The sequence below is a fragment of the Bradyrhizobium sp. STM 3566 genome, assembly GCF_045571445.1.
In the GTDB taxonomy this organism is placed as follows: Bacteria; Pseudomonadota; Alphaproteobacteria; order Rhizobiales; family Xanthobacteraceae; genus Bradyrhizobium; species Bradyrhizobium vignae.
Window position 1 is genome coordinate 7600505 of the sequence record NZ_CP120692.1, and the last position, 230686, is coordinate 7831190.

General features: G+C 64.4%; 195 protein-coding genes, 1 tRNA gene and 4 pseudogenes (2 of these 200 cut by a window edge). 105 read left to right on the forward strand and 95 right to left on the reverse strand.

Translation table 11 applies throughout. The features are described 5' to 3' along the window. The 7 genes from P6U27_RS36135 to P6U27_RS36165 all read left to right on the forward strand — a co-directional run. On the forward strand, positions 1-329 hold the 3' portion of the coding sequence (locus P6U27_RS36135) for a shikimate dehydrogenase (protein WP_122406109.1). The gene continues 550 nt to the left of window position 1, outside the view; the window shows 329 of its 879 coding nt (coding positions 551-879); its start codon lies off the left edge, out of view; its stop codon occupies positions 327-329. A gap of 55 nt (positions 330-384) precedes the next feature. Further along, positions 385-1515 carry an ABC transporter substrate-binding protein gene (locus tag P6U27_RS36140; protein WP_122406110.1) on the forward strand — a complete coding sequence of 377 codons (1131 nt, stop codon included), beginning with the start codon at positions 385-387 and terminating at the stop codon, positions 1513-1515. 238 nt (positions 1516-1753) lie between these two features. Further along, positions 1754-2629, forward strand: a complete 876-nt coding sequence (locus P6U27_RS36145) for a branched-chain amino acid ABC transporter permease (RefSeq protein WP_122406111.1) — start codon at positions 1754-1756, stop codon at positions 2627-2629. Then, positions 2626-3624, forward strand: a complete 999-nt coding sequence (locus tag P6U27_RS36150; protein WP_122406112.1) for a branched-chain amino acid ABC transporter permease — start codon at positions 2626-2628, stop codon at positions 3622-3624. The genes P6U27_RS36145 and P6U27_RS36150 overlap by 4 nt, the downstream gene beginning before the upstream one ends. After that, positions 3621-4364, forward strand: coding sequence for an ABC transporter ATP-binding protein (locus tag P6U27_RS36155; protein ID WP_122406113.1), 744 nt, complete (start codon positions 3621-3623; stop codon positions 4362-4364). The genes P6U27_RS36150 and P6U27_RS36155 overlap by 4 nt, the downstream gene beginning before the upstream one ends. 9 nt (positions 4365-4373) lie before the next feature. After that, the gene (locus P6U27_RS36160; protein ID WP_122406114.1) at positions 4374-5111 is read left to right on the forward strand and encodes an ABC transporter ATP-binding protein; all 738 of its coding nucleotides are present in this window, start codon (positions 4374-4376) and stop codon (positions 5109-5111) included. Then, positions 5108-6979, forward strand: coding sequence for a bifunctional sugar phosphate isomerase/epimerase/4-hydroxyphenylpyruvate dioxygenase family protein (locus tag P6U27_RS36165; RefSeq protein WP_407120617.1), 1872 nt, complete (start codon positions 5108-5110; stop codon positions 6977-6979). Before P6U27_RS36160 ends, P6U27_RS36165 begins: the two co-directional genes overlap by 4 nt. Positions 6980-7626: 647 nt before the next feature. On the opposite strand, the gene P6U27_RS36170 is transcribed toward P6U27_RS36165, so the two are convergent. Further along, positions 7627-8790 (reverse strand): IS110 family transposase, encoded by a 1164-nt coding sequence (locus P6U27_RS36170; protein ID WP_122406986.1) that lies wholly within the window; start codon positions 8788-8790, stop codon positions 7627-7629. Between the two features lie 197 nt (positions 8791-8987). Then, positions 8988-10160, reverse strand: coding sequence for an ABC transporter substrate-binding protein (locus tag P6U27_RS36175; RefSeq protein ID WP_122406116.1), 1173 nt, complete (start codon positions 10158-10160; stop codon positions 8988-8990). A 320-nt stretch (positions 10161-10480) separates the two neighbouring features. On the opposite strand from P6U27_RS36175, the gene P6U27_RS36180 reads away from it, so the two are divergent. Then, positions 10481-11743, forward strand: a complete 1263-nt coding sequence (locus P6U27_RS36180; RefSeq protein ID WP_122406117.1) for an NAD(P)/FAD-dependent oxidoreductase — start codon at positions 10481-10483, stop codon at positions 11741-11743. A gap of 63 nt (positions 11744-11806) precedes the next feature. Here the strand turns inward: P6U27_RS36180 and P6U27_RS36185 are convergent, their stop codons facing one another. Genes P6U27_RS36185 through P6U27_RS36195 form a run of 3 tightly spaced genes read right to left on the reverse strand, consistent with a single transcriptional unit; the run spans position 11807 to position 14621 of the window. After that, entirely contained in the window at positions 11807-13018 is a 1212-nt protein-coding gene (locus P6U27_RS36185) for an ABC transporter substrate-binding protein (protein ID WP_407194533.1), read from the reverse strand. 58 nt (positions 13019-13076) lie between these two features. Further along, positions 13077-13400 (reverse strand): 2Fe-2S iron-sulfur cluster-binding protein, encoded by a 324-nt coding sequence (locus P6U27_RS36190; protein WP_122406118.1) that lies wholly within the window; start codon positions 13398-13400, stop codon positions 13077-13079. Between the two features lie 12 nt (positions 13401-13412). Then, positions 13413-14621, reverse strand: a complete 1209-nt coding sequence (locus P6U27_RS36195) for a cytochrome P450 (RefSeq protein ID WP_407193484.1) — start codon at positions 14619-14621, stop codon at positions 13413-13415. Between the two features lie 83 nt (positions 14622-14704). On the opposite strand from P6U27_RS36195, the gene P6U27_RS36200 reads away from it, so the two are divergent. Further along, positions 14705-15211 carry a MarR family winged helix-turn-helix transcriptional regulator gene (locus tag P6U27_RS36200; RefSeq protein ID WP_122406120.1) on the forward strand — a complete coding sequence of 169 codons (507 nt, stop codon included), beginning with the start codon at positions 14705-14707 and terminating at the stop codon, positions 15209-15211. 368 nt (positions 15212-15579) lie between these two features. Here the strand turns inward: P6U27_RS36200 and P6U27_RS36205 are convergent, their stop codons facing one another. Next, positions 15580-17436 carry a feruloyl-CoA synthase gene (locus P6U27_RS36205; RefSeq protein ID WP_122406121.1) on the reverse strand — a complete coding sequence of 619 codons (1857 nt, stop codon included), beginning with the start codon at positions 17434-17436 and terminating at the stop codon, positions 15580-15582. 138 nt (positions 17437-17574) lie between these two features. On the opposite strand from P6U27_RS36205, the gene P6U27_RS36210 reads away from it, so the two are divergent. The 3 genes from P6U27_RS36210 (at position 17575) to P6U27_RS36220 (ending at position 21352) form a co-directional block, all read left to right on the forward strand. Continuing rightward, entirely contained in the window at positions 17575-18081 is a 507-nt protein-coding gene (locus P6U27_RS36210; protein ID WP_122406122.1) for a MarR family winged helix-turn-helix transcriptional regulator, read from the forward strand. A 189-nt stretch (positions 18082-18270) separates the two neighbouring features. Next, the gene (gene atzF / locus P6U27_RS36215) at positions 18271-20076 is read left to right on the forward strand and encodes an allophanate hydrolase (RefSeq protein WP_122406123.1); all 1806 of its coding nucleotides are present in this window, start codon (positions 18271-18273) and stop codon (positions 20074-20076) included. Positions 20077-20380: 304 nt separating this feature from the next. Then, entirely contained in the window at positions 20381-21352 is a 972-nt protein-coding gene (locus tag P6U27_RS36220) for an IS110 family transposase (protein ID WP_407193485.1), read from the forward strand. Positions 21353-21582: 230 nt separating this feature from the next. Here P6U27_RS36220 and P6U27_RS36225 read toward each other — a convergent pair whose 3' ends face one another. The 10 genes from P6U27_RS36225 to ugpB form a co-directional block, all read right to left on the reverse strand. Continuing rightward, positions 21583-22305 carry a GntR family transcriptional regulator gene (locus tag P6U27_RS36225; protein WP_122406124.1) on the reverse strand — a complete coding sequence of 241 codons (723 nt, stop codon included), beginning with the start codon at positions 22303-22305 and terminating at the stop codon, positions 21583-21585. After that, positions 22302-22697: an oxalurate catabolism protein HpxZ gene (gene hpxZ / locus P6U27_RS36230; RefSeq protein ID WP_122406125.1), complete on the reverse strand. Its 396-nt coding sequence runs from the start codon at positions 22695-22697 to the stop codon at positions 22302-22304. Before hpxZ ends, P6U27_RS36225 begins: the two co-directional genes overlap by 4 nt. A 12-nt stretch (positions 22698-22709) precedes the next feature. Then, the gene (locus P6U27_RS36235) at positions 22710-24104 is read right to left on the reverse strand and encodes an AtzE family amidohydrolase (RefSeq protein ID WP_174221616.1); all 1395 of its coding nucleotides are present in this window, start codon (positions 24102-24104) and stop codon (positions 22710-22712) included. A gap of 7 nt (positions 24105-24111) precedes the next feature. After that, positions 24112-24291 (reverse strand): DUF4089 domain-containing protein, encoded by a 180-nt coding sequence (locus P6U27_RS36240; RefSeq protein WP_162500504.1) that lies wholly within the window; start codon positions 24289-24291, stop codon positions 24112-24114. Positions 24292-24310: 19 nt separating this feature from the next. After that, complete coding sequence (locus P6U27_RS36245) at positions 24311-26077, reverse strand: dipeptide ABC transporter ATP-binding protein (protein WP_407193486.1); 1767 nt, start codon at positions 26075-26077, stop codon at positions 24311-24313. A 106-nt stretch (positions 26078-26183) separates the two neighbouring features. Beyond that, positions 26184-27083, reverse strand: a complete 900-nt coding sequence (locus P6U27_RS36250; RefSeq protein ID WP_122406128.1) for an ABC transporter permease — start codon at positions 27081-27083, stop codon at positions 26184-26186. Between the two features lie 3 nt (positions 27084-27086). Then, a complete protein-coding gene (locus tag P6U27_RS36255; RefSeq protein ID WP_407193487.1) occupies positions 27087-28100 on the reverse strand; it encodes an ABC transporter permease in 1014 nt (337 codons plus the stop codon). 98 nt (positions 28101-28198) lie between these two features. Then, positions 28199-29821, reverse strand: coding sequence for an ABC transporter substrate-binding protein (locus tag P6U27_RS36260; RefSeq protein ID WP_122406130.1), 1623 nt, complete (start codon positions 29819-29821; stop codon positions 28199-28201). A 378-nt stretch (positions 29822-30199) separates the two neighbouring features. After that, positions 30200-31147: a phosphotransferase gene (locus tag P6U27_RS36265; RefSeq protein WP_122406131.1), complete on the reverse strand. Its 948-nt coding sequence runs from the start codon at positions 31145-31147 to the stop codon at positions 30200-30202. Positions 31148-31244: 97 nt separating this feature from the next. Further along, positions 31245-32570 carry a sn-glycerol-3-phosphate ABC transporter substrate-binding protein UgpB gene (gene ugpB, locus P6U27_RS36270; RefSeq protein ID WP_162500505.1) on the reverse strand — a complete coding sequence of 442 codons (1326 nt, stop codon included), beginning with the start codon at positions 32568-32570 and terminating at the stop codon, positions 31245-31247. A gap of 201 nt (positions 32571-32771) precedes the next feature. Here ugpB and P6U27_RS36275 point away from each other — a divergent pair, with 201 nt between their 5' ends. From P6U27_RS36275 to P6U27_RS36320, 10 genes are all read left to right on the forward strand, one after another. Then, a complete protein-coding gene (locus tag P6U27_RS36275) occupies positions 32772-33767 on the forward strand; it encodes a TRAP transporter substrate-binding protein (RefSeq protein WP_122406132.1) in 996 nt (331 codons plus the stop codon). A 6-nt stretch (positions 33768-33773) separates the two neighbouring features. Then, complete coding sequence (locus tag P6U27_RS36280) at positions 33774-35852, forward strand: ATP-binding protein (RefSeq protein WP_244607841.1); 2079 nt, start codon at positions 33774-33776, stop codon at positions 35850-35852. Then, positions 35822-37567, forward strand: a complete 1746-nt coding sequence (locus tag P6U27_RS36285; RefSeq protein WP_122406133.1) for a DUF3369 domain-containing protein — start codon at positions 35822-35824, stop codon at positions 37565-37567. The genes P6U27_RS36280 and P6U27_RS36285 overlap by 31 nt, the downstream gene beginning before the upstream one ends. A gap of 24 nt (positions 37568-37591) precedes the next feature. Then, positions 37592-38329: a response regulator gene (locus P6U27_RS36290; protein WP_122406134.1), complete on the forward strand. Its 738-nt coding sequence runs from the start codon at positions 37592-37594 to the stop codon at positions 38327-38329. A gap of 490 nt (positions 38330-38819) precedes the next feature. Further along, a complete protein-coding gene (locus P6U27_RS36295) occupies positions 38820-39431 on the forward strand; it encodes a sigma-70 family RNA polymerase sigma factor (RefSeq protein ID WP_122406135.1) in 612 nt (203 codons plus the stop codon). A gap of 406 nt (positions 39432-39837) precedes the next feature. Further along, positions 39838-40536, forward strand: coding sequence for a cytochrome c biogenesis CcdA family protein (locus tag P6U27_RS36300; protein ID WP_122406137.1), 699 nt, complete (start codon positions 39838-39840; stop codon positions 40534-40536). A gap of 30 nt (positions 40537-40566) precedes the next feature. Further along, entirely contained in the window at positions 40567-41130 is a 564-nt protein-coding gene (locus tag P6U27_RS36305; RefSeq protein WP_122406138.1) for a thioredoxin family protein, read from the forward strand. 103 nt (positions 41131-41233) lie between these two features. Further along, positions 41234-42208 (forward strand): hypothetical protein, encoded by a 975-nt coding sequence (locus P6U27_RS36310; protein WP_162500506.1) that lies wholly within the window; start codon positions 41234-41236, stop codon positions 42206-42208. A gap of 409 nt (positions 42209-42617) precedes the next feature. Continuing rightward, positions 42618-43211: a L,D-transpeptidase gene (locus P6U27_RS36315; RefSeq protein WP_122406140.1), complete on the forward strand. Its 594-nt coding sequence runs from the start codon at positions 42618-42620 to the stop codon at positions 43209-43211. A gap of 85 nt (positions 43212-43296) precedes the next feature. Continuing rightward, complete coding sequence (locus P6U27_RS36320) at positions 43297-44334, forward strand: amino acid ABC transporter substrate-binding protein (RefSeq protein ID WP_122406992.1); 1038 nt, start codon at positions 43297-43299, stop codon at positions 44332-44334. A 200-nt stretch (positions 44335-44534) separates the two neighbouring features. Here the strand turns inward: P6U27_RS36320 and P6U27_RS36325 are convergent, their stop codons facing one another. After that, on the reverse strand, positions 44535-45674 hold the full coding sequence (locus tag P6U27_RS36325; RefSeq protein ID WP_122406141.1) for an acyl-CoA dehydrogenase family protein: 1140 nt from the start codon (positions 45672-45674) through the stop codon (positions 44535-44537). Positions 45675-45825: 151 nt separating this feature from the next. Then, positions 45826-47025: an acyl-CoA dehydrogenase family protein gene (locus P6U27_RS36330; protein WP_162500507.1), complete on the reverse strand. Its 1200-nt coding sequence runs from the start codon at positions 47023-47025 to the stop codon at positions 45826-45828. 137 nt (positions 47026-47162) lie between these two features. Here P6U27_RS36330 and P6U27_RS36335 point away from each other — a divergent pair, with 137 nt between their 5' ends. Both P6U27_RS36335 and P6U27_RS36340 read left to right on the forward strand, forming a co-directional pair. Further along, positions 47163-47708, forward strand: a complete 546-nt coding sequence (locus P6U27_RS36335; RefSeq protein WP_122406143.1) for a carboxymuconolactone decarboxylase family protein — start codon at positions 47163-47165, stop codon at positions 47706-47708. Between the two features lie 88 nt (positions 47709-47796). Continuing rightward, positions 47797-48285, forward strand: a pseudogene (locus P6U27_RS36340) (VOC family protein); the annotation flags it as partial. 135 nt (positions 48286-48420) lie between these two features. Here P6U27_RS36340 and P6U27_RS36345 read toward each other — a convergent pair. Continuing rightward, a complete protein-coding gene (locus P6U27_RS36345) occupies positions 48421-49656 on the reverse strand; it encodes an MFS transporter (protein ID WP_122406145.1) in 1236 nt (411 codons plus the stop codon). Positions 49657-49780: 124 nt separating this feature from the next. Then, complete coding sequence (locus P6U27_RS36350; protein WP_407193488.1) at positions 49781-51028, reverse strand: MFS transporter; 1248 nt, start codon at positions 51026-51028, stop codon at positions 49781-49783. A gap of 185 nt (positions 51029-51213) precedes the next feature. Here P6U27_RS36350 and P6U27_RS36355 point away from each other — a divergent pair, with 185 nt between their 5' ends. Further along, a complete protein-coding gene (locus P6U27_RS36355; protein ID WP_162500509.1) occupies positions 51214-53283 on the forward strand; it encodes a prolyl oligopeptidase family protein in 2070 nt (689 codons plus the stop codon). Between the two features lie 213 nt (positions 53284-53496). Here P6U27_RS36355 and P6U27_RS36360 read toward each other — a convergent pair whose 3' ends face one another. Then, positions 53497-54168, reverse strand: coding sequence for a DUF938 domain-containing protein (locus tag P6U27_RS36360; RefSeq protein ID WP_122406148.1), 672 nt, complete (start codon positions 54166-54168; stop codon positions 53497-53499). A 227-nt stretch (positions 54169-54395) separates the two neighbouring features. Between P6U27_RS36360 and soxX the strand changes: the two genes are divergently transcribed. From soxX to P6U27_RS36415, 11 genes are all read left to right on the forward strand, one after another. Further along, positions 54396-54752 (forward strand): sulfur oxidation c-type cytochrome SoxX, encoded by a 357-nt coding sequence (soxX, locus tag P6U27_RS36365; RefSeq protein ID WP_122406149.1) that lies wholly within the window; start codon positions 54396-54398, stop codon positions 54750-54752. Between the two features lie 26 nt (positions 54753-54778). Continuing rightward, the gene (gene soxY / locus P6U27_RS36370) at positions 54779-55270 is read left to right on the forward strand and encodes a thiosulfate oxidation carrier protein SoxY (protein WP_122406150.1); all 492 of its coding nucleotides are present in this window, start codon (positions 54779-54781) and stop codon (positions 55268-55270) included. A gap of 15 nt (positions 55271-55285) precedes the next feature. Further along, the gene (soxZ, locus tag P6U27_RS36375) at positions 55286-55597 is read left to right on the forward strand and encodes a thiosulfate oxidation carrier complex protein SoxZ (RefSeq protein WP_122406151.1); all 312 of its coding nucleotides are present in this window, start codon (positions 55286-55288) and stop codon (positions 55595-55597) included. Beyond that, the gene (gene soxA / locus P6U27_RS36380; protein WP_162500510.1) at positions 55597-56460 is read left to right on the forward strand and encodes a sulfur oxidation c-type cytochrome SoxA; all 864 of its coding nucleotides are present in this window, start codon (positions 55597-55599) and stop codon (positions 56458-56460) included. Before soxZ ends, soxA begins: the two co-directional genes overlap by 1 nt. Next, positions 56457-56762 (forward strand): hypothetical protein, encoded by a 306-nt coding sequence (locus P6U27_RS36385; RefSeq protein WP_122406153.1) that lies wholly within the window; start codon positions 56457-56459, stop codon positions 56760-56762. Before soxA ends, P6U27_RS36385 begins: the two co-directional genes overlap by 4 nt. Before the next feature lie 54 nt (positions 56763-56816). Next, positions 56817-58568, forward strand: coding sequence for a thiosulfohydrolase SoxB (soxB, locus tag P6U27_RS36390; RefSeq protein ID WP_122406154.1), 1752 nt, complete (start codon positions 56817-56819; stop codon positions 58566-58568). Beyond that, positions 58565-59017 carry a hypothetical protein gene (locus P6U27_RS36395; protein ID WP_122406155.1) on the forward strand — a complete coding sequence of 151 codons (453 nt, stop codon included), beginning with the start codon at positions 58565-58567 and terminating at the stop codon, positions 59015-59017. The genes soxB and P6U27_RS36395 overlap by 4 nt, the downstream gene beginning before the upstream one ends. Before the next feature lie 210 nt (positions 59018-59227). Then, positions 59228-60265 (forward strand): MBL fold metallo-hydrolase, encoded by a 1038-nt coding sequence (locus P6U27_RS36400; protein ID WP_122406156.1) that lies wholly within the window; start codon positions 59228-59230, stop codon positions 60263-60265. 88 nt (positions 60266-60353) lie between these two features. Beyond that, on the forward strand, positions 60354-60524 hold the full coding sequence (locus tag P6U27_RS36405) for a hypothetical protein (RefSeq protein WP_174221617.1): 171 nt from the start codon (positions 60354-60356) through the stop codon (positions 60522-60524). A 131-nt stretch (positions 60525-60655) separates the two neighbouring features. Beyond that, the gene (locus P6U27_RS36410) at positions 60656-61870 is read left to right on the forward strand and encodes an MFS transporter (protein WP_122406158.1); all 1215 of its coding nucleotides are present in this window, start codon (positions 60656-60658) and stop codon (positions 61868-61870) included. 108 nt (positions 61871-61978) lie between these two features. After that, positions 61979-63694, forward strand: coding sequence for an amidohydrolase family protein (locus tag P6U27_RS36415; RefSeq protein ID WP_122406159.1), 1716 nt, complete (start codon positions 61979-61981; stop codon positions 63692-63694). Positions 63695-63749: 55 nt separating this feature from the next. Here the strand turns inward: P6U27_RS36415 and P6U27_RS36420 are convergent, their stop codons facing one another. Next, positions 63750-65075, reverse strand: a complete 1326-nt coding sequence (locus P6U27_RS36420) for an MFS transporter (protein ID WP_122406160.1) — start codon at positions 65073-65075, stop codon at positions 63750-63752. Positions 65076-65219: 144 nt separating this feature from the next. On the opposite strand from P6U27_RS36420, the gene P6U27_RS36425 reads away from it, so the two are divergent. The 4 genes from P6U27_RS36425 to P6U27_RS36440 are packed head-to-tail and all read left to right on the forward strand — an operon-like array spanning position 65220 to position 69821. Then, positions 65220-65873, forward strand: coding sequence for an ABC transporter ATP-binding protein (locus P6U27_RS36425; protein ID WP_122406161.1), 654 nt, complete (start codon positions 65220-65222; stop codon positions 65871-65873). Beyond that, positions 65870-68332 carry an ABC transporter permease gene (locus P6U27_RS36430; protein ID WP_122406162.1) on the forward strand — a complete coding sequence of 821 codons (2463 nt, stop codon included), beginning with the start codon at positions 65870-65872 and terminating at the stop codon, positions 68330-68332. Before P6U27_RS36425 ends, P6U27_RS36430 begins: the two co-directional genes overlap by 4 nt. Further along, positions 68322-69404, forward strand: a complete 1083-nt coding sequence (locus tag P6U27_RS36435) for a lipocalin-like domain-containing protein (protein WP_407193489.1) — start codon at positions 68322-68324, stop codon at positions 69402-69404. The genes P6U27_RS36430 and P6U27_RS36435 overlap by 11 nt, the downstream gene beginning before the upstream one ends. 27 nt (positions 69405-69431) lie before the next feature. Continuing rightward, positions 69432-69821: an MAPEG family protein gene (locus tag P6U27_RS36440; protein ID WP_407193490.1), complete on the forward strand. Its 390-nt coding sequence runs from the start codon at positions 69432-69434 to the stop codon at positions 69819-69821. A gap of 152 nt (positions 69822-69973) precedes the next feature. Here P6U27_RS36440 and P6U27_RS36445 read toward each other — a convergent pair whose 3' ends face one another. The 3 genes from P6U27_RS36445 to P6U27_RS36455 form a co-directional block, all read right to left on the reverse strand. After that, positions 69974-71164, reverse strand: coding sequence for an ABC transporter substrate-binding protein (locus P6U27_RS36445; RefSeq protein ID WP_122406165.1), 1191 nt, complete (start codon positions 71162-71164; stop codon positions 69974-69976). A 310-nt stretch (positions 71165-71474) separates the two neighbouring features. Then, a complete protein-coding gene (locus P6U27_RS36450; protein ID WP_122406166.1) occupies positions 71475-74633 on the reverse strand; it encodes an efflux RND transporter permease subunit in 3159 nt (1052 codons plus the stop codon). Next, the gene (locus P6U27_RS36455; protein ID WP_162500511.1) at positions 74630-75829 is read right to left on the reverse strand and encodes an efflux RND transporter periplasmic adaptor subunit; all 1200 of its coding nucleotides are present in this window, start codon (positions 75827-75829) and stop codon (positions 74630-74632) included. The genes P6U27_RS36450 and P6U27_RS36455 overlap by 4 nt, the downstream gene beginning before the upstream one ends. 312 nt (positions 75830-76141) lie before the next feature. Here P6U27_RS36455 and P6U27_RS36460 point away from each other — a divergent pair, with 312 nt between their 5' ends. From P6U27_RS36460 to P6U27_RS36490, 7 genes are all read left to right on the forward strand, one after another. Further along, on the forward strand, positions 76142-77296 hold the full coding sequence (locus P6U27_RS36460; protein WP_122406168.1) for an iron-containing alcohol dehydrogenase: 1155 nt from the start codon (positions 76142-76144) through the stop codon (positions 77294-77296). A 17-nt stretch (positions 77297-77313) separates the two neighbouring features. Next, on the forward strand, positions 77314-78864 hold the full coding sequence (locus tag P6U27_RS36465) for an AMP-binding protein (RefSeq protein ID WP_407193491.1): 1551 nt from the start codon (positions 77314-77316) through the stop codon (positions 78862-78864). 281 nt (positions 78865-79145) lie between these two features. Beyond that, positions 79146-80744: an ABC transporter substrate-binding protein gene (locus tag P6U27_RS36470; RefSeq protein WP_407193492.1), complete on the forward strand. Its 1599-nt coding sequence runs from the start codon at positions 79146-79148 to the stop codon at positions 80742-80744. Between the two features lie 38 nt (positions 80745-80782). Further along, on the forward strand, positions 80783-81730 hold the full coding sequence (locus tag P6U27_RS36475) for an ABC transporter permease (RefSeq protein ID WP_122406169.1): 948 nt from the start codon (positions 80783-80785) through the stop codon (positions 81728-81730). Positions 81731-81739: 9 nt separating this feature from the next. After that, positions 81740-82633, forward strand: a complete 894-nt coding sequence (locus P6U27_RS36480; RefSeq protein WP_122406170.1) for an ABC transporter permease — start codon at positions 81740-81742, stop codon at positions 82631-82633. Further along, complete coding sequence (locus P6U27_RS36485) at positions 82633-83640, forward strand: ABC transporter ATP-binding protein (RefSeq protein WP_122406171.1); 1008 nt, start codon at positions 82633-82635, stop codon at positions 83638-83640. Before P6U27_RS36480 ends, P6U27_RS36485 begins: the two co-directional genes overlap by 1 nt. Beyond that, on the forward strand, positions 83637-84623 hold the full coding sequence (locus P6U27_RS36490) for an ABC transporter ATP-binding protein (RefSeq protein WP_407193493.1): 987 nt from the start codon (positions 83637-83639) through the stop codon (positions 84621-84623). Before P6U27_RS36485 ends, P6U27_RS36490 begins: the two co-directional genes overlap by 4 nt. A gap of 149 nt (positions 84624-84772) precedes the next feature. Here P6U27_RS36490 and P6U27_RS36495 read toward each other — a convergent pair whose 3' ends face one another. The 7 genes from P6U27_RS36495 to P6U27_RS36525 all read right to left on the reverse strand — a co-directional run bounded on the left by P6U27_RS36495 (position 84773) and on the right by P6U27_RS36525 (position 93644). After that, positions 84773-86749 carry an acetyl-CoA carboxylase biotin carboxylase subunit gene (locus P6U27_RS36495; RefSeq protein WP_122406173.1) on the reverse strand — a complete coding sequence of 659 codons (1977 nt, stop codon included), beginning with the start codon at positions 86747-86749 and terminating at the stop codon, positions 84773-84775. Then, positions 86746-88362 carry an acyl-CoA carboxylase subunit beta gene (locus P6U27_RS36500; protein WP_407193494.1) on the reverse strand — a complete coding sequence of 539 codons (1617 nt, stop codon included), beginning with the start codon at positions 88360-88362 and terminating at the stop codon, positions 86746-86748. Before P6U27_RS36500 ends, P6U27_RS36495 begins: the two co-directional genes overlap by 4 nt. 113 nt (positions 88363-88475) lie before the next feature. Continuing rightward, the gene (locus tag P6U27_RS36505) at positions 88476-89342 is read right to left on the reverse strand and encodes a 3-keto-5-aminohexanoate cleavage protein (protein WP_407193495.1); all 867 of its coding nucleotides are present in this window, start codon (positions 89340-89342) and stop codon (positions 88476-88478) included. Positions 89343-89541: 199 nt separating this feature from the next. Further along, entirely contained in the window at positions 89542-90342 is an 801-nt protein-coding gene (locus P6U27_RS36510) for a helix-turn-helix domain-containing protein (RefSeq protein WP_407120581.1), read from the reverse strand. 208 nt (positions 90343-90550) lie between these two features. Beyond that, positions 90551-91204 (reverse strand): glutathione S-transferase family protein, encoded by a 654-nt coding sequence (locus P6U27_RS36515; RefSeq protein WP_129142278.1) that lies wholly within the window; start codon positions 91202-91204, stop codon positions 90551-90553. Beyond that, positions 91204-92367: an acyl-CoA dehydrogenase family protein gene (locus tag P6U27_RS36520; RefSeq protein ID WP_407193496.1), complete on the reverse strand. Its 1164-nt coding sequence runs from the start codon at positions 92365-92367 to the stop codon at positions 91204-91206. The genes P6U27_RS36515 and P6U27_RS36520 overlap by 1 nt, the downstream gene beginning before the upstream one ends. Before the next feature lie 140 nt (positions 92368-92507). Further along, entirely contained in the window at positions 92508-93644 is a 1137-nt protein-coding gene (locus P6U27_RS36525; RefSeq protein ID WP_407193497.1) for an acyl-CoA dehydrogenase family protein, read from the reverse strand. Positions 93645-93912: 268 nt separating this feature from the next. Between P6U27_RS36525 and P6U27_RS36530 the strand changes: the two genes are divergently transcribed. Then, the gene (locus P6U27_RS36530; protein WP_407193498.1) at positions 93913-95463 is read left to right on the forward strand and encodes an acyl-CoA synthetase; all 1551 of its coding nucleotides are present in this window, start codon (positions 93913-93915) and stop codon (positions 95461-95463) included. Between the two features lie 72 nt (positions 95464-95535). Beyond that, positions 95536-96759, forward strand: a complete 1224-nt coding sequence (locus P6U27_RS36535; RefSeq protein WP_407193499.1) for an ABC transporter substrate-binding protein — start codon at positions 95536-95538, stop codon at positions 96757-96759. Positions 96760-96941: 182 nt separating this feature from the next. Here the strand turns inward: P6U27_RS36535 and P6U27_RS36540 are convergent, their stop codons facing one another. Next, a complete protein-coding gene (locus tag P6U27_RS36540) occupies positions 96942-97703 on the reverse strand; it encodes a transcriptional regulator (RefSeq protein WP_407193500.1) in 762 nt (253 codons plus the stop codon). Positions 97704-97890: 187 nt separating this feature from the next. Between P6U27_RS36540 and P6U27_RS36545 the strand changes: the two genes are divergently transcribed. The 4 genes from P6U27_RS36545 to P6U27_RS36560 all read left to right on the forward strand — a co-directional run bounded on the left by P6U27_RS36545 (position 97891) and on the right by P6U27_RS36560 (position 104224). Continuing rightward, positions 97891-100155 carry a marine proteobacterial sortase target protein gene (locus tag P6U27_RS36545; protein WP_407193501.1) on the forward strand — a complete coding sequence of 755 codons (2265 nt, stop codon included), beginning with the start codon at positions 97891-97893 and terminating at the stop codon, positions 100153-100155. 130 nt (positions 100156-100285) lie between these two features. Continuing rightward, positions 100286-100855: a class GN sortase gene (locus P6U27_RS36550; RefSeq protein ID WP_407193502.1), complete on the forward strand. Its 570-nt coding sequence runs from the start codon at positions 100286-100288 to the stop codon at positions 100853-100855. A 140-nt stretch (positions 100856-100995) separates the two neighbouring features. Continuing rightward, positions 100996-103212, forward strand: coding sequence for an acetate--CoA ligase family protein (locus P6U27_RS36555; RefSeq protein WP_407193503.1), 2217 nt, complete (start codon positions 100996-100998; stop codon positions 103210-103212). Between the two features lie 181 nt (positions 103213-103393). Beyond that, positions 103394-104224: an MlaD family protein gene (locus tag P6U27_RS36560; protein ID WP_122406186.1), complete on the forward strand. Its 831-nt coding sequence runs from the start codon at positions 103394-103396 to the stop codon at positions 104222-104224. A gap of 66 nt (positions 104225-104290) precedes the next feature. Here P6U27_RS36560 and P6U27_RS36565 read toward each other — a convergent pair whose 3' ends face one another. From P6U27_RS36565 to urtA, 8 genes are all read right to left on the reverse strand, one after another. Continuing rightward, positions 104291-105331 (reverse strand): aliphatic amidase, encoded by a 1041-nt coding sequence (locus tag P6U27_RS36565; protein WP_122406187.1) that lies wholly within the window; start codon positions 105329-105331, stop codon positions 104291-104293. 39 nt (positions 105332-105370) lie between these two features. Continuing rightward, positions 105371-105748, reverse strand: coding sequence for a zinc ribbon domain-containing protein (locus P6U27_RS36570; protein ID WP_122406188.1), 378 nt, complete (start codon positions 105746-105748; stop codon positions 105371-105373). Between the two features lie 104 nt (positions 105749-105852). After that, positions 105853-107082, reverse strand: a complete 1230-nt coding sequence (gene fmdA / locus P6U27_RS36575; protein WP_024336981.1) for a formamidase — start codon at positions 107080-107082, stop codon at positions 105853-105855. Positions 107083-107111: 29 nt separating this feature from the next. Next, positions 107112-107801 (reverse strand): urea ABC transporter ATP-binding subunit UrtE, encoded by a 690-nt coding sequence (urtE, locus tag P6U27_RS36580; RefSeq protein ID WP_407193504.1) that lies wholly within the window; start codon positions 107799-107801, stop codon positions 107112-107114. A gap of 233 nt (positions 107802-108034) precedes the next feature. Beyond that, positions 108035-108790 (reverse strand): urea ABC transporter ATP-binding protein UrtD, encoded by a 756-nt coding sequence (gene urtD, locus P6U27_RS36585; protein ID WP_027575221.1) that lies wholly within the window; start codon positions 108788-108790, stop codon positions 108035-108037. 11 nt (positions 108791-108801) lie between these two features. Beyond that, entirely contained in the window at positions 108802-109944 is a 1143-nt protein-coding gene (urtC, locus tag P6U27_RS36590) for an urea ABC transporter permease subunit UrtC (protein WP_162500515.1), read from the reverse strand. A 13-nt stretch (positions 109945-109957) separates the two neighbouring features. Further along, positions 109958-110884, reverse strand: a complete 927-nt coding sequence (gene urtB / locus P6U27_RS36595; protein WP_407193505.1) for an urea ABC transporter permease subunit UrtB — start codon at positions 110882-110884, stop codon at positions 109958-109960. Between the two features lie 132 nt (positions 110885-111016). After that, entirely contained in the window at positions 111017-112276 is a 1260-nt protein-coding gene (gene urtA, locus P6U27_RS36600) for an urea ABC transporter substrate-binding protein (protein WP_407193506.1), read from the reverse strand. Positions 112277-112445: 169 nt separating this feature from the next. On the opposite strand from urtA, the gene P6U27_RS36605 reads away from it, so the two are divergent. Both P6U27_RS36605 and P6U27_RS36610 read left to right on the forward strand, forming a co-directional pair. Then, entirely contained in the window at positions 112446-115817 is a 3372-nt protein-coding gene (locus P6U27_RS36605) for an ATP-binding protein (RefSeq protein ID WP_407193507.1), read from the forward strand. Then, positions 115801-116727, forward strand: coding sequence for a response regulator transcription factor (locus tag P6U27_RS36610; RefSeq protein WP_162500516.1), 927 nt, complete (start codon positions 115801-115803; stop codon positions 116725-116727). The genes P6U27_RS36605 and P6U27_RS36610 overlap by 17 nt, the downstream gene beginning before the upstream one ends. 129 nt (positions 116728-116856) lie before the next feature. On the opposite strand, the gene P6U27_RS36615 is transcribed toward P6U27_RS36610, so the two are convergent. Together P6U27_RS36615 and P6U27_RS36620 are read right to left on the reverse strand one after the other, a co-directional pair. After that, a complete protein-coding gene (locus tag P6U27_RS36615) occupies positions 116857-118359 on the reverse strand; it encodes a flavin-containing monooxygenase (RefSeq protein WP_407193508.1) in 1503 nt (500 codons plus the stop codon). A 125-nt stretch (positions 118360-118484) separates the two neighbouring features. Then, a complete protein-coding gene (locus P6U27_RS36620; RefSeq protein ID WP_407193509.1) occupies positions 118485-119243 on the reverse strand; it encodes a S1 family peptidase in 759 nt (252 codons plus the stop codon). 109 nt (positions 119244-119352) lie between these two features. Here P6U27_RS36620 and P6U27_RS36625 point away from each other — a divergent pair, with 109 nt between their 5' ends. Beyond that, a complete protein-coding gene (locus P6U27_RS36625; RefSeq protein ID WP_407193510.1) occupies positions 119353-119988 on the forward strand; it encodes an HAD-IA family hydrolase in 636 nt (211 codons plus the stop codon). 121 nt (positions 119989-120109) lie between these two features. Here the strand turns inward: P6U27_RS36625 and mtnA are convergent, their stop codons facing one another. The 3 genes from mtnA to P6U27_RS36640 all read right to left on the reverse strand — a co-directional run bounded on the left by mtnA (position 120110) and on the right by P6U27_RS36640 (position 122521). Continuing rightward, complete coding sequence (mtnA, locus tag P6U27_RS36630) at positions 120110-121216, reverse strand: S-methyl-5-thioribose-1-phosphate isomerase (RefSeq protein WP_407193511.1); 1107 nt, start codon at positions 121214-121216, stop codon at positions 120110-120112. An 18-nt stretch (positions 121217-121234) separates the two neighbouring features. Further along, entirely contained in the window at positions 121235-122110 is an 876-nt protein-coding gene (locus P6U27_RS36635; protein WP_407120563.1) for an S-methyl-5'-thioadenosine phosphorylase, read from the reverse strand. Positions 122111-122248: 138 nt separating this feature from the next. After that, positions 122249-122521 (reverse strand): phosphopantetheine-binding protein, encoded by a 273-nt coding sequence (locus P6U27_RS36640; protein ID WP_407193512.1) that lies wholly within the window; start codon positions 122519-122521, stop codon positions 122249-122251. A gap of 359 nt (positions 122522-122880) precedes the next feature. On the opposite strand from P6U27_RS36640, the gene P6U27_RS36645 reads away from it, so the two are divergent. From P6U27_RS36645 to P6U27_RS36675, 7 genes are all read left to right on the forward strand, one after another. Then, on the forward strand, positions 122881-124098 hold the full coding sequence (locus P6U27_RS36645; RefSeq protein WP_122406199.1) for an acyl-CoA dehydrogenase family protein: 1218 nt from the start codon (positions 122881-122883) through the stop codon (positions 124096-124098). A gap of 53 nt (positions 124099-124151) precedes the next feature. Next, the gene (locus P6U27_RS36650; RefSeq protein WP_122406200.1) at positions 124152-125132 is read left to right on the forward strand and encodes an amino acid--[acyl-carrier-protein] ligase; all 981 of its coding nucleotides are present in this window, start codon (positions 124152-124154) and stop codon (positions 125130-125132) included. Between the two features lie 41 nt (positions 125133-125173). Further along, positions 125174-126049, forward strand: coding sequence for an acyl-CoA acyltransferase (locus P6U27_RS36655; protein WP_122406201.1), 876 nt, complete (start codon positions 125174-125176; stop codon positions 126047-126049). A 210-nt stretch (positions 126050-126259) separates the two neighbouring features. Beyond that, the gene (locus P6U27_RS36660) at positions 126260-129127 is read left to right on the forward strand and encodes a PAS-domain containing protein (RefSeq protein WP_407193513.1); all 2868 of its coding nucleotides are present in this window, start codon (positions 126260-126262) and stop codon (positions 129125-129127) included. A gap of 204 nt (positions 129128-129331) precedes the next feature. Continuing rightward, positions 129332-130309, forward strand: coding sequence for a tripartite tricarboxylate transporter substrate binding protein (locus tag P6U27_RS36665; protein WP_407193514.1), 978 nt, complete (start codon positions 129332-129334; stop codon positions 130307-130309). A 154-nt stretch (positions 130310-130463) separates the two neighbouring features. Further along, positions 130464-130949, forward strand: coding sequence for a tripartite tricarboxylate transporter TctB family protein (locus tag P6U27_RS36670; protein WP_407193515.1), 486 nt, complete (start codon positions 130464-130466; stop codon positions 130947-130949). A gap of 4 nt (positions 130950-130953) precedes the next feature. After that, a complete protein-coding gene (locus P6U27_RS36675) occupies positions 130954-132462 on the forward strand; it encodes a tripartite tricarboxylate transporter permease (protein WP_407193516.1) in 1509 nt (502 codons plus the stop codon). Positions 132463-132570: 108 nt separating this feature from the next. On the opposite strand, the gene P6U27_RS36680 is transcribed toward P6U27_RS36675, so the two are convergent. Beyond that, positions 132571-134265, reverse strand: coding sequence for a bifunctional diguanylate cyclase/phosphodiesterase (locus P6U27_RS36680; RefSeq protein ID WP_122406206.1), 1695 nt, complete (start codon positions 134263-134265; stop codon positions 132571-132573). Between the two features lie 221 nt (positions 134266-134486). Between P6U27_RS36680 and P6U27_RS36685 the strand changes: the two genes are divergently transcribed. Next, on the forward strand, positions 134487-134747 hold the full coding sequence (locus tag P6U27_RS36685) for a hypothetical protein (protein WP_162500520.1): 261 nt from the start codon (positions 134487-134489) through the stop codon (positions 134745-134747). Here the strand turns inward: P6U27_RS36685 and P6U27_RS36690 are convergent, their stop codons facing one another. The 3 genes from P6U27_RS36690 to mtgA all read right to left on the reverse strand — a co-directional run bounded on the left by P6U27_RS36690 (position 134748) and on the right by mtgA (position 136558). Then, complete coding sequence (locus tag P6U27_RS36690; protein WP_162500521.1) at positions 134748-135392, reverse strand: hypothetical protein; 645 nt, start codon at positions 135390-135392, stop codon at positions 134748-134750. It abuts the gene before it with no gap. Between the two features lie 139 nt (positions 135393-135531). Next, positions 135532-135714: a 50S ribosomal protein L32 gene (gene rpmF, locus P6U27_RS36695; RefSeq protein ID WP_007598106.1), complete on the reverse strand. Its 183-nt coding sequence runs from the start codon at positions 135712-135714 to the stop codon at positions 135532-135534. 169 nt (positions 135715-135883) lie between these two features. After that, on the reverse strand, positions 135884-136558 hold the full coding sequence (gene mtgA / locus P6U27_RS36700) for a monofunctional biosynthetic peptidoglycan transglycosylase (protein WP_122406209.1): 675 nt from the start codon (positions 136556-136558) through the stop codon (positions 135884-135886). Positions 136559-136719: 161 nt separating this feature from the next. Here mtgA and P6U27_RS36705 point away from each other — a divergent pair, with 161 nt between their 5' ends. Both P6U27_RS36705 and P6U27_RS36710 read left to right on the forward strand, forming a co-directional pair. Beyond that, on the forward strand, positions 136720-137643 hold the full coding sequence (locus P6U27_RS36705; RefSeq protein WP_122406210.1) for a polyprenyl synthetase family protein: 924 nt from the start codon (positions 136720-136722) through the stop codon (positions 137641-137643). A 131-nt stretch (positions 137644-137774) separates the two neighbouring features. Further along, positions 137775-138464, forward strand: coding sequence for a DUF1345 domain-containing protein (locus tag P6U27_RS36710; RefSeq protein WP_122406211.1), 690 nt, complete (start codon positions 137775-137777; stop codon positions 138462-138464). Positions 138465-138509: 45 nt separating this feature from the next. Here P6U27_RS36710 and P6U27_RS36715 read toward each other — a convergent pair whose 3' ends face one another. Next, positions 138510-140336 (reverse strand): caspase domain-containing protein, encoded by a 1827-nt coding sequence (locus tag P6U27_RS36715; RefSeq protein ID WP_407193517.1) that lies wholly within the window; start codon positions 140334-140336, stop codon positions 138510-138512. A gap of 183 nt (positions 140337-140519) precedes the next feature. After that, positions 140520-140948 carry a GFA family protein gene (locus P6U27_RS36720; protein ID WP_122406213.1) on the reverse strand — a complete coding sequence of 143 codons (429 nt, stop codon included), beginning with the start codon at positions 140946-140948 and terminating at the stop codon, positions 140520-140522. A 95-nt stretch (positions 140949-141043) separates the two neighbouring features. Between P6U27_RS36720 and P6U27_RS36725 the strand changes: the two genes are divergently transcribed. The 3 genes from P6U27_RS36725 to P6U27_RS36735 all read left to right on the forward strand — a co-directional run bounded on the left by P6U27_RS36725 (position 141044) and on the right by P6U27_RS36735 (position 144061). Further along, positions 141044-141418: a nuclear transport factor 2 family protein gene (locus P6U27_RS36725; protein ID WP_407193518.1), complete on the forward strand. Its 375-nt coding sequence runs from the start codon at positions 141044-141046 to the stop codon at positions 141416-141418. A gap of 131 nt (positions 141419-141549) precedes the next feature. Further along, entirely contained in the window at positions 141550-142419 is an 870-nt protein-coding gene (gene bla / locus P6U27_RS36730; RefSeq protein ID WP_129142292.1) for a class A beta-lactamase, read from the forward strand. Between the two features lie 34 nt (positions 142420-142453). Beyond that, complete coding sequence (locus tag P6U27_RS36735) at positions 142454-144061, forward strand: Na+/H+ antiporter (protein ID WP_407193519.1); 1608 nt, start codon at positions 142454-142456, stop codon at positions 144059-144061. A 38-nt stretch (positions 144062-144099) separates the two neighbouring features. On the opposite strand, the gene P6U27_RS36740 is transcribed toward P6U27_RS36735, so the two are convergent. The 7 genes from P6U27_RS36740 to P6U27_RS36770 all read right to left on the reverse strand — a co-directional run bounded on the left by P6U27_RS36740 (position 144100) and on the right by P6U27_RS36770 (position 151014). After that, positions 144100-144912, reverse strand: coding sequence for an N-acetylmuramoyl-L-alanine amidase (locus P6U27_RS36740; RefSeq protein WP_162500523.1), 813 nt, complete (start codon positions 144910-144912; stop codon positions 144100-144102). A 3-nt stretch (positions 144913-144915) separates the two neighbouring features. Beyond that, complete coding sequence (locus P6U27_RS36745; protein WP_244607842.1) at positions 144916-145089, reverse strand: hypothetical protein; 174 nt, start codon at positions 145087-145089, stop codon at positions 144916-144918. A gap of 112 nt (positions 145090-145201) precedes the next feature. Continuing rightward, positions 145202-146803: a toll/interleukin-1 receptor domain-containing protein gene (locus P6U27_RS36750; protein WP_407193520.1), complete on the reverse strand. Its 1602-nt coding sequence runs from the start codon at positions 146801-146803 to the stop codon at positions 145202-145204. A 205-nt stretch (positions 146804-147008) separates the two neighbouring features. Next, positions 147009-147905, reverse strand: a complete 897-nt coding sequence (locus P6U27_RS36755; protein ID WP_122406218.1) for a TauD/TfdA family dioxygenase — start codon at positions 147903-147905, stop codon at positions 147009-147011. A gap of 146 nt (positions 147906-148051) precedes the next feature. Further along, the gene (gene ispG / locus P6U27_RS36760) at positions 148052-149335 is read right to left on the reverse strand and encodes a flavodoxin-dependent (E)-4-hydroxy-3-methylbut-2-enyl-diphosphate synthase (protein WP_122406219.1); all 1284 of its coding nucleotides are present in this window, start codon (positions 149333-149335) and stop codon (positions 148052-148054) included. A gap of 12 nt (positions 149336-149347) precedes the next feature. Further along, positions 149348-150301 carry a DMT family transporter gene (locus P6U27_RS36765; RefSeq protein WP_129142293.1) on the reverse strand — a complete coding sequence of 318 codons (954 nt, stop codon included), beginning with the start codon at positions 150299-150301 and terminating at the stop codon, positions 149348-149350. A 218-nt stretch (positions 150302-150519) separates the two neighbouring features. Further along, complete coding sequence (locus P6U27_RS36770; protein ID WP_209295293.1) at positions 150520-151014, reverse strand: Fur family transcriptional regulator; 495 nt, start codon at positions 151012-151014, stop codon at positions 150520-150522. 156 nt (positions 151015-151170) lie between these two features. On the opposite strand from P6U27_RS36770, the gene P6U27_RS36775 reads away from it, so the two are divergent. From P6U27_RS36775 to P6U27_RS36785, 3 genes are read left to right on the forward strand one after another with little or no spacing between them, the layout of a single operon-like run. Further along, positions 151171-151653 (forward strand): MarR family winged helix-turn-helix transcriptional regulator, encoded by a 483-nt coding sequence (locus P6U27_RS36775; protein WP_122406222.1) that lies wholly within the window; start codon positions 151171-151173, stop codon positions 151651-151653. Further along, positions 151646-152809 carry an HlyD family secretion protein gene (locus P6U27_RS36780; RefSeq protein ID WP_122406223.1) on the forward strand — a complete coding sequence of 388 codons (1164 nt, stop codon included), beginning with the start codon at positions 151646-151648 and terminating at the stop codon, positions 152807-152809. Before P6U27_RS36775 ends, P6U27_RS36780 begins: the two co-directional genes overlap by 8 nt. Before the next feature lie 12 nt (positions 152810-152821). Then, entirely contained in the window at positions 152822-154378 is a 1557-nt protein-coding gene (locus P6U27_RS36785) for an MDR family MFS transporter (RefSeq protein ID WP_122406224.1), read from the forward strand. Between the two features lie 129 nt (positions 154379-154507). Here the strand turns inward: P6U27_RS36785 and P6U27_RS36790 are convergent, their stop codons facing one another. From P6U27_RS36790 to pcaF, 6 genes and pseudogenes are all read right to left on the reverse strand, one after another. Next, positions 154508-155572 carry a phosphotransferase gene (locus tag P6U27_RS36790; RefSeq protein WP_122406226.1) on the reverse strand — a complete coding sequence of 355 codons (1065 nt, stop codon included), beginning with the start codon at positions 155570-155572 and terminating at the stop codon, positions 154508-154510. A gap of 139 nt (positions 155573-155711) precedes the next feature. Further along, a pseudogene (locus P6U27_RS36795) lies at positions 155712-155885 on the reverse strand (methyl-accepting chemotaxis protein); the annotation flags it as partial. Between the two features lie 277 nt (positions 155886-156162). Then, positions 156163-156765, reverse strand: a complete 603-nt coding sequence (gene pcaG / locus P6U27_RS36800; RefSeq protein ID WP_122406227.1) for a protocatechuate 3,4-dioxygenase subunit alpha — start codon at positions 156763-156765, stop codon at positions 156163-156165. Then, the gene (pcaH, locus tag P6U27_RS36805; RefSeq protein ID WP_122406228.1) at positions 156766-157467 is read right to left on the reverse strand and encodes a protocatechuate 3,4-dioxygenase subunit beta; all 702 of its coding nucleotides are present in this window, start codon (positions 157465-157467) and stop codon (positions 156766-156768) included. Between the two features lie 122 nt (positions 157468-157589). Beyond that, entirely contained in the window at positions 157590-158483 is an 894-nt protein-coding gene (locus P6U27_RS36810) for a dioxygenase (protein ID WP_122406229.1), read from the reverse strand. Positions 158484-158612: 129 nt separating this feature from the next. Next, on the reverse strand, positions 158613-159821 hold the full coding sequence (pcaF, locus tag P6U27_RS36815; RefSeq protein WP_122406230.1) for a 3-oxoadipyl-CoA thiolase: 1209 nt from the start codon (positions 159819-159821) through the stop codon (positions 158613-158615). Positions 159822-160036: 215 nt separating this feature from the next. On the opposite strand from pcaF, the gene mutS reads away from it, so the two are divergent. Further along, on the forward strand, positions 160037-162775 hold the full coding sequence (mutS, locus tag P6U27_RS36820) for a DNA mismatch repair protein MutS (RefSeq protein WP_407193521.1): 2739 nt from the start codon (positions 160037-160039) through the stop codon (positions 162773-162775). An 84-nt stretch (positions 162776-162859) separates the two neighbouring features. On the opposite strand, the gene P6U27_RS36825 is transcribed toward mutS, so the two are convergent. From P6U27_RS36825 to P6U27_RS36845, 5 genes are all read right to left on the reverse strand, one after another. Next, positions 162860-163666, reverse strand: coding sequence for a hypothetical protein (locus P6U27_RS36825; RefSeq protein ID WP_122406232.1), 807 nt, complete (start codon positions 163664-163666; stop codon positions 162860-162862). 204 nt (positions 163667-163870) lie between these two features. Then, on the reverse strand, positions 163871-164380 hold the full coding sequence (locus P6U27_RS36830) for an OsmC family protein (RefSeq protein ID WP_122406233.1): 510 nt from the start codon (positions 164378-164380) through the stop codon (positions 163871-163873). Between the two features lie 54 nt (positions 164381-164434). Continuing rightward, on the reverse strand, positions 164435-165220 hold the full coding sequence (locus P6U27_RS36835; protein WP_122406234.1) for an ABC transporter ATP-binding protein: 786 nt from the start codon (positions 165218-165220) through the stop codon (positions 164435-164437). Between the two features lie 4 nt (positions 165221-165224). Beyond that, positions 165225-166070, reverse strand: coding sequence for an ABC transporter permease (locus tag P6U27_RS36840; RefSeq protein WP_122406235.1), 846 nt, complete (start codon positions 166068-166070; stop codon positions 165225-165227). A 226-nt stretch (positions 166071-166296) separates the two neighbouring features. After that, positions 166297-167268, reverse strand: coding sequence for an aliphatic sulfonate ABC transporter substrate-binding protein (locus P6U27_RS36845; RefSeq protein WP_164936716.1), 972 nt, complete (start codon positions 167266-167268; stop codon positions 166297-166299). A 186-nt stretch (positions 167269-167454) separates the two neighbouring features. Between P6U27_RS36845 and P6U27_RS36850 the strand changes: the two genes are divergently transcribed. Then, positions 167455-170244, forward strand: coding sequence for a [protein-PII] uridylyltransferase (locus P6U27_RS36850; RefSeq protein ID WP_407193522.1), 2790 nt, complete (start codon positions 167455-167457; stop codon positions 170242-170244). 113 nt (positions 170245-170357) lie between these two features. Here the strand turns inward: P6U27_RS36850 and P6U27_RS36855 are convergent, their stop codons facing one another. After that, complete coding sequence (locus tag P6U27_RS36855) at positions 170358-170888, reverse strand: methylated-DNA--[protein]-cysteine S-methyltransferase (RefSeq protein ID WP_407194534.1); 531 nt, start codon at positions 170886-170888, stop codon at positions 170358-170360. A gap of 99 nt (positions 170889-170987) precedes the next feature. Here P6U27_RS36855 and P6U27_RS36860 point away from each other — a divergent pair, with 99 nt between their 5' ends. The 3 genes from P6U27_RS36860 (at position 170988) to P6U27_RS36870 (ending at position 174132) form a co-directional block, all read left to right on the forward strand. Next, positions 170988-171344 (forward strand): DUF1304 domain-containing protein, encoded by a 357-nt coding sequence (locus tag P6U27_RS36860; protein WP_244608060.1) that lies wholly within the window; start codon positions 170988-170990, stop codon positions 171342-171344. A gap of 134 nt (positions 171345-171478) precedes the next feature. Next, a complete protein-coding gene (locus tag P6U27_RS36865) occupies positions 171479-172705 on the forward strand; it encodes an ABC transporter substrate-binding protein (RefSeq protein ID WP_407193523.1) in 1227 nt (408 codons plus the stop codon). A 200-nt stretch (positions 172706-172905) separates the two neighbouring features. Then, positions 172906-174132 (forward strand): ABC transporter substrate-binding protein, encoded by a 1227-nt coding sequence (locus P6U27_RS36870; RefSeq protein WP_164936717.1) that lies wholly within the window; start codon positions 172906-172908, stop codon positions 174130-174132. A 117-nt stretch (positions 174133-174249) separates the two neighbouring features. On the opposite strand, the gene P6U27_RS36875 is transcribed toward P6U27_RS36870, so the two are convergent. After that, positions 174250-174705 (reverse strand): DUF1330 domain-containing protein, encoded by a 456-nt coding sequence (locus tag P6U27_RS36875; RefSeq protein WP_407194535.1) that lies wholly within the window; start codon positions 174703-174705, stop codon positions 174250-174252. A 139-nt stretch (positions 174706-174844) separates the two neighbouring features. On the opposite strand from P6U27_RS36875, the gene P6U27_RS36880 reads away from it, so the two are divergent. Further along, the gene (locus P6U27_RS36880; protein WP_129142302.1) at positions 174845-177055 is read left to right on the forward strand and encodes a transglycosylase domain-containing protein; all 2211 of its coding nucleotides are present in this window, start codon (positions 174845-174847) and stop codon (positions 177053-177055) included. A gap of 367 nt (positions 177056-177422) precedes the next feature. Here the strand turns inward: P6U27_RS36880 and P6U27_RS36885 are convergent, their stop codons facing one another. The 4 genes from P6U27_RS36885 to P6U27_RS36900 form a co-directional block, all read right to left on the reverse strand. Beyond that, the gene (locus P6U27_RS36885; protein WP_129142303.1) at positions 177423-178262 is read right to left on the reverse strand and encodes a M48 family metallopeptidase; all 840 of its coding nucleotides are present in this window, start codon (positions 178260-178262) and stop codon (positions 177423-177425) included. 218 nt (positions 178263-178480) lie between these two features. After that, a complete protein-coding gene (locus P6U27_RS36890) occupies positions 178481-179809 on the reverse strand; it encodes a polyhydroxyalkanoate depolymerase (protein ID WP_122406243.1) in 1329 nt (442 codons plus the stop codon). A gap of 121 nt (positions 179810-179930) precedes the next feature. Further along, a complete protein-coding gene (locus P6U27_RS36895) occupies positions 179931-180749 on the reverse strand; it encodes an ABC transporter permease (RefSeq protein ID WP_407193524.1) in 819 nt (272 codons plus the stop codon). A 52-nt stretch (positions 180750-180801) separates the two neighbouring features. Next, entirely contained in the window at positions 180802-181605 is an 804-nt protein-coding gene (locus tag P6U27_RS36900; protein WP_129142305.1) for an ABC transporter ATP-binding protein, read from the reverse strand. A 108-nt stretch (positions 181606-181713) separates the two neighbouring features. On the opposite strand from P6U27_RS36900, the gene P6U27_RS36905 reads away from it, so the two are divergent. Together P6U27_RS36905 and P6U27_RS36910 are read left to right on the forward strand one after the other, a co-directional pair. Then, positions 181714-183036 carry an ActS/PrrB/RegB family redox-sensitive histidine kinase gene (locus tag P6U27_RS36905; protein WP_122406999.1) on the forward strand — a complete coding sequence of 441 codons (1323 nt, stop codon included), beginning with the start codon at positions 181714-181716 and terminating at the stop codon, positions 183034-183036. Between the two features lie 102 nt (positions 183037-183138). Continuing rightward, positions 183139-183693 (forward strand): ActR/PrrA/RegA family redox response regulator transcription factor, encoded by a 555-nt coding sequence (locus P6U27_RS36910; RefSeq protein WP_407193525.1) that lies wholly within the window; start codon positions 183139-183141, stop codon positions 183691-183693. A 130-nt stretch (positions 183694-183823) separates the two neighbouring features. Here the strand turns inward: P6U27_RS36910 and P6U27_RS36915 are convergent, their stop codons facing one another. Then, entirely contained in the window at positions 183824-184312 is a 489-nt protein-coding gene (locus tag P6U27_RS36915; protein ID WP_122406247.1) for an MmcB family DNA repair protein, read from the reverse strand. Positions 184313-184582: 270 nt separating this feature from the next. On the opposite strand from P6U27_RS36915, the gene P6U27_RS36920 reads away from it, so the two are divergent. Continuing rightward, the gene (locus P6U27_RS36920) at positions 184583-186283 is read left to right on the forward strand and encodes an alpha-amylase family protein (RefSeq protein WP_407193526.1); all 1701 of its coding nucleotides are present in this window, start codon (positions 184583-184585) and stop codon (positions 186281-186283) included. 215 nt (positions 186284-186498) lie between these two features. On the opposite strand, the gene P6U27_RS36925 is transcribed toward P6U27_RS36920, so the two are convergent. Further along, entirely contained in the window at positions 186499-188097 is a 1599-nt protein-coding gene (locus P6U27_RS36925; protein WP_122406249.1) for an alpha-amylase family glycosyl hydrolase, read from the reverse strand. Positions 188098-188258: 161 nt separating this feature from the next. On the opposite strand from P6U27_RS36925, the gene P6U27_RS36930 reads away from it, so the two are divergent. Continuing rightward, on the forward strand, positions 188259-188927 hold the full coding sequence (locus P6U27_RS36930) for an MBL fold metallo-hydrolase (RefSeq protein ID WP_407120530.1): 669 nt from the start codon (positions 188259-188261) through the stop codon (positions 188925-188927). A gap of 2 nt (positions 188928-188929) precedes the next feature. Here P6U27_RS36930 and P6U27_RS36935 read toward each other — a convergent pair whose 3' ends face one another. After that, entirely contained in the window at positions 188930-189301 is a 372-nt protein-coding gene (locus tag P6U27_RS36935; protein ID WP_407193527.1) for a winged helix-turn-helix transcriptional regulator, read from the reverse strand. Between the two features lie 181 nt (positions 189302-189482). Between P6U27_RS36935 and P6U27_RS36940 the strand changes: the two genes are divergently transcribed. Then, positions 189483-189797 (forward strand): hypothetical protein, encoded by a 315-nt coding sequence (locus P6U27_RS36940; RefSeq protein WP_122406252.1) that lies wholly within the window; start codon positions 189483-189485, stop codon positions 189795-189797. Positions 189798-189972: 175 nt separating this feature from the next. Here P6U27_RS36940 and P6U27_RS36945 read toward each other — a convergent pair whose 3' ends face one another. Next, a complete protein-coding gene (locus P6U27_RS36945; RefSeq protein ID WP_407120529.1) occupies positions 189973-191130 on the reverse strand; it encodes a PHB depolymerase family esterase in 1158 nt (385 codons plus the stop codon). 154 nt (positions 191131-191284) lie between these two features. Then, positions 191285-192685, reverse strand: a complete 1401-nt coding sequence (locus P6U27_RS36950) for an MFS transporter (protein ID WP_407120528.1) — start codon at positions 192683-192685, stop codon at positions 191285-191287. A 238-nt stretch (positions 192686-192923) separates the two neighbouring features. On the opposite strand from P6U27_RS36950, the gene P6U27_RS36955 reads away from it, so the two are divergent. Both P6U27_RS36955 and P6U27_RS36960 read left to right on the forward strand, forming a co-directional pair. Next, entirely contained in the window at positions 192924-194159 is a 1236-nt protein-coding gene (locus tag P6U27_RS36955) for an LLM class flavin-dependent oxidoreductase (RefSeq protein ID WP_122406255.1), read from the forward strand. A 90-nt stretch (positions 194160-194249) separates the two neighbouring features. Beyond that, positions 194250-194387: pseudogene (locus P6U27_RS36960) on the forward strand (hypothetical protein); the annotation flags it as partial. A 163-nt stretch (positions 194388-194550) separates the two neighbouring features. Here the strand turns inward: P6U27_RS36960 and P6U27_RS36965 are convergent. Beyond that, positions 194551-195390, reverse strand: coding sequence for an SDR family NAD(P)-dependent oxidoreductase (locus P6U27_RS36965; RefSeq protein ID WP_122406257.1), 840 nt, complete (start codon positions 195388-195390; stop codon positions 194551-194553). Positions 195391-195569: 179 nt separating this feature from the next. Between P6U27_RS36965 and P6U27_RS36970 the strand changes: the two genes are divergently transcribed. From P6U27_RS36970 to P6U27_RS37045, 16 genes are all read left to right on the forward strand, one after another. After that, complete coding sequence (locus tag P6U27_RS36970) at positions 195570-196535, forward strand: sensor histidine kinase (protein ID WP_122406258.1); 966 nt, start codon at positions 195570-195572, stop codon at positions 196533-196535. A gap of 306 nt (positions 196536-196841) precedes the next feature. Next, a complete protein-coding gene (locus P6U27_RS36975) occupies positions 196842-198578 on the forward strand; it encodes a putative bifunctional diguanylate cyclase/phosphodiesterase (RefSeq protein ID WP_407193528.1) in 1737 nt (578 codons plus the stop codon). 94 nt (positions 198579-198672) lie between these two features. Continuing rightward, on the forward strand, positions 198673-200109 hold the full coding sequence (locus P6U27_RS36980; RefSeq protein WP_407193529.1) for a sigma-54 interaction domain-containing protein: 1437 nt from the start codon (positions 198673-198675) through the stop codon (positions 200107-200109). A gap of 197 nt (positions 200110-200306) precedes the next feature. Next, positions 200307-201617: an MFS transporter gene (locus P6U27_RS36985; protein WP_407193530.1), complete on the forward strand. Its 1311-nt coding sequence runs from the start codon at positions 200307-200309 to the stop codon at positions 201615-201617. Between the two features lie 110 nt (positions 201618-201727). Further along, a complete protein-coding gene (locus P6U27_RS36990; RefSeq protein ID WP_122406261.1) occupies positions 201728-203761 on the forward strand; it encodes an acyl CoA:acetate/3-ketoacid CoA transferase in 2034 nt (677 codons plus the stop codon). A gap of 105 nt (positions 203762-203866) precedes the next feature. Next, positions 203867-205051, forward strand: coding sequence for a substrate-binding domain-containing protein (locus P6U27_RS36995; RefSeq protein ID WP_162500528.1), 1185 nt, complete (start codon positions 203867-203869; stop codon positions 205049-205051). A gap of 183 nt (positions 205052-205234) precedes the next feature. Beyond that, on the forward strand, positions 205235-205999 hold the full coding sequence (locus tag P6U27_RS37000) for an ABC transporter ATP-binding protein (protein ID WP_122406263.1): 765 nt from the start codon (positions 205235-205237) through the stop codon (positions 205997-205999). Further along, positions 205996-206718, forward strand: coding sequence for an ABC transporter ATP-binding protein (locus P6U27_RS37005; protein ID WP_122406264.1), 723 nt, complete (start codon positions 205996-205998; stop codon positions 206716-206718). The genes P6U27_RS37000 and P6U27_RS37005 overlap by 4 nt, the downstream gene beginning before the upstream one ends. Continuing rightward, a complete protein-coding gene (locus P6U27_RS37010) occupies positions 206715-207725 on the forward strand; it encodes a branched-chain amino acid ABC transporter permease (protein WP_122406265.1) in 1011 nt (336 codons plus the stop codon). Before P6U27_RS37005 ends, P6U27_RS37010 begins: the two co-directional genes overlap by 4 nt. Further along, entirely contained in the window at positions 207722-208807 is a 1086-nt protein-coding gene (locus P6U27_RS37015; protein ID WP_174221619.1) for a branched-chain amino acid ABC transporter permease, read from the forward strand. The genes P6U27_RS37010 and P6U27_RS37015 overlap by 4 nt, the downstream gene beginning before the upstream one ends. A 171-nt stretch (positions 208808-208978) precedes the next feature. Beyond that, a complete protein-coding gene (locus tag P6U27_RS37020) occupies positions 208979-212101 on the forward strand; it encodes an EAL domain-containing protein (RefSeq protein ID WP_164936718.1) in 3123 nt (1040 codons plus the stop codon). Then, positions 212101-213150, forward strand: coding sequence for a diguanylate cyclase (locus tag P6U27_RS37025; protein ID WP_122406267.1), 1050 nt, complete (start codon positions 212101-212103; stop codon positions 213148-213150). The genes P6U27_RS37020 and P6U27_RS37025 overlap by 1 nt, the downstream gene beginning before the upstream one ends. Positions 213151-213476: 326 nt before the next feature. Continuing rightward, positions 213477-214640: an MBL fold metallo-hydrolase gene (locus P6U27_RS37030; RefSeq protein WP_244608062.1), complete on the forward strand. Its 1164-nt coding sequence runs from the start codon at positions 213477-213479 to the stop codon at positions 214638-214640. 1 nt (position 214641) lies between these two features. After that, the gene (locus tag P6U27_RS37035; protein ID WP_122406269.1) at positions 214642-215553 is read left to right on the forward strand and encodes a hypothetical protein; all 912 of its coding nucleotides are present in this window, start codon (positions 214642-214644) and stop codon (positions 215551-215553) included. Positions 215554-215578: 25 nt separating this feature from the next. Continuing rightward, complete coding sequence (locus P6U27_RS37040; protein WP_244607843.1) at positions 215579-216298, forward strand: metallophosphoesterase family protein; 720 nt, start codon at positions 215579-215581, stop codon at positions 216296-216298. Positions 216299-216396: 98 nt separating this feature from the next. Continuing rightward, a tRNA-Arg gene (locus P6U27_RS37045) sits at positions 216397-216473 on the forward strand. 853 nt (positions 216474-217326) lie between these two features. Here P6U27_RS37045 and P6U27_RS37050 read toward each other — a convergent pair. Together P6U27_RS37050 and P6U27_RS37055 are read right to left on the reverse strand one after the other, a co-directional pair. Continuing rightward, positions 217327-217761, reverse strand: a complete 435-nt coding sequence (locus P6U27_RS37050) for a hypothetical protein (RefSeq protein ID WP_197711523.1) — start codon at positions 217759-217761, stop codon at positions 217327-217329. A 392-nt stretch (positions 217762-218153) separates the two neighbouring features. After that, positions 218154-218363, reverse strand: coding sequence for a hypothetical protein (locus P6U27_RS37055; RefSeq protein WP_122406270.1), 210 nt, complete (start codon positions 218361-218363; stop codon positions 218154-218156). A 128-nt stretch (positions 218364-218491) separates the two neighbouring features. Between P6U27_RS37055 and dinB the strand changes: the two genes are divergently transcribed. Both dinB and P6U27_RS37065 read left to right on the forward strand, forming a co-directional pair. Next, complete coding sequence (dinB, locus tag P6U27_RS37060) at positions 218492-219592, forward strand: DNA polymerase IV (protein ID WP_122407003.1); 1101 nt, start codon at positions 218492-218494, stop codon at positions 219590-219592. Between the two features lie 108 nt (positions 219593-219700). After that, positions 219701-221140 (forward strand): sensor histidine kinase, encoded by a 1440-nt coding sequence (locus P6U27_RS37065; RefSeq protein ID WP_122406271.1) that lies wholly within the window; start codon positions 219701-219703, stop codon positions 221138-221140. Between the two features lie 423 nt (positions 221141-221563). Here the strand turns inward: P6U27_RS37065 and P6U27_RS37070 are convergent, their stop codons facing one another. Both P6U27_RS37070 and P6U27_RS37075 read right to left on the reverse strand, forming a co-directional pair. Then, a complete protein-coding gene (locus P6U27_RS37070) occupies positions 221564-221857 on the reverse strand; it encodes a hypothetical protein (protein ID WP_122406272.1) in 294 nt (97 codons plus the stop codon). Positions 221858-222067: 210 nt separating this feature from the next. Further along, positions 222068-222748, reverse strand: coding sequence for a DNA-3-methyladenine glycosylase I (locus P6U27_RS37075; RefSeq protein ID WP_407193531.1), 681 nt, complete (start codon positions 222746-222748; stop codon positions 222068-222070). A gap of 157 nt (positions 222749-222905) precedes the next feature. Between P6U27_RS37075 and P6U27_RS37080 the strand changes: the two genes are divergently transcribed. Next, entirely contained in the window at positions 222906-223733 is an 828-nt protein-coding gene (locus P6U27_RS37080; RefSeq protein WP_407193532.1) for a metallophosphoesterase, read from the forward strand. Here P6U27_RS37080 and P6U27_RS37085 read toward each other — a convergent pair. The 4 genes from P6U27_RS37085 to P6U27_RS37100 form a co-directional block, all read right to left on the reverse strand. Next, the gene (locus tag P6U27_RS37085) at positions 223672-224157 is read right to left on the reverse strand and encodes a Crp/Fnr family transcriptional regulator (protein WP_122406275.1); all 486 of its coding nucleotides are present in this window, start codon (positions 224155-224157) and stop codon (positions 223672-223674) included. The two genes, P6U27_RS37080 and P6U27_RS37085, sit on opposite strands and share 62 nt — an antisense overlap. Before the next feature lie 168 nt (positions 224158-224325). Continuing rightward, positions 224326-225066: a di-trans,poly-cis-decaprenylcistransferase gene (locus tag P6U27_RS37090; RefSeq protein WP_122406276.1), complete on the reverse strand. Its 741-nt coding sequence runs from the start codon at positions 225064-225066 to the stop codon at positions 224326-224328. Positions 225067-225095: 29 nt separating this feature from the next. Further along, positions 225096-225470, reverse strand: coding sequence for a transcriptional regulator (locus P6U27_RS37095; protein WP_122406277.1), 375 nt, complete (start codon positions 225468-225470; stop codon positions 225096-225098). After that, positions 225457-226074 (reverse strand): hypothetical protein, encoded by a 618-nt coding sequence (locus P6U27_RS37100; protein ID WP_122406278.1) that lies wholly within the window; start codon positions 226072-226074, stop codon positions 225457-225459. Before P6U27_RS37100 ends, P6U27_RS37095 begins: the two co-directional genes overlap by 14 nt. A gap of 201 nt (positions 226075-226275) precedes the next feature. On the opposite strand from P6U27_RS37100, the gene P6U27_RS37105 reads away from it, so the two are divergent. Next, complete coding sequence (locus P6U27_RS37105; protein WP_122406279.1) at positions 226276-227520, forward strand: S1C family serine protease; 1245 nt, start codon at positions 226276-226278, stop codon at positions 227518-227520. A 228-nt stretch (positions 227521-227748) separates the two neighbouring features. Here the strand turns inward: P6U27_RS37105 and P6U27_RS37110 are convergent, their stop codons facing one another. From P6U27_RS37110 to P6U27_RS37130, 5 genes and pseudogenes are all read right to left on the reverse strand, one after another. Next, entirely contained in the window at positions 227749-228486 is a 738-nt protein-coding gene (locus P6U27_RS37110; protein ID WP_407193533.1) for a DUF899 domain-containing protein, read from the reverse strand. Between the two features lie 18 nt (positions 228487-228504). After that, positions 228505-228837: pseudogene (locus P6U27_RS37115) on the reverse strand (SRPBCC domain-containing protein); the annotation flags it as partial. Between the two features lie 11 nt (positions 228838-228848). Then, entirely contained in the window at positions 228849-229304 is a 456-nt protein-coding gene (locus P6U27_RS37120; protein WP_162500530.1) for a helix-turn-helix transcriptional regulator, read from the reverse strand. A gap of 100 nt (positions 229305-229404) precedes the next feature. Beyond that, positions 229405-229683, reverse strand: coding sequence for a DUF3551 domain-containing protein (locus P6U27_RS37125; RefSeq protein ID WP_122406283.1), 279 nt, complete (start codon positions 229681-229683; stop codon positions 229405-229407). 148 nt (positions 229684-229831) lie between these two features. Then, positions 229832-230686 carry the 3' portion of a tripartite tricarboxylate transporter substrate binding protein gene (locus P6U27_RS37130; protein ID WP_122406284.1) on the reverse strand. 120 nt of this gene lie beyond the right edge of the window, so 855 of the gene's 975 nt are visible here — the last part of the coding sequence; the start codon falls outside the window, past its right edge; the stop codon is at positions 229832-229834.

Consider the following 230686-nt stretch of genomic DNA (forward strand, 5'->3'; position numbering starts at 1 on the left):
GAAGCGTCGAGGATGCGCTCGATGGCGCAACCGGTCTCGTCAACGGCACGCCAGTCGGCATGTTGCCGAGCCGTGACATGCCGGTGCCGGCGGCACTGCTCAGGCCGGACCTGTGGGTCGCGGACGCCGTCTATTCGCCGCTGATCACGCCGCTGCTGGCCGCGGCGCGAGAGAAAGGCGCCCGGATCATGACCGGGCGCGAGCTTGCGATCTATCAGGCCGCCGACGCATTCGAACTGTTCACCGGCCTTGTCCCATCCACCGATGTCATGGGAGAAGCTTTTGATGCCGCAATGGCTGCGCGCAGCGCGGCCTATCAGGCAGCTTGAGGCGAAGCGGCCGGCACAAGGCTGCTCGCGAGATTTGAAACGGGAGGAGAGGACGATGAAATCAACGCTATTGGTGGGCGCGCTGCTCACCGCCATGACGGCAACGAGCGCCCTTGCTCAGGCGATCAAGCTCGCCGACGTCGCCGAACTCTCCGGCGGCGGCGCCACCGTCGGCACCAATTGGAAGAACGGCATCGACCTCGCGATCGAGGAGATCAACGCCAAGGGCGGCGTGCTCGGCCGCAAGCTGGAGGTGACCCACGCCGACTCGCAATCCAACCCGGGCGTCGCCCGCGCCCAGGTGCAGAAGGCCCTCGACGCCGAGCCCTATGTGCTGCTCGGGCCCGGCTATTCCGGCTCGGTGAAGGTGACCGCGCCGCTTGCGGCCGAGGCGGGCATCGCGCAGATCATGGGCGGTGAAGCCGCCGAGCTGACGCAAGCCGGCAACAAGTTCCTGTTCCGCACCTCGTTCGGCCAGCAATCCTCGATGCCGAAGGTCGCAAAGTACATCCACGACGAGATGAAGGCGAAGACGGTCGCGGTGGTCTGGGTCAACAACGATTTCGGCCGCGGCGGCCGCGACGTCGTGGTCAAGGAGCTCGATCGGCTCGGCTCCAAGGTCGTCGCCGACCTCTCCACCGAGGCGGGTCAGGCCGACTTCGCCGCCGATGTCGGCAAGATCAAGGCTGCGAACCCAGACGCCGTCTTCGTCTATCTCAACGAGGAAGAGAGCGCGCGCATCCTCAAAGAGCTGAAGCGCCAGGGCGTCACCGCGCCGCTGATGGGCGAGACCACGCTGATCGGCCAGAAGGTGATCGAGCTCGCCGGCGATGCGGCCAACGGCGCGCGTGGCCATGTCGGCCTCACCACGGATGCGCCGGTCGATCTGGTCAAGGCGTTCCGCGAGAGGTTCTCCAAGAAGTACAATTACGTCCCCGATCATAACGGCCTGAAGGGCTACCTCGCCGTCTACATGGTGAAGGCCACCACCGAGAAGATGGGCAAGGTCGACCCGAAGAAGTTTGCCGACACGTTGCACGGCCTCACCATCAAGCCCGCGGACGAGCCGGGCATCCTGATGGACGTCACCTTCGACCAGAACGGCGACATCGATCGCCAGAGCTTCTTGGTGGAGGTGGTCGAAGGCAAGCAGGTCGTGAAGCAGGTGCTGCCGAAGTTGAAGTGAGGGAATCTTCGCCTCTCCCCGCGCCTGTCTCGCCGAAGCTTCACGAAGGCGGATGCGGGGAGAGATCTCTCCTCTCCCTTTCCCCGCTCTTCGCCGGGAGAGGGTGGAGTAAGGGGTGCTGCCGCAGTCACGGTGACAATTGAATTCGCGGAGAGAGACCCCTCACCCCTGCCCTCTCCCGGTAAGAACGGGGAGAGGGAGAAGGAAGAGCGGAGCGAGGGAGTGGAGAGAGGGGAAAATGTCCAACCTATTCGATCTACTGGTCGCAGGGTTAGCCACCGGCGCGATCTATGCGCTGGTCGCGGTCGGGTTCACGCTGCTGTGGCAGACCTCGCAGACCATCAATTTCGCGCAAGGCGAGTTCGTGATGCTGCCGGCGTTCCTGATGCTGGCCGCGATGCATGTCGGCGCGCCGTTCTGGCTCGCGATCATCCTCGGCATCCTCCTGTCGATGATCCTGCTCGGCCTCGCCTTCAAGCTGCTGCTGGTCGATCCGATGATGCGCCACGGCGTGCTGCCGCTGGCGATTGCGACCATGGCGCTCGCGATCGGGATCAAGGAAGCGGTGAAGCAGTTCTTCAGCGCCGAGGCTTCGCCGTTTCCCTCGATCGTGCCGACCGGCGACATCTCCATCCTCGGTCACGCCGTCTCGCTGCAGAGCCTCGGCGTGCTCGTTGTCGCCATTCTCGCCGTCCTGGGCCTGACCACCTTGCTGAACCGCACCTCGCTCGGGCATCAGATGCAAGCGGCGGCACAGAACCCGACGGTGGCGCGCATCATCGGCGTGCCGGTCGAGCGCATGATCCTGTTGACCTTCCTGATCAACGCCTTCCTGGTGGCGCTGGCCTCGCTGCTGATCACACCGATCTACCTTGCAAAGTTCTCGTCCGGTGAGGTGCTGGGCCAGGCGGCCTTCATTGCGGCGATCGTCGGCGGCTTCAACCAGGTACGCGGCGCGATCGCCGGCGGCCTTCTGATCGGCGTGCTCGACAATCTCGCGGCGACCTATGTCTCGACGCAGTACCGTGCCGCCGTGCCGATGATCTTCCTGATCGCCGTGATCCTGTTCCGGCCGCAGGGCTTGCTCGGCCGCGCCGAGGAGCGCACGGTATGAGCGGCTTCGCCAAACCGTTGAAGATCGCGCTCGGCCTTGCCGTCATCGCCGCGTTGATCATCGTCCCCATGAACTTCAACCGCTACGGCCTGTTCATCCTGAGCCAGTGGGCGGTGATGAGCATCGCCGCGATGGGCCTCAACCTCACGCTGGGCTATGCCGGCCAGGTCTCGCTGGCCCAGGGAGCGTTCGTCGGCATCGGCGCCTATGCCGCCGCGATCATGACGACGCATGGCTGGCCGCTGCCGGCCGCGATCCTGGTTGCGATTGCCTTGAGCTTCGCGATCGGCTGGGTGCTCGGCTATCCCGCGCTGCGCGTGCAGCACCACTATCTCGCCTTCGTCACACTGGCCTTCTCTACCCTCGCTTTCCTGGTGTTCCGCAACGAGAGCTGGCTCACCGGCGGCATCTACGGCATCTCCAACATTCCGCGTCCGCACATCCTCGGGCTCGCGACCAACAAGCCGCTGCCGTTCTATTATGTCTGCCTCGGCTCGCTCGCGATCGTGTCGCTCGCGGTTTGGTGGCTGATCCGCTCGCCGTGGGGGCGCGCCTTCATGGCGCTGCGCGAAAATCCGCTGCGCGCACAATCGCTCGGTGTCGACACGCGCCGCTATACGCTGATGGCGTTCGCGATCGGCTCGGCGCTCGGCGGCGTCGCCGGCGCGCTCTACGCGCCGCTGACGCAATATATCGACCCCGTTCCCTTCAACCTGTCGCTCTCGCTTGATCTGTTGATGATGGTGATCGTCGGGGGCGCGGGCTTCTATTTCGGTCCGTTCCTGGGGGCGATGATCGCGGTGCTGCTGCCGGAATGGCTGCGCTTCACGGAAGGTTATTACCTGATGCTCTACGCGGTGGCCGTGATGCTGCTGCTGATCTGGTCCCCGACCGGCATTCTGGGAATCCTCGACCGCTATCTCGCCGAACGCCGCACCAAGGCGGCGTCGGCGCTGCGCGCCGTCGCAAAATCCCGCCTGGAGACGGTGCAATGAGTGCGGTCCTCGAAGTCACCGACGTCAAGAAGAGCTTTGGCGGCATCCACGCAGTCAACGGCGTCTCGTTCGATGTCCGCGAGGGCGAGATCCTCGGCCTGATCGGTCCGAACGGCTGCGGCAAGTCCACGCTGTTCAATTGCATCCTCGGCCAGCTCACGCCATCGGGCGGCGAGGTGAAGCTCGATGGCAAGCTGGTCACGGGATTGCGTCCCTCCGAGCTCAACAAGCTCGGGGTCAGCCGCACCTTCCAGCTGTTGCAGGTGTTCCCAAAGCTCTCGGTGCGCGAGAACCTGATCCTCGCCGGACAGGAGCACCAGGGCAACATGGCCTCGCGCCTGGTCGGCCGCTCCGACGCCGGACTGACTGACGCCGCCAACCAGATGATCGGCTTCTTCAAGCTCGACCATCTCGCCGACGAGCCTGCCGGCGGCCTCTCCTATGGCCAGCAGAAGCTGCTCGACGCCGCCATGGCCTTCATGGGCGGGCCTCGCCTGGTGCTGCTCGACGAGCCCGCCGGCGGCGTCAACCCATCGATGCTGGCTGACCTGAAGGAGCGTCTGGTCGCGATCAACCGCGAGAAGAATGCCACCTTCGTCGTGATCGAGCACAACATGGAGTTCGTGATGTCGCTGTGCTCGCGCGTGATGGTGATGGCGGAAGGCAAGGTGCTGGCGATGGGCCGGCCCGAGGAGGTTCGCAGGAACCCCGCCGTGATCGAAGCCTATCTCGGACATTAGGAGCGAGTGATGAGCGACCCGATCCTCTCGGTCCGCAATCTCGTCGGCGGCTACGGCAAGATGACGATCTTGAACGGCACCACCTTCGCCGTTCCTCCAGCCACGATCACAACGATCATCGGCCCGAACGGCGCCGGCAAATCGACCGTATTCAAAGCAATCTTCGGCCTCCTGAAGCTGCGCGAAGGCAAGATCAGCTTTGCAGGCCGCGACGTCACCAATCTGAGCCAGCGCGCCCTGCTCAATGCCGGCATCTGCTACGTGCCGCAGGGCCGCAACATCTTTCCCGAGCTGTCGGTGCGCCACAATATCGAGCTCGGCGGCGTCGCTGCCGAGAAGGGGCTGGATCTGCCCCAGCGGATCGAGAAGGCGCTCGACCTGTTTCCCGCGCTGCGCCGCAAGTCGGCACAGCAGGCCTCCACGCTGTCAGGCGGCGAGCAGAAGCAGCTCGAGATCGCGCGCTCGCTGCTGCTCGAGCCAAAGCTCGTGCTGATCGACGAGCCTTCGATCGGCCTGTCGCCGCTGATGGTGCAGCAGACTTTTGGCATCCTCAAGAGCTTGCGCGACCGCGGCGTCACCATCCTGATGATCGAGCAGAACGCGCGTTCAGCGCTGGAGATCTCCGACATCGGCATCGTGCTCGAACTCGGCCAGACCCGCATGGCCGACAAGGCGGAGCGCATCCTGAACGATCCCCGCATCGGGCAACTCTTTCTCGGGGGTGCCATGGAGGACAATGCAGCATGAACAAACGCTCGATCGCCACCGTCTCCCTCTCAGGCAGCCTCGACGAGAAGCTCCGCGCCATTGCGGCCGCAGGTTTCGACACGGTCGAGATCTTCGAGAACGATCTGCTGTCCTTCGGCGCGGGTCCGCGCGACATCGCAAAGCTCTGCCGCGACCTCAACCTCGAGATCTGCGCCTTCCAGCCGTTTCGCGACTTCGAAGGCATGCCGGAGCCACAGCGTGCGCGCAACTTCGCCCGTGCCGAGCGCAAGTTCGACCTGATGCAGGAGCTCGGCACCGACCTGCTGCTGATCTGTTCCAATGTCTCCCCCAGCTCGCTCGGCGGCATCGACCGCGCCGCGGAAGATTTTCGCGAGCTCGGCGAGCGTGCGGCCAAGCGGGGTTTGCGCGTCGGCTACGAAGCGCTGGCCTGGGGGCGCCACGTCAACGACTATCGCGATGCCTGGGAGATCGTGCGGCGCGCCGATCATCCCGCGATCGGCATCATCCTCGACAGCTTTCATGCGCTGGCCCCTGGCTTTCCGACCCGTGCGATGGCCTCGATTCCCGGTGACAAGATCTTTCTGGTGCAGCTTGCCGACGCACCGAAGCTCGAGCTTGACATCCTGTCGTGGAGCCGACACTTCCGCTCCTTCCCCGGCCAGGGTGACCTGCCGGTCGGCGAGTTCATGGCCGCGATCGCGGCGACCGGCTATGCCGGGCCACTGTCGCTGGAAATCTTCAACGACCAGTTCCGCGCCGGGTCGGCGGCACAGACCGCGGTCGACGGTCTGCGCTCGCTGATCCTGCTGGAGGACCAGCTCGCACCGGATTGGCCGAAGCTTGGCCGCGAGCCGCTGGCACCGAAGGCGAAGAGCCGCGGCACCGGCTTCGTCGAGTTCGCCCTCAACGAGACCAAGGCCGGCGAGCTTGCCCGCCTGTTTTCGCAGCTCGGCTTCCGCAAGACCGGCCAGCATCGCAGCAAAGCGGTAGAGCGCTGGTCGCAGGGCAAGGTCGAGCTCGTCATCAATTGCGAGACCGACGGTTTTGCGCATTCTCACTACGTCACGCACGGTCCCGGCGTCTGCGCCATCGCGCTCGACGTCGACAATGCCGGCCGCGCCATGCAGCGCGCCGAAGCACTGAAGGCGCGCACCTTCTACCAGCCGGTCGGACCAGGCGAGCTGGAGATTCCCGCGATCCATGGCGTCGGCGGCAGCCTGCTCTACTTCCTCGATCAGGCCGGCAAGAACTGGGACACCGATTTCGAGCCTGTGACGAGCGATGCCAGTGGTGACGCACTGCTGGCGGTCGATCACATCGCGCAATCGATGCCTTACGATGAGATGCTGTCCTGGCGGCTGTTCTACACCGGAATCCTCGACCTGAAACGCCTGCCGCAGATGGAGCTCGCCGACCCCAGGGGGCTCGTACAGAGCCAGGCCATCATCAACGCCGACCAGAGCCTGCGCTTCGTGCTCAACGGCTCCTCCGCCAACCGCACGCTGCCGGCGCGCTTCATCTCCGAGTTCTTCGGCTCGGGCGTGCAGCACGTCGCCTTCTCGTGCCAAGACATTTTTGCCACCGTCGCCGCGATGCGCCAACGCGGCGCGGACTTCCTGGATATTCCTGACAACTACTACGACGATATCGAAGCCAAATACGACCTCGCGCCCGAACTGATGGCGCAGCTGCGCGCCAACCACATCCTCTACGACCGCGAGGGCGACGGCGAGTTCTTCCAGGTCTACACCCACATTTTCGACGAGCGGTTCTTCTTCGAGATCGTCGAGCGCAGGAATTATCAGGGTTTTGGCGCAGCCAACGCCGGCATCAGGCTCGCAGCGCAGGCGCGCGAGGTGCGGCCCGCCAGCATGCCGCGGGTATGATGACCCTCTGCCCTTGCAGGCTCTTCCCTCTCCCCGCTTGCGGGGAGAGGCCGGAATTCGAGCGCAGCTTGAATTCCGGGTGAGGGGGAGCTTCGGCGAGACGGATATCCGCTGGAACGACGGTCTCTCAGCACGTCATTGCGAGCGCAGCGAAGCAATCCAGAATCCCTCCGCGGAAAGACTCTGGATTGCTCACATGGGGATTTGGTGTGTCAAGGCGGTTTGTTCAGCTCTTTGTTCGATTGCAGGCCAGCTCTTCGTCCCGACCGTGGAGCACGTAGGATGGCGCGCGCAGATCGAGTCAAGGTCGGCCCGTAGGGCCGTCGCGAAGCGACTTGGCCTTGACTCGAGCGAGCACGCCATCAGGCTTTGGCAGTCGGGGCAGCGGGCGGATAACTCCTTTTCGTCAGGCGATCCAAGGGTCGAGCCGGTTGTTGCAATCTGGTTTGCTTGCCAGATCAAACTCACATTCGGTCGCCGCGCGGCGGCGGCTGCACCAACATTCCGCTTGCGGCGGGCAGGCTCGAGAGGACGAGACCATTCTTCGTTACGGCGTTTGAAGCCATGCAATCCATCGGTTCGTCCACCCGGATCGGCCGAGGCTGATCAATCTCGGCGGATTGGCTTTGAGGCTGAGGAGCGTGGTGTCAGGCGGCCTTTATCTCGGCTCCCTCGATCACCACGCCCGCGGTCACGTACTTCCAGAGGGCCACGAGCAGCTTGCGCGCGAGCGCCACGATCGCGCGCTTGCGGCCGCGTTGGCTGTGCACCTTGAACCACTGGGTCAAAGCCGATTGAGGCTGGTGGCGTACCCAGAGCCAGGCGAGCTGGATCATCGTGGTTCTCAGGCGCGGATTGCCAGCCTTCGACACGCCTTGCTCGCGCTCGATGCCGCCACTGCGCCATGGCGTGGCTGCAAGGCCGGCATAGGATGCAATCTGGCGGCGGTTGGCGAACTGCCGGTAAAAGGCCTCCGACCAGAGAACGGCCGTGAAGTTCGGGCCCAGGCTCTTCAGTTCGAGCAGCATTGCCACCGGGTTCGATACGGTCTTCTCCCCCGCCGCCTTGCTCGCGGCCAGCAACGCATCCTGCTCGCGCTCCACCGCCGTGATCTGGTCGAGCAGCAGTTCGAGCCGGTCGAGTTCGCGGCTGATCTGCGCCTTCAGATGCGCCAGCAAGGCGCGCCCGTCGCCCGTCCGCAAGGCCTCCAGCCGCTTCCGCCGGTCTCGCCGCAGCGGCGCGTAGTCGAAGATCCCTTGCGCGAACAGAAGACCCTTGATCCGGTTCACATGCTCGATCCGCTCCGCGATCAAGGTCTCTCGCTCGCGGCACAGCCTACGGCGGTCCTCCTCTGCCGGAGAGGGCGCAACGACCATGGCGCAGACCCGTACCTCGCCGCGCTTGTAGGCCAGCAGCGTCCGCAACAGCGTCTCGCCATCCAGCCGGTCCGTCTTGGCCCGCCGGCGCCGGCGCGGCGTCGCAATCGAGGCCGGATCGACTACGTGGCTCTCGATGCCTTCCTGCTGCAGGGCGCGGTGAAGCCAGAACCCGTCCAGCCCCGCCTCCTGGATCGTGATGAGCGGATAGCTCTCACCCGTTCGCGCCTGCGCCTTGCGCTTCAGCTCCGCAAACAGCTTCAACAGTTCCGAAAGCTCGCCGGCCTTCATGCTGCGTTTGGACATCTTCTCGCCCTTGCAGGGCGACAGCGAAGTGACCAGCCATGTCGAACGGCTCAGTTCCAATGACACAAAAATTGCGCCAAACTGCGTGCGGATAGCGGCCAGTCCGTCGGAAGGATGATCGAGCAACATCGTCGTCTCCAGGTTGAATGGATTCAGCAACCCTCAGTCTGGCCTCAGACCTGGTCGCTATCCACTCCCCATGGAATCTTCGCTGCGCTCGCAATGACCATGTTGAACTGTCGAGGACTCCGACCGACTCGGTCCCCGCGGAGACTCCGCTCACCCCAGCCCTCTCCCCGCAAGCGGAGAGAGGAAGAAGCGTCAGCTCACTTCATCTTGCACTTGTCGTGGAAGCGATCCTGGTCGTTCTCCACGATGGTGGCGACGGTCTTCAGCGCGAGCTGGCCCTCGGAATCCTTGACCACGTCCTGCAGATAGAAATTCTGGATCGGGATGTGGTTGTTGCCGTATTTGAATGAGCCGCGCACCGACTTGAAGTTCACCTTCTCCATCTCGGCCCTCATCTCGTCCTTCTTTGAGGTGTCGCCCTTCACGGCAACGACGGCGCTGTTGATCAGGTTCGCAGCGTCATAGGACTGCGCGCCGTAGAAGGTCGGACGCAGTCCGGTGTACTTCTTGCGGTAGTCGGCGACGAAGCGCTTGTTCTGCTCGTTGGGGAGGTCGTTGACCCATTGCTGCGCGCCGGGCACCCCGAGTGCGTTCTCCTTCTGGAGCGGCAGCGAGAGCTCGTCGATGGTGAAGGCGGTGTAGAGTGGCATCGTGCTCTTCAGCCCGGCCTGCGCATATTGATTGAGGAATTGCACGCCGGCGGCACCGGGGTAGAATACGAAGATCGACTCGGCTCCGGAGGCGCGCGCCTTGGAGAGCTCGGCGGAGAAATCGAGCTGGCTCGGCCACACCGTGTATTCCTCACCCACGACCTGACCTTTGAAGGTGCTCTTGACGCCGGCCAGCATGTCCTTGCCGGCGGCGTAGTTCGGGCCGATCAGGAACACCGACTTGACGCCCTTCTGGTTCATATAAGTGCCGACCGCCTGCGGGGTCTGGTCGTTCTGCCAGGAGGTCGAGAACACGTAAGGCGAGCACAGCTCGCCCGCGAGCTGCGACGGACCGGCATTGGCCGAGATCAGGAAGGTCTTCGAATCGACCGCGGTCTTGAGCGAGGCCAACAACACGTTCGACCAGATATAGCCGACGATGAAGTCGACCTTGTCGGACTGCACCAGCTTCTCGGTTTTCTGCTTGCCGACGTCGGGCTTCTGCCCGTCATCCTCGTAGATCACCTCGACCGGCTTGCCGTCCATCTTGCGGCCGAGATGGTCGAGCGCGAGCTCGAAGGAGTTGCGCATGTCGTTGCCGATCACGGCGGTCGGGCCGCTGAAGGTCGAGACGAAACCGATCTTGATAGTGTCGCCGGCGAACGCCTGATTTGCCAGCACCAGCGCCGCTGCGCCCGCCAGCCAAAATGCCCTTCTCATAACCACTCCCCTCCTTATTATCGGTCCCGGAAACGGGGTGATCGCCGCCCCGGGCCTGTCTCTATTGAACGCAAAATCCATCGAGCCGCCAACGGCTCAGCGGCGGCTCCTGCACCATATTTCGCCCTAATCTGCGATGGCAAGAAATATAATTCTACTCACTTCGGCCAAGGCCGCCCAAGGCCGGCCCGGAGGCTGCGGCGCTTTTTCGCGCCAGATCGATACATCAGGCCTATGCGACGATTGATGACGACTATTGGACCACGACGCCCGATCCGCACTTAAATGCAGGTGAGCAGCAGCGAGATTCGAGGTGCATCATGGCCGCCACTCCCCACCGCGTTGTCATCGTCGGCGCCGGCTTCGGCGGGCTGGAGACGACCTACCGCCTTGCGGGCGCACCGGTCGAGATCACGCTGATCGACCGCCGCAATCATCATCTGTTCCAGCCGCTGCTCTACCAGGTCGCGACCGCATCGCTCGCGACCAGCGAGATCGCCTGGCCGATCCGCCATCTCATGCGCGACCGGCGCGAGGTGACGACGCTGTTCGCGACGGTGAGCGGCGTCGATGCCGAGCGGCGCCGCGTTCTGATCGACGATGGCAGCGAGGTACCCTATGACACGCTGGTGCTCGCCACCGGCGCGCGGCACGCCTATTTCGGCCATGACGAGTGGGAGGTATGGGCGCCTGGCCTGAAGACGCTGGAGGATGCGACCACGCTGCGCCGGCACATCCTGGTGGCATTCGAGCGCGCCGAGCGCGAGACCGATCCGAAGCGGCGCGCGGCGCGGCTGACCTTCGTCATCGTCGGCGCCGGCCCGACCGGGGTCGAGCTCGCCGGCACCATCGCCGAAATGGCGCACCACACTTTGCCTGCCGATTTCCGCAACATCGACACGACGAAGGCACGCGTCGTTCTGATCGAAGCCGGCCCGCGTGTGCTCGCCGGCTTTCCCGACGACCTCTCGGCTTACGCGCAGGCCTCGCTGGAAAAGATCGGCGTCGAGGTCGTGCTCGGCCAGGCCGTCACCGAGATCAATCGTGAAGGCGTCGTGTTCGGCGGCAAGCTGCTCGAGGCAAAGACACGGATCTGGGCCGCCGGCGTGCGCGCCTCGCCCGCGGCCGAATGGCTGGGCGCAGACAGCGATCGCGCCGGGCGCGTGCTGGTGGAGCCCGACCTCAGCATTCCCGGCCATCCCGAGATCTTTGCGATCGGCGATACCGTCACCATCAACGCCTGGGACGGCAAGCCGGTGCCGGGTATCGCGCCGGCGGCCAAGCAGCAGGGCCGTCATGTCGCCGAGACCATCAAGGCGCGGCTGCGCGGCACATCGGCGGGCCCGTTCCGCTACAAGCACGCCGGCAGCCTCGCGCAGATCGGCAAGCGGCTCGCGGTGATCGACTTCGGCAAGATCAAATTGCGCGGCACCATCGCGTGGTGGATCTGGGGCATCGCCCACATCTACTTCCTGATCGGCCTCCGCCACCGCCTCAGCGTCGCCCTCAGCTGGCTGTGGATCTACGCGCGCGATCAGCGCGCGGCGCGGCTGATCACGCAGGGATCTAGCAAGGTGGTGTAGGGACGTTTCTCCTACCCTTCCCAGGAGGGGGAGGATGAAGGAAGATCGCGCTCCTGGCTACATTCACTTCACCAGCTCGCACCCGCCCTCCGCCAGCGGACGGAACGCCTGGTCCGCCGGAATGGTCGAGACCAGCTTGTAATAATCGTACGGATATTTCGACTCTTCCGGCTTCTTCACCTCGAACAGGTACATCGGATGCACGACGCGGCCGTCCTGGCGGATCGTGGTGTCGCCGAACAGCTTGTCCTTGCCTTTGAACTTCTTCATCTCGGGCACGACATTCTTGGCGTTGTCGCTGCCGGTGGCGGCGACGGCATTGAGATAAGCGAGCGTGGAGGCGTAGACGCCGGCCTGATTGCCGCTCGGCATCTTGCCGTTCATGCCGGCGCGGGCTGCGAAGCGTTTCGCAAACGCGCGCGTGTCGTCGTTCATGTCCCAGTAGAAGGCTTCCATCAGCTGGAGGCCTTGCGCGACCTTGATGCCCATGCCGTGGATGTCGTTGATGAAGAGCAGGAAGGCCACGAGCTTCTGCCCGCTCTGCTGGAGCCCGAACTCGGCGGCCTGCTTCACCGCGTTGATGGTGTCGCCGCCGGCATTGGCCAATCCGATCACCTGCGCCTTCGAGCTCTGCGCCTGCAACAGGAAGGACGCGAAGTCGGAGGTGCCGAGCGGATGTTTTGACGAGCCGAGCACCTTGCCGCCGTGTCCTTCGATGTATTTCTGCGCCTCCGCCTCGATACCCTTGCCGAGGGCGTAGTCGACCGTGAGGAAATACCACTCCTTGCCGCCTCGCGACATCATGGCGGCCGCCGTGGTGTTGCCGGTCGCCCAGGCATCGTTGACCCATTGGATGGTGTTCGGCGAACAGGCCTTGCCGGTGAGATCCGAGCTCGCCGTCGAGGACGCCAGGAACGTCATGCGGCGGTCGCGCAACAGCGCGTTGATGGAGAGCCCGACGGCCGAGTTCGGCACGTCGACGATGGCATCGACGCCCTCGATGTCGAGCCATTTGCGCGCGATGGCATTGCCGACATCGGCCTTGTTCTGGTGGTCGGCATAGACGATCTCGACCTTGATGCCCTTAGCCCCGCCGTTGAAATCCTCCGCCGCCATGCGCGCGGCCTCGACCGAGCCCATGCCGTTGGTGTCCTGGAAGATGCCGGAGATATCGTTGAGCACGCCGATGCGCACCACGTTGTCCGAGATCTCGGCATTCGCCGCGCCGGTCGCCAGGCTCGCAGCCAGCGCGAGAGTCAACTTCAGATGCTTCATCATTCCCTCCCCTGTTTGATGTATTGTCGCGCCGGTCGTTGCCGGCACGTTCCGAGATTCAGACCTGCCGCTCCGGCATCCTCAGCACCAGTCCGTCGAGCTCGGGCGTGATGTCGATCTGGCAGGACAGCCGGCTGTTCGGCAGCCGCTCGGCGGCGGTGCCGTCGAGCAGCGCATCCTCATCGTCAGCCATTGCAGGCAGGCGCACGAGCCAGGCCTCGTCGACATAGACGTGGCAGGTCGCACACATGGCGTTGCCGCCGCATTCGGCCAGGATGCCGTCGAGGCCGTGACGGGTCGCGGCCTGCATGGCGCTCTCGCCGCCTACGGTCTCGATGCGGATGGACTTGCCGTCGGGATGGATGAAGGTGATGGCGGGCATCAAAGCTCCTCGTCAGGCCGGGGTGATGGTGACAGGCAGGCTGTCGAGCCCACGCAGCGTGTTGTTGAAGCGGCGCTTCGGCTCGCCCGTGATCTCGATCTTCGCGATGCGGCGCGCCAGCGCCGTCAGCATCACCTCGCCTTCAAGGCGTGCCACGAGCTGGCCGACGCACATGTGAATGCCCGAGCCGAACCCGACATGGCCGGAGGCGCGGCGGGTGATGTCGTAGCTGTCGGGCCTGTCCCAGCGCCTGGGATCGCGATTGGCCGCGGCGAGGAACATCAGCACTTTCTCGCCCTCGCCGATCCTCGCGCCTGACAGCTCGACCTCGCGCGTCGTGGTGCGGAAGAAGGTCTGCACCGGGCTCTCGAACCGCACGGCCTCCTCGAAGGCGCCGCGCGCCAGCGAGAGATCATTGCGCAGGCGCTGCCATTGATCGGGAAAGCGCGCGAGGCAATAGACCGCGGCCCCGATGCCGTTGACGGTGGTGTCGAGACCGGCCGAGAGCAGCGAGCGCACCAATAGCGGTGCCTCGGTCGCGGTGATGGCGCCATCGTCGACCTGCGCATGGATGCAGGCGCCGAAGCCACCGGGCGCAAGGTTCTCGCGCTGGCACTGCTCGGCGACATAGGCCTGGTGCGGCGTCGAGCGTTCGATTGCCTCCTGGCGGAGCCGGTTCGGCGGACCGAACGCGTTGAACACGACGCTCGCATAGGGAATGAGATGCTCGCGGCCTTCGGGCTTCAGGCCAAGTGCATCCGGAAAGATCGACAGCGGGTAGGCCTCGGCGAGATCGGTGATCGCATCAAAGCTGCTTTTTTCGATCAGCGCATCCACCCGCTCCTCCGCCGCCGCGGCAAACCGGTCGCGCACCTGCTTCATCACTGTCGGTGACAGCACTTTCGACAGCACGGCGCGGGTGCGGGTGTGCGCGGGCGGATCGGCTTCCAGAATCAGGCTCGGCGGCCGCCATGGCGTCTCCTTCTTGAAATCGGACAGCCCGACGCCGCGGCTGGAGCAGAAGGTTGCGGGATCGTTCAAGACGGCATGGACCTCGGCATAGCGCGCAACGCCGTACACCTTCCATTTGTCGAGATAGACCACCGGGCCGGCTTCCCGCAGCAGCTCATGGGTGGGATAGGGGTCGGCGAAAAACTTCATGTCGAAGGGGTCGACGTCGAGATGCGGGACACCTGATCCAACGGAGCCGGATGCGGTCATGAAAGACCTCCCTCATTTTGACCTTGTGAAAGGGCGGCGCATGCCCTTAGGTCTTCGGGCCCGCCGCGAGTCAGAAAACCGATATGCCGCCGTCCTCGACCAGAGTTCGCCAAAAGCTCGCCCCCAGTGATGCGGGGCCGACGCTCGACCTCGAGCGTTACGTGCCCGCGTTCATCACCTTCATCGCCAACAAGCTCTCGAACAGCGCGACCGCGTTCTATCAGAAGCAGTTCGGCGTCAACGTCACGGAATGGCGGATCATGTCGCTGCTGGCGCTCGAGCCGGGCATTCCCGCCTCGCGCATCTGCCACGTCATCGGTTTCGACAAGGGGCCGGTGAGCCGGACACTGGCCGGCCTCGAGAAACGCGGACTGGTGTCGATCCGCACCGATCCGAACGACGGCCGCACCCATTCGATCGCGCTGACGGCGAAAGGCCGCGCCACCCATGACAAGGTGATCGTCGCCGCGCTCGAGCGCGAGCGGCGGCTGCTGTCCTGCCTCAGCAAGGACGAGCGCGAGGTTCTGATCGACCTGCTGCGCCGGCTGCACGAGAATCTCGGCGCGGTGACGGACAGCAGCCACACCTGACACGCAGCGCCGAGGCTGCGTCGTGCCGGCACTTTCAGGCATGCGCCCACGTATGTTCGCGGCACCAATCCTGCCGAACATTGTTTCCTCCGAGATCGGCCGCGGCAGTTCGTCTGCCGTCGTCCGCCCCTGGAACGGTTCGCATAAATTAGTTGCTTAGGCAACAAAAGATTCGGCAGATATTACGACAGGATGGCTGGCTTAGTTCGGTGGGCTCAGCGTCTCGCTCTCGTGTCCCGGACGCGGCGCGATGACGCGACACAAAGCCGGGATCCAGATTTAGCGACGCCCGCAAAGAATGGGCCCCGGCTCAGCAGCGCATCACTTGCGTGCTGCGCTGCGTCCGGGGCGTATGCGCGGCAACTGCATTAGCCGGCGCGGCCGATCCATTCCCCCGACGCATCATCGTTCAACCGCGCCAACGCCTCCGCACGCCGCGTCAGCACGGCGCGCTGGTTGATGTAGCCCTTGTCGGTGATCTCGCCGCCATCGACCGAGGGCGGCTCCGCGAGCAGCAGCGCGCGCGTGGCGTGGCCGGAGGAGTTGCCACTCTGCTGTTTCAGCCGCGCCAGACCCTGCGCGATCGCACCCCTGACCTTGTCGTGCGCCAACACTTCGTTCACATCAGCCGTCTCGGGCAGCCCGGCATGCGCGCGGCAGGCCGCGACGTTCGGGAACACCAGGAAGCGCACCTCATCGCCGCCGTGGCCCGACACGACGATGTCCTGCGCGAGTGGCGCCAGCGCGGCGATCCCGGCAACGCGGAGAGTGCCGACGCTGACCCAGGTGCCGGAATTGAGCTTGAAGTCCTCGGCGACGCGACCGTCGAAGAACAGGCCGCGCTCCGGCCGCGCGCTATCCGCGAGCTTCACCGCATCGCCGATCAGATAGAAACCCTCTTCGTCGAAGGCCTGCCTGGTCAGTTCCGGCGCCTTCCAATAGCCCGGCGTGACATTGGGGCCGCGCACGCGCACCTCCAGCTTGTCGCCTGACCTAACGAGCTTCAGTTCGGTGCCGGGAATTGGCACGCCGATATTGCCGGACCGCTCGGCGAGGAAATGGCAATCGGTGGCGAGCGGGGAGGTCTCCGTCGAGCCCCAGGCCGAGACCATCGGCAGCGTGCGGCCGACAGTCTTGAGCGAGAGCTCTTCGAGCGCATCCCACAGATTCTGCGGCAGCGCGGCGCCGGCGTAGAAGGCGAATTTCACCTCGCCGAAGAAGCGGCGGCGCAATTCCTCGTCGCTGCGCAGCGCCGCGATCAGCATGTCGAATCCGCGCGGCACGTTGAAATAGACCGTCGGCATCACGCTTCTGAGGTTCGCAAGTGACGTCGCGAACAGACCGGGCGCAGGCTTGCCGCCGTCGATATAGAGCGAGCCGCCATTGCGCAGCACGAGGTTGAAATTGTGGTTGGCACCGAAGGTGTGGCTCCAGGGCAGCCAGTCGAGAATGACGAGATTGCCGCGGCTCTCTTCGAGGAAGGTCCAGGTCTGCGCCTTGGCTTGCTGGCTGGAGGTCAGCATGCGCTGGGTGTTGATGACCGCCTTGGGCGTGCCGGTCGAGCCTGAGGTGAACAGGAATTTTGCGATCGTATCAGGCGTCACCGCGGCGAAGGCTGTTGCAACGGCAGGCGTCTCGGGCGTTGCGGCAACGGTGCGGAAGGCCAGCGCGTCGGCATCAGCAGCATTGCCGCTGATGATCTGCGCTTGGTGCAGCGGCTTGATGGCTGCCAGCGCTGCCGCGAACGGCTTGGTCGCCGAGACGTAGATCGCGCCCGGCTCGAGCAGCGCGATCATGCTCTTGAGCTTGTCAAAATCTTTCGACATCAGCGAATAGGCCGGTGAGATCGCGGCCGAGGGCACGCCGACATGCTGAGCGGCGAGCGCGAGCAGCGCATGGTCGATGCTGTTGTCGGAGAGGATCGCGAGCGGCCGCTCGGCGCTGAGGCCCTGCGCGAGGATCCAGGACGCGGCGGCGCGCACGTTCCGCAGCGCCTGCGCATAGGTGACGGTGGTCCAGGGCGCTTCGACGCTGCCGCGCTCGGCCAGGAAGATCGCATCCGGCGTTTGCCGCGCCCATTGCTCCAGCCAATCGCCCACGCAGCGCGCAGCAGCGCGCAACGGATCCGGCGATCGCAGCACGATGCTGCCGTCGGCGCAAAGCTCTGCGACGGTCCTTGGCGTTGCGAACAGGCCTGCAACGTCACCATCTGGGGCAACTGTCATGTGTTTCCTCCGCGGCGGGCCGCAGCCTCGTTTCGGGCCGCTTTGGCCATAATGTTGGGCACGGCAATTGTTGTCGTCAACAACATTCTTCCTCTCGGCGCTTCGAGGCATTAGGATTGCGCGACAGGAGACACCGACGTGACAGCCAATGCAGCCCGGGCCGACACCCGCCCCTCCCCGCGCAGGCGCGCCGGCAACGGCGCAGCGCCTCGCGAGGCCGCCGGCGACATTGGCCTCGACTCACTGGTCGGGCACGCCGGCTATGCGGTGCGACGCTTCCAGATCTGGATCTTTCAGGACTTCATCAAGACGCTCGGCGAGGTCGACATCAGGCCGACGCAATATTCGGTGCTGACGGTGATCGGCGCCAATCCGGGCTTGTCACAGATGGCGGTGGCAAAGCGCCTCGGCATCGAGCGCGCCCGGCTGGTGCATCTGCTCGACAGCCTCGAGCAGCGCAAGCTGGTGAAGCGGATCAAATCGAAGGAGGACCGGCGCTCCCATGCCTTGCATCTGACCGCGCAGGGCGAGACGGCGCTGACGAAGTTCAAGCGGCTCGCGGCCGAGCACGAGCGGCACGTCGAGGCGAAGATCGGCAAGGAGAACCGGGCGCACCTGCTCCGGATCCTCGCCGGCTTCACCTGATGTCGCCCATGATTTGGGCAGATGCACGTCACAGGTCGCCGATGCGACGGCCCATGCGCCTGCCGAAATATTCCCCAAGCCACTGATCGCACGATAATATCCGGAGCAATCGCCCTGCCCGGATAATGTACACAATGGCACATCGCTTGCTTCACTCCAGGCGAAGACGAAATGCCGGAGTTGGACGCCATGGGGGCTCAGCAGCCTGAAACGATCGCCGCGATTGTGGCCGCGCATCGCGCGGGGACGCTTACGCCGGCACAGACGATCGCGCGGACCTATCAGCGCATCCGCGACCACAACGATCCCGCCGTGTTCATCAGCCTGCGCGACGAGAAGGATGCGATCACGGAGGCCGAAAAGCTCGCCACGAAGGACGCGGCCAGCCTGCCGCTCTACGGCGTGCCGGTCGCGGTGAAGGACAATATCGACGCGCTGGGCTTTCCCACGACTGCAGCCTGCCCGGCTTTCTCCTACACGCCGGCACACGATTCGACTGCGGTGGAGCGCCTGCGCGCCGCAGGCGCCATCATCATCGGCAAGACCAATCTCGACCAGTTCGCGACCGGCCTCGTCGGCGGCCGTTCGCCCTACGGCATTCCCCGGAATTCGATCCGCGAGGATCTGATTCCCGGCGGGTCGAGCTCGGGCTCGGCCACCGCCGTCGGCGCCGGGCTCGTACCGCTGTCGCTCGGCACCGACACCGCCGGCTCTGGCCGCGTGCCGGCGATGCTCAACAACATCGTCGGGCTGAAGCCGAGCCTCGGCATGATCTCGACCGCTGGCCTGGTGCCGGCCTGCCGCACGCTCGATTGCATTTCGGTGTTCGCACTGACGGTGGACGATGCCGCGCTCGCACTGTCGGTGATGGCCGGCCCGGACCGGGCCGATCCATTCTCGCGCGAGCGGCCGCTGGGCCCGCTCACGCAATTCCCCGCCAATTTGCGCCTCGGCGTGCCGCGCAACGGGCAGCTGATCTTCTTCGGAGACAAGAAGGCGGAAGCCGCTTACGGCGATGCGCTGAAGCGCTGGACCGCGCTTGGCGCGGTGCTGGTCGAGTTCGACCTCGAGCCGTTCTACGAGACGGCGCGGCTGCTCTATGAGGGGCCGTGGGTCGCCGAGCGCTATCTCGTGATCAAAGACCTGCTCGCTTCCGCACCCGATGCGATCCACCCCGTCACCCGCGAGATCACGGCGGCCGGCGCGCGACTGACGGCGGCGGAGACCTTCTCCGCGCTCTATCGCCTGCAAGGGCTGCGCAAGATTGCCGAGCGCACGTTTGCGAACATCGACGCGCTGGTGCTGCCGACGGCGCCGACGGCCTACACCACCGCGCAGGTGCTCGCCAATCCGATCGAGCTCAACAGCCGGCTCGGCACCTACACCAATTTCGTCAACCTGCTCGATCTCTGCGGTCTCGCCGTGCCGGCTGCGATGCGCAGTGATGGCATTCCGTTCGGCATCACGCTGCTCGCGCCCGCCGGACACGATGCGATGCTGGCTAGCATCGGCCGCGTGTTCCATGCGGATACGAAACTGGCAGTTGGCGCAAAGGGCGTCGCGCAGCCCGCGCTCGCGCCGCTGCCCGCCGAACGCATCGACGAGATTCCGATCGCGGTGGTCGGGGCGCATCTGTCCGGCATGGCGCTGAACGGCGAGTTGAAGGCGTTGAGCGGGAAGCTGATGGAGGCGACAAAGACCGCGCCGGACTACAAACTCTATGCGCTCAACACCACGCCGCCGAAGCCGGGCCTGCTGCGCGTCGCAGCCGGCAAAGGTGCGTCGATCGAGCTGGAGATCTGGTCACTGTCTGCGGCGGCGTTCGGCAAGTTCGTCAACGCGATTCCCGCACCGATGGCGGTCGGCACGATCCGGCTTGCCGATGGCCGCAGCGTGAAGGGCTTTCTCGTCGAGCCGGAAGTGCTGGGCGAGGCGCGGGATATCACCGCATATGGGGGATGGCGGAAGTATATGGCGGAAGCCGCGAGAGGGTGAGTCCTGTGGGGTGGGCAAAGCGAAGCGTGCCCACCATTGCTGATGCGATCCCAGAGAGATGGTGGGCACGGCGCGTTGCGCCTTTGCCCACCCTTGTTTTAGCGCACCGGACTAGAATGGCCTCGTTCCGTGAGGAATGGCCCAGCTCGGGTGGCCGCCCGAGCTGGGCTGCCGATCGATCGGATCGATGCCGACCGAAGCCTTGAGGGCTGCCTTTCGTAGCAGGATCGCGATCGGTACTTCATCGGGACCCGGATGGTTGAACGAACTTTAGGTTCGCACACACAAGGGAGGGTCGACGAAGATGGCCAAGCGTATCACGATCTGTGCCGGGATCGATACCGGTAAACGTAAGCTCGATGTGGCACTTGATGGCAGTTTGGAGCGGCTTCAGGCCGATAACACGCCGGATGGCTATAAAGTGCTGGTGGAATGGTTGCAGCGCCACAAGGTCAAACGGGTCGGGATCGAGGCGAGCGGCGGCTATGAGCAGGCTGTCGTCGCCGAGTTGCGGCGCCAGCGGTTTGTGGTCGTCGTATTTCAGCCGGCCCAGGTGCGCGCTTATACCGTGTTCCAGCTGCAGCGCGCCAAGAACGACAAGATCGATGCCGCGCTGATTGCGGCCTGCACCGCCGCGGTCAAGAAGATCCACGCAGCTCCGGATCCCCGCTTGCTGCCATTTGCCGAGCACCTGACGATGATCGACCAGATCACCGAGGACATTGCTCGGCTGAAGAACCGGATCGAGAGCTGCCGCAATATGCGGCTCCAGAAGCTGTGGAAGGAGGATATCGCTCGCCTGGCCAAGCGCGAGAAGGTCGAACTGAAGGCACTGGCCGCCGCAATCCGTGAGCATCGCGATCTTGCCGAGCGGCTCGACTTGATCAACAGCATCGATGGTATCGGGCTAAAGACCGCCATGGTCATTCTGGTGCGGATGCCCGAGATCGGTCAGATCACGCGCGAGCAAGCGGCCGCGCTGGCTGGCATTGCCCCTTACGATGACGACAGCGGCGATCGCACCGGCGTTCGTCACATCGCCGGCGGGCGTGAACGGCTGCGACGTGCGCTCTTTACTGCGGCGCTGCCGGCGTCATTTCGCTGGAATCCGCAGCTCATCACGCTCTATGGAAGGCTGATGGGAGCAGGCAAGGAACACAAGCGCGCATTGATCGCTTGCGCCAGAAAGCTATTAATCTTCGCCAACACAGTGGTCGCCCGCGGCACGCCTTGGCAGACAAAACCGCCCGAGATCGCGAGGGCTCCGGCTACCTGATGGCGTTTCTTTGTTCGGCCGAAGCACCGTTTCTTCGTCCCGACCTGCCGTCACAAAGACGCCGCGCGCCGCGGCCGTCAAAGGCTGGCCGTCGCCCTGGCCTCAACTCCATCTCCGCTGCCGCCAGGCCACGCCTTGACGGCCGCAAGCACGGCGTCATGCTACCCTCAGCGATCGGGCGAATCTAATGGTTGCTACGGCACTGCACCGCGTCCGGGACGCGGGTCCGGCTACACCGACACCGCGTAGATCTCGTACTCCCCGCGCACCAGCTCGATATGCGCGCGCATCGCGGCCGCGGCGCCCTGCTTGTCGCCGCGCATGATGGCGACGACGACGCGGTCGTGCTCGGCCTGCGATTTGGCGAGACGGCCGAGATTGCGGAACTGGGCGCGGCGGAACGGCTGCACGCGCACGCGCGTCGCCAGCGTGATCTCGGCGATGTAGCCGTTCTGCGAGCCGGAATAGATCGTGTTGTGGAAGCGCTCGTTGACCTCGTGAAAGCGCTCGGGATTGCCGGCGTAGCTCAAGAGCCGCAGCTCTTCGTGGACGGCCTCGAGCGCATGCCGCTCGGCAGGGGACATGCGCTCGGCGGCAAGGCCGGCGCACAGCGCCTCGAGCTCGGCCATCGCCTCGAACATGCTCTTCAGCCGCTCGATCGACGGCTGCGCCACCACCGCGCCGCGATGCGGCCGCGCCTCGACCAGGCCGCTCGCGACCAATTGGCGCAGCGCCTCGCGCACTGGGGTGCGCGAAACGCTGAAGCGCCGCGCGATGTCGGTCTCGTCCAGCGGCGCACCGGGTGCCAGGGTTCCGCGCACGATCTCGTCCGCAAGCTGAAGACGCAGCTCCTCGGCGCGCGTGACCTTCTGCACCGACGGCGAGGGACGGTCGACGCGGGGCACCACCGGCTCGCCCGGCAGTGTCCCCTGCGGAAAATCGTCAAGCGTCATACGGTCTCTTTCGGCTCGTCGATGATGCTGACATGAGCGGCGACGACGCGCCAGCCCTCCGGGAAACGTATCCACGTCTGCATCTGCCGGCCGACCTTGCCGGGCGCCGTGTCGCGATAGAACAAGGTGGACGCCACGGCCGTGTCGCGGCCGTAGCTCGTGATCACCGTCTTTGCCGTGCGACGATTGAGCCCGACCGGCGAGCGCGCGGCGCGGAAGCCGGAGATCGCCTCATAGCCATAGAGGTTCTCGCCCATGCCGTAGCGCAAGGTGCGCGGGTCGTTGCGGAACAGCTCGCCGAGCACGGCGACGTCGTTGCTGACGAGGGCCTGCTCATAGCGCTCGAACGCGGCTTTGACTTCCGCGATCACCTCGGGGAGATCGATCTCCATCTCAGAATCCTCTCAAAGTCCCCTTGGCGCGGGCGCAGCGACGACGCCCATCTTTTCCAATGCGTGCGCGACGCGCAGCGCGATGTCCTCGCGCCAGGGGGCGGCGATGATCTGCACGCCGATCGGCAGCGGCTCGAGCGGCACCGGCACGGCCACCACGGGCAGGCCGATGAAGGAGATCGGCTGGGTGTGGATGCCGATATTGGCGCGCACCGGCAACTCGACGCCGTCGAGATTGAAGTTCACCTGTCCGAGTTTCGGCGGGGTGCAGGGCGTTGCGGGCGCAATCAGCACGTCGACCGACGCAAAGATCTCGGCGAGCTGCGCGCGATACCAGCGGCGGAATTTTTGCGCGCGGTCGACCAGCGCTGCCGGCACCATGGCGCCCGCGATCAGCCGGTCGCGCACGGCCGGATCGAAATCGTTCGGGCGCTGGCGCAGCCGATCGAGATGCAGCGAAGCGCCTTCGGTGGTGGTGATGACATAGGCGGCGGCACGGGCGCGGGAAGCTTCGGGGATATCGACCACTTGCGTTGCGCCAAGCGCCTTGGCGACACGGCTGACGGCTTCGACGGCTTCCGGAAACACGTTCTTCTGGAAATGTCCGCCGGCGATAGCGACGCGCAGGCCCGAAATGGGCTGGCCGAGCAGCGCCGTGACCGGCTCGACGCCGCGCGTGGTGCAGGCGCCGTCGTCGGCGTCCGGCCCCTGCATCACGTCATAGGCGAGCGCGAGGTCGGCGACACAGCGCGCGAACGGGCCGAGATGATCGAGGCTCGCCACGAACGGAAACGAGCGTGCCCGCGACAGCCGGCCATAGGTCGGTTTCAGGCCGAAGATGCCGCAGAAGGACGAGGGCACGCGGATCGAGCCATTGGTGTCGGAGCCGAGCGCGATCGGCACCAGCGCGCCGCCGACGGCGCTGCCCGAGCCGCCCGACGAGCCGCCGCTCATCCGTGTGGTGTCATGCGGATTGCGCGAGGGGCCGTCGTGGATGTTCTCGCCGGTGAAGTCGTAGGCGTATTCGCCCATGTTGAGCGCGCCGACCAGGACAGCGCCGGCCGCCTCCATTCGTTCGATCAGCGTGGCGTCGCGCTTGGCCGGCGCGAGGTCGCGGTTGATCTTCGAGCCGGCGCGCGTTGGCAGACCGGCTACGTCGAACAGGTTCTTCACCGCGAAGGGCACGCCGGCGAGCGGGCCGACTTGCTTGGCCGAGGCGATGTCCGCGTCGATCGCGCGCGCTTTCGCACGGGCACGTTCGGCGGTGACGTCGGTGAAGGAATTGAGAATGCCGTCGTGCTGCTTGATGCGCGCGAGCGCGGCTTCGGTGGCGGCGAGCGCGGACAATTGGCCGCCGGCCACCGCTTTCGCGATGTCGGCAGCATTCATCTCTGGCTTGGCGGTCATGGCGGCATCAGGCGGTGAAGATCGGCGCCGGCTCGGTCTCGTCCGGCAGCGTGAATTCATCGACGAGGCGGGCAAGCCGCAGCGAGACTTCGAGATTGGCGCGCACCGCGGGTCTGAAGGCCTCCTCGACCGGCAGCGCCAGCGCTTTCGATACGGCGTCGATATAGTCGTCCAGGGGTTCGGCCATCACGCTCCCAAACAGTCTCTCAGTGCGCCGGCAACGGCGGATGCGGGATCGCCGTCAGCAGCTCCTTGGTGTAGTCGTCCTTGGGATCGCTGAGCACCTGCTCGGAAGAGCCCTCCTCGACGATCCGTCCCGTCCGCATGACAATGACACGATCGCACAACAAGCGCACCACATTCAAATCATGAGAGACGAACAGATAGCTCATACCTAGCCGCGCCTTGAGGTCCTGCAGCAGATTGAGCACCACGGCCTGCACCGAGACGTCCAGCGCCGCCGTCGGCTCGTCCAGGATGACGAGCTTCGGATGCAGGGCAATGGCGCGGGCGATGCCGACGCGGGCCTTCTGGCCGCCGGACAATTGGTGCGGAAACCGATCGAGCAGATTGTGCGGCAGGCCGACCATGGTGGCGAGCTCCTCGCAGCGGGCACGCAGCGCGTCGCGGCCCTTGATGTCGCCGAGCTGCATGATCGGATCGGCGATGGCGCGCGCGGCGGAGAATCGCGGGTTGAGGCTGTCGGTGGGATCCTGGAACACCATCTGGATCCGGCTGCGCTGCGGCAGCCGGGCGAAGGCTGATGGCGCGATGGCGGAGATGTCCTCGCCGTCGAACTGGATCAGGCCGGAGGTCTGGTCCAGGAGGCGCATCACCATCATCGACGTGGTCGATTTGCCGCAGCCGGATTCGCCGACGAGGCCGACGCTTTCGCCATGCCCGATCGCGAAGCTGATGCCGTCGACGGCGCGGAATACCTCCGGCTCCACCGGCGGCTTGCGGCCGAACAGCTTTCCGAGCACGGCGGTCGCGCCCTGGCGGGGATACTCCTTGACGAGCTTTTCGATGACGAGGAGCGGCTTTGTCTCGTCGCTCCCGGGGCTGACCCGGGGGTCCATCGACTGAGATGAATCTTGCGACGTGTGATGGATGGCCGGGTCAAGCCCGGCCACGACGGCCGTGCCCTCCTCTTCCGGCAGCAGATCCCGCAAGGACACCCCGAGCCGCGGCGTCGCGCGCATCAACCTTTTTGTATAGGGGTGCTGCGGGTTCGCAAAGATGTCGGCGGCCTTGGCGGTCTCGACGACGCGGCCCTTCTCCATCACCACGACGCGGTCGCAATAGGCGGCGGCGAGGCCGAGATCGTGGGTGATCAGGATGGTCGACATCGCGCGGCGTTTGGTCAGCTCGACGATCAGGTCCATCACCGCCTTCTGGGTGGTGACATCGAGCCCCGTCGTCGGCTCGTCCGCGATCAGCAGCTGCGGGTTGCAGGCGAGCGCGAGGGCGATGACGACGCGCTGGCACATGCCTCCCGACAGTTCGAACGGATAGGCATGGTAGCGCTCGCGCGGGCGGGCGATCTTGACTTGCTCCAGCGCCTCGATGGCCTTCTCGCCGTGATCGGCAACCTGGGCCTGCTGCACATGAGTGCGCAAGACGTCCTCGATCTGGTCGCCGACTTTGCGGATCGGGTTCAGTGCCGCGCGGGGGTTCTGGAAGATCATCGAGACTTCGCGGCCGCGCAAATCGCGCATCTGGTTCTCGGTCGCGGCCTTGACGTCGATGCCGGAGAACATCACCGAGCCCTCGGCGATCTTGCCGGCGCGATCGAGGATGCGCATCACAGCGTAGGAGGTCACCGACTTGCCGGAGCCGGACTCGCCGACGATGGCCAGCGTCTCGCCCTTGGCGACGGAGATGTTGACGTGCTGCACCGCCTTGACGATGCCGCGGCGGGTGGTGAATTCGACCGTGAGGTCCCGGACGTCGAGCAGGGGCTGGGCGGTCATGGGCGGCTCGCGACACTCAAAAGGTCGAAAACAACCCCATGCACAGTAGACACTCCATTGAAATCGTTAGGGAATTTTAATGAGGATTTTGGACGTGGAGCAACCATCACGTCCTCCGCTGGGGGTCGACGATGTCGCGCAGGCCGTCGCCGAGAAGGTTGAAGCAGAACACGGCGATCATCAGGGCAAGGCCGGGGAAGAGCGCGATCCACCATTCGCCTGAGACCATGAAGCCGGCGCCTTCGGCGACCATGATGCCCCATTCGGCGGTCGGCGGGCGGACGCCGAGGCCGATGAAGGAGAGGCCAGCGGCATTGAGGATGGCGTAGCCCATGGTCAGCGACATCTGCACGATCATGATCGGCATGATGTTCGGCAGAATATGCACCAGCAGGATGCGGAGCTCGCCGTTGCCGGAGAGACGCGCGGCCTGCACGAAGCCGGCGTTGCGGCGGACATTGGCTTCGGCGCGCGCGACGCGGGCATAGAGCGGGAAGTTGACGATCGCGGTCGCCAGGATGATGTTCTGCACGGTGTTGCCGAGCGCGGCGACGATGCCCATGGCGAGCACGAACAGCGGGAAGGCCATGATGGTGTCGGCGATGCGGCCGACGATGCGATCGGTCCAGCCGCCGAAATAGCCGGCCGCGATGCCGGCAAGGCCGCCCATCAGGAACACCAGCGCGACGGAGGCGATCGCGATGAACGTGTCGAGCCGTGTCGCCACGATGACTCGGCTGAAAATATCGCGGCCCAATTGGTCGGTGCCGAACCAGTGCGCGGCCGATGGCGGCTTCAGCGCCGCAGCAGTATCGGACGCGAGCGGATCGTACGGCACGACATAGGGACCGAAGATCGCGGCGGTGAGGATCAGGATCAGTAGCGCGAAGGCGAAGCCGGTGACCTTGTTCTCGCCCAGGACGTAGCGGGTTTGTTCGAGGACGGCGGCAAACCCCGACGTTCGTGCGGGACCCACGGGTTCAACAGCAGGCGCAACGGAGCTCATGGTTTAGCCCTCCAGCCGCACGCGCGGATCGATCACGCCGTACAGGATGTCGATGACGAGATTGAGCAGCACGTACATGACCGCCATGGTCAGCACGAAACCCTGTACCGGCGCGAAGTCCGACGAGATCAGCGCTTCCACGGCGTAGGAGCCGATGCCGGGCCAGGCGAACACCTTCTCCACCAGCACGTTGGCGCCGAGCAGGAACGAGAACACCATGCTGAGCGTAGTGATCACCGGGAGCATGGCGTTGCGGAAGGCGTAGGTGACGATGACGGTTGCCGGCGACAGGCCGCTCGCGCGCGCCGTGCGGACGAATTCGGATGCGAGCACCGCCAGCATCGAGGCGCGGGTCATGCGCGCGATCGGCGCCAGCGAGAAGATCGCGAGCGTCGTCGCCGGCAGGATGAGCTGGCTCAGCGCCGAGCGGAACGCCTCGACATCGCGGGCCAGCAAAGTGTCGATCAGATAGAAGCCCGTCACCGTCGGCGGCGCGCTGTAGAACACGTCGAGGCGGCCGAGCGGCGCCGGCGACCAGCCGAGCCGGAAATAGAAGACATAGACCAGCACGAGGCCGGTGAAGAACACCGGCAGCGACACGCCGGCCGTCGTCGTGACACGACAGAGATGGTCAATCCATGATCCCGGTCGTGTCGCCGCCAGCACGCCGAGCGGGATGGCTATCGCAATGGAGACGATGAGGCCGAGCAGCGTCAGCTCGGCGGAGGCCGGCAGGCGGTTGCGGATCTCGGTGGCGACCGGCTGGCCCGTGGTCAGCGAGTTGCCGAAATCGCCATGGGCGAGGTCGTTGGTATAGCGGAAGAACTGCTCGATCAGCGGCTTGTCGAGGCCTAGCTTCTTGCGGATCTGCTCGACCGCTTCCTTGGTCGCGGCGGGACCGGCGAAATAGGCGGCGGGATCACCGGGCAGCGCACGCGTCAGCAGGAAGGTGACGATGACGACGCCGATCAAGGAGGGAATCGCGAACATCAGGCGCTTGCCCATCATGGTCAGCATGACGACCTCCCAGCGAGGAAATGAGATCGTGCGGCGCGCTCCGCCTCACTCCGAAATACGGCTAGCATCGCGGCCATGTTGCGCGCGAGCATGTCCTCTCACCCCTTCGCCAGCGCGCGATAATCCAGTCTCCGGTGGAACCAATACTGGTAACCACTGACGTTCTTCTGCATGGCGACGTTGACGAAGGGTTGGTACAGCGGGATGCGCGGAACGTCGGTGTAGGCGAGATCGATGAAGCCCTTCACGTCGGCATCATAGGCCGCCTTGTCGCCGGTGGCGGCGGCGGTGCGTGCGCCGTCGATGAACTTGTCCATCTCCGCCGACTTGTAGCTCATGGTGTTGAAGACGGAATTGTTGCCGTGATAGCACCAGTAGAAGAAGTACTCGGGATAATCGAGCCAGCCCGAGAACACGTTGGTGAAGAGCGGCATCTCCTTCTTGTTGAGCTCGGTGCGCCAGTTGGCACCGGGCACCTTGTTGATGGTGGCCTTGATGCCGATCTGCGCAAGGCTCTCCTGCACCAGCACGCAGAGCGGCTCGTTGACGCCCGCAAAATTCAGGTCGAACGAGATCGTGGTCTCGAAGCCGTTGGCGTAGCCGGCCTCGGCCAGCAGCGCCTTCGCCTTGTCCATGTCGGTGTTGTACTTGTGCGGCTGCGGCCAGGCGACCTCGGTGGGCTTGTCCTTGGGCGCACCGAACATCGGGTTGGCGAGGCCAAACATCACCGCGTCCATGATCTTCTGATAGGGCAGCGCGTAGGCGACCGCCTGGCGGACTTTTGGATTATCGAACGGCGGCTTGGTGACGTTCATGCCGATATACTGGATGCCGTTGGAGAACGGCAGCGAGACGACGTTGAGCTTGCCGTTCGCCTTCATCTCCTGAAAATCCTTGTTCGGCAGTTCGTAGGAAATGTCGGCGTCGCCGCGCTCCAAGAGCGCACGGCGGTTGCCGGCCTGCGGCACCATGCGCCAGATCACGCGCTTGATCTTCGGCAGCGGACCGCACACCCAGTCGTCGTTGCGCTCCATGATCACTTCGGTGCCGGCGGTCCATTTCGTGACCTTGTAGGCGCCGGAGCCCGCGGTCTGCTGCTTGGTGAATTCCAGACCCCAGGGATCCTTCTCGCTGGCATTCTTCTTCACCAGCTCGGAGTTGACGATGCAGGGCACGATGACGGCGAGGTCGGGAATGGTGAGCTTGTCCTTCTTCAGGAAGTCGACGCGTACGGTATGGTCGTCGATGACGACGAACTGCTCCGGCTTCGTGAGAGAGCCCGCGCTCATCTGGAAGGTCGGGAAGCCGCCGACGCTGACGGCGCGGTCGAGCGACCACTTCACGTCCTTGGCGGTGACGGGCGTGCCGTCGTGGAATTTGGCGTTGTTGCGCAGCTTGAAGGTGACCGACATGTCGTCGATCCTGAACTCTTCGGCCAGTTCGCCCTTGAACTTGTCGCGGTCGTAATAGGGCACGCCGCCTGGGCCGCTCTTCATCTCGTGGCTGATCAGGCGGTCGTAGCAATTCCAGGACACCTCATAGCCGGGCACGTTGGTGCCGACGCCGTGGATGTCGAGATTGTTGGGGCCGCCTTCCGAGACGATCAGCAGCGTCTCCGAGCGGGCATCGGCATAGGCGGAGGAGATCACTGACGGCACGGCCGGAAGCGCCGCGCCAGCGGCCAATCCGGAAACGGACTTGAGGAAATCGCGGCGCTTCATGAAATCGCTCCAACGCAACGTTTTTGGTTGGAACCGGATTCGCAAGGTTCGTGCCAGAGCTTAACGGAAGCTTACATCGCACCTAAACGATTGATCTGTAATGGGATTGTCCGAATTCGGCCCACTGGGCAGTTTTGAGGAGCCCCACTCTTTGCATACAAAGAAATGATTTTGACCATAAAATAAGCAGACGAAGTCAAGGGCCCGATTTGTCGCCACCTCCGCACACATTTCATGCCGCGGGCCGCAGCCTCGACTGGATCCGGGCTCGCGCACCCAAACTCGCCATTGCGAGGAGCCCTTGGGACGAAGCAAATCCAGAATCTTTCCGAGGAGACGATCTGGATTTGCTTCGCTGCGCTCACAATGACGGAGCGCTCACCCCGGCCAGATCAGGTCCTGAAGCTCGGCCAGGTCGTTGGCTTTGTCCTGCCAGCCCGCGATACAGATGTGCGCGTTCAGGTCGCTGGCGCGGTGCAGCAGCATCAGGGCCATCAGGCGGCGCTTCAACTCGAAATCCAGCTTCGCGTAGCCGAAGCCTTCGAGCAGGCTCTTCACCCGGCCCGGACGGCCCGCCGCCATGAAGGCGCTGGGGCCGAGCAAGTCGTAGTCGCGCCATCCTGCGAGCACGTCGCCGAAATCGAACAGGCCTTTGAGCGACCATTGACCGTCATTGCAGGCGAGCAGGAAATTCTCCGGGATGTATTCGCCGATCAGGATCACCGGCGGTGCATCCATCGGAATGAGCTTTGCGGCATCGCGCAGGAGGTCGTCGAGGCCGGCGAGGAATTTTGGTGCGAGGCCGAGACGGGTGTGCCGCGCGCGGCAGCCCTGCATCTGGGTGCGCATGAACGCGTCCCAGCGCGGCTCGATATGCGCGAGCTCCCCAAGCGGGGCACGCTGCACGGCGGCGATGGTCTCGCCGATCTGGCGCAGCAGGCGTTCCTTCTGATCTTCCGGCAGTGAAGGCCACACCTCCGAGCCGAGCGTGCCGGCAAGGCGCGTGATGATGAGGTACGGCCAGCCGTCGCGCGTCCCTTCGGCGACGATCTCAGGGATCGGCAGGGACAGCCGGCCGGCGAGCTGCGTCAGCGAGACGCGCTCGGAGAGGAATTGCGCACGGAGCAGCGGCGGAAAGATTTTCAGGATCAGCTTGTCAGCGAGCCCGACCACGAGATTGGTGCCGGTCGCGAACGCATGCGGCGAGCCGGCATCGAGCTCGTGGCTGCGCGCGATGTCGAGCGCGATTGGCAGCCATCGTGAAGAAGGGGAACGAAAGGCGCGAAAGCTTTCCGCGTCGGCGAAGTGAGGGAGAGTCATCGACATTGCGAGCTTGATGCGTTTGAGATGGCGGGGACAAGCCCGGCCATGACGCGATGGAAAGATCCTGCGCCAATGCCAAGCTTCGCTTCTCAGGTCATAGCTACCGTTCCGGACTCGCGCGCTCGAACTGGCGCAAGAGCTTATTGCCGCGCTCGACGGCGGAATCCAGCGCGGCTTGGGCGCTCTTGTGGCCGGCGAAGGCCTGCTCGAGTTCGTCCTCGATCGCGCCGCGGATCAGGACGAAGGAGCCGAGCCGGGTGCCCTTGGAGTTCTCCGTCGGCGGATTGAGCGTGATCTGCTCGAACGAGATCGCCGAGCCCGGATTGCGCTCGTAGAATCCTTGAGCGCGAGTCAGCTCGAAGGCAGCGCGGGTCACAGGTAGATAGCCGGTGTTCTGGTGCCAGGCGGCCTGCACGCCGGGTTGCGACAGATAAGCGAAGAATCGCGCCACGCCCTTGTATTCCTCGCGCGGACGATCGCGCAGCACCCACAGCGTGGCGCCACCGATGATCGAGTTCTGCGGCGCGCCCTTCACATCAGGCCAATACGGCATCATGCCGTAGCCGATCTCGAATTTCGAGTTCGCCTTGATGTCGGCGCGCGTCGCCGAGGAGCCGATGAAGATGCCGCATTCGCCGTTCTGGAAACGCGGCTCGGCCGCCTGTCCGCGCCCGCTATAGTCGAACAGCTTCGTCTTCTGCCACTCGGCGAGCGCCGCGATGTGATGCACGAGAGGCGGATTGTTGATGGTCAATTCCGCGTCCAGCCCGGCAAAGCCGTTCGCCCGCGTCGCCACGGGCAGATTGTGGAAGGCGGAGAAATTCTCGACGTGAATCCACGATGGCCAGGACGTGGTGAAGCCGCAAGGCGCACCGCGATCGCGCAGGCGCTTCGCGGCCGCTCCCAATTCCGGCCAGGTCTTCGGCGGCGCCTCCGGATCGAGGCCGGCGTCGCGGAACATGGACTTGTTGTAATAGAGGATCGGCGTCGAGGAATTGAACGGGAAGGACAACAGATTGCCGCCCGCATCGGTGTAATAGCCGGAGACCGCGGGCAGGTAATCACCCAGCGAGAACGGCTCGCCCTGGTCCCGCATCAGGCGGAACACGGGATAGACCGCGCCCTTGGCCGCAGTCATGGTCGCGGTGGCGACCTCGTTGACCTGGACGATCGCAGGCTGGCTGCGCGAGCGGAAGGCGAAGATCGCGGCCGTCACCGTCTCGGTGTAGTTGCCCTTGTAAGCAGGCACGATGCGGTAATCGGACTGCGAGGCGTTGAAGTCGGCGGCGAGCTTGTCCAGTTGCCGGCCGAGCTCGCCGGACATGGCGTGCCACAACGCGATGTCGGTGGCGGCGCGCACCGGGGCGGCCAGCGAGAGAGCCGCGACGGCGGCGAGGACCTTCAAAAGGCGCGATGCTGACGTCACGATGGCTTTTCCCGTGTCGCACGACGAAAGGCGGCTGCCCTGCTTAAGGCGCGGCCTCTGCGGTTTCAACCGGGAATGAGCGCCGACCGCGCCGCACAATCGAGCCGTGGCCCCCCGGCGGGATGGCCTTCCCTTGACCATCTGCTAGATTGTATTGAACCTTTTCCTTCCGCCATAGACTCCATCTCTGAGGGGTTGAGTGTGCCAGTGCTGAGCCGTGCCGAACTCTCGCGGACCGGGGTGATCTTCGTCGCGCTTCTGCTCGTCGCCTGGGCGACGGACGCCGTTGCGCGCGAATTTCGCGCCGCCGATACCCAGGCCGAGGACTACCCGACCGTCCAGGCGCTGCGCTACATGGGCGCGCTGATCGCCGAGCGCACCAAGGGCCGGCACGAGATCAAGGTGTTCCACTCCCGTCAGCTCGGCGAGGAAAAGGAGACCATCGAGCAGACCCGGGCCGGCGCGATCGACCTCAACCGGACCAACGTGGCGCTGATCGGCAATTTCGTCCCGGCGATGAACGTGCTCGCCATGCCGTTCCTGTTCCGGTCCATCGAGCACATGCGGGAGGTGCTGGACGGGCCTATTGGCAACGAGATCCTCGGCAGCTTCGAGCCCTACGGCTTCGTCGGGCTCGCATTCTACGATTCGGGTGCGCGGTCGATCTACAACGGCGTCCGCCCGGTCCGGGGCATCACCGACCTGCGGGGCCTGCGGATCCGGGTGCAGCAGTCGGAGTTGATGAGCCAGATGATCCGCTCGCTTGGCGCCGAACCGGTCGAGATGCCCTACGGGCAGGTGCTCACCGGGCTTGCCAACCATCTGATCGACGGCGCCGAGAACAACTGGCCATCCTTCGTGACGACGGATCATTACAGGCATGCCGGCTACTACACGCTCACCGAGCACACGATGAGCCCCGAGGTGCTGGTGATCTCGCTGAAGGCCTGGAAGAGCCTTTCGACGGAGGAGCAGACCATCTTCAAGGAGGCCGCGCAGCGCTCCAGCCGGTTCATGCGCGAGAAGTGGCGCGACCTCGAGGAGCAGTCGCAGCGCAAGGCACAGGGCGCCGGGGTGACCATCATCAGGGATATCGACCGCAAGCCATTCGAGGAGGCGATGGCTCCGATCTATGCCAAGGCCGCGCGCGATCCGGCGGCGGCCGCGCTGATCGAACGCATTCGCAAGGTGGAGTGAGGCCTGTTGGCTGCGCTTGGACATCAGGAACACGCGGACAGGCCGCCCGGCCCGATCGGGCAGCTGCGCGCGCGCCTCGTCGGCGTGCTGCGGGCGGTGCCGATCCGCTGGCGCATCCTGTCGATCGCGGCGCTGAACTCCGCCGTCGTGGTGGTGCTGGTCGCGATGATCTGGAACGGCGCGCAGGTGCTCGGCTCGGCCTGGGACGACGTGCGCCAGGTGCGCGAATCCGATCGCATCCTGGCGCTGCTCGAAAGCGAGACCGGGCGGCTGCAGAACCTGATCCACCGCTACATCAACCAGCCGAGCCCGGATCTGTTCGCCGAGATCCTGCTGTTGCGCGAGGCGGTGCTGGGCACGCTGACGGGCCGCGCCGCCAAGGACCCGATGCTGTCGGGCTCGGTCGAGGAGCTCGAGCGCACCACCGACCGCTTCCTCAACGGCTTCGGCGAGCTGCGCAGCGTGCAGGCGACCATCGCGAAAACCTATGAGGAGCAGGTGCAGGGCCCGGCCAGGGACATGGCGGGCCTCTACTCCATCATCGAAGGCGCCACCGGCCATCGCGACGCGCTGATCTGGCCCTCGCTCGGCAAGTCCCGCGAGGCCTTCACCGCGATGCTGGTGGCGGCCAATTCCTATTATCTGTCGCAGTCATCGGGCGCCGCCGACGACGCGCGCCGCAACACCGAGACGATCGAGAAGACCATCCCCGTCATGATCGATCTCGCCGACAACGACCTCCAGCGCATGGCGCTGCAAAAGCTCGCGGCGCGCACCGCGTCCCTGCGCGAGGGCTTCGCAAAGCTCTCCGAGCAGCTTGCGAGCCGCACCGAGCTCCTGCGCAACACCATCGACGCCAGCCAGGCCGAGGCGATCGGCGCCATCGACGACCTCTCGAGCAAGATGCGCCGGCGCGAGCAGAAGGCGCAGGAGACCTTCGACCGCACGCTGGCCGACATTTCCCGCCGGGTGCTGTCGATCGCGATCATCTTCCTCGGCATCATCCTCACCGCCGGCGTTCTGATTGCCTTGTCGATCCGCCTGCCGCTGCAGCAGATCATGACGGCGATGCGCGCGATCACGCTCGGCGACCTCGGCCGCGAGGTGCAGGGCACCAATGCACGGGACGAGGTCGGTGCCATGGCACGCGCGGTGGAGGTGTTCCGCGAGAACGCGATCGCCAAGCGCCAGACCGAGGACGAGCTGCGCGCCTCGAAGGAGAAGGCCGAGAGTGCGCTGCTCGAGCTCAATACCGCACAGCAGAATTTGATCGATGCAGAGCGGCTCGCCGCGCTCGGCGGACTCGTCGCCGGCGTTGCCCACGAGGTCAACAACCCGATCGGCATCAGCCTGACCGTGGCGTCGAGCTTTGCCCGCCGCACCGAGATTTTCGAAGCCCAGCTCAAGGGCGAGGGCGGCCTGCGCCGCTCTCAGCTCGAAGAGTTCGTGCAGTCCTCGCGCGATGCCTCGCAGCAGCTCGTCGCCAACCTGCAGCGTGCCGGCGAGCTGATCCAGTCGTTCAAGCAGGTTGCCGTCGACCGTTCCCATGCCGAGCGCCGGCAATTCAGCTTGAGCGAAGCCACCGATCAGATCATCGCCAGCCTGCGCCCGGTGCTGAAGCGCTCACCGATCACGCTGGAGGTCGACGTGCCCGAGGGGCTGCTGCTCGACGGCTATCCCGGCTCCTACGGCCAGATCCTGACCAACCTGTTCCTCAACGCCGCCAACCACGCCTTCGCCGATGGACGCGCCGGTACGATCGCGATCTCGGCGCGGCCGCGCGGGACCGAGGACATCGAGATCAGCTTCGCCGACGACGGGGCCGGCATGACCCCCGACGTGCAGCGCCAGGCCTTTGACCCTTTCTTTACCACCCGGCGCAATGAAGGCGGCACGGGACTTGGCCTGCACATCGTCTATAACCTCGTGACCCAGCAGCTCGGCGGCCGCATGATGCTGGAATCCAAGCTGGGACAAGGCACGACTTTTCGCATTATCATGCCCCGCATCGCCAAGGGCGGCGCGCAAAGCACAGAAAGTGACGGGACTTCTCAATGGCCGAACAGGACGATGTCCTCCACCTGATCGACGACACCGGTACCGCGTCGGAGGACAGCAACGCCCGAAAATGGAAGATCGCCGTCATCGACGACGATCCGGCCGTGCATGACGGCACGCGTTTTGCTCTCTCGGATTACAGCCTCAACGGCCAGAGCCTGGAGATCCTGTCGGCCTATTCCGCGGCGGAAGGCCGCAAGCTGATGGCCGAGCACAGCGACATCGCCGCCGTGCTGCTCGACGTCATCATGGAGACCGACGTCGCCGGCCTCGAGCTGGTCGAGTTCATCCGCAACGAGATCCGGAACGAAACCGTGCGCATCATCCTGCGCACCGGCCAGCCCGGCCAGGCGCCGGAGCGGCGCGTCATCGTGCAGTACGACATCAACGACTACAAGGCCAAGACCGAGCTCACCGCCGACAAGCTGTTCACCTCGCTGACCGCGGCGCTACGCTCCTATCAGCAGCTCGAGCGCATGGTGCAGACGCGGCGCGGCCTGGAGATCATCATCGACGCCGCCTCGACGCTGTACGACTTCAAGTCGATGCAGCGGCTCGCCGAGGGCGTGCTGACCCAGCTCGCTTCGCTGCTCAACGTCGACTGCGCCGGCATCCTGGTCCTGCGCGACAATGGCGGCGCCGATCCGGAGCTCTCGGTGCTCGCCGGCAGCGGCTGCTACAGCCGCTTCATCGGCACCACATCCTCGAAGGCGCTCGACCCCGAACTGCGCGAGATGGTGGAGGCCGCGTTCCAGCGCCGCAAGAACGAATTCGCCGACCACCGCAGCGTGATCTATCTGCGCACCGGATCCGGCCGCGAGGTCGTGGTGCTGCTGCAGGCCGAGCGCGAATTGTCCGAGACAGACCGCTCGCTGGTCGAGATCTTCTCCAGCCGGCTCTCGATTGCCTTCGACAACGTGATCCTCTACCAGCAGCTCCAGGACGCCAACACCCAGCTCGAAGACCGCGTCGCCCAGCGCACCCGCGCGCTGATGCAGGCCAACCGCCGCCTCTCGGCGCAATGGCTGCGGCTGCAACGCGCCAACGGCTTCAAGAACGAGATTCTGGGCACCGTCGCGCACGACCTGAAGAACCCGCTCGGCGTCATCCTCGGCCGCACCGAGATGCTGAAGGAGCTGATCTCGACCGGCGCATCGATGGGCGGCGTGGTCGCCCAGGTCGACCACATCCGCGACGCCACCAAGCGGCTGACCACGATGGTCGATCACCTGATCTCGGATGCGATGGCCGATGCCTTCGACATCACCATCCGCCGCGAGCCGGTCGACGTCGCGGCGCTGGTCAAGGAGGTCGCCGAGGCCAACCAGCCGCTGGCGTTCAACAAGCAGCAGGCGATCAGCGTCACTGCGCCGCCCAACATCGTCACCATGTGCGACACCGACCGCATCCGCGAGGCGATCGACAATCTCATCAGCAACGCCATCAAATACTCGCCGATCGGCGGCAAGATCGACGTGGCCGTCACTCACGAGGGCAGCGACACCATCGTCCGCGTCAGCGACGAGGGTGCCGGCCTGTCGCCGGAAGATCTTGGCCGCCTGTTCGGCCGGTTCCAGCGGCTCTCTGCAAAACCGACCGGCGGCGAGAGCTCGACAGGGCTTGGGTTGTCGATTGTAAAGCGTATCATCGACATGCATGGCGGCGAGGTGACCGCAGACAGCGACGGCCCCGGCCAGGGCTCGACATTCACCATCACGCTGCCCGCGACAGAAATGCCATGATTTGAGCGCCAAGATTTTAGTGACATGACCCAAAGCCAGCACATCATGATCGTCGACGACGAGGCCCCGGCCCGGGAGATGGTCGGCGATTACCTCAAGATGCACGGCTTCACCGTGACGCTGTGCGACGGCGGCAAGAGCTTGCGTGCTGCGATCCAGGGCAGCATGCCCGATCTCGTCGTGCTCGATCTCAACATGCCCGAGGAAGACGGGCTCTCGATCATTCGCGACCTCAAGAGCCGCAACAACGTGCCTGTCATCATGCTGACGGCGACCGCGAGCCCGATCGACCGCGTCGTCGGGCTCGAACTCGGCGCCGACGATTACGTGGCAAAGCCGTGCGAGCTGCGCGAGCTGATGGCGCGCATCCGTTCGGTGCTGCGGCGGAGCGGGCCGGCCAAGGCAGCAGCGCCCGACGCGTCGGCGGCGAAGTCGGACAAGGACCAGCTGGTTCGCTTCGGCACCAAATGGCTCGATCTCGAAGCGCAGGCCTTGCGCGACGACGAGGGCAACGAGCATCCGCTGACGGCGTCCGAATTCGGGCTGCTCAAGGTGTTCGCGGCCAATCCGAAGCGCGTGCTGTCGCGCGAGCGCCTGTTGGAGCTCGCCAATGCGCGCGACGCCGAAGCCTTCGACCGCGCGGTGGATCTGCGCATCATGCGAATCCGCCGCAAGATCGAGCCAGATCCGGCAAAACCGGCCGTGATTCGCACCATCCGCGGCGGCGGCTATCTGTTCTCTCCCCAGGGCGAGAAGGCGTAGGGCGGCACCGCCGCCTCCAGATCGTCATTGCGAGCGCAGCAAAGCAATCCAGAGTCCGTCCGCGGAAAGGCTCTGGATTTGCTTCGCTGCGCTCGCAATGACGGAGCAAATGGCATGGCGCCACGCTCCATCAGGCATTTCAGGCAGCAGACCCACCGCCCGCACGGTGCCGCTTTGACCCGATCAAACGCCCTGGACCGGCGCTTCCCCTCCGCGAGCACGGCATGGGTGCCGCGCCACCAAACGCAATCCTCCGAAATACGTTCCCGGCGCCTGCGCTCGCATCAAAACCCCCGCCCCGTATTTCCCGTATATTGAAATTCCACGACTTTTTGCCCCGAATGTTTCGTCGACCCATTTGCGACGAAACAAATTGGCGGCGCACGAAACCATTTTCCGCTTTTCGTGCAGACGTCCCGAAACGTTGGCTCATTAACACTTTCACCGAAGGAAACGCCGCTCGGTTGCGGCGGTACGGGGAGCCAAGTCCATGCGGAACGTCATCGCCATCAACGCCCAGGCCAGCCAGAGCATCATTGCCGCTCAGGCGACTTCGGACGACATGCTCCTCGAAAGCATCGCCGACGGCAACCGTACCGCCATGCACATGCTTTATTGCCGGCATAATGTGCGGGTGTACCGCTTCATCCTGCGCATCGTGCGCGACGCCACCACGGCGGAAGACCTGGTTAGCCAGGTGTTTTTGGACGTGTGGCGGACCGCCGGCCAATTCCAGGGCCGCTCGCAGGTGTCGACCTGGCTGCTCTCGATCGCCCGCTTCAAGGCGCTGACCGCGATGCGCCAGCGCCGCTTCGAGGACATCGACCAGGAAGACGTGCGCCAGATTCCCGACGATCACGATACGCCCGAGACCTCGCTCGATCGCAGCGACACCAGCGCCATCCTGCGCGCCTGCGTGCAGAAGCTGTCGCCCGCGCATCGGGAGATCATCAATCTCGTCTACTACCACGAGAAGTCGGTGGAGGAGGTCGGCCAGATCATCGGCATCCCCCAGAGCACGGTGAAGACGCGGATGTTCTACGCCCGCAAGCAACTGGCCGACTTGCTCAAGGGCGCCGGCGTCGATCGCTTCGCGGCCTGAAGTTCAGATATTTCAACGGGATAGGACCATAGTTTGGGTTCTACCGGGACACGGAAACGTTACCGCCGACGAAACAATTGAAACAAACGACAACATCAGGCGGAAAAACTTTCCCCCTATAAAGCTCGCATACGGTTTCGTTAAACCTCCCAAGACCTCCAACGACCCGGACGGTGCCCCGTCCGGGTCGTTTTGTATTTTGGGGCGCCCGGACGCGTCCGCATCGTCATGGCCGGGCTTGACCCGGCCATCCACGCCTTCCTGCGCGACAAAGAACTTGGATGCCCGGGATAGGCCGGACATGACGGCCTCGGCAAATTCCGCCCCCGTCACGAAGCCGTGACGCGGCGTAACGATCGACGCGCGACGGACGAACTGCCCTCGTGACCTCATCCACGAGTGCCTCATGCTCGCACTGATCTTCGCTGTCCTCGCCGGCATCCTCACCATCGCCGCGCCCTGCACATTGCCGGTGCTGCCGATCCTGCTCGGCGCCTCGATCGGGCGCGCGGGACATCTGCGACCGGCGATGATCGCGCTCGGCTTCGTCATTTCCTTCTCCGCAGTCGCACTGCTGCTCGGCGCGATCACGCACCTGTTCGATTTCGATCCGAACGTGCTGCGCGAAGCCGGATCCATCCTGCTGCTCGGCTTCGGCCTGTTGATGCTGTGGCCCGCGCCGTTCGAATGGCTGTCGATCCGGCTCAATGGCTGGCTCGCTCTCGGCAGTTCGAGCGGCGCGCAGCGCGAGGGCGCGTTCGGCGGGCTCGTGCTCGGCACCACGCTGGGTCTGGTCTGGACACCCTGCGCCGGGCCGGTGCTCGGCTCGATCCTGACGCTGGTGGCGACGTCGAAGGATGTTGCCTGGGCCGGCACGCTGCTGGTTGCCTACGCCATCGGCGCGGCGATCCCGATGCTGGCAATCGCCTATGGCGGACAGGCCGCGACGACGCGCGTGCGCAGCCTCGCGCGGATCTCGCCACAGCTGCAACAGGGCTTCGGAATCGTCGTGATCGGCTTCGCCGTTGCGGCCTATTTCCAGTACGACACGCTGATCGTGGCGTGGCTCACCGGCTTCTATCCCACCGGCCAGATCGGCTTGTGATCACCCTCATTTTCACCGGAGGACTCGTCCATGACTGTCAAACTGCTCGCCGTAGGCGCCGCATTGATCGGCATCACCGTCACCGGCGCCGTCATCCCCGGCATCTGCGACGAGGCTGCGCGTGCCACACCCATGGTCACCGCTGCCGCGAGCCAACAGACCGCGCCCGACTTCACCGGCATCAGCAACTGGTTCAACTCGAAGCCGCTCAGCATCGCCGATCTCCGCGGCAAGGTCGTCCTGGTCGACTTCTGGACCTATGGCTGCGTCAACTGCGTCAACACGCTGCCGCACGTCACCGACCTCTATGCCAAGTACAAGGACAAGGGCCTCGTCGTGGTCGGCGTGCACACGCCGGAATTCCCGTTCGAGCGCTCGGCCGCCAACGTGCAGGCCGCGCTGAAGCGCCACGGCATCACCTATCCGGTGGCGCAGGACAACGATTCCAGGACCTGGAACGCCTATCGCAACCAATACTGGCCGGCACAATACATCATCGACCAGGGCGGCAAGATCGTGTTCCAGCACGCCGGCGAAGGCAGCTATGAGCAGATCGACCGCACCGTGGCACGGCTGCTGAACGTCAATAGCTGACGCCGCACGGCCAGCGCGCGGCGGGTTTCAGTTGTCGCCCTTGTTGCTTGACTCCACGGACCCGTCCGTGGAGTTTCGCAAGCGACGCAATCAGCCGCCAGCAATGGACGACACGCCCAGCCATAGCGACATTCGCCTTCGTGAAGGCTCTTCGATCGCGCAGCGGCTGGTCATGTCCGGCTTTGCGGTCGCCGTCGCACTCTGCTTCACGCCGGGCCTGTTCACCCAGGACATTCTGGAGATCTTCATCTCGGTGGTCGCGCTCCTGGTCGGCGCGGGATTCGTCGTCGGCATCATGCTGGCGCCGGCCGTGGTGTGGATCATCACGCCGAACGAGATCCTGATCGGGCGGCAAAGTCCGTTCGGAAAGCTGCGCACGCGCATCGTGGCCAAAGACGACATCACGGGGTTGCAGGTCCCCGGCAGCAAGAGAGTGAAGGCCCGCTTTCAACTCGTCTTCACGCTGGCCTCCGGAGAACGCCTGACGTCTCCGCCGATCGCCGACGTCACCCATGTTCGCGACACCGTCGCCCGGATCGCCGCGCAGTTCGAGGTTCCCAATGTCGAGGAGCCCGTCAATCCGCTCGATGCCAGCAATCCCGAGATGCATCTCGGCGAGCCGCTGGAGGCGTTTTCCGCACGCGACATCAGGATCGTGTCGCTGGTCGCCGTCGCGTTGTCCGCCGTGCCCTACGCCTACAAGCTCTGGCGCGGATGGCCGCCCACCCATGTCGATATCCTGCTGCTGCCGCTCGGCGTGATTGCGGCGTTCGCCGTGCATCGCTACGCCAACCTCGTCACTGGCGCGTTCTGGATCATCCGCGAGGGCGACATCCGCGTCGAACGCCTGTGGGGCGACGGCACGCCGCGCGCAGACCATATCGAGGGGCATGACGTGAAGACGATCACCGTGGAGCGCCGCGGGCGGTCCGAGGACGAACATTGCATCGTGACGATCCGCCTGCGCTCAGGACGGCGGTTTCGCAGCCCGCGGATCGGCTCCCGGGTCGAGGCCCGCGCTGTGGGAACGGAGATCGTGCGGCGGCTGGGGATCGCGGCGGAGAGCAATAAGATCTAAAGCATGATCCGGAAAAGTGCGAAGCGGTTTTCCGGAAAGATCATGCGTAAACAACAAGCTAAAGCGCGATGACGATTCATCCAAATCTCATTGCGCTTTAGGGCCGACTGCCTCGGCATCGTCATGGCCGGGCTCGTCCCGGCCATCCACGCCTTGACCCGCCGCACGAAGAACGTGGAAGTCCGGGTGACGGCATCTGCGAATGCATTTCGGCTGCCCCACCCGGCGCGGATACCGGGGGCACTGCTTTTCGCGCCATCCCCCGTTTGTGGCATTGCTCCGGCCCCGTCAAAAAACCAAACCATTCTCGCGACATGGCAGGACAGCGCGTCATCAACTTGCCATGAACTTGCCCCTCAGGTTTGATGGTTCCGAATGATCTGCACTGTGGCAGCGGGGAGAGCTTGAAATGACGGATTTTCGTCGCCTGACCGGGATTTTCATGGCTGCGATCGGACTGGTCCTGTCCACGCCGCACGCCTTCGCCCAGCAGCCGGACCACGGCGACGAGCCGGGCCTGATCGCGGACGATTCCTACCAGCTTGATCCGGAATGGCAGAAGCAGGTGGTCTACTTCCGCACCACGGAAGCACCGGGCACCATCATCGTCTCGACCGCCGAACGGCACCTCTATCTGGTGCAGCCCGGCGGGCGCGCGATCCGCTATGGCATCGGCGTCGGCCGCGATGGCTTTCAGTGGCAAGGGCTGGTGACCATCACCAACAAGAAGGAGTGGCCGGACTGGACGCCGCCGCCGGAGATGATCCAGCGCCAGCCCTATTTGCCGCGCTTCATGGCCGGTGGTCCCGGCAATCCGCTGGGCGCCCGCGCCATGTATCTGGGCACTACGGTCTACCGCATCCACGGCACCAACCGTCCAGACACGATCGGCACCAAGGTGTCCTCGGGCTGCTTCCGTCTCGTCAACAACGACGTCGCCGACCTCTACGATCGCGTCCCTGTCGGGACCAAGGTCGTGATCCGGCAGAAGCCCGAGCTTTAAGGGCTACGGTTCGAGCATGATCGCTCCGGTCATGCTCCACCCCCTCATCCAATTTCCTTTTCCCGATTATTTCGAGAGAGACATCATGCGCACTTTTCGAGGCGGCCTGCTGATCGGGCTCGCGGTCGCCGTGCTGGTCGGCGTCGTCGCCATCATCTATGAATTCTACGACACCCGCACCCTGAAGCGGACTGTTCGCCGCGGCGAGGTGCTGTGCGGCGTCAACAAGGGCCTGCCGGGCTTCTCGATCCCCGACGACAAGGGCAACTGGACCGGCTTCGACGTCGATTTCTGCCGCGCGGTCGCCGCGGCGATCTTCAACGACCCGGGCAAGGCGAAGTTCATTCCGCTCGACGCCAGCGAGCGCTTCAAGGAATTGCAGAGCCGGAAGGTGGACATCCTCTCGCGCAACTCGACCTGGAGCATGGCGCGCGAGCTCGACTACGACCTCTACTTCCCCGCCGTCGCCTATTACGACGGCGCGGGCTTCATGCTGCCCCGCTCGCGCAACAAGGAGACGTCGCTGGATCTGAGCGGCAGCAAGGTCTGCGTGCAGGCCGGCACCACGACCGCACTCAACGTTGCCGATTACTTCCGCGCCAACAACATGAAGTACGAAGAGGTGAAGCTCGAAAGCCTCGCCGACGTGGTGAAGGCCTACGACACCGGCAAGTGCGACACGTTCAGCGCCGACGTCTCGCAGCTCTACGCGCTCAGGCTGAACCTGTCCAAGCCCGGCGAGCACATGATCCTGCCGGACATGATCTCGAAGGAGCCGCTCGCCCCCGTCGTGCGCCAGCGTGACGACGATTGGATGATGATCGTGAAGTGGACGCTGTATGCGATGATCAACGCCGAGGAACTCGGGGTCACCTCGGAGAACATCGACGAGGCCCTGAAGTCGAAGAAGCCGGAAGTGATGCGCCTGGTCGGCACCGAGGGCAATTACGGCGAGCAGCTCGGCCTCACCAAGGACTGGGCCGCGCGCATCATCCGTCATGTCGGCAATTACGGCGAGATGTACGAGCGCAATATCGGCGAGAAGTCCAAGCTGAAGATCCCGCGCGGCATGAACCAGCTTTGGAATGCGGGCGGGGTGCAGTACGCACCGCCGATGAGGTAAGGGGCGGACTCGCCACTGTCATTGCGAGCGAAGGCTGGCCTCTCAATCGTCATGCCCGGGCTCGTCCCGGGCATCCACGTTTCCGAGGCACCAAAGAACGTGGATGGCCGGGACAAGCCCGGCCATGACGGCTCAGGGCAAGCGCTATCCACCACCTGCACGTGAGGCACGCACGCGCTCGCGCCTCACATCCGACTGTCTCAATACCCCCGCGCGCGCGCCAGCTGCTCGGTGTGGTAGTTCGCATCGCCGAACAGTTCCTCGCACACCCGTGCGCGCTTCATGAAGAAGCCGATGTCGAACTGGTCGGTCATGCCCATGCCGCCGTGCATCTGCACCCCTTCCTGCACCGCGCGCGTTGCGGTGGTGCCGGCGCGGGCTTTTGCCACGGCGACGGCTGAAGTGGCTTTCGCAACGTCGGCGTCCAATGCCTGCAGTGCCTTCATCACCGCGGCGCGGGTGATCTCGATGTCGACATAGAGTTCGGCGGCTCGGTGCTGCAGCGCCTGGAATTCGCCGATCAGCTTGCCAAACTGCTTTCGGCTCTTGAGGTACTCGACGGTGCGGTGAAATACTTCATCGCTGAGGCCGACCATCTCGGAGGCGACCGCGCCACGGCCGATATCGAGCACGCCATCGAGCAGGGCCGAGCCCTGATCGATCTCGCCGAGCACGCTGTCGGCATTGACCTCGACATTGGCGAATTCGATCCGCGCCGCGTTGTGCGCATCGACCATGATGGTGCGCTCGATCGCGACGCCTTTGGCCTTGGGATCGACCAGGAACAGCGTCAACCCTTCGCGCTCGCCGGCGCTACCCGCGGTGCGCGCGGCGACGATGAGGAGGTCGGCGACATGGCCATCGACCACCAGGGCCTTGGCGCCCGAGAGCTTGAAGCCGTTGCCGGCGCGCACGGCCTGAAGGCTGGTCTGGAGCGGGCGATGCTTGGCGCCCTCGTCGATCGCGAGCGTCGCGAGCAGCGAGCCGCTGGCGATCTTCGGCAGATATTCCGATTTCTGCGCGGCATTGCCGCCGCGATTGAGCGCCGAGGCCGCGACCACGCTGGTGGCGAGGAAGGGCGACGGCATCAGGGTGCGGCCGATCTCCTCCATCACGACGCCGGCTTCGACATAGCCGAGGCCGCTGCCGCCGAATTCTTCCGGCACCAGCAGGCCGGCAAAACCCATCTCGGCGAAGGAGTGCCAAAACTCCTTGGAGAACCCGATGGGGTCCTTGCTGTCGCGCAAGTGGCGCAGATGCGACACCGGCGCCTTGTCGCTGATGAGCGCGCGCGCGCTGTCGCGGAGCATCGATTGTTCTTCGGTGAGGACGAGGGCCATGTGCAAAGTTCTCTAGCGTTTGGCGGAATGTGTAACTGTTGCTGTCGTTCCGGGTCGGGTCGAGGACGCGAACCACGGAGCGCAATTGCGCTCCGGAGAATCTCGAGGTTCCGGGTTCGGTCCTGCGGACCGCTCCGGAACGACGGTGGAATTAGGCCCCCGGCAGATCCAGGATGCGCTTGGCGACGATGCCGAGCATGACCTCGGACGTGCCGCCTTCGATCGAGTTGGCCTTGGTGCGCAGCCAGGCGCGCGGGCGCGCGCCCTGCTTGGAGCGCTCGCTCTCCCATTCCAGCGCATCGACGCCGCCGGCCGACATCAGGATCTCGTAGCGGCGCTTGTTGAGCTCGGTGCCGTAATATTTCATCGCCGAGGAGAACGCCGGATGCGCCTGCCCGGCCTTGGCGAGATCGACCGCGCGCTCGGCGCAGGCCGCGAGCGCGGCCTCATCGACATCGAAGCGCGCGATCTGGCCGCGCAGCATGGCGTCGTCGAGCCTGCCTTGGCCATCGGTGCCGACCGAGTCGGCCGCGATCTGGCCGAGCGGCCGCCCGACGCCGCGCTCGCCCATGCCTGAGATCATCGCGCGCTCGTGCTGGAGCAGATATTTCGCGACGTCCCAGCCGCGGTTGACTGTGCCGACCACGTGCGACTTCGGCACGCGGACATTGTCGAAGAAGGTCTCGCAGAACGGCGAGTAGCCGGAGATCAACAGGATCGGCTTGGTCGAGACGCCCTTCGAGGTCATGTCGAACAGGATGAAGCTGATGCCGTCGTGCTTCTTGGCCGTGGGATCGGTGCGGACCAGGCAGAAGATCCAGTCGGCGTAGTTGGCATAGGACGTCCAGATCTTCTGCCCGTTGATGATGAAGTCGTCGCCGTCGCTCTCGGCCCGGGTCTGGAGCGAGGCGAGATCGGAGCCGGCATTCGGCTCGGAATAGCCCTGGCACCAGCGGATCTCGCCCGCGGCAATCTTCGGCAGGTGCTCCTTCTTCTGCGCGTCGTTGCCATATTTCAGCAGCGCCGGCCCGAGCATCCAGATGCCGAAGCTCGACAGCGGCGGGCGGGCACCGATCCGCGCCATCTCGGCGCGCAGCACCTTGTGCTCGGCGGCACTGAGGCCACCGCCGCCGTACTCCTTCGGCCAGTCAGGCACGGTCCAGCCCTTGTCGCGCATGCGCTCGAACCAGATGCGCTGCGGCTCGGACGAGAATTTTGCATTGCGCCCGCCCCAGAACACGTCGGCATCCGACGTGGCAGGCTTGCGCATCTCCGGCGGGCAGTTGGCTTCCAGCCAGGCGCGCGTCTCGTTGCGGAATCGTTCGAGTTCGGCGGATTCAGTTTCGCTCATGGTCGTTTCCATCACTCAAAAATCGACTTGTTGTGCGCGACTCTGGGCCATCGCACCGTGGAATTCAACCACTTCCGCAGGCGTGCATTCCGCTATAGTCGAGGGCATGGCGGCTTGAAAACAAAGAGGAAACGACAATGCGCCTGAAGCTTCTTTCGCCTGGCGAAATGAACGAGAGCCAGCGGCAGACCTATGACGAGTCGATTGCCGGCAAGCGCGGCAAGCCGCCGGCGCCGATGATGGCCTGGCTCAACAGTCCGGAGATGGCCCGTCACGCCACGCGGCTGGGCGAGGTGCTGCGCTTCGACACGATCTTCCCCGCCAAGCTTTCGGAGATCGCGATCCTGGTGACGGCGCGGCACTGGACCGCGCATTACGAATGGTACGCGCACAAGCGCCTCGCGCTCGCGGGCGGGCTGAACCCCGACATCATCGACGCCATCCGCGACCGCCGCACGCCTGATTTCGACGATCCCCAGGGACAGATGATCTACGACGTCGCGAAGTCGCTGCATGAGGGGCACGGCGTCGAGAAGGGACTCTACGACGCGGCGGTGAAGCTGCTCGGCGAGCGCGGCGTCGTCGAGGTGATCGGGCTGTGCGGCTATTACACGCTGGTGTCGATGACGCTGAACACGTTCGAGTTCGGCCTGCCCGACGGTGAGGTGTCGGAGCTGGCTTAGTTCTGATCCGGAAACGCTGGGTTTCGGGATCGGCGGTAGCACCATCTAGGAGCCCGCCTTATGTGCATGTTTTCAACGGAGCATTCACATGCCGCAGAACCAAGCCATCCATGCCGGCACCAGGATCGGCCACGTTCATCTCAAGGTCGCCGACCTCGATCGCGCGCTCGGCTTCTATTGCGGCGTGCTCGGCTTCGAGCTGATGCAGCGCATGGGCTCCGGCGCGGCCTTCATCTCGGCGGGCGGCTATCATCATCACATCGGGCTCAACACCTGGGAGAGCAAGGGCGGCTCGCCGCCACCGCCGGGCACGACGGGGCTCTATCACACCGCGATTCTCTATCCGACCCGGCCTGCGCTGGCGGATGCGCTGCACCGGGTGCTGACGGCCGGCATTGCGCTGGACGGCGCCAGCGACCACGGCGTCAGCGAGGCGCTGTACTTGCGCGATCCGGATCAGAACGGGGTGGAGCTGTATTGGGACAAGCCCAGGGAGCAATGGCCGTTCGGGCCGGATGGGAAGCTCGCGATGGTCACCAAGCGGCTGGATGTGGAGGATTTGTTGAGGCAGCGAGAGGGGCGACCTGCGCTCCCTCCACGCGTCATTGCGAGCGCGGCGAAGCAATCCAGACTGTCCCCGCTGAGACGGCCTGGATTGCTTCGTCGCCAGGGCTCCTCGCAATGACGGAGATTGTTGAACGGCCGTCGCGCCCTACGTGAGCTTCGCTCTCGGCTTACCCCGCACCAAGATCAGCGCCGCAGCCGCCACCTCCAGCACGAAGCAGAGATAGAACGGCAGCGTGTAGCCACCGGACCAATCACGCAAGGCTCCGACCACGCCGGGGCCGAAGGCGTAGGTGACCTGGTTGATCGCGGTGTTGAGGCTGATCAGCACGCCGAACGAGGCGGTGTCGAACTCCTGCTGCACGATCAGCGATGGCAGCGTGATGAGATTGCCGACGGAGAAGCCGAACACCGCGCAGGCGGCGATCAGCACATAATCATTGTGCAGGTTGATGACGGCGCACAGCGCCGCCGCCTGACTCAGGAACGACAGCGCCGAGGCAAGGCGCTGGTTGAGGCGGTCGATCACCAGCGAGAACAGCACGCGGCCGACCACCGCCATCGCGGTCAGCACGGCTAGTGCAACCGCAGCGCACTCGCGGCCGATCACGGGATCGAGGAACGAGATCAGGTGCACGATGAAGCCGACTTGCGCGAACAGCACCAGCGCAAAGGCGATCGTGACGGTGAGGAAGCTGATGTCGCGCAGCGCAGCCTTGCGGATCTCCGTCGAAGATTGCGGCCTCTCCTTCCCTGCCGCGAGCCCGCCATGATGGCCCGGCGGCGAACCAACGGCGAGCAGGATCACCGGCACGAGCAGCACCAGCATGGCGGCAGCGGCGGCATACATCGCGCGGGCGAAACCGAGATGACCGATCAAGCTCACCAGCAAGGGCACGCCGGCGATGCCGCCAAAACTGGCGCCGTTCAGCGCCAGGCTGATCGCCATGCCGCGCTTGTCGTCGAACCACAGGCTGATCGTGTTGGTGATCATGGCGAGACTGGTGCCGGCCCAGCCGAAGGCGAGCACGGCATTGGCGAGGTACAGCTGCCAGGTCTCGCGCACCGCGCCGATCGCAACCGCAGCCGCCGCCATCGCCAGCGTGCCGGCAATCAGGCAGAGGCGCGGGCCGTATTTCCGCACGGCTTCGCCGACGAACACCACCAGCAGCGCGCCGAACAGATAGAAGAACGTCGTCCCTGCGGAGATCAGCGAGGTCGGCCAGCCGCGGGCGCGCTGGAGCTCGGCGACGTAGACGCTCTGGCCGTAGAAGCCGAGCCCCCAGCCGAAGGTCGCGAGCAGGAAGCACACGGCGACGATGCGCCAGCCTTCGTAGCGGAGGGAGGATTCATCGGTTTGAGGCTGTTGAGAATTGTCGAGCATGCGCGGCGCCCACGACGTGGATGACCGGGACAAGCCGGCCATGACGCATCAATTAATAGCTCGCTTCAGAAAATCACTTCGACGCAGCTCGAACCATCGGCGCTGCTGACAACCTCCTGCCAGTTCACACCGCATCCGGAAACTCACCCATGGCTGCGTCCAACCGCGCCTTGCGGCGGCGGGCCCAGGAGACCAGCGAGAGCACGATAAGCCCGAGCACGACCGGCGGGAACACCACCATGTTCACCGCCGACCAGCCGTAATTGGCGAGCAGCTGGCCCGAAGAGAACGAGCCGATCGCCATCATGCCGAACACCAGGAAATCGTTGAAGGCCTGCACCTTGTTGCGCTCCTGCGGCCGATGCGTCTCCAGCACCAGCGCGGAGGCGCCGATGAAGGAGAAATTCCACCCGATGCCGAGCACGATCAGCGTCGCCCAGAAATGCATCGCAGTGAGGCCGGAGAGGCCGATGCCGGCGGCGCCGGCTTCCAGCAGCAGGCCGGCGGCAACGATCACAGGCGCACCGAAGCGGGCGATCAGCGCACCGGTGAAGAAGCTCGGCCCGTACATGGCGACGATGTGCCATTGAATGCCGAAATTGGAATCGGAGACGGACAAGCCACACAGCTTCATGGCGAGCGGCGCCGAGGTCATCACCAGATTCATCATGGGATAGGAGATGACGCCGCACAGCGCCGCCGCGACGAAGCGCGGCTGGCTCACGATCGTGAGCAGCGGCCGCCCGCCATGCAGATCGGCCGGCCCGGGTTTTGGCATATCGACGCCGGCGACGATGCCCGTGGCGACCAGCGCCACCGCGGCCTGCACCAGGAAGCTGAAGGCGAACAGATAGGGCTGCCAGACGTCCATGGTCCATTGCACGAGCTGCGGACCAAGCACGCCGGCGAACACGCCGCCGGCCATCACCCAGGACACTGCCTTGGGGCGGTAGGCCGCGCTGGCGCCATCGGCGGCGGCGAAGCGATAGGACTGCGCCACGGCACCGTAGAGGCCGCCGAGGAAGGTCGCGAGGCAAAACAGCGCGAAGGAGCCGTGCAGGATGGCGAACGAGCCGGCAAGGCCCGTGAGCGTGCCGAGGCCCGTGCCGATGACGAAGGCCACGCGGCGGCCGAAGCGGCGCGAGATCGCGCCGGTCGGCAGCGTGCCGGCGGCAAGCCCGACCACATACATCGAGATCGGCACGGTCGCGAACGAGATGTCCGGGGCGAGCGTGGCGCCGACGATCGCGCCGGTGGCGAAGATCACGGCCGAGTTGGCGCCGGTCAGCGCCTGCGCCGCGGCAAGGCGCACCACATTGCTGCGCACGCGCGCGTCGTCGGCAATCTCGTCGGCAGCGGTCACATCAAGCATCGGCATTTCCGCCCAAGGGCTCTGTTGATTCCCGGCACTATGGAGGGACGCGCAAGGGCGGGCAACCGGCGCAAACGGACGCGGGCCATGCCGCTGACGCAATCGGTGGGATGATAGCGGACCGCGCTCTTGACGGCTTGCGCTCGATCAAATCCTATCCGCGGCGACTTGTTGGAGTTTCGTTCATGACCGTCGACGACAGGCCCACGCTCAGCGCTCCCGACGACGATCCCTGGCTGTGGCTGGAAGAGATCGAAGGCAGACAGGCGCTCGATTTCGTCGAGCGGCAGAATCAACTCACGCTCGCCGCATTCGGCGGAGCGGCCTTCGCGCGCGACCGCGACATTCTCGCCGCGATCTATGATCGTCCCGACAACATCCCCTATGTCAGCCGGCGCGGCTCCGATCTGCACAATCTCTGGAAGGATGCCGCCAACCCACGCGGCCTGTGGCGGCGGACTTCGCTGGCGGAATTTCGCAAAGCCGATCCGGCATGGGACACCATGCTGGACATCGACCAGCTCGCGAGAAGCGAAGGTGAAGACTGGCTGCTGAGCTCCATCGTCACGATGCCGGGAAGCTCGCGGGCGATCCTCAGCCTGTCGCGCGGCGGCAGTGACGCCGTTACCTTGCGGGAGTTCGACCTCACCACGAAGAGTTTCGTGACGAACGGCTTTGCACTGCCGGAAGCGAAGGGCGGCGTCGATTGGCTCGATGCCGACACGCTGCTGCTGTCGAGCGCCCATGGCGAGAGCATGGCGACGAGCTCGGGATACTCTCGGACCGTCCGCCTGTGGCGGCGAGGTCAGCCGGTCGATCAGGCCGAGGTGATCATCGAGACCACCGCTGATCACATGGCGATCTCCGGTGTAGCCGACGACACCGGTGCGGCGCCACGGGTGTGGATCGTCGACCAGATCGACTTCTTCAACTATGGCATATGGCTGCGCGATGCGGCCGGTAACATGACGAAGCTCGATCTGCCGACCGGGATCTGGATGCAGGCGCATCGCGACTGGTTCGCGATGAAGCTGCGCAAGGACTGGACCATCGGAGGCCGGACCTATGCCACCGACACCGTGCTCGGCATCTCGCTCTCGGCCTTCCTGGCCGGCAGTCGCGATTTCGCGGTGCTGTTCGAGCCCGCACCGCGGCGCGCGCTACAAGGCTTGTTCTGGGCCGCCGGCAAGCTGGTGCTATCTATTCTCGACGAGCTCAAGCCGTGCTTCGAGATCTGCACGCCATCGGCTGCGGGCTGGAGCCGCGAGACGCTTCCCGGTCTGCCCGAGATCGGCGTCGTCGATGTCTGGCCGCTCGATCGGCATGCATCCGAGAGCAACGGCGACCTGCTCGCCAATGTGCAGGACCCGCTCACGCCGCCCGCGCTGCTGCTGCTCGAACGCGGCGTCGCAAGCCCTGTTGTGCTGAAGCAGGCGCCGAAGACATTCAATGCCGACGGTCTCGTGGTGACGCAGCACGAGGCGATCTCGATCGACGGCGAGCGCATTCCCTATGTCCAGACCGGCCCCGCTGCGGAGACCGGCGATGCGCCGGTCTATATGAGCGCCTATGGCGGCTTCGGACTTGCCGTGAAGCCGTATTACAACGCTTCGCTCGGCAGGCTATGGCTGGAGCGCGGCGGCACGACGGTGCAGGCGAATCTGCGCGGCGGCGGCGAGTTCGGCACGCGCTGGCACGATGCCGGCCGGCTCGCCGGCAAGAGGCTCTCGCACGATGATTTCGCGGCCGTGGCTGCCGATCTCGTGCGCCGCGGCGTGACGAGTGCGAAGCGCATCGCCGCGCAGGGCGGATCCAACGGCGGCATCCTCATCACCAACATGCTGGTGCGGTACCCTGAGCGCTTCGGCGCGCTGTTCTGCACCATCCCGCTGATCGACATGCGCCGCTACACGAAGTTGCTCGCCGGCGCGAGCTGGATCGCGGAATATGGCGATCCCGACAAGGCGGAGGAGTGGGAATGGCTGAAGACCTACTCGGCCTATCACAACGTGAAGGCCGGCCAGGCCTATCCGCCGATCCTGATCGCCACAACGCGTCGCGATGACCGCGTTCATCCCGGCCATGCCCGCAAGATGGCGGCAAAGCTCCAGGCGATGGGCTATGAGGCCTGGTTCTACGAGCCGGCAGCCGGCGGCCACGGCTACGGCAAGGACAACAAGGAGCGCGCGAGCTTCGAGGTGCTCGGCTTCCGGTTCTTGAAGGAGAGGATCGGATGGAGGGATGGCGCGGCGTGACAGCCTCTTGATTTGACCGACGCAATTCCAGCGGGCCGTGCACCTCTCCCGATTGGTTTGCGGAACAGATCGGCGTGCTCGGGCGATGCGAAGCATCGTCCCCGCAGGGCGGGTGAGGGTTTTCTGCTCTAGGGAGTATCCCGTCGCGGAGTCACCCTTTCCTCCGCCCTCACCCGCGAGCGAGCGGGGGAGGGAGCGCACCGCCGTCGCGGCTTAGCGCGAAAACACCAGCGTCAGATTGTTCGCGGGCATCTCGATCGTCTCGACCAGGCGAAGGGCCACCGCCTTCGCCAACTTCTCGACGTCGCTGATGTCGCGCACGCCCCAGTCGGGATTGCCTTCGCGCAAGGAGGTGTCGAACACCGCATTGCTGATCGCAGTGTGCTTGCCGTCGCGCTTGAAGGGGCCGTAGAGGAACAGCTTGCCGTCGGGGCGCAGATAGCGGCCGGCGCCGGCGAACAGGCCTTCGGCCACGGCCCAGGGCGCGATGTGGATGACATTGGCGCAGAACACGGCTGCGAGGCTGGTCGGTCCCTGCCCGCTTTTCATCTCCGGGCACCAGTCGGGATCGGTGAGGTCGATCCGCAGGGGTGAGCGTATGTTCGGCAGGCCCGCATGCACGCGCCAGGCTTCGATGCTCTTGAGGTGGCGCTGGTTGAGGTCGCTCGGCCACCAGATCAGGCCGGGTGTGTGGCGGGCGAAATGAACCACGTGCTGGCCGGTTCCACTGCCGAGTTCCACAACGTCGCCGGTCGTGCCGGCAAGATGTTTTTCCAGCGCCGCCCAGATCGGTTCGTGATTGCGATGGAAAGCCGGCGCATCGAGCCGGCCATCCGGCTCGACCCGTCCGCCGTCCCTGCCAAATTCAACGACGTATTCAGCCAAATGACGTCCCCAGAAAATGTGAAACAGAACACGGCCCTAGGGGCAAACGCCCGAGAATAATTTGCCAATCCCAGCCGATGTGATGAATGAACTATCTCAACGGTTGCAATGCGGGGGATATTAATCCCATTTTGCCGCCTGCATAGTCTTGATTGTCAGGCGATGCCCTTTGTGCTTTTGAACAATTCCGCAAACGAGATCATCGACATAACGCTCGGGACGAAGCCTTGACCGTCTTTCCTTGCAAGCCCGCCCTGCTTGTTGCGCTGGCCCTCCTCGCCGGCGCGGCCGTGCCCCCGGCGGGGGCGCAATCCACCGTGACTGAGGGCCAGAAACTCGCTTTCGACCGCGGCAAGGGCAATTGCCTGACCTGTCACGTCATCAAGGGCGGCGACCTGCCCGGAACGATCGGGCCGGAGCTGAAGGACATCAAGGCCAAATACCCCGATCGCAACGAGCTGGCTGCGATCATCTTCGACGAGACCAAGCGCAATCCGCAAACCATGATGCCGCCGTTCGGCCGGAACCGGATTTTGACCGAACAGGAAATCAACGCAATCGTTGATTTCCTGCAGACCCTGTAACGGGCCGGCAGCCCAGGAGATTTGAGATGACCACGACCACCGGCCCTCATCCGACGCGGCGCCTGATCCTTCAGGGCGCAGCCTCCGTCGCGCTGCTCGGCCTCGGCAATCTGCCGTTCGGCGCCGCGCCCGCGCGTGCGGCGGCGAACGACAAATATCCGGAAGAGGCCTTCAGGCAGAAGAGCGAGGCGGACGCGATCAAGGTGCTCTACGGCAAGACCGCCACACCGTCGGACAAGGTCAAGCTGGATGCGCCCGAGATCGCCGAGAACGGCGGCGTCGTGCCGATCTCGGTGACGACGACGCTGGACAAGGTGACCTCGATCTCCTTCTTCGTGGCCGAGAACCCGTTCGCGCTCGCGGCAAGTTACAAGATTCCCGATGGCACGATCCCTGCCGTCGCCAACCGGCTGAAGATGGCCAGGACCACCAAATTGGTGGCGATCGTGGAAGCCGACGGCAAGCTCTACAGCGCGACCAAAGAGGTCAAGGTCACCGTCGGCGGTTGCGGCGGTTAAGCGAGGCAGTTCGACATGGCATCAAGCATTCGCGTACGCGCAACGTCCAACGGCGACATCATCGAGGTGCAGGCGCTGATCCAGCACCCCATGGACACGGGCCTGGTCAAGGATTCCAAGGGCGAGCTGATCCCTGCGCATTTCATCCAGGAGCTGAAGTTCGAGTGTAACGGCAAGGACGTCTTCGTCGCCAATTGGGGCACTGCGGTTTCCAAGGACCCCTACGTCAAGTTCAGCTTCAAGGGCGCCAAGAAGGGCGACGAGCTCAAGATCTCCTGGACCGACAACAAGGGTGGCTCCGACACGACCACCGCGAAGATCGCGTGATGAAACAGCGCGCTACGATTCTGCTCGGCTCGGCATTCGTCGCACTCGCGGCGCTTGCTTTCGCCGCAACGCGCGTCGTCGCGGCCGACAAGGTCGACCCCGTCGCCGACGCCAAGGCGTTCCAGAACTTCTTCTTCCAGAAGTTTCCGGACGTGAAGCACGAGGATTTCGTCAACGGTCCTTATTCGATGAACGAGGACATGAAGCGGCAGTGGCAGGAGAAGGAAGAATTCCCGCCTTACGAGTTCGCGCTCGATGCCGGCAAGGAGATGTTCTCGACCCCGTTCAAGAACGGCAAGACCTACGCCGACTGCTTCCCGAACGGCGGCATCGGCATCCGCCAGAATTATCCGTACTTCGACACCAAGGAAGGCAAGGTCATCACGCTCGAGCTCGCGCTCAACCGCTGCCGCGAAGCCAATGGCGAGGCACCCTATTCCTACGTCAAGGACGAGATGGCCTCGCTCACCGCCTATATGGCGTACACTTCGCGCGGCAAACCGATGGACATCAAGATACCCGATGATCCGCGTGCCCTTGCCGCGTTCGAGAACGGCAAGCGCTATTTCTACACGCGGCGCGGCCAGATGAATTTCTCATGCGCGAGCTGCCATGTGCAGAGCCCGGGCGAACGTATCCGCGCCGAGACCCTGGCACCGGCGCTCGGCATCCTCAACGCGATGCCGATCTACCGCTCGGAATGGAGCGGCATGGGCACCACCAGCCGCCGCTTCGTCACCTGCAACAGTCAGACCCGCGCGGTTCCGCTGGAGCCGCAATCGGATGAATATCGCGACGTCGAATATTTTCTGTCCTACGTCGCCAACGGATTGCCGATCTCAGGCCCGGGAGCACGGCCATGAAGCGGTCACTTGCTCTCGCCATGCTGCTCGCGCTCAGCCTTGCGCCATCCGCGCGCGCGGCAGATGAGGCGGATTACAAGGCGGCCTATGCCGCCGCCGAAGCCGCCTCCAAGGAGGCGGCCGGCTTGCGCAATCAGTGGACCGTGACCGTCTCTGCGCTGGCGGCAGCGAAGAAGGCTGCCGACGGCGGCGATTTCGACCGTGCTGTCGCCGCAGCCAAGGAGGCCGAGGCGCTGGCGCAGGCCTCGATCTTCCAGGCGAAGACCGAAAAAGAAGCCTGGAAGGCGATGGAAATCCGCTAGACTGCTCCCGAGTGGAACAATCCAGCGATCACGAGAGGCGCGGAGAATTTCTGAATGGCGATCCGCCGCCGCGACTTCTTGAAGAGTGCAGGCCTTGCGGCCGCAACGCTCGGCCTGCCCCGGCTGGCCCGTGGCACTGAAGCCGCCAGCATCTACGACGTCGAGCGGTTCGGCAATGCGCGGATCCTGCACCTCACCGACACGCATGCGCAGCTCAATCCGGTCTATTTCCGCGAGCCCAGCGTCAATATCGGCATCGGCGAGATGGCGGGACGGCCGCCGCATCTGGTCGGCCGCGCCTTCCTGGAGCGGTTCGGCATCCGGCCCGACAGCGCGGATGCCTATGCCTTCACCTGCATCGAGTTCGAAAAGTCCGCAGGCCGGTTCGGCAAGCTCGGCGGCTTCGCCCATCTGAAGACGCTGGTCGATCGCTTGCGCGCCGATGTCGGCGAGAAGCGTTCGATGCTCGTCGACGGCGGCGATCTCTGGCAGGGCACGGGCCTCGCCAACCTGATGCAGGGCCGCGACATGGTCGAGGTCGCCAATCTGCTCGGCATCGAGGCGATGACCGGGCATTGGGAATTCACCTATGGCGAGCAGGCGCTGCGCGACAATCTCGAGCGCTTCAAGGGCGAATTTCTGGCGCAGAACGTGTTCCTGACCGAGGAAGCCGCGTTCAACGACGCCCCCGCCTTCGACAAGGCCACGGGACGCGTGTTCAAGCCTTCGATGATCAAGGAAATCGGCGGGCATCGCGTCGCGATCGTCGGCCAAGCCTTCCCCTACGTTCCGATCGCGCATCCCAAGAGATTCACGCCGGACTGGAGCTTCGGCATCCGCGAGGAGGAGTTGCAGAAGCATGTCGATGCCTTGCGCGGCACCGACAAGGTCGACGCCGTCATTCTGCTGTCGCACAACGGCATGGATGTCGACCTCAAGCTCGCGAGCCGCGTCACCGGCATCGACGTCATCCTCGGCGGCCACACCCATGATGCCGTGCCGCAGCCGATTGCGGTGAAGAATGCGGCCGGCACCACGCTCGTCACCAATGCCGGCTCCAACGGGAAATTTTTGGCCGTGCTCGATCTTGCACTCGACAAGGGCAAGGTCAGCGACATCCACTATCATCTGCTGCCTGTCTATTCCGAGTTGCTGAAGCCCGATCCTGGAATGGCCGAGCTGATCGGCCGGCTGCGGGCGCCGCATGTGAGCGACTGGTCGGAGAAGATCGCAACGCCCGATCGCCTGCTCTACCGCCGCGGTAATTTCTCCGGACCCATGGACGAACTGATCTGCGCCGCGCTGCGCACCGAGCTCGATGCCGAGATCGCGCTGTCGCCGGGCTTCCGCTGGGGCGTCACCGCGCTGTCGGGCCAGGCGCTGACCATGGAGGATGTGCTGGCGGAGACCGCGATCACCTACCCCGAGACCTATGTGCAGGATATGACGGGGGCTCAGATCAAGGACATGCTGGAAGACGTCTGCGACAACCTCTTCAACGCCGATCCCTATTACCAGCAGGGCGGCGACATGGTGCGCGCCGGCGGGCTCAGCTACACCTGCACACCGGACGCTGCGATCGGTAGCCGCATCTCGGAGCTGAAGCTTGGCGACGGCAGGGCGCTCAGCGCCGGCCACCGCTACAAGGTCGCGGGCTGGGCGTCGGTCAATGGCCAGCAAGGCGCCCCGGTGTGGGACGTCCTCGGCAAATATCTGCGCTCGGGGCGGATGTTGCAGGAGCGACTCGGCTCCGGTGTGACCTTGAAAGGCGTCGAGGGCAATCCAGGCATTGCAGGACAGGGATGATGCGGTCGCAGCTCTTATCCGCAATGATGCTGGCACTGCTCGTCTGGACCCCGCCCGCTCTTGCGCAACAGATCCCGCTCCAGGACAAGCCGTTCGCCGAGCACAAGGTCGTGCTGCAACTCTCCGACGGCGATGCGAAGAAGCAGGCGCTGGTGCTGAGCGTCGCCAACAATCTGCTCAAGGCCTACGATCCCGACAAGATCGCGATCGAGGTGGTGGCATTCGGTCCCGGCATCGACCTGCTTCTTGCCGGCAGTGAGCGGCGCAAGCAGGTCGAGAGCCTGATCGCACAGGGCGTGCGCTTCGACATCTGCCTCAACACGGTGGATACGATCGCGCGGGAGACGGGCAAGCGGCCGGAGTTCATCCAAGCGGCCACGCCGGTGCAGGTCGGGGTTGGGCAGATCCTGTTCCTGGCGGAGAATGGGTATACGGTGGTGCGGCCGTAGGTCCCTACCTGTCCATTCCGGGGCGATGCGAAGCATCGAACCCGGAATCTCGAGATGCCGGGTTCGGCTCTGCGAGCCGCCGCGGAATGACGGGCTAGGCCCTGCGATAGCAATCTTCCATTATTACCGCCAGTGCAGTGAATTACTTCTCTTTCCGACCCGGAGCGTAGTAGAATCTTTGGAAACCAGTTCCACGCCGGGGTCTCTGCCATGATCTTCCGCCAGCTCTTCGACAGCGTTTCAGGCACCTATAGCTATCTGCTCGCCAGCCGCCCCGGCGGCGAGGCGCTCATTCTCGATCCTGTGCTGGAGAAGGTCGACCGCTACTGCCAATTGCTGCGCGAGCTCGACCTCAAGCTGGTCAAGGCGGTCGACACCCATCTGCATGCCGACCACGTCACCGGCCTCGGCGAGCTGCGCGATCGCACCCATTGCATGACAGTGATGGGCGACCAGACCAAGGCCGACGTGGTGGCGATGCGGGTGGCCGACGGCGACAAGCTGACGATCGAGGGCCTGTCGCTCGACGTGATGTACACGCCGGGCCACACCGACGATTCCTACTCATATCTGATGGGCGACCGCGTCTTCACCGGCGATACGCTGCTGATCCGCGGCACCGGCCGCACCGATTTCCAGAACGGCTCGTCGCGCGCCCAATATGATTCTATCTTCAACCGCCTGCTCAAGCTGCCGGACGAGACGATGGTGTTCCCCGCGCATGACTACAAGGGCGACACCGTCTCCACCATCGGCGAGGAGAAGCGCTACAACCCGCGGCTCCAGGTGCGTTCGGTCGACGAATATATCGAGCTGATGGCGAACCTGAAGCTGCCCAATCCGAAGATGATGGACGTGGCGGTCCCCGCCAACATGCATGTCGGCCTGCATCAGGAGGAGCTGGAGAAGGAGGGCCGCGCGCTCAGCGCAATCGAGGCGATCCGCAGCCTCGGCCGGCCCGACATCCTGCTGGTGGACTTGCGCGAGACCAACGAGCGGCTGAAGCACGGCATGCTCGAAGGTGCGCTGCACACGCCCTACCCGTCGGTCGAGGAGAGCCTGAAGCCCGGCGGCATGCTGCGCGAGGTCGCGGCCGCGACGGGACGCCGCGTGGTGTTCTTCTGCGCCTTCGGCGAACGCTCGGCGATGGCGGTGGCGGCTGCGAAGGAAGCGGGACTTCTCAACACCGCCCATATCGCCGGCGGCATCGATGCCTGGAAGAAGGCGGGCGGGCCGGTGGTGCAGTGACGGCCTCGTCGCGGGCCTTGAGTTAAGTCAGCAACCGCACATATCTGGCGGATAGATTCGGATGCAGCATCACCATCCGGGACCAGCCATGGCCAAGACCGGGAATACGACCGCCAAGCCGAGCGCGCCGCCGAAGCAGGCGCAAGACAAGGCAAAGAAGCCCTCGCGCCGGCGCGAGAACGACGACGACGAATACGAAGACGGCGACATCGCAACGCCAAAGCGCGATCGATATGGCCCTGACGACGAGCCGTTGTGAGGGATAGCGCCACACTCCACCGACGCCCCTCACTCCCCCGCCAGCACTACCTGCCATGCGCCTGCGTTCATGGACAAATAACCGCCCTCCCCGATAGTTTGCGCGTCCATCGGGAGTGAAACGGAACTGCAATGGTCGACGTTCTCGCCGCACCGCAGCAAGGCAAGGCGGACAGTGCGCTGCGCACGCTGACCGGAATCTCGATCGCGCACTGGGTCAGCCATTTTCATTTGCTGGTCCTGCCGATGCTGTTTCCGTTCCTGAAGGAGAAGCTCGGCGTCGGCTATGTCGAGCTCGGCTTCTCGCTGACCGCGCTCGCCGTCGTTTCGGGCCTGACTCAGGCGCCGACGGGCTATCTCGTCGACCATTTTGGCGCGCGCAAGATCTTGCTGATCGGGCTGACCCTCGGCGGCTGCGCGCTGATCCTGCTCGGCTTGCACCTCAGCTACGCCGCGCTGATCGCCTGCGCCGTGCTGCTGGGCCTCGCCAACAGCGTCTATCATCCCGCCGATTACGCCATTCTGGCCGAGCACATGGACGAGGCGCGGATGGGGCGCGCCTTCTCGGTGCACACCTTTGCCGGCTATCTCGGTGGCGCGGTGACGCCGGCGATCGTCGCCGCGCTGGTCACGCTGTGGGGCGGCGTCGGCGCGCTGGTCGCGTCGGGCGCGATCGCCATCGTGGTGGCGGTGCTGCTGATCGCCATGGGCATTCCCGAGGCCGGCGCGCACAAGACAAAGCCGGGTGGCGAGAGCGCGCCGAAGCAGGCGGTGATCACGCCGGCGCTGATCACGCTGACCGCGCTGTTCATGCTGCTCAGCCTGTCGGTCGCCGGCATCAACAATTTCGGCGTGGTGGCGCTGATGAGCGGATACGGCACGTCTTATTCGATCGCCAATGTCGCACTGACCGCGTTCCTCGCCGCCAGTGCCGCGGGCGTGCTCGCCGGCGGCTTTCTCGCCGATCACACCGAACGTCACGGCTATGTCGCGGCGGCCTGCTTTGCCGCGAATGCGGCCATCGTGCTGCTAATCGCGCTGGTGACGCTGCCGGGCTGGGCCCTGACTGCCACGATGGCAATCGCAGGCTTCCTCTCCGGCGTGATCGCGCCGTCGCGCGACATGCTGGTGCGCAATGCGGCGCCCGCGGGCGCCGCGGGCCGCGCCTTCGGCATCGTCTCGACCGGATTCAATCTCGGCGGCATCGTCAGCCCGCTGCTGTTCGGCTGGATCATGGATCAAAGCGCGCCGCACTGGGTGTTCGGGGCGTCCGTGATTTTCATGGTGGCGACGGTGGTGCTGTCGCCGTTCACGGAACGGAAGCCGGCGAAGGCGGTTCGTGAGTAGCGAAAGCGGCTGGTTACGGGATCGGCGCGCGCCTGAGGGCGCGCTTGTCCGGGACGACGAGTGGAGAGAATTTCGAAAACAACAAACGACAAGACGGGAAGAAACATCATGAGCAATGCTGATCTCGTGATCCGCGGCGGCACCGTCGCGGATGGCCACGGCGGCGAGTTGTTCGAGGCTGACGTCGCCATCAGCGGCGGGAGAATCAGCGAGGTCGGGAAGATTTCCGCCAAGGGCCGCGAAGAGATCGATGCACGCGGAAAGCTCGTGACGCCGGGCTTCGTCGACGTGCACACCCACTACGACGGCCAGGTCACCTGGAGCCAGGACCTCACGCCGTCTTCGCAGAACGGCGTCACCACCGCGATCATGGGCAATTGCGGCGTCGGCTTTGCGCCGTGCAAGCCTGATGACCACACCCGCCTGATCCAGCTCATGGAGGGCGTCGAGGACATTCCGGAGCCGGTGCTGAGCGCCGGCATTCCCTGGGCGTGGGAGAGCTTTCCGGACTACATGGACTGGCTCGCCAAGCGCGATTTCGACATCGACGTCGGCGCGCAGCTGCCGCATGCCGCGCTGCGGGTCTATGTCATGGGCGAGCGCGGCGCGCGCCGGGATCCCTCGACCGCGGAGGACAATGCGGCGATGGCGAAGCTCGCGGGCGAGGCGGTGCGCTCGGGCGCGCTCGGATTCTCGACCTCGCGCACGCTCAACCACCGCACATCGACCGGCGACTTTACGCCGACGCTGAAGGCCGGCGAGGACGAGCTCGCCGCGATTGCCGGCGCGATGCATCGGCAGGGGCGCAGCGTGCTGCAGTTCGTGCTCGACCTCTCCACCATCCACGAGGACCTGCCGATGATGCTGCGGGTGGCGGACGTCACCAAGTGCCCGATCTCATTCTCGATCACGCAGAACGACAAGGCGCCGCAGCGCTGGCGCCAGACGCTGGATGAGATCAATGCCGCGGCCAAGCGCGGCCTCTCCATCACCGCGCAGATCGCGGCACGCCCGGTCGGCCTGCTGCTCGGGCTCGAGCTGTCGCGCAATCCGTTCCAGACCCATCCGAGCTACAAGGCGATCGCGCATCTGCCGCTGCAGGAGCGTTTGGCGCGGCTGCGCCAGCCGGATGTGCGCAAGGCGATCCTGGGCGAGACGGCGACCGCGACCGACGATCCGCTGTTCTTCCGGCCCAACTACGACAAGATGTTCCTGCTCGGCGATCCCCCCGACTACGAGCAGCCGCCGGAGAACGCGCTGGGACCGCAGGCGCGCAAACAGGGGCGTCAGCCGGAGGAGCTAGCCTATGACGCGATGCTGTCGGACGAAGGGCGCGGCATGCTCTACGTGCCCTTCCTCAACTATTCCGACGGCAATCTCGACGCGACGCGCGAGATGCTGCTCGACCCGCAATCGGTGCCGGGTCTGTCCGACGGCGGCGCGCATTGCGGCATCATCTGCGATGCGAGCTTTCCGACTTATCTGCTGACGCACTGGACGCGCGACCGCAAGCGCGGCGAGAAGCTCACGATCCCGTTCGTGGTCGCGGCGCAGTCGCGCAAGACCGCGTTGTCGGTCGGCCTCGCCGATCGCGGACTTATTGCTCCGGGCTATAAAGCTGACGTCAACGTGATCGACTACGACCGCCTGCATCTGCATCCGCCGAAGGTGCATTACGACCTGCCGGTGGGCGGGCGGCGGCTGTTGCAGGATGTCGACGGCTATGAGGCGACCATTGTGTCGGGCGTGGTGACGCGGCGACACGGCAAGGCCACCGGGCGCCGGCCGGGCAAGTTGATCCGGGGCGCGCAGGGGGTGCAGTAGCGGTGGCTGCCGCTACCCTCCCTGGAGGGGGAGGGTAAAAAAACAGCACCTGCTATTACGTCGGCGATACCGCGCCCTTCAGCGCGTTGGCCTGCGCAGCGGCGGCGCGCGTCAGCCTGGCGCGCTCGGTGTTCGGCCAGAGCAGCAGAAGACCGAGCAGACCGGAGCAGACCATGATCACGGCATTGATGGTGAAGCCGGTCATGTAGCCGTCGATCGTGCTGCCGGCACGCTGGATCACCGTCCCCATCACGGCCGGGGCGATGATGCCGGCAAGCGTATAGAGCGCACCGTAGATCGCGAGAATCGCGCCGCGCTGCGACGTCGGGGTGAACTCGCCGAGCATGGGCGGGCAGACCACATAGATCGCCCCGCACAGGCCCGAGCCGACCACGAGCAGCGCGATCTGGAGGCCCGCGCCCTGGACATGCGGCATCATCGCCAGGATGAGCCCGCCGATCACCAGCGGCACCGAGCCGAGAACGCCGCGCGCCACGCGGGTGTTGTAACCGCGCGCCATCATCACCTGCGAGATCCAGCCGGTGAGAATGACGATGGTGGCGCCGAACACCCAGGGCAGGATCGATATGAAGCCAGCCTGGCTCTGCGAGAAGCCGAGCCCCTTGACGATGAACGGCGTGAACCAGGTCAGGCCGAGCGACAGCGCCCAATAGGCGCCGAAGGTTGCGGCGACGCATCCGATGAAGGTGCGCGAGGTGAGCAGCTGCAAATAGGGGATCTTCGGTTCGGTCACGGCCGAGGTTTGCGTGTCCTCCAGCGGCCCTTCCTTGCCGAGCGCGAGCCAGGCCGCAACCCAGATCAGGCCGACCACACCGAGCGCGCCGAAGGCATAGTGCCAGGAATGGTTGACGATGATCCAGTTCAGCGCCGGCACCGCGAGGATGACGCCGAACGCCGAACCCTGCGACAGGATCGCGGTGGGCAGCGTGCGCTTCTCGTCGGGGAACCATTTGTAGATCGCGTGCGCGGCGACCGAGAAGGCCGGGCCTTCGCCGGCGCCCAGCACGATGCGGCAGATCAGGAGCGTGGTGAACGAGACGGTGCCGACCATCGGAAATTGCGCCAGCGCCCAGACCACCGCGAGCGACAACAGCACCCAGCGCGTCGGCACCTTGTTGACGATGAAGCCGACCACGATGGCGGCGATCGAGAACAAGAAGAAGAAGGAGGAGCCGAGCAGGCCGAATTGCTCGGGCGTGAGCTTCAGATCAGTCATGATCGGCACGCCGGCAAGACCAACGACGATCTTGTCGGCGAAGTTCACCAGCATGAAGAGGAACAGGAGAAAGGTGATGGTCCAGGCGCCCTTTGGCGTCCTTGTCGTCTTGCCCGCCGCCGCCGGCGTTCCCTGAGCGCTCATGAATCTCCCCGTATGTCTTTTTGGCACTTTTTTTGATTTGGCCATCTTGGAAGCTAACAACGGCTTCGAGACCAACGCAACCAGCATTTCCCCGGCAGGTGTGCTACGCAGCAATTCCGTTAATTCCGTCCGGCGCCATTCATTGTGCTGAGCATCCGAAATCTTTCCAAGACCTTCTCCGCGGCCGGCGAGCCGGTCCATGTGCTGCGCGGCGTCGATCTCGACCTCAAGGCTGGCGAACGCGTCGCGCTGACCGGCGAGTCCGGCAGCGGCAAGAGCACCTTGTTGCACCTGATCGCGGGACTCGATGCCGCCGATGGCGGCACGATCCGGCTGGAGGAGATCGAGGTCACCAAGCTGTCGGATGCGGGACGTGCCAGCTTGCGGCGCGACCGCATCGGCCTGGTTTTTCAGCAATTCAACCTGATCCCGAGCCTCTCGGTGGCGGACAATCTCGCCTTCCAGGCGCGGATCGCCGGGCGGCACGATGCAGCCTGGACCAAGGAGCTTGTCGAGCGGCTCGGACTCGGCAGCCTGCTCAAACGCTATCCAGAGCAAATATCAGGCGGCCAGCAGCAGCGGGTCGCGATCGGCCGGGCGCTGGCGACAAAGCCCTCGCTGCTGCTGGCGGACGAGCCGACCGGCAACCTCGATGAAGCCACCGCCGAGGACGTGCTGGCGTTGACGCGCGACCTCGTGGCGCGCACCGGCTGCGGCTTCCTGATGGTGACGCACAGCCTGCATCTGGCCGCGACGCTCGACCGTCATCTCACCTTGCATGCAGGACGAATCGCATGAGGCGCGCGCTGTGGGTGCTGGCGGTGCTCCTGAGCCATTGGCGGCGGCACGGGATGCAGTTCGCGACTCTGCTGATCGGACTGACCGCGGCGACCGCGCTGTGGAGCGGCGTGCAGGCCATCAACCAGCAGGCCCGCAGCGCCTATGACCGCGCGGCGGCGACGTTCGGCGGCGTGCGCACCGCGATGCTGGTCGCTCCCAATGCGGCAACCTTTCCGCAAGAGCTGTTCGTAAAGCTGCGCCGCGCCGGGTGGCCGGTGTCACCGGCGCTGGAGGGCAGGATCCAGATCAACGGACGCTCGGTGCGGCTGCTCGGGATCGAGCCGGTGACGCTGCCGGTCGCTGTCGGCAACGCGCCGCGCCTCGGCGCCTCGGATCTGAGCAGCTTTGTGGCACCGCCCGGCCAGACCTTGGTGGCACGGGAGACGTTGAGCGACTTGCGGGAAACCGAAGGCGCGTCACCGCCGATCAGCAGCGGCGCAAAGCTGCCGCCGCTACGCGTACAGCCGCAGCTCGCGCCCGACGTGCTGGTGGTCGATATCGGCGTGGCACAGCGATTGCTGAACAAGCCGGACCAGATATCGCGGCTGCTGATCGGCAAGCCGAAAGGCAAGCCGGCGCCGCTCGCGAGCCTCGTTGGCGAGCGGTTGCAGTTGATCGAGCCGACCGCCGAGACGGAGCTGGAGCGTCTCACCGACAGCTTCCATCTCAATCTGACGGCGTTCGGCCTGCTGTCGTTCTTCGTCGGCCTGTTCATCGTCAACTCGGCCGTCGGCCTCGCCTTCGAGCAGCGGTTGCCGATGCTGCGGACCTTGCGGGCCTGCGGCGCCTCGGCGCGGCTGGTCAACACGGTGCTGGTGATCGAGCTGGTGGCACTGGCGCTGGTCGCAGGCCTGATCGGGCTCGTTTGCGGCTATGTCATCGCAGCCGCATTGTTGCCCGATGTCGCCGCCTCGCTGCGCGGGCTCTATGGCGCACGGATTCCGGGACAGCTCAGCCTGCGACCCGAATGGTGGGTTGCCGGCATCGGCATCAGCGTTGCCGGCGCACTTGTTGCGGCCGCCACCAGCCTGATCAAGGCGATCAGGATGCCGGTGCTGGCGACCGCGCAGCCGCGCGCCTGGCAACAGCGGCAACGCCGCTGGCTGGTCCTGCAGAGCTGTGCGGCCTGCGCCGTGTTCGCGGTCGCACTGCTGCTGCTCCACTACGGACAGTCGCTGATCGCAGGGTTCGGCGTGCTTGCGGCGCTGATGTTGGGTGCGGCGCTGATCCTGCCGGCCTTCCTCGACATCATCCTGCTCGCCGGCCAGCGCGTTGCGCGAGGCCCGCTTGCGCTGTGGTTCTGGGCCGACAGCCGGCAACAGCTTTCCGGATTGTCGCTCGCGCTGATGGCGCTGCTGCTCGCGCTCGCGGTCAATGTCGGGGTGTCCACTATGGTGGAGACGTTCAGCCGCACCTTCATCGGCTGGCTCAACGGGCGGCTCGCCGCCGACGTCTACATCAGCGCGTCCGACAATGCGCAAGCCGTCGCGATCCGCAATTGGCTGAAGGATCGCAGCGATGTGCAGGCGATCCTCTCGGGCGGACGCGCCGAGGCGCAAATCCAGGGCCAATCGGTGGAGTTGCTTGGCCTGCCCGATCACGCGCTGTATCGCGAGCGCTGGCCCCTCTTGGAAACCGCGCCGCGCGCCTGGACGCAGCTGGTGCCCGGCAATGCCGCCTTCATCAGCGAGCAATTGAGCCGCCGGCTGAATGTGCGGATCGGTGACGTCGTCGAGGTGCCGGCGCCGGGCGGGAGCTGGGAGCTCGACATCGTCGGCATCTATGCCGATTACGGCAACCCCAAGGGGCAGCTCACGGTGAATGTCGCCGCACTTATCCGGCAGTTCCCGCAGACGCCGCAGACGCGGATCGGCCTCATCGTCGCGAAGGAGAACATCCCCGCCCTGATCGCGGCCCTGCAGAAGGAGTTCGCGCTCGACGATCGCAGCGTCGCCGACCAGGCGACGGTGAGGGCGGAATCGATCCGCATCTTCAACCGCACCTTTGCGGTGACGTCGGCGCTGAACGCGTTCACGCTCGGCGTCGCCGGCATCGCGCTGCTCACCAGCCTTTTGACGCTGGCGAATTCCCGCCTGCCGCAGCTCGCGCCGCTGTGGGCGATCGGCCTGACGCGGCCGCGCTTGGCCGCGATCGAGTTGACCCAGACGCTGTCGGTCGCGCTGTTCACGGCGGTGCTGGCCGTGCCGCTCGGCCTCTTGGTGGCGTGGTGCCTGATCGAAATCGTGAACGTGAAAGCATTTGGCTGGCGGCTGCCGTTCCATGTGTTTCCACTGCAGCTGATCGAGCTGGTCGCGGTCGCGCTGCTGGCCTCGCTGTTTGCGGCGCTGCTGCCGATGGTGCGGCTGGCGCGGATGCAGCCGGCGAATCTCGTCAAGGTGTTTGCCAATGAGCGCTGACGCAATCTCGCGGCGTACATTCGCCGGCGGCATTGCCGCCCTCGCTCTCGCGCGCCGCGCAGGCGCGCAAGGCTATGCCGGACTCGGCGAGACCGCCGACGGCTTCGCGAAGGTGACGCCGGGAAGGACATTCACCTTCCCCGCCGATCACGGGCCGCATCCGGAGTTTCGCATCGAGTGGTGGTATCTCACGGCCAACCTCACAGACAGCAGCGGCGCCGCCTGTGGTCTGCAATGGACGCTGTTCCGCCAGGCGGCGCAGCCGGGCCCGCAACGCGAAGGCTGGGCCAATCAACAGGTGTGGATGGCGCATGCCGCGGTGACACGCGCCGACACTCACCGCTTCGCCGAAACATTTTCACGCGGCGGCGTCGGGCAGGCCGGCGTGACGGCCAAACCGTTCGATGCCTGGATCGACGATTGGGAGATGAAGAGTCTCGAGCGCACCGACGATCGCACCTTGGCGCCGTCGACGCTGAGGGCCTCCGGCACCGATTTCAGCTATGCGCTGACGCTCGAAGCCGAGCGCCCAGTGGTGTTGCAGGGGGATGGCGGCTACAGCCGCAAGTCGGAGCTCGGGCAGGCGTCCTACTATTACAGCCAGCCGTTCTATCGCGCGCGCGGCACGCTCACCATCGACGACAAGGCGGTCGATGTCTCGGGCCAGGCCTGGATGGACAGGGAATGGAGCAGCCAGCCGCTCGATGCCGACCAGACCGGCTGGGACTGGCTCTCGCTGCATCTTTCATCCGGCGACAAGCTGATGCTGTACCGGCTGCGGCAGAAGGACGGCAAGAATTATCCGTTCGGCAACTGGATCAGCGCCGGCGGCAACACGCAGATGATCGCGGGCGGCGACATCCAGATGATGCCGAAGGCCACCGCGGACGTTGCTGGACGCAAGTTGCCGGTGGAATGGCAGATCGCAATTCCCTCGCGATCATTCTCGATCCTTTGCAAGCCGCTCAATCCCGGGGCCTGGATGGGGACCGGATTTTCATACTGGGAAGGACCGATCAGCCTTGCCGGGACACATGACGGCGTTGGCTATCTCGAGCTGACCGGATATTGAGGCGCGATCTCCTCGAAGGAACCAGCGATGTATCATCTCACCGCCCTCGTCACCCTGCTGGCGATCGCGTTTTATTTCTTCACCGCCATCAACGTCTCGCGCTCGCGCGACAAGACCGGCGTCAAGGTACCGGCGATGTCGGGCCATCCGGATTTCGAACGGGCCTTCCGCATCCAGATGAACACGTTGGAATGGATGCCCATTCTCCTGCCCGCGCTCTGGCTGTTCGCGATCTACATCAGCGACGCCATCGCAGCCGGACTCGGCGCGGTCTGGATCATCGGCCGCGTCATCTATTTCATCGGCTATTCGCAGGCCGCCGCAAAACGCGGCCCGGGCTTTGCGATCCAGGCGCTTGCTGCCATTGCGCTATGGGTTGGGGCGATCGGGGCGGTGGTGTTGCGGCTGGTGAAGTGAAGCACGGCATCGCGCGTGCTCATGTCCCGGTGCAGCGTGCAACGCTGCGCCGCTGAACCGGGACCCAGTCAGGCCTCCATGGCCGGAAAGGCGTGGGTCCCGGCTCTGCGCAGCAGCGTCTTGCGCTGCTGCGCGTCCGGGACACGAGAGCTTCACTTCGTCAGCGGGCAGCCGCTTTCCTTCGCGGTGAAGAAGGCCTTGTCGCCGGGGACGGTGGCCAGCAGCTTGTAGTAATCCCAGGGCTTCTTCGATTCCGAGGGCTTCTTGACCTCGAACAGATACATGTCGTGGACCATGCGGCCGTTCTCGAGCACCTTGCCGCCCTGCGCAAAGTCGTCGTCGACCGGAAGCTCCTTCAGCTTCTTGGCGACGGCATCCGGATCCTTGGTGCCGGCGGCCTTGACGGCCTTCAGGTAGCTCAGTGTCGCCGAATAGGTGCCGGCGTGGATCATGCTCGGCATCCGCCCGGTGCGCTTGAAGAAGCGTTCGCCGAGATTGCGGGCCTTGTCGTTGAGATCCCAGTAATAGCCTTCGGTCAGCACCAGGCCTTGCGCGGCCTGAAGCCCGAGGCCGTTGACCTCGGCGAGCGTCATCAACAGGCCCGCGAGCTTCTGGCCGCCGGAGACGATGCCGAACTCGGACGCCTGCTTGATCGAGTTGGTGGTGTCGAGGCCGGCATTGGCAAGGCCCACGATCTTCGCCTTCGAGCTCTGCGCCTGCAGCAGGAACGAGGAGAAGTCCGACGAATTGAGCGGCACGCGCACCGAGCCGAGCACCTTGCCGCCGTTGGCGGTGACGATCTCGCTGGTGTCCTTCTCCAGCGCATAACCGAAGGCGTAGTCGGCGGTGAGGAAGAACCAGGTGTCGCCGCCGGCTTTCGTCAGCGCACCACCGGTGCCGACCGCGAGCGCGCGGGTGTCATAGGCCCAGTGGAAGCCGTAGGGCTGGCAGGCATCGCCCGTCAGCCGCGAGGTCGCGGCGCCGACGACGATGTCGATCTTCTTCTTTTCCTTGGAGAGCTCGTGGATCGCAAGCGCGACCGATGAAGTCGTCAGCTCCGTGATCATGTCGACGTTCTCGACGTCGTACCAGCGACGCGCGATCGAGGTCGCCAGATCCGGCTTGTTCTGGTGGTCGGCGGTGACGAGCTCGATCTTATGGCCGAGCACCTCGCCGCCGAAGTCCTCGATCGCCATCTTGGCCGCTTCGACCGACCATTTTCCGCCGTAATCGGCGTAGACGCCGGACTGGTCATTGAGGATGCCGATCTTGACGCCTTGCGCGGAGGCCGGCACCGCCAACAACAAGGCAGACGCAGCGGCCGCCAAAAGTGCTGATTTCATATGTTATCTCCCGACAGTCTTCTGTTGTGAAATCGCGCGGATAGTAGTGAAGAACCCCACGCCTGCCCATCCATTGCATGTTGGTCGTTAGTATGAAGGGCGCGCCGCAAAATCGATGTCGTCCCGGACAAGCGCAACGAAGCGGAGCGCTGATCCAGGACCCATAGCCACAGGATCCAGTTTGACGAAGACTCGTGGTTACCGCCTCGCGCCCACAACCACTCCCTGGGGGTATGGGTCCCGGATATGCGCTCGCGCTTGTCCGGGACGACACCGTGATCGAGGATGCACCATTGGTTAAAGGCCGACGTCAGGCTACCACCTCCGGCTTCTTGTCGCGCCGTCCTTCCGCCAGGTTCCGCACCACGACATAGAAGATCGGCGTGAACAGAAGCCCGAACAGGGTGACGCCGAGCATGCCGAAGAACACGGCAACGCCCACGGCCTGCCGCATCTCCGAGCCGGAGCCGGTCGAGATCACCAGCGGCAGCACGCCGAGGATGAAGGCGAAGGAGGTCATCAGGATCGGCCGCAAGCGCAGGCGGCAGGCTTCGATCACCGCCTCAAGCCGCGGCTTGCCTTCGAGCTCGATGTCGCGCGCAAATTCGACGATCAGGATCGCGTTCTTTGCCGCCAATCCCACCAGCACGACGAAACCGATCTGGGTGAGGATGTTGACGTCCTGGCCCATGATACGCACGCCGATGGTGGCGGCGAGCAGGCACATCGGCACGATCAGGATCACCGCGAACGGCAGCGTCCAGCTGCCATATTGCGCGGCGAGCACGAGATAGACGAACAGCACGCAGATCGGAAAGACGTAGAGACCGGCATTTCCGCCAGTGACCTGCTGATAGGACAGGTCCGTCCATTCGAAGGTGAAGCCGCTCGGCAGGGTGTCGTCGGCGAGCTTCTTGATGGTATTGAGCGCGGTGGTCGAGCTTACGCCCGGCGCCGGCTCACCCTGGAGCTCGGACGCCGCATAGAGATTGTAGCGCGCGACGCGGTCGGGACCAGAGACGTCCTTGAACTCGACCACGCTGCCGAGCATCACCATGTCGCCGGAAGCATTGCGCGTGCGCAGGCGCGCAAGGTCACTCGGTTCCTTTCGGAACGGGAAATCGGCCTGCGCGGTGACGTGATAGGTGCGGCCGAACAGGTTGAAGTCGTTGACATAGGTCGATCCGAAATAGGTCTGGATGGTGTCGTTGATGTTGGCGATGGGCACGCCCAGCTTCTGCGCCTTGGTGCGATCGATGTCGACGAAGAGCTGCGGCGTGTTCGCCGTGAACGGCGAGAACACCGAGGTCAGGGTCGGCGCCTTGCGCGCGGCAGCAACCAGCTCGTCGGTCGCGGCTGCGAGCATTTCCGGCCCTCGACCCTGGCGGTCCTGAACGCGGATGGTGAAGCCGCCGCCGGTGCCGATGCCGGGCACGGCCGGCGGCGGAATCACGATGATGAATGCACCTTGGATCGCGGACAGACGCTTGCGCAGCTCGGCCGTGATGGCGTTCGCGGACAGCCCCTTCTTCAGCCGCACCTCCGGCTCATCGAACACCGGGAACAGAGCCGCCGCATTGCCGGCCTGCGTACGCGTGGCGCCGGAGAAGCCGGCGAAGGCAGCGACGCGGACGATGCCGGGCGTATCCAGTGAGATGCGCTCGATCTCGCGCACGATTTCCGTGGTGCGCGCCAGCGAGGCCGCGCCCGGCAGTTGCACCGATACGATGACGTAGCCGCGGTCCTGCGCCGGGATGAAGCCCTGCGGCGTGGTCACGATCAGCCAGCCGGCGCTGCCGATCAGCACGACATAGATCAGGAGCATCACCACCGAATGCCGGATGACGAAATTGGCGAGGCCGGCATAGCCATGCGAGAGCCGGTCGAACACGCGGTTGAACAGGCCGGTGAAGGCGCCCCATGCCCGCGCGATGACGTTCCAGGCCGCCGGCGGCCGTTTCTCTTCGTGCGGAGTGAGGATCTGCGAGGCCAGCGCCGGTGACAACGTCAGCGAGCAGAAGCAGGAGATCGCGGTCGCAACGGCAATGGTGACGGCGAACTGCTGGAAGAACTGCCCTGAGATGCCGCCGAGGAACGCGGTCGGGACGAACACCGCGCACAGCACCAGCGCGATCGAAACCAGCGCGCCGCCGACCTCCTCCATGGTCTTCAGCGCCGCATCGCGCCGGCTCAGGCCGTGCTCGAGATGGCGTTCGACATTCTCGACCACCACGATGGCGTCGTCGACCACAATGCCGACCGCGAGCACGAGGCCGAACAGGGTCAGATTGTTGATGGAGAATCCAAGCGCCGCCATCACCGCGAAGGTGCCGACCAGCGAGACCGGGATCGCGATGATCGGAATGATCGCGGGCCGCCATCCCTGCAGGAACACCAGCACCACGACGACCACGAGCAGCATCGCCTCGTAGATCGTCTTGATCAGCTCATGAACCGACTGGGCGATGAACTCGGTCGGATTGTAGCCGATATTGTAGTCGAGACCCTTCGGGAAGCTCTCCTTCAGCTTCGTCATGGTGTCGGAGATGTGCTTCGCCGTCGCGAGCGCATTCGACCCGGGCCGCTGCGTCACCAGCATGGCGACCGCCGATTTGCGCAGCAGGAAGCTGTTGGTGGAATAGGCCAGCGCGCCGAGCTCGATGCGTGCGACGTCGCGCAGCCGCACCGTTCGCCCGTCGGAACCGGCCTTGATCAGGATGTCCTCGAACTGCTTCTGGTCCTTCAGCCGTCCCGTGAAGACGAGGTTCGGCTGGAAGGCGCGGTCAACGATAGGCGGTTCGGCGATCTGTCCGCCCGCAATCTGCACGTTCTGGGCGCGGATGGCCGCCAGCACCTCGGTCGAGGTCAGGCCGAGATTTGCGATTCGATCAGGGTCGAGCCACAGCCGCATCGAATAATCGCGCGCGCCGAAGATCTGGATGTCGCCGACACCGTCGATGCGCAAAAGCTGGTCGCGAACCTGGAGCAGCGCATAATTGGAGATGTAGAGCTGGTCGAACGTGTCGTCGGGCGACAGCATGAATACGACCATCAGGATGTCGGGCGAGTTCTTGCGCGTGGTGACGCCGTTGCGCTGGACCTCCTCGGGCAGTCGCGGCTGCGCGATCGCGACACGGTTCTGCACCAACACCTGCGCCTTGTCGAGGTCGGTGCCGAGCTTGAAGGTGACGGTGATGGTGAGCTGGCCGTTCGAGGTCGCCTGGCTGTAGAGATACAGCATGTCCTCGACACCGTTGATCTCCTGCTCGATGGGAGCGGCGACGGTATCGGACACGGTCTGCGCCGAGGCGCCGGGATATTGCGTGGTGACGACGACGGTCGGCGGCACCACTTGCGGATATTCGGAGACCGGCAGCGTCGTGTAGGCGAGCGCGCCGACGATCAAGAGCACGATCGACAGCACCATCGCCAAAATGGGCTGGTTGATGGAGAGGCGGCCGAGATTCATGACTTGCCACCGGCCGGAGCTTGCGCGGTCTGGGGAGCGACCTTGGCGCCGACGCGGGCGCGCTGGATGCCGTTGACGATGACGCGGTCATCAGCCTTCAGCCCTTCGCGGATCACGCGCAGGCCGTCGTCGAGCGGTCCCAGCACCACGGGGCGCGCTTCCACCGTGTCATCAGGCTTGACCACGAACACCATCTTGCGGGACTGGTCGGTTGCAACAGCGACATCGGGGATCAGCAACGCCTCGTAGGGCGCGCTGCCGATCAGGCGGACGCGGCCGAACTGACCCGGCAGGATCGACAGATCGGTGTTCTTGATGACGGCGCGGCTGCGCAGCGTGCCGGTGGAGACATCGAGGCGGTTGTCGAGGAAGTTGATGGTACCTTCATGCGAGGGCTTGGTCTCGCCGGCGAGCGTCACCTGCACCGGGTTCGCGGTGTCGCGCGAACTCGGGCGCCTACCTTCGAACCACAGCTTGCTGTATTTGATGTAGGTCGCTTCATCCATGTCGAAATAGATGTAGATTGGATCGAGCGTCACGATCGAGGTCAGCAGTGTCGAGGCGCCGTTGTCGCTACCCTGCACGAGATTGCCCGGGCTGACGAGATGGCGACTGACGCGGCCGGTGAGCGGCGCGGTCACATGCGTGAACTCGATGTTGAGCTTGGCGGCCTTCAGCGCACCTTCGGCCTGCACTTCGGCAGCGTGCGCGGCTTGCAAGGCCTGGCGGCGCTGGTCGACGACCTGCTCGGAGACCGCGCTGGTCTGCACCAGGTTGAGGCCGCGATCGAGCTCGCGCTTGGCAAGCTCTACCTTGGCGCGCGCGTCGGAGAGCTGGCCGTCCGCCTGCGCGGCCACCGCCTCGAACGGACGCGGGTCGATTACGTAGAGCAGGTCGCCCTGACGCACGATGGCGCCGTCCTGGAATTCGACGGAATTGACGAAGCCGCCGACGCGCGGGCGCACCTGCACCTCCTCGACCGCCTCGAAGCGCCCGGTGAACTCGTCCCAATCGGTGACGGTGCGCTTGACAGGCTGGGCCACCGTCACCGGCGGAGGCGGCGGGGCAGCTGCCTGCGATGCCGGCTTGTCGCAGCCGGCGAGGGCGAAGGATGCGGTGAGAAGCCCGGCAATGGCGCTGAGCTGAACGAAATCGTGCTTTTTGACAAACTGCTCGCTTCCGTCCGGTCCGCTCATCCCAGGTCCTCGCATAAAAGCCGCGGAAAAAGCAGGGTACGCCTCCACCTGCGGGGGCCACAACATGGGTGGCAAAGATGAACTCTTCAAGACCACTGCACGCGCAATGCCCGGCCAGATGCCCTGGCCGGATGGTGGGTTGACAGAGGAAGGGGTGGTCGCGCACGCGCAGCATTCTTCGCCTCTCCCCGCGTGCGGCCGCGTGCGGGGAGAGAGAGAAGGAGCCGCCAGCGTGTTCGCGCATGACGGACGCGGCGGGCTCGGCTAGACTGTCCCTTACAAAACAAGACGAATTGTCCGGGGAGGACGGGCGTGCACCAGGGACGTGTCGTTTTTGGCGCGATCGAAGAGGTCGTGTTCGGCCATCCTGCGGCCGGCGCGATCGTCGCGCAGATGGACCGGCTGGGAACCCGCCGCGCCTTCCTGATGGTCTCAGGGACGCTGAACCGTCAGACCGGCGAGATCACGAAAATCAAGGACGCGCTCGGCGAGCGCTGTGCCGGCCTGTTCGACGCCATGCCGGCGCACACGCCGCGCGAGGCGGTGATCGCGGCAACCAATGCAGCGCGCGAGGCGGGCGCCGACCTGATCGTCACCGTCGGCGGCGGCTCGATCACCGACGGCGCCAAGGCGGTGCAGCTCTGTCTTGCCAACGACATTGACGACATCGACGGCATCGAACGAATCCGCGTGCACAAGGGCGTCGCACCCGAGATGAACGCGCCGACAGTGCGCCAGATCAGCGTGCCGACCACCATCGCCGGCGGCGAGTTCTCATCGATTGCCGGCGTCACCGACCGCAGCAGCAACGTGAAGCAGATGCTGCGGCATCCGCTCATGGTGCCGCGCGCGACCATCCTCGACCCACGCATCACCGTGCACACGCCGGAATGGCTGTTCCTGTCGACCGGCATCCGCGCCGTCGACCATTGCGTCGAAGCGATCTGCTCGCGCGAGACCCACCCTTATGCCGACGCGCAATCGGTCAAGGGCCTTGCCATGCTCGCCGATGCACTGCCGCGGGTGAAGGCGGACCCTGCCGATCTCGACGCCCGCATGGATGCGCAGATCGGAACCTGGCTGTCGATGGGCGCGCTCGCAGCGGGTGTGCCGATGGGTGCGAGCCACGGTATCGGCTACGTGCTGGGGGCCGCCTTCGGCGTGCCGCACGGCTACACCTCCTGCATCATGCTGCCGGCGGTGATGCGCTGGAACGCGCGCGACAATGCCGAGCGCCAGGTGATCGTCGCCGCCGCGATGGGCTATCCCGGCCGCGATGCCGCCGACGTGCTCGATGCCTTCATCCGCTCACTCGGCATGCCGCGCAGCCTCGCCGAGATGCGCGTCTTGCCGGAGCATTTCGAGACAATCGCCGAACAGGCCATGCGAACGAACTGGATTCCGCGCAACCCGCGCAAGATCACAGGTCCCGCCGACATCAAAGAAATCCTGCTTCTCGCCGCATGATCCAAGCCGGAGGATAGATGTACACTGGTCGCCACGCCCGCCTGCGCCCGCTGCAGCCCGCATTCATCATGGCGGCGACGGGCGAGACCGTCACCTATCGCGAGCTCGAGGCACGCAGCAATCGCCTGGCGCATCTGTTCCGCAAGCACGGCTTGAAGCGGCTCGATCACTACTCGATCTTCATGGAGAACAATTCGCGCTACCTGGAGGCCTGCGGCGCGGGTGAGCGCTCCGGGCTCTACTACACCTGCATCAACTCCTTCCTGACGCCGGGCGAGCTCGCCTATCTCCTCGTCAACAGCCAGTCGACGATTTTGATCACGTCGCTGGCCAAGCTCGTCATCGCGCGCGAGGCGATTCAGGCCTGCCCCGACGTCAAGCTCTGCATCGTCGCCGATGGTCCGGGCGAGAGCGAACGTATCGTCGGACTTGCGGACGTGACCGCGGACATGCCGACAACACCGATCGCGGATGAATGGCTCGGTACCGCCATGCTCTATTCATCCGGTACGACCGGACGGCCGAAGGGCATTTTACGGCCCCTTCCGGAAGAGCCGCCGAAGCACAATCTGCCGCTGTTCGATTTTCTGACCAAGCTTTGGCACTACCGCGAGGGCATGGTCTATCTGTCGCCGGCGCCGCTCTATCACTCCGCGCCGCAGGCCGCCGTGAACCTCACGATCCGCATGGGCGGGACCGTCATCGTCATGGAGAGTTTCGATCCAGAACGTTACCTCCAGCTCGTCGAGCAATGGGGCATCACCCACACGCAGCTGGTGCCGACGATGTTCTCGCGCATGCTGAAGTTGCCGGCGGAGGTGCGTGGCCGCTACGACCTGTCCTCGCTGGAGATCGCGATCCACGCCGCGGCGCCCTGCCCGGCCCTGGTCAAGGACGACATGATCAAATGGTGGGGACCGATCATCCACGAATATTACGGCGCCACCGAAGGCCTCGGCTTCACCGCCTGCAACAGCGAGGAATGGCTCGCTCATCGCGGCACCGTCGGCAAGGTGCTGCTCGGCGACCTCCACATTCTCGACGAGAACATGCGGGAGTGCCCGGTCGGCACCCCGGGCCAGGTCTGGTTCAAGACCGCCTCGCCGTTCGAATATTTCAACGATCCCGAGAAAACCAGGGAGGCGCGCTCGGCCGACGGCAGCATGAGCACGGTTGGCGACGTCGGCTATGTCGACAAGGGCGGCTTCCTCTACCTCACCGATCGCGCGACCTTCATGATCATCTCCGGCGGGGTGAACATCTATCCGCAGGAATGCGAGAACCTGCTGATCACCCACGCGAAGGTCGCCGACGCCGCGGTGTTCGGCGTGCCCAATGCCGATCTCGGCGAAGAGGTGAAGGCGGTGGTGCAGCCGATGCCGGGCGTGGTGCCGGGGCCGGCTCTCGCCGAAGAGCTGATCGCGTTCTGCGCAAAATCGTTGTCGCGACAGAAGGTGCCGCGCTCAGTCGATTTCGAGAAGGAACTGCCGCGGCTGCCGACGGGCAAGCTGTACAAGCGGCTGCTCAGGGACCGGTACTGGGGGAACAAGGCGTCGCGGATCGTGTGAGGGGCGCCGCAAGCTCCACTGTCGTCCCGGAGAAGCGCGCCTCAAGCGCGCGCCGATCCGGGAGGACGGCGGAGCATGGGGATAGGACTGCACATAACGTCAGCGCGGGAACCGCTACTTCGCACCTGCACTCGCACATTGTGAAAGTGTGAAGAAGCCTGCGGCCTTACGTCATCCAAATTGCCAAGGCCGCAAAGAGCCTTGCCCGTTGCCTCGCTCCATCCGCCTCGCTATCGTCTGACAAACAGGTCGCAAAAGGCCGAGGTCCAGGGAGGATGAGCATGCGGAGCGTGTGGGCGCTCGCCGCAATGGCGGCGCTATCTGTGCTGACGGCCTCGACCGCCACGCGCGCCGGCGAGCCCAAGCAGGGCGGTATCCTGCGGATGTATCACCGCGACAGTCCGGCCAACGCATCCATCCTCGAGGGCGCGACCTACTCGGTCAACGTGCCGTTCATGGGCGTGTTCAACAACCTCGTCATCTACGATCAGCACATCGCGCAGAACAGTCCTGATACGCTCCGGCCGGAGCTCGCCGAAAGCTGGTCCTGGAGCAGCGACAACAGGAAGCTGACGTTCAAACTGCGCCAGGGCGTGAAATGGCATGACGGCAATCCATTCACGTCGGCCGACGTTAAATGCACCTTCGATCTCCTGATGGGCAAATCGCAGCAGAAGCTGCGGCAGAATCCGCGCAAGGCCTGGTACAGCGAAGTCAACGAGGTCACCACGAGCGGCGATTTCGAGATTTCCTTCGACCTGAAGCGGCCGCAACCCTCGCTGCTGGCGATGCTCGCGTCCGGTTACACGCCGATCTACCCCTGTCACGTCTCGCCGGCGGAGATGCGCACTCATCCGATCGGAACCGGACCGTTCAAATTCGTCGAGTTCAAGGCCAATGAATCGATCAAGCTGACGCGAAATCCGGACTACTGGAAGAAGGGCCTGCCTTATCTCGACGGCATCGAGTACACGATCATCTCGAACCGCTCGACCGCGATCCTCGCTTTCGTCGCCGGCAAGTTCGACATGACCTTTCCGACGCACATCACGATCCCGCTGCTGAAGGACATCAAGTCGCAGGCGCCGAACGCGACCTGCGTCGTCGAGCCAACCAACGTTTCCACCAACATCATCGTCAATTCGACCTCGCCTCCGTTCGACAACATCGATATCCGCCGGGCGATGGCGCTTGCGCTCGACCGCAAGGCGTTCGTCGACATTCTGTTCGAGGGCCAGGCCGACATCGGCGGCACCATGCTGCCGCCACCGCAGGGCATCTGGGGCATGCCCAAGGACAAGCTCCAGACCATTCCGGGCTATGGGCCCGACGTCAACGCGAACCGCGAGGAAGCCAAGAAACTGATGCAGAAGGCGGGCTACGGTCCGGACAAGCATCTCGCGGTGAAGGTCTCGACGCGCAATCTCGCGGAATATCGCGACCCCGCGGTGATCCTGATCGACCAGCTCAAGAGCATCTATATCGACGGCGAGCTCGATGTCGTGGAAACCGCAAACTGGTTTCCGAAAGTCGCGCGCAAGGACTACATGCTCGGCCTCAATCTGACCGGCAGTTCCGTCGACGATCCCGACCAATCGTTCTACGAGAACTATTCCTGCGGCTCGGAACGGAACTACACCAATTACTGCAACAAGGAGATCGAGAAGCTGTTCGACGTGCAGTCGCAAGAGACCGACGTCAGCAAGCGCAAGCCACTGGTGTGGGATATCGACAAGAAGCTGCAGGAGGATGTCGCCCGCCCGATCATCTTCCATGCACGGGCCGGCACCTGCTGGCAGCCCTATGTCAAGGGCGTCACGATCATGTCGAACAGCTCCTACAACGGCTTCCGCTACGAGGATGTGTGGCTCGACAAGTAGCGTCAGGCTAAAGATCAGCGGCTCGACGGAGGCACGTGATGTTTGCCTATCTGGTGCGGCGCCTGTTCCTGATGCTCGTGACCCTGTTCGGGATCTCGGTCGTCATCTTCTTCCTGCTGCGCATTGTGCCCGGCAACATCGTCGATATCCTGTTCGCCGCCGCCGGCTATGTCGATCCGGCCGACAAGGCCGAGCTCGAGAAACAGCTCGGCATCGACCAGCCATTGGTTGCGCAGTATCTGCACTGGATCGGCGGCTTGCTGCGCGGCGATCTCGGCTACTCCTATGTCTCCGAAAAGCCGGCGCTTCAGGAGATCCTGCCACGGATCCCGATCACCGCGCGGCTCGCCGGGCTGGCGCTGCTGTTCTCGGCATCCATCGGCATTCCGCTCGGCGTCATCAGTGCCGTGAAGCAGGGCACAAAGCTCGACTACGCGCTGCGCGTCGTCAGCCTCAGCGGCTTGTCGCTGCCCTCGTTCTGGCTCGGCCTTCTGATCCTCACCGCGTCGGTGGCGATGTTCGGCCAGATGCCGATCTTCAACCCGAATCCGAAGACCTGGCTCGAGGCGTTCGCGACCTATGCCGTGCCGGCCGCCGCCGTCGGCTTCCGCAGCGCGGCACTGACCATGCGCATCACGCGCTCCTCGATGCTGGAGGTGCTGCGGCAGGACTATATCCGCACCGCGCGCGCCAAGGGCGCCTCCGATGCGGCCGTGAACTATCACCACGCGCTCAAGAACGCGATCCTGCCCGTGATCACCGTGATCGGCATCGAGGCGGCGTTCCTGATCGGCGGCCTGATCGTCACCGAGACCGTGTTCAATATCCCCGGTGTCGCGCGATTCCTGGTGGAGGCGATCCGCTGGCGCGATTATCCGATCGTGCAGAACCTCGTGATGTTCATCGCCGTCGTGGTGGTGTTCGCGAACTTCACCGTCGACATGCTCTATGCGGTGTTCGACCCGCGGATCCGGTACTCGGAATAGGAGATCAGCTTGGCCGCGATCGACTATGATCTCGAACTGAGGCGGGCCGGCGCGCATGCAACCGGCGGCTGGCGGCGCGTGCTGTTCATGGCGCAGCGGCATGTGCTGGGCGCGGCCGGGCTCGTTATCATGACGGTGTTCGTGCTGACGGCAATCTTCGCCGACTTCATCGCACGCTACGATCCCCTGACGGTCGATTCGGCCCGCGCGCTGGCCCGCCCGAGCCTGGCGCACTGGATGGGCACCGATTCCTTCGGCCGCGACGTGTTCAGCCGCATCATTCACGGCGCGCGGATCTCGCTCGCGGTCGGGCTCGGTTCGACCGCGCTCGGCGGCACCATCGGCGTGATCGTCGGCCTCACCTCGGGCTATCTCTCGGGCTGGGTCGATCTCGTGTTCCAGCGCGTCTCCGACGTTCTCCAGGCTCTGCCGCTGCTGGTGCTGGCCCTGGTCATGACGGCGGCGCTCGGCCCCTCGCTGCCCAATGTGATCATCGCCATCGCCATTCCGCTGATCCCGACGGTCGCGCGCGTCATCCGCGCCAACACGCTGGCGCTGCGCGAGCAGCCCTTCGTCGAAGCCGCAAAGTCGATCGGGATGAGCGAGATGCGGATCGCGCTGCGCCACGTGCTGCCGAACACGCTGGCGCCGCTGATCGTGCTGGCGACGGCGCAGCTCGGCTCGACCATCCTCACCGAAGCCTCGCTGTCCTTCCTGGGCCTCGGCATTCCCGAACCCTATCCGTCATGGGGGCGCATGCTCTCCGAATCCGCCGCCGAATATGTCCGCACCGCGCCGTGGCTCGTGATCTTCCCAGGCATCGCGATCAGCCTCGCCGTATTCGGCGCCAATCTGTTCGGTGATGCCCTGCGCGACATCCTGGATCCGAGGCAGCGCGGCTGATGGCGGACAAATCCGATCTCGTGCTCGAGGTGAAGAACCTGAAGACGGTGTTCTTCACCAACTCCGGCCTCTTCAAGGCCGTCGACGATCTCTCCTTCAGCGTGAAGCGCGGCGAGACGCTGGCGATCGTCGGCGAGTCCGGCTGCGGCAAGAGCGTGACCGCGCTCTCGCTGATGCGGCTCGTGCCCGATCCGCCCGGCCGCATCGTCGGAGGCTCCGTCTCGCTCGAAGGCACCGACCTGCTGGCGCTGGATGAAACGCAGATGCGCAGGGTCAGGGGCAACCGCATCTCCATGATCTTCCAGGAGCCGATGACCTCGCTCAATCCGGTGATGCGGATCGGCGACCAGATCGTCGAAGCCGTGCGGCTGCACCGGAACATCTCGGCGAAAGAGGCCCAGAACATCGCGGTCGAGATGCTGCGGCTGGTGCGCATCCCCGAGCCGGCGCGGCGCGCGCGGGAGTATCCGCACCAGCTCTCCGGCGGGATGCGCCAGAGGGCGATGATCGCGATGGCGCTGGCGTGCCGGCCGGCGCTGCTGATCGCGGACGAGCCGACCACCGCGCTCGACGTCACCATCCAGGCGCAGATCCTGGCGCTGATGCTCGACCTCCAGAAGGAGCTCGGCACCGGCCTCGTGCTGATCACGCACGATCTCGGCGTCGTTGCGCAGACCGCGCAGCGCGTGGTCGTGATGTATGCCGGGCGAAAGGTTGAGGAGGCCAGCGTCGAAGCGCTGTTTGCCTCGCCGAAGCATCCCTATACGCGCGGGCTGATGGCCTCGATCCCGGCCGTCCCCGCCTCCGGTGTCCCTGCGCAGGCGCGGCTGAACGAAATTCCCGGCACGGTGCCATCGCTGGTGCGGCTGCCGAAGGGCTGCGCCTTCGCGCCGCGCTGCAAGCTCGCCATCAAACGTTGCGAGGCCGAATATCCGCCGCTGGCGGACTGGGGTGGCGGCCATCTCGCCGCCTGCTGGCGCGCGGAAGAAGTCGCGGAGGTGGCATGACCGCGACGCTGCTCGAAGTCACCGATCTCAAGAAGCACTACCCCGTGCGCGCCGGCGTGCTGCGGCGGCAAGTCGGCACCGTGCATGCCGTCGACGGCGTCTCGTTCGCGCTTGGAATCGGCGAGACGCTGGGTCTCGTCGGCGAATCCGGCTGCGGCAAGTCCACGGTGGCGCGCAGCGTGCTGCGGCTGGTCGAGCCGACCTCTGGCCAGATCCGCCTCGACGGCGAGGACATCACCCATCTATCGAAGACCGCGCTGCGTCCGCATCGCCGCTCGATGCAGATCGTGTTCCAGGACCCGTTCGCCTCGCTCAATCCGCGCATGACCGCAGGCGATATCGTCGGGGAGCCGCTGGCCGTGCACGGGCTTGCGAGCGGCAAGGAGCTGGAGACACGGGTCGCGAAACTGTTCGAGCAAGTGGGCCTGCGGCCCGACCAGATGCGCAATTTCCCGCATCAGTTTTCGGGCGGCCAGCGCCAGCGCATCTGCATCGCACGCGCGCTCGCGCTCGAGCCGCGCCTGATCGTCTGCGACGAGCCGGTCTCCGCGCTCGACGTCTCGATCCAGGCGCAGGTGATCAATCTCCTGATCGACCTGCAGCGCCAACACGGTTTCTCCTATCTCTTCATTGCGCACGATCTTGCCGTGGTGGCGCATATCAGCCACCGCGTCGCCGTGATGTATCTCGGCCGCATCGTCGAGATCGCCGACAAGGACGAGCTGTTCCGCAATCCCAGGCATCCCTATACGCAGGCCCTGCTCGCCTCGGTGCCGATCGCCAATCCGCTTGCGAAGAAGCTGGCCCCGCTGGTCGATGGCGATGTGCCCAGCCCGGTCAACCCGCCCTCCGGCTGCGCGTTTCACACCCGCTGCCGGTTTGCGATGGAGCGGTGCAAGACGGAGCGGCCGGCGCTGCTCGACGCCGGCGACGGGCATCAGGTGGCGTGCTTGCTGAACGAGGGGACGGGTCGGAGCCAATAGCTCCACTGTCGTCCCCCGCCCCTTGTCAGAGCGGAGTTTGAGGCAGCATCTCGCCCCATCGTCATTGCGAGCGCAGCGAAGCAAATCCAGACCGTTACCGCGGAGGGATTCTGGATTGCTTCGCTACGCTCGCAATGACGAGCTTGGCATCAGCCCGCCTCGATCTCCACCACGATCCTGCCCGTGGTCACCTGCTCACCCTCGGTGACGTCGATCGCGGCGACGACGCCGTCGATGCCGGCCTTGTGGACGTGCTCCATCTTCATCGCTTCCAGCGTCAACACCGGCTGGCCCGCGGTGACGCGGTCGCCGGGCTTGACCAGCACGGCGACGACGCGGCCGTTCATGGCCGCGCGGACCTTGCCATCGCCGCCATTGGCTGCGGCCGCCTTCGGCGCGGCGAGGGTGAGATCGGTGATCGCCAGCGGGATGCCGCGGTGCTGGACGTAGAGGCGATCGCCATCGCGCAGAACTTTTGCGCTGTCCATCACGCCGTCGTGGCGGAAGCGGATGGAATCGGGATAGAGCTGATCGATCTCGAACCTGTCCTGACGTCCATCGACGACGACACTGTAGCTGCCATCGCGCTCGCGCGTGACTTCGAGCTCGTATCTCTCGCCGGCGATCTCGATTTTCGCCGGCAGCGGAAAGGTGGCCGCGAGACTCCGCCCGCCCTGCCACGACGGCGCGCGTGGGTTGGTGACGTAGAGCAGCAGGCCCGCCAGCGCCACGTCGAATGCCGCGTTCGCGCGCGCTGTCAGCAGCTCGTCGCGATGCGCACTGATGAAGGCCGTCGTCGCCTCGCCTTTGGCGAAGCCGGGATGACGCAGGCAGGACATCAGGAACGCCTGGTTGGTGGTCACGCCAAACGCGGTGAGCTGCTCCAGGCCGACGATCAGCCGCCCCCTCGCCTCCTCGCGCGTGGTGCCGTGGCTGATCACCTTGGCGATCATGGAATCGTAGAACGGTGGAATCTCCGAGCCCGATTGCAGCGCGTGCTCGACACGGATACCGTCGGGCACCTGCCAGCGCGCCATGCGGCCGGACTGCGGCATGAAATCTTGCGCGGCATCTTCCGAGCAGAGGCGGACCTCGATGGCATGGCCTTCGAAGCGGATGTCCTGCTGCTTCACGGGTAACGGCTCGCCGCGCGCGATGCGCAGCTGCAGTTCGACGAGATCGAGCCGGGTGATCGCCTCGGTCACGGGATGCTCGACCTGCAGGCGCGTATTCATCTCCATGAAATAGAACTCGCCGCGTGCATCGAGCAGAAACTCCAGCGTGCCGGCGCCCTCGTAGCGCAACGCCTTCACCGCGGCGACAGCGACCTCGCCCATCTTCGCGCGCAGCTCGGGCGTGACGGCGGGAGACGGCGCCTCCTCGATCAGCTTCTGGTGGCGACGCTGCACCGAGCAGTCGCGCTCGCCGAGATGGATCGCGTTGCCGTGGCTGTCGCCGAACACCTGGATCTCGATGTGCCGGGGATTCTGGATGGCGCGTTCGAGGATCACGGTGGGATCGCCGAACGCCGCCTTCGCCTCGGAACGCGCACTGCGCAGCGCATCGGGAAACGAGGCCGCATCGGTGACTAGCCGCATGCCGCGGCCGCCGCCACCCGCGACCGCCTTGATCATCACAGGGAAGCCGATCTTTCCGGCTTCCGCGAGCATGACTTCGTCGCCCTGCTCAGTGCCCTGATAGCCGGGGACGATAGGTACGCCGGCCTTCTTCATGATCTCCTTGGCGCCGGCCTTGTTGCCCATCGCCTCGATCGCCTGCGGCGAAGGGCCGATGAAGACGAGGCCGGCATCCTTGCAGGCGCGCGCGAACTCCTCGTTCTCGGCGAGGAAGCCGTAGCCGGGGTGAACGGCATCGGCGCCGCTCGCCTTCGCCGCGGCAATGATCGCGGGGATGTTGAGATAGGATTGCACCGGCAAGGCTTCACCGATGCGCACGGCCTGGTCGGCCTGGTGCACGTGGAGGGCATCGCGATCGGCATCCGAGTAGACCGCGACGACGCTCAAGCCCAAGCGCCGCGCACTGCGCATCACGCGCAATGCGATCTCGCCGCGATTGGCGACCAAAACCTTGAAGAACGGGCGGTGCAGCACTGATCCGTTCCTCATGGGCGGGCCACCGAGAATTGCATGCGCTGGGGCGTGCGTGCGTCGCCTTCGCGGCAGACCGCGAGCACCTCAGACAATACCGCGCGGGTATCGCGCGGATCGATCACACCGTCGTCGAGCACGCGCGCGCTGGTCGAGAACACGTCCATCTGGCCGTCGAACACGCCGATGATCTCGGCCTTCATGGCGTCGAGCCTGTCCTTTTCGATCGGCTTGCCGCGCCGGGCTGCGGCGGCTTCCGTCACGATCGCCATGGTTTCGGCGGCCTGCTCGCCGCCCATCACTGCGGTCTTGGCATTGGGCCAGGAAAAGCAGAAGCGCGGATGGAAGCCGCGGCCGCACATGCCGTAATTGCCGGCGCCGAACGAGGCGCCGCAATAGATGGTGACCTGCGGCACCGTCGCCGAGGTCACGGCCTGGATCATCTTCGAGCCGTGCTTGATCATGCCGGCTTCTTCATAAGATCTGCCCACCATGTAGCCGGTGGTGTTGTTGAGATAGAGCAGCGGCGTGCGGGTCTGGCAGCAGGCCTGGATGAAATGCGTCGCCTTGTTGGCACCGGCGGGATCGAGCGGCCCGTTGTTGGTGATGATGCCGATCGCCTGCCCCTCGATGCGGGCGTGGCCGCAGACCGTAGCCGGGCCATAATTCGGCGCCATCTCAGTGAAATCGGAATCGTCGACGATGCGGGCGATCACCTGCTTCATGTCGACCGGCCGCTTGTGGTCCATCGGCATGATGCCGAGCAGCTCGTCCTGATCGTAGCGCGGCGGCTTGAACTCTGGAGCCGCCCTGCCCGGCCGCTCCCATTCCATCGCCGCCATGATCTCGCGGGCAATGCGCAAGGCATCGCGGTCGTCCTCGGCGAGATAATCGCCGAGGCCGGAGATTTGCGTATGCATCTCGGCGCCGCCGAGCTCCTCCTCGGTCGCGATCTCGCCGGTCGCGGCTTTCAGCAGCGGTGGCCCGGCAAGGAAGGCGCGGGTACGGCCACGCACCATGACGATGTAATCGGATAGGCCGGTCTGATAGGCACCGCCCGCGGTGGAGGAGCCGTGCGTGACGGTGACGACCGGCAGCCCTGCCGCCGACAGCCGTGCCAGATTGCGAAAGATGTTGCCGCCGCGGACAAAATCCTCGACGCGGTAGCGCAGCAGATTGGCGCCGGCACTTTCGACGAGCTGGACATAAGGCAGCTTGTTCTCCAGCGCGAGCTCCTGCACCCGCAGTGTCTTGTCGAGGCCGTAAGGCTGCAGCGCGCCGGCGTCGATGCCGGAATCACTGGCGCTGACCATGCAGCGGATGCCCGAGACGAAGCCGATGCCGGCGATGACGCCGCCGCCGGGCACGCTCTTGTTGGGATCCGGCACGTCGAACATGTAGCCGGCGAGCGTCGACAGCTCGATGAAGGGCGCACCGGGATCGAGCACCAGCGCGACGCGCTCGCGCGGCAGCAACTGGCCGCGCTTGTGGAAGCGGTCCTTCGCTGCAGCCGATGCGGCCCGAGTGCGCTCTTCCAGCGCGCGCATGCGGTCGATCAGCGCAAGCATGCCGTCGCGGTTGGCGAGGTAGGCGGCGGCGCCGGGGGAAATGGTGTTTTCGAGAATGGACATGACTCTATCCTGCTCGTCATTGCGAGGAGCGAAGCGACGAAGCAATCCAGACTATTTCCACGGAGAGATTCTGTATTGCTTCGCTTCGCTCGCAATGACGGGTGAGGCGATACCTACCTGTTCGTCCCAAAGATCTTCCGCGCCTCGGCCGGGCTGGCGATATCGCGGCCGGCGCGCCGCGCACAGGCGGCGACCGCTTCGATGAGCTGACCGTTCGACGTCACCTTCTTGCCGTCGGCGAGATAGAAGGTGTCTTCCAGCCCGGTGCGCAAGTGACCGCCGAGCTCGGCGCAGCGCTGATGCAGCGGCCAGATCTCTTCGCGGCCGATGGCGGTGACCTGCCAATGCGCCTCGGGGCGTTTCAGCTTCAACAGGATCGGCAGCAGCTCGGGATCGGCAGGCATACCGGACGCCACACCCATCACGAAATTATATTCGAGCGGGCCCTTGTACATGCCGACCTGGGTGTACATGCCGACACAGCGGACAATACCAACGTCGAAACATTCGAACTCGGGGATGGTGCCGACCGCGTTCATGACGTCGAGATAGTCCTTCACCTTCTCGACCGCGTTGTCGAACATCATCGGCGGCCAGGCCCAGGTGTTGTCGGCCTTCACCTTCAGATAGTTCAGCGAACCGGCGTTGCAGGCGGCGATCTCCGGTTTTGTCTCACGGATACAGTCGAGCGCGCCGGAGTAGTTCGGCCCTGATACGCCCGAGGTGTGGTTGATGATGACGCCGGGACAGGCCTCGCGGATCGCCTGCTGAATCTCCTTGCTGACCGCGACCTCCCAGGACGGCAGATGTCCCTTGCCCGGCGCCTGCTGGCGCAGATGGATATGCATGATGGATGCGCCGGCATCGAAGGCAGCCTTGGCCTCGCGCGCCATCTGTTCGGGCGTCACGGGCACGTTGTGCTGCTTCGGATCGGTGAGCACGCCGTTCAGCGCGCAGGTGATGACGGCCTTGTCGCTCATGCCAAAAGTGTCTCGCACGTTGGGAATTCAACGGTTGCGATCATGTGACGCGCGACATGCGGCTTCTTGCGCGGAGAAGCTGGAAAAAACGAGGAATCGCAGGGCGGGCAAAGGCGCTCTTGCGCCGTGCCCACCACATTTCGGTGTTTGGAAAAGATGATGGGCATGCTTCCGCTTTGCCCATCCTACGAGAGCAGCGCTAGCTTGCCTCCGCCATCCGCACCGTCTCGGTGCTGCGGTAGATCGCGAGGTCGCGCGAGCCGACGAAGATCGCGCGCGGCTTCAGGCCGTAGAAGCGGCGGATCGAATGGCTGAAATGGGTGCTGTCGGGATAGCCGATGTCCTGCGCGAGATGGGCGAGGTTGAGGTCCTGGTTGGCGAAGTGCAGCAGATGCCGCGCACGCTTCCAGGCACGGAACGAGCGGAACGAGATGCCGGTCTCTTCCTTGAACAGATGCAGGAAGCGCGAGGCGGAGAGGCCTGCTTCGGCTGCGCAGGTATCCGCCGTCACCGGCTCGCCGGAGAAGCGCTCGATGCGGGCGACGGCGCGCATCACACGCGGATCGAGCACGCGGCGCGGCAACGCTTCGCCAAAGCACATCTCGTCGAATTCGGCGGTGGTGATGTCGCCGTAGCGGCGCCGGCGCAGCAACGCGTAGGCGGCAAGGATCTTGCGGGCATAGCCGGCCCGATCGGGTCCGGTCAGCCGTGCGGCCAAAGCCTCGATCACGCCATCCGGCATGCTTTCCGGCTCGAGGGTCACGCTGATCACGGTGCGGTAGTCGCTGGCAATGGAATGCCGCTGGTTCGGGAGGGTGACGAGCAGTTCGCCGGTGGCGAGGACGTCGTCGATCGTCAGGTGCAGATTGCCCTTGACCGCCACATAGACGTGGCAGCAGCCAGGCGTCCTCTTGCGGGGGCGGCCCAGCAGGCCGGCATAGAATACCCGCTCCGGCGTGATCAGCATCAGATGGTCGGATTCGCGACCTTTATCTTCCATTGGGGTCCTCCTCGCGCGGCTCTCTGGCCGCTGCGGACGGAGGTCACCTTAGCGGAAATTTGGGCGCTGTCACGATAGGATAGCGCTGTCATGGAAACAGCGCCGTCGTTCCGGGGCGGTCCATTGGACCGAACCCGGAACCTCGAGGATTCTCAGGCGCAACGGCGCACCGGAGTTCGATGCTTCGCATCACCCCGGAACGACAATCTCAACGCACGCGTGGTGCAACATTCTGCTCGTTTCCGGCCTTTTGCTCAGCAGCAACCGCGCGCCTGAAGCCGTCGCGCTGCTGCAGGCGTGCCCAATAGGCCGCGACATTTGGCCCAAAATCCTTGGCAAGACCGATGCTGTGGGCGAGGCGCAGCGCATAACCGATGACAATGTCAGCGGCAGTGAAGCGGCCCGCGCACAAGTTTTCGGCATTGGCCGTGGCGGCCTCGACCGCGCGCAGTCTGCCCAGGAACCATTTTGCGTAATCGGTGGCGACCTGCGGGTTGCGCCGCTCCTCCGGTTCGAGTTGGGTGTATCTGAGCACCAGCGTTTGCGGGAAGGTTAACGTGGCGTCGCTGAAATACATCCAGTTCAGGAACGTGCCATAGGCGGGATCTTCCGGTCCCACCATCAGCGGCGTCGGGCCGTATGTGATGCCGAGATAATGGCAGATGCCGGAGGATTCGGTCATCCGCGTCTCGCCGTCGATCAGGAAGGGGATGGTCCCGAGCGGATTGAGCGCAAGATAATCCTTGGCGAACACCCGCGGCGGGAACGGCAGCATCTTCAATTCATAGGGCAGCCCCATCTCCTCCAGCATCCAGAGCGGGCGGAACGAGCGCGCGGCGTCGCAGTGGTAGAGTGTGATCATCAAGCACTTCCTTTGCTGCCGGGCAGCGTGCCCATCATCTTGCACAGGACCATCAGCATGACCTCGTCGGCACCACCGCCGATCGAGGTCAGGCGGCTGTCGCGATAGGCGCGGCTGACCGGCGTCTCGTTGGTAAAGCCCATTCCGCCCCAATATTGCAAGCAGGCGTCGGTGAGCTCGCGGCCGAGCCGGCCAGCCTTCAGCTTGGCCATGGTCGCGAGCCGCGTCACGTCCTCGCCCGCGACCAGCTGCTCGCCCGCGCGATAGATCAGCGCGCGCAGCAGCTCGACCTCGGTCTGCATCTCCGCAAGCTTGAAATGGACGACCTGGTTGTCGAGGATCGACTTGCCGAAAGCCTGGCGATTGCGGGTGTACTCTATGGTCTGATCGATGATGTATTCGTGCGCCTTCAGACAGGCCGCGGCACCCCAGAGCCGCTCCTCCTGGAACTGGATCATCTGGTAGGTGAAGCCTTTGCCCTCCTCACCGATCCGGTTGCGCTTGGGCACGCGGACATTATCGAAGAAGATCTGCGCGGTGTCGGACGAGCGCATGCCCATCTTGTCGAGCTTTCGCGCGACAGTGACGCCCTTGCTCTTCATGGGGACGCAGATCAGAGACTTGTTGCGGTGAACCGGCCCGTCGCCGGTGTTGGCGAGCAGGCAGATCCAGTCGGCCTGCGTGCCGTTGGTGATCCACATCTTGCCGCCATTGATGACGTAATCGTCGCCGTCGGAACGCGCCTGAGTCTTGATCGAGGCGACGTCGGAGCCGGCGCCCGGCTCGGAAACGCCGATGCAGGCGACGAAATCGCCCGAGATCGACGGCGCCAGAAACTCGCGCCGCACCTCGTCCGAGCCGAACCGCGCCAGCGCGGGCGTCGCCATATCGGTCTGCACCCCGATCGCCATCGGTACGCCGCCGCAGGTGATGGCGCCGAGCTCCTCGGCCATCATCAGCGCGTAGGAGTAGTCGAGGCCGGAACCGCCGAACTCGACCGGCTTGTTCAGGCCGAGGAAGCCGAGGCTACCCATCTTCTTGAACAGCTCGTGCGCCGGGAAGATGTCGGCCTTCTCCCATTCGTCGACATGAGGATTGATCTCGTTCGCGATGAATTTTTGCAGGGAACGGCGGATGTCGTCGTGGTCGGCGGTGAATAGCATTCTTTCCCCTTTGTCATTCCGGGGCGCGCGAAGCGCGAACCCGGAATCCAGAGATTAGGTCCTACAAGATCGAGATTCGCAGGTGCGCAAGAGCGCACCATAGTTCGACGCTTCGCGTCGCCCCGGAATGACGGTGAGCGTCATAACCCCATCTGCCTTGACGCCAGATCCTTCATGATCTCCTCGGTGCCGCCGCCGATGGCGTTGACCTTGACCTCGCGGTAGATGCGCTCGGCCTTGATGCCGCGCATGAAGCCGGCGCCGCCGAAGATCTGCACGGCCTCGGAGGCGCAGAACGCCATGGTCTGCGTCGCCTGGTTCTTCATCATGCAGATTTCGGCGACCGGGCTTTCGCCCTGCTCGAGCCGCCAGGCCAGCATTTCCAGCATCGCTTGGGAAGCGGCGACCTTCTGCGCCATGTCGACGATCTTGTGCCTGATGACCTGGTGCTGCGCGAGCGGCTTGCCGAAGGTGTTGCGCTCCTTGGCATAGGCGATCGCCTCGTCGAGGCAGACACGCGCGAAGGCGGTGCAGCTCGCCGCCATGCCCATGCGCTCGCTGTTGAAATTCTGCATGATGATCTTGAAGCCGTGCCCCTCCTCGCCGATCAGGTTCTCGGCCGGTACGCGGCATTCGTCGAAATGCAAGGTCGCGGTGTCGGAGGCCCACCAGCCCATCTTCTTCAGCTTCGTCCGCGACAGGCCGGGCGTGTCGCCCTCGATCAGGAGCAGGCTGACGCCGCCGGCGCCCTCGCCGCCGGTGCGCACGGCAACAGTCAGGTAATCGGCGCGCATCCCGGAGGTGATGAACGTCTTCTCGCCGCTCACGACGTAGTGATCGCCGTCGCGGCGCGCCCGCGTCCGAAGGTTTGCAACGTCCGAGCCGCCGCCCGGCTCGGTGATCGCAAGCGCGGAGATCTTCTCGCCTGACAGCACCTGCGGCAGCACACGTGCCTTCACCTCGGGCCGCGCCGCGCGCGCGATCGGCGGCGATCCAATCGTATGACTCATCAAGCTGGCGCTGATACCGCCGGCGCCGGCTTGCGCCAGCTCTTGGCTGGCCACGATCTTCATGAACTGGTCGGCGGCGATCCCGCCATATTCCTCGGGAAATCCGAGCCCCAACAGACCGATCTCGGCCGCTTTGTGGTAGAGCGCGCGCGGGAATTCGCCGGCCTCGTCCCACTCGTGGGCGAAGGGCGTGATCTCCTTCTCGACGAAGCGGCGCATGACGTCGCGGAAGGCGTCATGCTCGGCGGTATAGAACGGACTCTTCATCGCACAGGTGCCTAGTGGAGGGAATCGTCCCGACAACCATGGCCGGAACCTTGGCAGCTCACTTGCGCGGAGTGGCTGACTGGAGCCGGCGCTCCGGGCAAGGCAGCAACCTAGCCACTCAACGCAAGACGATTTTCGCCGCTCGCAGGCCAACTCTGGCGCAAAAAAGTTGCTGCACAGACTCCGGCTGGCCCCCAGGGCCACGCCGGGCATGGTGCATGGGCAACAAAGAAAAGAGGGCGCACAAGACCGCCCGAGGGAGGAATTCTTGGCCATTCGTTACTACGACTGGATCGCCCATCATGGACGCCGCGCGCCGAACAAGGTCGCGCTCATCGATCTCGCGAGCGAGCGACGCTTCACCTATTCGCAGCTGGATGCCCGTGTCTCGCGCCTCGCCTCGTTCCTGCGCCACACGCTCAACGTCTCGCGCGGCGATCGCGTCGCAGTGCTGGCGTTAAACACGACCGATACGCTGGAGGTGCAGTTCGCTTGTGGCCGGTTGGGTGCCATCTTCGTGCCGCTGAACACCCGCCTCACCGTTCCCGAGCTTCAGTTCATCACCGGCGATTGCGCGCCGAAGGTGATGATCCACGATATTGATCTGGCCGAGACCGCGCAGAGCGTGGCGAAGCTTTGCGGGGTTACGACGAACCTGCTGCTTGGTCCGGGCGGCACCTATGAGGCCGGCATCGCAGCCGCAAAGCCGCTGGGCCGCGCCGAGGAGGTCACGCTCGATGATATCTCGACCATCATGTACACCTCGGGCACGACCGGACATCCGAAGGGCGCGACCATCACCCATGGCATGACGTTCTGGAATTGCGTCAATCTCGGCGGCCCCGCCTGCATCGGTCCGTCCTCGGTGCTGCTCACCGTGCTGCCGTTGTTCCACACCGGCGGCCTGAATTGCTACACCAATCCGGTGCTGCACGCAGGCGGGACCGTGATGATCATGCGCGCATTCGATCCCGGCACGGCGCTCGGCCTGATCAACGATCCCGCGCAGGGCATCAACGTGTTCTTCGGCGTGCCCGCGATCTATCAGTTCATGGCGCAGCATCCGGCCTTCGCGACCACCGATCTCAGCCGGCTGATCGTCGGCGGTGTCGGCGGCGCACCGATGCCGGTGCCGTTGTTGAAAGTCTGGGAGGCACGCGGCGTCGCGCTGCAGCAGGGCTATGGCATGACCGAGACCTCGCCGGCCGTGCTGGTGCTCGACCGAGAGGATGCGGCGCGCAAGGCCGGCTCCGCCGGCAAGCCGGTACTGCACACCGAGGTGCGCGTCGTCTGCCCCGATGGCAGAGACGCCGATGTCGGCGAGCTTGGCGAGCTCTGGGTTCGGGGGCCGAACATCACGCCGGGCTACTGGAACAGGCCGGAGGCGAACAAGACATCCTTCACCGATGGCTGGCTGCATACGGGCGATGCCACGCGCGTCGACGATGAGGGTTTTTACTACATCGTCGACCGCTGGAAGGACATGTACATCTCGGGCGGCGAGAACGTCTATCCGGCTGAGGTCGAGAACGTCCTGCACCAGCTCACCGCGATCGCGGAAGCCGCCGTGATCGGCATTCCCGACGTGCAATGGGGCGAGGTGGGCCTTGCGATCGTCGCGCTCAAGCCCGGCCAGAAGCTGACCGAGGCCGACGTCTTTGCGCATTGTGCGGCCAATCTGGCGCGCTTCAAATGCCCGCGCCAGATCCGCTTCGTCGATGCGCTGCCGCGCAACGCCACCGGCAAGATCCACAAGCCGACCTTGCGCAAGCAGTTCTCGGTGACTTCCGAAGTCGACAAGAAAGTCGCCAACGCCTGAAAGAAGCGCCCCTCACGAGCGCTTTTCTTTTTTGAAGTGCCTGCCCCACCCCACAAAAGCGAAGGTATTTCCATGAAGAACAAGAAAATCGCCTTACTCGCCGCGGCGACGGCTCTGACCTTGCTCTCGGTTCAGAGCGCCTCTGCGCAGAAGAAGTACGACACCGGTGCCAGCGACACCGAGATCAAGATCGGCAATGTCGAGGCCTATTCGGGCCCTGCTTCCGCCTACGGCGTCATCGGCAAGACCGAGGAAGCTTATTTCAAGATGATCAACGACCAGGGCGGCATCAACGGCCGCAAGATCAACTGGATCTCCTACGATGACGGCTATTCGCCGCCCAAGACCGTGGAGCAGGTCCGCAAGCTGATCGAGAGTGACGAGGTGTTCCTGGTGTTCAACGCGCTGGGCACGCCGACCCAGACCGCCGTGCAGAAATATCAGAATGCCAAGAAGGTGCCGCAGCTCTTCCTCGCCACGGGCGCCAGCAAATGGAATGACCCGAAGAACTTTCCCTGGACCATGGGCTTCCAGCCGAGCTATCGCGTCGAGGCGCGGATCTTCGCGAAATATATCCTGCAGGCGAAGCCGGATGCCAAGGTCGCCATCTTCTATGCCAACGACGATTTCGGCAAGGACTACGTCGCCGGCATCAAGGAGATCTTTGGCGAGAAGGCATCTTCGCTGATCGTGGCGGAGGAGAGCTATGAGACCACCGAGCCCTCGATCGATTCCCACATCGTCAAGCTGAAGGGCACCGGCGCCAACGTGTTCGTCAACATCTCGACGCCGAAATTCGCGGCACAGGCGATCAAGAAGATCGCCGAGCTCGAATGGAAGCCGATGCACGTGATGACCGACGTGTCGATCTCGATCGGCGCGGTGATGAAACCCGCGGGGCTCGACGCGTCGGAAGGCGTGCTGTCGGCGACCTATCTGAAGGACGCATCAGACCCGCAATGGAAGGATGATGAAGGCATGAAGAAATTCCTCGCCTTCATCGACAAGTACATGCCGGGCGCCAACGTCTCCGACACCAATCTCGTCTACGGCTATGCCGCTGCTCAGACCCTGGTGCAGACCTTGAAGCAGTGCGGGGACAATCTGACGCGGGAGAACGTGATGAAGCAGGCCGCGAGCCTGAAGGACTTTGCGCCCGATACGCTCATCCCGGGCATCAAGATCAATACCAGCGCCAACGACTTCGCGCCGATCGAGCAGCTCAAGATGATCCGGTTCAAGGCTGGTCAATGGGAGCTATTCGGCGACATCATCAGCGCCGAAATCGGAGGCTAAAGCATGATCCGGAAAAGTGCGAAGCGGTTTTCCGGAAAGATCATGCGTAAACAACAAGCTCAAGCGCGATGACGATTCATCCAAATCTCATCGCGCTTTAGTCCGGACCGGTTGAATACGCCCCCGGCAGATAGCGGCCGAAAAGGCCGCTATCTTTTCAAGGGAACGAGGTCGAGGCGAGGTTATGCCGGCAGGAACAGCGCGAACGGCTCATCCACCGTGCGGCGCAGGTGCTTTCGGTACAGCTCATAGTTGGCATCGCCGGACGCGACCCGCCCGAGGGACGGCTTCGCAACGTTCCTGATCGGTACATAGGCGATGGGTGCAGCGATCGGCGTCAACTGCGAGCCGGGGCCGGCGCGGAGCGTCGAGATGATGCCGTACATCTCGCCGGAAACCGTCGGGCGCGACACCGTGATCACGCGATGCTGGCCGTGCTTGATGATGACGAGGTAGATGAAGCCGGACTGATGGGGCACGGCGACCTCGCCGGTGTGCTCATAGGGGGCATCGGTCCGATCGCCCTCGCGGAAGACCAGCGACGAGACCTTCGGCTCCCAGACGATCTCGGTGCGATAGGCGAAGATCGCATCCTTGTCGCCGAATGAGGGCCGCAGGGTGACGTAGACGTCCTCGAGCCAGGTGACGGCGCGATGCGCATAGGAGCCGAGGCTGTCGGGCGCGACATCGTTTTCGGCGGGAGGCGTCACGACGACGGCGTTCTTGCGCAAGGACACGCCCAGCGCTTGCTCCAGACGGACCGTCGTTGCCAGCGTGAACGGCCGGCGGCCGCCTAAAACTTTCTCCAGCGTCGACAGACTAAGCTTGGCCTGCTCCGCCAGCGCCTGCCGGGAGATCCGGCGTCTGGCCAGCTCCTCGCGAATGGTTTCCGCGATCTCGCGGCTCTGCTCGTCTGAAAGCTGCTTGTCGGCCTGCGTCTGCATCGTCAACCCTGCCCTGAGAGTCCCATCCTAGCAGGGCGGACAAACCAGCACAAAACCGCACATGGCCGCCCCGGCGGAAGCAAGTCCGGGCCGGCCGCGGCGGAACATTGCCGATCATTCTGCTCGCGAAAAGGTGCCCTGCCGGCGGATGTTGAGAACCAGAAAACACGCTTCGGGAGCAAGCCAAATGGACACCTACGACACGGCGGAGAGCGACGAACACCCCCTGTTGAGCCGGCTCATCAAGGTCGGACTGTTCCTTCTCGCACAGAGCATCGCAGTGATGCTGGTCGCCGTCCTGGCGCTGCTGGTGAGCTTCGGGACGAGCTGGTCGGCAACGACCGAACAGGCCGGCCTGCTCCAGCCCGGCGACGCGAGATCCGGCAGCCTGCTGTTGAAGGAAGACGGCGCCTATGCCGAGGCGATCCGCCTTGGCACGGACATCGATATCACGGTATCGGGCCCGACGCTGCGCGCGCGCGTCACCCAGGTGTTTCGCAACCCGACCAAGGATTGGGTCGAAGCCACCTACGTCTATCCGCTCGCGACCGATGGCGCCGTCGACACGCTGAAGATGGTGGTCGGCGACCGCGTCATCGTCGGCGACATCAAGGAGCGGCAGCAGGCGCGCGTGATCTACGAGGAGGCGCGCCGCGCCGGCCGGAAGGCCGCGCTGACCGAGCAGGAGCGGCCCAACATCTTCACCAACTCGGTCGCCAATATCGGCCCCGGCGAGACCGTGCTGGTGCAGATCGAATATCAGGAGCCGGTGCATCAATCCGGCAATGAGTATTCGCTGCGCCTGCCGCTGTTGGTCGCTCCGCGCTACAATCCGGCGCCGATCGTGCAGAGCGTCGACTTCCGCAAGGACGGCTCGGGCTGGGGCGCGACGACATCGGATCCCGTGCCGGATCGCGACCGCATCTCGCCGCCGGTGCTGGATCCTGCCAGGAACGCGCCGGTCAACCCGACCAGCATCACGGTGCGCCTGAACGCCGGCTTTGCGCTCGGCGAGGTCAAGAGCCACCATCATAACGTTAAGATCGAGAGCCCGGACAACACGACGCGCATCGTCACGCTTGCTGATGGCGCTGTCCCTGCCGACGGCGATTTCGAGCTGACCTGGAAGCCGACCCCGGAGAAGGCACCGTCGGTCGGCCTGTTCCGCGAGCATGTCGGCGATGCCGACTACGTGCTCGCCTTCGTCACCCCGCCGAGCGCCGAGCAGGCGACGCAGAAGCCGCTACCGCGCGAGGTCGTGTTCGTGATCGACAATTCCGGTTCGATGGGTGGCACCTCGATCGTCCAGGCGAAGGCGAGCCTGCTCTATGCGCTCGGCCGCCTGCAGCCGAATGATCGGTTCAACGTGATCCGCTTCGACGACACCATGGACGTGCTGTTTCCGGCCTCCGTGCCGGCGGATGCCAGCCATGTCGGCGAGGCGACCTCGTTCGTCGGCGCGTTGCAGGCGCGCGGCGGCACCGAGATGGTGCCGGCGATGCGCGCGGCGCTGACCGACGAGCTCGGCGATACCAATATGGTTCGTCAGGTCGTGTTCCTGACCGACGGCGCGATCGGCAACGAACAGCAATTGTTCGATGCGATCACGACGATGCGCGGCCGCTCGCGCGTGTTCATGGTCGGCATCGGGTCGGCGCCCAACACCTATCTGATGACCCGTGCCGCCGAGCTCGGCCGCGGTGCCTTCACCCATATCGGCTCCGTCGAGCAGGTGGAGGAGCGCATGCGCGGCCTTTTCGCCAAGCTGGAAAATCCGGCGGTGACCGGTCTCAGCGCAAAATTCTCCGACACCAAAGCCGACGTCACCCCGGCGATCATTCCGGACGTCTATCGCGACGAGCCCTTGGTGCTGGCGGCCGGGCTCGACAAGCTCGCGGGCTCGCTCGAGATCAAGGGCCGCGTCGGCGACCGTCCGTGGTCGGTGACGCTGCCGCTGCAAAACGGCGCCGAGGGCAAGGGCCTGTCAAAGCTCTGGGCCAAGCGCAAGATCAGCGATGCCGAAGTGGCGCGCACCTTGCGCGGGATGACGCCAGAGCAAGCCGACAAGGCGATCCTGGCGCTGGCGCTCGATCATCAGATCGTCACGCGACTGACCAGCCTCGTCGCGGTCGACAAGACACCGAGCCGTCCTGAGGGCGAACCGCTCAAGCTCAGCGACCTGCCGATCAATCTTCCGGCCGGCTGGGACTTCGAGAAAGTGTTCGGCGAACGGCCGCATCCGACGCCGACGCAGCTGCGCGAACGTCATGCCGATGCGCGCGATCAGCCGGCGGCACGACGGCCGACACCCGCCGCACCCGATGCGATCCGCCTGCCCAAGACTGCAACCTCGGCCGAGCTGAAGATGATCGCAGGCCTGATCCTGATCGTGCTCGCCCTGACCCTGTTCGTGTTCAAACGGCGCCGGTCCTTGCTCACCGACGCCGCTTGAGAGAGGAGCATCCCCGAACTCCTCTGTTAGCGCGCGCGGCTGCCCGTCCCGTAAAACGGCCGCGCGCGCCTTTTTTTGATCGTCATTGCGAGGAGCGAAGCGACGAAGCAATGACGGGAGACGAACCACAATGCCCCGCCTCATCTCTCCCCTGCTATTGGCGCTGATCGGCCTCATCCTGTTCGGCGACGGCGCCTATATCCATGCCAAGGCGTGGTTGGCGCAGGTGTTGCTGGAGCGGGCATTCGACAGGAGCATTGCGACGGGCCAGGCGGTGAAGCCATGGTCGTGGGCCGACACCTGGCCGGTGGCGCGGATCGAGGTCAAGCGGATCGGCGCCAGCGCCATCGTGCTGGAAGGTGCGAGCGGACAGGCGCTTGCTTTCGGGCCCGGCCATGTCCAGCACACGGCTGATGCTGGCGAACGCGGAACTGCTGTCTATGCCGCGCATCGCGACACTCATTTCCGCTTCCTGCGGAATGTTGCCATGGGTGACGTCATCGATGTCACGCGCAGCGACGGTCGACATTTTCGCTATCGCGCGGATTCGTCGGCCGTGGTCCGCTTCGATGCATCCGGTATCGACGCCGCGGCACAAGGTTTCGGGCTTGTCCTCGCGACCTGCTGGCCGTTCGACGCCGTGACCTCTGGTCCCGAACGCTACGTCCTGCATGCGACATTGATTGGAGCCGACAGATAGATCGCCGATCGGACTGACACACACCGATGCGCACTTCATTCCACCACACGGCATACCAGCCACACGGTTGCCACTCCGAAGGACTCGCCATAGAACAGAGTGACGCGCCACCAAAGAACAACAACAGGTGAGGTCACGCCATGGAAGCCCGTGTGTCTGCTGCATCCGCGTCCCTCGTATGGTCTCCGCCGCCAGATGCCAGCGACATCGTCAAGGGAATCCACGCCATGCTGCACCCGCACAACATCGTGTTGGTGGGCGCGACCGATAAGCCCGGCAATTATGCCGAGCGCATCTGGAACAATCTGGTCAAATACGGCTTCGAGGGCGGGCTCTATCCGGTCAACGCCAAACGCGAGATCATCTGGGGCGTTACCTGCTACAAGGATTTCGCGAGCCTTCCGGAAAAGCCCGACCACGTCCTGGTGCTGGTGCCGGCGCGCTTCGCCGTGCAGGTGATCCGCGATGCCGCCGCGGCGGGCGCTCGCTCGGCCACCATCGTCACCTCAGGCTTCAGCGAGCTGCAGGATGACGAAAGCCAGAGGCTCGCCGCCGAATTGCAGGCCGCGATCCGCGAGACGGGCCTCGCCGTCACCGGCCCGAACTGCCTCGGCAACTTGAGCGCCGGCGAGAAGCTCTTCACCAATATCGACGACCGCATCGTCACCATGGAGCAAGGCGCGGTGGCGATCGCAGGCCAATCCGGCGCCATCGTCATGGCGATCCGCCAGGCGCTGGAGGATCGCGGCGTCGGGGTCGGCTACATGGTGACGACAGGCAACGAGGCCGGACTCGAGACGCCCGACCTCATGCGCTATTTCGCCGAGGATCCGAGCATCAGGGTGATCGTGGTCTACCTCGAAGGCGTGCGCAACACCAGGGCGTTCCGCGATGCCTGCAAGGCGGCGCGCGCCGCCAGCAAGCCCGTGATCGCGCTCAAGCTCGGGGCATCGGAGGGTGGCCGCGCCGCAGCGATGGCACATACCGGCGCGCTGGCGGGCTCGATCGAGACGTTCGACGCGATCGCCACACGCGAAGGCGTGATCAGGGTTGGGGGCCTCGACGAGCTGATCGAGACCACCGAATGTTTCGTTCATTCTGCCGTGCCGAAAGGTGACCGGCTCGCGGCCGTGACGCTGTCCGGCGGCAAACGCGGCATGCTGATCGACGCCTTCTACAAGGAAGGCCTGAACTTCGCGCCGCTAAGCCCGCATGTCAGCTCGGAGCTGGCAAAAATGCTCGGGCCGGGCTCGATCGTCGGCAATCCGCTCGACGCCGGCTTTGCCGCCGTCGTCGATCCCTCCGTCTACATGAAATCGATCAAGCTGATGATCGACGATCCCGATATCGACATCGTCATCATCGATGCCGAGCTGCCGAAGGTGCCGCACGAGCTGCGCGAGCGGAATTTGCGCATCGTCAACGAGATGGCGAGCCGGGCCGCAAAGCCCGTGATCTATGTCAGTGCGATGTCGATCGGCTTCACCGAATTCACCAAGAGCCTGCGCAAATCCCTGCCCCATCTTGCGGTCATGCAGGGCATGGACCGCGCGGTGACCGCGATCAAGTCGCTGCTCGATTACGCGAAGCTGCGCAAGGAGGTGCCCGACATCGTCTCCAGCTCTAAACCCGCCGCGCGTGCCGTGCTGGAGAAGGCATTGAGATCGGCGACTGGCGCCGCACTCGACGAGGTCGCCTCGAAGAAGCTGCTGAAGGCCTACGGCATCCCGATCTCGAAGGAGGCGATCGCACAGACCGCGGCGGAAGCCGCGACGATTGCCACGCAGATCGGATTTCCGGTCGTGGCAAAGGTCGTCAGCGCAGAGATCCTGCACAAGTCCGACATCGGCGGTGTGGTGCTGGATCTCAACAGCGCGGCCGAGGTGAAGAAGGCGTTCGCCGACATCACCGCACGGGTCAAGAAGCTGAAGGGCAAGCCGAAACTCGATGGCATCCTGATCGCACAGCAGGTCAAGGCCGAGCTCGAGCTCGTGGTCGGCGCTTCGCTCGATGCCGAGATGGGGCCGGTGGTGCTGTTCGGCACCGGTGGCATCGACATCGAGCTGATGAAGGACGTCGCGCTCGCCGGCGCGCCGCTGGATGAGGCCGAGGCGCGGCTGCTGATCGGCCGCACCAAGGCCGGGATCAAGATGCGCGGCTATCGCGGCAGGCCGGCTTTGCATGAGGCGTCGGCGGTGAAGGCGCTGGTCGGGCTGTCCAATTTGATCGCGGATGCCGGCGACCGGATCGCCTCGGTCGACATCAACCCGTTCCTGATCAACACCAGGACGGGCGTCGCGGTCGATGCGCTGATCGTGCTCAACAACGCCGCGGCAAGACGCGCGGCCGGGCATTGAAGGGGGCGGTCGGGTTAGCGGCAGCGTGATCCGCCAATCAGGTCCATCCACACACGCGGCGTTAGCGGATCACGATTTCGGCTTCGCTCCTCGCGCTTCGGCGGACAAGTCGTTAACCCGCCCGATGTACCATTGCGGGCTCCTTCCAACTTCCCCGGTTTGGCCGTAGAATCGCTCCCGCATGGCACGCGCGAGCAATCTTGTGATCGGAACGGCGACGCTGGCGGCGATCGCCGTGGCGTTCGGCGGCCTGCTCGGCGTGCAGAAATGGCGCACGATCCAGAGCCGCAGCCAGTTGCGCGTGGTGTTCGAAGGCGGCTCCGCCAGCGGACTGCGCCGCGGTGGGCCGGTCAATTTCGACGGCGTGCCCGCCGGCCAGATCCTGTCGATCAAGCTGGATAATCCCCGCAGGATCGTGGCGCTCGTCGCGCTCGACAACACCGCGCCGATCCGCAAGGACACCGTGGCAGGCATCGAGTTCCAGGGCCTCACCGGCATTGCTGCCATCTCACTGATCGGCGGCGCCCCCTCTGCGCCGCCGGTGCCGCTCGACGCAGACGGCATCCCCGTGCTGACCGCCGATCTCAGCGATGCCGAATCCATCGTCGAAACCCTGCACAGCGTCGACCGTGCCATCGTGAACAACGCCCCCGCGATCAAGGAGGGCCTGCGTACGTTCGAGACCACCACCGCCGATCTCAGGAGCAAGGGTGCTCAGATCGATTCGGTCATGGCCAAGGTCGACAGCGCCTTTGCGGGATTCGACAAGGCGGTCGCAAGGATCGAGGGCGTGGTGCCGGGCTTCGTCGACGGCAAGGCCGACGAGCTGTTCGAGAGAATCAAGGAGCTGCACGAGCTTGCCGGCACCATGAAGAAGAAGTCGGCGACCTACCTCGAAGACATCCGCCGCTCGCTGCTCGACGTCAGCGAGGCTGCCAACAAGATGAGCGGCGTGCCGGCAGCTACTACGGCCCCGCGCCCACCGCGCAGACCCACGGAGCAGAAGCGGTAATCTCCGACACGTGGTGCACGAGTTCCTTGCCGGCGTCACGAGCGGGTGACGTGCACCAGCACTGACTCAGTAATTGCTCGGGGACGCTCCATTCGGGATGCCTTCGATCGGGCACTCGTCCGTCCCCGGCGTCGAGCGGGTCATCGCCTCGACCATGTCCCGCGTGCCTTCGGGATCCCTAATCCAATTCTTGTAGAAGTCATACGGGCACGCCGCGACACCGCGCGGGCTGTCGCCGGAATTGATCATGCCGGTGTAGCCGCGGTGGACCAGCTTGTAGAGATGGTTTTGCGACTGGCCGTTGCGGCGCGCGTCGCGGATCAGATGTTTCGACAGCTGGGCGTACTGGATGCCATAATCCTCCTCGCCGCACTCGCCGAGCGTACGACCGTCGAAGCCGATGATCGCGGAGTGGCCGAAATAGGAATAGACGCCGTCGAAGCCGGCAGCATTGGCGACCGCGACATAGACGTTGTTGGCCCACGCCATCGCCTTCGAGATCATGACCTGCTGCTCCTTGGCCGGATACATATAGCCCTGGCAGCGCACGATCAGCTCGGCGCCCTTCATGGCGCAGTCGCGCCAGATCTCCGGATAATTGCCATCGTCGCAGATGATCAGGCTGACCTTGAGGCCTTTCGGACCCTCGGAGACATAGGTGCAATTGCCGGGATACCAGCCTTCGATCGGCACCCAGGGCATGATCTTGCGGTACTTCTGCACGATCTCGCCCTTGTCGTTCATCAGGATCAGGGTGTTGTAGGGCGCCTTGTGCGGATGCTCCTCGTGGCGCTCGCCGGTGAGCGAGAATACGCCCCACACCTTGGCCTTGCGGCAGGCCTCGGCGAAGATCGCGGTTTCCTCGCCCGGCACCACGGACGCGGTCTCGTACATCTCCTTGGAGTCGTACATGATCCCTTGCGTGGAATATTCCGGAAAGATCACGAGATCCATGCCGGGCAGGCCGGCCTTCATGCCGACGATCATGTCGGCGATCTTGTGGGCGTTATCGAGCACCTCGGCCTTGGTGTGCAGGCGCGGCATCTTGTAGTTGACCACCGCGACACCGACCGTGTCGTTGCTGCTGGAAATGTCGCCGTGAAGCATGTTCAGCGCTCCTGTCTTTTATTGGCGTGAGGCGTGGGGTTAGTGGCTGATCATCCAGGGCCGCGCGGTCGGAAAGCCCTTGGCGCCGCTCCTGGTCTTGGTCATCAGCCGCGCCGGCTTTTTCCTGTCCGTCGAGCTCTTGTCCTTCACCGTCTTGCCCGACGAGCAGCAGCCGCAGCCGGGTCCGTGCGAGGCCTTGTATTGCGCCAGCGTCTGCGGTGCGTGCGTGCTGCGCTCGTTGACGGCATGCGCTTTGCGCTTCTCCGCGGGCATGCAGAAGAAGTTCGGCGCCGTCAGGATCACCCGCGGGGCCATGCTCTCGCAATGCGGGCAACTTTGCGGATCATCGCATTCCGCCATCGGGCGGAGGTCCTTGAAAGGTCCGCAGTCGTCGCAGAGATATTCATAGACGGGCATCGCATCATCCCTAACGTGTTCAACGGAGCTCGCTGCTGCGCTCATGCGAAGGCAGCCCTCATCCCGACCCTCTCCCCGCAAGAACGGGGAGAGGGAGCGCGGCATCATTTGTCCGGCGAGATCGGCATCTGGATGTCGCCAGTGATGTGCTTGATGGGTCCGGCCGCCGACGGCATCACGTCGAAGTCGAAGATCTCGGTCGGCAGCCATAGCGTGGCGCAGGCGTTGGGCACGTCGACCACGCCGGAGATGTGGCCCTGGCACGGCGCGGTGCCGAGGATCGAATAGGCCTGGGCGCCGGAGTAGCCGAACTTCTTCAGGTATTCGATCGCGTTGAGACAGGCCTGGCGGTAGGCGATGTGGACGTCGAGATAATGCTGCTTGCCGGCTTCATCCACCGAGATGCCTTCGAAGATCAGATAGTCCTTGTAGTTGGGCGTGATCGGCGACGGCTTGAAGATCGGGTTCTTGATGCCGTATTTCGACATGCCGTCCTTGATCACCTCGACCTTCAGGTGCAGCCAGCCGGCCATCTCGATGGCGCCGCAGAAGGTGATCTCGCCGTCGCCCTGGCTGAAGTGCAGGTCGCCCATCGAAAGACCTGCGCCGGGCACGTAGACCGGGAAATAGATCTTCGAACCGCGGGAGAGATCCTTGATGTCGCAATTGCCGCCATGCTCGCGCGGCGGCACAGTGCGCGCACCTTCCGCTCCGATCTTGGCCTTGACGTCACCCTTGGCACGGCCGCCATGGGCGGTCGCCGCGAACGGCGGGTTAGCCAAACCGGGCACGCGGGTCGGATTGGTCGAGATCAGCTCGGCCTCGCGCTTGTTCCAGGTCTCAAGCATCTTCGGATCGGGCAGACAGCCGATCAGGCCGGGATGGATCAGGCCAGCAAAATTCACGCCTGGCACATGGCGCGAGGAGGTGTAGAGGCCCTTGATGTCCCAGATCGACTTCTGCGCCAGCGGGAAGTGGTCGGTGAGGAATCCGCCGCCGTTCTGCTTGGAGAAGAAGCCGTTGAAGCCCCAAAGGCTCTCCTTGAGCGGGCCGACGTCGAGCAGGTCGACGACGAGGAGATCGCCGGGCTCGGCGCCCTTGACGCCGATCGGGCCGGAGAGGAAGTGCACGATCGACAGGTCGATGTCGCGCACGTCGTCGGCGGAATCGTTGTTCTTGATGAAGCCGCCGGTCCAGTCATAGGTCTCGATGATGAAGTCGTCGCCGGGATTGACCCAGGCCACGATCGGAATGTCGGGGTGCCAGCGGTTGTGCACCATGTCGTTTTCATAGGCCGATTTGGTGAGATCGACCTTGATCAGTGTCTCTGGCATCGAGATGCTCCCCTTCTACTTGCGGTTGGTTAGACGGACAGATATTTCGAGACCTGCGCGGCATCGACGGCGTCGCACGGATCGTCGCGCACGATCTCGCCGTTCTCGATCACCAGCACGCGGTCGGCGATATCGAGCGCGAAGCTCAGGACCTGCTCGGACACCACGATCGAGAGCCCCTTCTCGTCGCGGATGCGCTTGAGCGTGCGCGCCATCTCCTTGATGATCGACGGCTGGATGCCCTCTGTCGGTTCATCCAGCAGCAGCACCTTCGGCTTGGTCGCAAGCGCGCGCGCGATCGCGAGCTGCTGCTGCTGGCCGCCGGAGAGATTGCCGCCGCGGCGGCCCTTCATCTCCAGCAGCACCGGAAACAATTCGTAGATGTCGCTTGGCACCTCGGAGCCGCCGCAGACGATGAGGCCGGTCTCGATGTTCTCCTTCACCGTCATGGTGGAGAAGATCATGCGACCCTGCGGCACATAGGCGAGGCCCTTGGCGACGCGCTCGTAGCTCTTGAGACCGCCGAGCTCGGCGCCGTCCATGGTCACCGAACCGCTTTTGGCCGGCAGGATGCCCATCAGCGATTTCATCAGCGTGGTCTTGCCCATGCCGTTGCGGCCCATGATCGCGACGATCTCGTTCGGCGCGACCTTGACGTTGAGCCCGTGCAGCACCTCGCTCTGGCCGTAAGCGACGTGAAGATCTGAAATTGCCAGCATCGTTGGCTCCTAGACTCGGTGCTTCTTCACCTCTGCCCGGCGGGGAGAGGCATAGGCCGCTCTTCGCGGCCATGCTTCAAAACGCCGAAGCGAAGCTTCGGCTTTGGCGCAGCGCCGGGTGAGGGGGCGCAGGTCCATCGAGGGAGCGAAGCCCCTCACCCGAATGGCTGCGCCATTCGACCTCTCCCTATGGGAGGGGTGGACCGCGCGTGCTTGCCCCTTACTCGCCATCGTCAGTGTCCCAGATAGACTTCAACGACCTTGGGATCGTTCTTCACCTTCTCCATCGTCCCCTCCGAGAGGATCTGGCCCTGGTGCAGCACGGTGACCTTGTGCGCGATGTCTTCGACGAATTTCATGTCGTGCTCGATCACCAGCACCGAGCGATTCTTGATGATGCGGTTGAGCAGCTCGGCTGTCTTGGCGCGTTCGGACACGCTCATGCCGGCGACGGGCTCGTCGAGCATCAACAGGTCCGGATCCTGGATCAGCAGCATGCCGATCTCGAGCCACTGCTTCTGGCCATGGCTGAGCTCGTCGGCATAGGTATTGAGCTTGTCCTTCAGGAAGATCATCTCCGCGACCTCTTCGACCCGGTCCTTCACCAGCTGATCACGCTGAAAGGTCAGCGAGCCGAACACGGTGCGGCCGCGCGGAAACGAGATCTCGAGATTCTCGAAAACGGTGAGGTCCTCGAACACCGACGGCGTCTGGAACTTGCGCCCGACACCGGTCTGCACGATCTCGTTTTCCCTCATTTTCGTGAGCTCCTTGCCACGAAACTGAATTGAACCCGACGTTGCCTTGGTCTTGCCGCAGATCAGGTCAAGCACAGTGGTCTTGCCCGCGCCGTTGGGACCGATGATGACGCGGATCTCGTTCTCCTCGACGTAGAAGGAGAGATCGTTGACTGCCTTGAAGCCGTCGAACGAGACGGTCAGTCCGGAAACCGCGAGCAGGAATTCCTTGGGCTGATGACCGATGAGCATGATCTACCTCCTCACTCTGCCGGCGCGCCGTCGGCGACGGAGTTGTCGTTCCAGCCCGCCTTCGCCCTGCGCGAGGCGAACAGCTGATCGATGCGCGGCTGCACGTAATCGGCCCAGAGCCCGGACAGACCGTTCGGGAAGGCGAGAACGACGGCGATGAACAGCGCGCCGAGGCCGAACAGCCAGAGTTGCGGAAAAGATTCCGACAGGCTGGTCTTGGCGAAATTCACCAGGATGGCGCCCCAGATCGCGCCGAAGATCGACATCCGCCCGCCGACGGCGGTGTAGATCACCATCTCGATCGATGGCACGATGCCGACGAAGGACGGCGACATGAAGCCGACATTGAGCGCGAACATGGCGCCGCCGATCGCGGCGAAGATCGCGGCCATGCAGAAGGCAAAGATCTTGAAATTGGCGACGCTGTAGCCGGAGAAGCGGACGCGGTCCTCCTGTTCGCGCATCGCCACCAGAATGCGGCCGAGCTTGGTCAGGCGGATGAATTGCGCGATGCCGATGCAGGCGAACAGCAGCACCACCTCGACGAAGTACAGGATGATCTTGGCGTGGTCGGGCCGGATGTCCCAGCCCTTGAGCGTGCGCAGATCGGTCATGCCGTTGATGCCGCCGGTATAGCCCTGTTGACCCACGATCAGGATGGTGAGGATGGCGGCGACGGCCTGGGTGATGATCGCGAAATAGGTGCCGCCGACGCGGCGCTTGAACATCGCGGTGCCGATGATCAGGGCGAACAGGCCGGGCACCAAGATGATGGCGAGGATGGTGAAGGTCAGGCTGTGAAACGGCTGCCAGAAGAACGGCAGCGCCGTGATCTGATTCCAGTCCATGAAATCGGGAATGCCGGGCGTCGACTGGATCTTGGTGTTCTCGACGCTCGAGGCCTCGAGCTTGAGGAACATCGCCATGCAATAGCCGCCGAGGCCGAAGAACACGCCCTGCCCCAGGCTCAAGATGCCGCCATATCCCCAGCACAGCACGAGACCGATCGCGACAAAGGCGTAGGTCAGGTATTTTGCGACCAGGTTGAGGCGGAACACGTCCAGCGTCAGGGGCAGGATCACGAACAACACGGCGGCCAAGGCAATGAAGCCCATGAGCTCGGATCGGTTGAAGAAGCGTGAGTTGATGATCATGACTTGCCTCTCGTTATTTCCGGACCTTGAGGGCGAAGAGACCCTGCGGGCGCAGCATCAGGATGCCGACGACCGCGAGCAGCGTCAGCACCTTGGCCATCGAGCCCGACATGAAGAACTCGAGGGTGGATTGCGTCTGCGAGATCGAGAAGGCCGAAGCGATTGTGCCGAGCAGGCTCGCCGCGCCGCCGAACACGACGACCAGGAACGTATCGACGATGTAGAGCTGCCCCGACGTCGGCCCGGTCGAGCCGATCATGGTGAAGGCGCTGCCGGCGACGCCCGCGATGCCGCAGCCGAGGCCGAACGTGAAGCGATCGACCTTCTCGGTGTTGATGCCGACTGCACCGGCCATGACGCGGTTCTGCACGACCGCGCGCACCTGGCGGCCCCAGCGCGACATGTAGAGAACGTAGGCGACGGAGATGGTGATCAGCACCGTGAGCCCCATCACGAAGACGCCGTTGATCGGCACCTCGATGCTGTCGGTCACGTGCAGCGAGCCGAGCATCCATTGCGGCAGCTCGACACCCACCTCGCGCGCGCCGAAAACGGAGCGATAGGCCTGCTGCAGCATCAGGCTGAGGCCCCAGGTCGCAAGCAGCGTATCGAGCGGGCGCTTGTAGAGGTGCCGTATCAGCACCCATTCCACCACCATCCCCAACGCACCGGAGGCGAGAAAAGCGAGGATCATGGCGAGGAAGAAGTAACCGCTGAACAGACTCGGCAAATAGGTCTGGAAGACATTTGACGTCATCCAGGTGACGTAGGCCCCGAGGATCATGAACTCGCCGTGGGCCATGTTGATGACGCCCATCTGGCCGAAGATGATCGCGAGCCCGAGCGCCATCAGAACGTAGACGGAGAACAGGATCAGTCCGGCAAACCCCTGCATGACGAAGATCGAGCCGAGGTCGCCAATCGAATAGTCGCCGAACATCTATGTCCTCCGTCGGGAAAGGGTCCCGCGTCGCGAGCAGATTCGCGACGCGGGGGCTTGAGGCATGGACTTGCGGTCCACGCCAGGGAGCGGTTTTGCCTTTGGGGGAAAGTGCGGCGAACGCCGCGGCTCTTACTGATAGCCCTTGGGGAACGGATCCGGCTCGACGAGATCGGCGGTCTCGTAGATCAGCTCGAACTGGCCATCGAGCTTGGCGCGCCCCACCCGGGTCTTCGACCAGAGGTGATGATTCTCGTGGATGCGCACGTAGCCTTCCGGAGCTCCCTTGAACTCGACGCCCGGCGAGGCAGCGGCGATCTTGTCGACGTCGAAGGAGCCGGCCTTCTCGACCGTCAGCTTCCACAGCCATGGGCCGAGATAGGCAGCCTGGGTGACGTCTCCGATCACGGTCTTCCCGCCCCACATCTTCTTGAACGCCGACACGAAAGCCTTGTTGTTGGGATTGTCGAGGGACTGGAAGTACTTCATGCAGGCATAGGCGCCCGCGATGTTCTCACCGCCGATGCCGTCGATCTCATCCTCGGTCACCGAGATCGTGAGCAGCGGCTGCTTGGCGAGATCGACGCCGGCCGCCTTGAGCTGCTTGTAGAAGGCGACGTTGGAGCCGCCGACGACGTCGGTGAAGATCACGTCGGGCTTGGTCAGCTTGATCTTGTTGATGACCGAGTTGAACTGGGTCGAGCCGAGCGCATAGTATTCCTCGCCGACGACCTTGCCCTTGAGCACGTTCTCGACGTGCTTGCGGGCGATCTTGTTGGAGGTGCGCGGCCAGATGTAGTCCGAGCCGATGAAGAAGAACGACTTGGCGCCCTTCTCCTTGGCGATCCAGTTCAGGCCGGCGAGAATCTGCTGGGTCGCTTCCTGGCCGGTGTAGATCACGTTCTTGGATTGCTCGAGGCCTTCGTAGAAGGTCGGGTAGTAGAGCATGCCGTTATACTGCTCGACCACCGGCAGCACCGCCTTGCGGGAGGCCGAGGTCCAGCAGCCCATGATCGCCGCAACCTTGTCGTTCACAAGCAGCTTCTTCGCCTTCTCGGCGAAAGTCGGCCAGTCCGATGCGCCGTCCTCCTGGATGAACTTGATCTTGCGGCCGAGCACGCCGCCCGCCGCGTTGATCTGCTCGATCGCGAGCTTTTCGGCCTGGATCGAGCCGGTCTCGGAGATCGCCATGGTGCCGGTCGCCGAATGCAGGATGCCAACCGTCACTTCGGTGTCGGTAACTGCCAGACCCGTGGTGTTGACCGCCGAGGTCGCCGGCGCCTGCGCAAAGGACGCCCGCGGCAGCATCGTGATGGCCGGCACGGCCGCCATTCCCATCAACAATTTGCGCCGCAGCGGCGACAACAGGCCCTTGTTTGCTTCGTCTGACATGAGCACCCCACTTTTGTTCGACAACACGCGATTGGTGCCCGTGAGGATGGCTCGAATTTATGCAGCCCAAGCATACGCAAGATCGCGTATACTGCACCGCAAAATGCCGACGTAGGCTTTTGGTACGGAATTTGCGAGGGGTCCGGGTCCGTATCGGGAGTAGGGTTAGGTGGCAGGGCGGCAGCGAATAGACCGCGTCAGGCGCCAGTACAACCAATGGGTCGCCAACCAGACGCTGGAAGACTACGCGCTGCGCTTCACCGCCAAGAGCGCGCGGCGGTGGTCTGCCGCCCGCGTCGCCAACACCGCAATCGGCGCGATCTCCTTCCTGGTGCTGGAGGCGATCGGCGGCACCATCACGCTGAATTACGGCGTCACCAACGCCGCGGCCGCGATCCTCGTCGTCTCCGCCATCATCTTCTGCTGCGGCGTGCCGATTGCCTATCATGCCGCCAAATGCGGCATCGACATCGACCTCCTCACCCGCGGCGCCGGCTTCGGCTATATCGGCTCGACCGTGACGTCGCTGATCTACGCGTCCTTCACTTTCATCTTCTTCGCGGTGGAGGCGGTGATCCTGGCGACCGCACTGGAGATGTGCTTGGGCATTCCGCGCCCGATCGGCTATCTCATCAGCGCGGTGGCGATCATCCCGCTCGTAACCTACGGCATCACACTGATCAGCCGCTTCCAGCTCTGGACGCAGCCGCTCTGGATCATCCTGCACATCCTGCCCTTTGTCGCGATCGCCTGGGCCAATCCCCACTCGTTCACGGAATGGCGCAAGTTTTCCGGTGAACACGGCGACCTCAACGGGCATTTCGACCTGTTGCTGTTCGGCGTGGCATCCTCCGTGGTGTTCTCGCTGGTGGCGCAGATCGGCGAGCAGGTCGATTTCCTCAGGTTTCTGCCGCGCGACCGCCGCGCCTCCAGGGCATCGTGGTGGATCGCGCTGATGAGCGCGGGGCCGGGCTGGATCGTGCTCGGCGCGCTGAAGCTCCTGGCCGGCTCGTTCCTCGCGTTCTTTGCACTGAGTCATGGCGTGCCGGCCGAAGAGGCCGCCGAGCCCGCGCATATGTATCTCGTCGCCTTTCGCTACGTGCTGTCCGAGCCGGACCTCGTACTGGCCCTGACCGGCATCTTCGTGATCCTGTCGCAGATCAAGATCAACGTCACCAACGCCTATGCGGGTTCGATCGCCTGGTCGAATTTTTTCTCGCGCCTGACCCATAGCCATCCCGGCCGCGTGGTCTGGCTGGTGTTCAACGTGATGGTGGCGCTGCTTCTGATGGAGATCGGCGTCTACAAGGCGCTGGAGCAGACGCTGGCGCTCTACTCCAACGTCGCGATCGCCTGGGTTGGCGCGCTGGTGTCGGATCTCGTGATCAACAAGCCGCTCGGCCTGCGTCCGCCGCAGATGGAGTTCAAGCGGGCGCATCTCTACGACATCAATCCGGTCGGTGTCGGCGCGATGACGCTCGCGATCATCGTCTCGATCGCGGCGTTCTACGGCCTGTTCGGCCCGACCATGAAGGCGCTCGCCGCCTTCGTCGCGCTCACGGTCGCCTTCGTCACCGCGCCTGTGATCGCCTGGCTGACGGACGGAAAATTCTATATCGCGCGCAAACCGAAGAGAAGCTGGGCCAATATCGAGGCGATCCAGTGCTGTATCTGCGAGCACAGCTTCGAGCCTGAAGACACCACCTCCTGCCCCGCCTATGCCGGCCCGATCTGCTCGCTGTGCTGCTCGCTCGACGCCCGCTGCCACGATCTCTGCAAGCCACACGGGCGTGCGCAAGTGCAGTTCGCCGACGCACTCGGCAGAATTCTGCCGCAGCCGATCTATGCGCGGATCAACTCGCAGTTCGGCCACTATATCGGCGTCTTCGTGGTCTCCGCCGGCCTCGTCGCGCTGGTGCTCGGACTGATCTATCTCCAGACCTCGGCCAGCGTGCATGGTGAAAACATGCTGGTCTCGAACGTGCTGTGGAAGGTATTCTTCTCGCTGAGCATCATCATCGGCGTGGTGGCCTGGCTGTTCGTGCTGGCGCAGCAGAGCCGCCGCGCCGCCGAGGCCGAGACGCGGCGTCAGACTGCGCTGCTGATCCAGGAGATCGACGCGCACAAGCGCACCGACGCCGAACTGCAGCGTGCCAAGGAGGTCGCCGAATCCGCCAATCTGGCCAAGAGCCGCTACGTGGTGGGCCTGAGCCACGAGCTGCGCTCGCCGCTGAATGCGATCAGCGGCTATGCCCAGCTGCTCGAGCAGGATACGACGCTGGGCCCGAAGCCGCGCGACCAGGTCCGCGTCGTCCGCCGCAGCGCCGATCACCTGTCCGGCCTGATCGACGGTATCCTGGACATCTCCAAGATCGAGGCGGGGCGGCTGTATCTATCGCGCGACGAGGTGCGCTTGAGCGAATTCCTGGACCAGCTCGTCGGCATGTTCCGCCTCCAGGCTGCCGCCAAAGGCATCGACTTCGTGTTCAGGCGGCCGGCGCATCTGCCGGTCGTCGTCTATGCCGACGAGAAGCGGCTGCGCCAGGTGCTGATCAATTTGCTTTCCAATGCCATAAAATTCACCCAGACCGGCAGCGTGCAGTTCGTCGTGCACTATCGCAGCCCCGTTGCCGAGTTCGAGGTGATCGACACCGGCCCCGGCATCCAGGGCGACGATCTCGAGCGCATCTTCGCGCCGTTCGAACGCGGCGCGCTCGGCGTCGCGCAGCCGCAGACCGGCACCGGCCTCGGCCTGACCATCAGTCGCCTCCTTGCCGGCGTGATGGGCGGCGATATCAAGGTCACGAGCACGGTCGGCACCGGCTCAACGTTCAAGGTCAAGATCCTGCTCTCGGAGGTCGCCAATCCCCAGCGCATCGCGCCGGTGGAGGCGCCGGTCTCCGGCTATCACGGCGCGCGCAAGACCATCCTCGTCACCGACGATGATCCCGTGCATCGCGACCTCCTGCGCGAGGTGCTGACACCGCTCGGCTTCATCCTGCTCAGCGCACCCGACGGCGCGGGCTGCCTGGCGCTGGCACAGCATTGCCGGCCCGATCTATTCCTGCTCGATATCTCGATGCCTGCCATGGACGGCTGGGCTGTCGCCGAGGCCCTGCGCGCGAACGGACATCACCAAGCGCGCATCCTGATGGTCTCGGCAAGCGCGATCGAGGCCCACGGTGCGCCGCTTGCACAACCCTTCCATGACGGCTACCTGATGAAGCCGATCGACATCCCGCGGCTGCTGGAGACGATCCGCCAGCTCCTGAAGCTCGAATGGCAATACGATTCGGACGAGGTCGCGGTGCCGTTCTGGCATCCCGAGACCGGATCAAAGCCGCCGCTGCGGCACATCGAGGCGCTGATCGGGCTAGGCCAAATCGGCTACGTCAAGGGCATCCAGTTGAAGCTGGACGAGATCGGCAGCGAGCATCCTGAACATGCCGATTTCGTCGCGCAGATGCGGTCGCTGGTCGATCGCTTCGATCTCGACCAGTACATGGCTACATTGAAGACGTTGCATGCTTATGAGCATTGAACCAAAGAAGCGCGACGTCGCGCTCGTTGTCGATGATTCCCCGGAGACGCTGCGGCTGCTCACCGACGCGCTCGACGGCGCCGGCATGACGGTGATGGTGGCGCTCGACGGCGCCGCGGCGATGCGCATCATCGATCAGATCACGCCCGACATCGTGCTGCTCGATGCCGTGATGCCGGGCATCGACGGCTTCGAGACCTGCCGCCGGCTCAAGCGCGATGCGGGTCTCGCCAACGTCCCCGTGATCTTCATGACAGGTCTTGCCGAGACCGAGCACATCGTCCGTGGACTGGAAGCCGGCGGCGTCGACTACGTGACCAAGCCGATCGTGATCGAGGAGATGCTGGCGCGCATCCGCGTCCATCTCGGCAATGCCCGGCTGACCCAGAGCGCGCGCGCCGCACTCGACGTCTCCGGCCGCTTCCTATTCGCCGTCAATCGCCAGGGCACCGTGCTCTGGGCGACGCCGCAGGCGCAGAAGCTGCTGTCGGATCATCAGGGCGCACAGGCCGAGGACTTCATCCTGCCGCCATCGCTGCTGCAATGGCTGGAGCAGGCCAAAGCCAAGGGCAGCTCGAAGTCTCAAGGAGCTTCCTTGCCCGACAATCCGCAACTTCGGCTCTTCTACATGGGCGAGACCGCGCCGAACGAGTTCCTGCTGCGGCTCTCCAGGGAGTCCGGCACCGCGCTGCCCCCCGAATTCACCAGCGAGCTCGGCCTCACCACGCGGGAGGGAGAGGTGCTGGCTTGGCTCAGCAAGGGCAAGACCAACCGCGACATCGCGCAAATCTTGGGCCTCAGCCCGCGCACGGTCGACAAGCATCTGGAGCAGATCTACTCCAAGCTCGGCGTGGAGAACCGGACCGCGGCTGCGGCGATTGCCGCGAATGCGACGCGACGGAATTCGTGAGTGTGCTGCGACTGAGTTGGAACGCCGCTACCCCAGTAAACGGTGTCGCCCGGGCTCGCTTCGCGCCCCGGGACGACAGTTGGGTGTGGGGTTAGCGTCGCCGCCCTCACCCCACGCCTACGAACGACCTCACCCGTAAACAAACGCCTTATCATCCAGGTCCGTCTTCGGGATCTCGTCCTTCTCGGTCCAGTAATCCTGGCTGTGCTGCCATTCCGGCTTGTCGCCGCGCTTGGGCAGCAGGTTCATGTTGCGCATCATGTAGCCGGGGTTGAAGTTTTCCGGATCGATCCAGGGCAGGATCGGCATGTTGTGGTCTTCGGGACGCAGCCTCACCTCGACCTTCTTCTTGCCCTTGGCCTTCATGTGTCCGAGCAGCCGACAGACGAAATCGGCGACGAGGTCGACGCGCAGCGTCCAGCTGGCGCGGAAGTAGCCGAACACCCAGACCATGTTCGGCACGCCCGTGAACATCATGCCGCGATAAGTGACGGTGTCGCCGAAGGCAAGCGGCTTGCCGTCGATCTCGAAGGCGATGTCGCCGAGCGCGGCAAGATTGAAGCCGGTCGCGGTGATGATGATATCGGCCTCCAGCAGCTTGCCCGATTTGAGCTGGACGCCGTTCTCGACGAAGCATTCGATCTCGTCGGTCACGACCGAAGCCTTGCCGCTGGCGATGCCCTTGAACAGATCGGCATCCGGCACGAAGGCGATGCGCTGCCGCCACGGCCGGTATCTTGGCGTGAAGTGGGTCTCGACGTCGTAGTCGGGACCGAGGACTGCGCTGATCTGCCCGATCAGCTCCTTCTTGACCTGCTCAGGCTTGGACACGCAGAGCTTCGTGAACGCATCCTGCTCGAACAAGATCTTCCGCCGCACGATCTCATGGATCCAGGTTTCGTCAACCTGAAGCCGGCGCAGCTCTTCCGCGATCTCGATGGCGTTGCGGCCAAGGCGGAAATAGGTCGGCGAGCGCTGCAGCATGGTGACGTGCGCGCAACTGTCCGCGATGTTCGGCACCAGCGTCGCCGCGGTCGCGCCCGAGCCGATCACAACCACGTTCTTGCCCGCGAGATCGATATCATCCGGCCAGGTCTGGGGATGGACGATGCGACCCTTGAAGCGGGCCATTCCCTTCCATTCCGGCGTATAGCCCTCCGAATGGCGGTAATAGCCCTGGCACATCCAGAGGAAGTTTGCGGTAAAGGTCTTTGCCTCGCCCGTATCGGTGGTCGTCGCCTCGATGGTCCAGAGATTCTGCTCGCTCGACCAGCTCGCGGAATTGATCTTGTGCTTGTAGCGGATGTGACGGGCGATATCGTTGTCGTCGATCACCTCTTTCATGTAGGAGAGAATCTCCTCGGCGGTCGCGATGGGCGGGCCGACCCAGGGCTTGAAGCTGTAGCCGAAGGTGTGGAGGTCGCTGTCCGAGCGGATGCCGGGATAGCGATGCGTGCTCCAGGTGCCGCCGAACGTCGCCTGCGTTTCGAGAATGACGTAGCTCGTACCCGGCAGCTGCTTTTCGATATGATAGGCGCTGCCGATGCCGGAGATGCCGGCGCCGACGATCAGCACGTCGAAATGTTCCGAGGCCTGCTTGGTGGTGGCGTGACTGCGAACAGCGACATTCATTGTTGCTTCTATGCCTTGCTTGTTTTTGTGGCCGCCTTTGATCGGGCGACGCGTTTCCTCCGCGACGGGCATGGTCGCCCATCGCGCTTCCGCTTCAAAATGACATAGATCAAGTCGAGGTCAAATCACAGCGCCGCACCCCAGCTCCGCGCGGTCTGCAAAATCCAGTCGCGATAGAGCGTCAGCGGCGTCACGCCGGTCAATCCGCCGCAACCTGCGGCGCCGTTCGGCCCTGTCGACCAGCTGATGAGACCGACGAGCACGGGACCATTCGGCTTGTCCTCGAACACGGGGCCGCCGGAATCGCCGGTGCAGGCGCCAATTCCGTCGCGAACACCGTTGGTTACGGGATCGACCAGGCGAATCTGGAGCGTGCCGGGCTGGCCGGTCGTAACGAGGCCGGCAACGCGCGTCGTGCCGCCGCTCTTGCCGTCGCCCCGCACCGTGACGCCAATACCGGCGATCACGAAGCGGCTGCCGACCTGGATTGGAATCGTCGGCATGCCGACGGTCACCGTGGATTTTCCCTTGAGTGGAATATCCAGTTGCAGCAGCGCCACGTCGGCGGTGGCGCGATGCGCCTGCATCGCCTGCATGTTGAAATTCGGATGGATCGCGACGGTACGGACATTCGGCAATTGCGGCTGACCATCGGCGCTACGCTCGACGATCTTGTAGTCCGCGCCCGGCTGCACGCAGTGGGCCACCGTCAACACTACTTTTGGCGCGATCAGGCTGCCGGTGCAGAAATTGCCGCGCGAGCCGACGATGGTAACGATGGCGCGCGCAATGCCGTCGGCTTGCGGCGTGCCGCCACCGACGATGGCGTGGGCGGGTGTGGCGAGCAGCAGCGCCGCTGTGATGAACGTGGCAAGCTTCTTCATGGGAACACGCTTTGGCGTCAGCATCGGTGAGGAGGGGGACAGCTTCGGACTGGCTCTTGCCGATAACGCATGCTAGCCCTCTTGGAAAGGAATTGACGAGGGCAGGACATTGGCGATCGAGGCTGTGGTCTTTGATTTTGGCGGCGTGCTGACGAGCTCACCATTCGAGGCGTTCACGCGGTTCGAGACCGAACGTGGCCTGCCCGCCGACATCATCCGGCGCACGAACGCAGCCAATCACCTGGAGAACGCCTGGGCCAGGTTCGAGCGGGCCGAGGTCGATATCGAAACCTTCGATCGCTTGTTCGCCGAGGAGTCCCGCGCGCTTGGCGCAGAAGTGCGCGGACGCGACGTGCTGCCGCTGCTCCAGGGCGATCTGCGGCCGGAGATGGTCGAGGCGTTGAAGCGGATCAAGGCACAATTCAAGACCGGCTGCATCACCAACAATTTGCCGGCTAACGCAATCGGCAGCATGACCGGACGCTCCCTCTACATCGCCGAGGTGATGGTGTTGTTCGACCACGTCATCGAATCCGCCAAGATCGGCCTACGCAAGCCTGACCCGCGCATCTACCGGATGATGGTCGAGACGCTGAAGGTCGATCCGAACAATTGCGTCTATCTCGACGATCTCGGCGTGAATTTGAAGCCAGCGCGCGAAATGGGCATGACGACGATCAAGGTGACGAGTGGGGCGCAGGCGATCGCGGATCTCGAGAAGGCGACGGGGCTGAAGCTGAGATAGCGCGTCATACTCCGTCACTGCGAGCGCAGCGAAGCAAATCCAGGCTGTCTCCGCGGAAAGATTCTGGATTGCTTCGCTACGCTCGCGATGACGGCGGTGGCGAGATATCGACCAACCAAATCTACTCCGCCGCAGCCGCGATCCGCTCCGGGAACGCTGCGGCCAGCGAGTCACGATCCGGCTTCAGCACACCGCGCTCGGTAATCAGGCCGGTGACAAGCCGCGCCGGGGTCACGTCGAAGGCGTAATTCGCGACCGGCGAGTTCTCCGGCACGATGCGTACCGTCTCCAGCCTTCCGTCTGCGGTGCGGCCGGTCATGTCGGTGACTTCAACGCCACTGCGCTGCTCGATCGGAATGTCACGGATGCCGTCATGGACGGCGAAGTCGATCGTCGGCGACGGCAGCGCGACGTAGAAGGGCACGCCATTGTCATGCGCGGCAAGCGCCTTGAGATAGGTGCCGATCTTGTTGCAGACGTCGCCATTGGCGGCGACGCGGTCGGTGCCGACGATGGCGAGATCGACCATACCGTGCTGCATCAGGTGTCCGCCGGTATTGTCCGGGATCACCGTGTGCGGCACGCCGTGATGGCCGAGCTCCCAGGCCGTGAGCGAGGCGCCCTGGTTGCGCGGCCGGGTCTCGTCGACCCAGACATGGACCTTGATGCCGCGCTCATGTGCAAGATAGATCGGCGCCGTCGCCGTGCCCCAATCGACGGTAGCGAGCCAGCCGGCGTTGCAATGGGTCAGCACGTTGACCACTTCGCCCGGCTTCTTCGCCGCGATCGCCTCGATCAACTTCAGACCGTTGCCGGCGATGCCACGGTTGATCTCGACGTCCTGCTCGACGATCTCGTCGGCGCGCGCATAGGCCGCTTCCGCCCGTTCCACCGGATCGATCGGCGCGAGCGCCGCGCGCATCTCGTCCAGGGCCCATTTCAGATTGATCGCGGTCGGCCGCGCCACGACGAGCGTGTCATAAGCGCGCTTCAGGCCCTCGTCCGAGGCATCCTCGCGCATGGCGAGCGCCATGCCGTAAGCGGCGGTGGCGCCGATCAGCGGCGCGCCGCGCACCAGCATGTCACGAATGGCAACTGCCGCGTCTTCACACGCCGTCAGCCTCGCAATGACGAATTCATGCGGCAGCCGGCGCTGGTCGATCGCACCGACCGACCAGCCGTCACGCTCGCGCCAGATGCTGCGGAAATGCTTGCCGTCGACCTTCATGGCATTCTGCCTTTCGTATCACGCCCGCAGCACGCGTCCTGCCACCGCGTCGAGCTTCTTCAGAAGCTCGGGATCGCGCGCCTCGGGCGCCGTTATCAGCGCGGTGTCGAGCGCGCGGTCCGAACCGATCGGGCACGGCTCGTGCTCGCGCGGGAAATCCTTGGCTAGCCGCGCCACCAGCGCCTTCGCCTTGTCGGCGTTCGAGTTCAGCACGCGGATGATGTCCTGAACGGTGACGGCGTCATGATCGGGATGCCAGCAGTCGAAATCCGTCACCATTGCGACGGTGGCGTAACAAATCTCCGCCTCACGCGCGAGCTTCGCCTCGGGCATGTTGGTCATGCCGATCACGGAATAGCCGAGCGTCTTGTAGGTCATGCTTTCCGCGTAAGTGGAGAATTGCGGCCCTTCCATGCAGACATAGGTGCCGCCGCGCGCGATCGCGATGCCCTCGGCCTCAGCCGCCGCGGCAAGATGGATGCGCAGCCGCGGCGAGACCGGGTGTGCCATCGACACATGCGCGACGCAGCCTCGGCCGAAGAACGAGCTCTCGCGCTTGTGGGTGCGGTCGACGAACTGGTCGACGAGAACGAAGGTGCCCGGCGGAAGTTCCTCTTTGAAGGAGCCGCAGGCCGACAGCGAGATCAAGTCCGTGACGCCGGCGCGCTTCAGCACGTCGATGTTGGCACGGTAGTTGATGTCGGAGGGGGAGAGCCGGTGACCTCTGTCATGCCGCGGCAGGAACACCACCGGCAGGCCGGCGATGGAGCCACGCCGCAGGGGCGCAGAGGGCTCGCCCCAAGGGCTCTTGATCACCTCTTCGCGAGCACCCTCGAGGCCCGGCAGGTCGTAGATGCCCGAGCCCCCGATGATACCCAATACCGCCCGCGTCATGCCTGCTCCACCCTGTCCGCCAAATGTGACATGGTTAAGCTATGCCAGTTTTGCGGCGGATTTGGAACGGGGGTGGAGGGGTGACGGCGGTCGTGTGAGGAGCGCGGACGACGCCGTGGAAGGAGCCGTGCGCTCGACTTAAGCCGCCGTTGCCGGCTGCAGCTGGGTCGCGACCATCCGCTCCAGCGTCTCGACCGACTGGAAATTCTCCGGCGTGATCTCGGACTGCGGGATGGTGAAATCGAACTCGGCCTCGACGCCGAGCATCAGATTGACCATGTCCATCGAGGTCAGGCCGATATCGACGAGCTTCGCCTGTGGCGTGACGTCAGCGGCAAGCGAGTTCTGTTCGAGAATGCCCTTCACCAGCTTGATGATGCGGTTGCGCAAATCGGTATCGGAGGCCTGCATCGGCAAATTCCCATCTGTCTATCGGAGGCGGATCGGACTGCCGACCACGATGGGCACGGTCTGCCGGTCCTGCAATGGGCGGCAGCAATACTTCGCGCTTCTTAGTAAACGATGGCTCAGATTGTCCGAAATTCAGGCTTCATCCGGAATCCTAACGCGATGCTGGAAAATCGGGTGATGCAAACAACCGGACCTTAACTGTTCGTTCGGAATTGGGTTTTGTTTACCCTCTATTTCATCGACGAATTTGAATTAAATCCGTAGCCTCGTCTCACAAGCAAAGATGGCCGGAGGATCGCTTCAAGCGGCATCGCGAATGATGCCGGCGATCTCGAACGGCAAACCGGAGGCGGACGAGTATGAACGTGCGTGAAGCAGTCCTCACTGTCGACGAGATGCAGACCGGATTTCTCGAGCAGGGTCCCTCCCTGATCGAGCGTGCCGCGCGGACCGCCGCAGCGGCCGCAGCCGACGCAGACGGGGTCGATCGCGACGCCCGCTTCCCGCACAAGGCTTTCGACGTCGCACGCGAGCAAAAGCTGCTCGGCGTGATGGTTCCGGTCGAGTTCGGCGGCTTCGGCGCCTCGATCTATGACGTCACCGACATCTGCTACACGCTCGGGCGCGCCTGCGCTTCGACGGCGATGATCTACGCGATGCACCAGACCAAGGTCGCCTGCGTCGTCAGGCACGGCCATGGCATTCCCTGGATGGAGACCATGATGCGCCGGGTCGCCCGCGACCAGTGGCTGCTCGCCTCTTCCACTACCGAGGGCCAGAATGGCGGCAACATCCGCGCCAGCGCTGCCGCGGTCGACCATGCCGGCGACACCGTCTCGCTCGTGCGCGACGCCACCGTGATCTCCTATGGTGCCGAAGCCGACGGCCTCGTCACCATCGCCCGCCGCGCCACCGATGCCGCCGCCTCCGACCAGGTGCTGCTGGCGCTCGCCAAGGACGACTATTCGCTGAAGCGGACGCTCGGCTGGGAAACGCTCGGCATGCGCGGCACCTGCTCGACCGGGTTCGAACTGAGGGTCGACTGCCCCGCCGACCGCGTCTTTCCGGAATCCTATGACAAGATCCACGCCCAGACCATGACGCCGTTCGCGCATCTGTGCTGGTCGTCGGCCTGGGCCGGCATCGCCGCTGCGGCCGTGACCCGCGCGCAGGCTTTCATCCGTAAGGCTGCGCGCTCTTCCGGCGGCCAGATGCCCCCGGCCGCGGCGCATTTCACCGCCGCCAAGATGTCGCTGGCCAAGCTGCGCGCGCTGATTGCCGCCAACATCGACGCCTTCGCCAGCGCCGAGCATGACGAGCGGGCGCTCGGCTCGCTCGACTTCCAGTCCTCCATCACGCTGCTGAAGGTGCAGGCCTCCGAGCTCGCGGTCGAGACCGTGATGCATGCTATGCGCACCGCGGGCCTTTCCGGCTACCGCAACGACGGCGAGTTCACCATGGGCCGGCACCTCCGCGACGTGCTGTCGTCGCCGATCATGATCAACAACGACCGCATTCTGGCCAACGCCGCCACCTCGACGCTGATGAGCGGGGTGCCATCGAGTCTTCATGACTGACGTGCCTTCGCGACCAGACAAGAACAATTTCGAGATAGCAGGACATCGACCCCATGAATATTGCCGTCCTCCCCAATTCGCCCGATACTGCGCCGCAAGTGATCGATCCGCTCGATCATCTCGCCGACAAGCTGTTCCACCGCATGGGCGCCGATGGCGTCTATGCCCGCACCGCGCTCTATGAGGGCGTCGTCGAGAAGCTCGCCGGGTTGATCACCAGCCATCGCGAAGCCGGTACCGAAGTGATGCGCTTCCCGCCGGTGATGAGCCGCGCGCAGCTGGAAAAATCCGGCTATCTCAAGAGCTTCCCGAACCTGCTCGGCTGCGTCTGCGGCCTGCATGGCACCGAGCGCGAGATCAACGCCGCGGTCAGCCGCTTCGATGCCGGCGGCGACTGGACGACGTCACTGTCGCCCGCCGACCTCGTGCTGTCTCCGGCCGCCTGCTATCCCGTCTACCCGATCGCGGCGAGCCGTGGCCAATTGCCGAAGGGCGGCCTGCGCTTCGACGTCGCCGCCGACTGCTTCCGTCGTGAGCCGTCGAAACATCTCGACCGGCTGCAATCGTTCCGGATGCGCGAATATGTCTGCATCGGCACGCCCGACGACGTCGCCGATTTCCGCGAGCGCTGGATGGTGCGCGCGCAGGCCATCGCCCGCGACCTCGGCCTGACCTTCCGCGTCGACTATGCCAGCGATCCGTTCTTCGGCCGGGTCGGCCAGATGAAGGCGGTGAGCCAGAAGCAGCAACAGCTCAAGTTCGAGCTCCTCATTCCGCTGCGCTCGGAGGAACAGCCGACTGCCTGCATGAGCTTCAACTATCATCGCGAGCATTTCGGCACGACCTGGGGAATCCAGGACGCCAATGGCGAGCCGGCCCATACCGGCTGCGTTGCCTTCGGCATGGATCGCCTCGCCGTCGCCATGTTCCACACCCACGGCACCGATCTTTCAGCCTGGCCCGCCAAGGTACGGGACGTCCTGGGCCTGCAGCCGCATGTTGCGGCAGGCGCCCACGGCGAAGGCTGGCGCTAACGCAACTCACGAGGCCGACCATTTCTACGGGCAAGACGAGTGTGATCCATACCAAGGTTCGATGCCGCGAAATCACCGAGTCCGACGTCGACAAGGTCGCGGACTTGCTGACGCGCGGCTTCGTCGGCCGCTCACGCGAATACTGGATTCAGGGCCTGCGCCGGCAGGCCTTCCGACCGGTGCCGGACGGTTATCCGCGCTTTGGCTACATGCTCGACGACGACGGCACGCCGGTCGGCGTGCTGCTCTTGATCTACACCGCGCGAAAGATCGGCGAAGAGACCGCCATCCGGTGCAATTTGTCGAGCTGGTATGTCGACCCGGCCTATCGCAACTACGCCCCGCTGCTGACCAAGATCGCCCAGCGGCACAAGGACGTCACTTATTTCAACATCAGTCCGGCGCCATGGACCTGGCCGATCATCGAGACGCAGGGCTTTCGCGCCTATTGCCGCGGCATATTCTTCTCGGTCCCTGCGCTGGCGCGTGCGCCGCGCTGGAGCGAGATCGAGGTCATCGCGCCGCATGCCAAGGAGATCGAGGGGCTTTCGGAAATGGAGACCGAGCTCCTGACGCGGCATGCGCGCTACAATTGCCTCAGCCTCGTCTGCCGCACGCCGAAGGGAACGTTCCCCTTCATCCTGCAACCGGTGCGGATGCGCCGCGGTTTCATCGCACCGCCGGCGATGAAGCTGATCTATTGCCGGAGTGCCGCCGAATATGCCGAATGCGCCGGCCGCATCGGCCGGTTGCTGCTGCGGCTCGGCAAGATTTCGGTGGCCGTCGATTCCAATGAGCCGATTCCCGGCCTCGTCGGCATTCATACCGAGCGGCGCGGCCGCAAATACTTCAAGGGCCCGCATCGGCCACAGCTCGGCGATCTCACGGACACGGAGCTCGTGTTGTACGGGCCGTAGAGGAACGCTCAGCCCATACGCCGGACACCTGATATGTTGCGCCCTCACGACTAACTCTCGCAGGCACCTCTGCAATGAGGACACGCTCTCCAGCGTCAGTCACCCTCCGTAAACTACTGCGATTAAGGGAATTTTCCGGGCTCTTCGCTACCCTCCGCGGCCGAAATAGGTTGCGTTAAGTCTTTGGCCTGCCGAGGTCCCGCCGACCCCATGATGTCGACCCGCGACAACGAGCCTGGTGCACGCAGCGAGCAGGGCCCGGAGGCCCTGGTCGCGCTGAGCCAGCTTGCGCTCGACCACATGGAGCAGGGCGTCTGCGTCTATGATGCCGACAACCGGATCGTGCTGGTGAACCAGCGCTACCTCAGCCTGTTCGACATGTCGGCCGAGATCGTGCGGATCGGCACCAGCTATCGTGAGGTGCTTGCGCATAGCGCCTCGCGCGGCAACTTCCCGGCGGACGAGCTCGACGCGCTGTACTCGGCGCGGATTGACCAGATCTCCGCGGGCAAGCCGTTCCGCACCGAGCAGCGGCTTGCCAGCGGCCTCGTCATGGCACTCGCGCTCAAGCCGCTTCCCGGCGGCGGCTGGATGACGATCTGCGACGATGTCACTCGCCTCGCCCGACTCGAGGCGGAATTGCGCGTCCAGACCGAGCGTAGCCAGCACGCGCTCGCCAACATGTCGCACGGCCTCATCATGTATGACGCTGAAAGTCGCGTCGTCGTCTGCAACGATCGCGTCCTGCGGCTCTATAACCTCGATCCCGGAATCGTGAAGCCGGGGGCCTCGCATTCTGCGGTGATCGAGCACTGGATGTCGCGCGGCAATCTGCCAGGCACCCCACCCGATAAATTCCATGACGCCAGGCTGGAGGACGTACGCACGCGGCGGGCGAAAACGCTGCTGGTGATGCGCTATGACGGACGAATGGTGCAGGCCGTCTCCCGGTTCCTGCCCGACGGCGGCTGGGTGACGGTGCACGAAGACGTCACCGAGCGCCTGCAATACGAGGAGACGCTGCGGCAGCAGAATGTCATGCTCGACGCGGCGCTGGAGAACATGGCGCACGGGCTCGCCTTCTTCGACAGCGACATGCGCCTTCGCGTCTGCAACACCACCTACCGCAAGATCTACCTTCTGTCGCTGGACGAGACCAGGCCCGGCACACACCTCTCCGAGCTGATCGAGCGCTCGATGGGGAACGGCGCATTCTCTTCCGAATACACTCCGCAGCAGCTGGTGGAAGTCGCGAGGAGCAGGATCGAAAAGCGGGACACCTCGCCGATCCGCCGGCACATGTCCAACGGCACCGTGATCTCGGTCCGCTATTGCGCGCTCCCCGAGGGCGGCTTCGTCGCCACCTATGAGGACATTACCGAGCGCGAGCGTGCGATCGAGCAGCTGCGCGAACAATATCGCCGCTTCGATGCCGCACTGAACAACATGAGCCAGGGCCTGTGCATGCTCGATGCGAGCCTGCGCGTGATCGTCTGCAATCGCCGTTATATCGAGATGTACGGACTGTCGCCGGAGATGGTGAAGCCCGGCGTCTCGATGCGGGAGATCATGGAGCACAGCTGCGAGCTCGGCAACCATCCGAGCACGACCGGCGCCAAGCTCTATGCCGACTATGTCGAGAGGCTGCGCGAGGGCGAGCACACGCTGCACCGCCATTTGAACGACGGCCGCATCATCAAGCTCAATCACAAGCGGATGGAGCATGGCGGCTGGGTCGTCACCTACGAGGACGTCACCGAGCGTCACAAGGTCCAGGCCCGGGTGGCGCACATGGCGCGGCACGATTCGCTCACCGACCTGCCCAACCGCACGCTGTTTCACGAGAAGATGGGCGAGGGACTGAACCAGGTTGCGATCGCCGGCGGCGCCATGGCCGTGCTGTGCTTCGACCTGGACAATTTCAAGACCGTCAACGACCGCCTCGGCCACGCCGCAGGCGATCGCCTGCTGCGCTGGGTCGCGGCGCGCCTCAAGGAGAATGTCGGCGAACACGACACCGTCGCGCGGCTCGGCGGTGACGAATTCGCCGTGCTCCAGCGTGGGCCGCAACCGCAATCGGCTGAGGAGCTCGCCCATCGCCTGGTCGACATCATCGGTCATCCCCCGCCGCTGGAAAGCCAGCCGATCCATGTCGGCGTCTCCGTCGGCATCGCGATTGCACCCGACCACGGGCTCGATGCCGACGAGTTGATGAAATGCGCCGATCTCGCGCTGTACCAAGCCAAGGCCAAGGGGCGCGGAGCCTATCAGCTGTTCGAGCCCGAGATGGAGGAAGAGGCGCGCAGCCGGCACGCACTGGAGCAGGATCTGGCCGGCGCGCTCGAAGGACATGAATTCCACCTGGTGTTCCAACCGCAGATGCGGCTCGATTCCTCCGAGCTCACCGGCTTCGAGGCACTGCTGCGCTGGAAGCATCCCTCGCGCGGCTTCGTCTCTCCGGCCGAGTTCATCCCGCTCGCGGAGGAGAACGGGCTGATCGTTCCGATCGGCGAATGGGTGCTGCGCACGGCCTGCGCGGCCGCCGCGGCCTGGCCCGGCGTCACCGTCGCGGTGAACCTGTCTCCGGTGCAGTTCCGCTCCCGCGGGCTGGTGGCGATGGTCGCGAGCGCACTTGCGGAAGCCGGCCTGCCGCCGCAGCGGCTCGAGCTCGAGGTCACGGAGACGGCGCTGCTCGACGACAGCGAGGCGACGATCGACATCCTGCATCAGCTCCGCGCCCTCGGCGTGCGCGTCAGTCTCGACGATTTCGGGGTCGGCTATTCCTCGCTGAGCTACTTGCGCAAGTTTCCGTTCGATCGCATCAAGATCGACCGGTCCTTCGTTGGCACGCTCGGCGAAAGCCCGGAGAGCGTCGCCATCGTCAGAACGATCGCAAGCCTCGGCTCCGTGCTCGGCGTCGAGACCACGGCCGAGGGGGTGGAGACCGAGGAGCAACTCGATTTCGTCCGCGAATGCGGCTGCACCGCCGTTCAAGGATATTATTTCGGCAAGCCGTGCCTCGCATCGGAGGTGGGCCGCACCATCGAGACGCTGAACATGGTGCGGCGCGTGGCCTGACGGCTTAGGCGCGTCAAATTCCGTCCCTCGGCACGCGGCCAAACGACGAATTGTCGCATGTAGCGGCTTTGCCGGTGTTACCCGGCCGACCGCCGCACGCGGTCCGCGCAATGCGCTTTTCTTCTCACTCGATTTCAGAAACAATCGTCTCACAAGAACGAGAGACGGCGGTCCCAAAGAGGCCGCCGCGAGGGAGGCGTTTCGATGTCGGGATACGGGCTGAAGACGATCGCATTTGCCGCGCTGCACGCCGTCATGGGCGCATTGCTCACCACTGCCGTCAGTGCGCAGGACTACCCAACCAAGCCGATCACGCTGATCGTGCCTTGGCCGGCCGGCGGATCGACCGACATCTCGATGCGAGCGATCGCCGACAGCGCCTCGAAGGTGCTAGGGCAGCCGATCGTGATCGACAACAAAGCCGGCGGCGGCGGCACGGTCGGACCGGCGACGATGGCCGCGGCGGCGAAGCCGGACGGCTATACCATCTCGCAGATCCCGATCACGGTGTTCCGCCTCCCCCTGATGCAGGAGGTGTCGTGGGATCCGGCGAGGGATTTCACCTATATCGTCCATCTCACCGGCTACACCTTCGGTGTGACGACCAGCGCGGAGTCGCAGTTCAAGAGCTGGAAGGACGTGGTGGAGTTTGCAAAGGCGAACCCGGGCAAGGTGACCTACGCCACGCCGGGCGCCGGCACTTCGCTGCATATCGGCATGGAGCAGATCGCCGCGCTGTCCGGCATCAAGCTGACGCAAGTCCCTTTCAAGGGCGGCGCGGAAACCAACGCCGCAGTGCTGGGACAGCACACCATGCTTCAGGCTGATTCCACGGGATGGCGGCCGCTGGTCGACGCCGGCAAGCTGCGGCTCCTGATGGTGTGGACCGGCTCACGCTCGCCGAACTATCCTGATGTGCCGACGCTGAAGGAGCTGGGCTATCCCATGGTCTATGATTCCCCGTTCGGCATCGCAGGTCCGAAAGGCATGGATCCCAAGATCGTCGCCAAGCTGCACGATGCGTTCAGGAGGGCGATCGAGGATCCGGCGGTCGTGGCAACGCTCGCCAAATACGACATGGTCCCGAACTACAAGAACACCGACGACTACAAGAAGTTCGTCGCCGAGGTCACGGAGTCCGAGCGCAAGGTGATCGAGACGCTCGGGCTCGCGAAGAAGTAGAGCTAAGCCACCTGCGTACCCCCGGACGCGGTGCAGCGCTTCTTCAGCGGTGCACCGCAAAGCCGGGACCCAGCTTTTCGTCCACACTCATGGGCCCCGGCTCTGCAGCGCACCCCTTTGCGCTGCGCTGCGTCCGGGACACGAGAGGATCGCGATGAACGACCCAACCAACGTCAAGCTCCGCCTCAGCAACTCCGAACTCTGGGGCGGGCTGATCGGGCTCGCACTCGGCGGCTTCGTGATCTGGTCGGGCTTGAGGCTCAAGCTCGGCACCATCAACGATCCCCGCTCCGGCTACGTGCTGTTCTACACGGGCATCCTGATGTGCGTGTTCGCAGCCGCCATCGTCGTCTCGGCGATCACCGAGGGCGGGCCGACGCTGGCCGCGCGCTGGGAGAATGTGCGCTGGAGCAAGCCGCTTCTCCTCATCGCCTGCCTCACCGCATTCTCCTTCGCGCTGGAGCCGCTGGGATTTCTGCTGTCGTCGATCCCGCTGATGCTGCTGCTGTTGCGGCTGATCGATCCAGTGCGCTGGGCTCTGGCGATTCCAATCGCCGTGCTGGTGCCATCAGGCATGTGGTGGGTGCTCAAGCGGCTGCTGTTGATCCAATTGCCCTCGGGCCTGTTCGGGATCGGTTGACCCTATGGATACGCTCGTCAATGTGGCACATGGATTCGGCGTCGCGCTGCTGCCGGTCAACCTGCTCTACTGCTTCATCGGCGTCTTCATCGGCACGCTGGTCGGCGTGCTGCCGGGCATCGGCCCGATCTCGGCGATGTCGCTGCTGCTGCCGGTGACACTGTCGGGAACGCCGGAATCCGGCATCATCATGATGGCCGGCATCTATTACGGTTCGATGTATGGCGGCTCGACCACCTCGATCCTGGTCAACATCCCCGGCGAGGCCGCCTCCGTCGTCACCTGCATCGACGGCCACCAGATGGCGAAACAGGGCCGCGCGGGACCGGCACTCGGCATCTCCGCTTTCGGCTCGTTCGTCGCCGGCACCTTCGCGCTGGTCGCCCTGATGCTGGTGGCCCCGAAGCTTGCCAGCATCGCCATCGCCTTCGGCCCGGCCGAATATTTCAGCCTGATGGTGCTCGGCCTCGTCGTGCTCACCTTTCTCACCCAGGGTTCGATGCCGAAGGCGCTGCTGATGGCGTGCATCGGCGTCGTGCTCGGGCTGATAGGGCTCGACAGCATCACCGCGCAGCCGCGGCTGACCTTCGGCCGCATGGAGCTGATCGACGGCGTCGGCCTCGTGCCCGTCGTGATGGGCCTGTTCGGCGTCGCCGAAGTTCTTCTCAACACCGAGCAGGCCATCAAGCGAGACATCATCAACACCAAGATCACCCGCCTCCTGCCCAATAAAGAGGATTGGAAGGTGAGCGCAGGCCCGGTCGGCCGCGGCACGATCCTCGGCTTTTTCCTCGGCATCCTGCCGGGTGGCGGCGCAGTGGTGGCGTCATTTGCATCCTACGCGCTGGAGAAGCGGCTGTCGAAGACGCCCGAGCGTTTCGGCCATGGCGCGATCGAAGGCGTTGCGGGGCCGGAGTCGGCGAACAACGCCGCGGCGGGCGGCGCGTTCATTCCGCTGATGACGCTCGGCATCCCGCCGAACGTGGTGATGGCGCTGCTGCTCGGGGCCTTCGTCATTCACGGGCTGCAGCCGGGACCGCTGCTGATCACGCAAAACCCCGGCCTGTTCTGGGGCATCGTCGCCAGCATGTATATCGGCAACGTCATGCTGCTGATCCTGAACCTGCCGATGATCGGCATGTGGGTGCAGTTGCTCAAGCTGCCCTACAACATCCTGTTCCCCCTGATCATCCTGTTCACGATCCTGGGCGTCTACTGCTCGAGCAACAACGTGTTCGACGTCTATGTGATGATCGCGTTCGGGATCATCGGCTATTTCATGCGCAAGCTCGGCTACGAGCCCGCACCGCTGGTGCTGGCCTTCGTGCTGGGACCGATGATGGAGAACAATCTGCGCAAGTCGCTGATCCTGTCGCAGGGCGATCTCTGGACCTTCGTGCAGCGCCCGATCTCGGGCGCGTGTCTCGTGCTCGCGCTGGTGCTGCTGATCGCTCCGCTGCTGCCGTCACTGCGCAAGAAGCGCGAGCTGGTGGCGCTGGATGAGGGGGCCTGAAGTTTTCGCAAGGTAGGCAAAGCGAAGCGTGCCCACCCTTGGCGCCGCATTGTTGGAGAGCTGGTGGGCACGGCGCAAGTGCGCCGCCTTTGCCCACCCCACGGCACCTCAACCCGCCGCAGGGAGCGCGTTCTCCGACGCCACACCCCACGGCCGCTCGGACGAGGCAAGCCCGATCAGGCGGCCCTGGATGTAGTCGCAGCCCCAGTCGCCCAGCATGCTTGCGGCCTCTTCGTCCTGCACCCATTCGGCGACGGTCTTGATGTCGAGGCGCCGGGCGAGGTCGATCAGGGTCTGCACGAAGGCGCGGTCGTCGGCGGAATGGGTGATGTTCTGCACGAAGGCGCCGTCGATCTTCACGATATCCACGCCGAGCTTGCGCAAATTGCGGAACGAGGTGTAGCCGGCGCCGAAATCGTCGATGGCGATGCGGCTGCCAAAATGCTTGAGGCGGCTGACGAAAGCGCGAACGTCGTCGATGTCCTGGATTGCGACCGTCTCGGTGATCTCGACGATCAGCCGCTCGGCAACACCGGGATGCGCCTGCATCAGCGATTCGATCCCCGCCCACCAATCCGGATCCATGGTGGTATCCGGCGAGATGTTGAGGCTGAGACAAACGTCGGGCGCGGCCGCAAGCTCGGCGACCACGAGCTCGAGCACGCGGTGATCGACAAGGCGGATCAGGCCGAGCCGCTCGGCGACCGGCACGATGTCCGGCGCAAGCAGCACCTGGCCATCGCCCTGGTCCATCCGTACCAGGCATTCGTGGAATGCGCGTTCGCGCGAGGCGGCCGAGACCACGGGCTCATAGGCGAGCCTGATGCGGCGTTCGTTGAGCGCGGTGACGATCTCGTCGGTAACGCGGATGTTGACGCGGCGCTGTGCGTCGCGCGCCGGATCCGGACGCCACGCCGCGAACGATCCTGCGCGACGGCGCTTGGCGGCATCCAGCGTTTCATGGGCGCGGTTGACGGCCTCGTCGGTATTGCGGGCATAGCGCGGCAGGCTGACCGCGCCGATCGAGGCGGTGACCGAGACCGGGCCGGATTTCGTCGGCACCACCTCGTCGCGGATGCCGGCGAGGAAGCGCTCCGCGGCGACGTTCATGTCGTCGACGGTGCAGTTCTTCAGGATCAGGCCGAACTTGTTGCCGGAGAAGCGCCCGAGCACGTCGCCGCCGCGCAGGCGCGAGCGAATGCGCTTGGCAATGTCGAGGATCACGGCATCGGCAACGTCGAAGCCGAAGGCATCGTTGACGCGGGCGAGATGATCGATGCCGACCAGCATGAAGGCCGCGGTCGAGCGGAAGCGGGTGGTCTCCTCAATTGTCTCGGCGAGCGCCGCGATCAGATGCGAGCGGTTGAGCTCGCCGGTCAGCGGGTCGAGACGCGCCAGCCTCGTCAGCTCCTCGTCGCGGGCGTGACGTTCATTGTTGATGCGGACGGAGCCGATCGCGCGCACGGGACGGCCGTCGGGACCAGCGAACCAGCGGCCGGTCTCCTCGATCCAGATGACGGGATCGCCGGCGCTCATGCGCACGCCATACTCGACGCGATAGGGCGTGCCATCGGCCCCATGCACGGCGGAGGTTTGCGCCAGAGCTGCGGTCCGCAGCGTTTGCGCGGGCTCGATCAGCTTGGCGAATTCGGCGCCGGTCGCGAGCCGCTCGGCGGGGATGCCGGGAAAGATGGCGGCGACCTGCTCACCCCAGACGATGGCATCGCTTGTGATGTCCCAGGCGAACACCGCCTGACCGAGCACGGCCAGGATGTCGGAGGCTTGCGGCAATGCAGGAGTCAAAATCGCCTCGTTTTGGGACAGTAGAGAAGTCCTGAACCGCCCCAGAATAGAACCAGATTCGTCCCCGACCCTAAGCAAAGTTGATAAACAATTTGGAAACCACGTTTCCGAAGCGCCGGGAACCAAACCGGCCCGGCCGGCATAGGCCTTGCGAGTACAGGACTCGCACCGGCACCCGCGTCCCGAAACGCGACAAGCTTGCCGGATCGACGGTGATTGCGATGTTGAGTACGGATCGATTGGACACGGCGGACAACGGCACAGGCACGGCCCTGGTGCCGCTGATGCCGACGTTGCAGTGGGTTCACAAGGCGCCGCTGCCGCGTCCCGATCCGAGTTTCGTTACTCAGCTCATCGCCAATGCGGAATATCTGCCCCAGACCAGCCGGCTCCGCCGCGCCTCTTCCGAGGATGCGCGGACGGCCTATGGCAGCAAGCAGCCACTGGGAAGCGTCGCCGCGCGAACGCGGCAGGTGGCTTGATCAGCGCGGCGGTGTATCCGGCGAGGACGGCGTGCCGTTGCCCGGCTGAAGATGCGGCGAGGGAATTTCCGGCGAGGGGGCGCCCTGCACCGGCTTTGGCGCAGGATGATCCATCAGCACGGATTCGGCGACGGATTGCGCCGAGGGGGCGGGCGGCGCGGGCTGCGGCGCAATCACCGGCTCGAACTTGGAGGCGGCCTCCGCATCATCCGCCGGTGCTTCGGCCTTGCGCTTGGCCTTGCGTGGTGCCGGCACCGTGGTCTCGGCGACATAGGTGACGCGGCGGCGCGTGCGCTGGGCAATGCCGCCGAGGAAGTCGGCCATCGCCAGCAGCACCAGCAGGAAAAAGGTGGAGTTGCCGAATTTCGGCCACATCACGAATTCGGCTGCGGCCGCGCCGAAGATGATCAGCGACAGCAAATGATCCATCAGGAATTTCGAGCCCGGTCGCGCGCCCTTGACCACCTCGAGCAGCAGCAGCACCACGCCGAGCGCGAGCAGGAGATCGGCAAGCGTGACCGGCCAGCTCTCGCCCGTGATCATCGGCACCTTGAACAGCACATCCGAGAAGGACACGCTGGGCATCAGGAAGGCGATGATGTTGTAGACCGCGAGCGGAATCAGGAGCAGCGGGAAACCGACCATCGGCGAGATGCCTTCTCGATCAAGATATCCGGACAGAACAATGCAGCGGCGAAGCATTTGCTCCGCCGCCGTCACCGTATCTCATGGGTTGGCCGAAACCAGGCGGGTCCAATCTCTCGCCTGAGGAAAGGTCCTGGCTTCAGGACTCTTTCTTCTTCAGGACCTGGCGGCCCTTGTACATGCCGGTCTTGAGGTCGAGATGGTGCGGACGACGGAGCTCACCGGAGTCCTTGTCTTCCACATAGGTCGGCTTCTTGATGGCGTCTGCCGAGCGGCGCATGCCACGGCGCGACGGCGAGGTTTTTCTTCTCGGAACGGCCATTTCAATATCCTCTAGGGATTGGTGTCATCAGGGCATCGTCCGCGAAGGGACGGCTCAGCACCCGCAATACGAGGCGAGCTGAATGCCGATCAAGGCCGCGCTTATAGAGGAAGGCTGGCCGTAAAGCTAGGCTCTTGGGCTGGAAAATACGCCCGGAACGGTCCCAAAATCAGCGATTTTCGCGCCAACAGGTCGCCAGCGAGCTCGCCTGCCCTCGCGCCATATAGGTGGCCGCCAGTCGCCGCACGCCTGGACCGGGAATCCGGGCGCTGCGTTTGACCGGATTCGGCAGGATCGACGCCAGAAGTGCGGCCTCCCGGGGGGAGAGGTCTTCGGCCGATTTGCCGAAGGCATAGGCGCTGGCCGCCTCCACCCCAAACTGCCCCTGCGGGCCGAGCTCGGCGATGTTGAGGTAAATCTCGAGAATCCGCGGCTTGGGCAGGACGAGATCGATCCACAGGGCCAGCGGGAATTCGAGCCCCTTGCGGATGAAATCGCGCCCCTGCCACAGGAACAGGTTTTTCGCCACCTGTTGGGTGATGGTGGAGGCGCCCCGGAAGGCGGTGCCGTCCTCCCTCGCGTCGTCGATCGCCTCGCGCAGCGCGCCCCAATCGATGCCGTGATGCTTGCAGAAATGGGCGTCCTCGGCCGCCACCACCGCGCGCGGCAGATACGGCGACATATCAGCCAGATCGATCCACTGCCGCTGCATCGGCGCGCCCCGCAGGCTGCGCCAGGCCATCAGCGTCGAAACAGGGTGGCCGGCGCGGTAAAACGGCGCGATCACATAAGGCGCGAGAACCACGACCGCGATCGCTACCAGCAGGATTTTGACGATGCGCAAATCGACCTTTCCGGTGCAAACCGAACCGCGGCCACGGGCTGGACCATTAAGTCTGTGATAATCTGGGCCTTTTCCAGCACTTTTTAGGCCTTCCAAACGATTGACTGGGGCAGGCGCATAAAGGATTGTCCGGCCGAATTTTAGTTCTGGAGCCCTTCTTGATGACCGGCACGTCCCCGTCCGATTTCGCCAAGCGTCTGGACAAGACCGCTGATGACACCGAGGCCTTGCTCGCTCGCCTGCTGTCGGACGACATCCTGCACGACGAGATCGCCCGGCCCAAGCGACTGATGGACGCAATGCGCTACTCGAGCCTCAATGGCGGCAAGCGCCTGCGGCCATTCCTGGTGGTCGAGAGCGCGGCCGTGTTCGGCGTGCCGCGCGAGGCGGCCCTGCTCGCCGGCGCGGCGCTCGAATGCATCCACTGCTATTCGCTGATCCATGACGATCTGCCGGCGATGGACAATTCGGACCTCCGTCGCGGCCGACCCACCCTGCACAAGAAGACCGATGACGCCACCGCGATCCTCGCCGGCGACGGCCTCCTGACGCTCGCCTTCGACATCATCACGCGCGACGAGGTCCATCGCGATGCCAATGTGCGGCTGTTGCTGACGCGCGCGCTGGCGCGCTGCGCCGGCATCGGCGGCATGGTCGGCGGCCAGATCCTCGATCTCGCTGGCGAAGGCCGCTTTGGCGGCAACGAGCCGATCGATGTGGCCCGCGTTCAGCAGATGAAGACCGGTGCGCTCCTGCGCTACGGCTGCATCGCCGGCGCGATCCTCGGCCAAGCCTCGCAGAAAGAATATCAGGCGCTCGACGATTACGGCCGCGCGCTCGGGGAAGCCTTCCAGATCGCCGACGATCTGCTCGACGTGGAAGGCGATGCGGCCGCACTCGGCAAGCCCTCGGGCCAGGACGCGGCGCTCGGCAAGACCACCTTCGTCACCCAGCTCGGCATCGAAGGTGCCAAGCAGCGCGTGCGCGATCTGCTCGCGCGCGCCGACAGCGCCGTGTCGATCTTCGGCGACCGCGCCGCCGTGTTGCAGGCCGCGGCGCGCTTCGTCGCCGAACGGAAGAATTGACGTTGCGCGCGATCTCCACCTCTCCCCGCTTGCGGCCGCTTGCGGGGAGAGGTCGATCTTCAAGCGCAGCTTGAACATCGGGCGAGGGAGCAGACTGCCGTCGCGGCAACCGTGAGAGAGCCGTCACCGTCATGGCCACTGACAAGGAAGATCCCGTCCTCGTCCGCTTCGGCAAGATGTCGCGGCCGATGCGGCTCATCTATGCGCGGCCGCGGACCTTCACCGCGCTCGCGGCCGGCATTCTGGTCTGCCTGCTGCTGCCGGGGTCATACCGACTGGTGACACGGCTCCTATTCGGCTGGGATGCGCTGATCACTGTCTATCTCGTGCTGGTCTATGCGATGATGCTGTGCAATGACCATCAGCACATCCGCCGCGCCGCCGCGATGCAGGACGACGGCCGCTTCGTGATCCTGCTGGTGACGGCGACCGGCGCCTTCGCCAGCATCGCGGCGATCGTCTCCGAGCTCGGCACGCCGCATCGCGGCGTTCTCGAGCTGACGATCGCGATCACCACCATCGCGCTGTCGTGGGCGGCCGTGCACACGATCTTCGCACTGCATTACGCGCATGATTATTATCGGCACGGTACGGCAGGTGGCCTTCAGTTTCCGAGCGGCGACAAGGAGGACCACGCCGACTACTGGGATTTCGTCTATTTCTCCTTCGTGATCGGCATGACCGCGCAGGTCTCCGACGTCGGCATCACCGACAAGACGATCCGCCGCACGGCCACAGCGCACGGGATCGTGTCGTTCATCTACAATACGGCGCTGTTGGCCCTGACGGTGAACATCGCGGCGAGCGCGATTGCGAGCTGACGTCCTCTCAGCCACCAGGAACGACGATCTCGATCAGCACGGCCTTCAACGGCACACTTCTGCATTCGCATCGTTGCCGGGGCCACCGCCACCGCGATATTCCAGATGGCAACCGCGGCTGACGGGGCGACAGCCCGCGCTATTGCAGAAGACCTGCCCGCCACCGGCGGCGCGGCCTGCACCAGCGGCAGCAGCGATGCCAGCAGCGGCACCATAACCGCCCGCAGCTCCAGCAGCCGCACCTCCGGCCTGACGACGCTGTCGTGCAGGACGTCCATCGCCGTCGTCGCGCTTGGCCGTCGCAGGCTTGGCCGGCTTGGCTGCACGCTGCTTCTCGCACTCATTGTCGTCGTTGACCACATAGCCTTCGCGGCAGACGATTTTCGTGCATTTGTCGCCATCGGCCTTGAAGCCGTGCTCGCAGACCAGCGGACAGACGCGCGACGGTCTTGACTTGACTGCATCGAGCGCGTCGGTGCTTGCCACCTTCACGTCGAGCTTGGTGCCGGCATAGCGGTTGAACTGTGACAGCGATCGCTGCGAGGACGCATTCCAATTGCCGTCGACCTGCCCGGAGAAACACCCGACGCGACCGAGCTCGGTCTGCACCAAGCGGTTGAGATCGGCCGGCGCGGTCGCCGGGGTCAGCGAGGCGACGCTGGTGCCGACCGGGCTCGCCGTGCCGGTAGGCGGGGTGCTCGGCACGGCGGCGGCGAGATCGACGCGCTGCTGCTCGGCGGCGGCGGCCTGCTGTTGCGCCTGTTCCTTGGCCCTCTGCGCTGCAAGCTGCACTTGTTCGGCGGCCTTGGCGTCGGCCGCAGCCTTGGCCAACGCGTCCTTCTGCGCGCCGAGCACAGCGAGACGATCGCGTTCGGCCTCGGCCTGCTTCGCCAATTCGATCGCCGCCGCATGGGCCTGCTCGGCCTGGATCTTGTCGATCTGGAGCTTGGCGAGGTTCGCATAGAAGCCGTCGGGGTGCTGGGCGACGAAGGCTTCCAAGGCCGCCCTGTTGCCGACCTGGAGCGCGAGCTCGTAGTCGCGGCGGACATCAGCCTGGGGATTCGCCACAGGCGATGCCGGCGCTACGGCTGTCACCTTGACCGGTACCAGCGGCACGTCCTCGCCGCCGAGCGAACCGTAGACGAACGGCTCCTGCTTGTTGCCGGTCGATTTGAGCACGTCGTCACGCACGAAGCCGAAGGCGCGGCGGACGTCGAGGCCCGGCGTCGTCAGATGCTTCGACAGTGCGATCGTGAACGGGCTGTTGGCACCGTTGCCGTCCTGCGCCGTGAAACCGGCCTTGGCCGAATAGGCAATCAGCGTGTTGGAGTTGGTCGGCTCGATCCGGGCGAGGCCACGGCCGATGCCGCGCGAGGCAATCGTGCGCTTCATCTGCTTGCCGAACGGATTGTCGCGGCAGGCATCCAGGATCACCAGACGAAGCTGCTTTGCAGGCTCGACCGCGACCAGGACACGGTCGAGCGAGAGCGCTTCGTCGTAGACGTCGGTGTCGCGCTCGAGCTTGGCATCCACCGGGATCAGATAGTTCGAGCCCTCGACCTCGATGCCGTGGCCAGCGTAATAGACCACGGCGATATCGGCATCGCGGGTCGCGTCGGCGAAGTCGCGCAGCACGCGCCGCGTGTCCAGCGCCGACAGATCGTGCCAGGATTCGACGACGTCGAAGCCGGCCTCCTTCAGCGTCTTCGCCATCACCGCCCCATCATTGACGGGATTGGCGAGCGAGGGCGCGTGCTGATAGGCCGAGTTGGCGAGCACCAGCGCGACGCGTTTTCCGGCGAAAGCGGGCCCGGTGCCGAACAGGAGGCCGAGGACGACGAAAAGCGGACAAAGTCTGAGCAAACTGCGCATGACACGACTTCCGATGGTTCCGGGCCGTTCGGGCCCTTTGGGGCCGCTTTAGCAACATCCATCGCCCGCGCTTGTGATGGAGGTCACGAAGGGGACGCCGACGACAGGCCGGATGAGCCCAATATGTTTGTCGCGCCAGCGCTGTCGCGGTTCGCCGCCGAATGGTCGCGCGGACCGGTTCCGTCAGACAACCCCGATGTGCTCCCGATATTGCGGCAGATTGTCCGTAATCTCGTGCCAGGGCGCCTTCGATCCCACAAAAATATGGGCGCTCGGCCGGATCGAGGGGGCATCGACCAGGGTTCCCATGGCGACATGGACCCATTGTCCTTCCCGTACCCGGGAATAGAGCAGTGAGCCGCAGCGGGCACAATGGGCGTCATGAGTGGTATCGTCGCCGAAAATCATCCGCCGGTCCCAGCCGCGGACGATGCGGAGCTTGTCGTGCGCGATGCCGGCGAACGGCTTGAACGCGGCGCCGGTGGTGCGACGGCAGTTCGAGCAGTGGCAGTTCATCGCATAGGAGAACGCGTCCGCCACCTCGAAGCGCACGGCGCGGCAATAGCATTCGCCGGCGAGGATACGAGCATTCGAATTCTCTGATCCGATCATTCCAGCGTCCTTGCGCAATTGGCGAGAGACACCCATAGCGCATTTTGATGTCTACGACTAAGTTCGCCCCAAGCCATCATGCAGAGGAATGAGCCATGAGCCAGGACTGGTCGAGCGTCGAATCCGTCGTGCAATCCTACTTTGACGGACTCTATGAGGGAGACGCCGAAAAGCTCGGCGCCATCTTCCATCCCTCCGCCGATCTGCGCTGGGTCGAGAAGGGCGAGCTCCAGGTTCTGACAGTGCCCGACTGGCTCGACCGCGTGCGCAAGCGCGCCTCGGCCAAAGCCGAAGGCAAGCCGCGCGAGGACTTTATCGTCACCATCGACCGTTCGGACGAAAAGACCGCCTTCATCAAGGTGCGCTGCCAGCTGCCGCCGCGCTACTTCACCGACTATCTGGTGGCGATGAAGCTCGCCGACGGCTGGCAGATCGTGTCGAAATCGTATCGCTACGACCTGAGGGAGTGAGGGGTCTCTCGGCGCTTCGCTGCCTGAAATCTGGCGCACTCGTTCTCGATTCTCCGTCATTGCAATGACGGTTCGATGAACCGTGCGCTCAATCCCACCCCCGCCCCAGCTCCACTGCCTGAAAGCCTCCCATGCCTCTCGACCGCCGTTCCCTGCTCGTCTCACTCTGCTGCATGGCCGCTTCTCCCGCGCTTGCCGCGGAGGCGCCGCCAGAGCTCGAAACCTATGAACGTGAAAGCGGCGGGCGTGTTGGGCTCTATGCGGAAAATCTGGTGAACGGCAAAAAGCTTGCCTGGCGCGCCGACGAGCGGTTCGTGATGTGCTCGACATTCAAGGCTTCGCTGGCGGCCTGCGTGCTGGGGCGGGTCGATCGCGGCGAGGAGCAACTCGCGGCCATGATCCCTTACGGTCAGGCGGATCTGCTGGAATACGCACCGGTGGCGAGGGAAAACCTCGCAGCCGGCAAGATGTCGGTCGGCGAGATGTGCAAGGCCATCGTCGAGCTCAGCGACAACACCTGCGCCAATCTGCTGCTGGCGCGGATCGGCGGCCCCGCCGCGCTGACTGGATTCTGGCGGTCGCTCGGCGACACCACCTCGCGGCTCGACCACGACGAGCCCGAGCTCAACCGCTCTCCGCCCGGCAATCCCCAGGACACCACGACGCCGGCGGCGATGGCGAACAATCTGCGCCGGCTGGTGCTGGGCGAAGCCTTGTCGGCGCAATCCCGCGTTCAGCTCACCGAATGGATGGTGAACTGCAAGACCGGCGCGAACCGGCTGCGCGGCGGCCTGCCCGCAGGCTGGAAGATCGGCGACAAGACCGGCTACAATGGCAAGGACGCAGCTGGCGACATCGCCGTGGCCTGGCCGAAGCCCGACACGCCGGTCCTGATCACGGCCTACGTCCAGGGCGGCACGCCGACCCCGGCGAAGATCGCCGGCGTGTTTGCGCAAATCGGCAGGATGGTGACCGACCGGCTGGCGTCAGCCGCGCATTGACGGTACGGCCGCTTCCGGGTCAAGACAGACCATCATGGAAGCGAAGTTTCAGACTTTTCTCATCTTGCTCGCCGTGCTGGCAGGCACCGCACTTGCCGCGCGCCGCTTCAACATCGCGCCTGCCATTCTGCTGATGCTGTCCGGCGTCGGCCTCGCCTTCGTGCCGGGCATGCCCACGGTGGAATTGCCACCAGAGCTCGTGCTCCTCATGGTGCTGCCGCCGCTGATCTACTCGGCGAGCGTCGCCATGAGCTGGCGCGAGTTCAAGAACAATCTGCGTCCGATCGTGCTGCTCGCGGTCGGCGCGGTGATCTTCACCACCGCGATGGTGGCGGCCGCCACGCATTATGTGATCGGCCTGCCCTGGCCCATCGGGTTCCTGCTCGGAGCCATCGTTGCGCCACCCGACGTGGTGGCGCCGCTCGCGATCGCGCGCCGGCTCAACATGCCACGCCGGCTCCTGGTCATCCTGGAGGGTGAAGGACTGGCCAATGACGCCACTGCGCTGATCCTCTACCGCTTCGCGCTCGCGGCGATCATGGTCGGGAATTTCTCACTGCCGCTCGCGGCCGGCGAGTTCCTCCTGATCGTCGCGAGCGAGATCGCCTTCGGTATCGGCGTCGGCTGGCTCTCCTTGCGATTCCGCAAATGGTCCGGGGATCCGCAGGTCGAGCTGACGCTGTCGCTGATCACACCCTACGTCTCCTACTGGCTGCCCGAGCACGTCGGCGGCTCCGGCGTGATCGCGACCGTCGCCTGCGGCCTCTATGTGAGCTGGAACGGGCCGTTGCTGATCTCGTCGGCGACGCGCCTGCAGGGCATCTTCTTCTGGGATCTCGTGATCTACCTGATCGAGGGAATGCTGTTCCTGCTCACCGGCTTCCAGATGCGCACGCTGTACGAGAAATCAAAAGCCTTCCCGCTCGATGACATTCTCATCGCGACTGCGGTGGTCCTGGTCATCGTCGTGATCGCGCGCTTCGCCTGGCTTTATCCCGCGACCTATCTGCCGCGGATGCTCTCCAAATCGCTGCGTACGCGCGACCCGTCGCCGCCATGGCAATGGCCGTTCGTGCTCGCCTTCACCGGCGTGCGTGGCGCCGTGTCGCTGGCTGCCGCGCTGGCGCTGCCGTTCACGCTGCCCGGCGGCGAGGCCTTTCCGTCTCGCGACCTGATCCTGTTCGTCGCCTTCGGTGTCATCTTCGTTACGCTGATCGGCGTCGGCCTGACGCTGCCGCCGGTCGTGCGCTGGCTCGGTGTCGCCGAAGCCGGCCGCCACGAGCATGCCGCTGCGCACGAAGCCGAGATCGCCGCCCGCCGCCAGGCGCTCGAGGCCGCTCTGGAATCACTCGACGCGCTGACCGCGCAAAAGGAAGTGTCCGAAGAAGTGATGCGGCTGCTGCGCGCACGACACGAAATCCGCGTCAGCCAGCTCCCGGACTCGCTCGATCCCAACCACCACGACGTTTCAGCCGCCGGCACCGCGCTGACCCGCGACCTGATCGCCGCCGAAAGGAAATTCATCCACAACCTCCTGCGCGACGGCCAGATCACCGACGAGACGCGGCGGCGGATCGAACGCGATCTGGATCTGGAGGAGGCGAGTCTGGCGAACCGCGAATATCGAGGCGGGCCGCTGTAGCTTCCTTCTCATTGCGGCTGCTGGACCGGCCGAGCCAACTACCGCCTCTCGCAAAACTCCCTCATTGCAGCCGCGACGGCTCCCGCGACGACCTCCTGCCGCTCCGGCGAGTTCATCTCCATTTCCTCATCGCGATTGACGATCGAGCCGGCCTCGAGCAGCACGGCGGCGCTCCGCGTCCGCGACAGCACGACGAGCCCGTCATAGCGATAGACGCCGACATCCTTGTCGAGCAGCTGGTGGCGATAGCGGCCCATCACCGGCAGGGTGTATTGGCTGGCATAGTGCAGGCCCTGCTCCTTCAGCTGCTTGCCGATCATCCGGGCCAGCATCAGGCTGCTGGCGAAGTGCGGATTCTGCTGCGACACGAACAGCGAATGACCCGAAAAACGATCGCTGAAATAGCTCTTTGCGCCGTCGAACTCCCAGGTTTCGAGCAGCTTGTCCGGCACCGAATCATGATGGACCGACAGGAACAGATCGGTGCGGCCTTGGTTCGCGGCACTGATGCGCTTGAACAGGCTCGGCCGTGCCTTGCCGTCCGTGACGAGCAGGCGGGTTTCGGCAAAGCCTTCAGACTTGAGCTTCGCTGTGATCAGTCTGGCGAGGCGGAAGTTGAAGCCGAACTCCGGATCATTGCGCGCGCTCAGTGCGCCGTAGGAGTCCGGGGTGTGCCCGACATCCACGACGATCCGAAATTTAGGCATCTCACATTTGGCCGGTGACAGCTGCTTGGGCTTGGGTCTCGCAGCCTTTCGCGCGGCAACGGCCTCGCTGCTGCCAACAGTCGCAAGCGGCGACAGCAAGATCAATGCGACCAACCCGACGATGATGCTCCGCAACCGCCCCAAGCGCTACTCCGCTGCTGCGATCCTGGGGCGACCGAGCACGATCTTCTTCGGCTCGCCGTCGGGCTCCGGGAGCTCGCCGGACAGCAGCACGGGAATCCAGAAGCGGCGCAACAGTTCGCCCATTGCCGTTCCGGGGCCGGACTCGGCGAGGAATTCGTTGTCCTCGGCGCGGAACATGGTGGATCCTCCCGATTTCGTTTTCGGGAAGATTGGCGCAGACCTGACCACGCGTCAACGCTGTGGCACCGCCTCATTGCAAGACGAGTCAGCTCGTGCGGCTCGCCCGTCCCTAGGCGGCACGCGGCGGAGATTGCGTCTGCGGAGGAAGCTGTTCGACTTCTTCCGCAATGGCCTGGAGAGCGCGCAACGTGTACTCCCGGTTCATGGACTCCGTGGTGGCCTGAAGTTCGCGCAGCGCGATCCTGAACGGCTCCTGTGTGTCCGGGAAGTCCGATGCGTTGGACGCCAGCAATTGCTGGGCTGCCACGAAGAGCTTGGTTCGCGCGCTCTCCCATGCGGCCATCATCTGGCGCACGCGTGGGCCGCCGCCAACACCCCAGATCTTGTCGAGAACATCCGCGTCCATGAGGTGCTGATCCTGAACTTCCCGCAGGATCATGTTCATGTGGCTGAGCAACTGCGTCACGGCTGACTTCCAGGCATCCATCTCCTTGGACGTATCCGGCGCCAGCGGGAAATCGAACCTGGCCGGCCTGTATTGGCTGCTCCTCTCCAGGAAGAGGAATCTGAACTCGAGGCCGATGTTGATGGCACTCAGAAGGCGAGACGTCAGAGGATCGCCATAGTGCCGGACGATCATCTTGACGATGTAGATGTGGATTTCGGTCTTCTTGCTCACATAGGTCACGACCCGGGACACGAATAGCCGATATGCATCGTCACCCTTGGACGTCGCGACGACAAGATAGTTCTCGTCGCCGCGCTGGAGCGCGTTGGTAGCCAGCGTCCTGATGCCTTCGGCCCATGTTCCGCTCATCTCGGCCGGCATTCTGTTGATGAACGCATTCCAGTCGAAAAAGCGATTCTTTTCCTCCGGGAACCCAAAGACCTGGAAGGAATTTCCGACCATCTCGATCTTGAACTTCGACAGATCCACTCCGTCCGGCCCGATCATCGGAGGCGCGTCACTGTGGAGGATGATCTTCCGCTCCGGATAGGTTTCCGAGGAGACGCGCGATTCCAGATACACCTGAATGCAGCTGTCCAGCCTTGCGGCAGACGAGACGAGCTTCTGCCGCCAGAGCTCATCCTGCTTGCTGACACCGCCACTTGCGCCACCGTGCCTCCCGAGCACGGCATCCGCCGTCGCCGAGATATCCGCCAGCAGCGCGAAAACGGGATTTGGCGATGGCTCGGCCGCGCTCATGCCCGGCACCGTGAATATGTGATTCTCGTCGATCTTGATCGCCTGGAGATAATCGAGCGTGGTTTGGTTCGCCGCACCAATTGAAATCGGAAGAATTCTTCGGGGGGTGTTGCCGTGGATCTTCGGACGCTCCTCGAGTGACCTCGCGAAATAGCCGACCTCGAAGCCCGGAAACGCGAAGCTCGGTTTGAGCCTGTCCGTCAGGATCACCAGGAGAATGTCAGCCTCATCCAATGCGTTGGTGATCACGGTACGATAGTCCGACCCCTTTCCGATGCTCCCGACGTCGCGGAACACCTTGACCGGAGGAAGTGACGCAGCGACGGCAAACAATTGCAGTAGCTCAGCCTCGAAGCTCGCGGCCAGCTCCCGGTCTTCACTGACATAGCTGATGAAGACCGAGATCTGCTCGGGTCGGGCGGCCTTTGCCCGCCGGGTGCGGTCGGAATTCGCCGACCTGCGTTTGCCGGCCGTCGTCGACTTTTGCTTGCCCGCCTTGGCCATGTGATGCCCCCGAATACTTAAGGTTGTGATCCGATGCGCAATTCTCCATTTCCACGCGCGAGCCTAGGCGATCAGCCTGCCGAGGCAATGTAAGCTGGTTCACAGAACGGCAAGTTTATCGGATCGTGCGCGAGGGCATGCCAGACCTTCAGCACACAGGGCCCTGCTTGTGAGCGCTGACGGGCATAACTTGTGGAGCTGGAGTCTAGACCGGCCGCTCCCCCTTCACCGTCACGCGCGTCCCTGATCGCGTGTGCGGCCAGTAGTCCCACATCGCGCGGTGCTGGGTGCAGCGGTTGTCCCAGAAGGCGATGGCATTCTCGGTCCAGCGGAAGCGGCACTGGAACAGCGGATTTTCGGCGTGCTGGTAGAGATAGGCGAGCATCGCATCGCTCTCGTCGCGCGGGATGCCGTTGATGTGCCGGGTGAAGCCGCGGTTGACATAGAGCGCTTTCCTGCCGGTGACGGGATGCGTGCGCACCACGGGATGCTCGGCATGCGGATAGGAGGGACGGTCGGCGACGCCGTAATTCGCATAGAGCCCGCGATAGATCGGCTCGCCATCGTGCAGCGCGGTGAGCCCGTCGAGATAGGCTTTCATGCGGTCCGACAGCGCCTCATAGGCTGCATACATGTTGGCAAACAGCGTGTCGCCGCCGCGCGGCGGGCACTGCTTGATGTAGAGGATCGAGCCCATCGGCGGCTCGAGATCGCAGGACACGTCGGAGTGCCAGCCCTCGCCATTGGCGCGCGGCGAGTCCTTGTCGGCGTAGATCCTCATGAGCGCCGGATCTTCGTCCTCGTGCGGCGCGGCGGGATGGAAATGCAACTCGCCGAACTTGCGGCCGAAGGCAAGGTGCTGCTGCGGCGTGATGTGCTGGTCGCGGAAGAAGATCACGAGGTTTTCGGCGAGCGCACGGTGGATCTCGTCCATCTGCCGGTTGGAGCGGGTGTCAGCATCGACGAGCTTGCCGATATCGACGCCGGAGATTTCCGCGCCGATGATGGGGGTGAGCTTTTCGACCTGGATCGTCTCGTATGGGGCGCCGTCTTCTGCGGTGTGGCGATAGCGCGGGCCCTGCTTGCCGGCGAGTGAGCTCATGGCGTGTCTCCCGATCGTTGTTGATTGGGAGGCATCGTAACAATGTAGGGCGGGTTAGCGAAGCGTAACCCGCCACTTCGCGCGCGCAAAAAATAAGGCGGGTTACGCTACGCTAACCCGCCCTACGCTTCGATATCGAAAGACACCTACTCCGCCGCCGTCACCGGCACCTTGGCGCCCTGGCCGTAGCGCTGGTCGATATAGTCGATCACCAGCGCCTTGAAGTCGGCGGAGATGGTCGGCCCGCGCAGCGTGCGGAACTTCTTGCCGTCGACGAAGACGGGCGCGGCCGGGGCTTCGCCGGTGCCGGGCAGCGAGATGCCGATATTGGCATGCTTGGATTCGCCGGGGCCGTTGACGATGCAGCCCATCACCGCGACGTTGAGCTCTTCCACGCCAGGATATTTCGTCTTCCAGGTCGGCATCTCGTCGCGGATGAAATCCTGGATCGAGCGCGCCAGCTCCTGGAACGTGGTCGAGGTGGTGCGGCCGCAGCCGGGGCAGGCTGCAACCAGCGGCACGAAGGTGCGGAAGCCCATGGTCTGCAACAGCTCCTGGGCGACCTGCACCTCGCGGGTACGGTCGCCGCCGGGCTCGGGCGTCAGCGAGATGCGGATGGTGTCGCCGATGCCCTGCTGCAAGAGGATGCCGAGCGCGGCCGAAGACGCCACGATGCCCTTCGAGCCCATGCCGGCTTCGGTGAGACCGAGATGGATGGCGTAGTCCGAACGCGCCGCAAGATCCTGGTAGACCGCGATCAGATCCTGCACCGCCGAGACTTTTGCCGAGAGGATGATGCGGTCCTTGGGCATGCCGAGCTCTTCGGCGCGCGCGGCCGACAGCAGCGCCGACTGAACCATGGCCTCGCGCGTCACCGCGCGGACGTCGCGCGGATTGGGTGATGCTGCGTTCTCGTCCATCAGCTTGGTCAAAAGCTCCTGGTCGAGCGAGCCCCAATTGGCGCCGATCCGCACCGGCTTGTTGTTCTTGTTCGCGATCTCGATGATGTCGGCGAACTGGGTGTCGCGCTTGTCCTTGAAGCCGACATTGCCGGGATTGATGCGGTATTTGGCCAGCGCCTCGGCGCAGGCCGGATAGGCCGCAAGCAGCTTGTGGCCGATATAATGGAAGTCGCCGATCAGCGGCGTCGTGATGCCGCGCTTGGCGAGGCCGTCACGGATGTGCGGAACGGCCGCCGCGGCTTCCTCGCGGTCCACGGTGATGCGGACCATTTCGGAGCCGGCGCGCGCGAGCGCTGCGACCTGGGCGATGGTGCTGTCGACATCGGCGGTGTCGGTGTTGGTCATCGACTGCACGACGATCGGCGCGCCGCCGCCCACGGCGACGTTACCCACCTTCACCTGGGTGGTCTTGTGCCGGGGCGCGGGGCCCGCGATGTCGGAATCGAGAGAGTTTTCGAGCTTGTTCATTAGGTCCAAATATCAGGTTTTGGTGACGTTCAGCAATGCATCACGCGGCGTCGCAGCCGTTTGGCTCGGACGGTTAACCAGAAAAAGCCCTGCAATTACAAGGACCGCGGCGGCCCCGAATGTCAGGCTCAGGGTGTCGTGCATGATGAAATAGCTACCCACCACGCCAAACAAGGGGGTGATGAAGGTAAAAGCGGACAATTTGCTGGCCGAATAGGCCTTCACCAGCGCGAACCAAAGCGTGAACGTGGTTCCCACCACCCAGATTGCCTGGAACGCCATCAGGCCGAGCGACAACGGCGCCGGCATGTGCGTGATGGATTCGCCGAACAGCCAGGCCGCCATCCCCAGAATCGGGATCGAGGTGGCGACCTGATAGCCCAGCGCCTTCTCGGGCGCGGCGAAGCGCAGCCGCGTGCCCTTGGCAACCAGCGTCGTCGCCGCCCACAGCGCGGCGCCGCCGACGACCATGAGATCGCCGAGCAGAACATGCGAATCGACATTGGGCTGCGGCACGCCGATCGCCAGCGCCACGCCGGCAAAGCTGATGGCCAAGCCCAGCCATTGCGAGCCGCCGAGCCGCTCTCCGAGCACCTGGTACGAGCCGAGCGCGACGAAGAACGGCGCCGTATAGAGGAACACCACTGCACGCGAAGCAGAGGTGAGACGCAGTCCCTGGAAGATCAGCACGAATTCGATGCCGAACATCAGCCCGGCGATCAGGCCGGCCCTCCACGTCCCGTCACGCTCGAAGAATTTCACGCCGCGCAGCGTGCCGATGATGAACAGCACCGGCAGTGCGCCCATCGAGCGGATGGTGGCCTGGAGCATCGGCGGAATGTCGGGCAGCACCAGCTTCACCGCGATCTGGTTGAACCCCCAGGTCAGGCACAGCATGAGCATCAGGGCGATGGCGCCGGCACTGAGAGGACGGCCGGCAGGCGGTATGGCTTGAGGTGCGGACATTTCTTCCTGAGATCCGGCTTTGCGCCGTTGTTGCTAAATTCGATAGGCCGCGGGCTCTTTACCTCTCCCCGTCGGGGAGAGGTCGATTTGCGAAGCAAATCGGGTGAGGGGGCGCCGGCCCCATGAGAGAGCGAAGCCCCTCACCCGCGCCTTCGGCGCGACCTCTCCCTTTGGGAGAGGTGGGCACCGCCGCTTTGGCTCGACCTGATTCCATCTTTCTAAGAGACTTTCTGACAATGCGTGCAGATGCCCGTGATCTCCACCACAGACAGCTTTGGTACGAAGCCTGAGCTGCGCGCGGCCGCATTGAGGTCCTTGGCGAACGACGCCGAGGGGATCTCGCCGACCAGGCCGCAGCGCTCACAGATCAGGAACGCCACCGCCGAGGTCGCGTCATGATCATGGGCGGCACAGGCCAGATAGGCATTGCGACTCTCGATGCGGTGCACGAGGCCGTTGGCCATCAGGAAATCGAGTGCACGATAGACCGTGATCGGCGCCGGCCGCGGCATCGACTTGGCGAGTTCGTCGATCACCTCATAGGCGCCGAGCGGACGGTGGCTGGAGAGCAGCGCCCTCAGCACTTGGCGGCGGATTGGCGTGAATTTCTGCGCACGCTGCGCGCAAACCTCCTCGGCATGCGCCAACGCGTCCGCCGTACAGCGGCCGTGATCGTGGTCGGGCGCGGGAAAGGCCGGCTTCGCGAGGGTCATCTGGCCTACCTTCTAGCATTTCGGCGGTGGAACCCAAAGCGCGACCGACCCAGCGGCTGTCAGCCATGCTTATCCCGCGGGACAGCGTCTCGCTAACCCGCCATGAAATAATCATAAGCTTGCTTATTATATACAAGCTTATTGGAGGCCAAGCTTATGAGCCGCGGGTCCGTGGACCAGAACTTCCTGTTTACGCTCGCCGAGCTTTACCGCCTGCTGCGCGTCTATGCCGACAAGGAGGCCTCGCGCTTCGGCATCACCCGCGCGCAATGGGCGGTGCTGGCCAAGGTCGAGCGCAGCGAGGGCATGAAGCAATCGGAACTCGCCGAGTTGCTCGAGGTGCAGCCGATCACGCTGACACGCCTGATCGACAAGCTCTGCGACAGCGACTGGATCGAGCGCCGCAGCGACGCCTCGGACCGCCGCGTCAAACGTCTCTACCTGAAGAAGGCCGGGCGGCAGCTGCTCGGCAGGATGAGCGGCCTGAAATCGGAGCTGACCGCGAACGCGCTTGACGGCATCAACCCGGCGGACGCTCACCGCCTTCTCGTCCAACTCGAAACGATCAAGGAAAACGTGCGAAACGCGATCCAGGCCTCTGGGGCGGAACAAGCGCGTAAGGAGCAGCGCTATGGCTGATCAGGTCCTCAAATTCCAGCCCGAGCAGAAGGCTGACAGCGGCAAGCCGACCAAGAAGGCCGGCACCGATCCGCGCCGCCGCTTGGTGGCGGGCCTGCGCCGCTATCGTCGTTTCCTGCTTCTGGTCGTGCTGCCTCTCATCGCCGCCATCGGCGGCCTCACTTTCTATCTGCATGGCGGCCGCTATGTCGGGACTGACGATGCCTATGTCGGCGCCCAGAAGGTGCTGGTAACCCCCGATATTTCCGGCAAGATCCTGAAAGTCGTCGTGAAGGAAGGTCAGGCCGTCAAGCAGGGCGACGAGCTGTTCGAGATCGATCCCGTGCCGTTCCGCCTCGCGGTGGACGAGGCCAAGGCGCAGCTCGCCCAGGCCCGCACGACCTATGACAACCTCGTCGCCAACATCAAGATCTACGGTGACATGCTCGACCTCGCCCAGCAGGGCGTCGACCTGAAGCAGCGCGACGTCGAGCGCAAGCAGGCGCTGGTGAAGAACAATTACGGCTCGCAGCTCGACCTCGACAACGCGTCCAACGCGCTGGTCACCGCGGGCGCGCAGGCGCAGTTCATCAAGCAGCAGCTCTCTAACGCCAAGACGCAATTGCTCGGCGATCCCAAGCTGCCCCTGGAGCAATTCCCGCCTTACGTCCAGGCCAAGGCCAAGCTCGAAGATGCCCAGCGCAATCTCGAACACACCGTGCTGCGCGCGGCGATGGATGGCGTGGCGACGCAGGTGGAACAGATCCAGCTCGGCCGTTTCGTCGCCGCCGGCACGCCGGTGTTCTCCATCATCGACGTCGCCCATCCCTGGGTCGACGCCAATCCGAAGGAGAGTGACCTTACCTATGTCACCGAAGGCCAGCCCGTCACGCTCGAGGTCGATGCGTTCCCGAACCACGTCTTCAAGGGCAAGATCGGCTCGCTTTCGCCCGGCACCGGCGCGCAATTCGCGATCCTGCCGCCGCAAAATGCCACCGGCAATTTCGTCAAGGTGGTGCAGCGCGTCCCGATCCGCATCTACTTCGACGAGACCGACAAATATGTGCGGAAGCTGAAAGCCGGCATGAGCGTCTACGCCACCATCGACACCGGCCATCGGCGCTCGCTCGCCGGCCTGCTCGGCCTGTCGGCGACAGCGGGCCAGGACAAAGACTAAGGATCCGCCACGATGTCCGGCCCCAACGCCAACCTGATGGTCCCCGGCCTGCGCCGGAACATGGTGACGATCTGCGCCATGACCGCGACCATCATGCAGGCGCTGGACACCACCATCGCCAACGTCGCGCTGCCCTACATGCAGGGCACCCTCTCGGCCTCGCAGGATCAGATCAATTGGGTGCTGACCTCCTACATCGTCGCCGCGGCGATCATGACGGCGCCGGTGGGCTGGATCGCCAACCGCTTCGGCCGCAAGCGCATCTTCATCATCTGCTCGGCCGGCTTCACCATGGCATCGGTGCTGTGCGGTCTGGCGCAAGACATCAACCAGATGGTGCTGTTCCGCCTGCTGCAAGGCGTGTTCGGCGCCGCCCTGGTGCCGCTGTCGCAGTCGGTCATGCTCGATTATTACACGCTCCAGGAACGTGCCAAGGCGATGTCGATCTGGGGCATGGGCGTGATGATGGGCCCGATCATGGGCCCCTCCCTCGGCGCCTGGCTCACCGAGACCTATTCCTGGCACTGGGTGTTCTTCGTCAACCTGCCGTTCGGCGCCATCACCGTGCTTGGTCTGATCGTCTTCATGGACGAGACCCGGAAAGATCTCAGCCTCAAATTCGACTGGTTCGGCTTCGCCGCATTGGCGATCGCGATCGGCGCGCTGCAGCTCGCGCTGGATCGCGGCGAGCAGCTGGGGTGGCTCGAATCGAACGAGATCGTCGCGGAATTCATCGTCGCGGCCGTCGCCTTCTATTTCTTCCTCGCCCACTCCTTCACGACCTCGACGCCGTTCATCCGCTTTGCGCTGTTTCGGGATCGCAACTTCGTCACCGGCTGCGTGTTCATGATCGTGATGGGCCTCGTGCTGTTCTCGACCATGGCGCTGGCCTCGCCCTACATGCAGAACGTGATCGGCTATCCCATCATCACCGCCGGCCTGCTGCTGGCGAGCCGCGGTTTCGGCACCTTCTTCGCCATGATGCTGGTCGGCCGGATGATGCGCTATTTCGAAGCGCGCACATTGATCATCACCGGCCTGACGCTGACCGCGGGCTCGCTGTACCAGATGACCGGCTGGACCGATCTGACCCAGGTGCCGGAGATCGTCACGGTCAGCGTCATCCAGGGTTTTGGCTTCGGCCTCGTCTTCGTGCCGCTCTCGACCGTAGCGTTCCTGACCTTATCGAACGAGCTGCGCACCGACGGCACCGCCATGCTGACCCTGATGCGCAACGTCGCAAGTTCGGTCGGCATTTCCGTCGTCATCGCCGAGCTGACGCAGGGGACGCGGCGGAGCTATGCGATCCTCTCCGAGCACGTCAACCCGTTCAACCACGCGCTGCAGATGCCCAGCGTCAGCGGCCTGATCAATCTGTCCACCGACGCCGGCCGCGCCCTGGCGGACCGGATGGTCAGCGTGCAGGCGCAGATCATCGCCTTCTCGCACGACTACCAGCTCGTGATGGTCTTCATCCTCTGCACCATCCCGCTCGCTCTACTGATCGGCTCCACCAAGGCCACGCTGCGCAAGCAGGCGGCGGGGCCGGAACACGCGGTAATGGAGTAGCAACAGGTGTCATGCCCCGGCTTGATCGGGGCATCCAGTACGCCGCGGCTTCTCCATATCACAGGAACGTCTCTGGAATACTGGGTCGCCCCGTCAAGCCGGGCGACGACGTCGAGCTTGTGGCGCCGCCTACCCCAACAACTCCTCACACCCCAAATCCTCCACCGCCATCATCACCCGCTCCAGATTGTTCCACCAGATCACCGGCGGGATGTTGATGCTCCACTGCCAGATTGGCTTCGTGATTTGCCAGAGCACCGCCCAGCGGTAGTCGCGATCGAGCGCGCCGCGCGTGTAGCCGCTGATGCCGCTTTCCATCAACGTGTCGTGGTAGAGATTGAGCAGCGGGCGTTCGAGCGCCTGCCGGCGTTCCGGATACCAATGCACGGCCATCATATGGGCGAGGTCGTGGGTCGGAACGTTGATGCTCCAAAGATCGAAATCGAAGATGCGCACGGTATCGGCGACGCCCGCGCGCGGCAGCAGGAAATTCCAGGTGTGGGCGTCGCCATGCGTGATGCTGACGTGTCGGCGTGAATGGTAACGCTGGGACAGCCGGTCCGACTGATCGATCAGGCGACGGTAGAGGATCCGCCGCTCCTCGCTGAGGCGATCACCAAGAAGATCGGCAAAACGGTCATAATGGCCCGCAAACGTCTCCATGCGCTGCGCGCTGTCCTCCGTGCTCGCCCAGGTACCCACAGCACCGCCGAGGCTCGGATGGTCCCACCAGGCTGCATGCCAGCGCGCGAGCGTGGTGACGATGGCGAACGTCTGCTCGCGCGATGGCGGCACCGGCCAAGCCATTGCGATGGCGTGGCTGTCGGTGAGGTCCTCGAGCAGAAGATGCCAAGTGAGACTGTCTTCGTCGAAATGTCCGTCGAAGCAGCGGGGCACCAGTCCCGGCGGCATGCTTGGCGTCAGTTGCGTGTAGTATTCCACCTCCCGCCGGCCGCCATTGGCAAGCTTCTCGGCGAACGCTGCATTTGCGGTCTTCAGAATCAGCGACTGCGGGGCGCCGGCGGATTCGCCGACATAGCGCAAGCCGAGACGGATGATATGCGACACGACGGTGTCGTGCTGATGCAACACCTTCACTTCGCGGACCGCGCCGGCGTCCAGCACGCCGGCCCTGCGCAGCGCGGCCGTCAGTCGGGCGGGCTCAACGACCGCCGGCAATTGTGGAGATGTCATGAACCACGATGCCCTTGTCCCGCGCCATACTGCACGATCACCCTCCTGGGCACCAGCGGCCGATTTGCCGCCGGGCTCAGGCTGCCGCGGCCGAGTCGCGCACGGTCCGCACGACGACCGACCGCAGCTGTTCGGTCGACTTCCAGAATTTCTGCACCTCCGCATCGGACTTCGACACCAGCGCGGTCTTGAGATCGGCCGAGAGGCTGGAGGAGACCCAGAACGCCTTGCGCTCGTCGTAATCCTTGCGGAGCTGGGCCAGGCGTTCACCGTGGGCCGCCAGCTGGTCTGGTTCGCCGAATGCAATGATCGCCGAAGAAAGCGAAAGACGAATTTTCATGGAACAATCCGGTGACGCAGGTCGAGTACAAGCAGACCCTAAACGACTGCGGTAAACACAGGACGCTGCACGCGGAAATTGCGTGCCGGGAAATCCGGAGAGCTATGTGGCGAGACGACCGGATTTGAGTCGGCGAGAGTGACACACAGCACGAAGAAGGGCGTTTCGGCCTGATGCAAAGGCAGCAAGCAGCTCAATTGCGCTGGATGAGGAGAGCATGCCGGCTGCGGATACAGCCGGCACGCATTCTTTACACGTCGAAGAACACCGTTTCGTCGTCGCCCTGAAGGTGCAGGTCGAGCCGGTAGACCGGCTTGCCGGGCTCACGCACCGCGGTCAGCGTCGCGCGACGGTCGGCCGGAACCAGCGCCAGCACGGGATCGGCGGCGTTGCCGGCCTCGTCGCTGAAATAGATGCGGGTGTAGAGATGCCGCAGCATGCCGCGACCGAACACCGCAAGCAGAATGTGCGGCGCCTGCGGTTTGCCGTCGGGGTCCGGCACCGCGCCGGGCTTGATGGTCTCGAAGGAATAGTTGCCGTCCTTGTCGGTGCCGCAGCGGGCAAAGCCGCGGAAGCTCGCGTTCGGCAGCGCACGCTTGTCCTGCGGGTCGGAGAAGCGGCCTTGCGCGTCCGCCTGCCAGATTTCCAGCATGGCATCCGGCACGGCAACGCCATCGCCATCGAATACCCGACCCTCGATGCGGATGCGGTCGCCTGAGACGTCCGGGGTCAGCGTCGAGTTGGTGAATGCGTCGTTCCAGGCGTACTCGCCGTTCGGCGTCAGGCCGTATTTGAAGAACGGACCGACCGTCTGCGATGGGGTGATCCCGTCGGATTTCACAGACTGTTGCACTTAGTGGTTCTCCATGGGGGTGGCGTTCTTGCCGCGCAGCACGATGTCAAAGCGGTAGCACAGCGCCCATTCGGGCTTCGTGTTCTCGAGATCGAAAGACGAGACCATCCGCGCCCGCGCCTTCTCGTCCGGCACCGAATTGAAGATCGGGTCGAACGGGAACAAGGGATCGTTCGGGAAATACATCTGCGTCACGAGGCGCGTGACGAAGGAATAGCCGAACACCGAGAGATGGATATGCGCGGGCCGCCACGCATTGTGGTGATTGCCCCAGGGATAGGCGCCGGGCTTGATGGTGACGAAGCGATAATAGCCGGAAGCATCGCTCACGGTGCGGCCCGCGCCGGTGAAATTCGGATCGAGCGGCGCGGGATGCTGATCGCGAACATGAATATAGCGGCCGCAGGAATTGGCTTGCCAGATCTCGATCAACGAGTTCGGCACGCCGCGGCCGTCCTCATCTCGCACGTGGCCATGCACGATGATGCGCTCGCCGATCGGCTCGCCACTGTGTTGGGTGGTAAGATCGTTGTCGCCCTCGCGCACGGTCTCGTGGCCGTAGACCGGGCCGGTCAGCTCCGACAACGTGTGGCGCATCGGGATCAAGGGCTTGTTCGGCGCCCGCTTGATCGAGCTCTTGTAGTCGGGCGACAGCGGCAGCGGATGCGCCTTGTTGCTGTCCGTGGGATAGACGAATGTCATTGGCGAACTCCTCCCCGGCCATTTTACGTCTGGCCGGTCAACGCTTCCGCCAATCATTATAGGATATAACTAATTTGGGGAAGCCGGTTTGGCGGCGTTCCCGCGCCTGCAGCCGGCGGCTCTTACCTGATCGGCGCGCGCGGAAGCACGGCCTCCCCGGCCTCGAGCCGGTAGGTATGGTCGAGCGAATACCAGGGCACGGAGACGTCCTTCGCAGTCGGATGCGGCGTCGCGTGGCGCACGAATTTGCCGATCAGCGCCTGTGTCACGCCGAATTGCACGTCGCTGTCGATATGGGGATCGGCAGGGTCGTAGACCTGCGAGACCAGCACCTTGAATCCTGGCTTGAAGATCAGGGCGTGCAGATGGGCGGGACGATAGGGGTGGCGGCCCTGCGCCTCGAGCAGACGGCCGACCACGCCATCAGTCGGGATGGGATAGCCGACCATCATCACCGAGCGGAAGGCGAAGCACCCGTCGGAATCAGTCGTGAACTTGCCGCGCAGGTTCATGTCGGCCTGCTCGGGGTCCTGGTTCTCGTAAAGGCCGACCGGCGAAGCATGCCAGACATCGACCTCGGCCCCGGCGACGGGCTCGCCGTCCCTGTCGACGACGCGCCCGCTGACGAACAGCGTGGCCCCCGGTGTCTCCGAGCGCACGATCGATCCGCCATTCTCGACCCGGGGCGAATTCAACCGCCAGAACGGCCCGAGCAATGATTGATCGGTCTCCGTATTGCCCTGATCGCCATTGTTGAGCAGGCACACCAGCGAGGAGACGCCGAGCGACCCCGCCATCAGCACGACTTCGTTGTGCGTGTCGGTGGTCAGCTTGCCGAGCTCGGCCACGATCGCCGTGGCATCGCGGAATTCCTTCTCGGTCAGGCGCACGTCGCGTACGAAGGCGTGCAAATGCTTGACCAGAGAGACCATGATCTGGCGCAGCCGCGGATCGGATGTCCGCTCCATCACCGCCAAGGCTGCGGCCGTGACGTCCTGCTCGCGCTCGATGATCATGGGACGGTCCTTGAAGCGACAAAAAACGCCGTCATTCCGGGGCGATGCGGAGCATCGAACCCGGAATCTCGAGATCCCGGGTTCGGTGCAAGTGCACCGCCCCGGGATGACGGTCCACTGCGTGGACCGTCAATTCAGCTTTTCGATCGCAACGGCCACACCCTGGCCGACGCCGACGCACATGGTTGCGAGCGCGAGCTTGCCGCCGCGCTTCTCCATGCCGTGCACGGCGGTGAGCGCGAGCCGGGCGCCGCTCATGCCGAGCGGATGGCCGAGCGCGATGGCGCCGCCATGCGGATTGACGAAATCGGCATCCTCCTTGACGCCAAGCTGGCGCAGGCACGCGATGCCCTGCGAGGCGAAAGCTTCGTTTAGCTCGATCAGGTCGAAATCGCCGATCTTCTTGCCGAGACGCTCCATCAACTTCCGGGTCGCCGGCACGGGACCAATGCCCATGATGCGCGGCGGCACGCCGGCAGAGGCCAGGCCGAGGATGCGCGCCCGCGGCGTGAGGCCGTGCTTCTTCACCGCAGCTTCCGAAGCCAGGATCATCGCAGCGGCGCCGTCATTGACGCCGGAGGCGTTGCCGGCGGTGACTGTGCCGGGATTGCGAACGATCGGCTTCAACTTGGCGAGACCTTCAAGCGTGGTCTCTGGGCGAGGATGTTCGTCCTTGTCGACCGTGATCGGACCGGCTTTGCCGCCAGGAATCGTGATGGGCGTGATCTCTTCCGCGAAATAACCCGCCGCAATCGCGGCGCCGGCACGCTGCTGCGAGCGGATGGCGAAGGCATCCTGGTCGGCGCGCGAAACCTGGAATTCCTCGGCGACGTTCTCGCCGGTCTCCGGCATCGCGTCGACGCCGTACTGCGCCTTGAGCAGCGGATTGATGAAGCGCCAGCCGATCGTGGTATCGAAGATCTCGGCCGAGCGCGAGAAGGCCTCCTGCGCCTTGCCCATCACGAAAGGCGCGCGGGTCATCGACTCGACGCCGCCGGCAATCGCAAGTTCGATCTCGCCGGCGCGAATGGCGCGGCCCGCGGCACCGACGGCATCGAGGCCGGAGGCGCAGAGCCGGTTCAGGGTCTGACCGGGAACCGAGTCCGGAAGACCTGCCAGCAGCAGCGCCATACGCGCGACGTTGCGGTTGTCCTCGCCGGCCTGATTGGCGCAGCCGAAGAAGACTTCATCCACCTGCGCCCAATCGAGATTCGGATGCTTGGCCATCAGCGCCTTGATCGGGGCTGCGGCGAGATCATCGGCGCGCACCTTGGCGAGCGAGCCGCCGAAGCGGCCGATCGGGGTCCGCACCGCATCGCAGATAAAGACGTCACGCATCGTTGTTCTCCCTGGCTGCCGCGGTCCGGCCAAATTCTTCAATGTCGACGGAGTTTTAGGAGGGCGCCCGCGGCAGGTCAATTGACGGTTTCGCGTGCGATTTGCAGGGGGCTGCGGTCCGCAACGCATGCCGCGGTGCGGACAACGTGGAAAACCTCCCCTGCCCGGCCAAAGCGATAGGAGCAGGAGGCGAAATTTTGTAGGTTGCGCCGCCCATGACGTTGCAACAGCCCATCTCCGCCCCAGAACCCGAACCCACGCCAGCGCCCCAGGCGGAAGCCGCCGCGCGCGTGACGCCGATGATGGAACAGTATCTCGAGATCAAGGCGGCGCATCAGGGCCTCCTGCTGTTCTACCGGATGGGCGACTTTTACGAGCTGTTCTTCGAGGACGCCGAGATCGCCTCCAGGACGCTCGGCATCGTGCTGACCAAGCGCGGCAAGCACCAGGGCGCTGACATCCCGATGTGTGGCGTCCCGGTGGAGCGCTCCGAGGATTATCTGCATCGTCTCATCAGCGCCGGCCACCGCGTCGCGGTGTGCGAGCAGACCGAGGATCCCGCCGCAGCAAAAGCACGCGGCAACAAGAGCGTGGTGCGCCGCGGCGTGGTGCGGCTGGTCACGCCGGGCACGCTGACCGAGGACACGCTGCTGGATGCGCGCGCCAACAATTACCTGCTCGCGATCGCGCGCGCGCGTTCGTCCGCCGGTGGCGACCGCTTCGGCCTCGCCTGGATCGACATCTCGACCGCCGAATTCATGGTGACCGAGGTTTCAGGCGGAGAGCTCGCGGCGACGCTGGCGCGCATCAACCCCAACGAGGCGATCGTCACTGACGCACTCTATAATGACAGCGAGCTCGGCCAGACCTTGCGCGAGCTGCCGGCGGTGACGCCGCTGACCCGCGACGTCTTCGACGGCGCCACCGCCGAAAAGCGGCTCTGCGACTACTTTGCGGTCGCGACCATGGATGGGCTGGCGCAGCTCACCCGCTTGGAGGCCACCGCCGCGGCCGCCGCCGTCACCTATGTCGACCGCACCCAGGTCGGCAAGCATCCGCCGCTGTCGCCGCCCGCGCGCGAGGCCTCGGACGCGACCATGGCGATCGATCCGGCCACCCGCGCCAATCTCGAGCTGACGCGGACGCTCGCCGGCGAACGCCGCGGGTCACTGCTCGACGCCATCGACTGCACTGTCACCTCTGCGGGTTCGCGCCTGCTCGCGCAGCGGCTCGCGGCACCGCTGACGGATGCACCGGCGATCGCTCGCCGGCTCGATGCGGTCAGCGTCTTCGTTGCCGATTCTGCGGCGCGCGAGGACATCCGCAGCATTTTGCGGGGCGCGCCCGACATGTCGCGCGCGCTTGCCCGACTCTCGGTCGGCCGCGGCGGACCGCGCGACCTCGCCGGCATCCGCGACGGCATCTTGGCCGCCGACCAGGCGCTGGCGCGGCTCGCCGAACTGGATCAGCCACCGCAGGAGGTCGCAGCGGTGATGGCGGCGCTGAAGCGACCATCGCGCGCGCTGGCAGCCGAGTTCGCGGCAGCGCTCGATGAGCAGTTGCCGCTGATCAAGCGCGACGGCGGCTTCGTGCGCCAGGGCTATGAGCCCGCGCTCGACGAGGCGCGAAATCTGCGCGACGCCTCGCGCCTCGTCGTCGCCTCGATGCAGGCCCGCTACGCCGACGATACCGGCGTGAAGGGTCTCAAGATCCGTCACAACAACGTGCTCGGCTATTTCGTCGAGGTCACCGCACAGCACGGCGACAAGCTGATGTCAGCGCCGCTGAATGCGACCTTCATCCACCGCCAGACGCTGGCAGGACAGGTGCGCTTCACCACCTCCGAGCTCGGCGAGATCGAAGCCAAGATCGCCAATGCCGGCGATCGCGCGCTCAACCTCGAGCTCGAGATCTTCGAAAGGCTCTGCGCGAAGGCCCTCGCGATCAGCGACGATCTGCGCGCGGCGGCGCAAGGTTTTGCGCTGCTCGACGTCGCGACGTCGCTGGCCAAGCTGGCGGTCGACGAGAACTACGTCCGGCCCGAAGTCGACGGCTCCCTCGCCTTCGCGATCGAGGCCGGCCGCCATCCCGTGGTCGAGCAGGCCCTGAAGCGCAACGGCGAGCCGTTCATCGCCAATGCCTGCGACCTGTCGCCGGCGCCCGCACAACAATCCGGCCAGCTCTGGCTGCTCACCGGTCCCAACATGGCGGGTAAATCGACTTTCCTGCGCCAGAACGCGCTGATCGCCTTGATGGCTCAGATCGGCAGCTTCGTGCCGGCCACGCGTGCGCGGATCGGCATCGTCGACCGCCTGTTCTCGCGCGTCGGCGCCGCCGACGATCTTGCCCGTGGCCGCTCCACCTTCATGGTGGAGATGGTCGAGACCGCGGCGATCCTCAATCAGGCCGGCGAGCGCTCACTCGTCATCCTGGACGAGATCGGCCGCGGCACCGCGACCTTCGACGGCCTTTCGATCGCCTGGGCCGCGATCGAGCATCTGCATGAAAGCAACCGCTGCCGCACGTTGTTCGCAACGCACTATCACGAGCTCACCGCGCTCTCGGCCAAGCTGCCGCGCATGTTCAATGCGACGGTGCGCGTGAAGGAGTGGCAGGGCAATGTGGTGTTTCTGCACGAGGTGCTGCCGGGCTCGGCCGATCGCTCCTACGGCATCCAGGTGGCGAAACTCGCCGGCCTGCCACCCGCGGTGATCACGCGCGCCAAATCCGTTCTGTCCAAGTTGGAGGCGCAGGACCGCGGCCAGACCGCGCGAGCCCTCGTGGACGACCTGCCGCTGTTCGCGGTGCCCTCGCGCGCCGCCACCGAGGCCGCGCCGCCGAGCGAAGCCGAGCTGCTGATGGAAGCCGTGAAGGCGCTGCACCCCGACGAGATGTCCCCGCGCGAGGCGCTCGACGCGCTTTATGCGCTGAAGGCGAAACTGCCGAAGCAGTGACGGTGCCATAGGGTGGGCAAAAGCGAAGCGTGCCCACGCAAGAGATGGTGGGCACGACGCGCCAAGAGCGCGCCTTTGCCCAACCTACGAAGTCGTCGCCGCCATCCGCTTCCTTCGCCCATTCCACCACAGCGTCAAATTCCAAACGATGCAGGTGGCAAGCCCCAGGCTGAGGCCGATCGCGGAGCCGAAATTGGCCGCGCCGAGATGCAGCACCGCAACCGCCATGCCGAAGCCGAGCAGACCCCAGGCGGAGTTGGCAAGCACTGCGGCGGTCGGCGGACCGCCGATGCGCGGATGCAGGATCAGCATGATGCTGGAGAACACTACCGGATACAGCGCGATGATGCCGCTGATGCGTGGACCGACCCAGCCGGAGGTCGAGACCACGATCGCGACCAGGATCGCGACCAGCGCAGCCCGCATCGGGATATCGTACCAGCGGCGCGTCACCAGCGGCATCTTCGCATGGCGATAGCCTGCGAGCAGCGGAATGCAGAGGCCGAATGCGATCAGATTGGCGGCGAGGCCCGCAGTGAGCGACCAGTCGAACTGGCGAATGATCGAGGCAAGCACGATCCACACTGCGATGGCGCTTCCACAACTCACCACGAGATTGTGCCGCTGTGACAACACGACATAGGTGAGGCACATGAAGATCGTCGCCGCGTTGACCGGCAGGCTCGCCAGTGCACCCTGCGCGATGAAGGCGGCGTCATGGTCGATCGCAAGAAATACGTAGGAGGGACCCGCCGAAACCGGCAGGGTCGCGATCAGCGCACCGATCACCGGTCCCGAGCGCTCCGTGATAATCGACGCCGTCACGACGAACGCCGCCGCAATCGCCATGCGCAGGAGCAGGAAGAGGATGAAATGGAGGTCGAAGGACATTTAGCGCGGGATATTATTGTTGAGGAATTTTCCGCGGGCTCGGTTCACCTCTCCCGGAGGGAGAGGTCGATTTGCGCAGCAAATCGGGTGAGGGCCTCTGGTCCCACGAGGGAGCGCAGCCCCTCACCCGCGCCGGAGCCTGCCATCGGGCGCCTTCGGCGCGACCCGGTGGGCGCGACCTCTCCCTATGGGAGAGGTGGGCAGTCACATCCGCTGCATCGAGACCGAGACCTTCGGGCCGTTCTTGATGGTCTGGTAGACCACGCAATAGCGCTCGGTGAGCTTGAGCAGGAGATCGAGCTTGTCCTGCGGCGCTGATGTGTCGACCTCGAAGCGGAGGCGGATCTCGGCGAAGCCGACCGGGGTCTCCTTGTCGACGCCGAGCGTGCCGCGGAAATCGAGATCGCCCTCGGCATAGACGTTACCTGTTTTGAGCGGCACCTCGACAGCCGTCGCGACCGACTTCAGCGTGACGCCGGCGCAGGCAACCAGCGCCTCCAGCAGCATGTCGCCGGAGCAGAGCTCGAGGCCGGAGCCGCCGGTGGCGGGGTGCAGGCCAGCCATCGCGATGGCGCGGCCGGTCTCGACCTTGCAGGCGATGCCTTCGCCATCGGTGGAACCCTTGGCCTTCAACGTGATCAGCGCGGCCTTCGGATCGGCCTTGTAGCGCTCCTTGAGCGGAGCCTGCATCTGGCGCAGTTCGGCGGCGTCCATTGTTGTTCTCTCCCGGAAAATCGCCTTTCGATGTACCGGCTCGGGGCGAGATTGTCACCACCACATGGCCTGACCGGGACCCTGGGTTGCGTCCCGGTCGGGCACGTTGCGGTCCAGCGAACGGTCGAGTGATGTCAGGACGCTGCGCTTGAAATTCTCGAATAGCGGAGAATTGCGATCGCGTGGCCGGCCGAGACTGATCTCGATCTGATCGAACAGCCGGCCCGGCCGCGGCCGCATCACCAGCACGCGATCGGCCAGCACCACGGCCTCGTCTACGTCATGGGTGACGAGGATGAGCGTCGGCCGCGTATCCGCCCAGAGGTCGAGCAAATGATCCTGGAGATCCCTGCGGGTGAAAGCATCGAGTGCGGAGAACGGCTCGTCGAGCAGCAGCACCTCCGGCTGCGGCACGAGCGCCCGCGCGATCGCAACCCGCTGCGCCTGACCGCCGGAGAGCTCGCGCGGCCAGGCCTGCGCCTTCTCGGTGAGCCCGACGCGCTCGAGGGCGCGCGCCACCTTCTCGCGCCGCTCGATCGCAGGCAGATCGGCAAGGCCGAAGCCGATATTGTCGCCGACGCTGAGCCAAGGCAGCAGACGCGGCTCCTGGAAGATGATGCCGATCTTGGCATGGGGCGAACTGATCGCTTCGTCATCGAGCGTCACCCCGCCCGAGCTGGCACGATCGAGACCGGCGATGGCGCGCAGCAATGTCGACTTGCCGCAGCCGGAGCCGCCGATGATGGCGATGATCTCGCCTAGCCTGATCTCGGCCGAGAAGCGCGCCAGCGCCTCAACACCGTTGGGATAGGTCTTGCTGACCCGGTCGAGCACGAGCATCGTCTCAAGCTCCCTTTGCCCGCCCGAAGGCGTCCTGCCAGCGCAGGAACGGCGCGGCGGCAAGCTCGATCAGCCAGTCGGTGAGCTTGCCGAGGATGGCGAAGATCACGATCGCGGCCAGGATCTGCGCGGGCTTGCCGAGCTGCTGGCCGTCGAGCAGGAGATAGCCGAGGCCTTCGGAGGCGCCGATCAATTCGGCCGCGACCACGAACATCCAGCCGAGGCCAAGACCGATGCGCAGCGAGACGACATAGGCTGGCAGCACCGCGGGCAACAGGATGCGGCGGATCATGGCGAACCCGGAGAGGCGAAAGACGCGTCCGACCTCGACGATCTTGCGATCGACCGAGAGGATGGCGCCCATCACGCCGAGATAGACCGGGAAGAACACGCCGATCGCGATCAGCGCGACCTTCGAGGTCTCGAAGATACCGAGCCAGAGGATGAACAGCGGCACCCAGGCCAGCGACGGGATCGCGCGCAGCGCCTGCACGGTCGGATCGAGCAGCCGCCGCGCCAGCGACCAATAGCCGGAGATGGCGCCCAGCAGCGTGCCCGCGACCACGCCGAAGGCGAAGCCGCGCGAGACGCGCCACAGCGTCGCGGCGATGTGGTGAACCAGCTCGCCGGAGCGGGCAAGCTCGGTGATGGTGGTGAAGATGCGAGAGGGCGGCGGCACCAGGCGCCCGTTCGACCAGCCGGACCAGACCACGAGCTCCCAGCCGAGCGCGAGCGTCAGCGGCAGCAGCACGCCCAGCATCGGCCGCGCACAACGCGACAGAAGCGACGGCGCGGCAGCACTCGCGGCTCTATCAGAAGTTTGTTGCAGAACTGGCGCGTCGGAGATCATGGCCGGTAGGAACCGCGTCTGGTCGGGGAATGCAACACTACTATTGCCGCGGCTACTGCTGCTCTCTTCCTTCTGTGGCCCCTTGTGGGGAAGGTGGCGCGACGCGCCGGATGAGGGGTTCTCTCCACTCGCAACACTGATCGTGAGGATAGATACCCCTCACCCGGCTTCGCTTTGCGAAGCCACCCTCCCCCCCAAGGGGCCCACAAGGGGGAGGGTTACGACATCAATTCGTCGGCAGCGGGACCTGGTCGTCGATCAGGGCGTCCAGCGTCGCCTTCACGTCGAGCTTGGCATCGACGACACCGGCTTGCTGGAGAGCGAGGCCGGCGGCGAGAATCGATTCGCGTTGCGGCGCACCGATGCGGCTGTGGGTCAGCTCGGTGCGCTCCTTGAGCTGCTTGTCGACGACAGCCTCGGGCAGTTTCGTGACCGCGATGAAGATCTTCTTCAGCTCGTCGTAATTCGCCAGCGAATATTTGCGCGCCTCCTCGTAGACCGCGAGGACGCGGCGCGCAATGTCGGGATAGTCCTTCAAGAACTGCTCGCGCACATTGAGGATGCCCCAGGTGTTGGCGTCGGCCTTGCGATAGAACAGTTTTGCGCCTTCCTCGACCTCCGCCTGCGCCATCATGGGATCGAGCCCGGCCCAGGCATCGACGTCGCCACGGATCAGCGCGGTCTTGCCGTCGGCATGCTGGAGCAGCACCGGGGTAATCTCCTTCTCAGTGAGGCCCGCTCCTAACAGCGCGCGCACCAGGAAGATGTGCGGATCGGTGCCGCGGGTCACGGCGACGCGCTTGCCCTTGAGGTCGGCGACGCCGGCGATCTTGGAGTCCTTGCCGGTCACCAACGCGGTCCACTCAGGGCGCGAGTAGACATAGATCGACTTGATCGGGTTGCCGTTGATGCGGGCGACCAGCGCCGCCGAGCCGGCGGTCGAGCCGAAGTCGATCGAGCCGGCGTTGAGGAACTCAAGCGCCTTGTTGGAGCCGGCCGACTGCACCCAGGTGACCGTGATACCGTCCTTGGCGAACTCTTTCTCCAGGAGCCCCTTCTGCTTCAGGACCAGCGACACCGGATTGTAGGTCGCCCAGTCGATGCGGATCTCCTTGATCGGGTCCGCCGCCTTGGCCGCGGGAGTCAATGCGAGCGCCACAGCTCCCGCCAGAAGAATACGTCGTGCAATCCCAGCCATGCTCGGCCTCCTGAGAAACTTCATTGTTTTTCAATGAGTTATAGCTAGAGGTCAACGAGAAAATCCGCCCCTGCAAGCGCGCGGCCCGAGAACAGGTTTGCGCAAACCCGCGGCTTTCCAGCATGGAACGCCTATGCCAGAGAATGGCGGGTGACAGCGCCTCTCGCCTCTTATATCGGGTGAGACATGGACAGCGTCGCGATTGAAAAGAAGCCAGAGACGGATGACCGCTTCGACACCGCGCGGATCACCGCCGCGGTCGATGCGCTCGCCGAAAAACATGAGGGCCGCGAGGACGCGTTCCGCACGGCGATGGCGCAATTGCTCAAGGCCGAGCTGATTGCGGCGCGCGCCGCAGCCCAGGCGATCCTCTTGAAGGACCGTCACGGTCGCCGCTGCGCCGAACGGCTGTGCCACGTGCAGGACGAGATCCTCCGCATCCTGTATTCGGCTGCGACCCGTCATCTCTACCGCTCGCCGATCCCGAGCGGCGCCGAGCGCATGGCGGTGGTGGCGACCGGCGGCTATGGCCGCGGCCTGATGGCGCCGGAATCGGATATCGATCTGCTCTTCATCCTGCCCTACAAGCAGACCGCCTGGGGCGAGCAGGTCGCCGAAGCCATTCTCTATTGCCTCTGGGACATGGGGTTGAAGGTCGGTCACGCCACCCGTTCGGTCGACGAATCGATCCGGCAGGCGCGCGGCGACATGACGATCCGCACTGCGATCCTGGAGACGCGCTTCCTCACCGGCGACAAGCCGCTCTATGACGAGCTGGTCGAGCGCTTCGACAAGGAAGTGGTGCAGGGCACCGCGTCGGAATTCGTCACCGCAAAGCTTGCCGAGCGCGAGGAGCGGCACCGCCGCGGCGGCCAGTCGCGCTACCTGGTCGAGCCCAACGTCAAGGACGGCAAGGGGGCCTTGCGCGACCTGCACACGCTGTTCTGGATCGCCAAATACGTCTATCGCGTGCGCGATACCCACGAGCTGGTCGGGCGCGGCGTGTTCGACGCGCAGGAATATCGCAGCTTCCGCCGCTGCGCCGATTTCCTCTGGTCGGTCCGCTGCAATCTGCATTTCTACTGCAACCGCGCCGAAGAGCGCCTCTCCTTCGACCTCCAGCGAGAGATCGCGGTGCGGCTCGGCTACACCTCGCATCCCGGCATGCAGGACGTCGAGCGATTCATGAAGCACTACTTCCTGGTCGCCAAGGAAGTCGGCAATCTCACCGCCATCCTTTGCGCCAAGCTCGAGGACCAGCAGGCCAAGCCCGCCCCCGTGCTGAGCCGGATGATGGCGCGGTTGCGACCGACCGCGGTGAAGCGGCGTGTCCCTGACAGCGACGACTTCATCGTCGACAACAACCGCATCAACGTCGCCGCACCCGACGTCTTCAAGCACGATCCGGTCAATCTGATCCGCATCTTCCGCCTTGCGCAGAAGAACAACCTCGCCTTCCACCCGGATGCGATGCGCGACGTGACGCGCTCGCTCGGCCTGATCAACGCGGGCTTACGCGAAAATCCCGAGGCCAACCGGCTGTTCATGGAGATACTGACCTCCGAGAATGCGGAGATCGTGCTGCGGCGGATGAACGAGACCGGCGTGCTCGGGCATTTCATCCGCGCCTTCGGCAAGATCGTCTCGATGATGCAGTTCAACATGTATCATCACTACACCGTCGACGAGCACCTGATCCGCTGCATCGGCTTCCTGCAGGACATCGAGCGCGGCGGCATCGAGGAGTTCGCGCTCGCCAGCGACCTCATGCGCAAGACCCGGCCCGAGCACCGGCCCGTGATCTACATCGCAACGCTGCTGCACGACGTCGCCAAGGGCCGGCCGGAGGATCACTCCATCGCCGGCGCCAAGGTGGCGCGGCGGCTCTGCCCGCGGCTCGGCTTCAGCCAAGCCGATACCGAGCTCGTGGCATGGCTGATCGAAGAGCATTTGACGATGTCCACGGTCGCGCAGTCGCGCGACCTCTCCGACCGCAAGACGATCGAGAATTTCGCCGCCGTGGTGCAGTCGGTCGAACAGATGAAGCTGCTGACCATCCTGACCACGGCCGACATCCGCGGCGTCGGTCCCGGCGTCTGGAACGGCTGGAAGGCGCAGCTGCTGCGCTCGCTCTATTATGAAACCGAGCCGGTGCTCACCGGCGGCTTCTCGGAGGTCGATCGCGGAAAGCGTCTCGCTGCCGCCTACGCCGAGTTCCGCATGGCCTTCGCCGAATGGCCCGCCGACGAGCTCGATGCCTATATCAGCCGGCACTATCCGGCCTACTGGCTCAAGGTCGAACTGCCGCGCAAGATACGCCATGCCCGGTTCGTCCGCTCCAGCGAGCAGGCCGGCCACAAGCTCGCGATCAACGTCGGCTTCGACGAGGTGCGCGGCGTCACCGAACTGACGATCTTCGCAGCCGACCATCCCTGGCTGCTGTCGATCATCGCGGGCGCCTGTGCCTCGGCCGGCGCCAATATCGTGGACGCCCAGATCTACACCACGACTGACGGCCGCGCGCTCGACACGATCTCGATCTCCAGGGAATACGACCGCGACGAGGACGAGGGACGGCGCGCCACGCGCATCGGCGAGATGATCGAGGACGTGCTGGAAGGCAAGCTGCGCCTGCCCGAAGCCGTGGCGCGGCGCACCGTGCGCAGCAAGGCAAGGCCCTTCGTGATCGAGCCGGAAGTGACGATCAACAACCAATGGTCCGATCGCTACACCGTGATCGAGGTCTCCGGCCTCGACCGGCCCGGCCTGCTCTACGAGCTGACCACCGCGATCTCCAAGCTCAATCTCAACATCGCCTCAGCGCATGTCGCGACGTTCGGCGAGCGCGCCCGCGACGTGTTCTACGTCACGGACCTCCTGGGCGCGCAGATCAACGCGCCGACGCGGCAGGCTGCGATCAAGAGCGCGCTGACCCATGTGATGGCCGGCGACAAGGCGGTGCAGCCGGCGGCGTGAAGCGCTCGTCATTCCGGGGCGATGCCGAGCATCGAACTATGGTGCGCAATTGCGTACCTGAGAATCTCGAGGTTCCGGATTCGCCCCGGTGGGCGCTCCGGAACGACAGGGTCCTAAGCCTCCACCCCCTCATGCCGCAGCAGCCAGCGCTTGCGCGCCAGCCCGCCGCCATACTTCACGAGCGAGCCATCTGCACCGATCAGGCGATGGCAGGGCAGCACCACGCTGATCGGATTGGAGCCGTTGGCATGGCCGACGGCACGAATCGCTTTGGGCGTGCCGATCTTTGCGGCGAGTGCACCGTAGCTCAGCGTTGTGCCAGCGGGGATTTGCGCGAGCGCGGTCCAGACCTTTTGCTGGAATGGCGTGCCGGCGGTGCGCCACGCGATCTTCGAGAGCTGACCGAGTTCGCCTTCGAAATATCCAGACAACGCCATCCGCATACCCGCAGGCGCAGCGTGATCACTCAGATCCACCGCGCCGTAATGCAGGCGCAACAGCCCGCGCATGCGGTGCTCGTAATCCTCCCAGTCGAGCGCGCGCAAGACACCAGCAGCATCGGTGACGAGCAGCGCGATCCCGATCGGCGTCGTCAAGCGGTCGAGACCGAAGCTTGCAGATGTCTTGGTTGGTCGAGCGGCCATTGCCACACCATTGCGTCGAAACACTTCCATCGCACTTGCCATGCCGGCCGTGCTGACGTCCACCCGAAAGCTGATGCTTTGGGGAAGCTCACCTTGATCCTGATCGCCAATGTCCTGGTGGCGCTGGTCGCGGCGCTGCACGTCTTCTTCCTGGTCCTGGAGATGTTTCTCTGGGACAAGCCGCTGGGCCTGAAAGTGTTTCGCAATACGCCTGACAAGGCTGCGATCACGAAGGTGCTGGCCGCCAATCAGGGTCTCTATAACGGCTTCCTCACTGCCGGCCTGGTCTGGGGTCTGCTCCATGGCAACCCGGTCTTCGCGTTCCAGATCAAGGTATTCTTCCTGCTCTGCGTGATCGTGGCCGGCGCCTATGGCGCGGCGACCGTCAGCACGCGGATACTGATCGTTCAGGCGCTGCCGGCGGCGATCGCGCTGATTGCACTGTTTCTCGCCTGAGACGCTACGGCGCAGCGGCGCGATCCTTGCGCGGCGGCGAACCTTCCTCCACAATCTTCGGCAGCGATGGCGACCGTTGCGATCAACGGAGAAAGACCGTCGGCCGAAAATTCCGTCAGGAGGAACAACCCAACATGAACAATCGCAGAGCCTTCATAGCTGCCACAGCGGCGCTCGCCTTCGCGCTCTCGACCAGCCACGCCCTCGCCCAGAAGAAATACGACACCGGCGCAAGCGACACCGAGATCAAGATCGGCCAGACCGTGCCGTTCTCCGGCCCCTATTCCGTCTATGCCAATATCGGCAAGACCCAGGCCGCTTACTTCAAGATGATCAATGATCAGGGCGGCATCAACGGCCGCAAGATCAATTTGATCCAGTATGACGACGCCTATTCGCCGCCGAAGACGGTGGAGCAGGTGCGCAAGCTGGTCGAGGGCGACGAGGTGCTGTTCACGTTCCAGCTGATCGGCACTGCCGCGAACGCGGCCGTGCAGAAATATCTCAACGGCAAGAAGGTGCCGCAGCTCCTGGCCTCGACCGGCGCGGCGCGCTTCAACGATCCGCAGAATTATCCATGGACCATCGCTTACAATCCGAACTACGTGTCCGAGGGGCGGATCTACGCAAAATACATTCTCGCCAATCATCCCAACGCCAAGATCGGCGTGCTCTACCAGAACGACGACATGGGCCGCGACTATCTGGCCGGTCTCAAGAGCGGCCTCGGCGACAAGGCCGCCAGCATGATCGTCGGCGAGGTCTCCTACGAGGTCACCGACCCGACCGTCGACTCGCAGGTGGTCAAGCTGAGGTCGATGGGCGTCGACCTGTTCTATGATGCCTCGACGCCGAAATTCGCGGCGCAGGCGATCAAGAAACTCGCCGATCTCGGCTGGACACCCGTGCACATCCTCGACATCAACGCGAGCCCGGTGTCGGCGACGCTGAAGCCGGCCGGCCTCGACATTTCCAAGGGCATCATCTCGACGAACTACGGCAAGGATCCCGGCGATCCCCAGTGGAAGGACGATCCGGGCGTCAGGGCTTTCTTCGCCTTCATGGACAAGTATTTCCCGGAGGGTGACAAGCTCAACACCGTCAACACCTACGCCTATTCGGTCGCGGAGCTATTGGTGCAGGTCTTGAAGCAATGCGGCGACGATTTGACGCGCGAGAACGTCATGAAGCAGGCCGCCAACATCAAGGGCTTCGTACCGAGCCTGGCGCTGCCGGGCATCAAGATCACAACCGGGGCGAACGACTATCGCGTCAACAAGCAGATGCAGATGATGAAGTTCAACGGCGAACGCTGGGAGCTGTTCGGGCCGATCATCGAGGACACGAGCCCGTCGGGTTAGGCCGAGAACCGATCTCGTAGGGTGAGTTAGCCCGAGCAGATGCGCTCCGCGCATCCGCCCGTCCGACTCACCCTACAAAGGACGAGCGCACCCCGCCTTGCGTCGCAACAGCTCCTCCGCCACACTCGCGCTCAGCGATGGCATCGAAGGCGCAGTGCGCCCGCCAGACCATCTGCAATAACAAACGGAGGAAATTGCGAATGAGGAATGGAATGCTGCATTTGGCCACGGCAACGGCGCTGACCCTGGCGCTGTCGATCTCTGCGGCCAATGCCCAGAAAAAATATGATCCAGGTGCCAGCGACACCGAGATCAAGGTCGGCCAGACCGTGCCGTTCTCGGGACCGGCATCGGCCTATGCGACGATCGGCAAAGCCCAGGCCGCGTATTTCAAGATGATCAACGATCAGGGCGGCATCAACGGCCGCAAGATCAACCTGATCCAGTATGACGACGCCTATTCGCCGCCGAAAGCGGTCGAGCAGGTGCGCAAGCTCGTCGAGAGCGACGAGGTTCTCTTGACCTTCCAGATCATCGGCACGCCTTCGAACGCCGCCGTGCAGAAATATCTCAACGCTAAGAAGGTCCCGCAGCTGTTCGCGGCCACCGGTGCCTCGAAGTTCACCGATCCCAAGAACTTCCCGTGGACCATGGGCTACAATCCGAACTACTTCGTCGAGGGGCGCATCTACGGCCAGTACATTCTGAAGGAGCATCCGAACGCCAAGATCGGCGTGCTCTATCAGAATGACGACCTCGGCAAGGACTATCTGAACGGCCTCAAGGCCGGCCTCGGCGACAAGGCCGCCAAGATGATCGTGACCGAAGCCTCCTACGAAGTCTCCGACCCGACCGTCGATTCGCAGATCCTCAAGATCAAGGATGCCGGCGCCGACCTATTCTTCAGCGCGACCACGCCGAAGCAAGCGGCGCAGGCGATCAAGAAGATCGCCGAGCTCGGCTGGCACCCGGTGCAGATCGTCGACATCAACGCCACCTCGGTTGGTGCGGTGATGAAGCCGGCGGGGCTCGACGCTGCCAAGGGCGTGATCAGCGTCAACTACGGCAAGGATCCGCTCGACCCGACCTGGAAGGACGATCCCGGCATGAAGAAATATTTCGACTTCATGGCGAAGTACTATCCGGACGGCGACAAGGATTCGAACTTCAACGTCTATGGCTACGGCACCGCCCAGCTGCTCGCCCATGTGCTGCAGCAGTGCGGCGACAACCTGACGCGCGAGAACGTCATGAAGCAGGCCGCCTCGCTGAAGGACGTGGCCGGCGACACCGCCCTGCCCGGCATCAAGGCCAACACTTCACCGACTGACTACCGCGTCAACAAGCAGCTTCAGATGATGAGGTTCAACGGCGAGCGCTGGGAGCTGTTCGGCCCGATTCTGGAGGATGCGGGCCCGGCGGGTTAGTAGGTGTTCAAACTCTGAACGGCAATCGGCGACCTTCTGGCCGCCGATTTTTTTTGAAGGGCTTCGCCCAACCGCTCGCGCCTCGGGATGACGGGGTGAGATGCGGCTTGCTGACGTCTACGTCGGTATCTCCCCAAAATTCTTCCCCACGGGCAGCACCGCGTGCCGGATCAGCCGTGAATCCTCCACCGCGGCCTGGCGGTGCTTGACCGCCTCGCGATAGACGGGATCGCGGATCATCTCGACAAAGGCGGCGACGCTGGGATATTCGGCGATGAAGCAATGATCCCAGCGTTCCTCCTGCGGGCCGATCAGCATCAGCTCGAACTTGCCCTGCCAGACGATGCGGCCGCCGAGACGTTCGAACACCGGGCCGCTCTCGCGGCCATAGGCCGCGTAGGCTTCCGCGCCGCTGGCCTTGCGGCCGTCAGTATAGGCCGCCTCCTTCCGCAAGCGCACCAAATTGAGCATGTGGATCGGGCCGGGGCGGTCGTTCTCCCGGAATTGCGCGAAGATCTCCTTGGTTGGATCGATGTGGCCATGCGAGTTTCCCTCTTTGTTGACGCGTGCGATCCTAGCCCTGCGGCCCCGGAACCGGAACTGCGGTGGGCGAATGCCGCATCTCCTAATTGCGCGTTAACGCCGGGGTAACCCGGCCTTAAACAGCGGCCGCTAGCGTCTCGGCGGGGCGGGCTGACCGGGCGTATTGCGTATGGCGTGGGGAAAGAAGAAGGGTGCGCGGAAGGAGCCGCTGTTCGGCTTGCCCGCGGCGCTCGCCGATCTGCGCCTCACCCCGGCGGACCGCATTCCCGGCGGGGACGACAAGCCGAAGAAATCCGCAAAATCATCCGCCAACCGCAAGAGCGAGGATGCCGGCGACGAGCCGCCGCGCGAGCGCAAGCCGCCAGCCAGCCGCAGCGGCGCCAAGCGGCGCCCAAGGTCACGCGGCGGCTTCAGCCTCGGCCGCCTGGTCTATTGGGGCGCAGTGCTGAGCCTATGGGCCGTCATCGCCATAATCGGCGTCGTGATCTATGTCGGCGCTCATCTGCCGCCGATCCAGTCGCTGGAAATTCCCAAGCGCCCGCCGACGATCCAGATCGTCGGGATCGACGGCAGCATGCTGGCGCAGCGTGGCGAGATGGCCGGCGCCAATGTCGCACTGAAGGACTTGCCGCCGTATTTGCCCAAGGCGTTCATCGCCATCGAGGACCGCCGCTTCTATTCGCATTTCGGCATCGACCCCGTCGGCATCATGCGTGCCCTCGTGACCAACGTGCTCCATCGCGGCGTCTCGCAGGGTGGTTCGACGCTGACGCAGCAGCTCGCCAAAAACCTGTTCCTGACCCAGGAGCGCACCATGCAGCGCAAGCTGCAGGAGGCCGAGCTCGCGATCTGGCTGGAGCGCAAGCACTCCAAGGACGAGATCCTGGAGCTCTATCTCAACCGCGTCTATTTCGGCTCCGGCGCCTACGGCGTCGAAGCTGCCGCGCAGAAATATTTCGGCAAGTCGGCGAGGAGCGTCACCATCGCCGAGGCCGCGATGCTCGCCGGCCTCGTCAAATCGCCCTCGCGCCTTGCGCCGAACCGCAACCCCGAAGGCGCCGAAGCGCGCGCGCAAGTCGTGCTCACGGCGATGGCGGATGCGAAGTTCATCACCGAGGCGCAGGCGCAGGCCTCGATCGGCCATCCCTCCTACAATGTGAAGCCGGTCGGCGCCGGCACGATCAACTACGTCGCCGACTGGATCGGCGAAGTGCTGGACGATCTGGTCGGCCAGATCGACGAGAGCATCAAGGTCGAGACCACGATCGATCCGAAGCTGCAGAGCGTGGCGGAAGCCGCCATCATCGACGAGCTCGCCGCCAAGAGCGTGAAGTTCAATGTCAGCCAGGGCGCGCTGGTGGCGATGACGCCCGACGGCGCCGTCCGCGCCATGGTCGGCGGGCGGAACTATTCCGAGAGCCAGTACAACCGCGCGGTGACCGCCAAACGCCAGCCGGGCTCCTCGTTCAAGCCGTTCGTGTATCTCACCGCACTCGAACAGGGGCTGACGCCTGATACCGTGCGCCAGGACGCTCCGATCGAGGTCAAGGGCTGGAAACCCGAGAACTACACTCACGAATATTTCGGCGCGGTGACGCTGACGCAGGCGCTGGCGATGTCGCTCAACACGGTCGCCATCCGTCTCGGCCTCGAGGTCGGGCCAAAGAACGTGGTGCGCACCGCGCACCGGCTCGGCATCTCCTCCAAGCTCGAGCCCAATGCGTCGATCGCGCTCGGCACCTCCGAGGTCTCGGTGGTCGAGCTGGTCGGCGCCTACGCGCCGTTCGCCAATGGCGGCCTCGCGGTGACGCCGCACGTCGTCACGAGGATCAGGACGCTCAGCGGCAGGCTGCTCTACATGCGCCAGGCGGACGAGCGCAACCAGGTCATCGACCCCCGCTATGTCGGCATGATGAACACGATGATGCGGGAGACGCTGATATCGGGCACCGCCAAGAAGGCGGAGATCCCGGGTTGGCCGGCGGCCGGCAAGACCGGCACCAGCCAGGATTACCGCGACGCCTGGTTCATCGGCTACACCGCGAGCCTCGTCACCGGCGTCTGGCTCGGCAATGACGACAACTCGCCGACCAAGAAGGCGACGGGCGGCGGCCTGCCGGTCGAAGTCTGGACGCGTTTCATGAAGGCGGCGCACGAAGGCGTGCCGGTCGCGAGCTTGCCGAGCTCACCCGGCGGCTGGGGCCTGTCGAATCTCGCGCAGGCGGCCTCGCAGGTGTCGCCGCCCACGCCGGCGGGACCGCCACTCGCGAACGCTGGCGGCTATCGCCCGCCGCCTCCCACGCGCGCCAATGTGCGGCCGGAAGCTGCGGCCGGGCTCGACGGCTGGCTGATGGACCGGCTGTTCGGCGGCAATCGATAGGTTTTGCCTGAGGTCCCGGCGAGCTCAGAACAAAAACTGCGAAAACAACCCCATGCACAGTAGAACGCGGCATCAGGCGTGACGCCGGGTGGATCGTGCGAAGCGTTTGACGCGACGGGGTTAATTGGACCGCGGCGCAATCGCCGCAAAGTGTGGCGAGAATCGAGCAAGACGACCTGGATGTTGCCTCACCCTCCGCTGTCATTCCCCGCGAAGGCGGGGAATCCAGTACGCCGCGGCCTCTCGATTTGAATCACTGCGGCCTCTGGGATACTGGATCGCCCGCCTGCGCGGGCGATGACACCTCCCAAGATGCCAACAGCATGATCTTTCCGGAAAACCGCTTCGCACTTTTCCGGATCATGCTTTAGTCCTCGATCCCATACCGGTGCAGATCGTTGCCGTACGTGTCGAGCCACTTCTTGGCGCGCTCCATCGACGGGCAGACCTTGCCGCATACGCGCCAGAACCGCGCCGAGTGGTTCATCTCGACGAGATGTGCGACCTCATGGGCGGCGAGATAGTCGAGCACGAAGGGTGGCGCGAGGATCAGGCGCCAGGAGAACGACAGAGAGCCGGCAGAGGTGCAGGAACCCCAGCGGCTGGACTGGTCGCGGATCGAGAGCCGCTTGACCCTGACACCGAGCTCGGCGGCGTAGGCTTCCGCCGAGCGCTGCAAGTCGCGGCGCGCCTCGCGCTTGAGGAAGTCGCTGACGCGGCGGTCGACGTGTTCAAGGCCGCCGGCGACGCAGAGAATGCGCTCACCGCTGTCGCGCATCTCGGTCCACACCGTGCCGCGCTGGCCGGCGCGATGAACGATGCGATGGGGCGTGCCGCGCAGCGGTATCACCGTGCCTGGCTGGAAGGGTGCGGCCTTCGGCAAGCGGCCAAGGCGCGCGGCGATCCACGCGCCGTGACGCTGCGCGAAATCCTTGGCTTCGGCGAGCGTGCCGCGCGGCGGCATGGTGAGGATGGCTTCGCGATCGCTCGGATGAATTCTGAGCGTGTAGCGGCGCGCGCGGCGGTGCCGGCGCAATCGGATGGCAAAAAATTGCGATCCGTGGGTGATGACGAGGGTCTTCGGTTCGTGGGGCCGACGATAGAGGAGTGCGCGAGTGGCCATGTCTGACAGTCCGGGGGGCAGGAGAGCGCCCGGATTCTGCCATAACCGCCGCCAGGGAAAGCGCTCGGCGCAAAAACAAATCATTTGCCCAATATACAGCGGTCAGGCGTCCGGGAGGCCCTACAGACTGGGGTTGGAACCATCAATTTTCGCCCCCGCTGGATGCATGCGACACCCCCAAGGGGTGAATAGAGACTCACTCCTACGAGGCTACCTAAATACCGCGAATCTGGAGGGAACTTGCCCCCGCTGGAAGCTCCGCCAGGGGCTGAGATTTCGACGGGAAAGCCGAAATCTGGAGGTTATTCGGCCGCAAGAGCCTGCAACGAGCTCGGATTCGAAGCCGAAACCATGAAATCGTGAATCCGCGGCACGATCTCCGACTTGAAACGCGATCCGTTGAACACGCCGTAATGTCCGACGCCCTTCTGGACGTAATGAACGCGGCGATGATCGGGAATCGCGCTACACAATGTGTGCGTAGCTTCGGTCTGACCGAGACCGGAGATGTCGTCGTTCTCGCCTTCGACCGTCATCAACGCGACGCGCTTGATCTTGGAAGGATCGACGCGGGTTCCGCGATGGGTCATCTCGCCCTTCGGCAGCGAGTGCTTCACGAAGACGGTGTCGACCGTCTGCAGGTAATACTCGGCCGAGAGATCCATCACCGCGAGATATTCGTCATAGAAGTCGCGATGCTTGTCGACGAGGTCGCCATCGCCCTTCACCAGATTGGCGAACAGCTGCTTGTGGGCATCCATGTGCCGGTCGAGATTCATGCTGATGAAGCCGTTGAGCTGCAGGAATCCCGGATAGACGTCGCGCATCATGCCCGGATGCGGGAACGGCACCTTGGTGATGACGTGGTTGCGGAACCAGTCGATACCGCGCTCCTGGGCGAGGTTGTTCACCGCGGTCGGATTGCGGCGGGTGTCGATGGGTCCGCCCATCAGCGTCATCGAGGTCGGCACGAACGGATCGCGCCGTGCTTCCATGATCGAGACGGCCGCGACGACCGGCACGGAGGGCTGGCACACCGCCATCACATGGGTGTTGCCGCCGAGAATGTGCAGCATCTCGATGACATAGTCGATGTAGTCGTCGAGATCGAAGCGGCCTTCGCTCAGCGGCACCATGCGGGCATCGGCCCAGTCGGTGATGTAGACCTCATGCGCCGGCAGGAAGGCCTCGACCGTGCCGCGCAGAAGCGTCGCATAATGGCCGGACATCGGGGCCACGATCAGTACGCGCGGCTGAGGGCTGCGCAGCGGGCGGGCGAACTTGCGGTCGAAGTAGAGCAGCTTGCAGAACGGCTTTTCCCAGACCGAGCGGATTTCGACGGGGACGCGGATGCCGTTGACCTCGGTGTCGTCGATACCCCATTCCGGCTTGCCATAGCGGCGCGTGGTGCGCTCGAACAATTCGCAGGCCGCGGCGACCGACTTGCCGACCTCGGTGCGAGCCCAGGGATTGAGGGGATTCTGAAACAGCAACTTGGTTGCGTCGGTGACCGCTCGTGCCGGATTGAGAGAGGCTTGAGCCATCTCGTACATCCAGTACATCGGCGTCGTCAGGACCGGACTGCCTTCTGCAGCCAGGGGCGGCGCGCCGCCGAACTCACCAATGGGCATCGTTATATTCCTCTTCGCATCGCAACATACTGCCGGATGCGCAATATTGCGTCAATGCGTGGTTCCGTACATCTACGTAGCCGAAACGAGTAAATCAGCCTGAATCCACGGGAAAGTGACGTTATTCGCCGCTCGAGAGCAGCGAGCCGTGCCTTCTGGCGCTGCGCAATAGGGCAAGGAATGCCCCAAAAGAAGCAACCAGCAGCACCGCGTTGATGGCCAACGCCTCCAGCATCAGATCGGTCCTAAAGGCGTGCTCGATCAGCAGCGCGCGCATTCCCTCGAAGGCGTAGGTCGGCGGCAACGCCCAGGCGACGTATTGCAGCCAGGCAGGGAGCACGCTGACGGGATAATAGACGCAGGCCGGCGGCAGGATGGCGAACATCAGGGTCCAGACGATGCTCTCGGCGCCGAGGCCGTTGCGCAGCACCAGGCCCGAGACGAAGATGCCGACCGACCAGCTCGTGAAGATCAGATTGCAGAAGAACGCGATCAGCGGCAGGCCGAGGGCATAGACGTTGAAGTGAAACAGGACCAGCGCGAGCAGGGTCATGGGGATGATCCCGATCGCGAGCCGGATCAGGCTCATGACCATCAGCGACAGCAGAAACTCGATCGGCTTCAGCGGACTCATCATGAGGTTGCCGATGTTGCGCGCCCACATCTCCTCCAGGAACGAGATGGAGAAGCCGAGCTGGCCGCGGAACAGGATGTCCCAGAGGATGACGGCGCCGATCAGCGTGCCGCCGGCGCGCGCGAAGAAATTGGCGTTCTCGGCGATGTAGAGCTGGAGGAAGCCCCAGGTGATGACCTGCAGTGCCGGCCAGTACAACAGCTCGAGCAGCCGCGGCCAGGACGACATGAGGAGGTACCAATAGCGCAGGATCATCGCGCCGATGCGATGGACGGATATGCCGCGGTGGAGGGAGAGTTCGGTCATGGGTGCACCGCGCAGCTCGGATGAGACCCGTTACCCCATCTACGATTGCAGCTCACCTCGCCGCCTCCTTTGCGCCGTTCACCCGGCCGCGCGCGACGTCCAGAAACACCTCCTCCAGCGTGGTGCGGTTGTAGCGGGCCATGATCGCCTCCGGTGCGTCGTCGTCCTCGATCCGACCGCGTTTCATGATGATGACGCGGTCGCAGAGCCGCTCGACCTCGAGCATGTTGTGCGAGGCCAGCAGGATGGTGGCGTTTTTGTTCCGGCGGTACCGCTCCAGATGCGCGCGCACCCAGTCGGCGGTATCAGGATCGAGCGAGGCGGTCGGCTCGTCCAGGAGCAGCAGCTCGGGCTGGTTGATCAGCGCTTTCGCCAGCGCAACGCGGGTCTTCTGCCCGGCGGAGAGCTTGCCGTTGGCGCGGTCAATGAAATCGCCGAGGTCGAGATCCTCGGCGAGCTCAGCGATGCGGTCGGCGAGATTCTTCACTGCATAGAGCTTGCCGAACACGGTGAGATTCTGCCGCACCGTGAGCCGCATCGGCATGTCGACGTAAGGGCTCTCGAAATTCATCCGCCCCAGCACGGCTGCGCTGTCCTCGGGCATCCTGTGACCGAGCACCTGGACGCGGCCGGAGGTCGGCAGTACCAGACCCATGATCATCGCGATGGTCGTGGTCTTGCCGGCGCCGTTGCCGCCGAGGAGCCCGGTAATGCTGCCGCGCGCAAGCGAAAAGGAGATGTCGTCGACGGCGCGGGTCTGCTTGTAGACCTTGACGAGGTGATCGACCGCGATTGCCGCGGGCGAAATGCGATCCGCGACAGTCGGCCGACTTGAAGCCTTGTCATTCTCGGTCATGCTGGCCGTTCTTCTGCTATTGCAGCGAAGAGCGCAAGGCTTGTAATTCCTGGCAGGTTCCGTGAGCCGCGCGTTTGTGACTTGGAAGGCACCGCCACATTGGCCGATATGACCGAAATTGCCGATTCCGACTTCCGCCACGCGCAGCGGCATATCCGCCTCGACACCATCCTGCGGCTGCGTTGGCTGGCGGTGCTGGGCCAGCTCGCCGCGATCTTCATCGTGGCCCAGGGGCTCGAGTTCAACGTCGAGATCGTCCCCTGTGTCAGCATCATTGCGCTGTCGGCGACGCTCAATCTGGCGCTCCAGACCGCGGCCAATCCGATGCGGCGGCTGGAGCCGATGCAGGCGGCTGGCCTCCTCGCGCTGAACATCGTGGAGCTGGCAGGTCTGCTGTTCTTCACCGGCGGACTGCAGAACCCGTTCTCGTTCCTGTTCCTCGCGCCCGTGCTGATCTCGGCTACCGCGCTGCCGGCCCGCTTCACCTTCGGCCTCGGCCTGCTCGCGGTTGCCTGCGCGTCGGCGCTGTTCTTCTTCCATTTTCCACTGCCGTGGGATTCCGAAGATCCGTTGGTGCTGCCGCCGATCTATCTCGTCGGCGTCTGGCTCTCGATCGCGCTCGCGATCGGCGTGACCAGCCTCTACTCCTTCCAGGTGACCGAGGAAGCGCGCAAGCTTGCCGACGCGTTGGCCGCGACCGAGCTGGTGCTGACGCGCGAGCAGCATCTGACCCAGCTCGATGGCCTTGCTGCCGCGGCCGCGCACGAGCTCGGCACGCCGCTCGCAACCATCTTCCTGATCTCGCGCGAATTGGAGAAGACGGTGAAGGACGCGAGCATCGCCGCCGACCTGAAGACCTTGCGCGAGCAGACCCAGCGCTGCCGCGACATCTTGAGCAAGATCACCCAGCTCTCCTCCACCGGAGCACCGTTCGACCGCATGAAACTGTCGGAGCTGATCGAGGAGGTGGTGGCGCCACACCGCGATTTCGGCGTCGAGATCAAGGTTCGGATCGCGGTGGCGGCGGCGTCCGAGCCGGTCGGCTCGCGCAATCCGGCAATCCTCTACGGTATCGGCAACATCGTCGAGAACGCAGTCGATTTCGCTCGCACCACCGTCGAGGTGAACGCCTGGTGGAACAAGGACAATATCGAGCTCGTGATCTCCGACGATGGCCCCGGCATTCCGCCCGATATCCTCAATCGGATCGGCGAGCCCTATCTGTCGCGGCGGCGCACCCAGGATGACGGCGGCGGCGAACGGCGTGGCCTCGGCCTCGGCGTGTTCATCGCGCGAACCCTGCTCGAACGCACCGGAGCCAAGGTCTCGTTTACCAACCGGATCTTTCCGGAACACGGCGCCGTGGTTCAGATCACATGGCCGAGACAGCGTTTTGAGGCTATCGAGACGCTCGAACAAACAATAGGATAGCCGCGACCTTGCGTCGCACAACGGGGCGGATCGACGATTTGCCGCCTTGGCACCGCGCGATTGCGACGCCATATGTCAATGCGCTGGAGAGAGGACACAACCTTGAACGCCATCGCCGAACTGAACGAACAGACCGACCGCTCGCTGCTCATCGTTGAGGACGACAAACCGTTCCTGGAGCGGCTGTCGCGCGCCATGGAGACACGGGGCTTTGCCGTGACATCATGCGACACTGTCTCCGACGGACTTGCGCAGATCGGCAAGTCGGCCCCGGCCTTCGCGGTGGTGGATTTGCGGCTCGGTGACGGCAATGGCCTCGACGTGGTCTCGGCGTTGAAGAAGAAGCGCCCGGACGCACGCGCGATCGTGCTGACCGGTTATGGCAACATCGCCACCGCCGTCACCGCGGTGAAGATGGGCGCGATCGATTATCTCTCCAAGCCCGCGGATGCCGACGACGTCGTCGCCGCACTGCTCTCGACCAATGCGAAAAAGTCCGAGCTGCCGACGAATCCGATGTCGGCCGACCGCGTCCGCTGGGAGCACATTCAGCGCATTTACGAGATGTGCAACCGCAACGTCTCGGAAACGGCGCGCCGGCTGAACATGCACCGGCGCACGTTGCAGCGGATTCTGGCGAAGCGCGCGCCGCGGTGAGTTTCAGCCGTACTCGTGCCCGGGACGCAGCGCAGCGCGAAGTGATGCGCTGCTGAGCCGGGGCCCATGCCTCGGCTTGAACCACTGTCTGCTGGGTGCCGGCTCTGCGCAGCAATGCACCGGAACCATCCTACTCCCAAAAGTCGACGTGACCCTGAGGATCGACCAGGCGGTTGATCCGAAGCGCTGCTGCCATTCCAAATCGCACCGTCATCTGCTTGCGCGTGGCGGCAGCCAGCTTGTGCTCGGGCGCCTCGCAATGCAGGTGCGCGCCATAGGCGTCGGCGATGATCAGGCCGGTGTCTTCAGGAAAGATCTCGCAGGGCAGATCCTGCGTGAAGGCGAAGAACAGCCGGTCGCAATGGGCGCGGTATTCGTGCCATTTCTGGTCGGCGCGCAGATCCTCCACCGACGACTTGATCTCGACGATCCAGATCTCGCCGCGCTCGTTCAGCGCCACGAGATCGGCGCGCCGGCCCGACGGCAGCGGCAATTCGCTGATGCAGGAGAAGCCGAGCGAGCGCAAAAGCCGCGCCGTGCCGCGCGCGATGGCGAGCGCCGTCTCCGACTGGCGGCGATCGGGCGGCGGCACGAGGGCGATGCGGGCGGTGTTGTCCATGGGGGCAAGATAGCCGATTCCATGAAGCGCGGACACTGTCTCCCCCCACCCGTCATTCCGGGGCGCGCACAGCGCGAGCCCGGAATCCATAACCACAGGGAGACGTGTCGGGCAAAGCAGGTAACTCCGACTCTTCGCAAAACTGCTGCCTGTGGTTATGGGTCCCGGGCTCGCGCTGCGCGCGCCCCGACGGCGAGTGCGGAACCGCACTCGCCCTTAACACTTATTACGCAGCCGCCGCACCCGGGCGGAACCACCCAGGCTGCGCGCATGATCGACGATCTCTGGTACAAGAATGGCGTGATCTATTGCCTCTCCGTCGGCTCCTATATGGACGCCAATGGCGACGGTGCCGGCGACTTCAAGGGCCTGCTCCGCCGGCTCGATTATCTGCACGGGCTCGGCATCACCGCGATCTGGCTGATGCCGTTCCAGACCTCGCCCGGCCGCGACGACGGCTACGACATCGCCGATTATTACAGCGTCGACGCCCGTTACGGCACGCTGGGCGACTTCGTCGAGTTCGCCCATGGCTGCAAGCAGCGCGGCATCCGCGTCATCATCGACCTCGTCGTCAATCACACCTCGGACCAGCACCACTGGTTCAAGGAGGCGCGGCGCGACAAGAGCTCGCCCTATCGTGACTGGTACGTGTGGTCCGACAAGAAGCCCGGCAATGCCAACGAGGGCATGGTGTTTCCCGGTGTGCAGAAATCAACCTGGACGCACGACAAGGAGGCTGGCGCCTGGTACTTCCACCGCTTCTACAATTTCCAGCCCGATCTCAACACCTCGAATCCGCACGTGCAGGCTGAGATCCTCAAGATCATGGGCTTCTGGATCCAGCTCGGCGTCTCCGGCTTCCGCATGGACGCCGTGCCCTTCGTGATCGCGACCAAGGGTGCGAAGGTGAAGAAGCCGGTCGAGCAGTATGACATGCTGCGCGCGTTCCGCGAATTCCTGCAATGGCGCCAGGGCGACGCCATCATCCTCGCCGAAGCCAATGTGCTGCCGAAGACCGACATCGAATATTTCGGCCGCGATGCCGACCGCATGCACATGATGTTCAACTTCCATGTCAACCAGCATCTGTTCTACGCGCTGGCCTCAGCCGACTCGCGCCCTCTGGCCAAGGCGCTGAAGGCGACCAAGCCGCGGCCGGCGACGGCGCAATGGGGCCTGTTCCTGCGCAATCACGACGAGCTCGATCTCGGACGACTTACCAAGGCGCAGCGCGAGGTCGTGTTCAAATGCTTCGGCCCCGACAAGGACATGCAGCTGTACGACCGCGGCATCCGCCGCCGCCTCGCGCCGATGCTGGGCGGCGACCGCCGGCGGCTCGAGCTCGCCTACAGCCTGATGTGCACGCTGCCGGGGACGCCGGTGATCCGCTATGGCGACGAGATCGCGATGGGCGACGATCTCTCATTGCCCGAACGCAATTGCTCGCGCACGCCGATGCAATGGTCGACCGAGCCGCATGGCGGCTTCACCAAGAGCGACAAGCCGGCCTGCCCCGTCATCGACAAGGGGCCTTATGGCTTTCCGCACGTCAACGTCGCAAAACAGCGGCGCGATCCCAACTCCATGCTGAACTGGACCGAGCGCATCGTCCGCATGCGCAAGGAGGTGCCGGAAGTCGGCTGGGGCGATTTTGCGGTCATTCCCGTGCGCGATCCCGCCGTGTTCATCATGCGCTATGATTGGCGCAACAATTCGGTGCTGTTCGTGCACAATCTCGATGAGAAACCGCGCGAGATCGCGTTCTCGGCCGGATTGCCCGGCGAGACTGGCGCGCACCTGATCAACCTGCTTGCGGAGGACCACAGCCACGCCGACAAGCGCGGCCAGCACCGCGTCGTGCTGGAGCCATACGGCTACCGCTGGTACCGCGTCGGCGGGCTGGATTATCTGTTGAAGCGGAGCGACATCGACGAAGCTACGGTGCGGGATAAGAAGCATCGGGGGTGATGTGGTCGTTTTGCTGTCCCCACGCTCACAGCTGTCGTCCCGGACAAGCGCGCCTCGAGCGCGCATAGATGCGGACCCATAACCGCAAAATGAAGAGTGGAGCGACCCGGCAACTCCGAATCGTCGCAAAACAGCTCCCTGTGGCTATGGTGATCGTCGCTCCGCCCTCCACAACGCTTGGCGTTGCCAAGAGCTGCGCCCATCCGGGACGACAGCTAGGGTGGAGCGACGATGACCCCCTCGTTGCCGCGCAAATCCAGCACGCCTTCGATCCCATCACCTTCGCGATCCAGAAACGTCGAGAGCAATATCCTGCTGTCGAAACCGATCGCGCTGGTGGTCACCGCGATCGGATCGGGACCGAGATTGAGTGCCACAATCACCGTCCTGCCGCCGGCCTCGCGGCGGTACATCAGGAGATCGCCTTGCGCCGCGACCGGATGATAATCGCCTACGACCAACGGGGGACAGCCCCTCCGCACGGCGATCAGGCGCTTGTAGAGATTGAGGATCGAGCGCGAATCGGCTTCGAGATTGGCGACATTCTCGTGGATATGGTCCTCCGGCAGCGGCAGCCACGGCCTCACCTCCGAAAAGCCGGCGAAGTTCGACGAATCCCATTGCATCGGCGTGCGGCAGCCGTCGCGGCCGACACCGATGCCGGGCACGTTCTTCTCGAAGGGATCGCGCACATCCTCCGGCGCGATCGCGAGCTGGTGCATGCCGATCTCGTCGCCGTAGTAAAGCGTCGGCGTGCCGCGCAGCGTCAGCAGCAGCATGGCCGCGACGCGGGCCTGCTCCGGCCCGACCCGGCTCGCCACGCGCGGGCGATCATGATTGCCGAGCACCCAGTTCGGCCAGGCGCCGCGCGGCAGCGACCTCTCGTAATCCTCTATGATCTTCTCGATCGAGCGCGCGCTCCAGAAGGTCGAGAGCAGCGCGAAATTGAACGGCATCTGCGCGCCGGTCAGATCGTTGCCGTAATAGGCCATCAGGCGGTGCAGCGGCAGATAGATCTCGCCGATCAGGACGCGCGCGCCATAGGAATCGGTGACACGCCGCATCTCGGCGATGACGTCATGCACTTCCGGCTGGTCGGTCGAGTATTGCGTCAGGATTCTTTCGTTCGGCGGCCGACCCTCGACATAATGCGGGTTCGGCGGGTTGTCGCGGAATTCGGCGTCCTTGATCAGGTGCCAGATCACGTCGACGCGAAAACCATCGACGCACCTGTCCAGCCAGAATCGCATCACGTCATAGATCGCGGTGCGAACCTCCGGATTGCGCCAGTTGAGATCCGGCTGCTGGGCGAGGAAGGCGTGATAGTAATATTGGCCCGTCGTCTCGTCGAATTGCCACGCGCTGCCGCCGAACTCGGACAGCCAGTTGTTCGGCACGCCGCCGCCGGGTGCCGGATCGCGCCAGATGTACCAGTCGCGCTTGGGATTGTCGCGCGAGGCGCGGCTCTCGATGAACCAGGGATGCTGGTCGGAGGTGTGGTTCGGCACGAGGTCGAGGATCAGCTTGAGGCCATTGTCGTGGGCGGCCGCGAGCAGCGCATCGAAATCCGCCATCGTGCCGAACAGCGGCTCGATGCCGACATAATCGGAGATGTCGTAGCCGAAATCGGCCATCGGCGAGGGAAAGATCGGCGACAGCCAGATCGCGTCGACACCGAGCGATTTGACGTAAGGCAGCCGCCGCAGGATGCCGGCGAGATCGCCGACACCGTCACCGTTGGAGTCCTGAAACGAGCGCGGATAGATCTGATAGAAGATGCCGTCGCGCCACCAATTCTCGTTGCCGTGAGCCATGCCGGAAGACCACCCGAATCTACGCCTTGCGCGGGAGAACGCGACAGCAACGCCCCGGTTCAAATTGGCAGGCCAATTGGAACGGCCGTGTGACGGGTGTTCCCGGGAGGCGGCCCGAATCTTTTGCTTGGCGGCTCGGCAAAAATCGGCATTGTGAGGTCATGACCGAGCAAAACGACACCAAAGCCAAGGCGGGCGCGATCATCGTTCCCGTGACGCTGTTCGAGCAGAACTGCACCATCATCTGGGATGAGCCTTCCAAGAAGGCCGTGGTGATCGATCCCGGCGGCGACGTGCCGAAGATCCTGGATGCGATCAAGCAGACGGGCGTCACCGTGGAGAAAATCTGGCTGACCCATGGCCATATCGATCATGTCGGCGGCGCGGCCGAGCTGCGCGATGCACTGAGGGTGCCGATCGAGGGTCCGCATGTCGCGGACAAGTTCCTGCTCGACAATGTCGTCGCAAGCGGCGCGCGCTTCGGCATGACCGGAGGTCGCGACTTCACGCCTGACCGCTGGCTCGACGAAGGCGACAGCGTGTCGATTGGAAGCCTGCAATTCGACATCCTGCACTGCCCCGGCCATTCTCCCGGCAGCGTGGTGTTCTTCAACAAAGACTTGCGTTTCGCCCATGTCGGCGACGTCTTGTTCGCGGGCTCGGTCGGGCGCACCGACCTGCCCGGCGGCAGTCACGCCACGCTGATCAATTCAATCAAGACGAAGTTGCTGCCGCTCGGCGACGATGTCGGCTTCATCTGCGGCCATGGCGCCGGCTCGAGCATCGGCCAGGAGCGGATGACCAATCCGTTCATCACCGGCGAGATGTAGGACTACTCCGCCGCCTCGGCGAGCACGGGCTCGCCGAGATGGCGCTCGCCCCATTCGCGAATGGCGGCGACGAGGGGCACGAAACTCTTGCCCTTGCGCGTGAGGCGATATTCCACCTTCGGCGGCACCTCGCCGAAATCCTTGCGGTCGATCAGGCCGCTCTCGGTCAGCGCCTTCAATTCGCGGCTGAGTACGCGCGGCGTGATCGCGGCGCTGCCCTCGGTGCCGCGCAGCAGACCGCTTCTGATCTCGCCATAGCGGCGCGGGCCATCCTTGAGATCCCAGACGATGCGCAGCTTGTACTTGCCGCTGATCATCTTCTGAAACGCCGCAACCGGACAGGCGCGCAGCGGGATCGCTCTTGCCTTCGCCATGTCGTCTCCTCCATGCGCAGCCAGTTTTCTTACGCGAACCGGCATCCACTTCGCTCGAAAACGCCACGCGGCAAGAATAGGAGCAGCGGCGAAAAAGTCCATACTATCAATTTTGTCCATACTTGCAGGACCGCGCGCAAGGCGCAGATGATGACGCACAAGACGAACCAAGGAGCGTCACATGAAGCACTTCATGATCAGATACCAGTTCAAGAACGGCACGACGGAAGAATGGCACCGGGAGATCGCCCGCTTCATCAAGGCGATCGACGGCGATCCGGAGCTGAAAGGACGGATCTTCTATCGCGTCCTGAAGGCGCGCGACGAGGGCAGCTATTTCCACCTCGCCAGCGCCAGCGATGAGGGCGCGCAAAAAGCTCTGCAATCGCGCGACTTCTTCAGGGCTTATCAGGAGATGACGCGGAAGATTGCGGGCGGCGAGGTGACGGTGACGCCGATCGAGGTGATCGATCAGACGATAGCTTCGGCGGGCTGAGTCGACGGCGCCGCCACGAGCTCCGCCGTCGTCCCGGACCAGCGGGACCATAACCACAGGGAGAAGTTTGGCGCGGCCTGATAACTCCGGGTCCCCGCAACCACATCCGCGTGTGGTTATGGGTACCGGATCGGCACGCGCTTGGGGCGCGCTTGTCCGAGACGACGGCGGCGAGCTATTTCATTAGCCCCGCGGCGGTCAGCGCGCGCGTGATGATCTGGCCGAGATCGAAGCCGTGAGACTTTTCTCGCTTCGGCTCGGTCGGCTCTGCGACCGCAGAGCGGATCGAGCGGGCGAGATGTGGTGCGGGCGTCAGAGCCGGCTTTGCCTCCACCTTCTTCTTCGCCTCCGCGATCCAGCCGGTCAGGCCGAAGAACTTTGCGATGTGATAGGACGAGGAGATGCCGGCCTCGATCAGGAACGCGCCTTCCATGCCGTAGCGCTGGTCGTTGTCGGCTAGCCCAAGCGGCGTGCCATGCGCCATGTCGGTGATGGCGTAGGACTCGACCAGCGTCTCGCCGTCGTTATTCCACCAGGTCTGACGCGGATAGCCGTCGACATTGGTCTCCGCCATCGGCACTTCGGGCAGTTCGTGCAAGTCGAGCCACTGCTTGACGATCTCGTTGGCATTGCCGGGATTGACAGTGCGGTCGGCACTGCCATGCCACACCGAGATCTTCGGCCAGGGCCCGCGATGATCAGAGGCGCTGCGTACGAGATCGCCGAGCTCGCGCGCAGGACGCGCCGGGGAATGAAACATGCCGTCCAGCGCCTCGCGCAGATTCGAGGCGATGCCATAGGGCAATCCGGCGATAACAGCGCCGGCCGCGAAGACCTCCGGATAGGTCGCGAGCATCACCGACGTCATGCCGCCGCCGGCGGAAAGGCCGGTGATGAAGATGCGCCTGGAATCAATGCGGTGCGCGTCCGCCATATGTGCGATCATCTCGCGGATCGAATGCGCTTCGCCGCTGCCGCGCATCGTGTCCTCCGGATTGAACCAGTTGAAGCAGGTGTTGGCATTGTTGATGCGCTGCTGCTCGGGCATCAACAGCGCGAAGCCGTAATGCTGCGCCAGCGTCGACCATCCCGCGCCGAGATCGTAAGCGGCCGCGGTCTGGCCGCAGCCATGCAGCACGACGACGAGCGCGCGCGGCTTCTGCAGCTGCGCCGGCACGAAGGCGAACATGCGCAAGGCCCCCGGATTGTCACCGAAGCCCGTGACCTCTCGCAGCGGGCTGGATGAATCCGCGCTGCGGCCGAGCTCGGCAAAGCGCAGACCGTCCAGCTTGGGCAGACGTCTCAACAGATCGACATTTCGCGCTAACGACACGGCAGCTTCCTGGTGGGCGACATTCCAACGTCCAGCCCAACCAGATAGTTGCTGCGTTGCAAAATAAAAAGACCGTGCGCTGTCAATCCCAGCGAAAATCGCGGGAAATCCGCTGGAATCCGCATGCATTAACCGTCGCGCCTCAACTTCGTGCCTATACACGGCGCATCCGCGCCAGAAATGCGGCACAGATCATGATGAATGTCACAAACAGCACGAGCGACACGAGGAATCCTGCGCGCGCTGATTGCAATGATTCGATCGCGAAGAACACCGCGCCGATTGCGGCCACTCCGGCCGCATTTCCGATCTGCGCCATCGTACCGTATATGCCGGATGCGGAGCCTGCGGCGGCGGGCTTCACCGTCGAGAGCACCGCGCCGGAGAGCGGTGCCATCACCAATCCCTGACCGTAGCCGAAGATGATCATGGTCAGCGCGAGCTGGAGCGGCGACGGAGCATCGACACGGCCCGCAACAAGCGCAAGCGCCGCAAGACCTGCGATCTGCAACATGCAGCCTTCAGTCAACACCTTGGTGCCGCGATGCCGTGCCCGCACGCCGCTGTGGCGCGAGGCCACGACGAAGGCGAGCGCCAGCGGAATGAAGGCCATGCCGGCCGCGAGCGGTGGGATATTCAGGCCGCGCTGCATGAACAGCGTCATCACCAGATAGAACGAGAGATTGGCAAGGAAGAAAAAGAAGACGGCGCCGAGGCCGCGCAGGAAGGCGGCGTCCGCCAGCAGCGTGAGATCGACCAACGGCATGCCGCCGGCGGCTGCGACCGCTTGCTCCAGCTTCAGGAACGCGGTGAGGATCACCCCGCCGACTGCCATCACCGCCCACAGCCACGGCGCCCAGCCGAGATCGTGACCGAACAGCAGCGGGCCGATCAGGCACAATAACCCCGCGAACAGCACCACGCTGCCCCTGATGTCGAGCCTTGTACCCGCCCGTCGCGGCACCGACGGCATGATGCGCCAGGCCGCAGTCGCGATGACAAGGCCAAACGGCACATTGACGAAGAACACCGAGCGCCAACCGGTGCCCGCGAGATCGATTGTGACGAGAAAACCGCCGAGCAGGAAGCCCGCGGCGCCCGCAAGCCCGAGCACGATGCCGTAAATGGCGAAGGCGCGGTTGCGCTCGTCGTCGGTGAACAAAAGATGCAGCGTCGCCAGCACCTGCGGCACCATCAACGCCGCGGTCGCGCCCTGCGCCAGCCGCGCGATGATCAGCTCGACGCCGGATTGTGCGAGTCCGCACCACAGCGAGGTCGCCGTGAAGCCGAGCACGCCGGCCAGGAAGACATCCTTTGTGCCGTGGATGTCGCCGAGCCGGCCGCCGGTCACGACCAGCGTGGCATAGGCGATGAGGTAGATCGCGATGATGGATTCGATCTCGGCCGGCGAGGCTTTCAGCTCGACGGCGATGGTGGGAATCGCGACATTGACCACGAAGGCGTCGACGCCGAACATGAACTGGGCGGCCACGACGATGGCCAGCACCCACCAGCGGCGGGTCGAATCGAGCGGCTTTGTGACGATCTGATGCATTGGGGCACGACTTTGGACTATGGTTGCCCCGATGATTTCAGATCGCGAGTGGCACCGCGATTACCTCACAGGTAGGCTTCGCGCGTTTCTCTTCGCCTCTCCCCGCAAGCGGGGACAGGAGGAAGATTCAACGCATGTCTGCATTCCGTCATGCGGGACATCGTGCGATTGCGTTCGCTTCCGCGAGCACGTAGCCTCGCCGCTTCAACAAGCAGAAAATCCAGCCGGAGAGAACGCCATGGCGCGCCTGAAATTCGGAGCCTTCCTTGCCCCGCATCACCCGATCGGCGAGCATCCGATGCTGCAGTTCCGGCGCGATCTCGACCTGGTCGAGCAGCTGGATGCGCTCGGCTATGACGAGTTCTGGTGCGGCGAGCATCATTCCTCCGGCTGGGAGATGATCGCATCGCCCGAGATGTTCCTGGCCGCCGCCGGCGAGCGCACGAAGCGGATCAAGCTCGGCACCGGCGTGGTGTCGCTGCCCTATCACCATCCCTTCAACGTCGCTCAGCGCATGGTGCAGCTCGACCACATGACCGGCGGCCGCGCCATCTTCGGCTCCGGTCCGGGCGCGCTGGCCTCCGATGCGCACACGCTCGGCATCGATCCGATGACCCAGCGCGACCGTCAGGACGAGGCGATCGGCATCATCCGCCGCCTCTTCAACGGCGAGCGCGTCACCGCCAAGAGCGACTGGTTCACGATGAACGATGCCGCGCTGCAGATCCTGCCCTTGCAGGAGGAGATGCCGTTCGTGGTGGCCTCGCAGATCTCGCCCTCCGGCATGACGCTGGCCGGCAAATACGGCATCGGCATCATCTCGCTGGGTTCGATGACGACGCAGGGTCTGATGTCGCTGCAGCAGCAGTGGCAGTTCGCCGAAGATGCCGCCAAGAAGCATGGCACAAAGGTCGACCGCGCCGACTGGCGCGTGCTGCTGACCTGGCATATCGCCGAAACGCGCGAGCAGGCGCGCCGCGAGGCCGGCGCCGGCCTGATGCGCTGGCACAACGAATATAATGTCGGCACGCTGCAGCGGCCGGGGCTCACCGCGTTCTCGTCGCCCGATGAAGCCGTGGACAAGACCGCGTTCGTCGAGGGCGCCGCGTCCACGATCGGCACGCCCGACGATCTCGTCAAAACCATCAAGAACGTGATGCAGGTCTCCGGCGGCGTCGGCGCCATCATCGGCTTCGTGCACGACTGGGCCAATCCGGAAGCCACGCGCCGCAGCTGGGACATGGTGGCGCGCTACGTCGTGCCAGAGATCAACGGCTATATCGACGGTCTTCGCAAGTCGCAGAAATTCGTGATCGAGAACCGCGCGATCTTCGAGCGTGCGGGTCAGGCGGTGATGGCCAAGATCCTGGAGAACGAGAAGGCCGCCGAGGCGCTGAAGGTGACCGGCCCCGGCCGCGTCGCCATTCCCGCCGTCAACGCCCCGGACCTGCAGAAGGAAGCGGCAAAGCGGTAGGCAGCATGGCCGCCGGTTCGACAGAACGTCTTGGCGGCGTCGGAGCGAGCGCCTCGTCCATCGAGACGACCGCTTCCAGCAGTCTCCTCTATGCAGGCGAAATGCATCGCACGGCATTTCCTGGAGAATATCGAGGTGTCGCTCGCACCCGGCTACAAGCCGGACTGGCAGATGTGGCCGATCCCGAAGCCGCGGGATGGGTTGCGGGTGACGGTGAGGGCGGCGTGAGCTTGCGTGTCCCGGACGCGCAAAGCGCGAGCCGGGACCCAGAATCTTGCGACACGTTCGGCCTGGAGAGATGGCCCCCGGCTCTGCAGCGCATCGCTGAACTGGACGATGCTTCGCATCGCCAGGACAGCGCTGCGCCGCGTCCTGGGCACGAGAGCGCCCCCTACGCCTCCTGATCGAACGCCTTGCGCAGCGCCACATAGCCCTGCTGCTGCTGGCTCCAGTTGCGGCCGCCGGTCATGGCGCCGTCGACGACGAGGTCGTGGCCGTTGACGAAACTGGATTCGTCGCTGGCCAGGAACACCGCGGCATGGGCGATGTCATCGGGAAGGCCGGCGCGCGGGATCGGCTGCGCGGTCTTGTAGACCTCGCGCATCACTGCCGGCGTCTTCTCCGCGGCGTCGGTCGAGAGCCCCAGCGCCTTGCCGAAGATGCCGGTTGCGATCGCGCCGGGCGAGATCGAGTTGACGCGGACATTCGATTCACCGAGCTCCATCGCCACGCATTTGGTGAGATGGATCACCGCCGCCTTGGCCGCACTATAGACCATCGAGGACGAGAAGCCGGCGAGGCGGCCGGCGATGCTGCCATTGTTGATGATGCTGCCTGCCCCCTGCTTCCTCATGTAGGGAGCGGCGTGCTTCATGCCGAGCATGACGCTGCGGACCAGGGTCGCCATGGCCGCATCGAACCGCTCGACCTCAAGGCCCTCGATGCCGCCGGTCTGTGCCGGGCCGCCGGCATTGTTGAACAGGCAATCAATCCTGCCGAATTTCTCGACCGCGAGCGCGATCAGCGCCTGCATCTGCGCTTCGACCGTGACGTCGGTCTGGCGGAAGATGCAATTGGCCCCGAGCTGCCCCGCCAGCGCTTCGCCTTCCGGTACGCGCCGACCCGCGATCACAATTTTGGCACCTTCGGCAACGAAGACTTCCGCAGTGCGCAATCCGATCCCGCTCGTCGCCCCCGTAATCACCGCAACCTTGCCGTCCAGCCTGCCCATGGAATGTTCCTTTTTTCGAGCGATTTGATGCCAAATGGCGAATGTCGGCCGCCGCCCTCACCGCAGCGGCCACTATCCCTGCCCGCTTCCGCCAAGGCAAGCTATGCTCCTGCGGGCGGCATGCGTAACATCCTCACCGGCCGCTCGCTTTTCGAATGCCTATCACAACCGGGCTGCGTATGAGGAAGCTGATCGACGAGTTCCGCAAGGCCTGGCAGGGCGCCGCGCCGCCCTCGCTCGGCCTGAGCATCTCGTTTGCGGTGATCTGCCTGCTGGGCGCGACCCTCATCCGCTGGGGTCTCGCTCAGATTCGCCCCGACATCTACTTCACGCCGTACTTCCCCGCCGTGTTCTTTGCCGCTGCCCTGGGCGGATTTCGGATCGGCATCGTGACGGCGTTGGTCGGCGGCGTGCTCGGCGTCGTCCTGAATTTCGGCGACGCTATTGCCGATCGCGCGCGATTTGCGCTGCTCGCGCTTTACTGGGTCGTCTGCGCGATCACCATCTGGGGTGTCGAGCACTATCGCATCATGCTGGCGGACCAGCGCCGGATCTCCAAGCGCCTGATCGAGGAAGAAGATTATCGCAAGCTGCTGGTCGACGAGCTCCAGCACCGGCTGAAGAACAAGCTGTCGACAGTGCATGCCGTGCTGCACCAGGTGCTGCACGACCAGCCGCAGGTGTGGACCCGGATTGATCCCCGGCTGCGCTCGCTGGCCGCGACCGACGATCTGATCTCGCGGATCGACAAGGGGGGCTGCGATATCCGCGACCTCCTGATCTCCGAGCTCGGGCCCTATGGCCATGTCCGATTCACTCTCAATGGTGAGCGGCTGTTCCTGCCGCCGAAGCTCGCGGTCACGCTGTCATTGATGTTTCACGAGCTCGCGACCAATGCAGGCAAGTACGGCGCATTCTCCGCACCGCGCGGTCTGCTGCAGGTGTCTTGGACCATCAACGACGACCGCCTCACCATCACCTGGGACGAAACCGAGGGGCCGAGCGTGGACAAGGTGTCCGAGCCCGGCTTCGGCACCAAGCTGCTGAAATCGGCACTGTCGGCCTTCGATGGCAGGACCGAGATCTCGTATCTCAAGTCGGGGCTGCATTGCATCATGCAATGCCGCATCCCCAAGAGCGGCTAGCGGAGAGCAAGACTCGGTCGGATCACCTCTCGCCGGCGGGGAGACGTGACCCTCCGGCGCGCGCATCGATTCAAACAAGACTGATCGCGCATCCAAAGCGAAAGCGAGCCCGCGCACTGCGCGCGCGGTTTCGCATGCGTCGTTGACCCTCTGTTAATGACGATCGTCGGCGCGCGTCGCATCGTCGCAAGTTTTCTCCAAAACACCCCCGTATTTCTCCCGACCCCTTAACCAAACTTAAGAGGGAACCGCGCAAGATCGCGGCCATTGCAAAGGCGCGCTGAAACAACAAGATTCATGACTTCTATGAACGACAATAGATATTCCGGCGCGACTGAAGCCGAGCTCGGTTTTCTCAAGGAAATCGTTAGAATGCTGCCGGCCGGCCTCACCGTGCAGGACGCGCATGGCGAGCTTCTGCTGGTCAACGACGCAGCTGCTGCCCAGCTCGGCATGGACGGCAGCCGTCCCTCACCCGATCTGGCGCCGCGCCGCGAAGCCTGCCGCAAGGCGCTCAGCGCCGGCCAGCCGGTCGTCACCGAGGAAGCGCTTCACGGCGGCGCGGCGCGCCAGGTGCTGCTCACGACCCATCGTCCCGTTCGGCTCGCCGGACGCGAGCTCCTGATCTCGGCGTCCTCCGACATCACCGAGCAGAAGAATTTCGAGGACCAGCTGTTCCGCTCCGCCTATTTCGACGAGCTGACCGGCCTGCCCTCGCGGCGCGTGATCGAGCATCGCGCCAATAGCCTGCTCGCGCGCGATCGCGGCGACGAGCGCTTTGCACTGGCCTTTCTCGACGTCGACAATTTCAAGCACATCAACGACTATTACGGTCACGCCGTGGGCGACGCGCTGCTGGTCGAGCTGTCGAAGCGGCTCGGGCGCGACCTGCGCGATTCCGACATGCTGTCGCGCATCTCCGGCGACGAATTCCTGCTGCTGCTCTCGCCGATCCAGAGCCAGGAGGAAGTCGCCGAATTCATGCAATCGACGCTGAAGCGGCTGACCGCGCCGTTCTTCATCGATCATTCGGAAGTCTTCGCCTCGACCTCGGTCGGCATCAGCCTCTATCCCGAGCATGGACGCAGCTTCGAGACGCTGCGGCAGAACGCCGACATCGCGATGTACCGCATCAAGAACAACGGCAAGGGACTGGCCGCCTTCTTCGACGCCAGCATGGAACGCGAGGCGCAGGCGCGGATGAAGGTCGAGCAGTCGCTGCGGCTCGCCATCCTGGAAAAGCGCTTCTGCTGCGCCTTCCAGTCCAAGGTCGACATCCGCACACAGGCCGTGAAGGGCATCGAGGCACTGGTACGCCTGCGCGACGACGAAGGCGTGATCCAGGCGCCGGGCTCGTTCATCAGCCTCGCCGGCGAGCTCGGCCTCATCGACGAGCTGACCCATCTCGTGCTCGCCGAGATCGTCAAATCGATCGACCTGATCAACGACACGTTCGGCGCGGAAGCGACCATCAGCATCAACGTCGCCGCCGAGCAGGCCGGCAATCCCGAGTTCATGCGCAGCTTTGCGCAGGCGCTGGACGACACCGGCTTTCCCCATCGCTTCATGATCGAGGTGACGGAAAATGCCTTCGTCGCCAAGAATCATTTTCAGGCCGAGATCCTGCCGATGTTCCGCAAACTCGGTGTCGGCATCTCCATCGACGATTTCGGCACCGGCTATTCCTCGCTTTCGGCGCTGGCCGACATCACGGCCGACGAGATCAAGATCGACCGCTCCTTCATCACCGACATCCATAAGCGCCCGCGCAGCCAGGGCATTCTGCGCGCGATCGAATCCTTGAGCGAAGCGCTCGGCATGACGGTGATCGCCGAAGGCCTCGAATCCTACGAGGAGCTGGCTTATCTGCAGGCCGCGACCAACATCCGCTTCGCGCAGGGCTATTACTTCTCGCGGCCGATCTTTCTGGAGGAGCTGAAGCTGGCAACGACCGTCTCCAGCGAGGCGCGGATCAGCGTGGCGAGCCGGCCGATGCAACAGAATCGCCAGGGCTATTCGCGGGCGAGCGGGTATCGGCGGTAGGGGCAGTGGCGGCGGCCCGAATTCTCCAATCAAATCCCCTTTGAAATTGCTGGTCTTTTGCTAATAAGCAGCCAGGCTTCCCGCGAGGTACGTCATGCCCGCCTCCTCCATCAGCGATCCCGCCTATCTCCGTGCGCGCGCGATGGAGACGCTGTTCGAGCGGCTGGAAAGGCTCTGCGAGGGCGCGATCGCGATCGACCGTGGCGGGCGCGTGGTCTACGTCAACGAGAAATACCTTGCCGCGCTCGGTCTCAACCATACGACCGAGGCGATCGGCCGGCCGATCGAGGAGGTCATCCCGAACAGCCTGATGCGGAAGGTGGCCGAGACCGGCGAGCCGATCCTGCTCGACATCATGGAGCTCGGCGGCGAGCAGCTCGTCGTCACCCGCATGCCGATCGAGGACGAGAACGGGAGGGTGATCGGCGCGATCGGCTTCGTGCTCTATGATCATCTCGAAAGCCTGAAGCCGCTGCTCGCCCGCGTCGCCCAGCTCGAGAGCGATCTGCGGCTGGCGCGCCGGCAATTGTCCAACCCCCGCGCGGCGCGCTTCACCTTCGCCGATTTCGTCGGCGCGACGCCGGCCATCGCCCGGGCCAAGGAGCTCGCAAGCCGAGCCGCGCGGCAGAACGTCACGGTTCTGCTCACAGGCGAGACCGGAACCGGAAAGGAGATGCTGGCGCAGGCCATCCACAATGCCTCCTCGCGCGCCGAGAAGCCGTTCGTCAGCGTCAACGTCGCCGCCATTCCCGACACGCTGATCGAGTCGGAGTTCTTCGGTGCGGCGCCGGGCGCCTATACCGGCGCCGACCGACGGGGACGCGAGGGCAAATTCCGCATTGCCGACGGCGGCACGCTGTTCCTCGACGAGATCGGCGAGATGCCGCTGCAGCTCCAGGCAAAACTCCCGCGGGTGCTCCAGGAGCGTGAGATCGAGCCGCTCGGCTCGGACAAGATCACCAGGGTCGACGTCCGCGTCATCGCCGCCACAAACGTGGACCTGCGCAAGCGCGTCAGCGACGGCGCATTTCGCGCCGACCTCTACTACCGTCTCAACGTGCTTTCGGTCGACCTGCCGCCGCTGCGCCACTGCCTCGACGATCTCCCCGACATCTGCGCCCGGCTGCTCGACGACATCAGCGCGTCCGGCGACTACGTCAAGGCGAAGATCACGCCGAGCGCGCTCGCCGCGCTCGCCCGTTACGATTGGCCGGGCAATGTCCGCGAGCTCCGCAACATCCTCGAGCGCGCGCTGATCCTCAGCGATTCCGGGCGGCTGACCGGCGAAGATGTCGCCCGCATCCTCCCGATCGGCACCGAGGCGAGGCTTGCACCGGCCGAGCGCCCGGCCGGAATGGTGGTGCCCTATGCCGAAGCCGAGGCCGAATTCGAGAAGCACACGCTCGAACAGGCGCTCGCCGCCAGCAACGGCCAGATCACCGAGGCCGCCAGGATGCTGCGGATCTCGCGCGCGACATTCTACAAGAAGCTCGCCAAGTTCGGCCTGGCCGCAGGCCCGGCCTCCGTCTGAATTTCGAGACTGGGCATGTCCGGAGTCTCGGATTCCTGACACGCGGCCTGGCCGCGCTTTCCTGATGCCTTCGCTGAATCTGCTGGGTTTTCAGCCATCTGCGCAAGCCTGCGGCAACTGGCGCGGAGCTTGCTCTTCGCTTTTGCACAATGACGCATGCTGCACATGCGCATTCGAAAACCAAGGGAGGACGCAAGATGAGCGAAGCGATCTCGGTCCATCAGCTTCAGGCGAAAAACCCGTCGCACGTCACGGTCGCCACCGCGAGCCTGATCGGCACGGCCATCGAGTGGTACGACTTTTTCCTCTACGGCACCGCCGCCGCGTTGATCTTCAACAAGCTGTTCTTTCCGACCTTCGACCCGATGATGGGAACCCTGCTGGCCTTCGCGACCTACGCGCTCGGCTTCGTCGCGCGCCCGCTCGGCGGCGTCGTGTTCGGGCACTACGGCGACAAGATCGGCCGCAAGACCATGCTCTATCTGACGCTGCTGATCATGGGCGCGGCGACCGCGGCGATCGGCTTTCTGCCGACCTACGAGACCGCCGGCATCTGGGCCGCGATCCTGCTGGTGACGTGCCGGCTGATCCAAGGCTTCGGCCTTGGCGGCGAATGGGGCGGCGCGGTGCTGATGGCGGTCGAGCATGCACCCTCAGACAAGAAAGGTTTCTACGGCAGCTGGCCGCAACTCGGGGCGCCGCTCGGCCTCGTGCTCGGCATGCTGGTGTTCTCCGTGGTATCGGCGATGCTGACTGACGCCCAGCTCTATGCCTGGGGCTGGCGTATCCCGTTTCTGTTCTCGATCGCGCTGGTGCTAGTCGGCCTGTGGATCCGCTTCACCATCGCGGAGTCGCCGGAGTTCCAGAAGGTCAAGGACACCAAGCAGGAAGTGAAGATGCCGATCCTCGAGGCGATCAGGATGTATCCCAAGAACATCCTGCTCGCGATGGGCGCGCGCTTCGCCGAGAACGGCTTCTTCTACATCTACGCGACATTCGTGCTCGCCTATGCCACGCAATCGCTCGGCATGAACAAGCAGGACATGCTCAACGGCGTGCTGATCGGCGCGGCGATCGAGACCGTCACCATCCCCGCCTTCGGCGCGCTCTCCGACCGGCTCGGGCGGCGGCCGATCTACATCTTCGGCGCGGTGTTCTCGGCGCTGATGTCGTTCCCGCTGTTCATGCTGCTCGCGACCAGGAACCCGCAATACGCCTGGATCGCGATCGTGCTGGGCCTTGCCGTCGGTCATGCCGCGATGTACGGGCCGCAAGCGAGCTTCCTGTCGGAGCTGTTCGGCACCAAGGTGCGCTATAGCGGCGTCTCGCTCGGCTACAACCTCGCCTCGATCTTCGCCGGCGCGCTGTCGCCGCTGATCGCGACGGGATTGATGACGGCCTATGCGCCGGCGACCTGGCCGATCTCGCTCTACATGATCGCGCTGGCGCTGATCACCGTGGTCTCGGTCTATTTCGCCACCGAAACGCGCAAGATAGCGCAGTCCTGAATGTCTTCATGTTGCCTCTTGTGTCGCGAGGAGCAACCTGTTCCGGGGCTGCTCTTCGCGATAAGATCAAGCATAACAAGGCATACGGTCCAGGGAGCGGGAGGAACGCCGTGAGCCACCATCCAGCCCTGCCTTATTTGCGCAATTCCGAGAAGGGCAAGGTCGTCTCGGCGACCGAAGCCGTCATGCTGATCCGCGACGGCGACACGGTGGCGACCGGCGGCTTCGTCGGCATCGGCTTTGCCGAGGAGCTCGCGATCGCGCTGGAGGAGCTCTATCTGTCGCAGGAGGGCGATGCGCCCTATACGCAGGGCAAACCGCGCAATCTGACGCTGGTCTATGCGGCCGGACAAGGCGACGGCAAGCAGCGCGGCCTCAACCATTTCGCGCATGAAGGGCTGGTCCGGCGCGTGATCGGCGGGCATTGGGGCCTTGCGCCGAAATTGCAGCAGCTCGCGATCGCGAACCAGATCGAGGCCTATAACCTGCCGCAGGGCGTGATCACGCATCTGTTCCGCGACATCGCCGCGCACCGGCCCGGCCACATCACCCGCGTTGGCATGGGCACCTTCGTCGATCCCCGGCACGGCGGCGGCAAGCTGAACGCGCGCACCACCGAGGACATGGTGGAGCTGATCACGCTGCGCGGCGAGGAGTGCCTGCTCTACAAGACGTTTCCGATTCAGGTCGGGATCATTCGCGCCACCACGGGCGATCCCGACGGCAATCTCACCATGGAGAAGGAGGCGCTGACGCTGGAAGCGCTCGCCATCGCCATGGCGGCGCACAATTCCGGCGGCATTGTCATCGCCCAGGTCGAGCGCGTCGCCGAGAGCGGCAGCCTCAATCCGCGCCAGGTCAAGATTCCCGGCATTCTCGTCGACTGCGTCGTGGTGGCGAAGCCCGAGAACCATTGGCAGACCTTCGGCACCCAATATAACCCGGCGTATTCGAGCGAGATCCGCGTCCGCGCCGCCTCTCTGCCGGTGATGCCGGTCAGCGAGCGCAAGATCATCGCCCGCCGCGCCGCCCTCGAGCTCAAGGCCAACAGCGTCGTCAATCTCGGCATCGGCATGCCCGAGGGCATCGCTTCGGTCGCCAATGAAGAGCGGATCATCGACCTCATCACGCTGACGGCGGAGCCGGGCGTGATCGGCGGCATCCCGGCGAGCGGCATCGATTTCGGCGCCGCGATCAACACGCAGGCGGTGATCGACCAGCCCTATCAGTTCGACTTCTATGACGGCGGCGGTCTGGATGCCGCTTTCCTCGGTCTTGCCCAGGTCGACCGCGCCGGCAATCTCAACGTCAGCAAGTTCGGACCGAAGCTCGCAGGTGCCGGCGGCTTCATCAACATCAGCCAGAACGCCAAGGAGGTCGTCTTCGTCGGCACGTTCGGTGCGGGCAAGCAGCGCATTGCGGTGAACGACGGCAAGCTCGTCATCCTCGACGAAGCCAAGTCGCGCAAGTTCGTGGACAGCGTCGAGCACGTCACCTTCAGCGGCCCGTTCGCCGCGGCGCGCAAGCAACGCACGCTGTACGTCACCGAGCGCTGCGTGTTCGAACTGCGGCCCGACGGGCTAGAGCTCACCGAAATCGCGCCCGGCATCGACATCGAGCGCGACATCCTGCGCCTGATGGATTTCAAGCCGCTGATCCCACGCGACCCGGCGCTGATGGACGCGCGCATCTTCGGCGAGGGTCTCATGGAGCTGCGCGAACGCCTGCTCACCATCCCGCTCGACCAGCGCTTCACACTGGACGAGCAGCAGGACCTGTTCTTCGTCAACCTCGAACGCTATCCGCTACGCAGCAAGGCCGAGATCGACACCATCGCCGCCATCGTCGAGGCCCGCCTGGCGCCGCTCGGGCGCCGCGTCTATGCCATCGTCAATTATGACAACTTCTCGATCCTGCCGGAGCTGATGGACGATTATTCGGCCATGGTCCGCAGCCTCGTCGACCGCTTCTATTCCGGCGTGTCGCGCTACACCACGTCGGGCTTCCTGCGCATCAAGCTTGGCGAAGCCCTGGAGAGGCGCGGCGTCGCGCCGCATATCTTCGAGAGCGCGGAGGAGGCGCAGTCGGACTGGCGCCAAGTCGAGGCCGGCGATTCGGGGACAGCGGGCCAAGCCCAAAAATGATGCATGCTCACGCGCCGGCGCGCTTCGCCGGAAGGTTTAATTGCAATGTTCGTAACGTTGTGCAAATCGCTGTTGCCGAGAAACTTTGAATCAGGAGGGACCATCGTGCGTCGATCACTCATCATAACAACAACCATTCTCGCGCTCGCCGCGGGCACTTCCGCACGGGCCGACGATCTCAAGATCGCGCTGATCTACGGCAAGACCGGTCCGCTCGAGGCTTACGCCAAGCAGACCGAGACCGGCCTGAAGATGGGATTTGAATACGCCACCAAGGGCACCATGACGCTCGACGGCCGCAAGATCGTCGTCATCACCAAGGACGATCAGGGCAAGCCGGACCTCGCCAAGGCCGCGCTCGCGGAGGCCTATCAGGACGACAAGGCCGACATCGCGATCGGCACGACCTCGTCGGCTGCGGCACTCGCCATTCTCCCCGTCGCTGAGGAAAACAAGAAGATCCTGATCGTCGAGCCCGCAGTCGCGGACCAGATTACTGGCGAGAAGTGGAATCGCTACATCTTCCGCACCGCACGCAATTCGTCACAGGACGCGATCTCGAACGCGGTCGCGATCGGCAAGCAGGGCGTCACCGTCGCGACGCTGGCGCAGGACTACGCCTTCGGCCGCGACGGCGTCGCCGCCTTCAAGGAGGCGCTGGCCAAGACCGGCGCGACGCTCGCCGCCGAGGAATATGCCCCGACCTCGACCACCGACTTCACCGCGGTCGGCCAGCGCCTGTTCGATGCGCTGAAGGACAAGCCGGGCCGCAAGGTGATCTGGGTGATCTGGGCCGGCGCCGGCAATCCGCTGGCAAAACTCCAGGACATGGACCCGAAGCGCTACGGCATCGAGCTCTCCACCGGCGGCAACATCCTGCCGGCGCTCGCCGCCTATAAGGGCCTGCCCGGCATGGAAGGCGCGACCTACTACTTCTATGAGATCCCGAAGAACCCGGTGAACGACTGGCTGGTCGCCGAGCACCAGAAGCGCTTCAACGCGCCGCCGGACTTCTTCACCGCCGGCGGTTTCGCCGCCGCGATGTCCGTCGTCGCCGCCGTCACCAAGGCAAAGTCGACCGACACCGAGAAGCTGATCACGGCGATGGAAGGCATGGAGTTCGACACGCCGAAAGGCAAGATGGTGTTCCGGAAAGAAGACCATCAGGCGCTGCAGAGCATGTATCACTTCAAGGTCAAGGTCGATCCGAACGTCGCCTGGGCCGTGCTCGAGCCGGTGCGCGAGCTGAAGATCGAGGACATGGACGTTCCGGTCAAGAACAAGCGGTGACCGCTTCACCTCTTCCATAGGGAGAGGTCGCACCGAAGGCGCGGGTGAGGGGTTCCGCTCTCTCGTGGGACCCGAGCCCTCTCACCCGATTTGCACTGGACGATGCTGCGCATCGCCAGGAGCCAATCGACCTCTCCCCTTCCGGGGAGAGGTGTCACAACCAGCCCGACACGCTTGAAACCCATGCCCCTGACCCTCGAAACCCGCGATCTCACCATACGCTTCGGCGGCCATGTCGCGGTCAACAATGTCTCCTGCACGTTTCGCCCGGGCGAGCTCACCGCCATCGTCGGGCCGAACGGCGCCGGCAAGACCACTTATTTCAATTTGATCTCGGGCCAGCTGCGCGCTTCGCACGGCAGCATCCTGTTCGACGGCGCCGACATCACCCAGCATTCCGCGCCGATGCGCACGCGCGCAGGCCTCGGGCGCGCCTTCCAGCTCACCAACCTATTCCCGAACCTCACCGTGGAAGAGAACGTCCGCCTCGCGGTGCAGGCGGCGAACGGCACCCATTACGACATGCTGCGGCCCTGGATGGTGCGCCGCGACCTGATCGCGCGCGCCGACGCCATCCTCGACCAGGTCGCCCTCGGCAATCGCTGCGGCGTCGCCGCGACCGCGCTGTCGCATGGCGACCAGCGCAAGCTGGAAGTGGCGTTGATGATCGCGCTGGAGCCAAAGGTCTTCATGTTCGACGAGCCGACCGCCGGCATGAGCATCGACGAGGTGCCTGTCGTCCTCAACCTCATCGCACAGCTCAAGCAGGACAAGAGCAAGATCATCCTGCTGGTCGAGCACAAGATGGACGTGGTGCGTTCGCTCGCCGACCGCATCATCGTGCTGCATAACGGACAACTCGTTGCCGACGGCCCGCCCGCCGAGGTGATCGCCTCGCCGATCGTGCAGGAAGCCTATCTGGGCGTTGCGCCAAAGAGTGCCGCATGACCGATCTCTTAAAACTCTCCGGCGTGCACACCCATATCGGGCGCTACCACATCCTTCAGGGCATCGATCTCGCCGTCCCGCAAGGGCAGGTCACGATGCTGCTCGGCCGCAACGGCGCGGGCAAGACCACGACGCTGCGCACCATCATGGGCCTGTGGCAGGCCTCGAAGGGCGAGATCACCCTCGCCGGGATGCGCATCGAGAGCCTTGCGACGCCCGACATCGCCCGGCTCGGCGTCGGCTACGTGCCCGAGAGCATGGCGGTGTTCTCCGATCTCACGGTCAAAGAAAACCTGGTGCTCGCGGCCCGCGACGGGCCCCTCGACGATGCCCAGCTCGACTGGATCTTCGGCTTCTTCCCCGCGCTGCGCCGGTTCTGGCTGTCACGGGCGGGAAGTCTCTCGGGCGGACAGAAGCAGATGCTGTCGATCGCGCGCGCCATCATCGAGCCGCGCAAGCTGCTCTTGATCGACGAGCCGACCAAGGGCCTCGCGCCCGCCATCGTGATGGCGCTGATCGAGTGCCTGAAGGAGATCAAGCGCAAGGGCGCGACGATCCTGCTGGTCGAGCAGAACTTCTTTGCCGCCCGCGAGCTCGGCGACAGCGTGCTGGTCATGGACAACGGCACCATCGTTCATCGCGGCGAGATGGCGGCGCTCGCCGCCGACGTGCCGCTGCAGGAGCGGCTGCTCGGCCTGAGCCTGGAGGCGCATCAGTGACAGACCTTGCCGCAACCGATCCGCTGCCGAAGCCGAAGCGCGATCTCGCGCCGGTCCTGCTGCCGATCGCCCTCGCGCTGCTGATGATCCCGCTGATCGGATCGACCAGCTCCTGGCTGACCTTGACCGCCGCGAGCCTTGCCATGGGCATGATGATCTTCATCATGGCTTCCGGCCTTACCCTCGTGTTCGGCCTGATGGACGTGCTCAATTTCGGCCACGGCGCCTTCATCGCCGTCGGGGCCTATGTCGCAACGCTGGTGCTGGCGCCGTTTGCGGCGTCAATTCAGGCGGATTCGCTCTGGGTGAACCTCGCGGTGCTGGCGCCGGCCGCGCTGCTGTCGATGGCAGTCTCCGGCGCGCTTGGCCTGGTCGTCGAGCGCGTGCTGATCCTGCCGGTATATGGCCAGCACCTGAAGCAGATCCTGATGACGACCGGCGGCCTGATCGTCGCCGAGCAGACGCTCTATGCGCTGTGGGGCCCGCAGATCATCCCGATGCCGCTGCCGGCCTCACTGCGCGGCTCCTTCATCCTCGGCGACGTCGCGGTCGCCAAATACCGCGTACTGGCCATGCTGATCGGGCTCGCCGTCTTCATCGCGATCCAGCTCGTGCTCAACCGCACCAAGCTCGGCCTCCTGATTCGTGCCGGTGTCGAGAACCGCGAGATGGTCGAGGCGCTCGGCTACCGCATCCGCCGGCTGTTCCTCGGCGTGTTCATGACGGGCTCGGCGCTGGCCGGCCTCGGGGGCGTGATGTGGGCGCTCTATCGCGAGCAGGTGCACGCCTCCATGAGCGACGACCTCACCGTGTTGATTTTCATCGTCGTCATCATCGGCGGCCTGGGATCGATCGGCGGCTGCTTCATCGGCGCGATCCTGGTCGCCATGGTTGCCAATTACGGCGGCTTCCTGGTGCCGAAACTCGCCCTCGTCTCCAACATCCTGCTGATGGTCGCCATTCTGATGTGGCGGCCGCGCGGCCTCTATGCGGTGACCAGCCGATGATGATTCTCTCAGGCGATCCGCCGCGCAGCCGCGTCCTCACGCTCCTTCTCGTCGTCATCATCCTGGCGCTGGCCGCGACGCCGTTCCTGTTTCCGGGCGCCAAGGCGCTGAACGTCGCGGCCAAGATCTGCGTCTTCGCCGCGCTGGTCGCCTCCTACGACCTGCTGCTCGGCTATACCGGCTCGGTGTCGTTCGCCCATACCATGTTCTACGGCATCGGCAGCTACGCCATTGCGATCGCCTTGTACGGAATGGGCCCGAACTGGGCCGCGGTCGCAACCGGAATCGTCACCGGCCTGCCGCTCGCAGCGCTGCTCGCGCTTGCCATCGGCCTGTTCTCGCTGCGGGTGGCCGCGATCTTCTTCGCCATGATCACGCTCGCGGTCGCCTCCGCCTTCCAGGTGCTGGCCTCGCAGCTGTCCTGGCTGACCGGCGGCGAGGACGGGCGCAGCTTTCAGCTGCCCGAATTGCTGCGCCCCGGCAGCGTGCTGATCTCGAAAAGCCTGTTCGGCTTCGAGATCAACGGCCGCATCCTGACCTACTACCTGGTGTTCGCGATCTCTGGCCTGATGATCCTCGCTTTGCTGCGCGTGGTGAACTCGCCGTTCGGGCGCGTGCTGCAGGCAATCCGCGAGAACCGGTTTCGCGCCGAGGCACTCGGCTTCCGCACCGTGTTCCACCTGACCTACGCCAACTGCCTCGCTGCGCTCGTCGCCGCCAGCGCCGGCATCTTGAACGCGCTGTGGCTGCGCTATGCCGGTCCCGACACCTCGCTCAGCTTCTCGATCATGCTGGACATCCTGCTGATGGTGGTGATCGGCGGCATGGGCACGATCTACGGCGCGATCATCGGCGCCACGATCTTCATCCTTGCCCAGAACTATCTGCAGTCGCTGATGGGTGTCGCCTCCAAGGCGGCGGGCGAAGCCGGCCTGCCGCTGCTGCCGGGGCTGTTGCATCCGGACCGCTGGCTGCTGTGGCTCGGGCTGCTGTTCATCGCCAGCGTCTACTTCTTTCCGACCGGCGTGGTCGGACGGCTGCGCAAGGCCGGCGGCGGCAAGAGTGCAGGCGGCCCGCACTAAGCCGGCATCAATGATGCAGAGCAGCGATTGCGCGCCGCGCAACCGCAACGAGAGATTCCCGCTTCGCGGCCTACGGACGCGACCACGCGGCCGAATTAATGCTTAGGTAACTGGTTTTCCTAAGGTTTGCGCCATTTCTGCAATGTATTCCTGTTCCAGCAGGGAGGGGGAATGCGCCAGGTTTTTTCCAAGGTTGCAGCCGGAATATCTCTAGCCGCGAGGAACGGCTGGGTGGTCTTGGCGCGGCGTGGTCCTGTGCTGTGGCTGACCCTGTGCGGCGTGTTGCTGGTCGCGGGCATTTTCATCGTCACGGCCGTGGCCGTCGGCGAATTTCGCGAGCGGGCCCTCGCCAACCGCGAACGCGAGCTGGAAAACACGGTGCAGCTGATCGCGCGGCACTTCGATCAGCAATTCCAGGATTCCGACAGCGTCGCCGCCGATGTGATCGAGCAGATGAACCTGCCTGAGATCACCTCGCCCGCAATGTTCCGCGAGCGCATTTCCGGACCTGCGACGAACCAGATGCTCCGCAGCAAGATCGGCTCCGTGTCCTATCTCGGTGACATCGCGATCTATGATGCCGACGGCGAACTGATCAACTGGTCGCGGATCCAGCCCCTGTCCAAGATCAACGTCTCCTCGCGCGCTTATTTCCAGACGTTCAAATCGGATCCAGCGGCCGAGCCGGTCATCCTGGAATCTGTCCGCAGCTTCATCATCGACCAATGGACCACGATCGTCGCGCGCCGGCTGACCGGCGCCGACGGCACCTTCCTCGGCGTGATGGTCCGGCGCATCGACCCGGACAGCTACCGGCAGTATTTCGCATCGGTCGCGCTTGCCGAGGGCACGGCGATCTCGCTGTTCGATCGCGAAGGCAAGATGCTGGCGCGCTATCCGCACGTCGAAGAATTGATCGGACGGAGCTTCAAGGACGCCCCGCTGATGCAGAGGGTGCTGACCAGGGGCGGTCAGCAGACGCTTCGCGTCAAGAGCCCGATCGACGGCGAGGACCGGCTCGGCTCGGCCGCGTCCCTGAATCATTTTCCCCTGATCATCGTTGCGACCAATACGATGTCGGCTGCGCTCGCGGACTGGCGGCAGCAGACCGGCTTCCTGGTCGCAACGGCAGGCTTCTCGGCAGCCGTGATCGCGCTGATCCTCTATCTCATCATTCGGCAGATCAACCGGCAGAACCGCGAGGCCAAGGAGCGAATCGAATTGGAGCGGCAGCGGCTGGATACCGCCCTCAACAACATGTCGCAGGGGCTGATCCTGTACGATGCCGCCGGATATATCGTCATTTGCAATCGCCGCTACGCCGATATGTTCGGTCTGTCCCACGACGTCATCAAGCCCGGCTGTCACATTCGCGAGGTGATGTACCATCGCAAGGAGCGCGGCGCATTCGACGGCAACGTCGCGGAATTTTGCGCGGACGTCATGCGGACCGTCGCCGAAGGTACCGTCTCCACGAGAACTCATCAGCTGGCCAATGGCCGCGCTTTCCACGTCATCAACACCCCTCTCGCGCAGGGCGGATGGGTCGCCACGATCGAAGACATCACCGAGCGCCGCGACCTGGAACAGGAGCGCGATCGCAACCACACCTTCCTGCGCGAGATCATCGATCACATTCCGTCGCAGATCACGGTAAAGGACGCTCAAACGCGGCAATATCTGCTGGTCAATCGCATCGCCGAGGAAGTCTTCAACGAAACGGGCGAGACGATCGTCGGCAAGACCGCCACCGATATTCTCCCGGCACCGGAGGCCGTCATCGTCAAGCGCGATGATGACGCCTTGCTGCAATCGCCCGATCAGCTGTTGGTCAAGGAACAAAGTTGGCCGAGGCGGACGGGTGGCCAGCGACATACCATCTCGAAGCGTATCGGCATTCGCGACAAGGCGGGCAAGCCGCGTTACATCATCAACGTGATCGAAGACGTCACCGAACGGCGGCGCGATCACGAAAAGATCGCGCATATGGCGCATTACGATGCGCTGACCGACCTGCCGAACCGGACCCTGTTCCGCGAGCAGATCGAACGCGAGCTGGCGAAAGTCGCCGATGGCTGCCAGTTCGCGCTACTCTACATCGACGTCGACGAATTCAAGGGCATCAACGATTCGCTCGGCCATCATGTCGGCGACGAGCTGTTGAAAGCGATCGCGGGCCGTCTCCGCGGCTGCCTCAAGCAGGGCGACCTGATCGCGCGGCTCGGCGGCGACGAGTTCGCGGTGATCCAGACCGGGATCGCATCGTCCGCCGACGTACTGTCCTTCGTGACGCGGATCTACCAGGCGATTCGGCAGCCCTATCATTGTCTCGGCCATCAGCTCTCGACCGACGCCAGCATCGGGATCGCGCTGGCGCCGCAGGACGGCGCCGATCTCGATCAGTTGATCAAGAACGCCGATCTCGCGATGTACGGCGCCAAGGCCGAGGGACGCCGCACCCACCGCTTCTTCGAGCCGGCAATGGATGCGAGCGCCAAGGCGCGCCTGAGCATGGAGCTGGATCTGCGGCAGGCTCTGGTGAATGGCGGCTTCGAGATTCACTATCAGCCGCTGGTCGACCTGCGCACCAATGAAGTGTCGGGCTGCGAGGCGCTGCTGCGCTGGCGGCATCCCGAGCGCGGCATGGTGTCGCCAGCGGAGTTCATTCCGATCGCCGAGGACACCGGCCTGATCACCGAGCTCGGCGACTGGGTGCTGCGCATGGCCTGCAACGAGGCCGCGACCTGGCCGGCGCATGTGCGTGTCGCGGTCAACGTGTCGCCGGTGCAGCTCAAATGCGACACGCTGGCACTGCGGATTGCGGGCGCGCTCGCCGCGTCCGGGCTGGACCCGCGCCGGCTCGAACTCGAGATCACCGAGGCGGTGCTGATCCGCGACGACGAGGCGGCGCTCTCGATCCTGCATCAGCTCCGCTCGATCGGCGTGCGCATCGCACTCGACGATTTCGGTACCGGCTATTCCTCGCTGAGCTATCTGAAGCGCTTCCCGTTCGACAAGATCAAGATCGACCGCTGCTTCGTCGCCGACATCGCCGAGACGAGCGGCGCGCCCGTGATCGTGCAGGCGGTGGTGAACATCGCGGCCGTCAGCAACATGACCACGGTCGCCGAGGGCGTCGAGACCGAAGCACAGCGCGACATGCTGCGCGCGCTCGGCTGCACGCAGATGCAGGGCTATCTGTTCAGCGCGCCGAAGCCCGCCAGCGAAGTGCGAAGGCTGTTCGGTCCCGGCGATGGCTTGCCCGGGACCTTGCCCGTGGCGGCGGTGGCGTGATGGCGAAGCCGCGCAAAAACGTCGATCTCGCGGATTCCTACGCGGTGCGGCTGATGCAGCACCTGGTGGTGCCGACCTTCGTGATCGATCCGAAGCGCCGTGTCGTGATCTGGAACAGGGCCTGCGAGCGGCTGACCGGCGTCGACGCTTCCGAGGTGATCGGCACCAATAGGCACTGGCAGGCCTTCTACGAAACCAGGCGGCCATGCCTTGCCGACCTCGTCGCGCTCGACCGTCCCGAACAGCTGCCGGAGTACTATTCGGAATATGCCGCGCGCGGCCACAACGGCCTCGGCTTTTCCGCAGAGAACTGGTGCGTGATGCCGAAGCTCGGCAACCAGCTCTATCTCGCCATCGACGCCGGCCCGATTCACGACGAGGCCGGCAACCTGATCGCGGTGGTGGAGACGCTGCGCGATCTCACCGACCAGAAGCGCGCCGAGATGTCGCTGAAGGAGCTCGCCACCAAGGACGGGCTGACCGGCCTGTCGAACCGCCCCGCCTTCGACCAGATGCTGATGAGCGAGTGGGCCCGCGCCCAGCGCACGCAGAAGCCGCTGGCGCTGCTGTTCGTCGACGTCGACCATTTCAAGCTGTTCAACGACCGCCACGGCCACCAGAGCGGCGACGAGTGCCTTCGCGCGGTCGCAGCTGTCGTCAACCGGCATGCCGTGCGCCCCCTCGACCTCGCCAGCCGCTATGGCGGCGAGGAGTTCGCGCTGATCCTGCCGGACATGGACTGCGACGCCGCCTGCACCGTGGCCGAGGAGATCCGCAGCGCCGTCATGGCCTTGCAGATCGCCCATGGCGCCACGGGCGCCGGCGACCACGTCAGCCTCAGCGTCGGCGTGGCAAGCCTGATTCCCGGTGGCGCGGGTGGCGGCCCCGACCGGCTGCTGGGCGCGGCCGACGAGGCGCTCTATGTCGCCAAACGGCTCGGCCGCAACCGCGTCATCTGTGCCGAAAGGGTGCTTGCCGAATTCGCGCGAGCCGATCGCGGCTCGCACCGACTTCCAGCCGTCGCAAGTCGCCGGTCGCGCCGGTGCTGAAGTTCAGCCCATTGAAGGTTCTATTGCGTTCGGGTTCGCCAACGGGTGATGTTGCGCCGAAGCAACATGCAGATTTTCTTCACGAGAAGTCGCAATTTCTCGGGCGCTCATTTGAATATAGATAAGTCATTGCCTGGAGCTGTATTCGCTTTGATGTTTCCCTGCCCATTGCCCAGTGCCCTCGCCTGCTCGGCCGCCCCCGGCTCAGCCATCGAGACCAGCCGCTGATGTCCAAGGAAGCTGGTTCGTTTCGCGGACGTGTCCACCGCGGAACGCAGCAAATTGGTGGCACCTGCATCGAACTCGAGGCCGCGGGCGAGAGAATCCTGCTCGACCTTGGACTTCCGCTCGACGCCGACGGCGCGTCCGACGATCTTCTCCCGTCCGTGGCCGGGCTTCGCGGCGACGATCCGACCCTGCGTGCGATCGTCCTGTCGCACGGACACGGCGACCATTGGGGTTTGCTCCCCCTGTGCAGCCCCAATGTCCCCCTGGCCATGGGCGCTGCAACCGCTCGCATCATGCGCGCGGCAGCTCCTTTCGTGCCCAACGGCTTCGTGCCAGGCGTTTCATTCGAGCTGGCCGATCGCAAGACTTTGCAGATCGGCCCCTTCAGCATCACGCCCTATCTGGTCGATCATTCGGCCTATGATGCCTATGCGCTGCTGATCCACGCCGCCGGCCGGCGTCTGTTCTATAGCGGCGACATCCGCGCGCATGGTCGCAAGAGCGGCCTGTTCGAGCGATTGGTGAGCGATCCGCCCCGCGGCGTCGATACGATGCTGATGGAGGGATCGAGCCTCGGCCGTCTTGACGAACGGACACAATTTCCGACGGAAGACGCCATCGAAGCGAGATTGACCGAGAGCCTCAGGCCGCCGGGCTTCGTCATCATCTCCGCCTCGGCGCAGAACATCGATCGCATCGTCAGCCTCTATCGCGCCTGCAAGCGCAGCGACCGGACGCTGCTGCTGGACCTCTACGCGATGGAGATATTGCGGGCCACCGGCAACGAGCGCCTGCCGAGCGTCGGCTGGCCCAACCTGTCGGTCTACGTGCCGGAATATCAGCGGCGACAGATCGCACGGAACAGGCGCTTCGACCTGCTCGAGCCGTACAAATCCGCGCGAATCTACCGCGAGCGCATCACCGAGATCGCCGATCGCACAGTGATGTTGTTTCGCCCGGCAATGGCCCCCGACGTGGAGACCGCAAATCTCTGGGCCGGCGCCAGGGCGATCTGGTCACAATGGGACGGATACCTGAAGGATGGTCCTGGAGCCAGGCTGAAGGCGGATCTCGCAACACGCGGCGTACCCATTGAGATCATCCATACCTCGGGCCACGCCAGCATCCTGGATCTCAAGCGGCTCTCGAGCGCAATACGACCGGACAAGCTGGTGCCCGTTCACACATTCGAAGGCGACAGCTTTTTCAAATATTTTGACAACGTCACGCGACGCAGCGATGGCGAATGGTGGGAGGTATGAAATGAGCTTCAGACGCGGAATCCGGCAAGACGACTTTCGCAAGGCACTCGAGGCACTTGCTCGGCAGGATGGCTGGTGGAGGGACGTTCTCGCCGATCCCTCTCTCATCATCGGCGTTCGGAACGAGTACCTGAACGTCTATTGGCAGGGACAATCCATCTTCAAGGTGTCGTTCAAGGGCGGGAAGGTGACCACCACGACGCACGAAAAGTATCTCCTGAATCCGGACTTGAAGGATCAGATCTCGCTTTTCGACGGCAAGTTCGCCTTTGGCGAGGCCGAGCAAAGAATGCTGACGCGCGAATATGAGGGCGCAAAGACCCTGGAGAAGCTCAAAAGGGCTGCATCGCTCTACTCCGGACGAGAGAAGGAAGGCGTTCACGAGATCGCGACATCCAATCGCTCCGTCGTCGACGTCGAGATCGCGATCAACGCATCCGGCGCCCCCGGCGTTGGGCGGAGTCTCCCGCGCATGGACCTTGCGAATTTCGAGACGACGGCGAGCGGAATAGATCTGGTGTTCTGGGAGGCCAAGACGTTCAGCAATCCCGAACTGGAGAACGGCAAGATTTTCCACCAGATCAAGGACTATAGGGCGGTGATCGACCTTCACAAGACGGAGATCGATGATAGCTATCGATGGGTTGCGAAGAATCTGACCGAGATGGCGGAATGGAGCAACGGGCACCGTAGTGTGGCTGAGGCGGTCGGCGCGGTTGCGAAGGGAGAGAAGATCAACGTGAGCAACGCCAATATCGGGCTGCTCGTCTATGATTTCACCGCGGACCAGCGTGATCGCAAGGACAAGGACGGCAAGACGCTGAACGACAGGGTGATTGAATCGCTCGCGGATCTGGGCGTGGGCCCAAAGCGCATCAGGTTCAAGGGCACGACCAAGGATCTCTACATCTGAGTTGGTAAGAGGGAGAAATCCTGCTTTGCCACTTCCCGAGCACGAACTGCTGACCTTCGCCATCGGCGACATCCACGGCTGCTTCGAAAAGCTGATGTCGCTTCTCGTCGTGTGCGATGAGATTCGCGGCCATCGGAGCGCCCAGTTTGTCTTTGTCGGAGACTACATCGACAGGGGGCCCCAGAGTCGCGAGGTCATGAATGTGCTCGTGGGCAGCAAGGGGCAGCAGGACCGATCCTTCGTCTGTCTCCGGGGCAACCATGAGGAAATGCTGCTTCGCGCGGCCGAGATAGAGCGCACCGACCGGGATCTCATGAACTGGTGGGGGAACGGCGGCGAACAGACGCTCGACAGCTACGGAATCGATGATCCGGCCGATTTCCCGAGCGAGCATCTCGACTGGATACGCGCGCTTCCGCTCATGAAGATCGAGCATGGACGACTTTTCGTCCACGCAGGAATACGGCCGGGCGTACCGCTGGCGTCGCAATCCGACCAAGATTTGCTCTGGATCCGGGAACCCTTCTTGTCGTCCGATCTCGACCACGAGTTGTTCATCGTCCATGGCCATACGCCGATCCGGTCCTGGACACCTGATCTGCGAGCGAACCGGCTGAACCTGGATACCGGCGCCTGCTTTGGCGGCCCGCTCACGGCGGCCGTGTTCGTCGCCTCGAAGGCGCGGCCGTTGATGTTTGTGAACGATTCCGGCGAGATCTCGCGACCGGCCGCCCTCCTGGATTGAAAAGCGATGCGCAGGACCGGGAATCGGGCGATACCGGGCGTCTGGGCGCGGGCGGAGGTTGCCGACCCCGCGGCAATCGGCTAAATGAACCTCGACTAGCACCCGTAGCTCAGCTGGATAGAGCGTTGCCCTCCGAAGGCAAAGGTCACACGTTCGAATCGTGTCGGGTGCGCCAATCGCTAAGCGGTTATACCCAATCAAGCCGCCTTCTGACCAGTGCACGATAGCTCGTCCCGCCTTGTCGGGGTCCCCGACGCTCCAGACTTCGTCCGCGGTTCGATGCCACTGTGCTGTTAGCGCGACATCGATGTTCGCCAGCACACAAGATCCTTGGCGAAGAGCCAGCCTTCGGCGTGCCAGGCGTAGGGCTCCTTTCACAATTGCGTCCATCCCGTGTTCGCGGAGCCAGTGACGATGGCGCCAATCATCGTCAGCTGAATAATCCATTTCGGCCTGAGCCAGGCGCAGCGCTTCCTGCAGCTCTGCAGCCGATATCCCGCGATCCGCCTGTCTCTCGAATTTGTTAATCGCCTCTACGACGAGAGCCAGCCGACGGATGAGGTAGACCGCTTCGGTATCGTTACCCGCCATTGTACGCAGCAGAGCGGCGGCGAATTGTGATAGTGCGCGGTGCGCCTCGTCCTTGGCCCATTCGATTTGTCGATCGGCCCGAGCATTCGGGTTGTCGCTAACGACCCTCAGCTTAGGAGGCTTCTCGTCGTCTTCCCCGTCATTGTCGCGGCCCGCCATTCTTAGACCCAATGCACCTTGAAGCGTGGAATGGGCCATGCGTCATCACCAGACCCTCCATAGGATCAGGCCAAGAAGCACAGTTTGCAGGACGAGCCTCGGATTCGATCTCATCAAGGTTCTCGCATACGTACCGACGGAAGTTCTCCTCACTTTGGAGCACCGCATATTGATCGTTGAAGGACCAGCGCAGGAAATTCGATCGTGTCATAGCTTCAAAACCGTAGATGTGAGACGCTCCTGGTCCTCCACAGACCCTGGCCAAGACCCAGGAGTCGCTAGTCATCGTCGCCCTGAATAGACAGGCCCTTGCCATATGGGTTCGTCGGACTGTCCGCCGAATACGGATTTCCGGCTCCGTATGGATTGTTGATGCTGTCCGGTGAGTAGCGGCTGCCGTATCGGCCGTTAGGGTTTGAAACGGAGTCCGGGTCGTAAGGATTGCTGCTCAGGCGTCCTCGATAATTCCCATCGGAATCGTATAGCTTTGGAGCGTTCGTAGCATACGGGTTGGTTGCCGAGTCGTTGCTGTACTGGCTGCCATAGCGCCCGTAGGGATTGTTGATGCTGTTTTGACCATACGGGCTTCCAGCACCGTACGGATTACCTGTCGAGTTAGGAGCGTACGGATTGGCGGAGTAATTCCCCAGTTGTTGGGCGCTTGCGTCTGAAATAGCCAAAGCCACCAAGCAGGCAAGTATCCATTTGACCATTTCCTCTCCCCTGGTTGAGTCTGCACTTTCATACAACCATGGGCAGGATTGTCTGTCCATTGCTTGAATAATGGTTTGACACATGAGCAAATTACCCGTCCGAGAGCCGCCGGCGCAGAAGAAATCACCAGCCCTCCAGTTCGTACAAGATTGGCTTCCAATTGCTGCGGTTTTGGTCGGAGCTCTGTGGACGCTCTACGACTACTCGACCAAGAGGTTGGAGGCGGAAAAAGCGGCAGAGGCAACCCGGAGGATTGAGGCCCGTCGCTGCCGCCCATGTATGCCGAGATCGGATCGACGATGATCAGCCTGACATTGCCGATTTTCCTCGCCATCTCTTCCAAGAGATCGACGTCGGGTGCGCCAGCTTGCAGCCGCTTTCATGCCGGCTTTCACGTCAGCATCGAGATGATTGCCTGAACCTGATCAGAGGCGGACGCCACCAGTCCGTCATACGAAGTCTGGCCGTGTGCCGCGGCCTTCAGGATGCATTCGGCTACGGCCGCTTTCAGACCGAAGACCGACTGGTGAGCCGGCACGTTCGCCACCACGGTCTCCAGCGCTTGGCGCATCGTCTGAATGAGTTCGGAGCTGTATTGCATGGGCGTCCTCCGCCGGCTCATATTAGGTCGCGTGCTCCCGCTTGCCACTCACAAGCCTGAGATTGCGCTTTGACAACTGACCCATCCATCACCTCGCGCTTCTCCTTGCTCGCTTGTATCATCTTGCCATGAGCGAATCCGACACCGTGACCGGCGCAGCCTCGCCGGTGCGCAAGATCATCCACATCGACATGGATGCCTTCTACGCGTCGGTGGAGCAGCGCGACAATCCGGAGCTGCGCGGCAAGCCGGTCGCGGTCGGAGGCTCCGCGGAACGCGGTGTCGTCGCGGCCGCCAGCTACGAGGCCCGCAAGTTCGGCGTTCGCTCCGCCATGCCATCGGTGACGGCGAAACGGCAGTGTCCCGATCTGATCTTCGTCAAGCCACGCTTCGAGGTCTACAAGGCGATCTCCAGGCAGATCCGCGACATCTTCGCCGAGCACACGGCGATGATCGAGCCATTGTCACTCGACGAAGCCTATCTCGACGTCACGGAGAACCTGCAAGGCATTCCGCTGGCGCGGGACATCGCGCTGAAGATCCGCGAGAAGATCAAGGCCGAGACCGGCCTCAACGCGTCCGCGGGCATCTCCTACAACAAGTTTCTGGCCAAGCTCGCTTCCGATCATCGCAAGCCCAATGGTCAGTTCGTGATCTCGCCGGAGATGGGACCGGCCTTCGTCGAGACGCTGCCCGTCGGCAGGTTCCATGGCATCGGTCCGGCGACAGCTGCCAAGATGAACGCGCTCGGCCTATTCACCGGCCGCGACATCCGTAACCAGACGCTGGAGTTCATGAATGCGAATTTCGGCAAGTCGGGCGCATACTATTATTGGATCTCACGCGGCGTCGACGAGCGGCCGGTCCGCGCCAACCGGATCCGCAAGTCGATCGGTGCGGAGAATACGTTCTCGGCGGATCTCGACGCGTTCGACGCGCTGGTCGCCGAGCTCAGGCCTCTCGTCGATAAAGTCTGGCGCCATTGCGAAGCCACCGGCAATCGCGGCCGCACCGTGACCCTGAAGATCAAGTTCGCCGACTTCGAGATCATCACGCGCAGCAGGTCGGTCACGGCGGCCGTTGCCGGCCGCGACGATCTGGAGCGGCTGGCCTGCGGCCTGCTCGAAGCCGAGATGCCGCTGCCCAAGCGCGTCAGGCTGTTGGGGGTCTCGCTGTCGTCGCTCCAGGTCGGAGACGGTGCGGAGCCGCAGCTGACGTTGGGCATCTGAACGGGGCTGGAGGCCCCCCCTTCAGCGAGCGCGGCATCTTTGTCCGCGACGCGGCGCGAAACCTGTCGTAGAGACACCAAGACACGGTTTTTCGCGATTGATGCTGGAATGCTTGCCTTATTGATACGCCTCGGACTGCGTTTCGAAGACCGCATCGAGGAGCGCCGGTTTGTCGACCAATATGTCCGAGGCAGTCTCGGCTGGACGCAGATCGCGATGCTGCTTGGCGCCGCCACCTATGCCGGCTACACACTGTGGGACTGGGTGCTCTACCCCGAAGTCGTGCCGACCACGCTCGCAATCCGTGGTGGCACCGCCGTGTTCATCCTGCTGCCGCTCACGGCATTGCTGTCACGGCGCTGGATGAAGCCGTGGGCGGAGACCATTTTCCTCGTCTATTGCGTCATCCCCGGCTGCATCCTGCCCAGCATTTATCTCGTGCTGCCATCGGGCTTCACGTTTGCCGCGCCCGGCATGATGATGATCATCCTGTTCGTCTCGACCATGCTGCCATTGCGGATCGGCTCGCTGGCGATCTTCTGTTTGCTCTCATGGGTGGCGCTGCTGATCGCCGAGACGTTCGCGCCGACGCTGCCGGCGGGCCTCAGGTTCATCAACCACTCTCTCGTCGGCAACGCCTACGCGCTATCGCTCTACGCTGTGGCTGCACGCGAGTACCGGGCGCGAAAGCAATTCCGGACATCCGAGGCGCTGCAACGCGAGAAAGAACGCTCGGAGAAATCGCTGCGAGATCTGCGCGCGACCCAGGAGCACCTCGTGCAGGCGGAAAAGCTCGCCTCGCTCGGGCAATTGGTGGCAGGTGTCGCTCACGAGGTCAGCACCCCGCTCGGCCTCGCCTTGACCACCTCGACGGCCATGCAGGCTGACCTGCAAGCGATGAGTGACGCATTGGCCGGAGCATCGGTCCGGCGCTCCGATCTGACCAAGGGCATTGACCGGCTGAAGCAGGGACTCAGCCTGACCTTCGACAATCTGCATCGCGCGTCCGAGATGGTGCACAGCTTCAGGCAGGTCGCCGTTCACCAAGCCGATGAGGACCGGCGCACTTTCGAACTCAGGGATTGGCTGTCGGAGTTGATGTCCAAGCTCGGGCCATTGCTGGCGCATCACGGCCTGACGGTCGAGGTGCAATGCCCGGCGGGAGTCAAGCTCAACAGCTACCCCGGAGCGCTTGCTCAGGTGATCAGCAATCTCGCCCTCAACACTGCCGTGCACGCCTATCCTGACAAGAGAGGCGGCAGGTTTGTCATCACGGTGAGCCGGCCGGACCCGACTTCGGTCCGCCTGGTCTGCGCCGATGAAGGCGTCGGAATCCCCGAGCCATTGCAGGCTCACGTCTTCGATCCGTTCGTGACGACCAGTCGGGAGCGTGGCAATGCCGGCCTGGGACTCCACATCGCGTTCAACCTGGTTGCCTCATCGCTCAACGGGCGCTTGCGACTTGAGCGCAAAGCGGGTCCGGGAACTCAGATCGCCATCGAGATTCCGACAGAACAGACATTGCAACACAGCAGCGAAGTCTCTTGAGATCGGAACGCCGTGCGAGCGGTTCCCGAGGCTGCGCCGATCTTCGCCCTCAGGATCGCCGGTCTGCTGCAAACCAACAACAGCCCCGCCAACTGGCTCTGCCTCAGCCAGGGTCGCACCAAGGAGTACATGCGCTGGAGCCCGTTCAATGTCTCAACATCGATTCTCGCCTTCATATGCGGGCTGCCGTTCGGACCAGTCGGCGTCGCCAGCGGTCATATGCGGTCTCGCTCACGATCGTCGCGTTGTTTCCGGCCTGTCGCGGAGAAATGTGGCGCTACGCTCGCACCCGTGGCGGATAGCACGACCGGCACGACGCTCGTTGGAAGACAACGGAACGACCGGGCATGCTGAAGCCTCGCGCCACGATCAGCGCTTTGCCGACCGTGGCGCACGTGTCTCGAAACGTCCTGCTCGGGGCGCTCAATGCTTCATCTGCTCGAACACCACGATCACGCCGGTCGGTTCGGGCTCATGCGCCATCAGGCGCGTCAGGTCGGAATCGCCCCAATCGGCGAGGCTGACGACTTCGCCGCTCTGGCGGTCGGTACCAAGCGATCCCGTGGGCTCGAGGACCTTGAGGCCCATCTCGTCGACGAAGAAGGTATGGTCGCCGAACATGCTGTTGAGCTGCGGCATCGCGGGATGTTCGTCGGGCAGCACCTGAGCGCCGAGCTGGTTGACGGTCTGCTTCACCTGTTCAGATGTGAGCTTCATGAGCTGCTCCGTTTCTGTAGCCGGTTCCTTTGAGCCGGGCGGGAGTGCGCGTTCCCTGCGCGCTTATCCGCCTGGCTCAATGGCCGAACAGGCGCTGCGGACAAAGGTTCCTGGAAAATGTATTTCGTGATCGCATGCGGCGTCCGCCGCGCTCGCGGCACAAGATCGCCACAGGATGCACACGATCCGGCGGTGGGCCGCGCTCACGCGCTATGCGTTTTCGCCGACCGAGAGCGCGCAGATGCGCGACAGATGGGTGTAGGGCAGGCCGGTCTCCCCGGCCCAGGCGTTGAACTGTGCCTGCACCTTGGCGAGGTCGCCCTTCGACTTGACCTCTTCGGCAATGTCGAGACCCGCACCGCGCAGGCAAGCCACCACGTCCCTCGACGTCACGAAACCGTCCCAGCCGACGAAGCGCAGCAGCATCTGGCCGGTGTTGCCCCCTAACCGGCTGCCGCGCTTGTTGAGGAGATCGAGCAGGCCGATCTCGTCGGACGACGGCCACTTCGCCAGAAACTTGCCGAAGCTGCCGTGCTCCTTCGCGATCTCCTGGACGAAGACGGCATTGTCCCGCACCGACATGACCTTGGCGCCGTTACGCACGATGCGCGCGTCGCGCAGCAGGCCCTCCCAATACTCTTCGGGCTGGAAGGTGAGCTTGGCGGGCTGGAAATGCAGGAAGGCGTCTTCAAAGCCGTCCCATTTCGAATCGATCACGCTCCAGGCAAAGCCGGCGCAGAACACGCGCTTGGTCATTTCGGCGAGGATACGGTCGTCGCCGAGCTTGGCCAGCCGCTTGAGGTCCGGCTTGGCCGGCAACAGTTTCTCCAACGCCCTGGGCCCGCCCTTGCGTTTCTCGGCGCGGGTGCGAATGGTCTTGAATGAGGTCATACGGACATCCGCATTGACGGTTCAATACGACATCAGAATTCGATGAACCGGTCCAGCGCTGCGATGATGACGCGAGGGAGCGACATGCTGGTCCGCTTCTTGCTTTCATGAGCCTGGAATTCCCGGATATAGTCGATCTCTCGCGGACGATTCTCCAATGCGCTGCCTGGTCGTGGCCGACCTGCACTATTCGCTGCCGCAGCTCGACTGGCTGGTCAGCGCGGCGTCGCAATTCGATCTCGTGATCTTCGCCGGCGATGCGCTCGACATCGGCTCGATGGTGGATTTTCGCGCCCAGATCGTCGTCGTGAAGAAGTACCTCGCGCTGCTTGCCGCGACGAGCCGCGTGATCCTCTGCTCCGGCAATCACGACCTCGACGAGCGCAACTCGGAGGGCGAAAAGATTTCGCGCTGGATCTCGGAGGTGCGCGAGCTTGGCATTGCCTGCGACGGCGACAGCCTCAACATCGGTGGCACCCTGTTCACGGTGTGCCCGTGGTGGGACGGACCACTGGTCAAGCAACGCCTCGTCGACCAGTTGCGCGATGCCGCGGCCGACCGACCGCAGCGCTGGATCTGGGCCCATCATGCGCCGCCGGCGGATTCACCCACGAGCTGGGGCGGCAAGCGCTTCTTCGGCGACGTCGAGCTGGTGCAATGGGTCATGCAGTACCAGCCGTCGATGGTGATCTCCGGCCATGTGCACCAGTCGCCGTTCGTCACCGGCGGCTCGTGGTTCGACCGGCTGGGCCAGACCTGGGTCTTCAACACGGGCCTGCAACCAGGCCGCCCCCCGACATACATCGTGCTGGACCTCGGTGCGGACAAAGCGTTCTGGCTTGCGGCCGGCGAGGCCCAATGGATCGACCTGAATGCGCCGCTGAAGCGCCCCGCCGCTCCGATCGAGGCGCCGCCCGATTGGCTCACATTCTTGGATCGGATTGCCGATCCGAGCCTGGCGAGACCTCGAGGGGCGGCAGGTTGATCATGCTCTGGAGCACTTCGCCGACCATGGCCAGATGCGTGCCGTGGCCGGCATATTGCCGCTTGAGATCGGCGAGGTAGGTATTGGCGACATTGAGCCGCTGCGCCAGCATTTTTGCGATCAGCAGGGCCACGCCCGGCTCCCTCTCCAGGAACGAGGCGGCATCCTCGAATTCGTAGACCACCGCGTCGGAGCAGGCCCGCACGGTCGCGGTGTGCGGCTGGCCCAGCAGCACGGACATTTCACCCAGCACCGCACCGGGCTCGGTGACGGTGGCGACCACCATCTCGCCCTTGAGCACCTCGAGCTTGCCTTGCATCAGCACGTAGAGATGGCCGGTGGTGCCACCCTCGGCGACCACGACCGTGCCGGCGGCAAGCTGCCGCTCCGTTCCGCCGGTGCAATAGTCCAGGACCGCACGCATCTTGCGAAAGCTCCCGTCGCGGCGCGATATCGAAAGTCGGAATACTAGAGCACGATCCATGCCAGGCGGCAATCAACGGGGATGCGGCTGGCGCCGCCTGCCCGCCGCTTGGACATCCTTGCCGGTCATGCGGCTGAAAACCAACAACTCGTTCTCACGTGCCGCCCGTCACACCCGAGAGAGCGAAGGCACCTCCCCAGGCAGAATGGCCTGCAAGCCACCAAAGCGGCGCTCACGGCTGTGGAAGGTGGCGAGCGCGTCAGCGAGATCGCCCGCCTCGAATTCGGGCCACATCCGCTCGGTGAAGTGCAGCTCGGCATAGGCGCCTTCCCAGAGCAGGAAATCCGACAGCCGCTTCTCGCCGGACGTGCGGATGATGAGATCGACGTCGCGAAGGCCAGCCTCGCCGGTAACGAGCTGCGAGAAGGCTTCGCGGGTGAGGCTCGTCAGCGCAGCCGCCTTCGCCGCGGCATTGAGGATGGCGTCACGCGCGGAATAATCGACGGCGATGCGCAAATGCAGCGCGCTGCCATCGGCTGTGGCTTCCTCGGCGCGGGTGATTGCGGTGGCGACGCCGTCGGGCAGGCGATCGCGGCGGCCGATGACGGAGAGGCGCACGCCGCTCCTGACCAGGCTCTGCACCTCGCTGGTGAGATAGAGGCGCAGCAAGGTCATCAGTGCGGCGACCTCGGCCTTCGGCCTCCGCCAATTGTCGGTTGAGAAGGCGTAAAGCGTCAGCGTGCCGATGCCCTGCTTGGGCGCGGCCTCGACGATACGGCGGATGCTTTCGACGCCAGCCTCGTGACCGCGCACGCGCGACAGGCCGCGCCGCGTGGCCCATCTGCCGTTGCCGTCCATGATGATGCCGACATGAAGCTTCTCGTTGCGGGACGTGATTTCACTTTGCATTGCAAAGTCTCCAGCCAAAAAGGGGAAGATCAGGTCGAGACGATATCGAGGCGGCCGAGCGGCGGCGCCTCGCGGCCGGCAGCTTTCGCCGCGTCGCGCACCAGCCGCTCGAGCACGGCGAGATAGTCGAGGAAACGGCGGCGGCCGGCCTTGGTCAGGCGGCAGGTCGTGTGCGGGCGGTTGCCCTCATAGCCCTTGGTCACCTCGACGAGGCCGGCTTCCTGGAGCACGGCTAGGTGCCGGCTGAGATTGCCGTCGGTGAGGCCGCAGAGCTGCTTGAGGTCGCCGAATGCCAGGCCCTTGGGATGCGCCATCAGCGAGGTCAGAAGCCCGAGCCTCGCCTTCTCGTGGATCACGCGGTCGAGCCCTTCATATGAGAAGGGCGCGCTGTCAATCTTCGACATCGTTGTCTCCGGACGCGAAATGCAGAATGGCCGCCATCACCGATTGCCCGATCACGAAGGGCAGCCCCATGGTCCATGGCGACAGCGTGTGGGTTCGGCTCGCGAGCACGACGACCGCAAAGCCCGACACGAAATACCAGGCGCCCGCGAGCGCGACCGTGCGCGGCAGCGAGCGGACCGAGGCGAAGATGCCGAGCGACACCAGGATCTGCCACAGACCCGGCAGCAGCCACAGCGTCTCGCTCGCGAACTTCCACATCACCACTGCGAGCAGCACGCCGGCAACGCCGGCGGGCAGAAACTGCTCGATCGCCTGGTGGATCATGGCATCGGCAAGACCCGAATGATGGCGTCGCGAGCGCGCACGCATCTCGATGCCGATGATGAGCCCCGAGAGAACGGCAGCGATGAACCAGCCGACGAAGAAGCCGAGCGGCTCACCGGTGGGATCACCCAGCAGCCAGAATTGCAGAATCGCGGTGATGAGCGCGACGGCGCCGGTTGCCGCCATGGTCGCCGGGCCGTAGCCGCGGAAGGCGGTGCCCGCCGCGATCTGGCTGCGGATCGCCACGATGTCGGCCAGCGCCTTGTCGAGATCGCGCATTGGCAACGCCAAAACCTCGTTCCACCCGGGCATTCCGGGACGATAGGTCCCGTTACTTTGTACTGCAAAGTATATGGCACTGCAAAGCAGATGCAAGCCCGAACTGTTGCGAGAGCCGCACGACCTCGGACGGACAACTGACGGTTGCACCCGACCTGCCCTCGCGGATAAGATGGATCCGAAAGCGTTCCGGGGGCTGGTATGTGGTTGAGGTCGTTCGTCGTTGCGGTCGCGTTGCAGTTGAGTGTGGTCGGGGCGAACGCGGCGGGGCCGTTCGGCTCCGTCAATGTCGGCAACTGGATCGGCGGCGCCTTCAGCAATGACGAGACGGGTGCTTTCTCGCATTGTGCAGCGACGACGCCCTACGCCAACGGCGTCATACTCGTGGTAGGCTACAATGCCGCCGGCACCTGGACGCTGGCCTTTGCGAGTCCCAGCTACCGCTTCAAACAGGGCGAGAACGCCGCGATCGACGTCATCTTCGACGGGCAGGAGCAAGCCAGGCTGTTCGCCACGGCAAACCAGCCGAACATGCTCACATCCGTCATGCCTATCAACGTTGTGCGAACGTTTCAGAAGGCGAGTCTGATGGTCGCGACGAGCGGCCGCACCGCCTTGAATTTCGATCTGACATCGACCGGACCGGTGATCGCCGCTTTGGCCAATTGCGTCACCAGGGTGAAAGCCGACGGGCTGAGCAAGGCGGGCGACTTTACCAAAGGAGCGGCCAAGCCGGCAGTGACGGCGGAGAAGCAGACATCACCGCCGGCCGGCGGCAAATCTGCCAGGACCAAGAGCGGCACCGGCTTCGTGGTCAGCACGAGCGGACACATCGTCACCAACCACCATGTGATCGACGGCTGCGCCGGCGACATCAAGGGCAATCTCACCGGCGAGGCCGCAATGGTGCTGCGCGTGGTGTCGAGCGACGCCAACAACGATCTCGCCCTGATGCAGGCGCCATCGACGATGACATTCAAGGACTTTGCCCGGATCCGTGACCGCTCGATCCGCTCCGGCGACTCCGTGGTCGCGATCGGCTTTCCCTATCACGGCATCCTGACCTCGGACTTCACCGTGACGACCGGCATCGTGAGCTCGCTCAGCGGCATGCGCAACGACTCGCGCTTCCTGCAGATCAGTGCGCCCGTACAGCCCGGCAACAGCGGCGGACCGCTGTTCGATAGCACCGGTCAGGTCGTGGGCGTGGTCACCGGAAAGATTCCGGCATTGCGCATCGCGGTGGCGACCGGAAACATTCCCGAGAACATCAACTTCGCCATCAAGACGGGCGTGTTGCGCGACTTCCTCGACAATTCCGTAGTGCCCTATCAGACCGCCGAACCAAAGGGCGAGCTCAAGACCACCGACATCGCCGCCAACGCCCGGCCCTATACGATGCTGATCTCGTGCAATGCGACGGAGCAGGCGGACGCGAAGCGGTAGCGTGGCGCGGAAGGATAGCTGCCTCGCCGCCTCGCGCTGTCATTCCCCGCGACCCGGCTACGCCAAGGCTTCGCCGCGGTCGAGGTCCAGGGGCGCCGAAGCTTTAGCGTAGGCGGCAGGCGGGGAATCCAGCGGCCTCTCGATTGAACCACGACCGCCTCGGAGTACTGGATCGCCCGGTCAAGCCGGGCGACGACACCTTTGATGGGATCCGGCGTGCCCCTACCCTCACCCGTGGCAGCACGCCGCCTTCGCCGGCTGCGGCTCGTACTGGTCGCGCAGGCGGACCCAGTCCATCGGATAGGGCAGAGCCTCCTCGTGACGACCGAGCGGCGTGAGATCGAGATATTGATAGGCGGCGTTCATCATGTCGAGGCCGCGGGCGAAGCAGGAATAGGTGTGGAAGATCTCACCGGCTTCGCCGCGGTAAAACACGCTGATGCCGGGCAGCTCGGGGCCGTAGATTGGCGTAGTGCCGAAATTGTACATCGGCTTTCCGGTCGCGATCTCTTCGCGCGAGAACGTCACGCCGTAGTCCCGATTGAAATCGTTGTCGCCCGAGGAGACCCAGTCGAAGGTCCAGCCCATCCGCTTCTTGAAGGCTTCGAGCTTTGTGCTGGGCGCCAGCGAGACCGCAGCCATGGACGTGTCGCGCGCGGCCAGATGCGGCACCATGCGCTCGAAGCCGTCGGCCCAAAACGAGCAGCTCTTGCAGGCAGCGTCCCAGTCGGGCGCGAACATCACGTGCTGGACGATGAGCTGCGGGCGGCCTTTGAAGAGATCGGAAAGCGTGACCTTGCCGTTCGGCCCGCTGAAGACGTAGGTCTTGTCGACCTTCACCCAGGGAAGCTGGCGGCGCTCCTCGGCAACCCGTTCGCGGGCCTGCGTCAACTCCTTCTCGCGAGCCAGAAGGGCCTTGCGCGCCGCAATCCATTGCTCGCGCGAAACGATTTGATGTTGCTGCATGATACTCTCCTTTGGAGCTCAGGCGACGAAGGCATCGAGCTTGTCGAAGAACGAGCTCCAGCCGCGCTGGTGGTTGTCGCGTGCGGTCTCGTCGAAGAACTGGGCGTGATGGAAGATCATCAAGGTGCCGGCACCGTCCGGCTTCAGCGAGATCGTCACCAGCGATTCGCGTTCCGGCGTCGAGTGCCAGGCCCAGGTGAAGACCAGGCGCTCGCTCGGCACCACTTCGCGATAGGTGCCGCCGGCCTCGAAATACTCGCCGTCGTCGCGGACGAAGCTGATGCGAAAGCGGCCACCGATGCGGACGTCGAGATCGGCTTGCAACGTCGCCGGCTTCATGTTCGGCGGCCCGAACCACTGCGCTAGCTGCTCGGCTTGCGTCCAGGCGGCGAAGACTTTTTCCGGCCGCGCGCGGAGCCGGCGCGTGAGCGTGAGGCTTGGTCGATCTGCTGGCGGGCGTTCAGCGGCGTTGACGGCGGTGGCGGCCATGTCTCTTCCTCCACGAAGGCGGCAAGACGGTCGAGATTGTCGGACCAGAACTGCGCATAGCGATTGAGCCAGTTCATCGCCTGCTCCATCGGCCGTGCGGTAAGCCGGCAGACCACGGTGCGGCCGGTCTTCTCCCGCACGATCAGGCCTGCATCCGTGAGCACGTCGAGATGCTTCATGATCGCCGGAAGCGAGACCGGAAACGGCGCGGCCAGCTCGCTCACCGACAGGCTGCGCTGCTCGCCGAGGCGCGCCAGCAATGCACGCCGCGTCGGGTCGGAGAGCGCCGCGAAGGTCCGGTCCAGTGCCTCGTCCTGATACTTAACCATGTGGTTTAGTATAGAAGCGAGCGGGGCAGCGTCAAGCCGGAACCCGCGGGCGCGGGTGCGCACGACTGCGTGATCAGGATGAGGCCAGTATGAAGCGTGATCAGTAGGGCGCGGCGGGCCGCGCGCGCCGGTGCGGCCGCGGCTGCGGGATTTGTTGCTGGCCATAGGCGAAGCGAGGATTGCGATCGCAGTACAGCAGCCGCCCGGACACGCTCGCCTGGCACTGCTCATAGGTGCTGTAGGCGCATTCGCCGGGATAGTCATACTCGCCGCCCCGGGCGCACCAGGGGTAATCGAGGGCTGCCGCCGGCGTGATGGTGACGAAGCCGGCAACGACCGTCGCGCACAGCGTCAGCAGTGCCAATTGCGTCTTGCGCATGACCGCAACTCCTTTGCTCACGACGCGAGATACGCGCCATCTACCATCAGGTTTCGTCGCACGGCTTTATTCCGGATCATGGCATCGCGCGCGCAAGAAAAAAGCCCTGCCGAACGGCAGGGCTCCCCTTTCAGGCATCACAAGATCGCTACTCGACCTTCAGGCCGGCGAACTCGACGACCTTCTTCCACTTCTCGGTCTCGGCCTTGATCTCCTCGCCGAACGCCTCCGGCGTCTGCACCCGAGGCTCGCCGCCGAGCTCGACCAGGCGCTTGGCCATGTCGGGCTCTTTCATCAGCGCGTTGATCTCGCTGTTGAGCTTGGTGATGATCTCCTTCGGCGTGTTCTTCGGCGCTCCCATGCCGAACAGCGCGCTCGCCTCATAGCCCTTGACGGTCTCGGCGATCGCCTGCACGTCCGGCAATTGCGGCGAGCGCTCCGCGGTGGTGACGCCGATCGCGCGCAGCGAGCCGGAGCGGATGTGCTGGATGATCGAGGGCATGTTGTCGAAGATCACCTGCACCTGGCCGCCGAGCATGTCGGTGATTGCGGGCGCAGCGCCGCGATAGGGCACGTGCTGCATCTTGCAGCCGGTCATGGCCATGAACATCTCGCCGGACAGATGCACCGAGGTGCCGTTGCCGGACGAGGCCATGTTCACCTTGCCGGGATTGGCCTTCACGTACTCGATGAACTCGGCGACGTTCTTGGCCGGCACGTCCTTGTTGACGGTCATCACGTTCGGCACGCGCTGGAACGAGGCGACCGGCGCGATGTCGCGCACGAAGTTGAACTTCAGATTGGCGTAGAGCGAAGCGTTGATGTAGTTGGCGGGATTGACCAGCTGCAGCGTGTAGCCGTCGGGCTCGGCGTTGATGACTGATTCGGTCGCGATATTGTTCCCGGCGCCGGGCTTGTTCTCGATCACGAATTGCTGGCCGAGCTTTTCCGAGAGCCGCTGGCCGATCAGCCGCGCCAGGATGTCCGTGGCCCCGCCCGGCGG

Coding starts and splice junctions, on each gene's coding strand:
- P6U27_RS36140 (WP_122406110.1), top strand. CDS start 385: ATGAAATCAACGCTATTGGTGGGCGCGCTGCTCACCGCCATGACGGCA.
- P6U27_RS36145 (WP_122406111.1), top strand. CDS start 1,754: ATGTCCAACCTATTCGATCTACTGGTCGCAGGGTTAGCCACCGGCGCG.
- P6U27_RS36150 (WP_122406112.1), top strand. CDS start 2,626: ATGAGCGGCTTCGCCAAACCGTTGAAGATCGCGCTCGGCCTTGCCGTC.
- P6U27_RS36155 (WP_122406113.1), top strand. CDS start 3,621: ATGAGTGCGGTCCTCGAAGTCACCGACGTCAAGAAGAGCTTTGGCGGC.
- P6U27_RS36160 (WP_122406114.1), top strand. CDS start 4,374: ATGAGCGACCCGATCCTCTCGGTCCGCAATCTCGTCGGCGGCTACGGC.
- P6U27_RS36165 (WP_407120617.1), top strand. CDS start 5,108: ATGAACAAACGCTCGATCGCCACCGTCTCCCTCTCAGGCAGCCTCGAC.
- P6U27_RS36170 (WP_122406986.1), bottom strand. CDS start 8,790: ATGTTGCTCGATCATCCTTCCGACGGACTGGCCGCTATCCGCACGCAG.
- P6U27_RS36175 (WP_122406116.1), bottom strand. CDS start 10,160: ATGAGAAGGGCATTTTGGCTGGCGGGCGCAGCGGCGCTGGTGCTGGCA.
- P6U27_RS36180 (WP_122406117.1), top strand. CDS start 10,481: ATGGCCGCCACTCCCCACCGCGTTGTCATCGTCGGCGCCGGCTTCGGC.
- P6U27_RS36185 (WP_407194533.1), bottom strand. CDS start 13,018: ATGAAGCATCTGAAGTTGACTCTCGCGCTGGCTGCGAGCCTGGCGACC.
- P6U27_RS36190 (WP_122406118.1), bottom strand. CDS start 13,400: ATGCCCGCCATCACCTTCATCCATCCCGACGGCAAGTCCATCCGCATC.
- P6U27_RS36195 (WP_407193484.1), bottom strand. CDS start 14,621: ATGACCGCATCCGGCTCCGTTGGATCAGGTGTCCCGCATCTCGACGTC.
- P6U27_RS36200 (WP_122406120.1), top strand. CDS start 14,705: ATGCCGCCGTCCTCGACCAGAGTTCGCCAAAAGCTCGCCCCCAGTGAT.
- P6U27_RS36205 (WP_122406121.1), bottom strand. CDS start 17,436: ATGACAGTTGCCCCAGATGGTGACGTTGCAGGCCTGTTCGCAACGCCA.
- atzF (WP_122406123.1), top strand. CDS start 18,271: ATGGGGGCTCAGCAGCCTGAAACGATCGCCGCGATTGTGGCCGCGCAT.
- P6U27_RS36220 (WP_407193485.1), top strand. CDS start 20,381: ATGGCCAAGCGTATCACGATCTGTGCCGGGATCGATACCGGTAAACGT.
- P6U27_RS36225 (WP_122406124.1), bottom strand. CDS start 22,305: ATGACGCTTGACGATTTTCCGCAGGGGACACTGCCGGGCGAGCCGGTG.
- hpxZ (WP_122406125.1), bottom strand. CDS start 22,697: ATGGAGATCGATCTCCCCGAGGTGATCGCGGAAGTCAAAGCCGCGTTC.
- P6U27_RS36235 (WP_174221616.1), bottom strand. CDS start 24,104: ATGACCGCCAAGCCAGAGATGAATGCTGCCGACATCGCGAAAGCGGTG.
- P6U27_RS36240 (WP_162500504.1), bottom strand. CDS start 24,291: ATGGCCGAACCCCTGGACGACTATATCGACGCCGTATCGAAAGCGCTG.
- P6U27_RS36245 (WP_407193486.1), bottom strand. CDS start 26,077: ATGACCGCCCAGCCCCTGCTCGACGTCCGGGACCTCACGGTCGAATTC.
- P6U27_RS36250 (WP_122406128.1), bottom strand. CDS start 27,083: ATGAGCTCCGTTGCGCCTGCTGTTGAACCCGTGGGTCCCGCACGAACG.
- P6U27_RS36255 (WP_407193487.1), bottom strand. CDS start 28,100: ATGCTGACCATGATGGGCAAGCGCCTGATGTTCGCGATTCCCTCCTTG.
- P6U27_RS36260 (WP_122406130.1), bottom strand. CDS start 29,821: ATGAAGCGCCGCGATTTCCTCAAGTCCGTTTCCGGATTGGCCGCTGGC.
- P6U27_RS36265 (WP_122406131.1), bottom strand. CDS start 31,147: ATGTCGATGACTCTCCCTCACTTCGCCGACGCGGAAAGCTTTCGCGCC.
- P6U27_RS36285 (WP_122406133.1), top strand. CDS start 35,822: ATGGCCGAACAGGACGATGTCCTCCACCTGATCGACGACACCGGTACC.
- P6U27_RS36290 (WP_122406134.1), top strand. CDS start 37,592: ATGACCCAAAGCCAGCACATCATGATCGTCGACGACGAGGCCCCGGCC.
- P6U27_RS36295 (WP_122406135.1), top strand. CDS start 38,820: ATGCGGAACGTCATCGCCATCAACGCCCAGGCCAGCCAGAGCATCATT.
- P6U27_RS36300 (WP_122406137.1), top strand. CDS start 39,838: ATGCTCGCACTGATCTTCGCTGTCCTCGCCGGCATCCTCACCATCGCC.
- P6U27_RS36305 (WP_122406138.1), top strand. CDS start 40,567: ATGACTGTCAAACTGCTCGCCGTAGGCGCCGCATTGATCGGCATCACC.
- P6U27_RS36310 (WP_162500506.1), top strand. CDS start 41,234: ATGGACGACACGCCCAGCCATAGCGACATTCGCCTTCGTGAAGGCTCT.
- P6U27_RS36315 (WP_122406140.1), top strand. CDS start 42,618: ATGACGGATTTTCGTCGCCTGACCGGGATTTTCATGGCTGCGATCGGA.
- P6U27_RS36320 (WP_122406992.1), top strand. CDS start 43,297: ATGCGCACTTTTCGAGGCGGCCTGCTGATCGGGCTCGCGGTCGCCGTG.
- P6U27_RS36325 (WP_122406141.1), bottom strand. CDS start 45,674: ATGGCCCTCGTCCTCACCGAAGAACAATCGATGCTCCGCGACAGCGCG.
- P6U27_RS36330 (WP_162500507.1), bottom strand. CDS start 47,025: ATGAGCGAAACTGAATCCGCCGAACTCGAACGATTCCGCAACGAGACG.
- P6U27_RS36335 (WP_122406143.1), top strand. CDS start 47,163: ATGCGCCTGAAGCTTCTTTCGCCTGGCGAAATGAACGAGAGCCAGCGG.
- P6U27_RS36345 (WP_122406145.1), bottom strand. CDS start 49,656: ATGCTCGACAATTCTCAACAGCCTCAAACCGATGAATCCTCCCTCCGC.
- P6U27_RS36350 (WP_407193488.1), bottom strand. CDS start 51,028: ATGCTTGATGTGACCGCTGCCGACGAGATTGCCGACGACGCGCGCGTG.
- P6U27_RS36355 (WP_162500509.1), top strand. CDS start 51,214: ATGACCGTCGACGACAGGCCCACGCTCAGCGCTCCCGACGACGATCCC.
- soxY (WP_122406150.1), top strand. CDS start 54,779: ATGACCACGACCACCGGCCCTCATCCGACGCGGCGCCTGATCCTTCAG.
- soxZ (WP_122406151.1), top strand. CDS start 55,286: ATGGCATCAAGCATTCGCGTACGCGCAACGTCCAACGGCGACATCATC.
- soxA (WP_162500510.1), top strand. CDS start 55,597: ATGAAACAGCGCGCTACGATTCTGCTCGGCTCGGCATTCGTCGCACTC.
- P6U27_RS36385 (WP_122406153.1), top strand. CDS start 56,457: ATGAAGCGGTCACTTGCTCTCGCCATGCTGCTCGCGCTCAGCCTTGCG.
- soxB (WP_122406154.1), top strand. CDS start 56,817: ATGGCGATCCGCCGCCGCGACTTCTTGAAGAGTGCAGGCCTTGCGGCC.
- P6U27_RS36395 (WP_122406155.1), top strand. CDS start 58,565: ATGATGCGGTCGCAGCTCTTATCCGCAATGATGCTGGCACTGCTCGTC.
- P6U27_RS36400 (WP_122406156.1), top strand. CDS start 59,228: ATGATCTTCCGCCAGCTCTTCGACAGCGTTTCAGGCACCTATAGCTAT.
- P6U27_RS36405 (WP_174221617.1), top strand. CDS start 60,354: ATGGCCAAGACCGGGAATACGACCGCCAAGCCGAGCGCGCCGCCGAAG.
- P6U27_RS36410 (WP_122406158.1), top strand. CDS start 60,656: ATGGTCGACGTTCTCGCCGCACCGCAGCAAGGCAAGGCGGACAGTGCG.
- P6U27_RS36415 (WP_122406159.1), top strand. CDS start 61,979: ATGAGCAATGCTGATCTCGTGATCCGCGGCGGCACCGTCGCGGATGGC.
- P6U27_RS36420 (WP_122406160.1), bottom strand. CDS start 65,075: ATGAGCGCTCAGGGAACGCCGGCGGCGGCGGGCAAGACGACAAGGACG.
- P6U27_RS36430 (WP_122406162.1), top strand. CDS start 65,870: ATGAGGCGCGCGCTGTGGGTGCTGGCGGTGCTCCTGAGCCATTGGCGG.
- P6U27_RS36435 (WP_407193489.1), top strand. CDS start 68,322: ATGAGCGCTGACGCAATCTCGCGGCGTACATTCGCCGGCGGCATTGCC.
- P6U27_RS36440 (WP_407193490.1), top strand. CDS start 69,432: ATGTATCATCTCACCGCCCTCGTCACCCTGCTGGCGATCGCGTTTTAT.
- P6U27_RS36445 (WP_122406165.1), bottom strand. CDS start 71,164: ATGAAATCAGCACTTTTGGCGGCCGCTGCGTCTGCCTTGTTGTTGGCG.
- P6U27_RS36450 (WP_122406166.1), bottom strand. CDS start 74,633: ATGAATCTCGGCCGCCTCTCCATCAACCAGCCCATTTTGGCGATGGTG.
- P6U27_RS36455 (WP_162500511.1), bottom strand. CDS start 75,829: ATGAGCGGACCGGACGGAAGCGAGCAGTTTGTCAAAAAGCACGATTTC.
- P6U27_RS36465 (WP_407193491.1), top strand. CDS start 77,314: ATGTACACTGGTCGCCACGCCCGCCTGCGCCCGCTGCAGCCCGCATTC.
- P6U27_RS36470 (WP_407193492.1), top strand. CDS start 79,146: ATGCGGAGCGTGTGGGCGCTCGCCGCAATGGCGGCGCTATCTGTGCTG.
- P6U27_RS36475 (WP_122406169.1), top strand. CDS start 80,783: ATGTTTGCCTATCTGGTGCGGCGCCTGTTCCTGATGCTCGTGACCCTG.
- P6U27_RS36485 (WP_122406171.1), top strand. CDS start 82,633: ATGGCGGACAAATCCGATCTCGTGCTCGAGGTGAAGAACCTGAAGACG.
- P6U27_RS36490 (WP_407193493.1), top strand. CDS start 83,637: ATGACCGCGACGCTGCTCGAAGTCACCGATCTCAAGAAGCACTACCCC.
- P6U27_RS36495 (WP_122406173.1), bottom strand. CDS start 86,749: ATGAGGAACGGATCAGTGCTGCACCGCCCGTTCTTCAAGGTTTTGGTC.
- P6U27_RS36500 (WP_407193494.1), bottom strand. CDS start 88,362: ATGTCCATTCTCGAAAACACCATTTCCCCCGGCGCCGCCGCCTACCTC.
- P6U27_RS36505 (WP_407193495.1), bottom strand. CDS start 89,342: ATGAGCGACAAGGCCGTCATCACCTGCGCGCTGAACGGCGTGCTCACC.
- P6U27_RS36510 (WP_407120581.1), bottom strand. CDS start 90,342: ATGGAAGATAAAGGTCGCGAATCCGACCATCTGATGCTGATCACGCCG.
- P6U27_RS36515 (WP_129142278.1), bottom strand. CDS start 91,204: ATGATCACACTCTACCACTGCGACGCCGCGCGCTCGTTCCGCCCGCTC.
- P6U27_RS36520 (WP_407193496.1), bottom strand. CDS start 92,367: ATGCTATTCACCGCCGACCACGACGACATCCGCCGTTCCCTGCAAAAA.
- P6U27_RS36525 (WP_407193497.1), bottom strand. CDS start 93,644: ATGAAGAGTCCGTTCTATACCGCCGAGCATGACGCCTTCCGCGACGTC.
- P6U27_RS36535 (WP_407193499.1), top strand. CDS start 95,536: ATGAAGAACAAGAAAATCGCCTTACTCGCCGCGGCGACGGCTCTGACC.
- P6U27_RS36540 (WP_407193500.1), bottom strand. CDS start 97,703: ATGCAGACGCAGGCCGACAAGCAGCTTTCAGACGAGCAGAGCCGCGAG.
- P6U27_RS36545 (WP_407193501.1), top strand. CDS start 97,891: ATGGACACCTACGACACGGCGGAGAGCGACGAACACCCCCTGTTGAGC.
- P6U27_RS36550 (WP_407193502.1), top strand. CDS start 100,286: ATGCCCCGCCTCATCTCTCCCCTGCTATTGGCGCTGATCGGCCTCATC.
- P6U27_RS36555 (WP_407193503.1), top strand. CDS start 100,996: ATGGAAGCCCGTGTGTCTGCTGCATCCGCGTCCCTCGTATGGTCTCCG.
- P6U27_RS36560 (WP_122406186.1), top strand. CDS start 103,394: ATGGCACGCGCGAGCAATCTTGTGATCGGAACGGCGACGCTGGCGGCG.
- P6U27_RS36565 (WP_122406187.1), bottom strand. CDS start 105,331: ATGCTTCACGGCGACATTTCCAGCAGCAACGACACGGTCGGTGTCGCG.
- P6U27_RS36570 (WP_122406188.1), bottom strand. CDS start 105,748: ATGCCCGTCTATGAATATCTCTGCGACGACTGCGGACCTTTCAAGGAC.
- fmdA (WP_024336981.1), bottom strand. CDS start 107,082: ATGCCAGAGACACTGATCAAGGTCGATCTCACCAAATCGGCCTATGAA.
- urtE (WP_407193504.1), bottom strand. CDS start 107,801: ATGCTGGCAATTTCAGATCTTCACGTCGCTTACGGCCAGAGCGAGGTG.
- urtD (WP_027575221.1), bottom strand. CDS start 108,790: ATGCTCATCGGTCATCAGCCCAAGGAATTCCTGCTCGCGGTTTCCGGA.
- urtC (WP_162500515.1), bottom strand. CDS start 109,944: ATGATCATCAACTCACGCTTCTTCAACCGATCCGAGCTCATGGGCTTC.
- urtB (WP_407193505.1), bottom strand. CDS start 110,884: ATGTTCGGCGACTATTCGATTGGCGACCTCGGCTCGATCTTCGTCATG.
- urtA (WP_407193506.1), bottom strand. CDS start 112,276: ATGTCAGACGAAGCAAACAAGGGCCTGTTGTCGCCGCTGCGGCGCAAA.
- P6U27_RS36610 (WP_162500516.1), top strand. CDS start 115,801: ATGCTTATGAGCATTGAACCAAAGAAGCGCGACGTCGCGCTCGTTGTC.
- P6U27_RS36615 (WP_407193508.1), bottom strand. CDS start 118,359: ATGAATGTCGCTGTTCGCAGTCACGCCACCACCAAGCAGGCCTCGGAA.
- P6U27_RS36620 (WP_407193509.1), bottom strand. CDS start 119,243: ATGAAGAAGCTTGCCACGTTCATCACAGCGGCGCTGCTGCTCGCCACA.
- mtnA (WP_407193511.1), bottom strand. CDS start 121,216: ATGAAGGTCGACGGCAAGCATTTCCGCAGCATCTGGCGCGAGCGTGAC.
- P6U27_RS36635 (WP_407120563.1), bottom strand. CDS start 122,110: ATGACGCGGGCGGTATTGGGTATCATCGGGGGCTCGGGCATCTACGAC.
- P6U27_RS36640 (WP_407193512.1), bottom strand. CDS start 122,521: ATGCAGGCCTCCGATACCGATTTGCGCAACCGCATCATCAAGCTGGTG.
- P6U27_RS36645 (WP_122406199.1), top strand. CDS start 122,881: ATGAACGTGCGTGAAGCAGTCCTCACTGTCGACGAGATGCAGACCGGA.
- P6U27_RS36650 (WP_122406200.1), top strand. CDS start 124,152: ATGAATATTGCCGTCCTCCCCAATTCGCCCGATACTGCGCCGCAAGTG.
- P6U27_RS36660 (WP_407193513.1), top strand. CDS start 126,260: ATGATGTCGACCCGCGACAACGAGCCTGGTGCACGCAGCGAGCAGGGC.
- P6U27_RS36665 (WP_407193514.1), top strand. CDS start 129,332: ATGTCGGGATACGGGCTGAAGACGATCGCATTTGCCGCGCTGCACGCC.
- P6U27_RS36670 (WP_407193515.1), top strand. CDS start 130,464: ATGAACGACCCAACCAACGTCAAGCTCCGCCTCAGCAACTCCGAACTC.
- P6U27_RS36675 (WP_407193516.1), top strand. CDS start 130,954: ATGGATACGCTCGTCAATGTGGCACATGGATTCGGCGTCGCGCTGCTG.
- P6U27_RS36685 (WP_162500520.1), top strand. CDS start 134,487: ATGTTGAGTACGGATCGATTGGACACGGCGGACAACGGCACAGGCACG.
- P6U27_RS36690 (WP_162500521.1), bottom strand. CDS start 135,392: ATGGTCGGTTTCCCGCTGCTCCTGATTCCGCTCGCGGTCTACAACATC.
- rpmF (WP_007598106.1), bottom strand. CDS start 135,714: ATGGCCGTTCCGAGAAGAAAAACCTCGCCGTCGCGCCGTGGCATGCGC.
- P6U27_RS36705 (WP_122406210.1), top strand. CDS start 136,720: ATGACCGGCACGTCCCCGTCCGATTTCGCCAAGCGTCTGGACAAGACC.
- P6U27_RS36710 (WP_122406211.1), top strand. CDS start 137,775: ATGGCCACTGACAAGGAAGATCCCGTCCTCGTCCGCTTCGGCAAGATG.
- P6U27_RS36715 (WP_407193517.1), bottom strand. CDS start 140,336: ATGCGCAGTTTGCTCAGACTTTGTCCGCTTTTCGTCGTCCTCGGCCTC.
- P6U27_RS36720 (WP_122406213.1), bottom strand. CDS start 140,948: ATGATCGGATCAGAGAATTCGAATGCTCGTATCCTCGCCGGCGAATGC.
- P6U27_RS36725 (WP_407193518.1), top strand. CDS start 141,044: ATGAGCCAGGACTGGTCGAGCGTCGAATCCGTCGTGCAATCCTACTTT.
- bla (WP_129142292.1), top strand. CDS start 141,550: ATGCCTCTCGACCGCCGTTCCCTGCTCGTCTCACTCTGCTGCATGGCC.
- P6U27_RS36735 (WP_407193519.1), top strand. CDS start 142,454: ATGGAAGCGAAGTTTCAGACTTTTCTCATCTTGCTCGCCGTGCTGGCA.
- P6U27_RS36745 (WP_244607842.1), bottom strand. CDS start 145,089: ATGTTCCGCGCCGAGGACAACGAATTCCTCGCCGAGTCCGGCCCCGGA.
- P6U27_RS36750 (WP_407193520.1), bottom strand. CDS start 146,803: ATGGCCAAGGCGGGCAAGCAAAAGTCGACGACGGCCGGCAAACGCAGG.
- P6U27_RS36755 (WP_122406218.1), bottom strand. CDS start 147,905: ATGAGCTCACTCGCCGGCAAGCAGGGCCCGCGCTATCGCCACACCGCA.
- ispG (WP_122406219.1), bottom strand. CDS start 149,335: ATGAACAAGCTCGAAAACTCTCTCGATTCCGACATCGCGGGCCCCGCG.
- P6U27_RS36765 (WP_129142293.1), bottom strand. CDS start 150,301: ATGTCCGCACCTCAAGCCATACCGCCTGCCGGCCGTCCTCTCAGTGCC.
- P6U27_RS36770 (WP_209295293.1), bottom strand. CDS start 151,014: ATGACCCTCGCGAAGCCGGCCTTTCCCGCGCCCGACCACGATCACGGC.
- P6U27_RS36775 (WP_122406222.1), top strand. CDS start 151,171: ATGAGCCGCGGGTCCGTGGACCAGAACTTCCTGTTTACGCTCGCCGAG.
- P6U27_RS36780 (WP_122406223.1), top strand. CDS start 151,646: ATGGCTGATCAGGTCCTCAAATTCCAGCCCGAGCAGAAGGCTGACAGC.
- P6U27_RS36785 (WP_122406224.1), top strand. CDS start 152,822: ATGTCCGGCCCCAACGCCAACCTGATGGTCCCCGGCCTGCGCCGGAAC.
- P6U27_RS36790 (WP_122406226.1), bottom strand. CDS start 155,572: ATGACATCTCCACAATTGCCGGCGGTCGTTGAGCCCGCCCGACTGACG.
- pcaH (WP_122406228.1), bottom strand. CDS start 157,467: ATGACATTCGTCTATCCCACGGACAGCAACAAGGCGCATCCGCTGCCG.
- P6U27_RS36810 (WP_122406229.1), bottom strand. CDS start 158,483: ATGATCATCGAGCGCGAGCAGGACGTCACGGCCGCAGCCTTGGCGGTG.
- pcaF (WP_122406230.1), bottom strand. CDS start 159,821: ATGCGTGACGTCTTTATCTGCGATGCGGTGCGGACCCCGATCGGCCGC.
- mutS (WP_407193521.1), top strand. CDS start 160,037: ATGACGTTGCAACAGCCCATCTCCGCCCCAGAACCCGAACCCACGCCA.
- P6U27_RS36825 (WP_122406232.1), bottom strand. CDS start 163,666: ATGTCCTTCGACCTCCATTTCATCCTCTTCCTGCTCCTGCGCATGGCG.
- P6U27_RS36830 (WP_122406233.1), bottom strand. CDS start 164,380: ATGGACGCCGCCGAACTGCGCCAGATGCAGGCTCCGCTCAAGGAGCGC.
- P6U27_RS36835 (WP_122406234.1), bottom strand. CDS start 165,220: ATGCTCGTGCTCGACCGGGTCAGCAAGACCTATCCCAACGGTGTTGAG.
- P6U27_RS36840 (WP_122406235.1), bottom strand. CDS start 166,070: ATGATCTCCGACGCGCCAGTTCTGCAACAAACTTCTGATAGAGCCGCG.
- P6U27_RS36845 (WP_164936716.1), bottom strand. CDS start 167,268: ATGGCTGGGATTGCACGACGTATTCTTCTGGCGGGAGCTGTGGCGCTC.
- P6U27_RS36850 (WP_407193522.1), top strand. CDS start 167,455: ATGGACAGCGTCGCGATTGAAAAGAAGCCAGAGACGGATGACCGCTTC.
- P6U27_RS36855 (WP_407194534.1), bottom strand. CDS start 170,888: ATGGCCGCTCGACCAACCAAGACATCTGCAAGCTTCGGTCTCGACCGC.
- P6U27_RS36865 (WP_407193523.1), top strand. CDS start 171,479: ATGAACAATCGCAGAGCCTTCATAGCTGCCACAGCGGCGCTCGCCTTC.
- P6U27_RS36870 (WP_164936717.1), top strand. CDS start 172,906: ATGAGGAATGGAATGCTGCATTTGGCCACGGCAACGGCGCTGACCCTG.
- P6U27_RS36880 (WP_129142302.1), top strand. CDS start 174,845: ATGGCGTGGGGAAAGAAGAAGGGTGCGCGGAAGGAGCCGCTGTTCGGC.
- P6U27_RS36885 (WP_129142303.1), bottom strand. CDS start 178,262: ATGATTTGTTTTTGCGCCGAGCGCTTTCCCTGGCGGCGGTTATGGCAG.
- P6U27_RS36890 (WP_122406243.1), bottom strand. CDS start 179,809: ATGCCCATTGGTGAGTTCGGCGGCGCGCCGCCCCTGGCTGCAGAAGGC.
- P6U27_RS36895 (WP_407193524.1), bottom strand. CDS start 180,749: ATGACCGAACTCTCCCTCCACCGCGGCATATCCGTCCATCGCATCGGC.
- P6U27_RS36900 (WP_129142305.1), bottom strand. CDS start 181,605: ATGACCGAGAATGACAAGGCTTCAAGTCGGCCGACTGTCGCGGATCGC.
- P6U27_RS36905 (WP_122406999.1), top strand. CDS start 181,714: ATGACCGAAATTGCCGATTCCGACTTCCGCCACGCGCAGCGGCATATC.
- P6U27_RS36915 (WP_122406247.1), bottom strand. CDS start 184,312: ATGGACAACACCGCCCGCATCGCCCTCGTGCCGCCGCCCGATCGCCGC.
- P6U27_RS36920 (WP_407193526.1), top strand. CDS start 184,583: ATGATCGACGATCTCTGGTACAAGAATGGCGTGATCTATTGCCTCTCC.
- P6U27_RS36925 (WP_122406249.1), bottom strand. CDS start 188,097: ATGGCTCACGGCAACGAGAATTGGTGGCGCGACGGCATCTTCTATCAG.
- P6U27_RS36930 (WP_407120530.1), top strand. CDS start 188,259: ATGACCGAGCAAAACGACACCAAAGCCAAGGCGGGCGCGATCATCGTT.
- P6U27_RS36935 (WP_407193527.1), bottom strand. CDS start 189,301: ATGGCGAAGGCAAGAGCGATCCCGCTGCGCGCCTGTCCGGTTGCGGCG.
- P6U27_RS36940 (WP_122406252.1), top strand. CDS start 189,483: ATGAAGCACTTCATGATCAGATACCAGTTCAAGAACGGCACGACGGAA.
- P6U27_RS36950 (WP_407120528.1), bottom strand. CDS start 192,685: ATGCATCAGATCGTCACAAAGCCGCTCGATTCGACCCGCCGCTGGTGG.
- P6U27_RS36955 (WP_122406255.1), top strand. CDS start 192,924: ATGGCGCGCCTGAAATTCGGAGCCTTCCTTGCCCCGCATCACCCGATC.
- P6U27_RS36965 (WP_122406257.1), bottom strand. CDS start 195,390: ATGGGCAGGCTGGACGGCAAGGTTGCGGTGATTACGGGGGCGACGAGC.
- P6U27_RS36970 (WP_122406258.1), top strand. CDS start 195,570: ATGAGGAAGCTGATCGACGAGTTCCGCAAGGCCTGGCAGGGCGCCGCG.
- P6U27_RS36975 (WP_407193528.1), top strand. CDS start 196,842: ATGAACGACAATAGATATTCCGGCGCGACTGAAGCCGAGCTCGGTTTT.
- P6U27_RS36980 (WP_407193529.1), top strand. CDS start 198,673: ATGCCCGCCTCCTCCATCAGCGATCCCGCCTATCTCCGTGCGCGCGCG.
- P6U27_RS36985 (WP_407193530.1), top strand. CDS start 200,307: ATGAGCGAAGCGATCTCGGTCCATCAGCTTCAGGCGAAAAACCCGTCG.
- P6U27_RS37000 (WP_122406263.1), top strand. CDS start 205,235: ATGCCCCTGACCCTCGAAACCCGCGATCTCACCATACGCTTCGGCGGC.
- P6U27_RS37005 (WP_122406264.1), top strand. CDS start 205,996: ATGACCGATCTCTTAAAACTCTCCGGCGTGCACACCCATATCGGGCGC.
- P6U27_RS37015 (WP_174221619.1), top strand. CDS start 207,722: ATGATGATTCTCTCAGGCGATCCGCCGCGCAGCCGCGTCCTCACGCTC.
- P6U27_RS37020 (WP_164936718.1), top strand. CDS start 208,979: ATGCGCCAGGTTTTTTCCAAGGTTGCAGCCGGAATATCTCTAGCCGCG.
- P6U27_RS37025 (WP_122406267.1), top strand. CDS start 212,101: ATGGCGAAGCCGCGCAAAAACGTCGATCTCGCGGATTCCTACGCGGTG.
- P6U27_RS37035 (WP_122406269.1), top strand. CDS start 214,642: ATGAGCTTCAGACGCGGAATCCGGCAAGACGACTTTCGCAAGGCACTC.
- P6U27_RS37050 (WP_197711523.1), bottom strand. CDS start 217,761: ATGGTCAAATGGATACTTGCCTGCTTGGTGGCTTTGGCTATTTCAGAC.
- P6U27_RS37055 (WP_122406270.1), bottom strand. CDS start 218,363: ATGCAATACAGCTCCGAACTCATTCAGACGATGCGCCAAGCGCTGGAG.
- dinB (WP_122407003.1), top strand. CDS start 218,492: ATGAGCGAATCCGACACCGTGACCGGCGCAGCCTCGCCGGTGCGCAAG.
- P6U27_RS37065 (WP_122406271.1), top strand. CDS start 219,701: ATGCTTGCCTTATTGATACGCCTCGGACTGCGTTTCGAAGACCGCATC.
- P6U27_RS37070 (WP_122406272.1), bottom strand. CDS start 221,857: ATGAAGCTCACATCTGAACAGGTGAAGCAGACCGTCAACCAGCTCGGC.
- P6U27_RS37075 (WP_407193531.1), bottom strand. CDS start 222,748: ATGACCTCATTCAAGACCATTCGCACCCGCGCCGAGAAACGCAAGGGC.
- P6U27_RS37080 (WP_407193532.1), top strand. CDS start 222,906: ATGCGCTGCCTGGTCGTGGCCGACCTGCACTATTCGCTGCCGCAGCTC.
- P6U27_RS37085 (WP_122406275.1), bottom strand. CDS start 224,157: ATGCGTGCGGTCCTGGACTATTGCACCGGCGGAACGGAGCGGCAGCTT.
- P6U27_RS37090 (WP_122406276.1), bottom strand. CDS start 225,066: ATGCAAAGTGAAATCACGTCCCGCAACGAGAAGCTTCATGTCGGCATC.
- P6U27_RS37095 (WP_122406277.1), bottom strand. CDS start 225,470: ATGTCGAAGATTGACAGCGCGCCCTTCTCATATGAAGGGCTCGACCGC.
- P6U27_RS37100 (WP_122406278.1), bottom strand. CDS start 226,074: ATGCGCGATCTCGACAAGGCGCTGGCCGACATCGTGGCGATCCGCAGC.
- P6U27_RS37105 (WP_122406279.1), top strand. CDS start 226,276: ATGTGGTTGAGGTCGTTCGTCGTTGCGGTCGCGTTGCAGTTGAGTGTG.
- P6U27_RS37110 (WP_407193533.1), bottom strand. CDS start 228,486: ATGCAGCAACATCAAATCGTTTCGCGCGAGCAATGGATTGCGGCGCGC.
- P6U27_RS37120 (WP_162500530.1), bottom strand. CDS start 229,304: ATGGTTAAGTATCAGGACGAGGCACTGGACCGGACCTTCGCGGCGCTC.
- P6U27_RS37125 (WP_122406283.1), bottom strand. CDS start 229,683: ATGCGCAAGACGCAATTGGCACTGCTGACGCTGTGCGCGACGGTCGTT.